This is a genomic window from Streptomyces albidicamelliae (genome assembly GCF_025642175.1).
GTDB classification, from domain to species: domain Bacteria; phylum Actinomycetota; class Actinomycetes; order Streptomycetales; family Streptomycetaceae; genus Streptomyces; species Streptomyces albidocamelliae.
This window is the reverse complement of the sequence record NZ_CP106795.1, coordinates 4,285,699-4,516,384: the sequence shown is the minus strand read 5'-3', so window position 1 is coordinate 4,516,384 and position 230,686 is coordinate 4,285,699. Positions and strand designations below refer to the sequence as shown.

At 72.6% G+C, this 230,686-nt stretch carries 187 protein-coding genes, 4 tRNA genes and 11 pseudogenes (1 of these 202 cut by a window edge); 74 read left to right on the top strand and 128 right to left on the bottom strand.

The window, feature by feature from the left end; translation table 11 throughout:
* Positions 1–110: 110 nt before the first annotated feature.
* Together N8I86_RS20780 and N8I86_RS20775 are read left to right on the top strand one after the other, a co-directional pair.
* A complete protein-coding gene (locus N8I86_RS20780; protein WP_073887776.1) occupies positions 111–548 on the top strand; it encodes a lamin tail domain-containing protein in 438 nt (145 codons plus the stop codon).
* Between the two features lie 263 nt (positions 549–811).
* Entirely contained in the window at positions 812–1,672 is an 861-nt protein-coding gene (locus tag N8I86_RS20775; RefSeq protein WP_263278409.1) for a right-handed parallel beta-helix repeat-containing protein, read from the top strand.
* 101 nt (positions 1,673–1,773) lie between these two features.
* On the opposite strand, the gene N8I86_RS20770 is transcribed toward N8I86_RS20775, so the two are convergent.
* The 3 genes from N8I86_RS20770 to N8I86_RS20760 all read right to left on the bottom strand — a co-directional run bounded on the left by N8I86_RS20770 (position 1,774) and on the right by N8I86_RS20760 (position 4,063).
* Positions 1,774–2,481 carry a B3/B4 domain-containing protein gene (locus tag N8I86_RS20770; RefSeq protein WP_263278408.1) on the bottom strand — a complete coding sequence of 236 codons (708 nt, stop codon included), beginning with the start codon at positions 2,479–2,481 and terminating at the stop codon, positions 1,774–1,776.
* A gap of 77 nt (positions 2,482–2,558) precedes the next feature.
* A complete protein-coding gene (locus N8I86_RS20765; protein ID WP_073887771.1) occupies positions 2,559–3,206 on the bottom strand; it encodes an FMN-binding negative transcriptional regulator in 648 nt (215 codons plus the stop codon).
* Between the two features lie 20 nt (positions 3,207–3,226).
* On the bottom strand, positions 3,227–4,063 hold the full coding sequence (locus N8I86_RS20760; RefSeq protein WP_073887770.1) for an EamA family transporter: 837 nt from the start codon (positions 4,061–4,063) through the stop codon (positions 3,227–3,229).
* 116 nt (positions 4,064–4,179) lie between these two features.
* On the opposite strand from N8I86_RS20760, the gene N8I86_RS20755 reads away from it, so the two are divergent.
* Both N8I86_RS20755 and N8I86_RS20750 read left to right on the top strand, forming a co-directional pair.
* Complete coding sequence (locus tag N8I86_RS20755; protein ID WP_263278407.1) at positions 4,180–4,764, top strand: helix-turn-helix domain-containing protein; 585 nt, start codon at positions 4,180–4,182, stop codon at positions 4,762–4,764.
* Positions 4,765–4,970: 206 nt separating this feature from the next.
* Positions 4,971–6,335 carry an alkaline phosphatase gene (locus N8I86_RS20750; RefSeq protein ID WP_263278406.1) on the top strand — a complete coding sequence of 455 codons (1,365 nt, stop codon included), beginning with the start codon at positions 4,971–4,973 and terminating at the stop codon, positions 6,333–6,335.
* A 134-nt stretch (positions 6,336–6,469) separates the two neighbouring features.
* Here the strand turns inward: N8I86_RS20750 and N8I86_RS20745 are convergent, their stop codons facing one another.
* Positions 6,470–6,871 carry a hypothetical protein gene (locus N8I86_RS20745; protein WP_073887767.1) on the bottom strand — a complete coding sequence of 134 codons (402 nt, stop codon included), beginning with the start codon at positions 6,869–6,871 and terminating at the stop codon, positions 6,470–6,472.
* A gap of 70 nt (positions 6,872–6,941) precedes the next feature.
* Positions 6,942–7,394 carry an Lrp/AsnC family transcriptional regulator gene (locus N8I86_RS20740; protein ID WP_073887766.1) on the bottom strand — a complete coding sequence of 151 codons (453 nt, stop codon included), beginning with the start codon at positions 7,392–7,394 and terminating at the stop codon, positions 6,942–6,944.
* A 119-nt stretch (positions 7,395–7,513) separates the two neighbouring features.
* Here N8I86_RS20740 and N8I86_RS20735 point away from each other — a divergent pair, with 119 nt between their 5' ends.
* Positions 7,514–9,580 carry an NAD(+) synthase gene (locus tag N8I86_RS20735; RefSeq protein WP_198960288.1) on the top strand — a complete coding sequence of 689 codons (2,067 nt, stop codon included), beginning with the start codon at positions 7,514–7,516 and terminating at the stop codon, positions 9,578–9,580.
* Positions 9,581–9,642: 62 nt separating this feature from the next.
* On the opposite strand, the gene N8I86_RS20730 is transcribed toward N8I86_RS20735, so the two are convergent.
* Positions 9,643–10,368: a TIGR03943 family putative permease subunit gene (locus tag N8I86_RS20730; RefSeq protein WP_123437235.1), complete on the bottom strand. Its 726-nt coding sequence runs from the start codon at positions 10,366–10,368 to the stop codon at positions 9,643–9,645.
* Positions 10,365–11,393, bottom strand: a complete 1,029-nt coding sequence (locus N8I86_RS20725) for a permease (protein WP_073887735.1) — start codon at positions 11,391–11,393, stop codon at positions 10,365–10,367. The genes N8I86_RS20730 and N8I86_RS20725 overlap by 4 nt, the downstream gene beginning before the upstream one ends.
* Positions 11,394–11,552: 159 nt before the next feature.
* Between N8I86_RS20725 and N8I86_RS20720 the strand changes: the two genes are divergently transcribed.
* The gene (locus tag N8I86_RS20720; protein WP_263278405.1) at positions 11,553–13,406 is read left to right on the top strand and encodes an NAD-binding protein; all 1,854 of its coding nucleotides are present in this window, start codon (positions 11,553–11,555) and stop codon (positions 13,404–13,406) included.
* Between the two features lie 77 nt (positions 13,407–13,483).
* On the opposite strand, the gene N8I86_RS20715 is transcribed toward N8I86_RS20720, so the two are convergent.
* Positions 13,484–15,289, bottom strand: coding sequence for a S9 family peptidase (locus N8I86_RS20715; protein WP_263278404.1), 1,806 nt, complete (start codon positions 15,287–15,289; stop codon positions 13,484–13,486).
* Positions 15,290–15,372: 83 nt separating this feature from the next.
* On the opposite strand from N8I86_RS20715, the gene N8I86_RS20710 reads away from it, so the two are divergent.
* Both N8I86_RS20710 and N8I86_RS20705 read left to right on the top strand, forming a co-directional pair.
* On the top strand, positions 15,373–16,212 hold the full coding sequence (locus N8I86_RS20710; protein ID WP_263278403.1) for a class I SAM-dependent methyltransferase: 840 nt from the start codon (positions 15,373–15,375) through the stop codon (positions 16,210–16,212).
* Positions 16,213–16,255: 43 nt separating this feature from the next.
* Positions 16,256–17,047: an SURF1 family protein gene (locus N8I86_RS20705; protein WP_185091303.1), complete on the top strand. Its 792-nt coding sequence runs from the start codon at positions 16,256–16,258 to the stop codon at positions 17,045–17,047.
* 56 nt (positions 17,048–17,103) lie between these two features.
* Here the strand turns inward: N8I86_RS20705 and N8I86_RS20700 are convergent, their stop codons facing one another.
* The 7 genes from N8I86_RS20700 to N8I86_RS20670 all read right to left on the bottom strand — a co-directional run bounded on the left by N8I86_RS20700 (position 17,104) and on the right by N8I86_RS20670 (position 23,571).
* Positions 17,104–18,192, bottom strand: a complete 1,089-nt coding sequence (locus N8I86_RS20700; protein WP_073887729.1) for a hypothetical protein — start codon at positions 18,190–18,192, stop codon at positions 17,104–17,106.
* 79 nt (positions 18,193–18,271) lie between these two features.
* A complete protein-coding gene (locus N8I86_RS20695) occupies positions 18,272–18,952 on the bottom strand; it encodes a SigE family RNA polymerase sigma factor (protein ID WP_073887728.1) in 681 nt (226 codons plus the stop codon).
* A gap of 383 nt (positions 18,953–19,335) precedes the next feature.
* Positions 19,336–20,394 carry an aspartate-semialdehyde dehydrogenase gene (locus tag N8I86_RS20690; RefSeq protein WP_073887726.1) on the bottom strand — a complete coding sequence of 353 codons (1,059 nt, stop codon included), beginning with the start codon at positions 20,392–20,394 and terminating at the stop codon, positions 19,336–19,338.
* Positions 20,394–21,665, bottom strand: a complete 1,272-nt coding sequence (locus N8I86_RS20685; protein ID WP_073887725.1) for an aspartate kinase — start codon at positions 21,663–21,665, stop codon at positions 20,394–20,396. The genes N8I86_RS20690 and N8I86_RS20685 overlap by 1 nt, the downstream gene beginning before the upstream one ends.
* A 188-nt stretch (positions 21,666–21,853) precedes the next feature.
* On the bottom strand, positions 21,854–22,516 hold the full coding sequence (locus tag N8I86_RS20680; protein ID WP_073887723.1) for a DUF5063 domain-containing protein: 663 nt from the start codon (positions 22,514–22,516) through the stop codon (positions 21,854–21,856).
* On the bottom strand, positions 22,509–23,108 hold the full coding sequence (gene recR / locus N8I86_RS20675; RefSeq protein WP_073887722.1) for a recombination mediator RecR: 600 nt from the start codon (positions 23,106–23,108) through the stop codon (positions 22,509–22,511). The genes N8I86_RS20680 and recR overlap by 8 nt, the downstream gene beginning before the upstream one ends.
* A 118-nt stretch (positions 23,109–23,226) precedes the next feature.
* Positions 23,227–23,571: a YbaB/EbfC family nucleoid-associated protein gene (locus tag N8I86_RS20670; RefSeq protein ID WP_073887720.1), complete on the bottom strand. Its 345-nt coding sequence runs from the start codon at positions 23,569–23,571 to the stop codon at positions 23,227–23,229.
* Positions 23,572–23,827: 256 nt separating this feature from the next.
* Here N8I86_RS20670 and N8I86_RS20665 point away from each other — a divergent pair, with 256 nt between their 5' ends.
* Entirely contained in the window at positions 23,828–24,577 is a 750-nt protein-coding gene (locus N8I86_RS20665; protein ID WP_073887719.1) for an SLATT domain-containing protein, read from the top strand.
* A 1,218-nt stretch (positions 24,578–25,795) separates the two neighbouring features.
* Here N8I86_RS20665 and N8I86_RS20660 read toward each other — a convergent pair.
* A pseudogene (locus N8I86_RS20660) lies at positions 25,796–27,888 on the bottom strand (serine/threonine-protein kinase).
* Between the two features lie 201 nt (positions 27,889–28,089).
* On the opposite strand from N8I86_RS20660, the gene N8I86_RS20655 reads away from it, so the two are divergent.
* From N8I86_RS20655 to N8I86_RS20645, 3 genes are all read left to right on the top strand, one after another.
* Complete coding sequence (locus tag N8I86_RS20655) at positions 28,090–29,445, top strand: aspartate aminotransferase family protein (protein ID WP_263278402.1); 1,356 nt, start codon at positions 28,090–28,092, stop codon at positions 29,443–29,445.
* A 136-nt stretch (positions 29,446–29,581) separates the two neighbouring features.
* Positions 29,582–30,277: a GntR family transcriptional regulator gene (locus N8I86_RS20650; protein ID WP_073887714.1), complete on the top strand. Its 696-nt coding sequence runs from the start codon at positions 29,582–29,584 to the stop codon at positions 30,275–30,277.
* Between the two features lie 111 nt (positions 30,278–30,388).
* Positions 30,389–31,039, top strand: coding sequence for a phospholipase D-like domain-containing protein (locus tag N8I86_RS20645; protein ID WP_073887713.1), 651 nt, complete (start codon positions 30,389–30,391; stop codon positions 31,037–31,039).
* A 32-nt stretch (positions 31,040–31,071) separates the two neighbouring features.
* Here the strand turns inward: N8I86_RS20645 and N8I86_RS20640 are convergent, their stop codons facing one another.
* A complete protein-coding gene (locus N8I86_RS20640; protein ID WP_073887708.1) occupies positions 31,072–31,299 on the bottom strand; it encodes a hypothetical protein in 228 nt (75 codons plus the stop codon).
* An 80-nt stretch (positions 31,300–31,379) separates the two neighbouring features.
* Entirely contained in the window at positions 31,380–32,663 is a 1,284-nt protein-coding gene (locus N8I86_RS20635) for an adenylosuccinate synthase (protein WP_073887707.1), read from the bottom strand.
* Positions 32,664–32,860: 197 nt separating this feature from the next.
* On the opposite strand from N8I86_RS20635, the gene N8I86_RS20630 reads away from it, so the two are divergent.
* Positions 32,861–33,712 (top strand): diacylglycerol kinase family protein, encoded by an 852-nt coding sequence (locus N8I86_RS20630; RefSeq protein ID WP_263278401.1) that lies wholly within the window; start codon positions 32,861–32,863, stop codon positions 33,710–33,712.
* Between the two features lie 16 nt (positions 33,713–33,728).
* Here N8I86_RS20630 and N8I86_RS20625 read toward each other — a convergent pair whose 3' ends face one another.
* From N8I86_RS20625 to N8I86_RS20550, 16 genes and pseudogenes are all read right to left on the bottom strand, one after another.
* Positions 33,729–34,949, bottom strand: a complete 1,221-nt coding sequence (locus N8I86_RS20625; protein ID WP_263278400.1) for a cytochrome P450 — start codon at positions 34,947–34,949, stop codon at positions 33,729–33,731.
* 82 nt (positions 34,950–35,031) lie between these two features.
* Positions 35,032–35,700: a response regulator gene (locus N8I86_RS20620; protein WP_073887702.1), complete on the bottom strand. Its 669-nt coding sequence runs from the start codon at positions 35,698–35,700 to the stop codon at positions 35,032–35,034.
* On the bottom strand, positions 35,697–37,046 hold the full coding sequence (locus N8I86_RS20615) for a sensor histidine kinase (RefSeq protein WP_263278399.1): 1,350 nt from the start codon (positions 37,044–37,046) through the stop codon (positions 35,697–35,699). The genes N8I86_RS20620 and N8I86_RS20615 overlap by 4 nt, the downstream gene beginning before the upstream one ends.
* Before the next feature lie 123 nt (positions 37,047–37,169).
* Complete coding sequence (locus N8I86_RS20610) at positions 37,170–37,844, bottom strand: response regulator (protein WP_263278398.1); 675 nt, start codon at positions 37,842–37,844, stop codon at positions 37,170–37,172.
* Entirely contained in the window at positions 37,841–39,226 is a 1,386-nt protein-coding gene (locus N8I86_RS20605) for a sensor histidine kinase (RefSeq protein WP_404830879.1), read from the bottom strand. The genes N8I86_RS20610 and N8I86_RS20605 overlap by 4 nt, the downstream gene beginning before the upstream one ends.
* Positions 39,227–39,238: 12 nt before the next feature.
* Positions 39,239–40,414: pseudogene (locus N8I86_RS20600) on the bottom strand (acyltransferase family protein); the annotation flags it as partial.
* A 16-nt stretch (positions 40,415–40,430) separates the two neighbouring features.
* Positions 40,431–41,200, bottom strand: a pseudogene (locus tag N8I86_RS20595) (alpha/beta hydrolase).
* 527 nt (positions 41,201–41,727) lie between these two features.
* Positions 41,728–42,621 (bottom strand): alpha/beta hydrolase, encoded by an 894-nt coding sequence (locus tag N8I86_RS20590; RefSeq protein ID WP_073887694.1) that lies wholly within the window; start codon positions 42,619–42,621, stop codon positions 41,728–41,730.
* Positions 42,622–42,810: 189 nt separating this feature from the next.
* Positions 42,811–43,995 (bottom strand): kynureninase, encoded by a 1,185-nt coding sequence (gene kynU / locus N8I86_RS20585; protein WP_073887693.1) that lies wholly within the window; start codon positions 43,993–43,995, stop codon positions 42,811–42,813.
* Positions 43,988–44,836 carry a tryptophan 2,3-dioxygenase family protein gene (locus tag N8I86_RS20580; protein WP_263278397.1) on the bottom strand — a complete coding sequence of 283 codons (849 nt, stop codon included), beginning with the start codon at positions 44,834–44,836 and terminating at the stop codon, positions 43,988–43,990. Before N8I86_RS20580 ends, kynU begins: the two co-directional genes overlap by 8 nt.
* Before the next feature lie 152 nt (positions 44,837–44,988).
* Positions 44,989–45,402 carry a DUF3151 domain-containing protein gene (locus N8I86_RS20575; RefSeq protein WP_073887690.1) on the bottom strand — a complete coding sequence of 138 codons (414 nt, stop codon included), beginning with the start codon at positions 45,400–45,402 and terminating at the stop codon, positions 44,989–44,991.
* A 973-nt stretch (positions 45,403–46,375) separates the two neighbouring features.
* Positions 46,376–47,833, bottom strand: a complete 1,458-nt coding sequence (locus N8I86_RS20570) for an MFS transporter (RefSeq protein ID WP_073887688.1) — start codon at positions 47,831–47,833, stop codon at positions 46,376–46,378.
* Positions 47,834–47,896: 63 nt separating this feature from the next.
* Entirely contained in the window at positions 47,897–48,919 is a 1,023-nt protein-coding gene (fbaA, locus tag N8I86_RS20565; protein ID WP_073887687.1) for a class II fructose-bisphosphate aldolase, read from the bottom strand.
* Positions 48,920–49,062: 143 nt separating this feature from the next.
* Positions 49,063–49,611: an orotate phosphoribosyltransferase gene (pyrE, locus tag N8I86_RS20560; protein WP_073887685.1), complete on the bottom strand. Its 549-nt coding sequence runs from the start codon at positions 49,609–49,611 to the stop codon at positions 49,063–49,065.
* 10 nt (positions 49,612–49,621) lie between these two features.
* Positions 49,622–50,410 carry an aldose epimerase family protein gene (locus tag N8I86_RS20555; protein ID WP_073887684.1) on the bottom strand — a complete coding sequence of 263 codons (789 nt, stop codon included), beginning with the start codon at positions 50,408–50,410 and terminating at the stop codon, positions 49,622–49,624.
* Positions 50,411–50,764: 354 nt separating this feature from the next.
* A pseudogene (locus N8I86_RS20550) lies at positions 50,765–51,596 on the bottom strand (SRPBCC domain-containing protein).
* A gap of 126 nt (positions 51,597–51,722) precedes the next feature.
* Here N8I86_RS20550 and N8I86_RS20545 point away from each other — a divergent pair.
* A complete protein-coding gene (locus N8I86_RS20545) occupies positions 51,723–54,092 on the top strand; it encodes a SpoIIE family protein phosphatase (RefSeq protein ID WP_263278396.1) in 2,370 nt (789 codons plus the stop codon).
* On the opposite strand, the pseudogene N8I86_RS20540 reads toward N8I86_RS20545, so the two are convergent.
* The 3 genes and pseudogenes from N8I86_RS20540 to N8I86_RS20530 form a co-directional block, all read right to left on the bottom strand.
* A pseudogene (locus N8I86_RS20540) lies at positions 54,086–55,728 on the bottom strand (polyamine aminopropyltransferase). The gene N8I86_RS20545 and the pseudogene N8I86_RS20540 overlap by 7 nt on opposite strands.
* Before the next feature lie 119 nt (positions 55,729–55,847).
* Positions 55,848–56,372: a DUF2617 family protein gene (locus N8I86_RS20535; protein ID WP_073887679.1), complete on the bottom strand. Its 525-nt coding sequence runs from the start codon at positions 56,370–56,372 to the stop codon at positions 55,848–55,850.
* A 295-nt stretch (positions 56,373–56,667) separates the two neighbouring features.
* A complete protein-coding gene (locus N8I86_RS20530; protein WP_073887653.1) occupies positions 56,668–57,006 on the bottom strand; it encodes a hypothetical protein in 339 nt (112 codons plus the stop codon).
* 141 nt (positions 57,007–57,147) lie between these two features.
* Between N8I86_RS20530 and N8I86_RS20525 the strand changes: the two genes are divergently transcribed.
* Together N8I86_RS20525 and N8I86_RS20520 are read left to right on the top strand one after the other, a co-directional pair.
* Complete coding sequence (locus N8I86_RS20525; protein ID WP_073887651.1) at positions 57,148–58,332, top strand: pyridoxal phosphate-dependent aminotransferase; 1,185 nt, start codon at positions 57,148–57,150, stop codon at positions 58,330–58,332.
* 91 nt (positions 58,333–58,423) lie between these two features.
* A complete protein-coding gene (locus tag N8I86_RS20520; RefSeq protein WP_388933301.1) occupies positions 58,424–59,626 on the top strand; it encodes a glycosyltransferase family protein in 1,203 nt (400 codons plus the stop codon).
* 12 nt (positions 59,627–59,638) lie between these two features.
* On the opposite strand, the gene N8I86_RS20515 is transcribed toward N8I86_RS20520, so the two are convergent.
* Both N8I86_RS20515 and clpB read right to left on the bottom strand, forming a co-directional pair.
* Positions 59,639–60,169 carry a type III secretion system chaperone family protein gene (locus N8I86_RS20515; protein ID WP_073887650.1) on the bottom strand — a complete coding sequence of 177 codons (531 nt, stop codon included), beginning with the start codon at positions 60,167–60,169 and terminating at the stop codon, positions 59,639–59,641.
* 139 nt (positions 60,170–60,308) lie between these two features.
* Positions 60,309–62,906, bottom strand: a complete 2,598-nt coding sequence (clpB, locus tag N8I86_RS20510) for an ATP-dependent chaperone ClpB (protein ID WP_073887648.1) — start codon at positions 62,904–62,906, stop codon at positions 60,309–60,311.
* A gap of 101 nt (positions 62,907–63,007) precedes the next feature.
* On the opposite strand from clpB, the gene N8I86_RS20505 reads away from it, so the two are divergent.
* Positions 63,008–63,421 (top strand): pyridoxamine 5'-phosphate oxidase family protein, encoded by a 414-nt coding sequence (locus tag N8I86_RS20505; RefSeq protein ID WP_073887647.1) that lies wholly within the window; start codon positions 63,008–63,010, stop codon positions 63,419–63,421.
* Positions 63,422–63,613: 192 nt separating this feature from the next.
* On the opposite strand, the gene N8I86_RS20500 is transcribed toward N8I86_RS20505, so the two are convergent.
* The gene (locus tag N8I86_RS20500; protein ID WP_073887645.1) at positions 63,614–63,949 is read right to left on the bottom strand and encodes a Rieske (2Fe-2S) protein; all 336 of its coding nucleotides are present in this window, start codon (positions 63,947–63,949) and stop codon (positions 63,614–63,616) included.
* Positions 63,950–64,241: 292 nt separating this feature from the next.
* Between N8I86_RS20500 and N8I86_RS20495 the strand changes: the two genes are divergently transcribed.
* Genes N8I86_RS20495 through N8I86_RS20485 form a run of 3 tightly spaced genes read left to right on the top strand, consistent with a single transcriptional unit; the run spans position 64,242 to position 67,262 of the window.
* The gene (locus tag N8I86_RS20495) at positions 64,242–65,258 is read left to right on the top strand and encodes a helix-turn-helix domain-containing protein (RefSeq protein ID WP_241840716.1); all 1,017 of its coding nucleotides are present in this window, start codon (positions 64,242–64,244) and stop codon (positions 65,256–65,258) included.
* A 4-nt stretch (positions 65,259–65,262) separates the two neighbouring features.
* Positions 65,263–66,288, top strand: coding sequence for a helix-turn-helix transcriptional regulator (locus N8I86_RS20490; protein ID WP_123437255.1), 1,026 nt, complete (start codon positions 65,263–65,265; stop codon positions 66,286–66,288).
* Complete coding sequence (locus N8I86_RS20485) at positions 66,285–67,262, top strand: helix-turn-helix transcriptional regulator (protein WP_073887641.1); 978 nt, start codon at positions 66,285–66,287, stop codon at positions 67,260–67,262. The genes N8I86_RS20490 and N8I86_RS20485 overlap by 4 nt, the downstream gene beginning before the upstream one ends.
* Here the strand turns inward: N8I86_RS20485 and N8I86_RS20480 are convergent.
* From N8I86_RS20480 to N8I86_RS20450, 7 genes are all read right to left on the bottom strand, one after another.
* Positions 67,225–68,268 carry a helix-turn-helix transcriptional regulator gene (locus tag N8I86_RS20480; protein WP_073887640.1) on the bottom strand — a complete coding sequence of 348 codons (1,044 nt, stop codon included), beginning with the start codon at positions 68,266–68,268 and terminating at the stop codon, positions 67,225–67,227. The two genes, N8I86_RS20485 and N8I86_RS20480, sit on opposite strands and share 38 nt — an antisense overlap.
* Before the next feature lie 392 nt (positions 68,269–68,660).
* Complete coding sequence (locus N8I86_RS20475; protein WP_073887638.1) at positions 68,661–69,767, bottom strand: sugar ABC transporter substrate-binding protein; 1,107 nt, start codon at positions 69,765–69,767, stop codon at positions 68,661–68,663.
* A gap of 389 nt (positions 69,768–70,156) precedes the next feature.
* A complete protein-coding gene (locus N8I86_RS20470; RefSeq protein WP_073890275.1) occupies positions 70,157–70,609 on the bottom strand; it encodes a heat shock protein transcriptional repressor HspR in 453 nt (150 codons plus the stop codon).
* A 5-nt stretch (positions 70,610–70,614) separates the two neighbouring features.
* Entirely contained in the window at positions 70,615–71,784 is a 1,170-nt protein-coding gene (gene dnaJ / locus N8I86_RS20465) for a molecular chaperone DnaJ (RefSeq protein ID WP_073887637.1), read from the bottom strand.
* A 39-nt stretch (positions 71,785–71,823) separates the two neighbouring features.
* The gene (gene grpE, locus N8I86_RS20460; RefSeq protein WP_073887635.1) at positions 71,824–72,483 is read right to left on the bottom strand and encodes a nucleotide exchange factor GrpE; all 660 of its coding nucleotides are present in this window, start codon (positions 72,481–72,483) and stop codon (positions 71,824–71,826) included.
* Entirely contained in the window at positions 72,480–74,324 is a 1,845-nt protein-coding gene (dnaK, locus tag N8I86_RS20455) for a molecular chaperone DnaK (protein ID WP_073887634.1), read from the bottom strand. The genes grpE and dnaK overlap by 4 nt, the downstream gene beginning before the upstream one ends.
* 94 nt (positions 74,325–74,418) lie before the next feature.
* The gene (locus N8I86_RS20450; protein WP_263278395.1) at positions 74,419–75,438 is read right to left on the bottom strand and encodes an MraY family glycosyltransferase; all 1,020 of its coding nucleotides are present in this window, start codon (positions 75,436–75,438) and stop codon (positions 74,419–74,421) included.
* A 211-nt stretch (positions 75,439–75,649) separates the two neighbouring features.
* Between N8I86_RS20450 and N8I86_RS20445 the strand changes: the two genes are divergently transcribed.
* Positions 75,650–77,929: a (Fe-S)-binding protein gene (locus N8I86_RS20445; protein ID WP_263278394.1), complete on the top strand. Its 2,280-nt coding sequence runs from the start codon at positions 75,650–75,652 to the stop codon at positions 77,927–77,929.
* 78 nt (positions 77,930–78,007) lie between these two features.
* Here N8I86_RS20445 and N8I86_RS20440 read toward each other — a convergent pair whose 3' ends face one another.
* Positions 78,008–78,346 (bottom strand): antibiotic biosynthesis monooxygenase family protein, encoded by a 339-nt coding sequence (locus N8I86_RS20440; RefSeq protein WP_073887629.1) that lies wholly within the window; start codon positions 78,344–78,346, stop codon positions 78,008–78,010.
* Between the two features lie 143 nt (positions 78,347–78,489).
* Between N8I86_RS20440 and N8I86_RS20435 the strand changes: the two genes are divergently transcribed.
* From N8I86_RS20435 to N8I86_RS20420, 4 genes are all read left to right on the top strand, one after another.
* Complete coding sequence (locus tag N8I86_RS20435) at positions 78,490–79,776, top strand: FG-GAP repeat domain-containing protein (protein ID WP_263278393.1); 1,287 nt, start codon at positions 78,490–78,492, stop codon at positions 79,774–79,776.
* Positions 79,777–79,972: 196 nt separating this feature from the next.
* Entirely contained in the window at positions 79,973–81,454 is a 1,482-nt protein-coding gene (locus tag N8I86_RS20430) for a VCBS repeat-containing protein (RefSeq protein WP_263278392.1), read from the top strand.
* Positions 81,455–81,562: 108 nt separating this feature from the next.
* Positions 81,563–82,588, top strand: a complete 1,026-nt coding sequence (locus N8I86_RS20425; RefSeq protein ID WP_263278391.1) for a Yip1 family protein — start codon at positions 81,563–81,565, stop codon at positions 82,586–82,588.
* Positions 82,589–82,870: 282 nt separating this feature from the next.
* A complete protein-coding gene (locus N8I86_RS20420; RefSeq protein ID WP_263278390.1) occupies positions 82,871–84,175 on the top strand; it encodes an MFS transporter in 1,305 nt (434 codons plus the stop codon).
* A gap of 81 nt (positions 84,176–84,256) precedes the next feature.
* Here N8I86_RS20420 and N8I86_RS20415 read toward each other — a convergent pair whose 3' ends face one another.
* The 3 genes from N8I86_RS20415 to N8I86_RS20405 all read right to left on the bottom strand — a co-directional run bounded on the left by N8I86_RS20415 (position 84,257) and on the right by N8I86_RS20405 (position 85,602).
* A complete protein-coding gene (locus N8I86_RS20415) occupies positions 84,257–84,754 on the bottom strand; it encodes a phosphoribosyltransferase (RefSeq protein ID WP_073887622.1) in 498 nt (165 codons plus the stop codon).
* 13 nt (positions 84,755–84,767) lie between these two features.
* Entirely contained in the window at positions 84,768–85,343 is a 576-nt protein-coding gene (dcd, locus tag N8I86_RS20410; RefSeq protein ID WP_073887620.1) for a dCTP deaminase, read from the bottom strand.
* 100 nt (positions 85,344–85,443) lie between these two features.
* Complete coding sequence (locus N8I86_RS20405) at positions 85,444–85,602, bottom strand: hypothetical protein (protein WP_167549290.1); 159 nt, start codon at positions 85,600–85,602, stop codon at positions 85,444–85,446.
* A gap of 283 nt (positions 85,603–85,885) precedes the next feature.
* On the opposite strand from N8I86_RS20405, the gene N8I86_RS20400 reads away from it, so the two are divergent.
* Positions 85,886–85,959 (top strand) — tRNA-Gly (locus N8I86_RS20400).
* Between the two features lie 166 nt (positions 85,960–86,125).
* Here the strand turns inward: N8I86_RS20400 and N8I86_RS20395 are convergent.
* From N8I86_RS20395 to N8I86_RS20385, 3 genes are all read right to left on the bottom strand, one after another.
* Positions 86,126–86,569: a PIN domain-containing protein gene (locus N8I86_RS20395; protein WP_263278389.1), complete on the bottom strand. Its 444-nt coding sequence runs from the start codon at positions 86,567–86,569 to the stop codon at positions 86,126–86,128.
* Positions 86,570–87,327: 758 nt separating this feature from the next.
* Positions 87,328–88,395, bottom strand: coding sequence for a DNA polymerase III subunit beta family protein (locus tag N8I86_RS20390; RefSeq protein ID WP_073890273.1), 1,068 nt, complete (start codon positions 88,393–88,395; stop codon positions 87,328–87,330).
* Between the two features lie 147 nt (positions 88,396–88,542).
* Positions 88,543–89,346 carry a calcium-binding protein gene (locus tag N8I86_RS20385; protein ID WP_073887617.1) on the bottom strand — a complete coding sequence of 268 codons (804 nt, stop codon included), beginning with the start codon at positions 89,344–89,346 and terminating at the stop codon, positions 88,543–88,545.
* A 337-nt stretch (positions 89,347–89,683) separates the two neighbouring features.
* On the opposite strand from N8I86_RS20385, the gene N8I86_RS20380 reads away from it, so the two are divergent.
* Complete coding sequence (locus tag N8I86_RS20380; RefSeq protein WP_073887616.1) at positions 89,684–90,232, top strand: DUF1062 domain-containing protein; 549 nt, start codon at positions 89,684–89,686, stop codon at positions 90,230–90,232.
* Between the two features lie 36 nt (positions 90,233–90,268).
* Here N8I86_RS20380 and N8I86_RS20375 read toward each other — a convergent pair whose 3' ends face one another.
* The 3 genes from N8I86_RS20375 to sigJ all read right to left on the bottom strand — a co-directional run bounded on the left by N8I86_RS20375 (position 90,269) and on the right by sigJ (position 93,120).
* Complete coding sequence (locus N8I86_RS20375; RefSeq protein ID WP_073887594.1) at positions 90,269–90,805, bottom strand: DUF1877 family protein; 537 nt, start codon at positions 90,803–90,805, stop codon at positions 90,269–90,271.
* A 56-nt stretch (positions 90,806–90,861) separates the two neighbouring features.
* A complete protein-coding gene (locus tag N8I86_RS20370; protein WP_263278388.1) occupies positions 90,862–92,082 on the bottom strand; it encodes an NAD(P)/FAD-dependent oxidoreductase in 1,221 nt (406 codons plus the stop codon).
* Between the two features lie 93 nt (positions 92,083–92,175).
* Positions 92,176–93,120 carry an RNA polymerase sigma factor SigJ gene (gene sigJ, locus N8I86_RS20365; protein WP_263278387.1) on the bottom strand — a complete coding sequence of 315 codons (945 nt, stop codon included), beginning with the start codon at positions 93,118–93,120 and terminating at the stop codon, positions 92,176–92,178.
* A gap of 158 nt (positions 93,121–93,278) precedes the next feature.
* Between sigJ and N8I86_RS20360 the strand changes: the two genes are divergently transcribed.
* The gene (locus N8I86_RS20360; protein ID WP_073887589.1) at positions 93,279–93,599 is read left to right on the top strand and encodes a GYD domain-containing protein; all 321 of its coding nucleotides are present in this window, start codon (positions 93,279–93,281) and stop codon (positions 93,597–93,599) included.
* A 90-nt stretch (positions 93,600–93,689) separates the two neighbouring features.
* Here N8I86_RS20360 and N8I86_RS20355 read toward each other — a convergent pair whose 3' ends face one another.
* Both N8I86_RS20355 and N8I86_RS20350 read right to left on the bottom strand, forming a co-directional pair.
* On the bottom strand, positions 93,690–94,163 hold the full coding sequence (locus tag N8I86_RS20355; RefSeq protein ID WP_263278386.1) for an ATP-binding protein: 474 nt from the start codon (positions 94,161–94,163) through the stop codon (positions 93,690–93,692).
* Positions 94,164–94,368: 205 nt separating this feature from the next.
* Positions 94,369–95,481 (bottom strand): PP2C family protein-serine/threonine phosphatase, encoded by a 1,113-nt coding sequence (locus tag N8I86_RS20350; RefSeq protein WP_263280130.1) that lies wholly within the window; start codon positions 95,479–95,481, stop codon positions 94,369–94,371.
* Positions 95,482–95,714: 233 nt separating this feature from the next.
* Between N8I86_RS20350 and N8I86_RS20345 the strand changes: the two genes are divergently transcribed.
* Positions 95,715–96,455: a hypothetical protein gene (locus N8I86_RS20345; protein WP_263278385.1), complete on the top strand. Its 741-nt coding sequence runs from the start codon at positions 95,715–95,717 to the stop codon at positions 96,453–96,455.
* A gap of 34 nt (positions 96,456–96,489) precedes the next feature.
* Here the strand turns inward: N8I86_RS20345 and N8I86_RS20340 are convergent, their stop codons facing one another.
* Positions 96,490–97,266: a VOC family protein gene (locus tag N8I86_RS20340; RefSeq protein ID WP_263278384.1), complete on the bottom strand. Its 777-nt coding sequence runs from the start codon at positions 97,264–97,266 to the stop codon at positions 96,490–96,492.
* A 294-nt stretch (positions 97,267–97,560) separates the two neighbouring features.
* On the opposite strand from N8I86_RS20340, the gene N8I86_RS20335 reads away from it, so the two are divergent.
* Positions 97,561–98,502: an SCO2400 family protein gene (locus N8I86_RS20335; RefSeq protein ID WP_263278383.1), complete on the top strand. Its 942-nt coding sequence runs from the start codon at positions 97,561–97,563 to the stop codon at positions 98,500–98,502.
* A 30-nt stretch (positions 98,503–98,532) separates the two neighbouring features.
* Here N8I86_RS20335 and N8I86_RS20330 read toward each other — a convergent pair whose 3' ends face one another.
* The 6 genes and pseudogenes from N8I86_RS20330 to N8I86_RS20305 all read right to left on the bottom strand — a co-directional run bounded on the left by N8I86_RS20330 (position 98,533) and on the right by N8I86_RS20305 (position 103,938).
* Positions 98,533–100,119: a serine/threonine-protein kinase gene (locus N8I86_RS20330; protein ID WP_263278382.1), complete on the bottom strand. Its 1,587-nt coding sequence runs from the start codon at positions 100,117–100,119 to the stop codon at positions 98,533–98,535.
* 205 nt (positions 100,120–100,324) lie between these two features.
* Positions 100,325–101,281 (bottom strand): MIP/aquaporin family protein, encoded by a 957-nt coding sequence (locus N8I86_RS20325; RefSeq protein WP_073887579.1) that lies wholly within the window; start codon positions 101,279–101,281, stop codon positions 100,325–100,327.
* A gap of 84 nt (positions 101,282–101,365) precedes the next feature.
* Positions 101,366–102,031: an SDR family NAD(P)-dependent oxidoreductase gene (locus N8I86_RS20320; protein WP_263278381.1), complete on the bottom strand. Its 666-nt coding sequence runs from the start codon at positions 102,029–102,031 to the stop codon at positions 101,366–101,368.
* A 59-nt stretch (positions 102,032–102,090) separates the two neighbouring features.
* Positions 102,091–102,804 (bottom strand): DUF4328 domain-containing protein, encoded by a 714-nt coding sequence (locus N8I86_RS20315; protein ID WP_263278380.1) that lies wholly within the window; start codon positions 102,802–102,804, stop codon positions 102,091–102,093.
* Positions 102,805–102,861: 57 nt separating this feature from the next.
* Positions 102,862–103,203 (bottom strand): annotated as a pseudogene (locus N8I86_RS20310) (AraC family transcriptional regulator); the annotation flags it as partial.
* Positions 103,204–103,251: 48 nt separating this feature from the next.
* On the bottom strand, positions 103,252–103,938 hold the full coding sequence (locus N8I86_RS20305; RefSeq protein ID WP_123437275.1) for a DUF6445 family protein: 687 nt from the start codon (positions 103,936–103,938) through the stop codon (positions 103,252–103,254).
* Positions 103,939–104,214: 276 nt separating this feature from the next.
* Here N8I86_RS20305 and N8I86_RS20300 point away from each other — a divergent pair, with 276 nt between their 5' ends.
* A complete protein-coding gene (locus N8I86_RS20300) occupies positions 104,215–104,955 on the top strand; it encodes a DUF4142 domain-containing protein (RefSeq protein ID WP_382985688.1) in 741 nt (246 codons plus the stop codon).
* 40 nt (positions 104,956–104,995) lie between these two features.
* On the opposite strand, the gene N8I86_RS20295 is transcribed toward N8I86_RS20300, so the two are convergent.
* The 3 genes and pseudogenes from N8I86_RS20295 to thrS all read right to left on the bottom strand — a co-directional run bounded on the left by N8I86_RS20295 (position 104,996) and on the right by thrS (position 109,042).
* Complete coding sequence (locus N8I86_RS20295; RefSeq protein WP_263278379.1) at positions 104,996–106,642, bottom strand: glycoside hydrolase family 13 protein; 1,647 nt, start codon at positions 106,640–106,642, stop codon at positions 104,996–104,998.
* 131 nt (positions 106,643–106,773) lie between these two features.
* Positions 106,774–107,738 (bottom strand): annotated as a pseudogene (locus N8I86_RS20290) (nucleoside hydrolase).
* A gap of 78 nt (positions 107,739–107,816) precedes the next feature.
* Positions 107,817–109,042: pseudogene (gene thrS, locus N8I86_RS20285) on the bottom strand (threonine--tRNA ligase).
* Between the two features lie 735 nt (positions 109,043–109,777).
* On the opposite strand from thrS, the gene N8I86_RS20280 reads away from it, so the two are divergent.
* Positions 109,778–110,563: a hypothetical protein gene (locus N8I86_RS20280; protein ID WP_073887568.1), complete on the top strand. Its 786-nt coding sequence runs from the start codon at positions 109,778–109,780 to the stop codon at positions 110,561–110,563.
* Between the two features lie 39 nt (positions 110,564–110,602).
* On the opposite strand, the gene N8I86_RS20275 is transcribed toward N8I86_RS20280, so the two are convergent.
* Positions 110,603–111,946: a helix-turn-helix domain-containing protein gene (locus N8I86_RS20275; RefSeq protein ID WP_073887567.1), complete on the bottom strand. Its 1,344-nt coding sequence runs from the start codon at positions 111,944–111,946 to the stop codon at positions 110,603–110,605.
* A gap of 111 nt (positions 111,947–112,057) precedes the next feature.
* On the opposite strand from N8I86_RS20275, the gene N8I86_RS20270 reads away from it, so the two are divergent.
* The 3 genes from N8I86_RS20270 (at position 112,058) to N8I86_RS20260 (ending at position 115,654) form a co-directional block, all read left to right on the top strand.
* A complete protein-coding gene (locus tag N8I86_RS20270; RefSeq protein WP_143050215.1) occupies positions 112,058–112,273 on the top strand; it encodes a hypothetical protein in 216 nt (71 codons plus the stop codon).
* A 40-nt stretch (positions 112,274–112,313) separates the two neighbouring features.
* Entirely contained in the window at positions 112,314–113,555 is a 1,242-nt protein-coding gene (locus N8I86_RS20265; protein ID WP_073887565.1) for an amidohydrolase, read from the top strand.
* A 119-nt stretch (positions 113,556–113,674) separates the two neighbouring features.
* Positions 113,675–115,654 carry an Ig-like domain repeat protein gene (locus tag N8I86_RS20260; protein ID WP_263278378.1) on the top strand — a complete coding sequence of 660 codons (1,980 nt, stop codon included), beginning with the start codon at positions 113,675–113,677 and terminating at the stop codon, positions 115,652–115,654.
* A 3-nt stretch (positions 115,655–115,657) separates the two neighbouring features.
* Here N8I86_RS20260 and N8I86_RS39385 read toward each other — a convergent pair whose 3' ends face one another.
* Positions 115,658–116,107, bottom strand: a complete 450-nt coding sequence (locus N8I86_RS39385) for a hypothetical protein (protein ID WP_404830819.1) — start codon at positions 116,105–116,107, stop codon at positions 115,658–115,660.
* Positions 116,108–116,219: 112 nt separating this feature from the next.
* Between N8I86_RS39385 and N8I86_RS39380 the strand changes: the two genes are divergently transcribed.
* Positions 116,220–116,759, top strand: coding sequence for a hypothetical protein (locus N8I86_RS39380; protein WP_404830818.1), 540 nt, complete (start codon positions 116,220–116,222; stop codon positions 116,757–116,759).
* Between the two features lie 128 nt (positions 116,760–116,887).
* Here the strand turns inward: N8I86_RS39380 and N8I86_RS20250 are convergent, their stop codons facing one another.
* On the bottom strand, positions 116,888–118,045 hold the full coding sequence (locus N8I86_RS20250; RefSeq protein ID WP_198960334.1) for a PP2C family protein-serine/threonine phosphatase: 1,158 nt from the start codon (positions 118,043–118,045) through the stop codon (positions 116,888–116,890).
* Positions 118,046–118,197: 152 nt separating this feature from the next.
* On the opposite strand from N8I86_RS20250, the gene N8I86_RS20245 reads away from it, so the two are divergent.
* Together N8I86_RS20245 and N8I86_RS20240 are read left to right on the top strand one after the other, a co-directional pair.
* Positions 118,198–118,650 (top strand): hypothetical protein, encoded by a 453-nt coding sequence (locus N8I86_RS20245; protein WP_073887559.1) that lies wholly within the window; start codon positions 118,198–118,200, stop codon positions 118,648–118,650.
* 250 nt (positions 118,651–118,900) lie between these two features.
* Positions 118,901–119,824 carry a hypothetical protein gene (locus N8I86_RS20240; RefSeq protein ID WP_263278377.1) on the top strand — a complete coding sequence of 308 codons (924 nt, stop codon included), beginning with the start codon at positions 118,901–118,903 and terminating at the stop codon, positions 119,822–119,824.
* On the opposite strand, the gene N8I86_RS20235 is transcribed toward N8I86_RS20240, so the two are convergent.
* Positions 119,724–121,070: an aminotransferase-like domain-containing protein gene (locus N8I86_RS20235; protein WP_073887556.1), complete on the bottom strand. Its 1,347-nt coding sequence runs from the start codon at positions 121,068–121,070 to the stop codon at positions 119,724–119,726. The two genes, N8I86_RS20240 and N8I86_RS20235, sit on opposite strands and share 101 nt — an antisense overlap.
* A gap of 89 nt (positions 121,071–121,159) precedes the next feature.
* On the opposite strand from N8I86_RS20235, the gene N8I86_RS20230 reads away from it, so the two are divergent.
* The 5 genes from N8I86_RS20230 to metG all read left to right on the top strand — a co-directional run bounded on the left by N8I86_RS20230 (position 121,160) and on the right by metG (position 128,551).
* Entirely contained in the window at positions 121,160–121,942 is a 783-nt protein-coding gene (locus N8I86_RS20230) for an alpha/beta fold hydrolase (RefSeq protein WP_263278376.1), read from the top strand.
* 16 nt (positions 121,943–121,958) lie between these two features.
* Positions 121,959–122,915 carry an endonuclease/exonuclease/phosphatase family protein gene (locus N8I86_RS20225; protein ID WP_073887553.1) on the top strand — a complete coding sequence of 319 codons (957 nt, stop codon included), beginning with the start codon at positions 121,959–121,961 and terminating at the stop codon, positions 122,913–122,915.
* A gap of 47 nt (positions 122,916–122,962) precedes the next feature.
* Positions 122,963–124,906 carry an FUSC family protein gene (locus N8I86_RS20220; protein ID WP_263278375.1) on the top strand — a complete coding sequence of 648 codons (1,944 nt, stop codon included), beginning with the start codon at positions 122,963–122,965 and terminating at the stop codon, positions 124,904–124,906.
* Between the two features lie 71 nt (positions 124,907–124,977).
* On the top strand, positions 124,978–126,705 hold the full coding sequence (locus tag N8I86_RS20215) for a VWA domain-containing protein (RefSeq protein WP_263278374.1): 1,728 nt from the start codon (positions 124,978–124,980) through the stop codon (positions 126,703–126,705).
* A 130-nt stretch (positions 126,706–126,835) separates the two neighbouring features.
* Positions 126,836–128,551, top strand: coding sequence for a methionine--tRNA ligase (gene metG / locus N8I86_RS20210; protein ID WP_073887549.1), 1,716 nt, complete (start codon positions 126,836–126,838; stop codon positions 128,549–128,551).
* Between the two features lie 71 nt (positions 128,552–128,622).
* Here the strand turns inward: metG and N8I86_RS20205 are convergent, their stop codons facing one another.
* On the bottom strand, positions 128,623–128,970 hold the full coding sequence (locus tag N8I86_RS20205; protein ID WP_073887547.1) for a DoxX family protein: 348 nt from the start codon (positions 128,968–128,970) through the stop codon (positions 128,623–128,625).
* Positions 128,971–129,080: 110 nt separating this feature from the next.
* Here N8I86_RS20205 and N8I86_RS20200 point away from each other — a divergent pair, with 110 nt between their 5' ends.
* Together N8I86_RS20200 and N8I86_RS20195 are read left to right on the top strand one after the other, a co-directional pair.
* Positions 129,081–129,776 carry a nucleotidyl transferase AbiEii/AbiGii toxin family protein gene (locus N8I86_RS20200; protein ID WP_073887546.1) on the top strand — a complete coding sequence of 232 codons (696 nt, stop codon included), beginning with the start codon at positions 129,081–129,083 and terminating at the stop codon, positions 129,774–129,776.
* Positions 129,777–129,890: 114 nt separating this feature from the next.
* The gene (locus N8I86_RS20195; RefSeq protein WP_263278373.1) at positions 129,891–133,010 is read left to right on the top strand and encodes an FG-GAP-like repeat-containing protein; all 3,120 of its coding nucleotides are present in this window, start codon (positions 129,891–129,893) and stop codon (positions 133,008–133,010) included.
* An 82-nt stretch (positions 133,011–133,092) separates the two neighbouring features.
* Here the strand turns inward: N8I86_RS20195 and aspS are convergent, their stop codons facing one another.
* Positions 133,093–134,856 carry an aspartate--tRNA ligase gene (gene aspS / locus N8I86_RS20190; RefSeq protein WP_123437291.1) on the bottom strand — a complete coding sequence of 588 codons (1,764 nt, stop codon included), beginning with the start codon at positions 134,854–134,856 and terminating at the stop codon, positions 133,093–133,095.
* A gap of 225 nt (positions 134,857–135,081) precedes the next feature.
* Between aspS and N8I86_RS20185 the strand changes: the two genes are divergently transcribed.
* Entirely contained in the window at positions 135,082–137,277 is a 2,196-nt protein-coding gene (locus N8I86_RS20185; RefSeq protein ID WP_263278372.1) for a SpoIIE family protein phosphatase, read from the top strand.
* A 105-nt stretch (positions 137,278–137,382) separates the two neighbouring features.
* Here the strand turns inward: N8I86_RS20185 and N8I86_RS20180 are convergent, their stop codons facing one another.
* From N8I86_RS20180 to N8I86_RS20170, 3 genes are all read right to left on the bottom strand, one after another.
* A complete protein-coding gene (locus N8I86_RS20180) occupies positions 137,383–138,528 on the bottom strand; it encodes an AI-2E family transporter (protein ID WP_073887541.1) in 1,146 nt (381 codons plus the stop codon).
* Between the two features lie 170 nt (positions 138,529–138,698).
* Entirely contained in the window at positions 138,699–139,676 is a 978-nt protein-coding gene (locus tag N8I86_RS20175; protein WP_073887540.1) for a pirin family protein, read from the bottom strand.
* Between the two features lie 112 nt (positions 139,677–139,788).
* On the bottom strand, positions 139,789–140,277 hold the full coding sequence (locus N8I86_RS20170; protein ID WP_073887538.1) for an SseB family protein: 489 nt from the start codon (positions 140,275–140,277) through the stop codon (positions 139,789–139,791).
* 264 nt (positions 140,278–140,541) lie between these two features.
* Between N8I86_RS20170 and N8I86_RS20165 the strand changes: the two genes are divergently transcribed.
* The 3 genes from N8I86_RS20165 (at position 140,542) to N8I86_RS20155 (ending at position 144,239) form a co-directional block, all read left to right on the top strand.
* Positions 140,542–142,368, top strand: a complete 1,827-nt coding sequence (locus N8I86_RS20165) for an acyl-CoA dehydrogenase (RefSeq protein WP_263278371.1) — start codon at positions 140,542–140,544, stop codon at positions 142,366–142,368.
* 173 nt (positions 142,369–142,541) lie between these two features.
* Positions 142,542–143,840, top strand: coding sequence for a M18 family aminopeptidase (locus N8I86_RS20160; protein ID WP_073887536.1), 1,299 nt, complete (start codon positions 142,542–142,544; stop codon positions 143,838–143,840).
* 132 nt (positions 143,841–143,972) lie between these two features.
* A complete protein-coding gene (locus tag N8I86_RS20155) occupies positions 143,973–144,239 on the top strand; it encodes a DUF6458 family protein (RefSeq protein WP_073887509.1) in 267 nt (88 codons plus the stop codon).
* A 57-nt stretch (positions 144,240–144,296) separates the two neighbouring features.
* Here the strand turns inward: N8I86_RS20155 and N8I86_RS20150 are convergent, their stop codons facing one another.
* Together N8I86_RS20150 and N8I86_RS20145 are read right to left on the bottom strand one after the other, a co-directional pair.
* Positions 144,297–144,656 carry a calcium-binding protein gene (locus N8I86_RS20150; RefSeq protein ID WP_263278370.1) on the bottom strand — a complete coding sequence of 120 codons (360 nt, stop codon included), beginning with the start codon at positions 144,654–144,656 and terminating at the stop codon, positions 144,297–144,299.
* Between the two features lie 264 nt (positions 144,657–144,920).
* The gene (locus tag N8I86_RS20145; RefSeq protein WP_263278369.1) at positions 144,921–146,729 is read right to left on the bottom strand and encodes an NHL domain-containing thioredoxin family protein; all 1,809 of its coding nucleotides are present in this window, start codon (positions 146,727–146,729) and stop codon (positions 144,921–144,923) included.
* Between the two features lie 122 nt (positions 146,730–146,851).
* On the opposite strand from N8I86_RS20145, the gene N8I86_RS20140 reads away from it, so the two are divergent.
* Entirely contained in the window at positions 146,852–147,355 is a 504-nt protein-coding gene (locus N8I86_RS20140; RefSeq protein WP_123437296.1) for an LURP-one-related/scramblase family protein, read from the top strand.
* 429 nt (positions 147,356–147,784) lie between these two features.
* Here the strand turns inward: N8I86_RS20140 and N8I86_RS20135 are convergent, their stop codons facing one another.
* Positions 147,785–148,585, bottom strand: a complete 801-nt coding sequence (locus N8I86_RS20135; protein WP_073887503.1) for a carbon-nitrogen family hydrolase — start codon at positions 148,583–148,585, stop codon at positions 147,785–147,787.
* Positions 148,586–148,804: 219 nt separating this feature from the next.
* Here N8I86_RS20135 and N8I86_RS20130 point away from each other — a divergent pair, with 219 nt between their 5' ends.
* Positions 148,805–149,629 (top strand): maleylpyruvate isomerase family mycothiol-dependent enzyme, encoded by an 825-nt coding sequence (locus tag N8I86_RS20130; RefSeq protein ID WP_073887502.1) that lies wholly within the window; start codon positions 148,805–148,807, stop codon positions 149,627–149,629.
* Between the two features lie 103 nt (positions 149,630–149,732).
* Positions 149,733–150,485, top strand: a complete 753-nt coding sequence (locus N8I86_RS20125) for an SAM-dependent methyltransferase (RefSeq protein WP_263278368.1) — start codon at positions 149,733–149,735, stop codon at positions 150,483–150,485.
* Positions 150,486–150,507: 22 nt separating this feature from the next.
* Here the strand turns inward: N8I86_RS20125 and N8I86_RS20120 are convergent, their stop codons facing one another.
* Entirely contained in the window at positions 150,508–151,806 is a 1,299-nt protein-coding gene (locus N8I86_RS20120; RefSeq protein WP_073887500.1) for an MFS transporter, read from the bottom strand.
* Positions 151,803–152,477: a GntR family transcriptional regulator gene (locus tag N8I86_RS20115; protein ID WP_123437301.1), complete on the bottom strand. Its 675-nt coding sequence runs from the start codon at positions 152,475–152,477 to the stop codon at positions 151,803–151,805. The genes N8I86_RS20120 and N8I86_RS20115 overlap by 4 nt, the downstream gene beginning before the upstream one ends.
* A 189-nt stretch (positions 152,478–152,666) precedes the next feature.
* Here N8I86_RS20115 and N8I86_RS20110 point away from each other — a divergent pair, with 189 nt between their 5' ends.
* Entirely contained in the window at positions 152,667–153,569 is a 903-nt protein-coding gene (locus N8I86_RS20110) for a D-alanyl-D-alanine carboxypeptidase family protein (RefSeq protein ID WP_263278367.1), read from the top strand.
* 75 nt (positions 153,570–153,644) lie between these two features.
* Here N8I86_RS20110 and N8I86_RS20105 read toward each other — a convergent pair whose 3' ends face one another.
* Positions 153,645–154,373: a hypothetical protein gene (locus tag N8I86_RS20105; RefSeq protein ID WP_263278366.1), complete on the bottom strand. Its 729-nt coding sequence runs from the start codon at positions 154,371–154,373 to the stop codon at positions 153,645–153,647.
* A 211-nt stretch (positions 154,374–154,584) separates the two neighbouring features.
* On the opposite strand from N8I86_RS20105, the gene N8I86_RS20100 reads away from it, so the two are divergent.
* On the top strand, positions 154,585–155,538 hold the full coding sequence (locus N8I86_RS20100; RefSeq protein WP_263278365.1) for a BRO-N domain-containing protein: 954 nt from the start codon (positions 154,585–154,587) through the stop codon (positions 155,536–155,538).
* Between the two features lie 87 nt (positions 155,539–155,625).
* On the opposite strand, the gene N8I86_RS20095 is transcribed toward N8I86_RS20100, so the two are convergent.
* The 3 genes from N8I86_RS20095 to pdhA (N8I86_RS20085) are packed head-to-tail and all read right to left on the bottom strand — an operon-like array spanning position 155,626 to position 159,248.
* The gene (locus N8I86_RS20095; protein ID WP_263278364.1) at positions 155,626–157,029 is read right to left on the bottom strand and encodes a dihydrolipoamide acetyltransferase family protein; all 1,404 of its coding nucleotides are present in this window, start codon (positions 157,027–157,029) and stop codon (positions 155,626–155,628) included.
* A 10-nt stretch (positions 157,030–157,039) separates the two neighbouring features.
* The gene (locus tag N8I86_RS20090) at positions 157,040–158,017 is read right to left on the bottom strand and encodes an alpha-ketoacid dehydrogenase subunit beta (RefSeq protein WP_263278363.1); all 978 of its coding nucleotides are present in this window, start codon (positions 158,015–158,017) and stop codon (positions 157,040–157,042) included.
* A gap of 1 nt (position 158,018) precedes the next feature.
* Positions 158,019–159,248, bottom strand: a complete 1,230-nt coding sequence (pdhA, locus tag N8I86_RS20085; RefSeq protein WP_123437307.1) for a pyruvate dehydrogenase (acetyl-transferring) E1 component subunit alpha — start codon at positions 159,246–159,248, stop codon at positions 158,019–158,021.
* Positions 159,249–159,854: 606 nt separating this feature from the next.
* Here pdhA (N8I86_RS20085) and N8I86_RS20080 point away from each other — a divergent pair.
* Positions 159,855–160,871, top strand: coding sequence for a phosphotransferase (locus N8I86_RS20080; protein WP_185091306.1), 1,017 nt, complete (start codon positions 159,855–159,857; stop codon positions 160,869–160,871).
* Positions 160,872–160,946: 75 nt separating this feature from the next.
* On the opposite strand, the gene N8I86_RS20075 is transcribed toward N8I86_RS20080, so the two are convergent.
* Complete coding sequence (locus N8I86_RS20075) at positions 160,947–162,578, bottom strand: protein kinase domain-containing protein (RefSeq protein ID WP_263278362.1); 1,632 nt, start codon at positions 162,576–162,578, stop codon at positions 160,947–160,949.
* Between the two features lie 344 nt (positions 162,579–162,922).
* On the opposite strand from N8I86_RS20075, the gene N8I86_RS20070 reads away from it, so the two are divergent.
* Positions 162,923–164,572 carry a Stk1 family PASTA domain-containing Ser/Thr kinase gene (locus tag N8I86_RS20070; RefSeq protein ID WP_073887487.1) on the top strand — a complete coding sequence of 550 codons (1,650 nt, stop codon included), beginning with the start codon at positions 162,923–162,925 and terminating at the stop codon, positions 164,570–164,572.
* 99 nt (positions 164,573–164,671) lie between these two features.
* Here N8I86_RS20070 and N8I86_RS20065 read toward each other — a convergent pair whose 3' ends face one another.
* Entirely contained in the window at positions 164,672–165,211 is a 540-nt protein-coding gene (locus tag N8I86_RS20065; RefSeq protein ID WP_073887486.1) for a bacterial proteasome activator family protein, read from the bottom strand.
* A gap of 195 nt (positions 165,212–165,406) precedes the next feature.
* Between N8I86_RS20065 and N8I86_RS20060 the strand changes: the two genes are divergently transcribed.
* Positions 165,407–166,111, top strand: coding sequence for a hypothetical protein (locus N8I86_RS20060; RefSeq protein WP_263278361.1), 705 nt, complete (start codon positions 165,407–165,409; stop codon positions 166,109–166,111).
* 17 nt (positions 166,112–166,128) lie between these two features.
* Here N8I86_RS20060 and N8I86_RS20055 read toward each other — a convergent pair whose 3' ends face one another.
* The 7 genes from N8I86_RS20055 to pdhA (N8I86_RS20025) form a co-directional block, all read right to left on the bottom strand.
* Positions 166,129–167,109, bottom strand: a complete 981-nt coding sequence (locus N8I86_RS20055; protein WP_123437310.1) for an NAD(P)H-quinone oxidoreductase — start codon at positions 167,107–167,109, stop codon at positions 166,129–166,131.
* 75 nt (positions 167,110–167,184) lie between these two features.
* Complete coding sequence (locus N8I86_RS20050) at positions 167,185–168,282, bottom strand: potassium channel family protein (protein WP_260148142.1); 1,098 nt, start codon at positions 168,280–168,282, stop codon at positions 167,185–167,187.
* Entirely contained in the window at positions 168,279–169,652 is a 1,374-nt protein-coding gene (locus tag N8I86_RS20045; RefSeq protein ID WP_123437312.1) for a molybdopterin molybdotransferase MoeA, read from the bottom strand. Before N8I86_RS20045 ends, N8I86_RS20050 begins: the two co-directional genes overlap by 4 nt.
* Positions 169,649–170,584, bottom strand: a complete 936-nt coding sequence (locus tag N8I86_RS20040) for a molybdenum cofactor guanylyltransferase (RefSeq protein WP_263278360.1) — start codon at positions 170,582–170,584, stop codon at positions 169,649–169,651. The genes N8I86_RS20045 and N8I86_RS20040 overlap by 4 nt, the downstream gene beginning before the upstream one ends.
* Before the next feature lie 43 nt (positions 170,585–170,627).
* On the bottom strand, positions 170,628–171,992 hold the full coding sequence (locus N8I86_RS20035) for a dihydrolipoamide acetyltransferase family protein (protein ID WP_263278359.1): 1,365 nt from the start codon (positions 171,990–171,992) through the stop codon (positions 170,628–170,630).
* Positions 171,992–172,996, bottom strand: coding sequence for an alpha-ketoacid dehydrogenase subunit beta (locus N8I86_RS20030; protein WP_073887475.1), 1,005 nt, complete (start codon positions 172,994–172,996; stop codon positions 171,992–171,994). The genes N8I86_RS20035 and N8I86_RS20030 overlap by 1 nt, the downstream gene beginning before the upstream one ends.
* Positions 172,993–174,147, bottom strand: a complete 1,155-nt coding sequence (pdhA, locus tag N8I86_RS20025) for a pyruvate dehydrogenase (acetyl-transferring) E1 component subunit alpha (RefSeq protein ID WP_263278358.1) — start codon at positions 174,145–174,147, stop codon at positions 172,993–172,995. The genes N8I86_RS20030 and pdhA (N8I86_RS20025) overlap by 4 nt, the downstream gene beginning before the upstream one ends.
* A gap of 190 nt (positions 174,148–174,337) precedes the next feature.
* On the opposite strand from pdhA (N8I86_RS20025), the gene N8I86_RS20020 reads away from it, so the two are divergent.
* Positions 174,338–174,820 carry an Lrp/AsnC family transcriptional regulator gene (locus N8I86_RS20020; protein WP_073887472.1) on the top strand — a complete coding sequence of 161 codons (483 nt, stop codon included), beginning with the start codon at positions 174,338–174,340 and terminating at the stop codon, positions 174,818–174,820.
* Between the two features lie 40 nt (positions 174,821–174,860).
* Here N8I86_RS20020 and N8I86_RS20015 read toward each other — a convergent pair whose 3' ends face one another.
* Positions 174,861–175,448: a TetR/AcrR family transcriptional regulator gene (locus N8I86_RS20015; protein ID WP_263278357.1), complete on the bottom strand. Its 588-nt coding sequence runs from the start codon at positions 175,446–175,448 to the stop codon at positions 174,861–174,863.
* Positions 175,445–176,959 (bottom strand): 3-hydroxyacyl-CoA dehydrogenase, encoded by a 1,515-nt coding sequence (locus tag N8I86_RS20010; RefSeq protein ID WP_073887423.1) that lies wholly within the window; start codon positions 176,957–176,959, stop codon positions 175,445–175,447. The genes N8I86_RS20015 and N8I86_RS20010 overlap by 4 nt, the downstream gene beginning before the upstream one ends.
* A 161-nt stretch (positions 176,960–177,120) precedes the next feature.
* Here N8I86_RS20010 and paaN point away from each other — a divergent pair, with 161 nt between their 5' ends.
* Entirely contained in the window at positions 177,121–178,812 is a 1,692-nt protein-coding gene (paaN, locus tag N8I86_RS20005) for a phenylacetic acid degradation protein PaaN (protein ID WP_263278356.1), read from the top strand.
* A gap of 39 nt (positions 178,813–178,851) precedes the next feature.
* Here paaN and N8I86_RS20000 read toward each other — a convergent pair whose 3' ends face one another.
* The 3 genes from N8I86_RS20000 to N8I86_RS19990 are packed head-to-tail and all read right to left on the bottom strand — an operon-like array spanning position 178,852 to position 181,422.
* Positions 178,852–179,607: a TrmH family RNA methyltransferase gene (locus N8I86_RS20000; protein ID WP_073890259.1), complete on the bottom strand. Its 756-nt coding sequence runs from the start codon at positions 179,605–179,607 to the stop codon at positions 178,852–178,854.
* A gap of 10 nt (positions 179,608–179,617) precedes the next feature.
* On the bottom strand, positions 179,618–180,826 hold the full coding sequence (locus N8I86_RS19995) for an HTTM domain-containing protein (protein WP_073887420.1): 1,209 nt from the start codon (positions 180,824–180,826) through the stop codon (positions 179,618–179,620).
* On the bottom strand, positions 180,823–181,422 hold the full coding sequence (locus N8I86_RS19990) for a DUF5819 family protein (protein WP_263278355.1): 600 nt from the start codon (positions 181,420–181,422) through the stop codon (positions 180,823–180,825). The genes N8I86_RS19995 and N8I86_RS19990 overlap by 4 nt, the downstream gene beginning before the upstream one ends.
* A 704-nt stretch (positions 181,423–182,126) precedes the next feature.
* Between N8I86_RS19990 and N8I86_RS19985 the strand changes: the two genes are divergently transcribed.
* Positions 182,127–183,269 (top strand): acyl-CoA dehydrogenase family protein, encoded by a 1,143-nt coding sequence (locus tag N8I86_RS19985; RefSeq protein WP_263278354.1) that lies wholly within the window; start codon positions 182,127–182,129, stop codon positions 183,267–183,269.
* 114 nt (positions 183,270–183,383) lie between these two features.
* Here N8I86_RS19985 and N8I86_RS19980 read toward each other — a convergent pair whose 3' ends face one another.
* The 4 genes from N8I86_RS19980 to N8I86_RS19965 form a co-directional block, all read right to left on the bottom strand.
* The gene (locus N8I86_RS19980) at positions 183,384–183,713 is read right to left on the bottom strand and encodes a rhodanese-like domain-containing protein (protein ID WP_073887415.1); all 330 of its coding nucleotides are present in this window, start codon (positions 183,711–183,713) and stop codon (positions 183,384–183,386) included.
* A 48-nt stretch (positions 183,714–183,761) separates the two neighbouring features.
* Positions 183,762–184,574: a hypothetical protein gene (locus N8I86_RS19975; protein ID WP_073890257.1), complete on the bottom strand. Its 813-nt coding sequence runs from the start codon at positions 184,572–184,574 to the stop codon at positions 183,762–183,764.
* A 382-nt stretch (positions 184,575–184,956) separates the two neighbouring features.
* The gene (locus N8I86_RS19970; RefSeq protein ID WP_263278353.1) at positions 184,957–186,393 is read right to left on the bottom strand and encodes a DUF2252 domain-containing protein; all 1,437 of its coding nucleotides are present in this window, start codon (positions 186,391–186,393) and stop codon (positions 184,957–184,959) included.
* 333 nt (positions 186,394–186,726) lie between these two features.
* Positions 186,727–186,810 (bottom strand) — tRNA-Leu (locus N8I86_RS19965).
* A 429-nt stretch (positions 186,811–187,239) separates the two neighbouring features.
* Here N8I86_RS19965 and N8I86_RS19960 point away from each other — a divergent pair.
* From N8I86_RS19960 to pknB, 6 genes and pseudogenes are all read left to right on the top strand, one after another.
* Positions 187,240–188,102 (top strand): annotated as a pseudogene (locus tag N8I86_RS19960) (FhaA domain-containing protein).
* A 10-nt stretch (positions 188,103–188,112) separates the two neighbouring features.
* A pseudogene (locus N8I86_RS19955) lies at positions 188,113–188,639 on the top strand (FHA domain-containing protein FhaB/FipA).
* 132 nt (positions 188,640–188,771) lie between these two features.
* On the top strand, positions 188,772–190,319 hold the full coding sequence (locus N8I86_RS19950; RefSeq protein WP_185091568.1) for a Stp1/IreP family PP2C-type Ser/Thr phosphatase: 1,548 nt from the start codon (positions 188,772–188,774) through the stop codon (positions 190,317–190,319).
* A gap of 24 nt (positions 190,320–190,343) precedes the next feature.
* Complete coding sequence (locus tag N8I86_RS19945) at positions 190,344–191,816, top strand: FtsW/RodA/SpoVE family cell cycle protein (protein ID WP_073887411.1); 1,473 nt, start codon at positions 190,344–190,346, stop codon at positions 191,814–191,816.
* A gap of 234 nt (positions 191,817–192,050) precedes the next feature.
* Positions 192,051–193,529 (top strand): peptidoglycan D,D-transpeptidase FtsI family protein, encoded by a 1,479-nt coding sequence (locus N8I86_RS19940; protein WP_073887409.1) that lies wholly within the window; start codon positions 192,051–192,053, stop codon positions 193,527–193,529.
* A gap of 170 nt (positions 193,530–193,699) precedes the next feature.
* A complete protein-coding gene (pknB, locus tag N8I86_RS19935; protein WP_123437321.1) occupies positions 193,700–195,697 on the top strand; it encodes a Stk1 family PASTA domain-containing Ser/Thr kinase in 1,998 nt (665 codons plus the stop codon).
* A gap of 62 nt (positions 195,698–195,759) precedes the next feature.
* Here pknB and N8I86_RS19930 read toward each other — a convergent pair whose 3' ends face one another.
* The 6 genes from N8I86_RS19930 to N8I86_RS19905 form a co-directional block, all read right to left on the bottom strand.
* Positions 195,760–196,509: a class E sortase gene (locus N8I86_RS19930; RefSeq protein ID WP_073887406.1), complete on the bottom strand. Its 750-nt coding sequence runs from the start codon at positions 196,507–196,509 to the stop codon at positions 195,760–195,762.
* A 27-nt stretch (positions 196,510–196,536) separates the two neighbouring features.
* The gene (locus tag N8I86_RS19925; protein ID WP_263278352.1) at positions 196,537–197,730 is read right to left on the bottom strand and encodes a class E sortase; all 1,194 of its coding nucleotides are present in this window, start codon (positions 197,728–197,730) and stop codon (positions 196,537–196,539) included.
* Complete coding sequence (locus N8I86_RS19920) at positions 197,727–198,365, bottom strand: aminodeoxychorismate/anthranilate synthase component II (protein WP_073887403.1); 639 nt, start codon at positions 198,363–198,365, stop codon at positions 197,727–197,729. Before N8I86_RS19920 ends, N8I86_RS19925 begins: the two co-directional genes overlap by 4 nt.
* Positions 198,362–198,523 carry a hypothetical protein gene (locus N8I86_RS19915; RefSeq protein WP_107423569.1) on the bottom strand — a complete coding sequence of 54 codons (162 nt, stop codon included), beginning with the start codon at positions 198,521–198,523 and terminating at the stop codon, positions 198,362–198,364. The genes N8I86_RS19920 and N8I86_RS19915 overlap by 4 nt, the downstream gene beginning before the upstream one ends.
* Before the next feature lie 63 nt (positions 198,524–198,586).
* Positions 198,587–199,285 (bottom strand): class E sortase, encoded by a 699-nt coding sequence (locus N8I86_RS19910; protein WP_263278351.1) that lies wholly within the window; start codon positions 199,283–199,285, stop codon positions 198,587–198,589.
* A gap of 25 nt (positions 199,286–199,310) precedes the next feature.
* A complete protein-coding gene (locus N8I86_RS19905; RefSeq protein ID WP_073887400.1) occupies positions 199,311–200,099 on the bottom strand; it encodes a DUF881 domain-containing protein in 789 nt (262 codons plus the stop codon).
* Between the two features lie 152 nt (positions 200,100–200,251).
* Between N8I86_RS19905 and crgA the strand changes: the two genes are divergently transcribed.
* A complete protein-coding gene (crgA, locus tag N8I86_RS19900; RefSeq protein ID WP_073887398.1) occupies positions 200,252–200,506 on the top strand; it encodes a cell division protein CrgA in 255 nt (84 codons plus the stop codon).
* A gap of 270 nt (positions 200,507–200,776) precedes the next feature.
* Here the strand turns inward: crgA and N8I86_RS19895 are convergent, their stop codons facing one another.
* Positions 200,777–201,664 (bottom strand): rhomboid family intramembrane serine protease, encoded by an 888-nt coding sequence (locus tag N8I86_RS19895; protein ID WP_263278350.1) that lies wholly within the window; start codon positions 201,662–201,664, stop codon positions 200,777–200,779.
* Positions 201,665–201,781: 117 nt separating this feature from the next.
* Positions 201,782–202,306 (bottom strand): peptidylprolyl isomerase, encoded by a 525-nt coding sequence (locus N8I86_RS19890; RefSeq protein WP_073887395.1) that lies wholly within the window; start codon positions 202,304–202,306, stop codon positions 201,782–201,784.
* 272 nt (positions 202,307–202,578) lie between these two features.
* Between N8I86_RS19890 and N8I86_RS19885 the strand changes: the two genes are divergently transcribed.
* The gene (locus N8I86_RS19885) at positions 202,579–203,280 is read left to right on the top strand and encodes a DUF5324 family protein (RefSeq protein WP_073887394.1); all 702 of its coding nucleotides are present in this window, start codon (positions 202,579–202,581) and stop codon (positions 203,278–203,280) included.
* 154 nt (positions 203,281–203,434) lie between these two features.
* Here the strand turns inward: N8I86_RS19885 and N8I86_RS19880 are convergent.
* A tRNA-Ala gene (locus N8I86_RS19880) sits at positions 203,435–203,507 on the bottom strand.
* Between the two features lie 183 nt (positions 203,508–203,690).
* On the opposite strand from N8I86_RS19880, the gene N8I86_RS19875 reads away from it, so the two are divergent.
* Positions 203,691–204,239 carry a helix-turn-helix domain-containing protein gene (locus N8I86_RS19875; protein ID WP_123437327.1) on the top strand — a complete coding sequence of 183 codons (549 nt, stop codon included), beginning with the start codon at positions 203,691–203,693 and terminating at the stop codon, positions 204,237–204,239.
* A 146-nt stretch (positions 204,240–204,385) separates the two neighbouring features.
* A complete protein-coding gene (locus tag N8I86_RS19870) occupies positions 204,386–205,978 on the top strand; it encodes a serine/threonine-protein kinase (protein ID WP_263278349.1) in 1,593 nt (530 codons plus the stop codon).
* Here the strand turns inward: N8I86_RS19870 and N8I86_RS19865 are convergent.
* Both N8I86_RS19865 and N8I86_RS19860 read right to left on the bottom strand, forming a co-directional pair.
* Positions 205,942–207,291, bottom strand: coding sequence for a hypothetical protein (locus N8I86_RS19865; RefSeq protein ID WP_263278348.1), 1,350 nt, complete (start codon positions 207,289–207,291; stop codon positions 205,942–205,944). The genes N8I86_RS19870 and N8I86_RS19865 overlap by 37 nt on opposite strands.
* A 368-nt stretch (positions 207,292–207,659) precedes the next feature.
* A complete protein-coding gene (locus N8I86_RS19860; protein ID WP_003999697.1) occupies positions 207,660–207,788 on the bottom strand; it encodes a DLW-39 family protein in 129 nt (42 codons plus the stop codon).
* A gap of 348 nt (positions 207,789–208,136) precedes the next feature.
* Here N8I86_RS19860 and N8I86_RS19855 point away from each other — a divergent pair, with 348 nt between their 5' ends.
* Entirely contained in the window at positions 208,137–208,472 is a 336-nt protein-coding gene (locus N8I86_RS19855; RefSeq protein ID WP_123437329.1) for a DUF6344 domain-containing protein, read from the top strand.
* A gap of 319 nt (positions 208,473–208,791) precedes the next feature.
* Positions 208,792–209,571 (top strand): glycosyltransferase family 2 protein, encoded by a 780-nt coding sequence (locus N8I86_RS19850; protein ID WP_241840709.1) that lies wholly within the window; start codon positions 208,792–208,794, stop codon positions 209,569–209,571.
* A gap of 36 nt (positions 209,572–209,607) precedes the next feature.
* Here N8I86_RS19850 and N8I86_RS19845 read toward each other — a convergent pair whose 3' ends face one another.
* Together N8I86_RS19845 and N8I86_RS19840 are read right to left on the bottom strand one after the other, a co-directional pair.
* Entirely contained in the window at positions 209,608–209,796 is a 189-nt protein-coding gene (locus N8I86_RS19845; protein ID WP_123437331.1) for a ferredoxin, read from the bottom strand.
* A gap of 139 nt (positions 209,797–209,935) precedes the next feature.
* Positions 209,936–210,430, bottom strand: coding sequence for a hypothetical protein (locus N8I86_RS19840; RefSeq protein WP_263278347.1), 495 nt, complete (start codon positions 210,428–210,430; stop codon positions 209,936–209,938).
* A 195-nt stretch (positions 210,431–210,625) separates the two neighbouring features.
* Here N8I86_RS19840 and N8I86_RS19835 point away from each other — a divergent pair, with 195 nt between their 5' ends.
* Both N8I86_RS19835 and N8I86_RS19830 read left to right on the top strand, forming a co-directional pair.
* Positions 210,626–211,126, top strand: a complete 501-nt coding sequence (locus N8I86_RS19835) for a hypothetical protein (RefSeq protein ID WP_123437333.1) — start codon at positions 210,626–210,628, stop codon at positions 211,124–211,126.
* Between the two features lie 402 nt (positions 211,127–211,528).
* Positions 211,529–215,704, top strand: a pseudogene (locus N8I86_RS19830) (nSTAND1 domain-containing NTPase); the annotation flags it as partial.
* A 190-nt stretch (positions 215,705–215,894) separates the two neighbouring features.
* Here the strand turns inward: N8I86_RS19830 and N8I86_RS19825 are convergent.
* The 10 genes from N8I86_RS19825 to dnaA all read right to left on the bottom strand — a co-directional run.
* Positions 215,895–217,523, bottom strand: a complete 1,629-nt coding sequence (locus N8I86_RS19825; protein WP_317633614.1) for a serine hydrolase — start codon at positions 217,521–217,523, stop codon at positions 215,895–215,897.
* A gap of 205 nt (positions 217,524–217,728) precedes the next feature.
* Positions 217,729–217,805 (bottom strand) — tRNA-Ile (locus tag N8I86_RS19820).
* A 112-nt stretch (positions 217,806–217,917) separates the two neighbouring features.
* Positions 217,918–218,649 (bottom strand): DUF3566 domain-containing protein, encoded by a 732-nt coding sequence (locus tag N8I86_RS19815; RefSeq protein ID WP_073887379.1) that lies wholly within the window; start codon positions 218,647–218,649, stop codon positions 217,918–217,920.
* An 18-nt stretch (positions 218,650–218,667) separates the two neighbouring features.
* Entirely contained in the window at positions 218,668–221,256 is a 2,589-nt protein-coding gene (gene gyrA / locus N8I86_RS19810; RefSeq protein WP_073887377.1) for a DNA gyrase subunit A, read from the bottom strand.
* Between the two features lie 42 nt (positions 221,257–221,298).
* Positions 221,299–223,368 carry a DNA topoisomerase (ATP-hydrolyzing) subunit B gene (gyrB, locus tag N8I86_RS19805; protein ID WP_317633613.1) on the bottom strand — a complete coding sequence of 690 codons (2,070 nt, stop codon included), beginning with the start codon at positions 223,366–223,368 and terminating at the stop codon, positions 221,299–221,301.
* Between the two features lie 373 nt (positions 223,369–223,741).
* Positions 223,742–224,311 carry a DciA family protein gene (locus N8I86_RS19800; protein WP_123437336.1) on the bottom strand — a complete coding sequence of 190 codons (570 nt, stop codon included), beginning with the start codon at positions 224,309–224,311 and terminating at the stop codon, positions 223,742–223,744.
* On the bottom strand, positions 224,308–225,429 hold the full coding sequence (gene recF, locus N8I86_RS19795; RefSeq protein WP_263278346.1) for a DNA replication/repair protein RecF: 1,122 nt from the start codon (positions 225,427–225,429) through the stop codon (positions 224,308–224,310). Before recF ends, N8I86_RS19800 begins: the two co-directional genes overlap by 4 nt.
* Positions 225,430–225,522: 93 nt before the next feature.
* On the bottom strand, positions 225,523–226,398 hold the full coding sequence (gene gnd, locus N8I86_RS19790; protein WP_073887371.1) for a phosphogluconate dehydrogenase (NAD(+)-dependent, decarboxylating): 876 nt from the start codon (positions 226,396–226,398) through the stop codon (positions 225,523–225,525).
* A 219-nt stretch (positions 226,399–226,617) separates the two neighbouring features.
* On the bottom strand, positions 226,618–227,748 hold the full coding sequence (gene dnaN, locus N8I86_RS19785; protein WP_073887369.1) for a DNA polymerase III subunit beta: 1,131 nt from the start codon (positions 227,746–227,748) through the stop codon (positions 226,618–226,620).
* 1,202 nt (positions 227,749–228,950) lie between these two features.
* Positions 228,951–230,686, bottom strand: the 3' portion of a protein-coding gene (gene dnaA, locus N8I86_RS19780; protein WP_263278345.1) for a chromosomal replication initiator protein DnaA. The gene runs 286 nt beyond the window's last position; 1,736 of the gene's 2,022 nt are visible here — the last part of the coding sequence; the start codon falls outside the window, past its right edge; the stop codon is at positions 228,951–228,953.

The window sequence follows — 230,686 nt, the reverse complement described above, 5'->3', positions numbered from 1 at the left end:
CCACGCACCACCGCCGACCTGCGGCGTTCCTACGTCCGCGGGTTCGCAAGGGGGGTGCCTTGGACTCCTGTAGGGGGATCCTCGTGACCGTTTCCGCATCCGTGCGTCGTATGACCGCCGTGGCGGCCGTGGCAGCCGCCGCCGTCGGTGCCGTGGCCCTGCCGGCCTCGGCCGCCGACCACCACCCGGGCCGCCCGCACCACAACGAGGTCTACATCAGCGGCGTGCAGTACGACTCGCCGGGACGCGACCGCAACCTGAACAGGGAGTGGGTGGACATCAGCAACAACTCGCGCCGCGCGGTCAACCTCGACGGCTGGACCCTGGCCGACGAGGACGGGCACACGTACACCTTCGACCACTACCGGCTGGCCGGCCGCTCCACCGTCCGCGTCCACACCGGCTTCGGCCGCGACAACCGCACCGACGTGTTCCAGGACCGCCGCAAGTCCGTCTGGGACCGCTCCGACACGGCGACCCTGCGCAACGACCGCGGCCGCTTCGTCGACGACGCCTCCTGGGGCCGCCACCACCGGGGTCACCACTGACCGTCCCCTGTCCCCCCACCGGTGAACGCTGAGACGCGTTCCCGGTGAACGGCGGGGCGTGGCACTCTCCCGGGCGAGTGCCCCGCCCCGCCGCACGCGTGTGCCCGGCAGCCGACCCCGCAGGGCGAGAGCCGTGGCCCATTGCGGTGAACCATGTCGGCGCATTCGGATGACGCGGGGCGTGAAACGGCGAAAGACGTTGCGCCATCGGGAATCGGAGTCGCTGTGCGGGGACCTTCCCGCACCGTCCGAAGGAGCACACGATGCAGCGTCGCGTCCTGATGTACCTCTCCCCCGCCATATCCGTCGTCGTCGCCGGCACCGCGCTGGCCACCGCGTCGCCCGCCTCCGCGCAGACCACGGTGCCGTGCAGTGCCACGGCACTGGTCGCCGCCGTCGCCGATCCCGGCGCCGGTCCCGTCCTGGAGCTGACACCGGGGTGCCGGTACGTCCTGATCTCGTCGCTCCAGGTCAACCGGCCGCTGACCATCCACGGCAACAACGCGCGGCTCACGCGCGACAACGGCTCGGGGCCGTTCGGCATCGTGAAGGTCCACGCGGACCTGACCATGGACCGGATCACGATCACCAATGGCGACGCGACCACGTCGGGCCCCGACTTCGGCGGCGGGATCGGCGTCGAGAGCGGCACCCTCACCCTGGACCGCAGCACCGTCCGGGACAACCAGGGCAACTACTCCGGCGGCCTCGGCGGCCTCACCGGCACCACGATTCACCTCACGCAGACCATGGTCAGCGACAACCACGCCTTCAACAACGGCGGTGGAGTGGTCACCGACGGCACGCTCACGCTGTGGCGCAGCCGCGTGGTGAACAACAGTGCCGACGGCAAGGGCGGTGGCATCGCCAGCGACGGCAACGTCAGCGTGGACGACAGCAACATCAACGCCAACAGCGCCGGCGTGGGCGGCGGATTCGCCAACATCGGCCCGGGCACCGCGACGCTGACCGACACCAACGTCAACGACAACCGCGCCACCAACGCTCCCGGCGGCATCGACAACGAGGGCGGGAGCACGAGCGTCACTCTGACCAGGAGCCGGGTGAACGGCAACACGCCCACCAACTGCGCCCCGACCGTGGTCGTCGGCTGCCGCAACTGACCGCCCGCGCGCGCGTTCGTCCCGCGCCGCTCGAGGCGACACGGGCCCACGGCATCCGAACCGGTGTGAGCCGTGGGCCCGTTCGTCCCGGTCGCTGCGGCTCAGACGGTGGCCTCCGGCCGGACCCCGTCCAGGTGGCGCACGGTGGTCCGGGCGGCGTGCGGGGCCAGGAGGCTCTGGAGTTCGTCCGCCGCGAGCGAGACGAGGTCGCCGTCCCGGCCGGCGTGGAGGGTCTCGAGGACGAAGGTGACGTGCGCGGAGTCCTCCGTGACGCGGGTGCGGTGGGCGTCGCGGTGATTCCAGTGGCGGGTGAGGACGCCGGTGGTGTCGGCGTAGACGACCTCGCCCGGCCTGGGCGTCTCCACGGTGCCGGGCTCGCCGAGCGGGGTGAAGGACTCGGTCCCGTCCGCGTACCGGATCTCGACGTCACCGGTGACCCGGTCGAGATCGAAGGCGCCGGCGGGCAGGCCGTGGCGTACGGAGACGGTGTTGTAGGAGTCGACGGCCGGGTTGATGCGCGGCATCGCGCCCTTCTTGGTGAGGCGGCGGCCGAGCGCGTCCACGCTGGGGCGGACGCGTCGGGGGTTGGTCCCGAAGGAGCGGTAGGCGGTGTGCCAGGCCTCGATGCGCGGGTCGGTCTCGTCGGCCGGCTGCCAGGAGCCGTCGGCGAGCCGCTGCTCCAGTTCGTCCAGGGCGGTGGCGGTGTGCGGCCAGGGCTCGTGGCCGCGCAGGCCGGTGGCCGTGACGAGGGCGATGAGCGTGTCGGGGAAGGCCGCCGCGACGGCGGGGGCGATGCGGAAGGCGGGCATGGGCGGGATTCCGTTTCCTGCGTCGGGAGGGGTGACCGGGCGGCCGTGAAGGGGCGGGCCCGGCGCGAGTCCGAGGGTCAGGGCCGCCACGGGCCCACGCGGGCCAGGCGGTCGCGCTGGTGGCCGGCCGTGGCCGTGTCCAGGCCCTCGGCCCGGGCGGTGAGACGGTCGGCGACCGCCGTGCGGTGTTCCACCGGCTTGTGGTCGTCGTACTTGAACTTGGCCCGCACCTCGGTGACTTCCAGGCGCAGGCCGCGGATGCCGGACAGCATCCGGCCGTACGGGGGCCGGTCCACGGCGACGGGGGCGTGGTCGCCGTCCGGCTGGAAGTGGGCGAGCTGGCGGCGCAGCAACTCGGCCTTGGCCTCGGGGGCGTCGACGACGGCGGCGCGGCAGACGAACTGGACGGCCGTGTAGTAGCTGGTGGGGACGCCCTCGTGGGGCGGCGTGCCGGCCGGGGCGCGCCAGGTGCCGGGGACGAAGGCGTAGTCGCCGGTCACGCTGAGGACGACGTTCGGGTCGTGCTCGATCGCGTCCCAGACGGGGTTGGGCCGGGCGAGGTGGACCAGGAGGTCGCGTCCGTCGCGCGCGAAGTGGGTGGGGACGGCGGCGGGCGGCTGTCCGGGCAGGCCGTTGACGACGAGCAGTCCGAAGTCGTGGCCCTCGGCGATCCAGCTCTGCCACTCGGCGTCGTCGAGGGCGGCATCCCAGGGGTGGATCAGCATGCCGTGCTCCTTCATGGTGGTCAGGTCAGGGCGAGCAGGCCGACGGCGACGGCGGCGGTGCCGAGTCCGGCGAGCTGGCCGCGGTGGATGCGCTCGGCGAGCACGCCGCGGGCGAGGAGGACCGTGCCCGCCGGGTACAGGGCGGTGATCACGGCGACGACGGTGAGGTCCCCGCTGCGGGCGGCGAGCAGGAACAGCAGGTTGGCGACGGAGTCCAGGGCACCGGCCGCCGCCGACATCGCGTAGGCGGGCCGCTCGGGGCCCAGTCTGCGGTGCATGAGCCCCGCCGCGGCCAGGGTGACGGCCGAGGAGACCGCCCGGCCGACGATCAGGGGGGCCACCCCGCTGCCGGACGGCGCCTGGTGCAGGAAGACCAGCTGGAGGGCGATGGCGGCGCCCGCGCCGAGGGCCAGCAGCAGCGCCGTACGGGACGGGCGGGCCGAGCCCGCGCCGTGTCCGGCGCTGACCAGCACCACCGCCACTAGGGCGAGCGGCAGGCCCACCAGCCCGGCGGCCGTCAGGTGCTCGCCCTGCAGCAGGCCGACGGCCACGGGCAGCGCGGCGGACACCAGGGCGGTGACGGGCGACAGCACGTTCATCGGGCCGATGGCCAGAGTGCGGTAGAGCATGGCGAACGCGGCGGCCGAGGCGAGTCCGGAGGCGGCGCCCCAGCCGAGGGACGCGACGTCGAAGGAGGCGCCGAGCACCGGCCACAGCAGGAGTTCGACGGCGAGGCTGGCCGGTGCCGCCACCAGCACGGTCCGGAGCACATGGGCCCTGCGGGCGCCGAGACCGCCGAGGAAGTCGGCGCATCCGTAGGCGAGTGAGCTGCCCAGGGCCAGCAGCAGAGCGAGCACGGTACTTTCCCTTACTATCATTGGAACGACCACACCGTACACCGAAACGACCGCCTGCTGTCAATGAAACGACCGCGCGGTGCAGTGAAGTGTTCGACACCGAGGACGGAGAACTCATGGCCGAGACGGCCGCGGCCCTGCGCACGGTCGCGCACAACGTCCGGGCCGCCCGCCTGCGCGCGGGCCTGTCCCTGGAGGAGCTGAGCCGGCGTGCGCAGGTCAGCAAGGGCGCCCTGGTGGGGCTGGAGAAGGCGCAGGGCAATCCCAACCTGGCCACCCTGGTCCGGCTGGCCGACACCCTCGGCATCTCGGTGTCGGCGCTGATGCAGGGCACCACCGAGGCCCGGGTCCGTGTGGTGACGGAGGACGCGGTCGCGCCCCTGTGGACCGGGGAGCGGGGCAGCGAGGCCCGGCTCATGCTGACGACCTCGGGGCCGGCCCCCGTCGAGGTCTGGCGCTGGCGGCTGGCACCGGGCGAGGAGTACCCCAGCCACCCCCACCAGGCGGGCGTAGTCGAGACCGTCAGCGTCACCGCGGGACGGATGACCCTGGTCGTCGACGGCACGGAACACCCCCTGGCGGCCGGGCAGACCGCCACCTTCGACGGCGACGCCCCCCACACCTACCGCGGCGAGGGCACCGAGCCCTGTCGCCTGATCATGACCGTTCACCTGCCGCCCGGGCCCGCGTCCGCGAACTGAGGCTCGGCGCCGCACAGTCGGGCCGAGCGGCCGGGGGGATGCGCCACGCCCCCGGCCAGGGCCGCCGGAGCGCACGGACCTCCCTCGTGTCATGTTCCGGCTAGATCAGCACGACCAGTCGTTTACCTCTCCTTTGTCAACGCATGGTGATCTGACCGACGTTGAACGCCGCATCCGCACGTCGGACGCCTCAAGGAGACGTATCCATGCCCAGACCCACCCGCCGTCACCTCACGGTCGCCACCGCCCTCGTCGCCGCGACCACGGCCGCCGTGGCCGTCACGTCCGCCGCCGGTGCGTTCGACAACGCGCAGCAGGCGAAGGCCGCGATCAAGGACGGCAAGGCGAAGAACGTCATCCTGCTCATCGGTGACGGCATGGGCGACTCGGAGATCACCCTCGCCCGCGACTACACGGTCGGCGCCAACGGCCGCCTGAACATGGACAAGTTCCCGCTCACCGGCGCCTACACCACCTACGCGGTGCACGCCGACGGCACTCCGGACTACGTCACCGACTCCGCCGCCAGCGGCACCGGCTGGGCCACCGGCGTGAAGACGGTCAACGGCCGCATCTCCAAGACGCCCGGCACCGACAAGGCCGTGCCGACCCTGCTGGAGCTGGCCCAGAAGAAGGGCTACGCCACCGGCAGCGTCACCACCGCCGAGCTCACCGACGCCACCCCGGCCGTGCTCGCCTCGCACGCCACCGACCGCTCCTGCCAGGGTCCGGCCGACATGGCCAAGTGCCCCACCGACACGATCGCGGCGGGCGGCCCCGGCTCCATCGCCGAGCAGTCCGTCAAGCACAAGGTCGACGTCCTCATCGGCGGCGGCAAGCAGCGCTTCGACCAGAAGGTCACCGACGGCAAGTACAAGGGCCTCACGGTCACCGAGCAGGCGAAGAAGCTCGGCTACCAGGTCGTCACCGACAAGGCGGGCCTGAAGGGCGTGAAGAACGGCAAGCCGGTGCTCGGCCTGCTCGCCTCCGGCAACGTCCCGGTGGAGTGGACCGGCAAGGCGGCGGCCGTCGGCGGCACGGACCCGCAGCGGTGCGTGACCTCCAACCCGAACCGCCCCGCGGCGACGCCGAGCCTCGCGGACTCCGCCACCAAGGCGATCCGGCTGCTGGAGGCCAAGCAGCGGCAGAAGCACTCCAAGCAGGGCTTCTTCCTGCAGATCGAGGGCGCCTCGATCGACAAGCAGGACCACGCCGCCGACCCGTGCGGCCAGATCGGCGAGACCGCGGCCTTCGACCGCGCGGTGAAGGTCGCCCGCGCCTACGCGGCCAAGCACCCCGACACCCTGGTCGTCACCACCGCCGACCACGCCCACACCAGCCAGATCGTCCCGCTGGAGGCCACCCCGCCCGGCCTGTCCTCCACGCTCGTCACCGACGAGGGTCAGCAGCTGAAGGTCAACTACTCGACCAATACCCCGGGTCAGTCCCAGGAGCACACCGGAACCCAGGTCCGCATCGCCGCCCAGGGCCCGCAGGCGTACCGCGTCCTCGGTGTCACCAACCAGACCGACCTCTTCGCCACGATCCGCGAGGCGCTGCGCCTGCGCTGATCCCGCGAGCGGGCGGCGGAACGGCCGCCACCGTTCCCCACCCGCTCCCCTCGCACATCGCACATCGCACAGTGCGGACGAGCGTGTCGCCCGGCGGCGGCACGCTCTTTCGCGTGCCCGGCCCGCCGGCGCTCTCACGGCCTCCGGCCCCTGCCGCGCCCGGCCGCCCGGACCAGGGCGCACACGACCGCGGTCACGGCGAGGCTGCCCAGCATGACCAGTCCGACGCCGATCACGAACAGGCCGCTGGCGTCGTCCGACCAGTCGTAGTAGGCGGCGCCGGTCAGTCCGGCCGTGGTGCCGAGCACGGCGCCCGCCGCGCCGTGCCGGGAAGCCGCCCAGTACACGGCCGGCAGCAGGGTCAGCAGCAGCCCGATCACCTGCCACGCCGCGTACGGGCCGCTCTCCGTGCCGTCGGGCCGTACGTCGCGGTGTTGGTCCCAGCCCAGCCAGGCCGCCCACATCGCGAGCGCGGCGGCGGCCGGTACGAGGAACGACAGCAGTCGGATCAGGGATCCGCGGGGTCCTTGAGTCATGGCTCCAGGCTCCCGGCGCCCGCCGTCGGCGGGCAGAGTGCGGATACTCAGTCGTATCCGAGTATCCGCACTAGGCCGGCGGTGTGGCCGTCGGGGACACCGGGCGTTCGAAGAAGGTGTCCAGGACCACCGTCACCCGGGTCGCGCCGACGCCGTCGATGGCGTAGACGCGGCGCAGGACGTCCTGGAGGTGACCGGTGCTCGCCGCCCGCACCTTGAGCAGCACGGCCGCGCTGCCCGCGACGACGTGCGCCTCCAGGATCTCGGGGAGTGCGGCGAAGCTCTCACCGGAGTCGCCCAGCCAGGCCGTCGAGTCGACCGTGACGTAGGCCAGGACCCCGGCCCCGACCGCCGCCGGCTCCACCTCGGCCGCCGTACGCCGGATCGCTCCGCGCTCCCGCAGTTTGCGCACCCGCTCGTGGGCGGCGCCGGCGGAGAGACCGACGGCCTGCCCCAGGGCCGCGTAGGACTGGGTGGCGTCCTGCTGGAGACGGGCCAGCAGAGCGCGGTCGATGTGATCCATCGCACCCCATTCGGCAGAATCCTGCGATAACCGTACCCAGTCTAGGGATCTAGGCTTTCTCCCGTAGGTGATTCGATTCGTCTGTGCGGTTGGTGGAGTCGCTGAGTCATGGTGGAGTCATGAGCGAAGTCCCGTTGAACTTCTGGTCGATCTATCAGCACGGCTTCGCGCGCGTCGCCGCGTGCACGGGCCACACCGTCATCGCCGACCCGCACGCCAACGCCGAGGCGGTCCTGCGCCAGGCGCGCGAGTGCGCGCAGGACGGCGTCGCGGTCGCCGTCTTCCCCGAGCTGGGCCTGTGCGGCTACTCCATCGAGGACCTGCTGCTCCAGGACGCGCTGCTGGACGGGGTCGAGCAGGCGGTCGCGGCCGTGGTCGAGGGCTCGGCGGAGCTGCTTCCGGTGCTGGTCGTCGGCGCCCCGCTGCGCCACCGCAACCGGATCTACAACTGCGCGCTCGTCGTGCACCGCGGCCGGGTCCTCGGCGTCGTACCGAAGTCCTACCCGCCCAACTACCGCGAGTTCTACGAGCGCCGGCAGATCGCCGGGGGCGACGACGAGCGCGGCGGGACGATCCGCGTCGCCGGCGAGGCCGTCCCGTTCGGCGTGGACCTGCTCTTCGAGGCCGCGGACGTCCCCGGTCTCGTGCTGCACGCCGAGGTCTGCGAGGACATGTGGGTCCCGGTGCCGCCGAGCGCCGAGGCCGCCCTGGCGGGGGCGACCGTCCTCGCCAACCTCTCCGGCAGCCCGATCACCGTGGGCCGGGCCGAGGACCGCAAGCTGCTGTGCCGTTCGGCGTCCTCGCGCTGCCTGGCCGCGTACGTGTACGCGGCGGCCGGGCTGGGCGAGTCGACCACCGACCTGTCGTGGGACGGGCAGACCCTGATCTACGAGAACGGGATGCTGCTGGACGAGTCCGAACGCTTCGCGGTGGGCGACCAGTACGCGGTGGCCGACGTGGACCTCGACCTGCTGCGGCAGGAGCGGATGCGGATGGGCACCTTCGACGACAACCGCCGTACCCACGGCGCGCGGACCGCGGACTTCCGCCGGGTGTCGTTCGAACTCGCCCCGCCCACCGCCGACCTGGGCCTGCGCCGTCGCGTCGAGCGGTTCCCGTTCGTGCCCGCCGACCCCGACCGGCTCGCCCTGGACTGCTACGAGGCCTACAACATCCAGGTCGCCGGACTCCAGCAGCGGCTGGCCGCGATCGGCGGCCCGAAGGTGGTCATCGGGGTGTCCGGCGGCCTCGACTCCACGCACGCGCTGATCGTCGCCGCCCGGGCGATGGACCGCGCGGGCCGCCCCCGCAGCGACATCCTCGCCTTCACCCTGCCCGGCTTCGCCACCAGCGACCACACCAAGGACAACGCGCACCGGCTGATGCGGGCGCTCGGCGTCACCGCGGCCGAACTCGACATCACGCCGACCGCGCGGCTGATGCTGCAGGAGATGGGCCACCCGTTCGCCTCCGGCGAGCCGGTGTACGACGTCACGTTCGAGAACGTGCAGGCCGGCCTGCGCACCGACTACCTGTTCCGGCTGGCCAACCAGCGCGGTGGCATCGTGCTCGGCACCGGCGACCTGTCGGAGCTGGCGCTCGGCTGGTCGACGTACGGCGTCGGCGACCAGATGAGCCACTACAACGTCAACTCCGGTGTGCCGAAGACGCTCATCCAGCACCTGATCCGCTGGGTCATCAGCAGCGCCCAGTTCGACGAGGAGACCGGCGCGGTCCTCGCCGCGATCCTGGACACGGAGATCAGCCCCGAGCTGGTGCCCGGCGAGGAGATGCAGTCCACCGAGTCGAAGATCGGCCCGTACGCGCTGCACGACTTCACCCTCTTCCAGGTGCTCCGCTACGGCTTCCGGCCCTCGAAGATCGCCTTCCTGGCCTGGCACGCCTGGCACGACCCGGCGAGCGGCGCCTGGCCGCCCGGCTTCCCCGAGGCCAAGCGGGTCGCGTACGACCTGGCGGAGATCCGGCGCTGGCTGGAGGTCTTCTGCCGCCGCTTCTTCGCGTTCGCCCAGTTCAAGCGCTCGGCCATGCCGAACGGCCCGAAGGTCTCGGCGGGCGGTTCCCTCTCGCCGCGCGGCGACTGGCGGGCCCCGTCCGACGGCAACGCCCGTGCCTGGCTGCGCGACCTCGAACGCTTCGACTTCGAGAGCGCGGCAGCCGGACGCTAGCCGGGGGCCGGGTCCGCGCGCTCCGTGCGGACCCGGCGGCCCCGAGCGCGGCCGCCCGGGGCTCAGTTGTTCCAGGTCTCGTCGTACGGGTCGGGCGGCACCGGCACCGGTTTCGCCGACGTGACCAACAGATACGGGACGGGACCGTTGTTGACCGGGTCCCGGGCCAGCCGGGGGGTGTAGGTACCCGTGACCTCCAGCCAGGCGTCCGGGCGGAGCACCGGTGGCAGGGCGCCGGTCAGCGCGATCTTCACCGGCTGGGCGTCCGCCGCGCAGCAGTTGAGGGCCATGCGGACCAGATAGGGCGCGCCCGAGCCGTCCAGGGCGAGGAAGCCGGTGACCCGGACCGGACGGCCGTGCAGGGAGCGGCCGTGGTCGTAGGCCGCCCGGGAGGCGTAGTCGACCACGGAGAGCGGGGCCGGGTCGGCGGCGGGCAGCCGGCCGTAGGCGTACGGCTTCTGCAGCGCCGTACCGGAGCGCAGGGCGCTGTAGGAGCCGAGGGCCGGCGGGGCGACCATGATCAGTGCGAGCAGGGGCAGCAACAGCAGCCACGCGACCCGCGGTTCGGGGTGGGCGTGCGCGGCGGACGGCTGCGCACCGGCCCGCCTGCCGCGTCTGCGCTCGTACAGGGCCGTCGCCAGCGCCGCCACGATCAGGACCGCCCCCGAGGCCAGCAGCATCGGGCGCAGACCGGCCTTCACGTAGCGCAGGTACAGGTCGGTGGTACCGGCGTGCAGCAGGGCCGCGCCGAGCAGGAACAGCACGGCCGCCTGGGACTGGCGGTTCACAGCAGCACCGCCCCGGTCACCACGGCACCCACGACGGCCAGCGCGAACGTGGCGGGGGCGAAGCGCAGCGCGAACCCCCGGCCGAAGGTGCCGGCCTGCATCGCGAACAGCTTCAGGTCGATCATCGGACCCACCACCAGGAACACCAGCTTGGCCGTCGGGGAGAACTGGGTGAGGGAGGCGGCGACGAACGCGTCAGCCTCCGAGCAGATGGAGAGCAGCACCGCCAGCACGGCCAGGGCCAGCACCGAGACCAGGGGGTCGCCGGCCGCCGTCCGCAGCCAGGTCGCCGGGACCACCGCCTTCAGCGTGGCCGCGGCCGTCGCGCCCAGCACCAGGAAGCCGCCGGCGTGCATGATGTCGTGCCGGACCGAGTTCCAGAACGTCTCGCCCCTGGTCGCGCCCTCGTGCGCGCCGTGGGCCGGCGGACGCAGCCAGTCCGTGCGGCCCAGCCGCTGCCACAGCCAGCCCATCACGCACGCCACCAGCAGGCTCGCCAGGAACCGTGCCAGCACCATCTGCGGGTTCCGGGGGAAGGCGACGGCCGTGGCGGTCAGCACGATCGGGTTGATCGCGGGCGCCGAGAGCAGGAAGGCGAGGGCGGCGGCGGGGGTCACGCCCCGGCGCACCAGGGCGCCCGCCACCGGCACCGACGCGCACTCGCAGCCCGGCAGCACCGCCCCGGCGACCCCGGCCACCGGAACCGCCAGGGCGGGCCGGCGCGGAAGGGCGCGCGCGAAGAAGGACGGGGGGACGAACACCGCGATCGCCGCCGAGAGCAGGACGCCGAGGACCAGGAAGGGCAGCGCCTGGACGGTGACCGCCACGAACACCGTCATCCAGCTCTGCATCAACGGGGTGCCGAGCAGACCCCGGATCGGGGACTGCGCGAGCACCGCGAGGACCAGCGTCAGGGTCAGCACCAGCGGCGAGTCGAGCCGCCGCCCCCGGTCCGGCCGGTCGCCGGAAGGGTGCGCCGGGTGCCGTGCGTCGGCGCCGGGCGGGGCGTCTTCGGTGATGGCCACGGGCGGTTCCCTCCGGCTGGTGCTCTCCCTCCCCTTCGGTACGCGGGGTCCGGCACGGGTGTTCACACCGTTGCTGGAACCACGCTTCTCCTTGGGGCACTCTTTTCCGTTGTGGCGAGCGTTCCGTATCAAGGGGGGCCGGGGGCCCCGCCGGCACACATGGTGGTGTGCGGCGACGACGGGCTCGCGCACCGGCTGGCGGCCGAGTTGCGCGGAGTCTACGGCGAGCAGGTCACCCTCGTGGTACCTCCGAACGAGCGGACGGTCAGACCCCCCGTCGTCGGCCGGGCCCGGGCCGCTTCCACGACGCTGCTCGACCGGGTGGTCAGCGCGGCGGTCGGCTCCGTCGGCCGCGTCGGCAACGGGAACTCCACGGCCGCGGGCGGCCCTTCGGGCGGGCGCCCGGACGGCGACCGGCTCCTGGAGGCGTTCGAGGCCGACGAGGCGGTCCTCGCCGAGGCCGGGGTGGAACGCGCGGCCGCCCTGGCCCTCGTGTACGACGACGACGAGACCAACATCCGGGCCGCGCTGACCGCCCGCCGGCTCAATCCCCGGCTCCGGCTGGTCCTGCGGCTCTACAACCGGCGGCTCGGCCAGCACATCGAGGAACTCCTCGACCAGGCGGCAGCGTTGGCCTGCGACGGCGATCCGGAGGCGAGCGCGGACGCCGCCACGACCGTGCTGTCCGACGCGGACACCGCCGCGCCCGCGCTGGCCGCCACCGCGGTCGTCGGCACCAGCAAGGTCGTACAGACCGAAGGACTGCTGCTGCGGGCCGTGGAACGGGTGCCGCCCGACGGCGGGACGGTCGCCGGTGCCGGGCTGTGCACCCTCGCGCTGCTCTCCACACCCGGCACGGACCCGGCCGCGGACGGCCCCGCGGGCAACGGCCCCCAGGGCAACGGCGACCAGGCACCCAGGCTGCTGCCCGGCGACGAGGAGGTACGGCAGGCCATCGGGCGTGCCGCCGTGGTGCTGGAGCAACTGTCCTCCGCGGGCGGCCAGGAGGCGGCCGCACCCGGCCGCGGCGCGGGCGGCGTACTCCCGCTCGCCTCGCTGTTCTCCCGCCGGCTGCGCTGGTCACTGGCCGGCATGGTGGCGTGCGTGGTGGCGCTCGCCGTCGCCCTCTCCCTGGTGACGGGGATCCACCCGCTGCGGGCGTTCTACCTGACGCTGCTCGACATGTTCGCGATCGACGACCCGGCCCTCGGGCAGTCCCTCGGCCGACAGGTCCTCCAACTCCTCTCCGGGCTGATCGGGTTGCTGCTGCTGCCGGTGCTGCTGGCGGCCGTCCTGGAGGCGCTGGGCACCTTCCGCACCGCCTCCGCGCTGCGCCGCCCTCCCCGCGGCCTGGGCGGGCACGTGGTGCTGCTCGGGCTGGGGAAGATCGGCACCCGGGTGCTGACCCGGCTGCGCGAACTCGGCGTCCCCGTGGTCTGCGTGGAGGCCGACCCGGACGCGCGCGGCCTCGCCACCGCCCGCCGGCTGCGGGTGCCGGTGGTCCTCGGGGACGTCACCCAGGAGGGGGTGCTGGAGTCCGCGAAGATCCACCGGGCGCACGCCCTGCTCGCGGTGACCAGTGCCGACACCACCAACCTGGAGGCCGTCCTCGCCGCCCGGACCGTCCGGCCCGACCTGCGGGTGGTGCTGCGGCTGTACGACGACGACTTCGCCACCGCCGTCTACCGGACCCTGCGCGCCGCCTATCCGCAGGCGCTGACCCGGAGCCGGAGCGTCACCCATCTCGCCGCGCCCGCGTTCGCCGGTGCGATGCTCGGGCGGCAGGTGCTGGGGGCGATCCCCGTCGAGCGGCGGGTGCTGCTGTTCGCCGCCGTCGACGTGGACGGGCACCCGCGGTTGGAGGGGCGTACCGTGCGGGACGCCTTCCACGCGGGGTCCTGGCGGGTGCTCGCCCTGTCGGGCCGTACCGACACGGCGCCCGACCACGTGCTGGCGAAGGGCGACCGGGTGGTCGTCGCCGCCACGCGCCGCGGGCTGGCGGAACTGCGGTGACCGTCCGGGGGGGGGCGCCCCCGGACCGTCGGCCCCCGGCCGCCCGGCGGCCCGCGACCGCCGGGCCGAAGGGCGCGCTACGCGGGCAGGTGTCTCGCCGCGTACTCCATCTCCAGTCTGACCTGCTTGATCCGCTCCTCCACCACCAGCGAGCCGTGCCCCGCGTCGTAGCGGTACACCTCGTGCGGTGCGCCGCGCGACTCCAGGCGCTTGACGTAGTTGTCGATCTGGCGGATCGGGCAGCGGGGGTCGTTGACCCCGGCCGAGATGTAGACCGGGGCCTTGACCTGGTCGACGTAGGTCAGCGGGGACGACGCCGCGAACCGCCCGGGTACCTCCTCCGGGGTGCCGCCCAGCAGGGTGCGGTCCATGGCCTTCAGGGACTCCATCTCGTCGTGGTACGCCGTGACGTAGTCCGCGACCGGGACGACCGCGATGCCCACCGACCACGCCTCCGGCTGGGTGCCGAGGCCGAGCAGGGTGAGGTAGCCGCCCCAGGAGGCGCCGGTGAGGACGAGGCGCTCGGGGTCGGCGAGTCCGGAGGAGACCGCCCACTCGCGCACCGCGGCCACGTCCTCCAGCTCGATCAGGCCGACCCGGTGCTTGAGGGCGTCCGTCCAGGCGCGGCCGTAGCCCGTGGAACCGCGGTAGTTGATGCGGACCACCGCGTAGCCCTGGTCGACCCAGGCGGCCGGGCCCGCGGCGAAGGAGTCGCTGTCGTGCCAGGTGGGGCCGCCGTGCAGGTCGAACACCGTGGGCAGCGGGCCGGTGGCGCCGGCCGGCTTCTGCACCAGGGCGTGGATACGGCCGCCCGGGCCCTCCACCCACGCGTCCTCCACCGGCACCGACGGCGGGCAGGTCATGCCGGGCGGGTCCAGCACGACGCGGCCGGTCGTCGAGCGCACCGCCGGCGGCTCGGCGGCCGACGACCACAGGTACTCCACACTGCCGTCGGGGCGGGCCGTCGCCCCGGAGACCGTGCCGGGCGGGGTGGGGACACGGGTGAGCTCCCCGGCCGTGAGGTCGTACCGGAACAGCTCGCTGCGGGCCTCGAAGCTGTGCGCGATGAGGAGGGCGGAGCCGTCCGGGCACCATTCGGCGCTCACGTCACCGGGCAGGTCCAGCGCGAGGTCCGTCTCCAGACCGGTCGCCACGTCCCACACCAGCGGCTCCCAGCGGCCCCGGCGCTGATGGCCGATGAGCAGCCGGCTGTCGCCGTCCACGGGGGCGAAGCCCAGCACCTCAAGTCCCAGCTCCTCGGTGCCGCCCTTGGTGTCGTCGAGCTCGGCGACCGCCGAGCCGTCCGGGCGCAGGACGCGCAGCGCCGCGTGCATGGCGTCGCCGTGCTCGGTGTGCTCGATGGCGATCAGGGAGCCGTCGTGGGAGAGGTCGCCGACGCCCGCGGACTCGCGGTGCCGGTAGATCTCGACCGTGTCCTCGCCCTCCCGGGCGATGTGGATGGTCGTCCCCTCCTCGTCCGTGGAACGGCCGACGACCGCCGTGCGGCCGTCGCGGGCCAGGGCGAGACCGGCCGGGTAGGAGGCGTCGAGGCCGGGGACCCCGGGCTCGTCCGGCCCGCCGGCGAAGGGCTGGCGGCGCCAGACACCGAACTCGTCGCCGTCCTTGTCGTCGAACCACCAGATCCAGGCGCCGTCCGGGGAGAGCACGCCGTCCGTCGTGCCGTTCGGCCGGTCCGTCGCCTGCCGCTGCTCGCCCGTGGCGCGGTCCCAGGCGTACAGCTCGTACGTCCCCGTCGCGTTCGACACGAACAAGGAGCGGTCGGGCGCGTCCTCCGCCCAGTCGGGCAGGGAGACCCGCGGCGCGCGGAAGCGCCTCTCCCAGTCCGGCATGTCCGGTGCGTCCGGCGTCCTGCTCTCACTCATGGCCCCAGTCATGCGCCCATAGTGCCTGCTCGCGCCGACAATTGGGTGGTGGGTGTGCGCAGCCTGTGGATAACTTTCCGACCATGAGCGCACAGACCGCCTCCGCTCCCCTTCCCGAGGGCTGGCGCGAGGACAACCGGGCCATGTGGGACGAGCGGGTGCCCGTCCACGTCGCCGGGAAGTACTACGACCTCGCCGGCTTCCGGGCCCGCCCGGACGTCCTGCGGGACTTCGAGACCGCCGAGGTCGGGGACGTCACCGGAAAGACCCTCCTGCACCTGCAGTGCCACATCGGCACCGACACCCTCTCCTGGGCGCACCGGGGCGCCGCCCGGGTCGTCGGCCTGGACTTCTCCGCCCCGGCCGTCGAGGCGGCCCGCGCCCTCGCCGCCGGTCTCGGCCACGGCCCGGAGCGCGCCGCCTTCGTCACCGGCGACGTGTACGACGCCGCCGCCGCGGTCCCCGAGCCGTCGTACGACATCGTCTACACGGGACTCGGCGCGCTGTGTTGGCTGCCCGACCTGAGGCGCTGGGCCGAGACCGCGGCCGCGCTCGTGGCACCCGGCGGCTTCCTCTACCTCGCCGAGTTCCACCCGGTCACCGAGATGCTGGACGACACGACCGGCACCCGGATCGTGCGCGACTACTTCTCCCGGGACGCCCAGGTGTACGACCTGCCCGGCACCTACGCCGACCCGGACGCCGTCACCGTCCACAACCGCAGCGTCGAGTGGCAGCACACCCTCGGCGACGTCGTCTCGGCGCTCGCCGCGACCGGGCTGCGCATCGAGTTCCTGCACGAGCACGACGTCTCGCTCTTCCCGCGCTTCGAGAACTTCGAGATCCGCGACGGCTACCACCGCTTTCCGGCGGACCACCCGCGCGTCCCGCTCATCTACTCGCTGAAGGCCACGAAGGGCTGACCCGCGGGCGGGACACCGGTGCGGGCGCCGTACCGTGGAGGGCGTGTACCGGTTTCTGCTGACACCCCGCTGGTGGGGCATCAACGTCTTCGTGCTGCTCGCCATCCCGTTCTGCGTCTTCATGGGGTCCTGGCAGCTGAGCCGGTTCGAGGGGCGGGTGCACGACCACCGCACGGCGACCGAGCAGGCCACCGCCGGCGGGCACACGGCCGCACGGCCGCTGACCCGGCTGCTGCCCGTCGACCAGAGCACCTCGGGGCAGCGGGTCACCGCGAGCGGCCGGTACGGCGAGCAGCTCCTCGTGCCCGGCCGGGAGCTGGACGGCAAGCGCGGCTTCTACGTCCTCACCCTGCTGCGCACCGACTCGGGCAAGGCGCTGCCGGTGGTGCGCGGCTGGCTGCCCGGCACGGCGGACGCGGCGAAGGCACCCGCCCCGCCCACGGGCGAGGTCACGGTCACCGGGTCGCTGCAGGCCTCCGAGACGCCGGGGGACAACGGGGTCAGCGCCGAGGGCGGACTGCCCGCCGGGCAGACGGCGGCGATCAGCTCCGCGTCCCTGGTGAACCTGGTGCCGTACCGGCTGTACGACGCCTGGGTCACCCTGGAGCGGGGCGACTCGGGGATGAAGGCCGTGCCCGCGAGCGCGCCCGCCGGGACCGGGCTGGACCTGAAGGCGTTCCAGAACCTCGGCTACACCGGGGAGTGGTTCGTCTTCGCCGGATTCGTGGTGTTCATGTGGTTCCGGCTGCTGCGGCGGGAGATCGAGTTCCAGCGGGACGCCGCGCTGGGCCTGGTTCCGGAGGAGCCGGAGCGGGCGGCCGTAGCCGGCGGCTGAGCGGTGCCCGCCGCCGGCCGGGGGTTCACCGGTCGCCCCGCCGTCCCGGTGGAGCCCTACGCCCCTGCCAGCACCCCCGTGTAGATCACCGTGCCGGCACACGCGTTGGGGATGACCGTGGACGCCGCGGGGGAGCCGCCCTGGGCCGTGTGCGTGAGCAGGATGCTGCCGTCGGCCGTGCCGCCGTCCTCGGTGAACAGCTGGGTGGTCGTACCCGACGACGTGCTGCCGGTGTCCGTGCCGCCGGAGGCGCTCGTCTCGCCGGTGGGCGTCGGGTCGGGCGAGGGGCCGCCGCTGTCCGAGCCGCCGGTGCTGCCGCCGGTGGTGGGGCAGGTCTCCGAGGGCACGAAGGCGAACTTCTCCTCGTACGCCGAACCCGGCTGCAGCACCAGTGCCGGGACCTCCAGGGAGGGGTCGGGCAGGCTGGTCGCCGCGTCCCCGGCCACATGCCGGGCCGCGCTGATCTTCGCCGGGTCCGCGGCGTTCTGGGCCGACGGGGAGATGCTGCCCGCGCCACTGACGGTGCAGGCCGTGGCGGAGACGTTGGTGACCCGGAAGGTGCCGTAGACGATGCCCGCGGAGTCCGGCGCGGCGGCCGACCCGGTGGCGGAGCCCAGCTGGGAGGCCGTGCACAGCGGGGTGCCCGTGGAGAGGGTCGCGGAGGGGTTGACGTCGCCGGTGGAACCGCCGGTGCCGCCGCCCTTGTCGTCCTTCCTGCCGGGCTTGCCGCTCTCCTCGGGCTTGACGCTGGCGCTGCCCGCGTCGTGCTTCCCGGGCGTGTGGCCGCCCTTGGTCTTGCCCTGCCCGGTGCCGCCCTGGGCCTGGGAACTCTGCCCGGCCATGGCGGTGTTCGGGTCGGAGCCACCGGCGTGGGAGACGTGCACGAGCGCGGGGATCGCGGTGCCGAAGAACAGGGCGGCCGCGGCCATGCCGACGGCGGCCTGCCGCTTGCGGGCACGCCGGGCCGGCACCGCCCGGCGCAGATGCTCCAGGGTGCCGTTGCCCGGCTCGATGTCGCCGACCGCGGAGTGCAGCATCCGGCGCAGGGCCAGCTCGTCCTGATCGAGCCCGTCGAGGTCCGGGTCGAGCCCGTCGAGGTCCGGTCCGGGTCCCTCGGGGCCCTTCGCGTCGGGGCCGTGGTTCACAGTTCCGTTCCCAGCGTGCGATTGCTTGTGACGTTCGTGCGGGTGCGGTGTCCCGGCATCGCCCTGCGGGCGCCCCCGCTCATGCCGGTGTCTCCATGGCCACCCGCAGCGCGGCGATGCCCCGCGACCCGTAGGCCTTCACCGACCCCAGGGAGATGCCGAGGCTCTCGGCGACCTGGGCCTCGGTCATGTCCGCGAAGTAGCGCAGCACGAGGACCTCGCGCTGGCGGCGCTGGAGCCCCTTCATCGCCTTGATGAGGTCCCGCCGCTCCAGCTGGTCGTAGGCCCCCTCCTCGGCGCTCGCCATGTCCGGCATCGGCTTGGAGAGGAGCTTGAGGCCGAGTATGCGGCGGCGCAGCGTCGACCGGGAGAGGTTGACGACCGTCTGCCGGAGGTAGGCGAGGGTCTTCTCGGGGTCACGGACACGCTTGCGCGCCGAGTGGACCCGGATGAAGGCCTCCTGGACGACGTCCTCGCAGGAGGCGGTGTCGTCGAGGAGGAGGGCGGCGAGGCCCAGCAGCGAGCGGTAGTGGGCCCGGTACGTCTCCGTGAGGTGGTCGACGGTCGTGCCGGCGGCCTCGGCCGCCTCGGCCGCCGGGGAGTCCTCGGCGCCGTCACGCTGACTGGGTATGCGGGCGGGCCGCGCTGCGGGCATGGGCGCGATCACCGGCATGCCGCCGGGCGTGCGGGGCCGGAGCGCCGCACGGGGCGGCCGCAGTGCTGTGCCGCGGGCCGCTGGGAGTTCGAGTACCTCTGCCACGCCAGTTGGACACGTTTCCCCCCGAGAGGGTTGTACGTGCCGGACGTCACATGTGCGACAACCGGCGATGCCTCAAGTGCCGTCATGCGTCCCGCTCTCCCGCTGTATCCCATGTTGAACGGGCGTCCCCACGCCCCGATCGCAGCGTCCCCGCGCCTGGATCGTCACCGTCCTCAGGTCCCGCAAGGGTGACCGGAAAGACGCTCCCCGCCCTGCACGCGGTTGCGTGGGGCGGGGAGGAAATCCTCTGTCGTCGCACGGCCCGGTTCAAGTGGTCCGGACCATACTCCTGCACACACCTCTTCCGGAGATCCTATAAATGGACCCGCTCCCAGCCGACTTCTTTACGGCCCCGGGTGCGTTCGGCGGGCACCACGGCGTTCTCAGGAGAGCTCCGACGCCACCAGTTCCGCGATCTGAGCGGTGTTCAGGGCGGCGCCCTTGCGCAGGTTGTCGCCGCACACGAAGAGTTCGAGCGCGGTCGGGTCGTCCAAAGCCCGCCGTACCCGCCCCACCCAGGTGGGGTCGGTGCCCACCACGTCGGCGGGCGTGGGGAACTCGCCGGCGGCGGGGTCGTCGCACAGCACCACACCGGGCGCCGTGGCGATGATCTCGCGGGCGCCGTCGACGGTGACCTCGCCCTGGAAGCGGGCGTGCACCGTCAGGGAGTGCGTGGTGATCACCGGCACGCGGACACAGGTCACCGCGACCGGCAGCTTCGGCAGCCCGAGGATCTTGCGGGACTCGTCCCGCACCTTCATCTCCTCCGACGACCAGCCGTCCTCCCGCAGCGACCCGGCCCACGGGACGACGTTCAGCACGACCGGCTCCGGGAACGGCCCGGTGTCGTCCCCGACGGCCCGCCGCACGTCCCCGGGCTTGGTGCCCAGCTCGGTGCCGGCCACCAGGGACAGCTGGGACCTGAGCGTCTCCACGCCGGCCCGCCCGGCCCCGCTCACCGCCTGGTACGACGACACCACCAGCTCGCGCAGCCCGAACTCGGCGTGCAGCGCGCCCAGGGCGACGATCATCGTCAGGGTCGTGCAGTTGGGGTTCGCGACGATCCCGCGCGGGCGGGTCCGCACCGCGTGCGGGTTGACCTCGGGCACCACCAGGGGCACGTCGGGGTCCATCCGGAACGCGGCCGAGTTGTCGACCACGACCGCACCGCGCGCGGCGGCGACCGGCGCCCACTCGGCGGCGACCTCGTCGGGGACGTCGAACAGGGCGATGTCGACCCCGGCGAAGGCGTCCTCCGTGAGGGCCACCACCTCGACCTCCTCGCCGCGCACGGCCAGCTTGCGGCCGGCCGAGCGCGGGGAGGCGATCAGACGGATCTCACCCCAGATGTCCGCCCGCTGGGACAGGATCTGGAGCATGACCGCGCCGACGGCCCCGGTCGCACCCACGACCGCGAGCGTCGGCTTCCCGGTCGGCGCCATCAGCGGCCCGTGCCTCCGTACACGACGGCCTCGTCGGTGTCGGAGTCGAGACCGAAGGCGCTGTGCACGGCGCGCACGGCCTCCGGCACGTCGTCGGCCCGCGTGACGACCGAGATGCGGATCTCGGAGGTGGAGATCAGCTCGATGTTGACCCCGGCGTCGCTGAGCGCCTCGAAGAACGCGGCCGTGACGCCCGGGTTGGTCTTCATACCGGCGCCGACCAGCGAGATCTTGCCGATCTGGTCGTCGTAGCGCAGCGAGTCGAAGCCGATGCCGGACCGGTTCTTCTCCAGCGCGTCGATGGCCTTGCGGCCCTCGGTCTTGGGCAGCGTGAAGGAGATGTCCGTCAGACCGGTGGACGCGGCCGACACGTTCTGCACGACCATGTCGATGTTGATCTCGGCATCGGCGATGGTGCGGAAGATCGCGGCCGCCTCACCCGGCTTGTCCGGCACGCCGACGACCGTGATCTTGGCCTCGGAGGTGTCGTGCGCGACACCGGAGATGATGGCCTGCTCCACCTTCTGGTCCCCAATCGGCTCACTGCTGACCCACGTGCCCTGAAGTCCGCTGAAGCTGGACCGGACGTGGATCGGGATGTTGTAGCGGCGGGCGTACTCCACACAGCGGTGGAGCAGCACCTTGGAGCCGGAGGCCGCGAGCTCCAGCATGTCCTCGAAGGAGATCCAGTCGATCTTCTTCGCCTTCTTCACCACGCGCGGGTCGGCGGTGAACACGCCGTCGACGTCGGTGTAGATCTCGCAGACCTCGGCGTCGAGGGCGGCGGCGAGCGCCACGGCCGTGGTGTCGGAACCACCGCGCCCCAGCGTGGTGATGTCCTTCTTGTCCTGGCTGACGCCCTGGAAACCGGCGACGATCGCGATGTTGCCCCGGTCCAGGGACTCGCGGATCCGGCCCGGCGTGACGTCGATGATCCGGGCCTTGTTGTGGACCGAGTCGGTGATGACGCCGGCCTGGCTGCCGGTGAAGGACTGGGCCTCGTGGCCCAGGTTTTTGATCGCCATGGCCAGCAGGGCCATGGAGATACGCTCTCCGGCGGTCAGCAGCATGTCGAATTCGCGCCCGGCAGGCATCGGAGAGACCTGCTCGGCGAGATCGATCAACTCGTCCGTCGTGTCGCCCATCGCGGAAACGACGACGACAACCTGGTTGCCGTTCTTCTTCGCTTCCACGATCCGCTTGGCGACGCGCTTGATGCCCTCGGCATCGGCTACGGAGGAGCCTCCGTACTTCTGCACGACAAGGCCCACGTGCGCTCCTCGCTCGGTTCGTTTGTGTCGGCTCAGTCTATCGAGCGTCCGAATTCCACCACCCTGCTCCCGCATGGTGAGACATCGGTGAAGCGCCGCGATGTGCGACGCCCGCTCGATTGCGGAACCTGCCCACCCCGGGCCGCTCCACGCGGAACGTGCCCCGGCTCACAGTGACCGGTGCGGCGCTACTTCCCGGGCCGGATCCCCAGGGGGGCGCCGATCTCCTCCGCCATGACCCGGCCGGCCTCGAACTCCAGGGTCTCGTCGCCGACGCTCGCCTGGTCGGTGTCGAGGCCGTCGAGCTCTTCCAGCGGCTGGTTGAGGCGGACGTGGATGAGGACCGACTGCAGGGCGCGCAGCATCGCGGAGGCCGTGGGACCCCAGTTGGAGAAGTACGAGAACTGCCACCACCACAGGGCCTCCGTGGTGCGGCCCGCGCGGTAGTGGGCCATGCCGTGGCGGAGGTCGGTGATGATGTCGGCGAGGTCGTCGGAGAGCCGGGCCGGCACCGGGGCCTTGCGGGGCTCGTAGGGGTCGAAGACCTCGGAGTAGACGTCGATCGGGTCCAGCAGGCGCGCGAAGTTCTCGCGGAGTTCGTCGACGTCCGGCTCCGGGCCCATGTCGGGCTCGTAGCGCTCGTCCGGGACGATGTCCTCGTGCGCGCCGAGGCGGCCGCCGGCCAGCAGGAGCTGGGAGACCTCCAGGAGCAGGAAGGGGACGGCCGATTCGGGCTCGTCGCCCTTCGACACCTCCGTGACGGCCACCAGGAAACTCTCCACCTGGTCCGCGATCTGGACCACGAAGTCGTCCGGGTTCTGCGTCGTCTCGTGCAGCGTGGCGTCAGACATCTAGGAGTCGTCTCCCCTCGAAGGCGCGGCCGAGAGTGACCTCGTCCGCGTATTCCAGGTCGCCACCCACCGGGAGGCCGCTGGCCAGGCGGGTGACCTTCAGGCCCATGGGCTTGATCATGCGGGCGAGGTACGTCGCCGTCGCCTCGCCCTCGAGGTTGGGGTCCGTGGCCAGGATCAGCTCCGTGACCGTGCCGTCGGCCAGCCTCGCGAGGAGTTCCCTGATCCGCAGGTCGTCGGGGCCGACGCCCTCGATCGGGCTGATCGCGCCCCCGAGGACGTGGTAGCGGCCGCGGAACTCGCGGGTGCGCTCGATGGCGACGACGTCCTTGGGCTCCTCGACCACGCAGATGACCGAGGGGTCGCGGCGGGCGTCGCGGCAGATGTTGCACAGCTCCTCCTGTGCCACGTTGCCGCAGGTCGCGCAGAAGCGGACCTTCGCCTTCACCTCCAGGAGGGCCTGCGCGAGCCGCTTCACGTCCGTCGGCTCGGCCTGCAGGATGTGGAAGGCGATCCGCTGCGCGCTCTTGGGACCGACGCCGGGCAGCCGCCCCAGCTCGTCGATGAGGTCCTGAACCACGCCTTCGTACAACGGACTGCCCTTCCTGAAGACCTTTCGGTACGTACGGTAGTTGGCTGCCGCCTGTCCTTGGAAGGCGGTGGGGGTGTCGCACCGATGGCGAACACCAGAACGATCGACGCGCCGGGACTCAGAAGGGCAGGCCGGGGATGCCGCTGCCGCCGCCGAGGCCCTGGGCGAGCGGGCCCAGCTTCTGCTGCTGGAGGCTCTGCGCGTTCTCGTTGGCCGCCTGGACGGCCGCCACGACGAGGTCGGCGAGGGTCTCGGTGTCCTCCGGGTCCACCGCCTTCGGGTCGATCGCCAGCGCGCGCAGCTCACCGGCGCCGGTCACGGTGGCCCTCACCAGGCCGCCGCCCGCCTGACCCTCGACCTCCGTGTTCGCCAGTTCCTCCTGCGCCCGCTGCAGGTCCTCCTGCATCTTCTGGGCCTGCTGGAGCAACTGCTGCATGTTGGGCTGGCCGCCACCGGGGATCACGATCGGCTCCTCGCTGTCTTCGCTGTCTCACCGTTGCTTCTCCGCTTTCCACGAGCCTACGTGGTCCACGCGACCATCGCCCCGCCACTCTTTCGAGTGAGAAAGTCGGACGCCCTATACCTGATCAAGGCCCTCTTCCGAGCGGAAAAGCCGGGAAAGCTCCCTCTTCGCCACCCATTGGGCGGTAGGAAGGGTGCCGCGCGTCGTCATGAAATGTCACGCAAAGTGACTGGTCGGGATCAATAGGGAGTGCCGGGTGGGTCAGCCGGAGATGCAGCCCGAGGGACCGCCTCAGGACGGGCGGGGCGAGGGCGCGGCCGAGCTGCGGCCGGGCGACCTGACCGGGCGGGCCTTCCCGCTCGGCGACTGGGGGGAGCCCGCCGAACGGCTGGACGAGCTGTACCGGTGGGTGGAGCGCGGCGCACTGCGGACGACGGACTGGTACCTGCGGGACCGGGTGTGGAAGCGGCGCGGTGCGCGGGTGCTGCGGGCCGGCGCCGCGGCGGGCGCGGTGGCGGGCGCGGCGCTGCCCCTGCTGGACCTCACGGGTGTGGCCGGCGGGGTGGCTCCCTGGGGCTGTCTTGCGCTGCTGCTCGGGGTCGCCTGTGTCGGCATCGACCGGTTCTTCGGCGTCACGTCCGGGTGGATGCGGGACGTGGCCACCGCGCAGGCGGTGCAGCGCAGGCTCCAGGCGCTGCAGTTCGACTGGGCCTCGGAGAGCGTGCGGGAGGTGCTGGGCCCGGCGGAGGGCACGGCGAGCGAGGCGGCCGAGCGGTGCCTGGTCGTCCTGCGGCGGTTCTCGGAGGACGTCACGGAGCTGGTGCGCACCGAGACGACCGACTGGATGGTGGAGTTCCGGACCGGGTCGGCGCCGCTGGGCATCCAGACGGCGGTGGCGTCCGTACCCCGGCAGGAGCACGGGGTCCCCGGCGGCCGGTTCCCCCTCCCCCCGACGAACGGCTCCCGCCCGAACATGCCCCGACAACGCCCCCCGGAGCCACGCTAGCCGTCGGAGCCGCGCGGGCCGCCGAAGCCGCCCTAGCCGTCGGAGCCGCGACAGCCCGCCAGAGCCACGCGGGCCGCCGGAGCCACGCAGGCCGCCGGAGCCACGCAGGCCGCCGGAGCCACGCGGGCCGCCGGAGCCACGAACCGCCGCAGTCACGCGGGGCGCCGGAGCCGGACGGGCCGCCGGAGCCACGCGGGCGCACCGGGACCACGCCTGCCACCGCAGCCACGCCAGCCACCGGGATTGCGCCGACCACCGGAACCACGCAGCCGCCAAAACCCCGCCGCCAGCGAAACCCCGCCGGCCACCGGGGCCACGACGACCACCGGAGTCACACGGGCCGCCGGAGCCGGTCGGGCCGCCGGAGCCACGCGGGCCCACCGGGACCACGCCTGCCACCCCAGCCACGCCAGCCACCGCGATTGCGCCGACCACCGGAACCACGCAGCCGCCAAAACCCCGCCGCCAGCGAAACCCCGTCGGCCGCCGGAGTCACGACGACCACCGAAGCCACGACGGGCCGCCGGAGCCGGTCGGGCCGCCGGGACCATGCCAGCCGCCAGAGCCACGCGGGCCGCTGGAGCCACGACGACCGCCGGAGTCACGCGGGCCGCGGAGCGGGTCGGGCCGCCGGGACCATGCCAGCCACCGGAGCCACGCTAACCGCCGAGGCCACGCTAACCGTCGGAGCCGCGATAGCCCGCCGGAGCCACGCAGCCGCAGGCCGTCAGACCCGGCCGCCGAAGCCACGCTAACCGTCGGAGCCGCGATAGCCCCCCGGAGCCGCTCTGCCCGCCAGAGCCACGCAGCCGCAGGCCGCCGCAAGGGCCGCCGGAGCCACGCGGGCCCACCGGGACCACGCCTGCCACCGCAGCCACGCATTGCGCCGACCACCGGAACCACGCAGCCGCCGAAACCCCGCCGGCCACCGGGGCCGCGCCAACCGCCACCACCACACCGACCGCCAGAGGCACGCCGACCACCGAGCCACGCGAGTCGCCGGAACCACGCCGACCACCGGGATCGCGCCGACCACCGGAACCGGCAGCCGCCGAAACCCCGCCGCCAGCGAAACCCCCTCGGCCACCGGGGCCGCGCCAACCGCCATCACCACACCGACCGCCAGAGCCACGCGGGCCCACCGGGACCACGCCGGCCACCGCGGCCACGCCAGCCACCAGGCTCCCACCGGCCGCCGGGGGCGCCGGTCGCTTTCGCCTACTGGCGGGTGTAGGTCAGGCTTTCTCCGCCGCTGCGCTTCGTCCGCTTCAGTTTTCCGTCCGGCAGCAGGGTGACCTCGGTGGCCTCGCCCGGGGAGCAGGAGGAGGCCGGTTCGCCGGTGGTGACGGTGGACGGACCGATCTCCAACGGCCCGCCGCCGGGCTTCTCGGACAGCGAGGCCTCGAAGACGCAGTGGTAGCTGCCGCCGCCCTCGGCAGGGCCGTCCGCAACCAGCGTCAGTACGGTGTCACCGACCTCGCCCTGCCGGATGGTCAGCTCGCGGGTGTTGGTGCCGTTGGCGTTCTCGATCGTGGTCTCCCAGGTGCCCAGGTACCCGGCCGGGATCGTGCCGTCCGCGGACGAGGATGCGGACGCGGAGTCGGAGGGCGTCGGACCGGGAGTCCCGGAGCTTCCCCCCGTCGTCGCCGGCGCGGAGCTGCCGGTCGGCGCGGGGCTGACGGTGTCGCCGCCCTTGTCGTCGGTGCCGCTGCCGTTGCGCATCAGCGCGTACACCGTGCCGCCCGCGCCGAGCGCCACGACGAGGGCGATCACCACGAGCAGCGCGGTGGAGCGCCGGCCCGGCCGCTCCGGATCCCGCGTCGGCCCGACGGGCGGCGGCCCGTACGGCGGGGTGGCACCCAGGCCGCCGGCGTAGGGGTTGTACTGCGGCTGCGCCCCGCCCCACCCCCGGGGCCGGGCTGCTGCGGATAGCCGTAGGGAGTGGCGGGCTGCGGGTGCTGCTGCGGATAGCCGTACGCCCCGGGCGCCGCCCCGAACCCGGGCGCCGCCGGCGGCGCGCCGGGCGGCGGGGTCTGCCCGGCGACGACGGTCGGAAGGTGGTTCACGGCGCCGGCGGCCGGGGCGCCCGGCGCGGGCGGCACCACGCCCCCGTCGGAGACGGCGGCGTGCTCGCCGCCTCCCGCGGCCGCGGGCGAAGCCCCGGAGGCACCACCGGCACCAGCGGCACCGGCCGCGCCGGCAGGAGCCGCCCCCACGGCCCCCGCGGCGCCGATCCCCGCTCCCGCGGACTCCGGCGGCGCCTGTCCCTCACCGGGCCCCGGCCGCGCGGGCGGTGCGGGCGGGAACGCGGCCCCGGCCGCACCCGCGGACGCACCGGCGCCGCCGCCGGCACCCGCCGCCCCGCCCGGCCCCGTCCCGTCCCCCTCGGGGTCCTCGGCCTCCAGCAGCCGCACCGCGTGCCGTCCCAGCTGGGCCACCAGCGAACCCGGCAGCCAGGGGTCCCGGGACCGGCCGCCGGCGACCGTGTCCTCCGCGCCCGTCCGCTCCAGGATCGCGTCCAGCGTCGGCCGGGCCCCGGGGTCCTTGCGCAGGCAGTCCCGCACCAGGTCGGCGATGCCCTCCGGCACCCCGTCGAGGTCCGGCTCCTCCTGGGCGATCCGGAACATCAGCGCGTGCACCCCGCTGTTGGCGGTCCCGAAGGGCAGCGTCCCGGTCGCCGCGTAGGCGAGCACGGAGCCGAGGCAGAACACGTCGCACGCCGGGGTGATCCGGTCCCCCCGCACCTGCTCGGGCGCCATGAACCCGGGCGACCCGACCAGGGAGCCGGTCCGGGTCAGTCCTTCCCCGCCGGCCGTGGTCGTCTCCAGCGCCCGCGCGATGCCGAAGTCGATCACGCGCGGTCCGTCGATGGTGACCAGCACGTTGGACGGCTTGAGGTCGCGGTGCACGATCCCCGCCGCGTGGATGTCCTTGAGGGCGTGCGCGAGTCCGGCGGCGAGGATCCGTACCGACCGCTCGGGCAGCGCCCCGTGGTCGTGCCCCACCACCTGCTGCAGGCTGGGCCCGGCGACGTAGCCCGTAGCCACCCACGGCACGGCCGCCTCGGTGTCCGCGTCCAGCACCGGCGCGGTCCAGTACCCGCCGACCCGCCGGGCGGCCTGCACCTCCTGCCGGAACCGCGCGCGGAACTCCTCCTGCTCGGCCAGCTCCTCCCGGACCAGCTTCACGGCGACGGTGCGTCCCCGGTCCGAGCGGGCCAGGTACACGTTCCCCATGCCGCCCGCGCCCAGCCGCGCCAGCAGCCGGTAGGCCCCGATGCGCTGCGGATCCCCCGGTCCGAGCTTCTCCATGGCTGCCCCGCCTTCCCCCCGCGCACACGGCCCCTGCGTGTGCAACAGACCGAGAATAGTGCGGTCGCCCAGGGCGGGGCGCGGGCCTGCGTCTACGGTTCCGTAACAGCGCGCGCGTCGACAACCTGTCGCGGAAATCCCCCGCGCAGGGAACAGGACGCCGATGTCGCTTCCGCATCGCGGACATTTACGCTCGCGGGCATGACCCCTCAGCCCAACCCCTCCGCCGGCGCCGCAGTGAAGGCCGCGGACCGCGCGCACGTCTTCCACTCCTGGTCCGCCCAGGACCTCATCGACCCGCTCGCCGTCGCAGGCGCCGAAGGGTCCTACTTCTGGGACTACGACGGCAAGCGGTACCTGGACTTCACCAGCGGGCTCGTCTACACCAACATCGGCTACCAGCACCCCAAGGTCGTCGCGGCCATCCAGGAGCAGGCCGCGAGGATGACGACCTTCGCGCCCGCCTTCGCCGTCGAGGCCCGCTCGGAGGCGGCCCGGCTGATCGCCGAGCGGACCCCGGGCGACCTGGACAAGATCTTCTTCACCAACGGCGGCGCGGACGCCGTCGAGCACGCGGTGCGCATGGCCCGGCTGCACACGGGCCGCCCGAAGGTGCTCTCGGCGTACCGCTCGTACCACGGCGGCACCCAGCAGGCCGTGAACCTGACCGGCGACCCGCGCCGCTGGGCCTCCGACAGCGGCAGCGCCGGGGTCGTCCACTTCTGGGCGCCGTTCCTCTACCGCTCGCGTTTCTACGCCGAGACCGAGGAGCAGGAGACCGCGCGGGCCCTGGAGCACCTGGAGACGACGATCGCCTTCGAGGGCCCGGAGACGATAGCCGCGATCATCCTGGAGACCATCCCCGGCACCGCCGGGATCATGGTCCCGCCGCCCGGCTACCTGGCCGGGGTGCGCGAGCTGTGCGACCGGCACGGCATCGTCTTCGTCCTGGACGAGGTCATGGCCGGGTTCGGCCGGACCGGTGAGTGGTTCGCGGCCGACCTGTCCGGTGTGGTGCCCGACCTGATGACCTTCGCCAAGGGCGTGAACTCCGGCTACGTGCCCCTCGGCGGTGTCGCCATCTCGCAGAGGGTCGCGGAGACCTTCGGCAAGCGCCCGTACCCCGGCGGTCTCACCTACTCCGGTCACCCGCTGGCCTGCGCCGCCGCCGTCGCCACGATCGAGGTGATGGCGCAGGAGGGTGTGGTCGAGAACGCCAAGCGGCTCGGCGAGACGGTCGTCGGACCCGCCCTCGCCGAACTGGCCGAGCGGCACCCGAGCGTCGGCGAGGTGCGCGGCGTCGGCATGTTCTGGGCGCTGGACCTGGTGAAGGACCGCGAGACCCGCGAGCCGCTGGTGCCGTACAACGCGGCCGGCGAGGCGAACGCGCCGATGGCCGCCTTCGCCGCCGCCGCCAAGCAGCACGGTCTGTGGCCCTTCGTGAACATGAACCGCACCCATGTCGTCCCGCCGTGCAACGTCTCCGAGGCGGAGCTGAAGGAGGGTCTGGCCGCGCTCGACGCCGCGCTGACCGTGGCCGACGAGTACACGGTGTAACCACCGGGTCACGGTCACACCAGTCACCGGCCGTGACCGGGCCGAGGCTGCCGCCGGGCCGATCCGAACGCGTAAGGTGACGTGCTCGTAAGAACCAGGTGAGTACGTCACCCCCGCGTGAGGAGAGGCCCGGACCATGCCCGGCAACGGCGCCGTGACGCGCAGCACCCTGCGCCAGCAGATCGCGGACGCGCTGCGGGACGAGGTGCTGGCCGGGCGGCTGCGACCGGGCCGGGCGTTCACGGTGAAGGAGATCGCCGACCAGTACGGCGTCTCGGCCACCCCCGTCCGCGAGGCGCTGGTCGACCTGTCCGCGCAGGGCATCCTGGAGGCCGACCAGCATCGCGGTTTCCGCGTGCCCGAGTACTCCCTCACCGACTACCGGAACATGATCGAGGCCCGCAGCCTGGTCACCGACGGCATGTTCCAGGCCCTCGTCTCGGGGCATCCCGCCTTCCTGACCCCGCCGGACGATCCGCGCACGGCCACCGCGCTGGCCACCGTGCGCCGCCGCGGCGAGGAGGCGCAGCGCGCCGCCGCGGCCGGCGACCTGATCATCCTCATCGGCTACGACCTGCGCTTCTGGCGCGAGTTGAGCGCCCTGTTCGGCAATCCCTATCTGGCCGACTTCCTGGACCGGCTGCGCGTGCAGTCCTGGGTCTGCGCCGTGCAGCACCTGCTGCGGCTGCCCGATCTGCGGGGCCGCCTGTGGTCCGGGCACACGGAACTGGTCGACGCACTGGCCCGCCGCGAGGCCGACGCCGCCCGGTCGGTCGTCGCCGCCGCGAACGCGCACTCGCTGGCGCTGCTGGAACACCTGGCAGGCGGGTAAGTGACCGGTACGGCCCGCACGGGGGAGCCGCCCGGGGGCCGCAGCGACTACCCTGCCCTGACCAAGTGGCGCCGTGCGTGACCGGGCGCCTGCCGATGCGAGGAGCCCTCTTTGGCCTGTGACCTGTGGCTGGTACCGCTCGTCGACGTGTTGTGCCACACCCCGGACAACCCGTTCGCCGAGGAACTCGCGCAATACAACAAGGCGCTGGCCGAGGCCGGGCTGCCGGCGGTGCCGGTGTACCAGTACATGCCGGGCCTGTCGGGTGACGTGGCCCCGGTGGCCGGCTTCGACTACGACGCGCTGCACTTCCTGCGCCGGGCCTATCTGCTCCAGGTCTGCGGCCTGCCGGTGACCCCGGTCGACGAACTGGGCGGCGACTACGAGCAGTTGCTGGAGATGTTCGAGTCCACGGCCCAGCAGTCCCACCTGGTCTGGCACTACGACCACGCGGGCGCGTACGTCCCCGTCGAGTTCCCGCATCCGCTGTCCAACGAGGAACTCCTCGCGGGCGGCGGCCCCTTGGGCTCCGCCCAGACCCTGCTGCGCGAGCTCCAGTACGTCGCCCCGACGATCGGCATCGACCCGGCCAACCCCCCGGCCGCGCCCGAGCCCCCCGCCGCCCCGACGGAGCTGGAGGAACCGGCCGTCCCGGCGCCGTACGACCCCAGCCCCTTCGCCCGCGAACGCCACGTATGGCTGGGCCTCCACGCGGCGGCCACCCGCTCCCTGGCCCAGGGCTCCATGATCGTCTTCAGCTGACCGCGGGCCGACGCCCGCGGGCTCCCGGGTGGTCAGGGGCGCAGGCCCGGGGCGCGGCCGATGAGGTGGATCTGCGGGGGCCAGAGGACGCCGGCGGCCAGCAGGAGGGACGGGCCCAGGTGGACCGGGCAGACCGGCAGGGGCGGGCGGTGGTGCCGGGCGACCTCGAAGACGGCGGGGTCGGAGCAGTCCGTGCCGTCCGCCTGGTGGCCCTCACCGCCGTACGGCCCCCGGCATCGCGCGCTCCGGTGGACGCCCATACCCCGATTGTGCAGCGCACACGGAACGGGAGCACCCGCCGGCCGCCCGGGGCGGAACGGCGGGTGCTCCCGCGAGGTGCCTACAGGAACGAGTTGATCTCGATCGTCTCGTCCCGGCCCGGGCCCACGCCGATCGCGGAGATCGGGGCGCCGGACATCTCCTCCAGCGCCTTGACGTAGTTCTGGGCGTTCTTCGGCAGGTCGGAGAAGGACTTCGCCTTGGTGATGTCCTCCGACCAGCCCGGCAGCGTCTCGTAGACCGGCTTCGCGTGGTGGAAGTCCGTCTGCGAGTACGGCAGCTCCTCGACGCGCCTGCCGTCGATCTCGTACGCCACGCAGACCGGGATCTCCTCCCAGCCGGTCAGCACGTCCAGCTTGGTGAGGAAGAAGTCGGTCAGGCCGTTCACCCGGGTCGCGTACCGGGCGATGACCGCGTCGAACCAGCCGCAGCGGCGGTCGCGGCCGGTGGTCACGCCCCGCTCGCCGCCGATCCGCCGCAGCGCCTCGCCGTCGGCGTCGAACAGCTCCGTCGGGAACGGGCCGGCGCCGACCCGGGTCGTGTAGGCCTTGAGGATGCCGATGACGCGGCTGATCTTCGTCGGGCCCACGCCGGCGCCGGTGCAGGCACCGCCGGCGGTCGGGTTCGAGGAGGTGACGAAGGGATACGTGCCGTGGTCGATGTCCAGGAGGGTGCCCTGGCCGCCCTCGAAGAGCACGACCTTGTCCTGCTCCAGCGCCTCGTTGAGGATCAGGACCGTGTCGGCGACGTACGGCTTGATCTGCTCGGCGTAGCCCAGCAGCTCCTCGACCACCTGGTCGGCGGTGATGGCCCGCCGGTTGTAGAGCTTGGTGAGGACCTGGTTCTTGACGTCGAGGGCCGCCTCCACCTTCTGGTGCAGGATCGACTCGTCGTACAGGTCCTGGACCCGGATGCCGACGCGGTTGATCTTGTCCGCGTAGGTCGGGCCGATGCCGCGGCCGGTCGTACCGATCTTGCGCTTGCCGAGGAAGCGTTCCGTCACCTTGTCGACGGTCACGTTGTACGGCGTGATGATGTGCGCGTTACCGCTGATCAGGAGCTTGGACGTGTCGACGCCACGCTCGTTCAGACCGCTCAGCTCGGAGAGCAGGACCGACGGGTCGACGACGACTCCGTTGCCGATGACCGGCGTACAACCGGGCGAGAGGATTCCGGAAGGGAGCAGGTGGAGTGCATACTTCTGGTCGCCCACGACGACCGTGTGGCCGGCGTTGTTGCCGCCCTGGTATCGCACTACATAGTCCACCGAGCCACCGAGCAGGTCGGTCGCCTTTCCCTTGCCTTCGTCACCCCACTGAGCACCGAGCAGCACAAGTGCGGGCACGCGCGTACACCCCTTCCGGGCGGGGCATGTCCATGGTCGGGGGCGTGGGCGTAAGGTTCACCGCCGCGTGCCACAGCGACCGCCGTTGGTCGCACAACCGTCGGACCGGATGCCCCGGAATAGACGAAGCCCCTGGCGCAATAGCGCAAGGGGCTCTTGCACAAAGATGCTACCCGAGGAAGCGAGGCAGGACCGAGGTGGCGACCTTCGCGACGTCCGATCAGCTGCTGGTGATCATCGATCCGGCGGCACGGCAGGCGGACGGGGAGTCCGTACGGATCGCGAAAGACGTGCTCAGCGCGGGTGCGACGGCCAAGGTGTGCCTGCCGGAGGGACCCGAGGAATTCGCCCGCGCGCTCGGCCGCAGAGGGTCCCGGCGGCCGGTCGTGATCGGCGACGACCGGGCCCTGGTGCGCGCGGTGACCCTGTTGCACCGCCGGCGGGAGCTGGCCGGATGCGCGCTGGCGATGGTCCCGGTGGGTGACACCGCCCTCGCGCAGTCCCTCGGAGTGCCCGGCGGGACCGTGGCGGCGGCGCGTGCCGTGCTGGACGGGGCCGAGCGCCGCCTGGACCTGCTGGTCGACGACAGCGACGGGGTGGTGCTGGGCGCGCTGGGCATTCCGCCCGCGCCGGTGCGGGGGGTTGCCGCCGAGCCGGTGGCCGTCCCCGCGGGCCGCCCCTGGCTGCGGACGACGTACCGCTCCCTGGTCCGCACCCTGGCCCCCCGCCCCACCCGGCTGTCGGCCGTGCCCTCGCCCGGGCCGGCCCGGCTGCGGGTGGAGGTCGACGGCGAGACGGTCGTGGACCTCGACCAGCCGGTCGAGGCGGTGTCGGTGACACCCCGCACGGGCGGGGTGGCCTCGGTGGAGGTACGCCCCCTGTCGGTGGGCGCGGAGGCGACCCCCGTACTGGCCTCCGGGCGTACGGTGACGGTCGTGGGCGCCGACTTCCGCTACCGGGCGGACGCGGCGGTCTCCGGACCCGTACGACGGCGGACCTGGACCGTGCGGGAGGGCGCCTGGTCGCTCACCCTGCCCGCCGGCCGGTGAGCCGCCGAGGGGGCGCTCAGCGCACCACCACGGGCAGCCCCTCCAGCCCCCGGATCACGAAGTTCGGCTTGCGCCGCGGGTCCTCGGCGAGAGCCAGGGTGGGGGCCCGCTCCAGGAGGGCCGTCATCGACGCGGCCAGCTCGATGCGGGCCAGCGGGGCGCCGATGCAGTAGTGGATGCCCGCGCTGAAGGAGATGTGCGGGTTGTCCGCGCGGGTCAGGTCCAGTCGGCCGGGATCGGCGAAGACGGCCGGGTCGTGGTTGGCGGAGCCGAAGAGCATGGCGATCTCCGCGCCGCGGGGGATCACCGTGCCGTCGATCTCGATGTCGTCCAGCACCCAGCGTTCGAAGAGCTGGAGCGGGGTGTCGTAGCGCATCAGCTCCTCGATCGCGGACGGGACCAGGGAGTGGTCGGCGCGCAGGGCCGCCAGCTGGCCGGGGTTGCGGAACAGCGCCCACCAGCCGTTCACCGTGGCGTTGACCGTCGCCTCGTGGCCGGCGTTCAGGAGCAGCACCGCCGTGGAGATCATCTCCTGCTCGGTGAGGCGGTCGCCCTCGTCGTGGGCCGCGATCAGACCCGAGATCAGGTCCTCCCCCGGCTTCTCCCGGCGGGCCGCGATCAGCTCCCGCAGGTAGTCGGAGAACTCCGCCGACGCCCGCACCGCCCGCGCCGCCGTGTCCTCCGGCGGGTTCAGCTCGTACATCCCGCAGATGGCCGCCGACCAGGGGCGCAGCTGCGCCCGGTCCGCCTCCGGTATCCCCAGCATCTCGGCGATCACGGCCACCGGCAGCGGCTCCGCCACGTCCGTCAGCAGGTCACCGCCGCCGTCCGCGACGAGGGCGGCGACCAGCTCGTTCGCCAGCCCGTGCACGTACGGCCGCAGCCGGTCCACCGTGCGCGGGGTGAACGCCTTCGACACCAGGCGCCGGATCCGGGTGTGGTCCGGCGGCTCCAGGTCGAGCATCCCGTGGTCGTTGAGGGTGTGGAACGGCTCGTGCGCCGGCGGGGGCGCGGTCCGGCCGAAGTCCTCGTGCGAGAAACGGTGCTGGTACGTCCGCCCGAGCCGGCGGTCCCGCAGCAGGGCCGAGACGTCCGCGTGGTGCGGGACCAGCCACTGGTCGGTCGGCTCGTAGCGGATCACCCGGCCGTGCGCCCGCAGTTCGGCGTAGGCCGGATACGGGTCGGCGAGGAACGCGGGGTCCCAGGGGTCGAAAGCGAGGTCGAGGGGGCCTGCCATGCGGGGACGCTAACGCGTGCGCCCGCGTCTGACCAGGGGTGCCCTCGTTCCGCGCGCGGTGCGGCCGGCCGGAACGGTGCCGTCAGCCCGGCGTCACCAGGCGGGCCTCGTAGGCGAAGACCGCCGCCTGGGTGCGGTCGCGGAGACCGAGCTTGACCAGGATGCGGCTGACGTGGGTCTTGATCGTCGACTCCGCCACCACCAGGCGCCCGGCGATCTCCGCGTTGGACAGGCCCTGGGCGATCAGCACCAGCACCTCCGTCTCCCGCTCGGTCAGTTCGCCGTAGGCCGCCTGCGCCCCCGCCGGGAGCAGGCGCGGCGCCTCGGACAGCCGCGAGAACTCGGAGATCAGCCGTTTGGTGACCGACGGCGCGAGGAGGGCCTCCCCCGAGGCCACCACCCGGACGCCGTCGGCGAGTTGGCGGGCGGAGGCGTCCTTCAGCAGGAAGCCGGAGGCACCCGCCCGCAGCGCCTGGTACACGTACTCGTCCAGGTCGAAGGTGGTCAGCACGAGCACCTTCGCCGCCGCGTCCGCCGCGACGATCTCCCGGGTCGCCTCGATGCCGTTCAGCTCGGGCATGCGGATGTCCATCAGGACGACGTCCGGGGCCAGTTCGCGGACCCGGTCCACCGCCTCCCGGCCGTTGACGGCCTCACCGGCGACCTCGATGTCCGGCATCGCGTTCAGCAGCACCGAGAACCCCTCGCGGACCATCATCTGGTCGTCGGCGATCAGTACGCGGATCGTCATGCCCGGTCCTCGATCGCGGCGGCCGCCACCGGCAGGAAGACCGTCACCTCGTAGCCTCCGTCGGCGGTCGGGCCCGCCGTCATCTCGCCGTTCAGCATCGTGACGCGCTCCCGCATGCCCGTGATGCCGTGCCCGGCCCCCGGCGAGGGCCCCAGCAGGGCCTCCGCGGGCGGCGGGCCGTTGACCACCCGCAGTCCCAGACCGCCGAGCACGTAGGCGATCTCCACCCGGGCGCCCGCGCCGGGAGCGTGGCGCAGGGTGTTGCTCAGCGCCTCCTGCACGATCCGGTACGCCGACAGCTCCACGCCCTGCGGCAGCTCGCGCACCGCGCCGGTCACCGCCTTCTCCGCCGCCAGCCCGGCCTCCCGCACGTTGGCGAGCAGCCCGTCCAGGTCGGCCAGGGTGGGCTGGGGTGCGTCCGGGGCCTCGTAGTCCTCGGCGCGGACGACCCCGAGGACCCGCCGCAGCTCGGCGAGGGCCGCCACCGCGTTCTCCCGGATGGTCGCGAACGCCTTCTCCAGCTCCGGCGGCGGGTTCTCCACCCGGTAGGGCGCGGCCTCCGCCTGGATGGCGACCACCGACATGTGGTGGGCGACGACGTCGTGCAGCTCGCGGGCGATCGTGGTGCGCTCCTCCAGCAGCGTGCGGCGCGAACGCTCCGCCGCGGTCACCGTCTGCTGCGCGCTGACCTCCTGCTGGGCCTCGCGGCGGATGTGCCGGACGGTGACGGCCAGCAGGATCATCGCGGAGAGGATCAGCATCGGGCCGACGTCGGTGTCGAAGTGGCCCCAGCCGAAGCCGGTCTCGGCGACGAAGCCGTAGGCCGCGGTGAGCACCCACATCCAGGCCGCCGTGCGCGGCCGGGTCCGTATTGCCACGACCGTGAGGACCACCAGGTGCGAGACGAAGCTGCCCGGCGACCACGGCCAGTCGAAGCCGGTCGCCCCGCTCATGACGGAGGTGACCATGGTCGCGGCCAGCGAGAACCAGAACGCGCCCACGGGACGCGCCAGGGTCAGCAGCACCGGACCCAGCGCCAGCAGCGCGCACAGCAGGGACGGCAGCCCGGAGTCGCTCGTGGAGGCCAGCGCCACCAGCATCGCCAGCGCGCCGAGGCCGGTCACCAGCACGTGCGGGGTCCAGGCCGCGTACTCGCGGACGCGGCCGGAGCGGCCGGCGAGCCCGCCGCGGGCCCGGACCCGGGGCAGCGGTCGGTAGGCGAACGCGTCGTGGAACAGGTCCTGCCGCAGGCCGCGCAGGGCGTCCGCGGCGAGCCGGAACTCGGGGCTGCGCGGTCGCTCGGCCCCGCCCGCCGGTGTCGTCTGCGTGTGCGTCGTCTCGGTCACGGAAGAAACGGTAGGCCGGACGCGGGCCGCGGTCGTCACCTCGCAGAAGGGTCCTCGGGCGTCCCCCTCAAGTACTACGGGCGGATCCCGCGGCACGGGACGGCCGGCCGGTGCGCGCGGACCTCAGTATCCGGACGGCCGCACCAGCCCCGACTCGTACGCGAAGACCGCCGCCTGGGTACGGTCCCGCAGCCCGAGTTTCACCAGAATCCGGCCCACGTGCGTCTTCACGGTCTGCTCGGCGACGACCAGCCGCCCGGCTATCTCCGCGTTCGACAGGCCCTGCGCGATCAGCGCCAGCACCTCCGTCTCGCGTTCCGTCAGGTCGCCCACGCGCTGCTTGAGCGGGGCGCGCGGGGTGCCGTTCAGCCGGGAGAACTCGGCGATGAGCCGGCGGGTGATGCCGGGGGCGAGCAGCGCGTCCCCGGCCGCCACGACCCGGACCGCCTCGGCGAGCTGGTCGGCGGAGGCGTCCTTCAGCAGGAACCCGGCGGCGCCCGCCCGCAGCGCCTCGTAGACGTACTCGTCGAGGTCGAAGGTGGTCAGCACCAGCACCCGGACGCCCGGGTGGTCGACGGTGACGCGGCGGGTCGCCTCGATGCCGCCGAGCTCGGGCATCCGGATGTCCATCAGGACCACGTCCGGGGTCAGTTCGCCGACCTTGGCGATGGCGTCCCGGCCGTCCACGGCCTGGCCGATCACCTCGATGTCCGGTTTGGTGTTGAGCAGCACGGTGAAGCCCTGCCGGACCATCTGCTGGTCGTCGGCGATGAGTACGCGGATGGGGCCGCTCGTCATGGGGTCGGATCTCCTGTCGGGGCCGGGTCGGGCGGGAGCGCGGCCGGGGTGCCGTCGCGGGGGAGGAAGGCCGAGACGGTGAAGCCGCCGGCCGGGGTGCGGGCCGCGGTGACGGTGCCGCCGAGCATGGCCGCGCGTTCCCGCATGCCGAGCAGGCCGTGCCCGGCGCCCGCGGACGGCGGGACGGGGCGGTCCGGGCGGGAGTTGGTGACCGCCAGCCGGAGCCCTGCCGGTTGGTGCGCGACCTCGACGCGCACCTCGGAACCCGGCGCGTGCCGCAGCGCGTTGCTCAGCGCCTCCTGCACGATCCGGTACGCCGACAGTTCCACGCCCGGCGGGTAGGGGCGCGCCCGGCCCTTGACGCCGGCCGTCACGTCCAGGCCCGCCGCCCGGGTGTTCTCGATCAGCGCGTCCAGCCGGTCGAGCGTGGGCTGCGGGGCGTCCGGTGCCGCTCCGGTGCCGGGGTTCCCGAGGCCGTAGGGGTCCTCGGGGTTCTCCGAGCGCAGCACGCCGAGGACCCGGCGCAGCTCGGTCAGCGCCTCCAGCGCGTTGTGCCGGATGCCCTCCAGGTTCTCGACCAGCTCCGGCGACGGCCGCTCGACGAGGTGCGGGGCCACCTGGGCCTGGATGGAGATGACCGACATGTGGTGCGCGACGACGTCGTGCAGTTCCCTGGCGATGCGGCTGCGCTCCTCCAGCAGGGTGCGGCGGGCCCGCTCCTCGGCCGTCAGGGTGGTCTGCTCGACGAGTTCGGCGCGGGCCTCCCGGCGGCCGCGCAGTGCGGTGCCGAGGACCACCACGACCGTGGAGAGGATGAGCGTGAGCACCCCGGTGGGCGTGTAGTCCGCCGCGCCCCACAGCCCCTGGACGGCGTAGGTGAGCAGCGCGGTCAGGGCCAGGGCCTCGGCGGACACCCGGGTGGGCACCCGCAGGGCGAGCAGCAGCAGCACGGCCAGGAGACCGACGATCCCGGCCGACGACCAGGGCCAGGTGAAGGCGTGGGCGCCGCCCGCCAGCAGCCGGCGCCGTACCTCCACGGCGCCCACCAGCATGGCCGCCATGGACAGCCACCACGCCGGCACCGGCCGCCACAGCGCGAGCAGCACGGCGCCGCCCTGCGCGAGCCCGATCAGCAGGGAGAGCTGTGCGCCCACGCCGCCGTCGGAGCCGAGCTGCGCGACCGCGCCGAAGGACACCCCGAACGCCACCAGGCACAGCAGGCCGTGCGGGAACCAGCGCAGCCACAGCGAGGGGGGCAGGGGGTCCGCGCGGAGGGTCCACAGGTCCGCGCGCAGCACCCCGAGCCAGCGCCGGGCCAGGTCCGCCGTCGCCGCGAGCACCCGGCGGCCCCCCGATTCCGTCACGCGGACCACCCTAGACAACACGGCGGACCCCCGCCCGGCCTCGGGGTCCGCGCCGCGGTGCACCCGGACCACCCGGGACCGTCCCGGGCGGGAGCCGGGGCCGTGGCGGCGCGGCCCCTGCTCGCGGAAGCGGAACGCCGTCCAGCACACGGCCAGGACCAGGGCGAACACCGGGAGCCAGGCGAGCCGGGCCGCGACCCAGCCGAGGCCGTCGGGGAGGGTGTGCAGCCCGGGGAGGCGGCCGGCCGGGAGGGCGGCGGCCGTCGTGGCCATCAGGGCCGTCTGGTGCCACAGGAAGATCGTCATCGCGGAGAGGTTGACCAGTGCCACGGCCGCCCAGGCGAGGGGGCGGCGCATCGCCGCGCGCAGCCGGTCGCGCAGCAGCAGGGCCAGACCGCACTGGGCCAGGCCGAAGGTCACCGCCGCCAGGGTCGGCGGGTTGAGGTTGGAGATCGCGGCACCCGGGACGCCGACCATGGAGGCGGGGTAGCCCGCCCACAGCACGAGCGCGACCGTGGCCGCCGTCCCGCCGCACAAGAGCGTCCGGGCCGCGCGGCGGGTGCGGAACTCCCCGCGGGCCCAGGCCGCGCCCAGGGTGTAGGGCACCAGCCAGCCGGCCGGCAGGTTCACCCAGCCCAGCCAGTCCGGGCCGGTGTGCAGGCCGAAGCGGAGGACGTCCACGTGCAGGACGACGGCCAGCGGCCAGAGCGGGTTGAGCCGGGCGACGAGCGGGGTGGCCGCCGTCAGCGCGGCGAAGACCAGCAGGAACCACAGCGGGGACAGGGCCAGCTTCAGCAGCGTGTGCAGGGTGTTCAGAGGGGTGCCGGTGAGCAGCAGGGCGGTCGCCGCCACCGTCCACAGGGCGAGGAGGGCGCCGACCGGGCGGAGCAGCCGGTCCAGCCGGCCGCGCAGCCAGGCGCGGTACGGCACCCCGCGCGCGGCGGCCGAGGCGTGGCCGCGCGTCGCCACGTGGCCGCCGACCAGGAAGAACACGGCGAGGGTCTGGCAGACCCAGGAGACCGGGGCCAGCCACGGCAGCCGCTGCAGGGGGCTCGCCGTGCGCAGCGTGCCGTCCTCCGCCACCAGGGCGGTGACCAGCCAGTGGCCGAGGACGACCCCGAGGACGGCGAGGGCGCGCAAGGCGTCGACGGCGCGGTCCTGGGACGCGGGGGTGAGGATGTCCAGGTGCCGGGCGCGCCGGCGCAGGGCGGTCTCGGTCGGTTCAGGCACGGGTGACCTCCGCGGTCGCGCCGAGGGTGATCCGGGCCAGGTTGGCGAGGGAGGCCGAGCCCGGGGTGAAGTAGCCGCTGTGCCCGGCGCCGGCCGCGTCGAAGACCCGGGCGCCGAAGGCGCGGGAGACCGGGTCGGTGCCGAAGCCGACGGTGGTGCCGAAGAGCCGGGCGCGGACGTGCGGGACGTTCCCGACCCAGTCCTCGCTGCCGCGGGCCGCCCAGATCCGGGCGCGGGCGTGCAGGCCCGCGGCCGTGTCGGCGCCGGTGCCGGGGCTGCCGACCAGGGCGATGTCGGCCACGTCGAGGCCGGGGCGGCCCGGCCGCAGACCACCGAGCCGTAGGAGTGGCAGAGGAGCGAGATCCGCGTCCCGGCCGGGGTGAGGGCGTGCAACTGCCGTACGAGGGCGCGCAGTCGGGGGACCGCGTGGCCGGCGCGGGCCGGGGTGGCGACGGTGGCGCCGACCGTCGCCGGGGTCTCGTAGCCGAGCCAGGCGACGACGGCGACGCGGTGGCCGGCGGGGGCGCGGCGCAGGAGCTCCGCGTGCACGGCGGCCGCGGCCCGGTGGAAGCGGGCGTAGGTGTCCAGCGTGGTGTCGGAGCCGGGGACGAGCACCGCCACGTGGTCGGCACGGGGCAGGTCGCCGAGGACCTCGGTGGCCAGCCCGGTGCCCCGGCCGTCGAAGGAGAGCAGGTGCCGGGCGGGGGCGGCCAGGGCGCGGTCCGCGGCGGCGCGGTGTGCGTCGCCGTGACCGGCGGCCATGCGGGCCGCCTCGGCGGCGTCGGCCCGGTTGGCGCCGTACGCGGTGCGCAGGTCCCGCGGGGTGAGGGGGGCGGCCAGGGCGGCGGGGGCGGCGCGGGGATGCCGGGGCGGGCGGCGCCCGCGAGGGGGGCGACGATGGCGGCGGTGAGGAGGGCCGCGAGCACCGCCCGGAGCCGGCGGGCCCGTCGTCCCCACCGTGTCACCGGCTCGGCTTCCGGCGCGGGCGGGCGGCGCCCGGCGAGCGGCTCCGCCGTCGGCGGGCGGGGGTCTCTGGCGGGCGGTGCGGCGTGCCCCATGGTGCGCTTCCCTCCGGAGTGCCCGGCCATCGGGCTTGTCCACCAGGGAAGTTAGGGATCGGCACCGGTCGTCGGCGTCCCGCCGGAGAGCTGTCCCACGGGGTAGCTCTCAGGTACTACGGGTATCACCGGGGTCCGCGACCGTAGGCGGACCGGGCTCGGGCTCCGGGTTCCGTCCGGAACCCGGTTGTTCCGCACAGAACCCGGCTGTCCCGTCCGGAACCCGGTGGTTCACCAGGCCAGTTGGGCGATCTCCTCCGCCGCGACCGCGCACGCGTCCGCGGCCGGGTCGATCAGCGGGAAGTGGCCCACGTCCGCCAGCAGGGTCAGGCCCACCATCTCGCCGGCCTTCGCCGCGGCGTCCGCATAGGCCTCGGCCACCGCCTGCGGTACGTCCAGGTCGGCACGGCCCTGCACCACGGTCGTCGCGATGCCGGTGGGCAGCAGGAGGGCGGGGTCCGCGTACGGGCGCCGCTCCTCGAAGTGGTCCGGCCCGCCGAGGAGTTGGAGGGACGCGTTGCCGCACACGTCCAGCTTCCCGGCCACCGAGAAGTCCGCGATCGGGGCGAGGGCGACGACCCCGCGGAGAAGGGCGGGGTGCTCGGTGCGCCACGGGGCGTCCGGGGGCAGCACATGGCGGGCCGCCGCCCACAGCGCCAGGTGGCCGCCCGCCGAGTGCCCGGTGAGGACCGTGCGGCGGGCGTCGGCCCGCGGGAGCGCCGCGCGGACCAGGGCGGGCAGCGCGTCCAGGGCGGCCGCGACGTCGTCGAAGGTGTCGGGCCAGCGGCCGGCGAGGGGGGCCGCGGCACCGGTCCCGGTGTTCTGCGCGGGGATCTGGGGCTCACCGCCCCGCCGGTACTCGACGTTGGCCACGGCGAAGCCCCTGCGGGCCAGGAAGTCGGCGAAGGGGGTGATGTGGTGGCGGTCGTAGGGGGCGCGCCAGGCGCCGCCGTGCAGGACGACGACCAGCGGGGCGAGGGGCGCGTCGGTGCGCGGGGCGTAGAAGTCGATCACCTGGTCGGGGTGGTCGCCGTAGGCGGCGGTCGCGTCGGGGGCGACCGGGGGGTGCGAGAAGGCCGACTCCTCCTCGGCGGCGGCGCGGGCTGCTGCGGAGTCGTCCGGCATGCTCCAACCTCTCGGCGAGGGAACGGGTGCGTGAAGTGACGGACCAGGTGGGGGTCGTTCGCCGGCCGTTGGACGGGGACGGTATCAGGCGGGTGACGTGCGCGGACACGGGGATGTGACGGAGGGTGAGGGACGGAACGGGGCCGAGGGGGCGGAGCCGCCGGACGCGGGTCTCCGCCCCCCGGCGGACTACGCCAGAACCTCTCCGAGCACCCGGGCGGCCCGCTCCACGTCGCGGAAACTCACGTACAGCGGGGTGAAGCCGAAGCGCAGGACGTCGGGATGGCGGAAGTCGCCCACCACGCCTCGGGCGATCAGCCGCTTCATCACCTCGCCTGCGTCCGCACAGCGCAGGGCGATCTGGCTGCCCCGCTCCTCGTGCCGCTCCGGCGTCACCGGTTCGACCCGGCCCGGCTCGGTGCGGGCCGCGACGCACTTCAGGAAGAAGTCCGTCAGGGCCAGGGACTTGGCACGGACCGCGCTGACGGAGACGCCGTCCCAGACCTCCAGAGCCGCCTCCAGCGCCAGCATGGAGAGGATGTCCGGCGTGCCCACCCGGCCCCGCGGGGCGCCCGCCGCCGGGGCGTAGGACGGGCTCATGCCGAACGGGTCGGCGTGCGAGTTCCAGCCGGGCAGCGGGGAGTCGAAGCGGGGCTGCAGTTCCCGGCGGACGTACAGGTACGCCGGTGAACCCGGGCCGCCGTTCAGGTACTTGTAGGTGCAGCCGACCGCCAGGTCGACCCCGTGCTCGTCCAGGCCGACCGGCAGCGCGCCCGCGCTGTGGCACAGGTCCCAGACCGCGAGGGCGCCGGCCGCGTGGACCGCCGCCGTCAGCGCGGGCAGGTCGTGCAGGCGGCCGGTGCGGTAGTCGACGTGGTTGAGGAGGACCGCGGCGGTCCGGCCGGACAGCGCCGAGGGCACCTCCGCCGGGGTCACCGCGCGCAGGGTGCGGCCGGTCAGGCGGGCCGCCGACTCGGCGATGTACCCGTCCGTGGGGAACGTGCTCGCGTCCACCAGGATCTCGTCGCGCCCCTCGCCGGCCATCCGGACCGCCGCCACCAGCGCCTTGAAGACGTTGACGCTCGTGGAGTCGCCCACGACGATCTGGCCGGGCGCCGCGCCGACCAGCGGGGCGATGCGGTCGCCGATCCGCTCGGGCGCGGTCCACCAGCCGCTCTCCTCCCAGGAGCGGATCCGCAGCTCGCCCCACTGGCGGCGGACCACGTCCGCCACCCGGTCGGGGACCACGGCCGGCAGCGCGCCGAGGGAGTTTCCGTCCAGGTACACGACGTCGTCGAGGACGAACCGGGAGCGCACCGGTGCCAGTTCGTCCGCCGCGTCGGCCTTCTCCGCCAGCAGTGCGAGCTCAGACATGGGACCTCGCCGTCCACAGCTCGGGGAAGACGTTCTTGCGGGCGCGCTTCTCCAGCCAGGCCACACCGGCGGAGCCGCCCGTGCCGGCCTTGGCGCCCATCGCGCGGCGGGTGGCGACCAGGTGGTCGTTGCGCCAGCGCCACACCAGTTCGGCGACGTCGGTCAGCGCCTCGCCGAGGCGGGCGAGCTCGGCGTCCTGGTCACCGGAGTAGATCGCCGCCCAGGCCCGCTCGACCTCGTCGGAGGGCTCGTAGCGCCGGGAGACGTCCCGCTGGAGGACCGCCTCGGGGATCGCGTGGCCGCGGCGGGCCAGCAGGCGCAGCACCTCGTCGTACAGGCTCGGCTCGTGCAGCGCCTTCTCCAGTTCCGCGTGGGCGCGGGGGGCGCCGCGGTGCGGTACGAGCATGGACGCGGACTTCTCACCGAGCAGGAACTCCAGGCGCCGGTACATCGCCGACTGGAAACCGGAGCCCTCGCCGAGGGCGCTGCGGTAGGAGTTGAACTGCGCCGGGGTGAGCTGGCCGAGCGGCGTCCAGGAGGCGTTCAGCGCCTCCAGCTCGCGCACCGAGCGCTTCAGCGCGGCGACGGCGGTGGGGACGTCGTCCGAGCGGAGCGCCCGCGCGGCGGTCTCCCACTCGTGCACGATCACCGTGAACCACAGCTCCATGACCTGGGTGGTCACCAGGAAGACCATCTCGCCGGGGTCGTCGGAGAGGGTGTGCTGGAGGTGGGTGAGCACGTCCGCCTTGACGTAGTCCTCGTACGGCGTCGTGCCCGCGAAGTCGAGATGCGGGGTCTCGGGCTCAGCGGCCTCGGAAGGGAGGTGAGCCATGTGGGACATCGCTGTCTCCTGTTGTCGATCCGGGTAGCGGTCCGCCCCTGCCGATGCCGGCACGGGGGCCCCGGTCCCCAAACGGAATCCTCCGCAATCCCCCCGGATACGGCAAGGCCCGTCTGCTGCCAGACGGGCCACACCGGTCACTCCCGTCCAGGTCAGCCCAGGGTCTGGGCCGCCGTCGCGGAGGAGTCCTTCAGGAACTGCGAGCAGCGCTCGTACTCCTCCTGCTCGCCGATGGCCTGGGCGGCGCGGGCCAGCCCGTGCAGCGCGCGCAGGAAGCCGCGGTTCGGCTCGTGCTCCCACGGGACGGGGCCGTGGCCCTTCCAGCCGTTGCGGCGCAGGGCGTCCAGGCCGCGGTGGTAGCCGGTACGGGCGTAGGCGTACGACTCCACGACCGAGCCGCGCTCGAACGCCTCGTCGGCCAGCTGGGCCCAGGCGAGGGAGGAGGTCGGGTACTTGGCGGCGACGTCCGCGGGGGCGGTGCCCTGGGCGAGGAGCTCACGGGGCTCCGGGTCGTCGGGGAGATGGGTCGGGGGCGGGCCGCCGAGGAGGTTCTCGTGAATCGTCATGGGTTCAGTTTCCCGCACCCGGGGCCGCGGGGCGCGAGTGCCCGGGGCAACCGACGAACGGGCAGTGCCGGGAGATCGCCCGACGGGCCACGAGGCACCCGCGGCCTGCGGCCGACTCACCGCCACGCGTGGCCCCCACCGTGCGCACCGCACCGGGCCGTCAGCGGCCCGGAGCGACACGGGACGCACCCCCGCGGGCGCCCCAAACCGGGTGGCCGCCCCCGCCAGCGGCGAACCCGGCACCCCGCCACGCGCACCGCACCAGGCCGCCAGCGCCCCAGAGCGATAGACGGCGCACCCTCACGCACGCCCTTGGCAAGGTGGCCGCTCACCCTTCACCGGCGAACCCGTCACGTCGCCGTGCGCACCGCACCGGCCGTCAGTGGGCCAGAGCGACACAGGGCCGCGGCACACCGCACGCACGTCCCTGACCGGGTGGCCGCCCCCGGCGAAACCCGATACGCCGCTGTGCGCGCACCGCACCAGGCCGCCAGCGGCCCGGAGCGACACCGGACGCACCCGCACGCCCGCCCCTGGCCAGGTGGCCGCTCCCTCTCCACCGGCGAACCCGACACGTCGCCGTGCGCACCGCACAGGGGCGTCAGCGGCCCGGAGCGACACGGGCGCACCCGCGCGGGCGCCCCAAACCGGGTGGCCGCCCCCAGCCAGCGGCGAACCCGTCACCCCGCCGTGCGCACCGCACCAGGCCGCCAGTGGCCCGGAGCGACAGGCGGCGCACCCGCACGCGCGCCCCTAGCCAGGTGGCCGATCCCCCTCCAGCGGCGAACCCGACACGTCGCCGTGCGCACCGCACAGGGGCGTCAGCGGTCCGGAGCGACACGGGCGCACCCGCGCGGGCGCCCTAGACCGGGTGGCCGCCCCCGGCCAGCGGCGAACCCGTCACCCCGCCGTGCGCACCGCACCAGGCCGCCGGCGGCCCGGAGCGACAGGCGGCGCAGCCGCACGCCCGCCCCTAGCCAGGGGGCCGATCCCCCTCCAGTGGGGGTGCCGTCACGTTGCCGTGGGTACGGCACTCGGGCCGGCGGCAGCCCGGGGCGGGCCGGCGCACCAGGGCGAAGGCCAGTGCCGCACCGGCGACGAGCACGGCGGAGCAGATCGGCATCGCCCGGTCGAACGCCGCGTCGAACGCCGGGGCCGACCGGTAGGCCTCCGGACCCATCCCCGCGAGCAGCGGCAGCGCGGCCACCGCCAGCAGACCCGCCGCCCGGGCCGCCGCGTTGTTGATGCCGCTGGCCAGGCCCGCCCGGGAGGTGTCGACGGAGGCGAGGACGGTGGCCGTCAGCGGGGCGACCAGGGTGACCATGCCGGCGCCCATCACCAGGACGGCGGGCAGGACGTCAGTGAGGTAGTCCGCGCCCTCCCCCACCCGCAGCATCAGCAGCATCGCCACCGCGCACAGCAGCGGGCCGACGGTGAGCGGCAGCCGCGGCCCCGTGCGGTCCGCCAGCGCACCCGAACGGGACGAGAACAGCAGCATCAGGACGGTGGTCGGCAGCAGCGCCGTACCGGCCGCGAGCGGCGAGTAGCCCGCCACCACCTGCAACTGCAGGGCGGTCAGGAAGAAGAACCCGCCGAAGGCCGCGTACACGCACAGGGTGACCAGGTTGACCGCCGTGAACTGGCGGGAGGCGAAGATGCCCGGCGGGAGCATCGGCTCGGCGCGGTGCCTCTCGACGTGCACGAAGGCCACCGCCGCCACGACGCCCAGCACCGCGGTCACCGGCACCGCCACCGAGCCGCCCCGCGCCTCGATCAGCGCGTAGGTCAGCAGGGCGAGGGCCAGGGCCCCCAGCACCGCGCCGAGGACGTCGAAGCGGCCGTGGGCCTTCTCGTCGGACGACTCGGGAACGTGGCGCAGGGCGACGGGGACGCACAGCAGCGCGAGGGGCACGTTGAGCAGGAACACCCAGCGCCAGCCGGGCCCGGTCACCAGCCAGCCGCCCAGGAACGGGCCGATCGCGGCACCGATCCCGCCGAAGCCGGACCACACACCGACCGCCCGGCTGCGGTCGTCGGGGTGGAAGGACGCCTGGATGAGCGCCAGCGAGCCCGGGGTGAGCAGCGCGCCGCCAACGCCCTGCAGCGCACGCGCGGCGATCAGCACGACCGGGCTCGGGGCGAAACCGCACAACAGGGAGGCGGCGGCGAACCACACCACCCCCACCACGAACACCTTCCGGCGGCCGTAGCGGTCGCCCAGCGAACCGCCGAGCAGGATCAGGCCCGCCAGCGTCACCATGTACGCGTTGACCGTCCACTGCAGGGCGGCGAGGCTCGCGTCCAGGTCACGGCCGATGCTCGGCAGCGCCACGTTGACGACGGTGGAGTCCAGCATGGCCATGCTGGAGCCGAGCACCGTGGTCAGCAGGATCCACTTGCCCTGGGGGGAGGCCAGCCGGACGTCGGGCATGTCCCCAGGTATACAGCGGGCCCGGCGGCACAGACAGCCGCCGGGCCCACCGAGGAGCACCGCTTACTTGATCTTGTTGCCCGCCGAGCGCAGGTTCTGCGCGGCCTCGACGACGCGCGCGGCCATGGACTTCTCGGCCAGCTTGCCCCAGGTGCGCGGGTCGTAGGTCTTCTTGTCGCCGACCTCGCCGTCGACCTTCAGGACGCCGTCGTAGTTCTTGAACATGTGGTCGGCCACCGGACGGGTGAAGGCGTACTGGGTGTCCGTGTCGAGGTTCATCTTCACGACGCCGTTCTCCAGCGCGGTCAGGATCTCCTGCTCGGTGGAGCCGGAGCCGCCGTGGAAGACGAAGTCGAACGGCGACTGCTTGCCGAACTTGGCGGCGACGCCGTCGTTCAGCTCCTTCAGCAGGTCGGGGCGGAGCACGACGTTGCCCGGCTTGTACACGCCGTGCACGTTACCGAAGGAGGCGGCCAGCAGGTAGCGGCCCTTCTCGCCGAGGCCCAGGGCCTCGGCGGTGCGGATCGCGTCCTCGACCGTGGTGTAGAGGGAGTCGTTGATCTCGTGCGAGACACCGTCCTCCTCGCCGCCGGTCGGGGTGATCTCGACCTCGAGGATGATCTTCGCGGCGCGGGCCTGCTCCAGCAGCTCCTGCGCGATCTCCAGGTTGTCGGCGAGGGTCTCGGCGGAGCCGTCCCACATGTGGGACTGGAACAGCGGGTCGAGACCGGCCTCGACGCGCTTCTTGGAGAGCGCGAGCAGCGGACGCACGTACCCGTCGAGCTTGTCCTTCGGGCAGTGGTCGGTGTGCAGCGCGATGTTGACCGGGTACTTCTCGGCGACGATGTGCGCGAACTCGGCGAGCGCGACCGCGCCGGTCACCATGTCCTTGCTGTACTGGCCGCCGAGGAACTCGGCGCCACCGGTCGAGATCTGGACGATGCCGTCGCTCTCCGCCTCCGCGAAACCGCGCAGGGCCGCGTTCAGGGTCTGGCTCGAGGTGACGTTGATGGCCGGGTAGGCGAACTTGCCTGCCTTCGCCCGGTCGAGCATCTCGTTGTAGACCTCGGGGGTTGCGATGGGCATGTGTCCGCTCCTTGAGTGTGCGGGTTGACGTGCTGCGTTACGGCCCTGACCTAGACCTTGGGGGTGACGTCATCGTCGCCCCCATCTTTCCAGACACGGGGCGCTGGTCCATGCCCCCGACAAGTCCAGGTCAAAGGGGCGTGTCAGTCCAGCCCCAGTTCATCCTTCGAGAAGGCGAAGACGTACGGCACTCCGGCCTGCTCGGCGATCGCCTCGGCCGCGCCCGTGTCCCGGTCCACGATCGTGGCGACGGCGACGACCTCGGCGCCGGCCTCGCGCAGCGCCTCCACGGCCGTCAGCACGGAACCGCCGGTGGTGGAAGTGTCCTCGACCGCCAGCACCCGGCGGCCCTCGACCTCGGCGCCCTCGATCCGGCGCTGCAGGCCGTGCGCCTTGCCCGCCTTGCGCACCACGAACGCGTCCAGCGTCTTCCCGCGCGCGTGGGAGGCGTGCAGCATGGCCGTGGCCACCGGGTCGGCGCCGAGGGTGAGGCCGCCGACGGCCTCGAAGTCCAGCTCGGCGGTGAGGTCGAGCATGACCTCACCCACCAGCGGCGCGGCCTCGCCGTCCAGCGTGATCCGACGAAGGTCGATGTAGTAGTCGGCTTCCTTGCCCGACGACAGGGTCACCTTGCCGTGCACCACGGCCTTGTCCTTGATCTGCTGCAGCAGAGCGCCACGTACGTCCGTCATGGCGAACAGCTTAGAGCCGGCGCCAGCTCCAGGTCGTCGTCGCCTCCAGCGGCTCCAGGGGCGTGACCAGCCGCGGGTGGGTGTTGAGGCCGTTGGGCGGTCCGGTCTGCGGTTCGACGCACACGGCCTCGGCCTGCTCGTCGTAGACCACCACCCATTCCTCCCGGCTGGTCACCTTCAGCTCCAGCTGCCCGGGCCAGGTGAGGGTGACGTCGACACCGCCGGGCATGCCGAAGCAGTCGTCCCAGGGGCCGGGCTCGACGTCGATGCGGTTGCCGGTGGGCAGGTGGTCGGCGCCGCGCTCCTCCTGCCAGGCGGGCGCGAAGTCCAGCCGGACGTCGTCGCCGCCGAGGCTGCGGTGGAACCACGGGTGCCAGCCGATCTGGGCCGGGAAGGAGTCGTCGTACGTCTCCACGGACATCGTCAGCGTCAGGCTGTCCTCGGCGAGCGCGACGATCTGGGTGACGCGGCCGGGGTGCGGCCAGGGGTCGACCAGCTCGTACGTGATCACCGCCTCGTCCCGCGACACGCGCGCGGTGCGCCAGGCGCCGTCGCGGACGGTGCCGTGGATGGCGTGCGGCGGGGAGTTGAGCGGCATCTGGCGGACGGCGGCGCCGTCCAGGAAGCGGCCCTCGCGGATCCGGCCGCACCACGGCACCATCGGGAAGCAACCGAAGCGCTCACCCTGCCGCAGCAGTTCCGTGCCGCCGATCCGCAGCCCACCGATGCGGCCGCCGTTGCCCGGCAGCACGCTCACCTCCGCGTCGCCCGCGGTCAGCGTGATGTCGTCGTTGCTCACGTCTCGACCCTACTGGGGAGATCAAGAGGACGTCCGCCGGACGCGGACGGCACGCGAACGCCAGGGTGGGGGGCATGAAGTATCAACGCCGAACTGGCCGGCACCGCAGAGATGCTGAACGGCGCGGGTCCCGGCCACCCGGCGGACACGGCCACCCTGCGGCGGCAGCCGGACGGGCCGGTCGCGGTGGCCGACGGGCCGCTCGTGCCCGCGGAACTGCACCCCACCGCCTACTACGTCGTCGCGTGCGCGAGCGCGGAGCGGGCCCGCGAGATCGCCGAACGCGTCCTGGACTTCCCTGTGGTGGCCGTCGAGGTGCGGCCGGTGCACGACTCGTTCGGGACGGGTCAGGGCCTACCGACGGCGGCGCAGGGCGCGTCCGACGACGATCGCCGAGGCCAGTGCCACGGCGGCGGCCGGTGCCGCCCAGCGCAGGACCGTGCTCCCGCCGACGGTCTGGGGGCCGGCACGGGGCGTAGCGCCCGCGCGGCGGCGCGTGGTCGACCTCCTCGGCGCTGCGGCCGATCATCGTCCGGCGCGCGTGCGCGGCCTCGGCGGGCGGCTCGCCCGTGTCGGCGAAGTCCTCGGCGAGACGGTCGGCCGCGTCCTCGCCGTCCGTGGCTTCGGGGCCGAGGGAGGGCGGGGGCACTTCGGTGTCGAAGACGGACGGGGCGGGCGGCTCCTGCGCGGCCGGCGACCGGGGTTCCGGATCCGCCTCCTCCTTCGGGGACCCGGCGGCCGCCTCCGTCTCCGGGGCCCGCGGCGCGTCCGCGTCGGCGAGGGCTTCGACGAAGCGGTTCAGCAGCCGGGTCACCGCCGAAGCCACCGCGTCCGCGGGCAGTTCGGCGATGCGCCCGTCGGCGTCGGCCGTGCCCTCGACGGTGACGGTGGTGCCGCCGTCGGTGTCCGCGAGGCGCAGGGTGAGCGCGAGTTTCACGGTGCCGGCGCCGCGGGCCTCGGTGGCCTCGCCCTCGGCGGCGTACGTGCCGTCCTCGCGGGGGCTGACGCGCACCGCGCCGCGGTAGGTGACGGAGTGTCCGCCGACCCGCACCTTCAGCCGTCCGGCGACCGGTTCGGCCCCGGCGTCCTGCTGGAGTCCGGGAACTGCCCGTGCCACCCGCGCGGGGTCGGCGAGGGCCGCTCTGAGCCGGTCGGCCGGTACCGGGACGAAGACCTGGTGCTCCATGTCGGCTGAGCCTACCCAGGTGCGGCCGGAACGTACCCTCCGCGTACCGGGCGCACCGTCCGCACCGCAGTGCGCCGATCGGCGGCAGCCGGGGGCCGACGGGTCCGGGCGGCACACGGCGGGGGCATGCATGGGGTCGGAGGTGGTGCGGCCGTGGTCGGCGACGACGTGCTCATGCGTCTTGACGAGGGCGGGCGGGTGCTCGAGTGGCAGCGCGCGGCCGAGGAGATGTTCGGCTGGTCGGCCGAGGACACCGTCGGCCAGTCCGTCGCGGCGCTGGTGCGCGGGGCCGCGACGGACGGACCGGTGGGCCGCAGCCGGCTCGACGAGACGCACGCCGTGCTGGTCAGGCCGCTGCTCACGGGTGAGCGGCTGGTGTGGGACGTGCGCAGGGCGGCGGACGCCGCCTCCGGCGAGGACATGGCGATCCTGCGGGCGATGTTCACCCAGTCCCCGGTGGGCCTGCACGTGCTCGACGAACACCTGCGCATCGTCCGCATGAACACGGCCACGCGCGCACTGCGCGGCACCGCCGTGGGCCGGCTGCGGGGCAGGCTCTTCACCGAGGCGTACGGCATCGCCGCCCCCGAGGCCGAGGAGGCGGCGGCGCGCCGGGTGCTCGACAGCGGACGGCCCGAGCTGAACCGGCTCGTACGGGGGACCCGCGCGACGCCGGGCCGGGGCCGCGGCATCTACTCCGTCTCCTACGTGCGCCTGGAGAACGTCCGCGGGGACACCCTCGGCCTGGTCGTCTCCGCGGTCGACGTGACCGAGCGCGAACGCGCGCTGCAGCGGCTGTCGGTGCTGGGCGAGGTGCGCCGCCGGGTGGGCGAGCGGCTGGACGTGATCGCCGCCTGCCAGGAGTTCGTGGACGCCGTGGTGCCCGCGTTCGCCGGCATCGCCGTGGTGGAGGTGGTCGACGACGTGGTGCGCGGCGAGGCCCCGCCCCTGGTCCCGGTCGACCGTGACGTGCCGCTGCGGCGGGCCGCGTTCAGCGGGCGGATGTCGGCCTATCCGCTGGGGGACGTGCGCCACCTGCCCTACGGCACGCCCTTCTCGCGGGTGCTGAGCGACCTGCGGCCGCGGCTGGTGTCGGTGGAAGAGGACAGCCTGTGGCTCACGGCCGATCCGGCGCGGGCGGACGCCATCAAGCAGTCCGCCGCCCACTCGCTGATCGTCGCCCCGCTGGAGCTGCGCGGCGAGGCGTTCGGCGTGGTCAGCTTCTACCGGCACGAGGACGAGGACCCCTTCGAGCAGGACGACGTCGCCCTCGCCGCCGACCTGTGCGGGCACGCCGCCCTGTGCATCGACAACGCCCGGCGCTACGCCCGGGAGCGGGCCATCGCCGCGACCGTGCAGCGCAGGCTGCTGCCCCAGCGGCCGGCCGTGCCGTCCACGGTCGAGCTGGGGCACCTGCATCTGCCCGCCCCCGAGGGCGGCGGCGTGTGGTTCGACGTGATCGGCCTGGCGGGCGCCCGGTCCGCGCTGATCGTCGGCGAGGTGGCGGGCCGGGGCATGGCCGCCGCCACCACGATGGGGCAGCTGCGAACCGTCATCCACTCGCTGGCCGCGCTGGACGTGGCGCCGGACGAGCTGATGGCCCGGCTGAACGACACGGCCACCCGGCTCGCCGACGAACGCGCCGCGCTGCCCACGGGGGACCCGCTGCACCGCGAGCCGCTGACCGCGAGCTGCCTGATCGCCGTGTACGACCCGATCGACCTCACCTGCACCTTCGTACGGGCGGGCCTGTCGGACCCGCTCGTCGTCCCGCCCGACGGCGAACCGGCCACCGTGCCCGTCCCGGCGGGCCCGCTGCTCGCCGGGCCCGGCAACGCCCCGTTCCCGGCGACCACGGTCCCCCTGCCCGCGGGGAGCACCCTCGCGATCGGCACCAGCCTGCTGGCGCGGGAGGTCCTCGCGCCGTCCGCGCCGCTGCGCCCGCTGTTCGACGGCAGTGCCGGCCGGCCGCTGAACGAGCTGTGCGACGCCGTGGCCTACGCCGTCGACCACGGCCGCCCGGCCGGGGACGCGCTGCTGCTGTTCGCCCGCACGACGGCGCTCCCCGCCGGGCAGGTCTTCACCCGTCCGCTGCCGGCGGAGGCCGAGGCCGCTCCCTTCGCCCGCGCGGCGGTGCGCCGCCGGCTGCGGGAGTGGGGCGTCGACCAGGAGACCTCCTTCGTCACGGAGCTGATCGTCAGCGAACTGGTCGGCAACGCGGTGCGGTACGGCGCTCCGCCCTTCCGTCTGCGGCTGATCCTGAACGGCGTGCTGACCTGCGAGGTCACCGACGCCGCCGCGGCCGCTCCGCACATCAGGCACGCCCGTGCCAGCGACGAGACCGGGCGCGGGCTGTTCATCGTCGCCACCCTGGCCGACGCCTGGGGCATGCGGTATCTGCCGGTCGGCAAGACCGTCTGGGCGCAGCAGTCCGTCGGGGACGGCACCGGAGGGACGGACGGCACCGGGGGGAAGGGCGACGCGGCCGCTCAGTAGCGCGGATGCACCAGGGTGGACGGCGGCAGTCCCCCGATCCGGGTGCGGGCGGCGGCCCGCGCGTCGGCCGTCAGCTCGTCCTGGGTCAGCGTCCGCGGCCGCGGGCCGCGCGGGTCGAGGCGCAGCGGGGGTGCCGAGCCGCCGGGGGCCGCGAGCAGGAAGCCCCAGTCGTGGGGGCCCGGGACGCTCCCGAGGAGCGGTCGGGGCCGGCCGCGAATCCGGAGTCCTGGCCGAGGACCCGGTAGGGGCCGGCGGTGAAGCCGGCCGCGCGGAGGGTCGCGGCGACCGTCCAGAAGACCCGGGGGCGGGCGGTGACGGGCCCGGCGTGCACCACCAGGCGGCCCTGCGGGGCCAGCACACGGCGGGCCAGGCCGTAGAACTCCTGCGAGTACAGCTTGGTGCTGGCGGTGATGCCGGGATCGGGCAGGTCGGCGATCACGACGTCGTACGCCCGGCCGTGGGCGCCGCGCAGCCAGCCGAGGGCGTCCGCGGTGGTCACGTGGACGCGGGGGTCGGCGTAGGCGCGGCCGTTGGCGGCGGACAGACCGGGGTCGCTGCGGGCCAGCCGGATCAGGCCGGGGTCGAGTTCGACGATGTCGAGGCGGCGCACCCCGCGGTGGCGCAGCACCTCCCGGGCGGCCAGCCCGTCGCCGCCGCCGAGGACGAGCACGCGCCTCTCGGGGCCGGCGGAGAGGGCCGGGTGGACCAGGGCCTCGTGGTAGCGGCGCTCGTCGCGGCCGCCGACCCGGAGGCGGCCGTCGAGGTACAGGTCGAGGGGCCTGCCGTGGGTGCCGCCGGCCAGGACGACCTCCTGCACGCCGGTCTGGACGGCCACCCGGACGTCGTTGCCGTAGACGGCGTGCCGGGCGGCCCGTTCGAAGTCGTCGGCGAGAGCGGCGGCGGAGCCGAGGACGCCCAGGACGCCGAGGCCGACGAGGAACAGGGTCCAGCGGGCCCGGCGGGTCAGGTCGCGGCGGAAGAGGCCGAGCACGAGGGCGCCGCCCGCGACGACGTTGACGGCGCCGGTGAGCAGGGCGCCGGTCAGCTGGCCGAGGAAGGGCAGCAGGAGGAAGGGGAAGGCGAGGCCGCCGACGAGGGCACCCACGTAGTCGGCGGCGAACAGGTCGGCCACCGCCCCGCCCGCGTCCTGGCGGCGGATCCGCTGGATCAGCTCCATCAGCAGCGGGACCTCGGCGCCGATGAGCAGGCCGATGGCGAGGGAGAAGGCGACCAGAAGACAGCGCGGGCCCTGCGCCCACACCCCGCCCCAGCCGCCGGTCCAGGCGAACACGGCGTACAGCGCCATGGCGCTGCATCCGCCGACGAGCGCCAGGGCCGACTCGACCGCGCCGAACCCGGCGGCGGCGTGCCAGCGCAGCCGTTTGGCGCCGAGGGAGCCGATGCCCATCGCGAACACCATGACGGACAGCACGACGGACGCCTGGGTGACCGAGTCGCCGATCAAGTACGAGGCGAACGCGACGAGTTCGAGCTCGTACACCAGGCCGCAGGCCGCGCAGACGAAGACGCACACGAGGACCAGGAACCGCCCGGTGCCGGGCCGGACGGGCAGCCGTGCCGGGCCGGTCCAGGACGGCGGGGCACCCGGCGGCGCGGGGGCGTGCGGATCGATCACTCTGCGACGTTACGTCACACACTCGGCACGCTTCGTCACCCACACGTGTGGAAGTGGGGGCAGTTGACGTATTCCGGGTTTATGTCGGCCGGGCACGCTCCGCGCGGCTTCGTTCCGGATCAGTCGGGTTGCGGCACGGTGACCCGCGCCCCGACCCGGGTCCGCGTCGCCACCAACTGCCCGTCCTGCGGGTAGGCGTGCCAGGTGCGCCAGTGCACCTGGCCGTCGTGCCGCTGGGCCAGCATCGCGGTGAACGCGTGCGGGCTGCCGGGGAAGACGCCGGCGAGGCCGTGGGGATGGTCGGAGACCAGGGCCAGCAACTCCTGGGCGCGGCCGGCGAACGAGCCGGGGGTGAGCACCTCGACGCGCGCGGCGAACTCGTACTCCCAGTCGCCCACCCGCTTGGCGACACCCAGCGGGAGCGGGGTGCTGGAGCCGGGGATGCAGGCGACCGTCTCCGAGCAGTTGCCGCGCGCCTCCTCGAGGAGCACCTGGTGGGACGCGCCGAGCAGCCGCAACTGCATCTTCGCGCCCATGAGTTCGAGGTCGAGGGTGGCCAGCGCAGGCAGCGGCTCGCGTCCCAGTGCCCAGGCGAGGTCCGCGGCACGCGTATCGGTGTAGGAGGTGTTCAGGGTCGTGAGCATGGATCGGCTCCGCTAACACGCAATGAGGGGGAGATCGGCCATGTCAGCCCAGCCGGTCCGGCCGGGAGGGGAGTCTGATGGGACGTCCGAGGGGCTGCGTTGGCGATTTAGAGGGAATCATGAACAGAGGCGACGCCACAGCGTTTTTACCCAACTTCGTGGGGTTTCCATCCCTCAGAGGGCTCCACAGCTCAACTGTTCAACAACGGCGTGCGCCGGGCGCGCCACCCGAACGGGTGAGCGCCCGCCGGACGTCCTTCTCCGGCGGGCGCGCGGTGAGCTCAGCTGCCCCGTGTCAGCTGCCTCCCCCGCATCCGCCGCCCCCGCCGCACGACGAACCGCCGCCGCAGGACGAACCGCCCCCGCACGAGTGGCCGCCACCGCAGGAGTGGTGACCGCCGCCGTGCCCCCCGTGACCGCCGTGGCCCCCCGACGACGACCCGAAATCGGTCGCGCCGCCCCAGGCCCACCAGCTGTTCCCGCTGTCGTGCGACGACGATGACGAGGAGCGGCTGCGCCCGCCCCGGCCGTTCTTGCCGAGCGAGACCTTGGCGTACCGGTTGCGACGGGACCGGCCCGCCACCGCCGCGACGACCAGCACCGCGATCACCGCCAGGATGATGCCGAACTCCATGGCGCCACCCTCCTTCCGTTCCCCCGAAGCGGCCCCCCGTGGGCGCCTCGCCCGCTGCCGTGTCCGCCGCGGTGACCGGGGGATGCCCGGCCGCCCGAGGGCTCAAAGCAGAGTTGAGGAACTCCAGAGCTTGGACGCAGGATGGCCGGCATGACCTCCACCGCGCGTCCCTATCTGAACCGCCGTCTCGCCGAGTTCGGGACGACGATCTTCGCCGAGATGTCGGCCCTCGCCGTGGCCACCGGGTCGATCAACCTGGGGCAGGGCTTCCCGGACACCGACGGGCCCGAGGAGGTCCGGGAGGCCGCCGTGCGGGCGCTGCGCGACGGACGAGGCAACCAGTACCCGCCGGGGCCCGGCATCCCCGAGCTGCGCTCCGCGATCGCCGCGCACCAGCTGCGCCGCTACGGGCTGGCGTACGACCCCGACACCGAGGTGCTGGTCACGGCGGGCGCCACGGAGGCCATCGCGGCCGCGCTGCTGGCGCTGCTCGAACCGGGCGACGAGGTCGTGGCACTGGAGCCGTACTACGACTCCTACGCGGCGAGCATCGCGATGGCGGGCGGCACCCGGGTCCCGGTCACCCTGCGGCCGCACGACGGCGCTTTCCGCCTGGACCTGGACGAGCTGCGCGCGGCGGTCACCGGCCGCACCCGGCTGCTGCTGATCAACACCCCGCACAACCCGACCGGCACGGTCCTCACCCGCGAGGAGCTGACCGCGATCGCCGAGCTGGCGGTGGAGCGCGACCTGCTCGTGGTGACCGACGAGGTGTACGAGCACCTGGTCTTCGACGACGCCGGGCACCTGCCGCTCGCCACGTTCCCCGGGATGCGCGAGCGCACCGTGAGCATCGGCTCGGCCGGCAAGACCTTCTCCTTCACCGGCTGGAAGGTCGGCTGGGTGACGGCGGCTCCGGAGCTGGTCACGGCGGTCCGCTCGGCGAAGCAGTTCCTGACCTACGTCTCCTCGGGGCCCTTCCAGTACGCGGTCGCCGAGGCCCTGACCCTGCCCGACTCCTACTTCGAGGACTTCCGCCGGTCCATGCGGGAACGCCGGGACATCCTCGCGGAGGGGCTGACGGCGGCGGGCTTCGAGGTCTTCCGGCCGGCCGGCACCTACTTCGTCACCACCGACATCCGCCCCCTCGGCGAGAAGGACGGCTTCGCCTTCTGCCGGGCCCTGCCCGAGCGCGCGGGCGTGGTCGCGATCCCCAACGCGGTCTTCTACGACGACCGGGAGGCGGGGGCGCCGTTCGTGCGGTTCGCCTTCTGCAAGCGGGAGGAAGTGCTGCGGGAGGCGGCACGGCGACTGCGGGCCATGTGAGCGGGTCCTGTACGCGACACAGGTGAACCGATGACGCACTCGGCCGTCCGGTGTTCGCATCGGCGGCCGGGCCCTTGCAAGGTGCGGTGGTGTGACGCACGCCAGCACCGTCCTCGCCCCGCCCGCCGCTCCGCCCGTCGTCGCACCCGCGCCCGCGCCCCCGAAGCGCGGCGGGCCGTCCTTCCGCCGGGCGGCCGCCGTCGCGGTGGGCCTGTTCCTCGGGGTGCGGCTCGTCGGCACCCTGGTGCTCGCGCTCGTCGGGCATGCGGGCGGCAGACACCCCCTGACGCTGCTCGGCCGGTCCTGGGACTCGGTCTGGTACCTGGGGATCGCCGTGCACGGCTACGGCCGCCTGCTGCACCTGCGCGCCACGGTCGTCAGCGACCTGGCCTTCTTCCCGCTGTACCCGGCACTGGTGCGGGCGGTGACCGCGCTGACCCCGCTCGGCGGGATCGGCGCGGGACTGCTGGTGTCGTGGACGGCGGCCGCGGTGGCCGCCGCCGGGATCTACGCCGTCGGCGCCCGGCTGCACGGCCGGGCCGTCGGCACCGTGCTGGTGCTGCTGTGGGGGCTGCTGCCGCACTCGGTGGTGCTGTCGATGGCGTACACCGAGCCGGTGCTGACCGCGTTCGCGGCCTGGTCGCTGTACGCGGTGCTGACCGGGAACTGGGTCTGGGCGGGCACGCTGGCGGCCTGCGCGGGCCTCGCCCGGCCGAACGGGTTCGCGGTGGCCGCCGCGGTGCTGGCCGCCGCCGGCGCCACGGTGTGGCGGCGCCGCGGCCGGGTTTCCCACAGGCTGTGGACGGGCGCGGCGCTCGCCCCGCTCGGCTGGACCGCGTACGTCCTCTGGGTGGGCCTGCGCTCCGGGGACCCGCTGGGCGGCTACTTCGAGGTGCAGCGGCGCTGGGGTTCGCGGTTCGACCTCGGTGAGGGCTCGCTGGACATGGTGCGCCGCTCGCTGCTGCACGCCACCAAGTTCGCCTTCCCGGTGACGCTGGTCATCGTGGCCGTCGCGGTGGTGCTGTACGCGCTCGTGCTGCTGGAGCGGGTGCCGCTGCCCCTGTCGGTGTACAGCGGGGTGCTGCTGCTCGTCGTGATCGGCGGCTCGGGGTTCTTCGAGTCCAAACCGCGGTTCCTGCTGCCGGCGTTCCCGCTGCTGCTGCCGCTCGCCCGGGCGCTGGTACGGACGGCGAGAGCCCGGCCCTGGCACGCGACCGTGGTGGTCGCGGCCCTGGCCGGGCTCGGCTACGTCTACGGCGCGTACCTGGTGGTGTTCGGGCGCGCGCCTCTGTGACGTCCGGCGGAGTTACTCTCCGTCGTCCTGCTGCTCGTCGGCCTCGTCGACCTCCTGCTCGATGCCGAGCTGCTCGACGAGCCACTTGTCGAACTCGATCGCGGCCCGCACCCAGCTGACCGTGGACGAGACGAAGTGGTTGATGTCGACGCCCGTGCCGATCAGCATCTGGGCCTCGCCGATCAGCCGGACCGTGCCGTCGTCGTGGGTGTGGGTGTAGACCTTGGGCCACAGGGTGCGGCGGTTCCAGTCGTCGACGGACTCCAGCAGCTGGGGCTTCTCGTCGATCTTGTGGGGGCGGTCGTAGAAGGTCCGCACCGAGAAGACCGCCTGCTCGGCCTCTCCACGGAACATGAAGTACGTGCGGAACTGCTCCCACGGAGCCGCGAGGTCGCCCTCCTCGTCCACGACGTACTTCAGCTCCATCTGGTCGAGGAGCTGCTTCACGAGGTCCTGATCCGGGACGACGGGGCCCGCAGGCCCTTGGGGCTGCGGCTCTGGCTGGCCCCCGAAGTTCGGAATCGAGGACGGGTCGATGCTCACCGTGTTTTTCCCTTCATGCGGATTCCGTCATCCTCCCCCATGCGGGGAGGGGGGTGGCAAGCCCCGGCCGCCCCGTGTCAGCCCAGGGCTTACACGGGGCGCACGCGCACCGGGGCGCCCCGCGTCCGCGTACCCCCGGCTACAGGGTCTTCCCGGTGTCCGGGCCGACCAGCAGGCCGTCACCGAAGCGGTCCACGCGGACCGTGTCGCCGTCCTTGATCTCGCCGGAGAGGATCTCCTTGGCGAGCCGGTCGCCGATGGCGGTCTGGACGAGGCGGCGCAGCGGCCGGGCGCCGTACGCCGGGTCCATGCCCTCCTCCGCGAGCCAGGCCAGCGCCTCGGGGGTGACGTCCAGGGTGAGCCGGCGCTCGGCCAGCCGCCGGCCGAGCCGGTCGAGCTGGAGGGCGGCGATCCGCTCCAGCTCGGGCTTGGTCAGCGCCGAGAAGACCACCAGGTCGTCGAGCCGGTTGAGGAACTCCGGCTTGAAGGAGGTCCGGACCACCTCCAGCACCTGCTCCTTCTTCTCCGCCTCGCCGGTGAGCGGGTCGACCAGGAACTGGCTGCCCAGGTTGGAGGTGAGCACCAGGATGGTGTTACGGAAGTCGACCGTACGGCCCTGTCCGTCCGTCAGGCGGCCGTCGTCCAGCACCTGGAGCAGGACGTCGAAGACCTCGGGGTGGGCCTTCTCCACCTCGTCCAGCAGCACCACGCTGTACGGGCGGCGGCGGACGGCCTCGGTGAGCTGGCCGCCCTCCTCGTAGCCGACGTAGCCGGGAGGCGCGCCGACCAGCCGGGCCACGCTGTGCTTCTCGCCGTACTCCGACATGTCGATGCGGACCATGGCCCGCTCGTCGTCGAAGAGGAAGTCCGCGAGCGCCTTCGCGAGTTCGGTCTTGCCGACACCGGTCGGGCCGAGGAAGAGGAACGAGCCGGTGGGCCGGTCGGGGTCGGCGATGCCGGCCCGGGAGCGCCGTACGGCGTCGCTGACGGCGCGTACGGCCTCGGTCTGGCCGATGAGCCGCTTGCCCAGCTCGTCCTCCATGCGCAGGAGCTTCTGCGTCTCGCCCTCCAGCAGGCGGCCGGCCGGGATGCCGGTCCAGGCGGCGACGACGTCGGCGATGTCGTCGGAGCCGACCTCCTCCTTGACCATGGTGTCCTTGGCGGCCTCCTCCTCGGCCCGAGAGGCGGCCTCCAGCTCCTTCTCCAGCTCCGGGATCTCGCCGTAGAGCAGCTTGGCCGCGGTGTCGAAGTCGCCGTCGCGCTGGGCGCGTTCGGCCTGGCCGCGCAGGTCGTCCAGCCTCTCCTTCAGCTCACCGACCCGGTTGAGGGACTGCTTCTCCTTCTCCCAGCGGGCGGTCAGGCCGCGCAGCTCCTCCTCCTTGTCGGCGAGGTCGCGGCGCAGCTTCTCCAGGCGTTCGCGGGAGGCCGGGTCGGTCTCCTTGCCGATCGCCAGCTCCTCCATCTTCAGCCGGTCGACGGCGCGCTGGAGTTCGTCGATCTCGACGGGCGAGGAGTCGATCTCCATGCGCAGCCGGGAGGCGGACTCGTCCACCAGGTCGATGGCCTTGTCCGGCAGGAAGCGGGAGGTGATGTAGCGGTCGGAGAGGGTGGCCGCGGCGACCAGCGCGCTGTCCGCGATCTGCACCTTGTGGTGGGCCTCGTAGCGGCCCTTGAGGCCGCGCAGGATCGCGATGGTGTCCTCGACGGTCGGCTCGGCGACCAGCACCTGCTGGAAGCGGCGCTCCAGCGCCGGGTCCTTCTCGATCCGCTCCCGGTACTCGTCCAGCGTGGTCGCGCCGACCATCCGCAGCTCACCGCGGGCCAGCATGGGCTTGAGCATGTTGCCCGCGTCCATGGCCGAGTCCCCGCCGGCGCCGGCGCCGACCACCGTGTGCAGCTCGTCGATGAAGGTGATGATCTGGCCGTCGGAGTCCTTGATCTCGGCGAGGACGGCCTTCAGCCGCTCCTCGAACTCGCCGCGGTACTTGGCGCCCGCCACCATCGCGCCGAGGTCCAGCGCGACGAGCCGCTTGTCCTTCAGCGACTCGGGCACGTCACCCTTCACGATCCGCTGGGCGAGCCCCTCGACGACGGCGGTCTTGCCGACGCCCGGCTCGCCGATGAGCACGGGGTTGTTCTTCGTACGGCGGCTCAGCACCTGCACCACCCGGCGGATCTCCTGGTCCCGGCCGATGACCGGATCCAGCCGGCCCTCGCGCGCGGCGGCGGTGAAGTCGGTGCCGAACTTCTCCAGGGCCTTGTACTGGCCCTCGGGATCGGCGGTGGTCACGCGGCGTCCTCCCCTGGCCTTCCGGAAGGCCTCCAGCAGCTTCTTCGCATCTGCGCCCTGCCCCGCGAGCATCTCGCCGGCCGCGCCGCCCTTCGCCGCGATGCCGATCAGCAGGTGTTCCGTGGACAGGTAGTCGTCACCGAGGTCCTTCGCGCGCTCGCCGGCGTCGGCGATCACGGCCAACAGGTCGCGGTTGGGCTGCGGCGGCGCGACCGTGGAACCGGTGACGCTGGGCAGCCCGGCCAGGATCCGCTCCGTGCCGGAGCGTACGGCGGCCTGGTCGGCGTCGACGGCGGCCAGCAGATCGGTGATGTTCTCGTTGTCCTGCCCCTGGAGCAGAGCCAGCAGCAGGTGGGCGGGGGTGAGGTCCGGGTGTCCCTCGGTCACGGCGCGGTTGCTCGCCGCGTTGATCGCGTCCCGGCTCCTGTTGGTCAGCTCGGCGTCCACGTGTCCGTACTCCTCCTCGGCCTCTCTCCACTGCTGACTACACCAGCGTACACAAAGTTGAGTCGAATCCACTCAAGGTGCGGTGGGGTTAGCTTTCGGGCATGACGACCCACTCCGTAGACCCGACTGCCCCGGACGAGCCGTACCTCGCCTTCTGGCGCGAACGGCATCTGTGCACGCTCACCACGCTCCGGCGCGACGGCAGCCCGCACGTGGTGCCGGTCGGGGTGACCTACGACCCGGATGCGGGGCTGGCCCGGGTGATCGCCAACGGGTCGAGCGCCAAGGTCGCGCACGTGCTGGCGGCCGGGGCGGAGGGCGCCCGGGTGGCGGTGTGCCAGGTGGACGGCCGGCGCTGGGCGACGCTGGAGGGACGCGCGCACGTCCACACCGCGCGGGAGCGGGTGGCGGAGGCGGAGCGGCGGTACGCCGAGCGGTACGAGCGGGTGCCGTCGCCGAATCCGGCGCGGGTCGTGATCGAGATCGCGGTGCGGAGGATGCTGGGGCACGGGTGACGGGAGTGCACCCGCGTCCGGCCGCGACAGGGCCGGCCACCGTCGGCGGACGGCTGATTTCGGCCAGGGTGGAGACCCGTCGATAGCGTGAAATGTCCCCGCAGAACTGCAGCGGCGTCACCGTGTTCAGGTCACGGTGACGCCGCTGCGGGGGGAAGCGCCTGAGCGATCTTTTACGACGGGGGAATCGCGTCAGGCACTGCGGGGGGTGGCCGAGATGGTCCTCAGGTCGGAGTCCTCCGGCTCGGTCAGCCGGTGGTCCCGCTGGTCCAGGTTCACAAAGATCATTCCGTACCGGATCGCGCAGCGCACCGGCTGGGGCGCACCGCGCGGCTTGCGCAGGCACCGGAACGCCCGCACATCGCCGTCCTCGTCGCGGGTGACGACGACCGGCTCACCGAAGACGGGCACCATCAGCGAGTCACCACTGTGGGGGATGGCGGTGACCAGGTCGATGAAGTGCCAGCCGGATCGGTAGGCGGTGGCCATTTCGCGCCGGAAGGAGCGGTCGTCGGGTGGAGTAGTCATAGTCAGTCCCAGACGCTGTCGTCCGTGCTGACCGGAGTCTCGACGCCGACAGCGACCGTCCCCGTTGTCCGAGCACCACTCGCCCCGTGACCGTCCCCCTGCACGCCGGAGAGGCCGGCCAACGTTCCGAAGGCCGCAACGGCGGAGAAGGCGGCGACAAGCACCGAGCGAAGCATTCTCTTACGCATAGTCGGCTTCGTCCTCACTTGAAGGTCCCCTCTTCCCCCGTCGAGTAAGACGATGGCTCATTCGGGCACGTCATGACCACACGATCGGTGCATCATGTTCCTGCATGTTCAGGACCCTGGGGGGTGGAGATTTGGCAACAAATGGGACTAAGGCGACACATCCCCACGCGGTTACCGACTTGTGTGAGGAAGGAAACCGTCTCTATGCGACGGCGCTGCGCACCGGACGTATCGCCCGAGCCGATGTCGAGACCGCCCCTTGCCTGATGGAGTTCGCCCTCCTTCACCCCGATCCGGACGACGCCGACTGGCTGCGCCCGGTTCCCCCGACCCTGGCCCTCGCACAGCGCCTCCACCCCCTGGAGCAGGAGATCACCGAACGGCGGCGGCTGTCCGTCGCCCTCGCCGATGTCTTCGAGCCATTCATGGCCCTCAGCACCACCCAGGAGAGCACGCCGACCCACTCCATCACGGTCCTGGAGGGACTCGACCGGATCAACGCGGCGCTCGATCTGGCCACGTCCCACTGCCGGACCGAGATGCTCACCGTGCAGCCCAGCGGCCGGCGCCGCCCCGAACAGCGGCTCATCGAGGGGCTGGAGCGCGACAAACCGCTGATCGAGCGCGGGGTGCGGATCCGCACGCTCTACCAGCACACGGCCCGGTACAGTCCCGACCGGCTGGCCTACGTCGACCACTTCGCCAACGGCAAGGTGGAGTACCGCACCATCGACGAACTCGTGGACCGGCTCATCGTCTGCGACGAGACCGTCGCGTTCATCCCCATCCAGGACGACCGCCAGGTGGCGCTGGAACTGCGCCACCCCGGCCTGGTCCGCTACCTGATCAAGGTGTTCGAGTTCATGTGGGACCGGGCGGTGCCGCTCAGCGCCGGAGCGCCCTACGAGACCGCGCCCGACGGCATCACCGACATCCAGCACTCCATCGCCAAGCTCCTCGTCGAGGGCCACGTCGACGAGGCCATCGCCCGCCGTCTCGGCATGAACGTGCGCACCTGCCGGGCCCACATCGCCAAGCTCGCCCAGGCCCTCGGCAGCGGCAGCCGCGCCCAACTCGGCTATCTCATCGCCCAGTCCGGCATGCTCGACCGGGACCACTGACGCGATGACCGGGCCGGGGGCGAGAGGCACGGAGACACACCACACCGAGCACGACGCCGACGACCTGTGCGCGGCGGGCACCGCGGTCTACGAACGCGCCCTACGCGAGGGGCACGTGGGCACCGGGGAGGCCGGGCACGCGCCCTGTCTGCTCGGCCTCGGGCTGCTGCGGCCCACGGCGGACGACCCCCGGCGCCTGGAGCCCGCCCCGCCGGCGGTGGTGCTGCACCGGCTGCTGCGCGCGTCGGCCGACCGGATCGCCGACGAACGCCGCCGCGAGGTCCTGCTGGCCGAGGCGTTCGAACCGCTCATGCGGATCGACGGCCGGCGGACCGAGGACGCCGCGGACACCCCGACCCTCCGGGTCCTCAGCGGCACCGCCCGGATCAACGAGGCCATCACGGAGGCCATGGGCGCGGCACGCCGGGAAGTGCTGTGCGTCCAGCCCCACCACGAGCTGAACACCGCGCGCGGCCACGCCTCCCGGCGCACCGCCGTTCCGCGCGACCAGGCCCTGCTGGACCGCGGCGGCCGGATGCGCACGCTGTACCAGCACACCCTGCGCCATCTGCCGGCCGTCGCCTCCTACTACGAGCAGCTCACCGGGGACGCCGAGGCGCGCAGCCTGGACGAGGTCACCGAGCGGCTGATCGTCATCGACGGCGCGGTCGCCTTCCTCCCGGCGAACGCCGACGGCACCCTCGCCCTGGAGGCCCGGCACCCCGCGCTCATCACGTACTTCGTGACCGTCTTCGACCGGCTGTGGCGGCTGGCCACCCCCATGTACCCGCAGGCCGTCCGGCGGCCCTCCGTGGGCGGTGTGACCGCCCGCCAGCGGTCCATCGCCGCGCTCCTCGTCGAGGGCCACACGGACGCGGTCATCGCCGAACGGCTGGGGATGAACGTCCGGACCGCCCGCGTCCACATCGCCCGGCTCGCCGCCACCCTCGGCAGCGAGAGCCGCGCCCAGCTCGGCTACCTCATAGGGCGGTCCGGGATCCTCGACCGGCAGGAGGAGACGGCCCGGTGAACCACCGCGAGCACGGCGTCGAGGAGCTGTGCGCCGCCGGCGAGAAGCTCTACGAGCGTGCCCTGCGGGACGGCCACCTGCCCGCCGCCGAGGCCGCCGAGGCGCCCTGTCTGACCGGCCTCGGCCTGCTGCACCCGGCCGTCGACGACCTCGCCCGGCTGGAACCCGTCGCCCCGGCCGCCGTACTGAACCGCTTCCTGCGCACCTCCCGCGCCCGGATCACCGAGGAACGGCGCCGCGAGGACCGGCTGCTGCAGCTCTTCGCGCCCCTCCTGCACACCGGCAGGCGGGACGCGCCCGCCGACACGCCCACCCTGCGCCTGCTCAGCGGCACCGAGGCCATCAACCGCGCGATCGGCGACGCCATGGCGGAGGCCGCCAGCGAGGTGTGCTGCGTGCAGCCCAACACCCACTACCACGACGAGCGCGGGCGGATCGCCCAGTCCCGGTCCCTGGAGCGGGACCAGGCGCTGCTCGACCGGGGCGGCCGGCTGCGCACCCTCTACCAGCACACGCAGCGCCATCTGCCGCTCATCCGCGCCCGCTACGAGTCGCTGCGCGGCCGGGCCGAGGCGCGCACGCTCGACGAGCTGCCGGACCGGCAGATCATCATCGACCGCGCGGTGGCCTTCCTCCCGGCCGACGACGACCAGCGGCTCGCCCTGGAGGTGCGCCACCCGGCCCTGCTGGGCTTCTTCTCCACCGCCTTCGACCGGCTGTGGCACCTGGCCACCCCGATGTACCCGCAGGCCGTCCAGCCGCCCTCGCTGGGCGGCGTCACGCCCCGCCAGCGGGCCATCGCCGCACTCCTCGTGGAGGGCCACACCGACGCGGTCGTCGCGGAGCGGCTCGGCATGAACGTGCGCACCGCGCGGCTGCACATCGCCAAGCTCGCCGCCGCCCTCGGCAGCGAGAGCCGCGCCCAGCTCGGCTACCTCATCGGACGGTCGGGGATTCTCGATCAGGAGCGGTGAAGGCGCCGGCCGCCCGCCCGGGGCGGTGCCCGTCCAGCCCCACCTGGGCGATGCGGACGCCGAGTTGGGTCCGGCTGGCCGCGCCGAGCGTCTCCGACAGCCGGGCGATGTGGGCCCGGCAGGTGCGCACGCTGATACCGAGCCGCTCGGCGATCACCGCGTCCTGGTGGCCCTCGGCCAGCAGCGCGGCGATGGACTGCTCGCGGTGCGAGATGCCCTCGATGCCGGTGTCGGGCAGCGCCGCGGTGAGCGGGATCGCCAGGCGCCACAGCCGCTCGAAGACCGTCACCAGGTACTCCACGAGGGCGGGATGACGCAGTTCCAGGGCCATCGTGCGGTCGGTGTTGGCCGGGATGAAGGCCACGGTCCGGTCGAAGAGGATCAGCCGGTCGATGACCTCGTCCAGGGTGCGCGCCTCGACCGTGTCACCCATCAGCTCCAGGTAGTTGAGCAGTCCCTGGCCGTGCCGGGCCACATGGGTGTACAGGTCGCGCATCCGCACGCCCCGGCCGCGCAGGGCCAGCGCCCGGTGCAGCCCCTCGGTCAGCTCGGCCTCCCGCCGGATGCCGCCGGGCTGCACGGTGAGCACCTCGGTCGTGCACGCCTCGGTCGCCTCGTCCATCGCGGCCTGGATGCGGGAGAGCCCGTCCAGCACCCGGATGGCACTGCCCTCGGCCGGTGCCGCCAGCGCGTTCAGCTGCCGTCCCAGGCCCGCGTACCACTCGAAGGCGGCCACCGCCGAGCCCACCCGCCGCTGGCTGGCGCTGACCTCGTCGTAGACACCGCGCAGCAGCCTGGTCATGACCTCCTGCGGGGAGGTCGGCACCAGCCAGTCCATGTCGTCGGGATCCGGGTGCAGCAGGGCCAGTTCCAGCAGACAGGGCACCTGATCGGCGTCCGTGCGCCGCACCCGTCCCCGGCGTACGGCGCGCGAGTACACCCGGTCCCCGGCCCCGCACAGCCGGTCGGCACCGTGAGGATGCTCCTCCGCCCCGCGCCCGGCCATCGCCCATTCCACCCCCGGTTGCTGCCACTTCCGCAGCGCAACTATGCGCGGCGTCGACCGGGTCCGCAACACGGCTCCCCCCACGAGGGCCGCCGTAAACCGACGTTATGCCCACGTTTCGTCCAGGCTCCGCACCTCGCATTGCAACAAGATGATGGTGGTGGTCCGGCCATCACCGGGGCATCGTTGTTCCCGCTTCCCCCGGGTGCCACGGGCATCCGGAGCGGCCCCGGCCCGGGCACCCCCCGCCCCCGCCGGGGCCGCCGCATCGCTCCCACGGGGGTGGTGCGATGCGGGGAGGGCCGCAGGGGCCGGTGCCCGCCCCACGGCTTCGAGCCGTACGACACGGGGTCGTACGGCTCGAGGTCGAGCGGCCGCCGGGCGGCCGGGTGTTACTTCAGGCCGATCGCCGAGCAGGCCGCCTTGTACTTGGCGGTGCAGATGTCGCCGACGCTGTAGATGCCGTCCGCGACGACGGTGTCCTTGATGTTGTCCTGCGTCAGCGCGCTCACCTGGACCAGCTTGGACGGGATGTCCTTGGCGGTGGGGCTGTCGACCTTGTCCTGGGTGAGGGCGTCGAACTGGATGTCCTTGCCCTGGACCTTGGTGACGGCCATCTGCGCGGCGGCCTCGGCCTCGTCCGGGTAGGACTTGTAGACGCTCATGTACTGCTCGCCGGCCACCACCCGCTGCACCGCGTCGAGTTCCGCGTCCTGGCCGGTGATCGGGGGCAGGTCGGTGACGCCGGCGTTCTTGAGGGCCTTGATGACACCGCCCGCCATGCCGTCGTTGGCGGCGTAGACGGCGGCGATGTTGTTCTTGCCGATCTTGGCGATCGCCCCGGCCATCTCGGACTCGGCGTTCTCCGGCTTCCAGCCCGGGGTGTCGAAGGAGTCCGCGATCGTCACCTTGCCGGTCAGCTCCGACAGCGCGCCCTGCTTGAACTGCTTGGCGTTGGGGTCGGTGGGCGAGCCGTTCACCATGACGATCTTGTCGGAGGTGTCGACGCCCGATCCCAGCGCCCCCAGCAGGGTGCGGGCCTGCACCTCGCCGACGAGCTCGTTGTCGAAGGAGATGTAGGCGTCGATCGGGCCCTCGGCGAGACGGTCGTAGGCGATGACCGGGATGCCCGCGTCCTTGGCCTTCTTCACCCCGTCGGCGACCGCGTGGGAGTCGACGGCGTCGAGCAGGATGACGTCGACCTTGCTGTCGATCATCTGCTGGAGCTGGTCGGCCTGGCGGGTCGCGCTGGCGTCGGCGTTGGCGTACTCCACCTTGCCGTGCTTCCTGGTGAGCTCGGCCACCTTGTTCTTGATGATGGGGTAGTCGAACTTGTCGTAACGGCTGTTGGCCTTCTCCGGCAGGAGCAGACCCACGACCACGTCGTCGCCCTTCGTGGGGCTCGCGCTGGCTCCGTCTCCCGTCGCGTCGAGTACGCCGCAGCCGGCGACCGAGAGGATCAGCGTGGACGAAGCCACGGATATGGCGATACGACGCATTCGAGGGCTCACTTCAGGTGTGTTCCGGACGTGGGCGCTGCTATACGACCCAGGTGTCTGAAAAGACAACTTCGAGCCGCCCACCGGCGTCAAGCGGAATCACTTAACGAGTCCGCAACACCACGCTCCGCTGCTCCTGTGAAGGGTCAGCGGAATCACCTCCAAACTCTCTTTACGGACCCTCCATCCAAGCGGAGTTCACGGGAAGGCAAAGACCCGGACAACCGGGGCGGTACGCCCGGGGCCCCGATCCGAAGTCGCACGTACCGCTTCCCCCGATTCGAGCAGAAGACCGAACGAACCCGGCCACATCCGCGGCCGGAGCCCGGCACGACGAGAGGGGCCCGGACGTCCGGGCCCCTCTCGTCGTGCGTGTCGTACCGCGCGGGTCAGTCCGCCTGCTGCTGTCTCTTGGGCCGCCACACCACCAGCGCGCTGGTCTGCTGGACCTCCTGGTACGGGACCAGGTCGCGACGGTAGGAGGCGTGGACGGCGGCCTCGCGCTGCCGCATCGCGGCCGCCGCGCCGTCCAGGGCCGCCTCCATCTCCGCGACGCGGGACTGGAGCGCGGCGACCTGGTTCTCCAGCTCGATGATCCGCTTGATGCCGGCCAGGTTGATGCCCTCGTCCTGCGACAACTGCTGCACCTGCCGGAGCAGTTCGATGTCACGGGCCGAGTAGCGCCGGCCCCGGCCCGCGGTGCGGTCCGGGGAGACCAGCCCCAGGCGGTCGTACTGGCGCAGCGTCTGCGGGTGGAGTCCGGAGAGCTGGGCCGCCACCGAGATGACGTAGACCGGGGTCTCCTCGGTCAGTTCGTACGGATTACGCCGACGGCCGTCCATCACTCTCAAGCTCCCTTCGCGGCCTCGAACAGCTCCGCCCGCGGGTCCTCGCCCGCGGTCGCCTCGCGATACGCCTCCAGTGCGTCACGAGCCTTCCCCGACAGGTCCTGGGGAACACTCACCTCGACCGTGACCAGGAGGTCGCCGCGGGTGCCGTCCTTACGGACCGCGCCCTTGCCCCGCGCCCGCATCGTGCGGCCGTTCGGAGTGCCGGGCGGCAGTTTCAGGGTGACGGCGGGGCCGCCGAGGGTGGGAACCCGCACCTCGCCGCCGAGAGCCGCCTCGGCGAACGTGACCGGCACGGTGACGGTGAGGTTGTCGTCCTTGCGCCCGAACACCGGGTGCTCGCCGACGTGCACGGTGACGTACAGGTCGCCCGCCGGGCCGCCCCGCTCGCCGGGCGCCCCCTTGCCGCGCAGCCGGATGCGCTGCCCGTCGGTGACGCCCGCCGGGATGCGGACCTGCATCGTGCGCGACGACTTGGCGCGCCCGCTGCCCTTGCACTCCAGGCAGGGGTGCTCGGCGATCAGGCCGCGGCCCTTGCAGTCGGGGCAGGGGTCGGTGAGCGAGAAGCCACCGCCAGAGCCCCGGGCGACCTGCCCGGTGCCGACACAGGTCGGGCACACCCGCGGGGTGCCGTTCTTGTCGCCGGTGCCGGAGCAGGCCTTGCAGGGCTGCTGGGACGTCATCCGCAGCGGGACCGTCGCGCCCTCGATCGCCTCGGTGAAGCTGAGGGTGACCTCGGTGTCGATGTCCTGGCCGCGCCGCGGCTGGGTACGGGTCGTGCCCGTGCCGCCCCGGTTGAACAGGCCCCCGAAGACGTCTCCGATGCCGCCGCCGAAGCCTCCGCCGCTCTGGGCGTTGCCTCCGAAGAGGTCACCCAGGTCGAAGTTGAAGGAGCCGCCGCCGGCACCCGGCCCGGGGCGGAAGCCGCCGTTGCCGAACAGGGTGCGCGCCTCGTCGTACTCCTTGCGCTTCTTGGGGTCGCCGAGCACGTCGTTCGCCTCGGAGATCTCCTTGAAGCGCTCCTCGGCCTTGGCGTTGCCCTTGTTGGCGTCCGGGTGGAACTCGCGGGCGAGCTTCCGGTACGCCTTCTTGATCTCGGCCTCGGTGGCGTCCTTGGGGACGCCGAGGACCTTGTAGAAGTCCTTCTCGATGAAGTCCTTGGTGCTCATCCTCGACGTCCCTCCTCTCCTGCGTCGTCGGTGATTACGTCAGCCCTCGTCCGGGCCACCGTTCTCCTTGTCGTCGCCGCTCGCCGCGGTGTTCTCCTCGGCGTCCTCGGCCTTGACGGTCTGCGCGCCGGGCTGCGGTTCGGCGACGGCCACCCGCGCGGGGCGGATGGTGCGCTCGCCGATGCGGTACCCGGGCTGCAGGATCGCCACGCAGGTCGTCTCGGTGACGTCCGGCGCGTACGAGTGCATCAGGGCCTCGTGGATCGTCGGGTCGAAGGGCTCGCCCTCCTTGCCGAACTGCTGCAGACCCATCTTCGCCGCGACGGTCTCCGTCGACTCGGCGACGGACTTGAAGCCGCCCACCAGTTCGCCGTGTTCCCGCGCGCGGCCGATGTCGTCGAGCACGGGCAGGAGCTCGGTCAGGAGGTTCGCGATGGCGATCTCCTTGACCGCGATCCGGTCGCGCTCGACCCGGCGGCGGTAGTTCTGGTACTCGGCCTGGAGGCGCTGGAGATCCGCCGTGCGCTCGTTCAGCGCCGTGCGGACCTGGTCCAGCTGGGCGACCAGACCGGCGTCTGCGGTCGCGTCCCCGGCCGGGGCCGCCCCCTCCTCGGGGGCGGCCTTCGGCTCGGCGTCGTCAGCGGTGGCGCCGGAGGGGACGTCGGGCTTCTCCTCGAAGCCCGGGGTCTCCTCCGTCACGCGGCACCGTCCTTGCGCTCGTCGTCGACGATCTCGGCGTCGACGACGTCGTCGTCGGCCTTGGCCTCGTCGGCACCGGCGGACGCGCCGCCCGCGGCCTGCGCGCCCTGGGCGTCGGCGTACATGGCCTGGCCCAGCTTCTGCGAGACGGCCGCGACCTTCTCGGTGGCGGTGCGGATCTCGGCGGTGTCCTCGCCCTTGAGGGCTTCCTTCAGCTCGCCGACCGCGGCCTCGACCTCGGTCTTGATCTCACCGGGGACCTTGTCCTCGTTGTCCTTGAGGAACTTCTCGGTCTGGTAGACCAGCTGCTCGCCCTGGTTGCGGGTCTCGGCGGCCTCGCGGCGGGCGTGGTCCTCCTCCGCGTACTTCTCGGCCTCCTGGCGCATCCGGTCGACCTCGTCCTTCGGCAGCGAGGAGCCGCCGGTGACGGTCATCTTCTGCTCCTTGCCCGTGCCCAGGTCCTTCGCGGTCACGTGCATGATGCCGTTGGCGTCGATGTCGAAGGCGACCTCGATCTGCGGGACGCCACGCGGCGCCGGCGGCAGACCGGTCAGCTCGAACATGCCGAGCTTCTTGTTGTACGCCGCGATCTCGCGCTCGCCCTGGTAGACCTGGATCTGCACGGACGGCTGGTTGTCCTCGGCCGTCGTGAAGATCTCGGACCGCTTGGTCGGGATCGTGGTGTTGCGCTCGATCAGCTTGGTCATGATGCCGCCCTTGGTCTCGATACCGAGGGACAGCGGGGTGACGTCGAGGAGCAGGACGTCCTTGACCTCGCCCTTGAGGACACCGGCCTGGAGGGCGGCGCCGATGGCGACGACCTCGTCCGGGTTCACACCCTTGTTGGCCTCGTTGCCACCGGTCAGCTCCTTGACGAGCTCGGCGACGGCGGGCATACGGGTGGAGCCACCCACGAGAACGACGTGGTCGATCTCGGAGAGGTTGATGCCGGCGTCCTTGATGACGTTGTGGAACGGCGTCTTGCAGCGCTCCAGCAGGTCGGCCGTCAGCTGCTGGAACTGGGCCCGGGTGAGCTTCTCGTCCAGGTGCAGCGGGCCCTCGGCGGACGCCGTGATGTAGGGCAGGTTGATCGAGGTCTCGGTGGACGAGGACAGCTCGATCTTGGCCTTCTCGGCGGCCTCGCGCAGACGCTGCAGGGCCATCTTGTCCTTGGACAGGTCCACGCCGTGGCCGGACTGGAACTGCTTGACCAGGTAGTCGACGACGCGCTGGTCCCAGTCGTCACCACCGAGGTGGTTGTCACCGTTGGTGGCCTTCACCTCGACGACGCCGTCGCCGATCTCCAGCAGCGAGACGTCGAAGGTGCCGCCGCCGAGGTCGAAGACGAGGATCGTCTGGTCGTCCTTGTCGAGGCCGTAGGCCAGGGCGGCCGCGGTGGGCTCGTTGACGATGCGCAGGACGTTCAGGCCGGCGATCTCGCCGGCCTCCTTCGTGGCCTGGCGCTCGGAGTCGTTGAAGTACGCCGGGACGGTGATGACCGCGTCGGTCACCTTCTCGCCCAGGTAGGACTCGGCGTCCCGCTTCAGCTTCTGCAGGATGAACGCGGAGATCTGCTGCGGGTTGAAGTCCTTGCCGTCGAGCTGGATCTTCCAGTCGGTGCCCATGTGGCGCTTCACCGAGCGGATGGTCCGGTCCACGTTCGTGACCGCCTGGCGCTTGGCGACCTCGCCGACGAGCACCTCACCGTTCTTCGCGAAGGCGACGACGGACGGCGTGGTCCTGGCACCCTCGGCGTTGGTGATGACGGTGGGCTCGCCGCCCTCCAGAACGCTGACGACGGAGTTAGTCGTGCCCAGGTCGATGCCGACCGCACGTGCCATGGTTGATTCCTCCAGCTGACTTGAGTGGAACAGGCTCAAGTGTGCACGAGGAGATTCTCTGGGTCAACAGACCTGAGCCGTACGGACTCAAGTCTTATCCGTTCCTTACACGCAACGGGCCTGTGACCTGCGTCGACGGCGCACGCCTGGGTGGTCGGACAGGGATCCGAAGGAGTACCAGGACCGCCAGCAGCGCCCCTCCCGCCACCCACAGCGCGGCCCCTTCGCCGGTCCACCCGGTGTGCACGAGCACCCCGACGAGCACCGCCGAGAAGGAGCAGGCGCCCAGCAGCACGACACTCCCCTGCGGGGTGAGCCCGAGCCCCCGCAGCCGGTGCGCGAGGTGGTCCGGGCGCTGCCGCAGCAGCGGACGCCGGGCCACCGCCCGGGTGAGGACCACGAGCACGGCGTCCGCTGCGGCGACCGCGCCGAGGCAGCAGACCACGGCCGCGCTCGGCCCGATCGCGTACCCCGCGCGCGTGAAGACAACCGAGGACGACAGCAGGAATCCGGTGAACAGCGACCCGCAGGCCCCCATGCCGACCCGCGCGGGATGCCAGTTGTGCATCAGGAACCCCGTGAGGGCGGCGGCGAACACGCTGAGCAGCACGGCGAGCCCGTCCATCACCTCGGCGGCGGCACAGGCCCCCGCGCCGAAGGCGGTGACCACCCCGACCGTGCCGGCCAGCCCGTCGGCGTGGTCGAGCCCCCGGAAGGCGAGGGAGGCGACCACGATCCAGACCACGGCCAGCATCCCGCCCGGCACCCCGGTCTCGTCGTACGGCACCACGCAGACCGCCGCCACGGCCGTACCGGCGACGAGCACCCGCGCGCGCAGCCGCCAGACGTCGGCGACCAGGCCCAGTACGGCGACCCCGGCGGCGGCGAACAGCAGCCTCCCGACGCCGTCTCCGAGCGGAGCCACGCGGGTCCACTCGCCCGTCCAGGCGACGAGACAGGTGACGATCACGACGGCGAGCCCGCCGAGCACCGGGAGGGGCCGCTGCCGGCGGCGGTCGAGGACGCCCAGCCGCAGCGCGGGAGCCCGCAGCAGCGCCGCGAGCACGGCGGCGAGGAGCAGGGCGGCGGTTGCGGCGGCGATCCCGTAGAGCACGGCTCTAAGGTAGGGGCGAATGTAGCAATTCGGGATGAATAACACGATCGGATTGCCTGCAGAAGGAGCAGGCAGGTCACCCTCAGCGACTCAGATCACCCCGCGCTCTGCTGCATCCCGGCGGAAGATGGGGGTAGTCTCAGACGGACTGCATAAGTTACCGCTTAGTAATGTCGCTCGGTTAAATTCGAGGCCGCTTCAGGAGCCCCCAATGCAACTCGCCGCGATCATCGTGTCGCTGGTCCTGATCGTGGTCGGCGTGGCACTGTTCGGCCGCGCCCTCCTGCAGATCTACAACTTCATGCGGCTGGGCCAGCCCGTGCCGGCCGGCACGCGGACCAACGATCCCACACAGCGCACCATCACCGTGGTCAAGGAGTTCCTCGGCCACACCCGGATGAACCGCTGGGGCATCGTCGGCGTGGCGCACTGGTTCGTGGCGGTCGGCTTCTTCACCCTGCTGCTCACGATCGTCAACGCGATCGGGCAGCTGTTCCAGGCGGACTGGATCCTGCCGATCATCGGCGAGTGGGCGCCGTACAACGTCTACGTCGAGTTCATCGGCACCATGACGATCGTCGGCATCCTCGTCCTGATCGCGATCCGCCAGCTGAGCCACCCGCGCAACCCGGGCCGCAAGTCCCGCTTCGCCGGCTCCAACTTCGGCCAGGCGTACTTCGTCGAGGCCGTCATCCTCATCGTCGGCGTCTGCATCTTCATGCTGCACGCCCTCGAAGGCGCCCAGCACCACGTGGACGGCTACGAGAGCTCGTTCTTCCTCTCCTACCCGGTGGTGAACTGGCTCGAGGGCATGGACGTCTCCACGCTCCAGAACCTCACCTACTTCTTCGCCGGCCTGAAGATCGCGACCTCGTTCATCTGGATGATCACGGTCGCCCTGAAGACCGACATGGGTGTGGCCTGGCACCGCTTCCTGGCCTTCCCCAACATCTGGTTCAAGCGCAACGCCACCGGTGAGACCTCCCTGGGCGCCCTGCTGCCGATGACCTCCGGCGGCAAGCCGATCGACTTCACCGACCCCGGTGACGACGACGTCTTCGGCGTCTCCCAGGTCGAGCAGTTCTCCTGGAAGGGCCTGCTGGACTTCTCCACCTGCACCGAGTGCGGCCGCTGCCAGTCGCAGTGCCCCGCCTGGAACACCGGCAAGCCGCTGTCGCCGAAGCTGCTGATCATGTCGCTGCGCGACAACGCCCACGCCAAGGCGCCCTACCTGCTCGCGGGCGGCGGCAAGACCGTGGAGGGCGACGAGAAGGCGTCCGAGGAGCAGCTGGCCGGCGTGCCGGCCGCCGCCCTCGCCGAGGCCGAGCGCCCGCTGATCGGCACCGCCGAAGAGAACGGCGTCATCGACCCGGACGTCCTGTGGTCCTGCACCACCTGCGGCGCCTGCGTCGAGCAGTGCCCGGTGGACATCGAGCACGTCGACCACATCGTCGACATGCGCCGCTACCAGGTGATGATCGAGTCCGCGTTCCCGTCCGAGGCGGGCACGATGCTCAAGAACCTGGAGAAGAAGGGCAACCCCTGGGGCCTGGCGAAGAAGCAGCGCCTGGAGTGGACCAAGGAGGTCGACTTCGAGGTCCCGGTCGTCGGCAAGGACATCGAGGACCTCACCGAGGTCGAGTACCTCTACTGGGTCGGCTGCGCCGGCGCCCTGGAGGACCGCGCCAAGAAGACCACCAAGGCCTTCGCCGAGCTGCTGCACATCGCGGGCGTCAAGTTCGCGATCATGGGCGGCGACGAGAAGTGCACCGGCGACTCCGCCCGCCGGCTGGGCAACGAGCCCCTGTTCCAGGAGCTCGGCATGGAGAACGTCGCCGCGCTGAACATGGCCTTCGGTGAGGACGACGAGGACGAGTCGACCAGGAAGCCGAAGGCGGCGAAGAAGATCGTCGCCACCTGCCCGCACTGCCTCAACACCCTCGGCAACGAGTACCCGCAGCTCGGCGGCGACTACGAGGTCATCCACCACACCCAGCTGCTCCAGCACCTGGTGGACGAGGGCAAGCTGATCCCGGTCACCCCGGTCGAGGGCATCATCACCTACCACGACCCGTGCTACCTGGGCCGCCACAACAAGATCTACACGCCCCCGCGCGAGATCATCGGCAAGGTCCCGGGCCTGCGCAACGAGGAGATGCACCGCCACAAGGAGCGCGGCTTCTGCTGCGGCGCCGGCGGCGCCCGGATGTGGATGGAAGAGCGCATCGGCAAGCGCATCAACAACGAGCGCGTCGACGAGGCCCTCGCCCTCAACCCGGACATCGTCTCCACCGCCTGCCCGTTCTGCCTCGTCATGCTGACCGACTCGGTCAACGGCAAGAAGAACGACGGCAAGGCCAAGGAGTCCATCCAGGTCGTGGACGTGGCCCAGCTCCTGCTGGACTCCGTCAGGACCCCGGTCACCGACGACGAGCCCCCTGCGGGCACCGCCGACTCGGAGAGCGCCCCGGAACCGGAGCCGGTCAAGTAACCGCCCCGAGACCCGACAGCGCCCCCTGACCCGCACAGGCAGGGGGCGCTGTCGTGCGCGCCGCGGGACCGTCCGGCGCTACGCGCTCTTCGGGCCCGCCTGCTGGACCACGTCGAAGGACCACAGCGTGGAGCCGGACGCGGCCGGCCGGGGCCGCTCGGCGCCCTCGCCGCCGCCTTCGCCGCCGCCCTGGTGCGCGGTCTTCATCGGACCCTCCATCCACGCCTGGAACGACTCCTCGTCCCGCCAGCGCGTGTACACGAGGTACTGGTCGGTGCCCTCCACGGGCCGCAGCAGCTCGAACCACTCGAAGCCGTCGGAGTTCTCCACGGCGTGGGCCCGCGACGCGAACCGCTTCTCCAGGACCTCCCGCTGCTCGGCGGGAACGGTCAGCACGTTGATCTTCACTACGCTCATGCACCCATCCTGGCCCACCCGGCCGCCGTTCCCGCAGGAGCGTCGCCGCCCGCCGGCCTCCGGGGGCAGGGGTGTCGCCCGTTCTCGAACACGTGCATCATTGCGGGGGCGTGGTGACGGGGCGGGCGAGGTGGACGGTGCGGATGCGGAGCGGCAGAGCGGGTGCGGCGGTCGCCGTCGGCTGTGTGATCGCGCTCGGCGCGTGCGGTCCGGGCGACGACGGCGGGACCGCCCGGCCCGCGGGGACGCGCATCGCCGACGCCCCCGCCCGGCTGCCCGTCCCGCACGGCAGGGGCAGCAGGGTCCGGGACGACTTCAACGGCGACGGCCACCGCGACCTCGTCCTCGACGACCTGGTCAAGGCGCAGAGCCACGCCGACGACCCCGGCATCGGGATCGTGTACGGCGGCCCGCGCGGACTCGTCCCCGGGGCACGGCAGTTGCTGAGCCCCGGCAGGTACGCCGCCCCCACCGAGGGCAGGCTGCCCGCCGCCTTCGACGCCGAGGAGACCTGCGACCTCGACGGCGACGGCTTCACCGACCTCGTCGTGTCGACCGACCCGCCGTACGACGGCCAGGGACGGCCGCCGGTGCCGCTGCAGATCCTGTTCGGCTCCCCGTCCGGGCTCACCGGGCGCGGGGTGAAGCTCGCCGTCCCGGCCCGCGCCCGCTTCGGCAACGACTGGCCCGACCAGCCGGTGTGCGGCGACTTCGACGGCGACGGCGCCATGGACCTGGTGCTGCACGCGTCCGGGGGACGGCTGTCGTACCTGCGCGGGCCGTTCAGCCACAAGGGCGCCCCGCACGCGGCCGGCGCACCCCTGCCCGCCCCCGGCGAGGTGCCGGCCGGACCCGCCGCCGACGTCGACCGGGACGGGTACGACGACCTCGTCGTCCGCACCGCCGAGGGCCCCGGCACCGCCGCCGTGGTCCTCGGCGGGCCCACCGGACCGGCCCGCACCGGCACCGTCCTGCCCGCGGGCGTCGACGTCGCCCTCGGCCGCTTCGGACGCGGCAGAGCGCTGGACGCGGCGGTCGGCGGCATGGCGACGACGTCCCTGCGCTACGACCTCCCGCGCTCCGCCGCCCACGCCTCGCTCCCCTTCCCCGGCTCGGTGCTCGACGCCGCCGACTTCGACGGCGACGGCCGCGACGAACTCCTCACCAGCGGCTCCCGGCTGCGCGTCCTGCGCGCCGGTGCGGCGGGCCTGTCGGCACGGGACGCGGTCACCGTCCGGCCGGCCGCCGCCGGGACGACCCGCGTGCTCGCGGCCGGCGACTTCGACGGCGACGGGAAGGCCGACCTGGCGGTGCGGACGTACCGGAACGAGACGAAGGACACGATTGCCGTGTACCGGGGGTCGGCGAAGGGACTGCTCGAAGCCCGGCCCGCGGTGCGCTTCTCGACCTCGGAGTTCCTGGCGCGCTAGCGGCTCCCCGCCTCCCGCCGGGGCGATCCGGAACTTCCCCGGACTCGCGTACAACCCTGACGCCCCGGCGCGGGTCTCTTGATCGCCGAACGCTCCGTGAACCGTGGGACAACCCACGACGAACCGGGAGCGTCCGCACCCCATCGACTGTGGATGCCCGCCAGGCATTCCCCGCATGCCGCAGGAGACAACCCGCATGCACGAACCTCTGCGACTCGCCCTCGCGACGGCCACCGCCGCCGCTCTGACGGGCGGTCTGCTCACCTTCTCCGCCGTCACCGCCACCGCCGCCGACTCCTTCGCCGTCGCCAAGGCCGACTTCAACGGCGACGGCATCGGCGACATCGCCACCTCGGCGCCCACCGCCTACGTCAGCGGCCACCAGAGCGCCGGCCAGGTCGTCGCCCTGTACGGCACGTCCACCGGCGTCACCGGCGCCGCGCACACCACCCTCAGCCAGAACTCCGCGGGCGTCCCCGGCACCGCCGAGGCCGGCGACGTGTTCGGCGGCGACCTGGCGTACGCCGACTTCAACGGCGACGGTTACGACGACCTCGCGGTCGGCAGCCCCGGCGAGAAGGTCGGCACCGACACCAACGGCGGCACCCTCGCCATCCTCTGGGGCTCCAAGGAGGGCCTGACCGGCAAGGGCGTCACCGTGGCCGACCCGGCCGCCTCCTCCCACGACTTCTGGGGCCAGACCCTGGCCGCCGGCGACTTCGACGGCGACGGCAGGGCCGACCTGGCCGTCGGCAGCTCCAGCAGCACCCTGTACCTGTACAAGGGCGGCTTCACCACCACCGGCGGCTACGGCAGCCGGACCACCGTCAAGCCGCCGATCGAGTCGGGCACCAACGACTACCCGTACGGCCCGCTCAACCTCACCGCCGGTGACGTCAACGGCGACGGCCGCACCGACCTCGTGGTCGACGGCTACGAGACGAAGACCCAGTACGGCTGGAACACCAACTACTGGCTGCCGGGCACCTCCAGCGGCCTGAGCGGCGCCTCCGCCAAGACGCTCAAGCCCGGCATCATCACCGCCATCGGCGACGTCAACGGCGACGGCTTCGGCGACATCGTCAGCGGCGCCGACTGGGACGCCAGGACCAGCGACGGCACCGCCATCCCGTACGCCTCCGACGGCGGCAAGGTGAACGTCACCTACGGCTCCGCGTCCGGCCCGGCCGCCACCACCGCCATCACCCAGAACACCGGCAGCGTGCCCGGCACCTCCGAGAAGGGCGACGCCTTCGGCTACGAGCTGGACCTCGGCGACGTCAACGGCGACGGCTACCAGGACCTCGTCGTCAGCAGCCCCCAGGAGAACGTCGGCACCGTGGTCGACGCCGGCAGCGTCACCGTCCTGTACGGCTCCGCGTCCGGCGTGAACACCGCCTCCGGCATGCAGTCCTTCGGCCAGAGCACCGCGGGCGTCCCCGGCACCGACGAGAAGTCCGACCGGTTCGGCGCCGAGGTCAAGCTCGACGACATCACCGGCGACGGCAAGGCCGACCTGGTGATCGGCTCGTACGAGAACAGCGGCGACGGCTCGCTCACCTACCTGCCCTCCACCGGAACGAAGATCACCACGACGGGCGCGCGCGCCATCGCCCCGTCCGCCCTGGGCGTCTCGACCACCGGCACCCCGCAGTTCGGCGTCGTCATGGCCGACTGAGCCGCCGGCGCCGTCCCGCCCTACGCGGACGGCCCCGGGGACCCCTCCCGGAAAACCCTGACGAACCCCGAGGGACCTGCGGCCGTAGCGCTGACGGTCCCTTAGGGGATGTCACAGGTCGGCCGCAAAGCCGGGCCCGGACACCCGGGTCCGGCACGTCGGTCTCCGGGACCAGGTACGTTCGAAGACGTGGCTGGATTCAGGATCGGACGCGGGGGGCGGGACAACCGCACCCCCCAAGGACAGCAGGCGCCGCAGGGACCGTCGTACGGACAGGGGCGGCCCGGCGGCCCGTCGCACGGGCGGCAGGGACCGTCGTACGGTCAGCCCGCGGGCCCCTCGTACGGCTACCCGTCGGCACCGCAGCCGCCGTACCCGCAGCAGGGGCAGTCGTACGGGTACCCGGGGCCGGCCGACGACGGCCCGGAGTACTTCGGCGACGGCGGCCACCCGGGCGCGGGACCCGGCGGGCACGACCCCTACGCGGCGAACCAGCCGGGCCACACCCAGGCGTTCTCGGTCGACGAGGCCGCCGGCTACACGCAGGGCTCGACCTACCACGCGGGCTCCGCCGCCCCCGCGGCACCGCTGGGCCCGCCGCTGCACTGGAAGCAACTGCTGAAGGGGATCGTCTTCTCCCCCGGCCCGACCTTCCTGCGCATGCGGGACTACACGATGTGGGCCCCCGCCCTCGTCGTCACCTTCCTGTACGGCCTGCTCGCCGTCTTCGGCTTCGACGGCGCCCGCAAGGAGGCGATCGACGCGACGCTGTCCAACGCGGTGCCGATCGTCCTCGTCACCGCGGTCGTGATGGTGCTCGGCCTGTTCGTCCTCGGTGTGGTCACCCACACCCTGGCCCGCCAGCTCGGCGGTGACGGCGCCTGGCAGCCGACCGTGGGCCTGTCCATGCTGATCACGGCGCTCACGGACGCGCCCCGCCTGGTCATCGCCATGTTCTTCGGCGGCGACGCGAGCTTCGTCCAGCTGCTCGGCTGGGCCACCTGGATCGGTGCGGGCGCCCTGCTGACCCTGATGGTCTCCCGCTCCCACGACCTGCCCTGGCCCAAGGCGCTGGGCGCGTCCGCGATCCAGCTGATCGCCCTGCTGTCGATCGTGAAGCTCGGCACCTTCTAGGGCGGCTCGGCGGTCGCGGTGGCGGTTCGGTACGAGGAGTACCGGCCGCAGGGCACCTGACACGCAGGGCACGTGACAAGGCCCCCGGCACCACAGCCGGGGGCCTTCGGCATGGGCGGGGGGATCCGGAGCGGGCTACAGCTCCGTGTCCCCGCGGTCCATGTCCACCGCGGCGAGGGCCGATCGGCCGACGGAACGGAGGCCGGGGCCGGACTACGTTCGGATCAGTGCACCGCCCGCCCCACCGACCGTTCCCGCCCCCGAGCCCGCCAGGAAGACCCCATGCCGTCTGCGCTCTCCACCTACCGGCGAATCTTCGACGCCCCCGGGAGCCTGGCCTTCTCCACCGCCGGGTTCCTCGCACGCCTGCCGAAGTCCATGCAGAGCGTCGGCGTCGTCGCCATGCTGTCCGCGGCCCACGGCCACTACGCCCTCGCCGGCGCGGTGGCGGCCACCATCGCGCTGTCGACCTCGGTCATCGGACCGCAGGTGAGCCGGCTCGTGGACCGGTTCGGACAGCGCCGGGTGATGCTGACGGCGTCCGGGATCACCGTCGTCGCGATGACCACGCTGGTGCTCTGCGTCCACCTGGACGCCCCGGCCTGGACACTGTTCCCCAGCGCCGCCGTCGCCGGGTGCATGCCCAGCATGAGCTCGCTGGTCCGCGCCCGCTGGGCCCACATCTACGCGGGCTCACCGATGCTGCACCCCGCCTACTCGTTCGAGTCGGTGCTGACCCAGATCAGCTTCATCGTCGGACCGCCGCTCGCCGCGGCCCTGTCCACGACCCTCTTCCCGGAGGCCGGGCCGGCCCTGACCACGCTGCTCCTCGCCGTCGGGACCGTCCTGCTCGCGGCGCAGCGCCGTACCGAGCCGCCGCTGCGCGCACCCCGGCAGCGCAGGGAAGCCACGGGTTCCGTGCTGCGCTCCCGCGGACTGGGGATCCTGGTCCTCACCTATGTGGGCGTGGGCGCGATCCTCGGCTCGCTCGAGGTGGTCACCGTGGCCTTCGCCGACCATCTGCACCACAAGGCACTGTCCGGCGTCGTGCTGGGCGTGTACGCGCTCGGTTCGTGCATCGCCGGACTCGTCTTCGGCACGCTCACCCTGCGCGGCCCCCTGTCCCGGCGCTACCTCGCCGGAGTGGTGGTCATGGCGCTGAGCATGCTGCCGCTGCTGTTCGTGACGAACCTCGTGTTCCTGGCGGCGGCCCTGTTCGTCGCCGGCATGCTGCTCTCGCCGACCATGATCACCACGACGCTGCTGGTGCAGCGGATCGTCCCCGCCACCCGGCTGACGGAGGGGATGACCTGGACCGTCACCGGACTCGCCGTCGGCGCGGCCTGCGGCTCCGCGATCGCCAGCGCCGTGGTGGAACGCTCCGGCGCCGCGGCCGGATACGAGGTGACCGTCATCGCGGCACTGCTCGCCGCGGCCACGGCCCTGAGCGGGGCCCGCAGGCTCGGCCGGGCACTCACGCAGGCACGGACGGCACCCGCGGACCCGACCCGGCCGGCACCCCTGCCGTCCCCGGCGCTCCGCCCGCAGGCGAACCGCGCCATGACGCCGGCGCGGTCGCGGGGGTGAGCGTCGCGCGGATGGGCATCGCGCGGGTGAGCGTCGCGCGGGTGAGCGTCGCGCGGGTGAGCGTCGCGCGGGTGACCAGGATCAGGCGTCGAGCACCTGTCCGGCACGCTTCACCACGGGAGGCAGGACACTCCACGGGAAGTTGATCCACTCATCGGTGCGCTTCCAGACGTACTCGCACTTCACGAGGGAGTGGGACTTCTCGTAGATCACCGCGGAGCGGACCTCGGCGACGGTGTCGAGGCAGAAGTCGCGCACGAGCTTGAGCGTCTTGCCGGTGTCGGCGACGTCGTCGGTGATCAGCACCTTCTTGTCGGAGAAGTCGATCACGTTCGGGACCGGCGCCAGCATGACCGGCATCTCCAGCGTGGTGCCCACACCGGTGTAGAACTCCACGTTCACGAGGTGGATGTTCTTGCAGTCCAGGGCGTACGCGAGCCCGCCCGCGACGAACACCCCGCCACGGGCGATGCTGAGCACGATGTCCGGCTCGTACCCGTCGTCGGCGATGGTCTGCGCCAGCTCGCGCACGGCGGTGCCGAACCGCTCGTACGTCAGGTTCTCCCGTATGTCACTCATGGCGTCGTCGCCCTCACACCTGGGTCCGATGGAAGTTCATGAAGGACCGCGAGGCGGTCGGCCCGCGCTGCCCCTGGTACCGCGAGCCGTAGCGCTCGCTGCCGTACGGGAACTCGGCGGGCGAGGTCAGCCGGAACAGGCACAGCTGCCCGATCTTCATCCCCGGCCACAGCTTGATGGGGAGGGTGGCGAGGTTGGACAGCTCCAGCGTCACGTGCCCGCTGAAGCCCGGGTCGATGAACCCCGCGGTCGAGTGCGTGACGAGGCCCAGCCGGCCGAGCGAGCTCTTGCCCTCGAGGCGCGAGGCGAGATCGTCGGGAAGCGAGATCACTTCGTACGTGGAGGCGAGCACGAACTCACCGGGGTGCAGGATGAACGGCTCGTCGCCCTCGGGCTCGACGAGCCGGGTGAGGTCCGCCTGCTCGACCGAGGGGTCGATGTGCGGGTACCGGTGGTTCTCGAACACCCGGAAGAAGCGGTCCAGCCGTACATCGACGCTCGACGGCTGCACCATGGATTCGTCAAAGGGATCGATCCGCACCCGCCCGGCGTCGATCTCGGCCCGGATGTCCTTGTCTGAGAGAAGCACGTAGCGAGGATACGCAAGGCGCGCGGGGCCCCGACAATCGTGAGAACCCGCGCGCCAGGTGTTACTGCACGGCGTTGCCGCGCCACTACGGTCCGTGCGGCTACCGCTTCTCCAGGGTGACCGGCACGACGCTGCGCAGCCGGGCACACCGTGGACACCTCAGCAGCCGGCCGGGGCCGAGCCGCTCGGCCTGCTGCATCGGGAACGAAGCGGTGCTGAAGACGTGCCCGTCCGCGCAGCGGACGACGGTGCGTTCCATCAAGTCCCTTATGTCCCTTCCCCAAGACCCTCGCCGGACTTGCTCAACTGTCCGACGGCAAAAGCCACATTACGGGATCAAAGAGACGACTCTCCAGGCGGCACTCCGACCTCACCCGGACCCTCTCCCACCCCTCCACGGTACGCCCCAACTCCGGGCGCCCGCAGCCGGTTACCCCTTCCGCGACGACTCACTCCCTCGGGGACCGGGCACCGCGGGTCCGTGATGATGTACAGTGAGCGAGCGTCCGGACATCGGGTCCCTCGGGACATGTCCGACTTACGCGGGTGTAGTTTAATGGTAGAACATCAGCTTCCCAAGCTGAGAGCGCGAGTTCGATTCTCGTCACCCGCTCCATGAGAAACCCCCAGGCCAGAGGCCCGGGGGTTCTTTGTTGTCTGGACCGGTGGGCGGGATGCGCACCACAACCGCACCAATGGCTGCCGGTGGTCTCCCCGTTGGGGTGCGCGGTCCATCGGGACCATCCTCAGGGTGCTTCGCACGCTCTGCACGGGGTGCTGCGTCAGAGCGGCAGGTCGTCGGGGAGTACCCGGAACGCCTTGTGACGGCCCAGCGGGTGTACGGCCCGGAAGTCTCGTCGGTCGAGGGTGAGAATCGCGTCCGTGTCGTAGTCGGCGGCAAGCGCCACGTTCACCGCGTCGGCGAGGTCGAGATCCAGCGCGCGGTGGCGGACACGGACGGACTGGGCGGCGCCCAGGTGGCCCTCTGTGATCTCCGGCAGGACGACACGACCCCGGCTCATCCAGCGCCGCAGGTCGTCGACCGCACTGACGGCGGCCTCCCTTCCGAGCTCACGCGTCGCCACATGATCCAGTTCGGTCAGCAGGAGCGGGGGCATGACCAGCAGGCCCGCCGCCATGATGGCCTCGTTCGCCGCCCGGTGTTCCGGGTGAGCCGAATCCAGCGCTGCCAGAAGGCCGGACGTATCGGCGATGACAATGATCACGCGGCGGATCCGGAGCCCGAGCCGGTCTCCCGCCGGACCGCATCGGCGACCGTGTCGCGGACCTCCGGCCGGACTAGTCCATGTACCGGATTGATGTATGCGCGCGCCTACCTCATGTCCGGTTGCCGAGGACCGACCGAGCCGACCTCCCAGGCGCCGTCCGGGTGCCGGACTGATCCTGGGGCGAGGGTGTGTCATGGGGTTCGGTTTCCGTGTCGGCGTACCAGGGATGAGTGTGGGTCTCGACTCGTGGAGTGCGCACCTCGGTCGGCGGCAGGATGTCGACCGGGTTCGGCCCCTTCTACGCGTCGAGTTCCCTCGGCGGCAATCGACGGCGCACCAGTACACGGCGTACGACACACTCTCGTGCGGTCGCCCCCTCAGCCGCGCAACTGGACCGGGCGCGCCGCCAGGTGGAGCGGGCTCAGCAGGAGGCGGAGCGCGATGCCGCCATCACTCAGTTGCGCGAGCTGAGGCGGCAGATGACCAGCGTTCACCTGCAGTCCTTCCCCGCGAAGGGGGCTTCTGCGGGTGGCGTGGCTCGGCCGGGGATGGACGGGCGACGCTCCGCGCACATGCTGCCGATCGTCGGCGTCACGGACGTTTGCGCAGAAGAGAACGAGACGATGCCATCCCGCCCGCTCTCGCGTTCCTGCACCTCGCCGACGGACTAGGGAGGAAGGACTTTCCCGTCGCGCACGACACGTACGACGGTGGGACGCTCCTCATGGACGAGGCCGGACGGGGTGCGGGGGCCGTCAGTCGTCCAGGCGGACCGGCATCAGTAGCGAGAAGGTGGTCTCGTCGTCGGGGCGGCGGATCGCGATCGGGGCTGTGGGGGTGGCGAGTTCGAGGATCAGGTGGTCCCGGGAGCCGGCGGACAGCGCGTCCAGCAGGAACCGACGGTTGACGGCGACGCGGTTCGGGTCCGCGTCGCCGTCCGTGCACACGGCCGCCGTGCCGCCGTCCTCCACCCTGAGCACGCTGAGGTCGGGCGCTTCGGTCCCCTCGGAGCGGACCGGACCGGTCTCCAGGGCCTCGCGGAAGGCCGCCACCTCGACGACGGCGCGGCGGCCCGCGGCCCGGGGGAGGAGACGGCGGTAGTCGGGGAAGTCGTGGGCGAGGCACTGTCCCGCCGCCTGCCTGTCCCCCGCCTCCAGCGTCACGCGGTCACCGTCGACGGACAGCCGCACGGGTCCCTCGCCGCCCAGCAGCGCCCGCATCGCGTCGGCGAGCGGGGTGGGCACGACGACCTGCACGCGGCTCCCGTCGTGCCCGGCGACACCGGCCCGTGCGACAGCCATGCGGTACCGGTCGGTCGCCACGACGTGCAGTCCGTCGCCCTCGATGTCGAACAGGACCCCGCCGAGCATGGGCAGTTCAGGATCGGCACTCGCCGCGAAACGGACCGCGTCCAGCGCGGCCGCCAGCTCGGGTGCGGCACTGGACAGGCGGGCGGTGGCGATGCGGACCGACGTCATGGCATTCTCCCGGTGATCGAGTAGGGCTCGGAGCGCGGAGAACTCGCCGCGGGCATCGGACAGTCCCTCTTCAAGACGGGACAGGTGCGCCTGGAGCAGTGTGCGGACCAGCTCGGTGTCCGCGCCGGACCAGCCGGCCAGCACCAGCCTGATGTCCGGCAGTGGCATGCCGGCACGGCGCAAGCGGGCCAGCACCCGGGCCTCTTCCAACTGCTCGGGTGCGTACCAGCGGTATCCGCTCACGGGATCCACCCAGGCTGGGACCAGCACACCGGCACGGTCGTAGAAGCGCAGGGCGCTCACCCCCAGACCGCTGTCGCGGGCCATCCCGCCGATGCTGTGCATGTCGTTCTCCACACCCGGCACTCTGGGCCCTGTACAAGGTCGAGGGTCAACCCAGAACCGTGACAGGGGAGGGCTTCGCGCTTCATGGCGGAACCCCCGGGTCCGGGGCCCGGGGGTTCCTCTTGGTGGGGGTGGTCGCCGCGCCGGCTACCGCACGTCCACGAAGTCCCCCTTCGCCTTGACGGCCGGGGTGGTGGAGGTGCCCGCGAAGTTCCAGCGCCAGTAGCCGTCCTCGGACGCGGGGAGCGTGGTGGTCAGGGTGCCGGTACTGGAGGTGTACACGGTCTTGACGGTCGTGTAGGCCGTGGTGCCGGCCTTGCGGAACTGGAGCTTGACCGGCTGCTTGGTGTAGCCGAAGTACTCGAGGTTGTTCCAGTCGGCCCGGGTGAGCCTGCCGGTGACGGTGAGGGTCTTGCCCTTGGCGACCGGCTCGGGTCCCGCGTTCACGGTGAGTTCGGAGGCCCGCTGCAGACGGGTCGTGGTGTAGCTCGCCGACTGCGTCCAGCTGTCGTCGTTGGCCACCCCCTGCACGCTGACCTTCCAGGTGCCGGCGTGGGCGTTGGTGAGCGCGGTGCCGCTGTACCTCCAGTCCGGTTCCAGGGAGAACGTCTGCGAGCAGGTCGAGGTGGTGGCACTCGAGGCGACGCAGTCCGCGTGGGAGTGGTACTCGTTCGACACGATGCGGTCGTCGTAGATCTCGTACGGGTTCGCACCGTCCGGTCCACGCCACAGGACGAAGTCCGCGTCCTGGATGCCCGACGGGTGGGTGAAGGTCCCGGAGACCGTGATCGTCCTGGACTCGAGACCGACCACGATGTTCTTGCCGCCGTCGAAGGTGACGTCGCTGATCCGGACGTCGGTCTGGGGCTCGTCACCGTAGGCGCCGGGGGTGGCGAAGCCGGCCAGGGCGGCGACGGTACCGAACAGGGCGAAGACAGCGCGTTTGCGCATGTGGCTCCTTCACAGAGGGGAGAGGGGGACGGTGGGCGTGACGTGGGCACGGTCGTCACACAGGCCGCCCTCACACCCAGCGCATCTGCGTGCTCGGACGTCACACACGACGGCGGCCGGAGGCCGGTCGAAGGAGACGGGCGGGGCCGCGTGCTCCGATAATCCGGTGGCCCAGCGGCTTGCTGCGTAACTACCGTGCTGCCGACCGACGTTGTCCAGGCGAGGACGTGCCGTTGTACACCCTGTGAGAACCCCCGAGCGCTGATCTGTCGCGCGTCGCACCTGTGCGCCGCGCTGCTTCCTGCTGCGGACTTCTCACTGGAAACGGTGTACCTCTGTGCTCAGTACCTGGGTGGTCATGCCCACCTGCCTGCCTCTCGTCCTCCGCCGCTGCCACACGTGCGCGTCGGACCGCTTCCGGGCGAACGGCAAGTTCCGTGTCAACGCGCACCACAAACTCGTCGACGTCTGGCTCCTCGTGCTCTGCTCCCTGTGCGGGGAGACCGCGAAGCTGACGGTCCTGGAGCGGACGAACGTGCGCTCCCTGCGGCCCGAGCTGCTCGACCGGTTCCACGACAACGACCCCGCCCTGGCGGCCGAACTGCTCCGGGACCCGGTGGTCCGGCGCCGCAATCGTGTCGCCCTCGACTGGGACGGCGCCTGGCGCCTCGACACCGGCGGATCGCAGCACCTGGGCCACGAGGTGATCGACGTCTCGGTCCGCTTCGCGGCGCGGATCCCCGTCCGGCCGGTACGGCTGATCGCCGAGGGGTACGGTCTGGCGCGGTCGGAGGTGGCGAGGCTGGCCGAGGAGGGGAAACTCGTCTCGGCCGCCCGGCTGAGCGGGCGGACCTCCGGCGACTTCGACTTCACGCTGACGCGCTGACGCGCTGACCCACGGCACCATCGCCTCCCGGAGGGCTCAGCCCCGAAGCGCTGCGCCCTCCGGGTCGCCCGAACCGGCCTCGCCCGGGATCCACTTGACCACCGCGTCGCCGCTGTCGGCCGTCCGGATGTAGAAGGCCCTCAGCTCCCGGTGCGCGGAGGCGAAGGCACCCCATGTCTCGGACTCCGCGCTCACGCCGCCGTAGCGCGGGAGGAGTTCTCCGCGGGCGAAGTCCCAGAGGGCGTCGAAGTCGGCCGTCGCCAGGAACTCGGCGACCCGGCGGGCCTGCGCCGCGGTCAGCACCCGCAGGGGAGAGCGGTGGCGGCCGGGCCGGAACACGGGGCGGCCGCCGAGCACCACCTGGGTCTGGGGCCGGTTCTCGGCGCGGTACGGGGGAGCGCCCGCGTAGATGCGCTCCTGGTCCAGGTAGCGCCGGCCGGGTGTCTCCCCGCGCGGACGGCCGGCCCGGTGCCGGACCGTCCCCGCGTCGGTCTCGAAAAGCCGTTCCAGCCAGGTCGCGCTGTTGCGCAGGGCCGGGGGCGGCACCGCTCGCAGACGGAGGTACGCACTCATGCCCCCTGGAGCGCGCGGGGGCCCCGAAGTATCACCCCGGTGCGGGTCCCGGCGGGTCAGGCCGTCGCCTCCGCCGTCGCCTCCCCCGTCGCCTCGACCGCGGTGACCGTCTCCTGCGGCCGCCGTACGACATGGCGGCGGCGGACCGGGAGCGGGTGGGCCACGGCCCAGGCGGCGCCCTTGCAGACCAGTTCCTTGTAGAGGGCGGCGGTCCGGCCGGTGAGGGCCGCCCGGACGGCGCGGTCGTCGGCGGTGACGTACTGGATCAGGCCCTCCTTGCGGCCCAGCGAGATGCACTGGTTGAAGTAGCGCAGCGGCACGTTCGGGAGCTTTCCGCCGGTCAGGCGGGCCGCGATGGCGTCGGCGGCCTGCCATGCCATGGGCGTGCCCGACGCGCAGGACATGCGCAGCGGCTTGTCGCCGGGGCCCATCGCCAGGGCGGCGTCACCGACGGCGTACACGTCGGGGTGCGAGACCGAGCGCATGGTCCCGTCGACCACGATCTGCCCGGTGTCGGTGACCTCCAGGGTCGTGGCCCCGGCGATCGGGTGGACGGCGAAACCGGTGGTCCACACGGTGACCGCGGCCGGGATCGTCCCGCCCTCCGCGGTGGTGACGCGGTCCGCCTCCACGGCGGTGACGGCGGCGTGCTCGTGCGCGGTGATGCCGAGCCTGCCGAAGACCTTCCGCAGGTGGCGGCGGCCCTTGGGCGAGAGCCAGTCGCCGAGGGCACCGCGGGCGGCGAGCGCGACGTCGAGGTCAGGACGGGCCTCGGCGATCTCGGTCGCGGCCTCCAGGCCGGTGAGACCGCCGCCCACGACGACCACGGGCTGCCCGGCGGCCAGGCCGGCCAGGCGCTCGCGCAGCCGGAGCGCTCCGGGGCGGCCGGCGATCTCGTGGGCGTGCTCCGCGGCGCCGGGGACACCCTGGTCGCGCCAGCCGCTGCCGAGGGCGTAGACGAGGGTGTCGTACGCCAACTCCGTCCCGGAGCCGGTGCCGTGGGTGTTCTGGAGGGTGACGGTCCTGCGGTCGGCGTCGACGGCGGTCACCTTCGCGAGCCGCAGTTCGACGCCGGTGCCCGCGAACATCTCGCCGAACGGCCGGGGCCTAAGCTCCTGGCCGGTCGCGAGCTGGTGCATCCGGACGCGCTCGACGAAGTCGGGTTCGGCGTTGACGAGCGTGATGGCGACGTCCTCGCGGTGCAGCCGCTTGGCGAGGCGCCCGGCGGCGATGGCTCCGGCGTATCCGGCCCCGAGGACGACGATGCGGTGCTGCATGTCCCTGCTCCTGTCTTCAGCGGATTCCCCCCTTGAACCGGGCGGCCCGCCGATTCCTGACAGGTGCGGGATGTGAAGCAGGTCACATGGCGGTCAGAAGGCCTTGAACAGGGGTTCTCCGTGTTCGGTGGCCGCCCAGCGGCGCGTCGCGCGGGCGAGCTTGTCGGGGTTGACCTGGTTGCGGAACGCGGCGATGCCCTCGGGGGTGATCTCCAGGCACATGACGCCGACGACGCGGCCGTCGAGGACCGCCACGACGGCGGGTTCGCCGTTGGCGGTCGTGACGTGGACGTCGGGCGAGCCGCCGGTCAGGGCGCGCTTGGCCGCGCTGGGCTTGAACAGGCCCCGCATGAACTTCGCCACCGCGAGGGCGCCCTCGAACGCCTTGGTGCGGGCCGGGATCTTGCCGCCGCCGTCGCCGATCGCGACGGCGTCCTGCGTGAGCAGCCGTACGAGCGGTTCGGTCCTGCCGCTGGTGGCGGCCGCGAGGAACTCGTCGATGATCCGCCGGGCGGCGGCCTCGTCGATCTCGGTGCGGGCCTTGCCGGCCGCCACGTGCTTCTTGGCCCGGTGGAAGATCTGCTGGCTGCCCGCCTCGGTGATGTCCAGGATCTCGGCGATCTCCCGGTGCGGGTAGTCGAAGGCCTCCCGCAGGACGTACACCGCCCGCTCGTTGGGGGACAGCCGTTCCAGTACGGCCATGACGGCGTACGACACCGATTCGCGCTGTTCGGCGGTGTCGGCCGGACCGAGCATCGGGTCCCCGGCGAGCAGCGGCTCGGGAAGCCACTGGCCCACGTAGGTCTCGCGCCGCGCACGGGCCGAAGTGAGCTGGTTGAGGCAGAGGTTGGTGAGCACCTTGGTCAGCCAGGCCTCGGGCACCTCGATGCGGTCGGTGTCGGCGGCCTGCCAGCGCAGGAACGTCTCCTGCGCCGCGTCCTCGGCCTCGCTCGCGGAGCCGAGGAGACGGTAGGCGATGGCCTCCAGGCGGGGCCTGGCGGTCTCGAACCGGTCCACGTCCTTCATGGTCAGCGCCATGGCCCGGATCCTAACCCCGGCCGTGGACACCGGTGCGTGCGCCGCCGGCGGAAGGTGGGGCGTCCGACGGGTGAATACCGCCGCTTCCCCGGCACCGGCCGGCCCGGCTGCGGGAAGGCCACTTCGCGTACCGGTCCCGACGGGCAGGAAGCGTTCCCATGCCGAAGTTCCTCATCCAGGCCAGTTACACACCCGAGGGCATCCGGGGTCTGCTCCGGGAGGGCGCGAGCGGCCGACGCGCGGCCGTCGACCGGGTCGTCACGGGCCTCGGCGGACGGGTCGAGTCCATGTACTTCGCCTTCGGTGCGGACGACGTGATCCTCGTCGTCGACTTCCCCGATCCGGTGTCCATGGCCGCGGTCAGCCTCGCCGTGAAGGCGAGCGGCGGGCTCAGCACCCGGGCCACCCCCCTGCTCACGCTCGACGAGATCGACGAGGCCGCCCGCAGACAGGTCGACTTCCGCCCGCCGGGCGGCTGACCCCGAAGGCTCCGGGAGGGGGCTGCCCGTCCGACGCGTCGGCGTCGGGCCCGTCGCCGCCGTCCGCTCGCGCGCCTCGGGACGGTTCGGTCAGGTGTCCGGGGCCCGCCCCGTCACGTCTCCCCCGGGGTCGTCCGCCAGCATCACCGACACCGTGGTCCGTTTGCCGACGGGCTCCCTGTGCACGTCGAAGCCCTGGCACACGGCCATCACGATCTCCAGGCCGTGCTGCCCCACCCGGCCGGGGTCGCCCGTCGTGGCCACCGGCAGGACGGGAACGCTGTCCCAGACCGTGATGTCGACGGCGCTTCCGGAGATCTCCAGATCGACCAGGCAGGGGCCGGGCGCGTGCTTGCAGGCGTTGGTCACCAGTTCGCTCACCACGAGCAGGGTCACGCCCATCGCCCGCTCCGAGACCGGGATGCCGTGTTCGGCCTGCACGCGGGTCAGGAAGGCCCGAGCCAGGTCGCGGGCCCGGGCTATGTCCGTGGAGACGCCCTCGTAGACCGCCGACGACATCAGGAAGTCGGCAGACTCGAGCCCTGTACGGGCGAACTCGTCCATGCCAACCGCCCTCTGCCTGAGCGCCTGATCCCGTTCTGGTCGTCTACCCGTCCCATCCGGTTGATACCGGATGGGACGTGACAGTTTTTCCGCTCCGGGGCGTGTGGGGCGGAAGCGGCGGGAGGGATGGGCGTCCCGTACCGGCGGGAGACCGCGGGGCACCGGGCGCGGCTCCGCCGGCTGCCGTCCGGCTACCTGCTACCTGCTACCTGCCGGGCAGGTGCGGATGGCGGGCCCGGTGGGCGGTGGATGCGCGGCACAGGGCGATGACCGCCGCGTCGTCGTCCAGGCGGCCGCCCACGTGGGCGAGGAGATCCCGCCGGACGCAGTGGAGCAGCTTCTCGGGACCGCTGCCGGCCCACTGGACGATGCGTTCCGCGAGCGGATAGAAGGCGCCGGCGGCGTTCCGGGCCTCGATGACGCCGTCGGTGTAGAGCAGCAGGGTGTCGCCGGGCTGGAAGGAGAAGACGTCGACGGCGAACTCCGCGGGCCCCGGCCCCCTGACGCCGAGCGGCGGCGCGGGGTGCACGGGGACCGTGACGGCGCTGCCGTGGCCGAGCAGCAGCGGCGGCGGGTGCCCGCAGCTGATGACCCGCGTGACGTGGTCCGCCTCGGGGACCTCGACCAGCAGCGCGGTGGCGAACCGTTCGCCCGCCTCCTCCGCGGGCTCCAGGCCGGCGAGGTTGCGGGTCATGCTCTGTTCCAGGGCCATGGCGAGTTTCTGCAGGTCGTCGTGGTGATGGGCGGCCTCGCGGAACGCTCCGATCAGCAGGGCGGCCTCCCCGATGGCGGTCAGGCCCTTGCCCCGTACGTCGCCGATCATGACGCGCACGCCGTTGTCGGTGGACGTGGCGGCGTAGAGGTCGCCGCCGATCTGCGCCTCGTCCTCGGCCGCCAGGTACAGGCAGGCGATCCGCAGAGGGCCGATCTGCTCCGGCAGCGGCCACAGCAGCACGTGCTGGGTGGCCTCGGCGACGGAGCGCACCCGGGCCAGCTGGTGGCGGTGGCGTTCGCGCATCACGCAGAAGAAGACGATGAGGGCCGACAGCACCGCCAGGGCGAGGATCTGCACCAGCACGTTGCGCGTGAACAGCACGTCGAAGTGCCAGCCGATGTACGCCTGCGCCCCCACCGCCAGGAAGCCGACCAGCCCGGTCAGCCAGGGTCCGGCGAAGGAGGCGGTGATGGCGGGGGCGATCACCAGCAGCGGGCCCAGGTGGATGTCCGCCGGGACCAGCTGGTCCACCGCGGTGATCAGGACGATGAGCACGATCGGGATCACCAGCAGCGCGTGTCTCCGCTGCCACTGCGGCTCCATACGGTCCCGTATTCGCCGAATGTCCACGTATCCCACCCTGCACCGTCTTGGACGGTGTCTCTACCGGTGTCCGGCGTGCGCACCCGCCCGGCGGACCCGGCCGGCAGGAAACGAGGTGGCCGTGTGATCAAGGTCATGTCCGTGTAGCGCGCATTCAAGACAACCATTCTCGGACTTCACCCGTCACCTGTGCGTCCGAATCCCCACGCCCTCCCCCGCTCGCAAGGACCCCGATGCGTCTCTCCTCCCCCGCCCTCAAGGTGCTCGCCGTCGCCACGCTTCCGCTGGCCCTGGCCGCCTGCTCCTCCGGTTCCGGCACGTCCTCCTCCGACGGCGCCCCGTCCGCGGGTCCGTCCGCGAAGTCGGCCGCGCCCGAGTCCCCGGCCGCCGTGCTGCCGACGGGTACCGAACTGAAGAAGGCCCTGGCGCCCGCGTCGTACTTCCCGTCCGGTTTCGCCGTGGACGCCGACTACAGCCGGGACACCGGGGACGACTTCCAGCCGCAGAGCACCAAGAGCGCCGCCAAGCCGCACTGCGCCGACCTCGGCGCCACCGGCTGGATCGGGCTGACCGGCATCGACGGGGTGTCGTTCGCGCAGAGTTCGTACGTCGACGACGCCAAAACCACCGAACTCGACCAGGAGATCGACGCCTACCGCGGCTCGGCCGCAGCGGACGTGATGAAGGGCCTGGCGAAGGTCGTCACCGCCTGCCCCGACTACCCGGACTCCGACACCGGCGGCAAGGTGAAGGTCACCGGTGCCCCGACGGCCGGCCTGGGCGACGAGGCGTACACCATCACGCTCACCAACCCGGCCTGGGAGAACGGCACCACGCTGGTCGCCGCCCGCGTGGGCACCGCCGTCGTGAGCGTGCTCTCCACGGAGGGCGACGACAACGGCGCCGCGAGCGGCAAGAAGCTGACCGCCCACATCGTGGCGTCCCTCGGGAAGCTGAGCAAGCAGCAGGGCTGACGGGACGCCGGCGGCGCGGCGGGACCGGCGGGGCTCAGGCCGCCTGGCGGGGATCCGGCCTGAGCACGGCGAACACCGCGCCGGCCGGATCGGTCAGCCAGGCGATCCTGCCGACGTCCGGGACGGTCGCCGCCGGCATGAGTACCGTCCCGCCGTTGCCCTCCACGGCGGCCACGAGGGCGTCCACGTCGGCGACCGCGAAGTACGGCACCCAGCGCGCGTCCTCCTGGCCGGCCTGGAGCGGGGCCACGCCCCCGAAGGCGCCCTCCTGCCGGTCGCCCTCCCCGATGCTGAGCACCTGGTACGTCATCCCCGGCGCCCGCATCTCCTCGGCCCGCCAGCCGAACAGGCCGCGGTAGAAGGCGATCGCCGCCGCCGGGTCGCCCACGTGCAGCTCGACCCAGACCAGCGTGTCGTCCTCGGAGGCCTTCTCCAGGCCCTGCCGGGAGTGCAGTACGGCGAACTGCGCGCCCTGCGGGTCGGTGAACTGGGCCATGGACGCCTCGCCCATGTTCACCGGGTCGGCACGGACGATGCCGCCGCCGGACGCCACGTCACGCGCGGTCGCCGCGGTGTCCTCGGTGCTGAAGTACGTCATCCACGCGGACCGGGCGCCCTCCTCGGTCAGCGGTCCGAGGCCGGCCACCGTCCCGCCGTCCTTCTGGAAGAAGCCGTAACCGCCGCCCTCCGGGCCGGCCGAGGCGAACCGCCAGCCGAAGACGGCGCCGTAGAAGGCGGCGGCCGCGTCCGGGTCCGGGCTGCCCAGGTCGATCCAGATGGGCGAGCCGGTGCGGAATTCTGTGCCGAGCATGCGTTTCCTCCTGCCGGTCCGGTGCGGAGCCGCCCGCCACTATGCCGACCGGCGGGGCGCGGTGCGGTGCGTCGGCCCGTACGACCCGGCGGGTTCACCCGGCCGGGGAAGGCGGCGCGGGCCCGGCCGGCCGGACACGGGAGCCCGGAGAATCTGCGCAGGAGTGGCACACGGGCTGCACACAGACTTTCGAAAGGATCGTTAGCGTGACTGGTCGCTCGATCTCCTGACGAGCGTGACCAGGCCGTGGCCCCGGACGGGGCCGACGGCGCAGTCCACCCAGGAAGACCGCGCATGGACTACTGCTCCTCGTGCCGCCGGCACCTCAACGGCGCCCTGGTGTGTCCCGGTTGCGGCGCGTACGCCCCCGACATCGCGCCGCCCCTCACCGACCGGGCCGTCCACACCGGCGGCCTCGCCGGTGCGGCCCGGCACGCGGGCGGCTTCGAGGCGCGGTACGCCGGCCCGCCGGCCGAGGACACGGCGCTCCGTGACGTCTTCGGCGCACCGGTCTTCGAGCCGTCGCCGGACACCGGCGCGGCATCGGTGGCCGGTCCCGCGTCCGGAGCCGGTGCCGCGTCCGGGTACGGGGCCGATGTCGACGACGCGCCCGCCGCACCGGCCACGCCGAACGGACGGGCGTCCCGGCGACGGCAGTTGGCCCGCTGGAAGAAGAGCAAGCGCCGGGCGGCGGTGGCGACGGCGTTCGCGATCGTCGGCGGCGGTCTGACGCTCGCCACGATGGACCGGAACTCCGGCGACCGGGCGCAGGCCGCCACCGCGCCGGACCACCGGAGCATGGGTGTGGCCGACGAGCAGTCGGTCGAGCCGACCCGCTCGGCGTCCACGGCCCCCGCCCCGCACCGGCCGGACCGTACCGCCACCCCCACCGCGCACACGCCGGCCACCAACGCGCCGCGCCGGCAGACCCTGTCGGCCGCGCCCCGTACCGCTGTGCGGGACAGCCGGCCGCAGGCCGCCGAGGCACCGCGGGCGGTCGTGCACGACGCCTCGCAGCCGCGGTCCACGCCGCGGTCCGACACCGACGCGGCCTCCGGCGGCACCGCCGCGGCACCGGCGCCGGCCTCCACCCCCGCCACCTCCACCGGCGGCTCCACGGGCGGCTCCACGGGCGGCTCCACCGGCGGCACGGACTCCGGCACCCCCGCGACGGCCCCGGCACCGGCCTCGACCTCGCCCACGCAGCTCTGCCTCGTCCTGCTCTGCATCGGCTGACCGGCCGCGGCGCCCGGCCGGGCGCCGTCGCTAGGAGGTCCGGGTCAGCGTCTTCGGCGATCCCTCGGCCTGCGCGCCCTCGGCGTCCAGGGCGAGGGTGCCGGGGCCGGTCATCCGCAGGGTGTAGACGTTCCCGCGGCCGCACAGCACGCCGGACGACGGATCCGTCGGTTTGCCCGTGGCGGCCTCGAACACCATGGAGTCGCGGTGGACCTCCCGCAGGAGCAGTGTCTCGGTGCAGCCGACCTCCCGGCCGGTACCGGCCTCGCCGATCCTGCTGACCTGCCGCCCGACGAGCTCGCCCCGCTCCGCCGCGTGCAGGGTCAGGGTGACGGAGACACCGCTGGTCGCCGAGTGCAGGACGCCGTCGGCCGCCTCGCTGCCGGGCCCCCGGCCCTTGAAGGTGCCGTACCAGGAGGCGGGCAGGGCGGCGACGGAACGGGAGGCCCCGGGAGTGGACGCGGGCCGCTCCGCGCCGTCCCCGCCCGAGCCGCCGCCCGTGTGCGTGAGAACGGCGGCGACGACGGCCACGACCGCGACCGCGGAGACGCCGGCCACGGCGGCACGCGCCCGCGCCCGGCGGACGGGAGCGGTGCCGGGGTACGGATACCCGGCCGGAGCCGGCACCGGCACGGGCGGCCCGAAGCCGGCCGGCGCGGAAGTGGCCGGTGTCCCGCCCACGGCTGCCGGCACGCCTCCCGCGACCGGGGGACGCACGGGCTCACGCTCCAGCGCCTGGCGCAACTCCGCTTCCCGGCGCTCCAGTTCGGGCTCCAGGCCGGCCGGCGGGGCGTCCGTCCAGCGGGTGCCGCCGAGCCGGTCGAGGAGCTCCCCGGCGGTGGGCCGCTCGGTGGGCGACTTGTGCAAACAGGCGGTCAGCAGCCCGGCCAGGGCGGGCGGTACGGCGGACAGGTCGGGGTGCTCGTGCACGATCCGGTACAGCAGCCCGGCCGCCGAGGGGTCCTCACCGGGGTGCAGGAAGGGCCCCGAGCCGGTCGCCGCGTACACCAGCACCCCGCCGAGCGCGAAGACGTCACCGGGCTCGGCGGAGACGCCACCGGTGATCTGCTCCGGCGCGATGTAACCGGGCGAGCCGATGACTCCGCCGGTGCGGGTGTGCCGTGTGTCGTCGACCGCGCGGGCGATGCCGAAGTCGATGAGCCGCGGATGGTGCCGGTCGAGCAGCACGTTGGACGGCTTGACGTCCCGGTGGACGAGTCCGGCCCGGTGCACCGCCCGCAACGCGTCGGCGAGTTCGGCACCGAGCGCCCGCAGCGCGGACTCGGGCAGCGGCCCGTGGCGCCGCACCCACTCGGCGAGGGAGGGAGCGGCGACGTACTCGGTGGCCAGCCACTGGGGCCGCTGTCCGGGCGGGCTGAAGTCCACGACGGAGACGGTCCACGGCGAGCGCACGCGGTCGCTGCTGGCGATCTCCCGGGCGAAGCGCTGCGCGAAGCCGGGGTCGTCGCCGAGCTCGGCGCGCACCGTCTTGAGCGCCAGCGGCCGGCCGGACGGGGTGCGGGAGAGGAAGACCTGCCCCATGCCCCCGGCCCCGAGCCGCGCGAGCAGCGGATACCCCCCTACAGCCGGCGGATCGCCGGGCTCCGGGCTTCTCATCGTCGTCTCCGAACGGCCCCCGCCGCCGACGTTCGCATGGGCTCACCCTACCCACGGCCCGTGCGCCCCGGTCGGTCAGCGGAAGAGCGGGGGCACCGGTGCCGGGGCGGCGCCGGTGCCCCCGGAAGCGTTGCCCGGCGACACCTTCGGCCCGGGCGCCGCGGCCGCGCGGTACTCCCCGTCGGCGCCCCGGGACCGGACGGGTTCAGAACTCCTCGTCCTCGTCGACCGACTTCACCGGGCGGGAGCGGCCCGGCTCGGGGAGGCGGGCCATCTCGTCGCGGACGACCAGCACGTCACCGATGAACAGGTCGTAGACCAGGATGCCGATGACACCGCCGATCAGTGGCCCGACGATCGGGATCCACCAGTAGGCGCTGAACGCGCCGGAGACGCTCCCCGGGAACGCCAGGCTGTCCCAGCCCGCCGCGTAGGTGAACAGACGCGGCCCCAGGTCACGGGCGGGGTTGATGGCGTAGCCCGCGTTCGCGCCGTACGACATGCCGATCGCGGCGACGATGAAGCCCACGATGAGCGGCGCGAGGTTGGCCTTCACGGCCTGGTTGCGGATGTCGAGGACGGCGGCGATCCCCATCAGCAGGAAGGCCGTGCCGGCGATCTGGTCGATCAGCGGCCCCCAGACGCCGCCGTGGAAGTAGGGGGCCGGGAAGGTCGCGAAAATGGAGAACGTGGCGTTCGTGTGCCCGTTCACCTTCGGTCCCTGGACGGTGGCGTCGAAGGCGTCGATCGCGTTGTGGTAGACGAGGTAGACCAGTGCCGCGCCGGTGAACGCGCCGATGACCTGCGAGAGGATGAACGGCACGACCTTGGCCCAGGAGAAGCCGCGGCGCACGGCCATGGCGAGGGTCACCGCCGGATTAAGGTGGGCGCCGCTGACGCCGCCGGCGACGTACACGCCGAGCATGACGGCCAGGGCCCAGCCCCAGGTGATCAGCAGCCAGTCACCGGCCGCCAGGAAGATCGTGGTCGTGGTCGCGGCACGGCCGGAGCCCGGCAGCGCGGCGACCGCCATGGCGACCACGCCACAGCCGAAGGAGATGAGGACGAAGGTCCCGAGGAACTCCGCGAGGCACTCGCCCAGCAGCCCACCCCGGCTTCTGAGCCGGGACGGCTTGATGAGCGAGGGGATTTCGACAGCCATTGAGGCCCCCTTGAAGAGAGCAATGCGGCCAATATGGACCATATTGGCTCACAAACTCACTTCACGCAGGATGACAGGGCTGCGTCAGCTGTCGAGATCGTCCGCGTAGTGCCGGAAGCCGTGCCGGTCCTGGTGCATGCCCCACAGGGTCTCCGCGAGCACCACGGGGTCCTTGCGGGCGTGACCGGCCACGATGGCGCCGGGGATCACCAGCTGGGCGACGTGGATGCCCTCGCCCGCCAGCCGGTCGTGGAGCAGATGCCCGTAGGCGCTCTCCGCGGCGAAGGCGATCGAGGTGCCGGCCCGCTCGGGGTGCGGCACGGCGGCGCTGCCCCCGTTGACGAACAGGATGGTGCCGCGCCCGAGCCGGCGCATTCCGGGGAGCACCTGCTGCACGGCGGCGACGGGCCCGTACACGGAGAACTCGATCGGCCCCACGAGGTCCCGGTGTCCCGTGTCCAGCACGGGCCGCATGAAGTCGCGGTGCGGGACGGGGCTGTACTGCAGCACCTCCACGGTGCCGAGCGCGCGGCCGGCGGCGTCCAGGGCCGCGACCAGTTCCTCCGGTCTGCGCACGTCGGCCGGGAATCCGTGCGCGGTGACGCCCTCGGCCGCGAGGGCGCCGACGAGTTCGTCCAGCCGCCGCGGGTCCCGGGCGACGAGGGCGATGTCGTACCCCTCGCGCCCGAACCGGCGTGCGACGGCGGCCCCCAGTCCGGGCCCGGCCCCCACGATGGCGATGCTGCTCATGCCCAGCATCCGTACCGCACCGGACCCGGCCGCACACCCGTCGGGCCGGTGCCTTGCGGCTACGCCGGGGCCGGGGTGCCGACGGCCCCGGCCGACGGGACCGCCCGGGCGGCTCGTATGCGGGCCTCCTGGGAACGGCTGACGGCGAGGACCGCGAACACGCCCGCGACGGCGGCGCCGATCACGGCCGCGTCACTCGCGAGCAGGGGCCACACCTCGGTGTAGGCGCGGGCGATGAGCTCGTCGGTGGTGTCGCGGGCCACGATGCCGACCCCGCTGACCATGCCGATCAGCCACAGGCCCCACCACACCTCGACGGAGAGGGGCACCTTACGGCCGGGCTCGCCGGCCCGGAACGCGTCGACGACGATGCCCCGCGGGAACCAGAAGCTGACGATCGGGAAGAACCATCCGAGGATCACCCAGATCCCGAGGTAGCGGGGCGGCTGCCCCGACAGGGCGCGCGCGTTGTCCCGCAGCAGCCACAGCCAGGAGACGAAGAGCAGCCCGCAGACGACGACGGCACCACCGGCGAGCGAGCTGACGGCGTGGTACGAGTTCTCCAGCGCGTTGAGCGGCCGGTGCACGCCCTCGCCCTGGTCCGGCGGTCCGGAGGCCGGCTCCCCGGCCAGAAAGAGCCGGAACTCCCATGCCGCCCGCACCCCCCAGGCGGCCCCGGCGAGCAGCAGTCCCCCGACCGCCAGCCGCGCCGACGGCCGGACGGGCCTGAAGGCGGGGAGCTGAGCGGCCTGCTTGTTCATGTGTTCGGTCACCGGGTCATCCTCGCCCGCCCATGGCCCGGGCCACCAGGGTGAGCCTCCCCACCCGCCTCAGCGCAGGGCGGTGCGGCCCCTGCCCACGGCACGCAGGGCGCGCTCCACCGTCTCGTCGTTCTCGCCGACGGGGGCCACGTAGTCCAGGACGTCCCGCGCGGCGTCCGTGCCGAGCGTCCGGTCGATCACCCAGGCGGCGAGGTACTGCGACGCCAGGCAGCCGCCCGCGGTGGCGATGTTCCCCTCGGCGTGGAACGGCGCGTCCAGCACGGTGACGCCCCGGGCCTCGACGAAGGGCCGGCTCGTCCGGTCCGTGCAGGCGGGCATGCCGTTCAGCAGCCCCAGCCGGGCGAGCACGAGCGCGCCGGAGCACTGGGCGCCGGGGTGCCGTGCCGGGTCGCGGGCCGATCGGCGGGCGGTGGCCCGCGGCCGGGCGTGCGTCCCCGGTCAGGCCATCCAGAAGAAGACCGCCGTCATGCGCTTCTCCTCCAGCGTCCGGCCGAAGTAGCCGGTCGCGCTGTGCACGAGGTTGGCGTTGTAGAGCAGCAGGCGGTTGTACCGGTGCGGGACACGGACGTCCTCCTCGAAGGCGTCCGGGGCGACGAAGCGGGTGCCGAGCGCCTCGACGAGGTTGGTGTGGGGGGCCTGGACGACGTTGCCGCCGAGCCGCCCGCCGGGCAGGTGCTGGCGGTAGAAGCTGGTGCCGCAGTCCTTGGGCACGCCCGGGTTGAGGTAGAGCACGGCCGCGTACCGGCACAGCGCCCGCGAATCGGTGTGCGGGCGGGGCCGGCTCTCGCCCTCGCCGACCACCTGCACGCAGTTGTGGTTGAGGGTGCCGCCGCCGGGCGCCCGCTGCACCCACAGCTCGCCGGCGCCGGTGGCCGCCTTCACCAGCTGCTCCACCCGGGCGAGTTCGGCCGGCTCCAGGCCCGGCATGGCCCGCAGGCCCGGCCAGGTCTCGGAGGTGTACGGGTGGCCCTTCACCCAGTCGTCCTTGGCCAGGCACCGCTCCCGTACGGCGTCGACGCCGGGCAGGACGTCGTCCAGCACCCAGTAGTCGCGTCCCTTGGTGGGCTTGCGGTAGGGCAGCACGGGCAGCGCTGCCGGCATCCGGGGAGGTGGCTGCGGGGGCATGCGGCGAATCTAGGCGCCCGTCCGGCCCGGCTCTCCTGGGCAGAGGTCAACATTCCCTCAACCGTTCGCCATCTACACCAACAACGGGCAAGCCCGCTCCGCCGAAGCGGACTTCGGCAGTTTTTACCCGCGGGACAGAGAAATATCGCGTCGGCGTCCGTACTGCTGTGCGTCCCACCCGCCCACGCCGTTGTCGTGGGCCGGATCCACGACCGGGCAGGAGGCACGGTGCGCTTTTCGCGGAATGCGACGGGAACTCTCTTCGTGGGCGGTGCGATGGCCCTCACCCTCGCGGCACTCGCCTACCCGGGCATGCTCGGTCTGAGCACGACGGCCACCGCACAGGACCGCATCATCGCCAACACCCAGTGGGGACCGCTCACCGAGCAGGACCGGGACTTCGTGGTGAAGGTGCGGGCGGCCGGGCTGTGGGAGTACCCGCTCGGGCAGATCGGCCTGCAGAAGGGCGCCTCCAAGGGGGTCAAGACGGCCAGCGAGCACCTGGTCGACGGGCACGCGGCACTCGACGCCTCCTGCCGCAAGATCGCGCCCATGCTCAACATCACGCTGCCCAACGTGGCGAGTCCGCAGCAGGAGGGCTTCGTCACCCAGCTGAAGGCCGAGACGGGCAAGCAGTTCGACACCGACTTCGCCAACATCCTGCGCATGACGCACGGTTCGATCTTCAACGCCATCGCGAAGATCCGCTCCACGACCAAGAACTCGCTGGTCCGTGCGCTCGCCGACCAGGCGAACGACACGGTGCTGGACCACATGACGGTCATGGAGAAGACCGGTCTGGTCGACTTCGACCAGACCCTCTTCAACCAGACCACGCCGCCGAAGCTGCCCTCCTCCGACCTCACTCCGCCGGCACCGCCCGCGGGCCAGCCGGAGATCGTGCTCACGCCGCCGCCGACCGCCACGTCCACCCCGCTGGACCTGAGCGGCGCCATGGGCGGCGGAGCGAACCCCGGCACCACCCCGGCACCCGACCCCAGCCCGACGGTGGGCTAGAGCCCGACGGTGGGCTAGAGCCTGATCCGAACGACAGGCTCTAGGCGAGCCATACCGTGGTGTCCGGTGGCAGGATTCCGCTGCCGGGCAGTGGCGCGCTGCTCAGCAGGACCTCGCCCGCCGGCAGCGGCACCGGGGCGGTGGTCGTGTTGGTGACACAGCGCCAGGCCTCGGTGCGGGTGAAGTCGAGGACCCCGTCGGGGGCGTCGGCCGTCCAGGTCAGCGTCTCCCCCTCCAGCAGCTTGCGGCGCATGCGCAGGGCGGTGCGGTACAGCTCCAGGGTGGAGCCCTCCGTGCCGGCCTGCGCGTCGACGGCGTACGACGCGAAGGACGGCGGCTGCGGCAGCCAGGCACCGCCGGTCCCGAAGCCGTACGACGGTCCGTCCGTCGTCCACGGCAGCGGCACCCGGCAGCCGTCGCGGCCCTTGCGGACATGCCCGGTCTGCTCCCAGATCGGGTCCTGCAGGACCTCGGTGGGCAGATCGGCGACCTCGGGCAGGCCCAGCTCCTCGCCCTGGTAGAGGTACGACGATCCGGGCAGCGCCAGCATCAGCAGCGTCGCGGCCCGGGCCCGGCGCAGCCCGGACTCCGTGTCGACCGCGGGCGCGCTGCCGCCCGACAGCAGCCAGGCGCCCGGGTCGGTACCGGGCGGCAGCATCAGCCGGGACGCGTGGCGGACGACGTCGTGGTTGGAGAGCACCCAGGTCGCGGAGGCGCCGACGGCACGGGCCTCGGCCAGCGACTCCTCGACGACCCGCCGCAGCTCCCCGGCGTCCCAGCCGGTCTCCAGGTACTCGAAGTTGAAGGCCTGGTCGAGTTCGCCGGGGCGGGCGTACAGGGCGCGGCGGCCGCCCGGTACCCAGGCCTCGGCGACGGCGGTGCGCGGCGGGGTGTACGCGTCGAGGACCGTGCGCCAGTCGCGGTAGATCTCGTGCACCTCGTCGCGGTCCCAGTACGGGTGGCTGCCCGGGGCGACACGCAGCAGGGCCTCCTCGCCGGTGGCGCCGATGCCGCCGATGTCCCGCAGCGGTTCGGTGAGGTCCTTGGCCAGGCCGTGGGCGACGTCGACGCGGAAGCCGTCGACGCCCCGCTCGGACCAGAAGCGCAGGGTGGCCCGGAAGTCGGCGCGTACCTCCTCGTTGCCCCAGTCGAGGTCGGGCTGCTCCGGGGCGAAGAGGTGCAGGTACCACTCGCCGTCCGGGGTGCGCCGCCAGGCGGTGCCACCGAAGACGGACTGCCAGTCGGTGGGCGGGTGTTCGCCGTGCGGGCCGCGGCCGGGGCGGAAGACGTAGCGGGCCCGGGCCGGGGAGCCGGGGGCGGACCGCAGGGCCTCCTGGAACCAGGGGTGCAGATGGGAGGTGTGGTTGGGGACGAGGTCGACGACGACCTTCAGGCCGAGCCGGTGGGCCTCGCCGGCCAGCGCGTCGAAGTCGTCCAGGGTGCCGAGGCGCGGGTCGACGTCCCGGTGATCGGCGACGTCGTAGCCGCCGTCGGCCAGTTCGGAGGGGTAGAAGGGGCTCAGCCACAGGGCGTCGACGCCGAGCGTGGCGAGGTGGTTCAGGCGACGGGTGACGCCCCGGAGGTCGCCGAGGCCGTCGCCGTCGGCGTCGGCGAAGCTGCGCGGATAGACCTGGTAGACGACGGCCTGGCGCCACCAGTCGGGGTTCCTGGACGAGAGGTCTGCCATACGGGATCCCTTCGGGAAGGACGACACCAGGGAATCTGTCCTCATTGCCCGGAAAGGGAACATTCGGGTTCGGTTCGCCGGACCGGCGCGCTTGGCGCGCCGCGACGCCGGCATGATCCAAACGGCAGGCCCTAGGGGCGTTCCACCGTCTCCAGGTACAGCTTCACCCAGCGCTCCACGTCCACCTCCAACGCCACGTCCACCAGCGCCTGTTCACGCCGGCCCTCGTGGATCTCGGACTCTCCGGGGCGCGGCCGGCGGTCCACGATCGTCTGGCCGCGGGACGGGCCCGGGGCGAGGGAGACCTCGACCGGGAGTAGACGTGTGGTGAGGCCCTGCGGGTCGGCCACCGCGCACACCGCGCCCGCGTCGCCGAGGCCGCCCGCCTCCTCCGCCTCCGGCTCCTCGCCCTGGGTGGTGGGCCGGTGCGCGAGCAGGTCGCCGGCCAGGCGGGTGCCGGGCTCGGTGCTCGCGCGCAGCCGGTGCACGTCGCCGGCGGGGACGACGACCCGCATGAAGACGTCCAGGCCGTACATCGTGATCGGCACCCCGGCGGTGAGCAGGACCGCCGCGGCCTCCGGGTCGTGCCAGACGTTGAACTCGGCGACCGGTGTGGCGTTGCCGGTGGCCACCGCACCGCCCATGAACACGATCCGCTCGATGTTGCGGGTCACCTCGGGGTGCGCAGCAGCAGGGCGATGTTGGTCAGGGGCGCGGTCGGGATCAGGGTGACGGGGCGCGGGGAGGTGAGGATCTCGCGGCGCAGCAGGGTCACGGCGTCCTCGGCGGCCGGCGCCCGGGTGGGTGCGGGCAGGCCGAGGTCGCCCATGCCGTCGCTGCCGTGCACATGGCGGGCGGAGCGGGCCGGTTCGAGCAGCGGGCGTTCGGCGCCCCGGCCCACCGGGATGTCGGGTGCGCCCGCCCGCTCCAGCACGGTCAGGGTGTTGCGGACCACCCCGTCGACGTCCGTGTTCCCGGCCACGCAGGTCACCGCCCGGAGGTCCAGGCCCGGGTGGCGTACGGCGAACAGCAGGGCCAGGGCGTCGTCGACGCCGGTGTCGCAGTCGATGATCACGGGGATGGGCTGACCGGTCACGGCGGACTCCTTCCGTCGTGCCGACCTTAAGGCAGGCCGGCGGGGCGTGACCGGTACCGCTCGGCCACCGGACGGCCGTCACTCCCACAGCAGGGTGCCGCGGGCGGCGACCCGGCCGGCGATCCGGCCGAGCAGGTCCGCCACGGGCAGCGCGCCGATGCGGCGGCCGTCCCGCAGACGCACGGCGGCCAGGCCGCTCCCGGCCTCCCGGGCGCCGATCACCGCCTGGTACGGCACCAGGCGGGCCGCGCGGACGCGGGCGGCCAGGGTGCCGTGTCCGGGCCGGCGAGTTCGGCGCGCAGGCCCCGCGCGACGGCCTGCCGGACCAGGGCCGCCGCCTGCTCCGCCTGCTCCTCCGCGACCGGCAGCACGACCAGCTGGACGGGCGCCAGCCAGGCCGGGAAGGCGCCGCGGTGCACCTCGATCAGATGGGCCACCGCCCGTTCGACGCTGCCGATGACGCTGCGGTGGACCATCACCGGGCGGTGCCGGGCGCCGTCGGCGCCGGTGTAGCGCAGGTCGAAGCGGGCCGGCTGGTGGAAGTCGATCTGCACGGTGGACAGGGTGGACTCGCGGCCCGCCGGGTCCGCGATCTGCACGTCGATCTTGGGTCCGTAGAAGGCGGCCTCGCCCTCCGCCTCCTCGTACGCCACCCCGGCCTCGGCGAGGACCTCTCTGAGCAGCCCGGTCGCCCGGCTCCACAGCCCGGGACCGGCGACGTACTTGCCGCCCCCGCCGGGCAGCGACAGCCGGTGGCGCACGGCCTCGATGCCCAGGTCGGCGTAGGCGCGGGCGATCAGCTCCAGGGCGGCGCGGGCCTCGTGGACGACCTGGTCGGGGGTGCAGAAGACGTGCGCGTCGTTGAGCTGGATCGCGCGGACCCGGGTGAGGCCGCCGAGGACGCCGGACAGCTCGGCGCGGTACATGGTGCCCAGCTCTGCGATGCGCAGCGGCAGTTCGTGGTGGCTGTGCGGGCGGGAGCGGTAGATCAGGGCGTGGTGGGGGCACAGGCTCGGGCGCAGGACGGCCTCCTCCGCGCCGAGCCTCATCGGCGGGAACATGTCGTCGCTGTAGTGGTCCCAGTGCCCGGAGAGTTCGTACAGCTCCCGTTTGCCGAGCACGGGCGAGTACACGTGCCGGTAGCCGGCGGCGCGTTCCGCCTCCCGGACGTACTCCTCCAGGGTGTGCCGGACGACCGCCCCGTCGGGCAGCCAGTAGGGCAGGCCGGCGCCCATCAGCGGGTCGGTGCCGAAGAGGCCGAGTTCGCGGCCGAGGCGGCGGTGGTCGGGCAGCGCTTCGTTCATGGCGGGGCTCCTCGTCGGACGGGGGCGAGGGACCGGGCCGCGGACACGCCGAAGCCCCGGGGCGCTCGCCCCGGGGCTTCGATGCTGGTCAGGTGTCAGCGCGCCGGGACGGTCTCCGGCGTCGTCGTGCTCGACGGGCACTGCGGGGCGCGCTGCATGCGACGGACGGTAGCAGCGGCCCCCGAAGCGGGGCGACGGGTTTTCGGCCCGGTGCGCCCCGAGCGCCGGGTTTTCGGCCCGGCGTGCCACGAGCGCCGGTTTCTCGACCCCGTGCGCCACGAACGCCGGGTTCCCGGCCCCGTGCACCACGAGCGACGGGTTCTCGACCCGGTGTGGCACGGGCGCCGGGTTCTCGACCCCGTGCACCACGAGCGACGGGTTCTCGACCCGGTGCGGCACGGGCGACGGGTTTTCGGCCCGGTGCGCCCCGAGCGCCGGGTTTTCGGCCCGGCGTGCCACGAGCGCCGGGTTTTCGGCCCGGCGTGCCACGAGCGCCGGTTTCTCGACCCCGTGCGCCACGAACGCCGGGCTCTCAACCCCGTGCACCACGAGCGCCGGGTTCTCGACCCGGTGTGGCACGGGCGCCGCGTCCGCGTGGGCCCGGCCGCCGTGGCGGCTCACCCGTACGGCCCCGGAGCGCTGGTGGGGCGGTCGGGGCGGTGGTGCCGTGAGAGCAGGCACCCCCCCACCGGCATCCCGTCGGCCCCGACCGGCACACAGCCCAGGAGACACCCGATGACCGCCGAGATACGCCCCCGTGGCCTCCTCCTCGCCCTGACCGCCGCCGGACTGCTCGCGGTCGGCGGCTGCGCGGCCCTCGGCCTGCGGCACCCGGCGGCCGCGCCGCACCCCTTCCCGACGATCGACGCGCCGGTCCAGGCGCCCAAGGCGTCCTCCAAGGCCGGGGGTTCCGCGCTCAGCGACCAGCAGGCGCAGGCCGCGCTCATCACCCAGTCGGACCTCGGCGCCCCCTGGACCCCCACCCGCGGCGCGGCCACCTGGCGGGACGGTCTGCTGAAGGCGACCACCGGCGCCGGGGAGTGCCAGCGGCTGCTGGACGCCCTGTACAGCGACGAACTCCTCGGCGCCCCCGCCCGCCTGGCCGTGGGCCTGGACGACGCCGACACCGACGCCCAGCTGCGCTACCAGATCGGCGCGCGCCGGCCGGCGGACGTCGACGCCGCGCTCGCCTGGCTGCGGACGATGCCCGCCAAGTGCGCCGACTTCATGGCCACCTCCGAGACCGGGCTCACGGAGGAGGTGCAGGTCATGGAGGCCCCGCTGCCCGAGGTCGGGGACGCCCGCCAGGGCCTGCGCATCCTCGTCGGCGCCACGTCGCGGGACGAGGAGGAGCGGTACGTGCTCACGATCGACCTGGCCGCCGTCCGGGTCGGCGAGGACTCCTTCGCCCTCACCAACGCGGGCCTCGGCGACGTACCGAACGACGCCACCCAGGCCGCCGTCCAGATGGGTGCGCTGCGCCTGGCGGACGTCCACCGGCAGGGCCGCGCCCAGGTCTGACGCGGGCGACCGCCGTCCGGCACCGGCGGCCCGTCCGGCTCACAGCGGTGGCTGGGCCGGTGCCGGACCGAGGGTGGTGGTGCCGGGGGCCGTGCGGTGGCCGAGGCCGGTGCGGTAGGCGTCCAGCGCCGCCTCGACGCGGCCCGTGCGGCGCAGCAGGTCGCCCAGCAGACGGCACAGGTCGGCCAGGTCGCCCGCGGCACCCGCGCGTTCGAGGAGGCTGAGGGCGCGCACGTAGTGCTCCTCGGCCGCCTCGGTGTCCCGGGTGTCCTCGGCGATGATGCCGAGGAGGCGGTGGGCGCCGGCGGCGTGCACGGCGCCGCGCTCGGAGGAGAAGTCGCCGAGGACGCCCTCCAGCAGTCCGGCGGCCTCGGCGGACTTGCCGCGGCGGTGCAGCACGTCGGCCAGTTCGACCGCGGCCTGGCTGCGGTAGAGGGCCGCCCGGGTCTCCGAGAGCATGGCGAGCGCCTGGCGCAGCTCCTCCTCGGCCCGTTCCAGCTCGCCGTCCTGGGCGTAGACGTACCCGCGCATCCAGTGGCAGTTGGCCAGTTCGGTGCGCAGCTGGAGCTGGCGGTAGAGCTCGGCCGCCTTGGCGAGGGAGGCGTCGGCCTCGGCGACCCGGCCCTCGGCGAGCAGGGTGCGGGCGACCGAGCGGTGCATCCGGGCGATCAGCGCGGGGTCGGCGGCCCGCGGGGCGAGCGCGAGGGCGAACTCGGCGGCCTGGGCGGCGCGGGCGTGGGCGCCCATGTCCATGTAGGGGCCGATGACGCTGGCGTAGAGCAGCAGGAGAGCGTCGGGGTCGTGCAGCCCGCCCCGGTTCAGTTCGTCGAGGGTGGACTCCAGCAGGTAGACGGCGTACCGGAGTTCACCCGCGAGGTAGTGGGAGACGGCCCGGCCGCGCACCGCGGGGACCCGCACCGGCAGCGACTCCCCGGCCAGGCGTTCCTCGGCCCGCTCGAAGCACTCGCGGGCGCTGCCCAGCTCGCCCGTCTCCAGCGCGCACTCGCCGAGGCCGAGCAGCGCGGTGGCCTGTTCGCAGGCGAGGCCGTGCGACTCGGCCTCCGCGAGCAGGGCCGCGTACTGCGCGGCCGCGTCCTCCGCCCGGCCGTCGGCGAGCAGGCGCTGCGCCTCGGTGAGCCGCAGCCGCAGATCGGTGGCGAGGTGGGCGGGCCGGCCCACGGCCAGCTCCTCGAAGGCCACGCCGAGCCGGCCGGCGATGTGCCGGAGCGCCTCGTCGGAGGCCCGGACCCGGCCCGCCTCCAGGGTGGAGATGTAGGCCGGTGTGTAGGCCGGCTCCGCCAGCTGCCGCTGCGTCAGGCCCCGCTCGGCGCGCAAGTGCTGCACGCGCCGCCCGATGACCTGCGGATCGTCCCGTTCGCGCATCCCCCGACTCCCAACTGGCTTGGTGCCTCTTGCCGTTCGGCTCCCGCAGCCCCTAGGTTAAACGGCGGATTAAGCCCGCTTAATACATCGCTGTCGTGTTGCGAGGTCGCCGTGCCCGGACGTACATCCGCACCCTACGGACGCCCCACCCCCGAACTGACCCCCGCACGGCTGCGGATGAACGGCGGCACTCCCGCCGCCCGGGCGGTCGCGGCGGCCGTGATCGCCGCGGCGGCCCTCATCCTCGCGGCGAACGCCGGGCCGGCCCGCGCGACGGACACCGCCCCCGCACCGGCGCCCGCGGCCGTCCAGCACGTCCATCCCTGAGCCCTCCCCGCGGCGGGCCGGACGCCCCTAGGCTGCTGCCGTGACCTCGACCGCGGCCCGCGCCGCCCTCGATCTGACGGCCGGCCTCCCGGTGGCGGACCTGGAGGACCTCTACCGCGATCTGCACCGCCACCCCGAGCTGTCCCTGCACGAGCACCGCACCGCCCGGAAACTGGCCGGACGGCTGCGCGGCGCCGGGTTCGAGACCGCCGAGGGCGTCGGCGGCACCGGGGTCGTGGGCCGACTGCGCAACGGGGACGGCCCGACGGTGCTGCTGCGGGCGGACATGGACGCGCTGCCGGTGCAGGAGGCCACCGGGCTGCCGTACGCCTCCACCGCGCCCGGGGTGATGCACGCCTGCGGTCACGACCTGCACGTCACCTGGCTCACCGGGGCCGCCGAGGCGCTGGCCGCCGGGCGGGACGCCTGGCACGGCACCCTGCTGGTCGTCGGTCAGCCCGCGGAGGAGACCGGGCAGGGAGCGGCCCGGATGGTCGCCGACGGGCTGTACGAGCGGTTCGGCCGCCCGGACACGCTGCTCGGCCAGCACGCGGCACCGGGGCCGGCCGGCCTGTACCCGCACGTGCCGGGGCTGATCATGTCGGCCTCCACGGACGTGGACATCGTGGTGCACGGCCGCGGCGGCCACGGCTCCCGGCCGGAGGCGACCGTGGACCCGGTGGTGACCGCCGCGCACCTGGTCACCCGGCTCCAGACGGTGGTCTCCCGGGAGATCGCCGCCGGGGAGTCCGCCGTGCTGACCGTGGGCCGCATCGAGGCGGGCAGCCGGCACAACATCATTCCCGCCGAGGCGCGCATCGCGCTGAACCTGCGCACCCAGTCCGAGCCGGTCCGGCAGCGGATGCTGGCCGCCGTCCGGCGCATCGCGCTCGGCGAGTGCCTGGCCTCGGGCTGCCCGCGCGAACCCGAGGTGACCGTCGGCAGCACCTTCCCGATGACCGTCAACGACGCCGGCGCGGATGCCGCGGTGGCCGCCGTGCACGGCGAGGTGTTCGGCGCGGGCACGGTGTTCGACCCGGGCCCGGCGATGGGCAGCGAGGACTTCCCGCAGCTGGCGCTCGGCGCGATCCCGTACGCGTACTGGTTCGTGACGACCACCCCGGCCGAGGTGTGGGAGCAGGCGCCCGGCGGGACGCTGCCGGAGAAGCTGGCGGCGGTGCCGAGCAACCACAGCCCGCACTTCGCGCCCGACCTGTCCACGGTCGCCCCCGGGGTCCGGACGCTGGTGTCGGGGGCGCTCGCCTTTTTGTCAGTGGCATGACCTAGAGTTCGCGGCCTAGTCTTCACCCATCCGCCACACGGCTCACCGGGGACTCGCACAACAGCCGTGCTCAGGCGCCCTTTCACCATTCGTTCCGGGGGGTTCGAATCAGCGTGCGTATGCGCACCCTCACCGCCGCCACCACCCTGGCGGTCCTCTTCAGCTCGGCGGCCCTGACCGCCACTCCGGCCTTCGCCGACACCAGCAAGGTCCTGCCGGTCAAATCGGCGGGCGACATCGTCGTGGACGGGGTCCACCAGCGGGTCTTCGTCAGCGACCCGTACCAGGGCAAGGTCGTGGCCACCGACTACAGCGGTTCGGTCGTCGGCACGGTGGCCTCCCTGCCCGGCGTCACCGGCCTGCAGCTGTCCGCCGACTCGGGCACCGTCTACGCGGCCTCACCGGGCGCGAACGCGATCGTGGCCATCGACACCGCGACGGTGACGGAGTCGACGCGGTACGCGACCGGCGACGGCACCGGCCCGGCCCATCTCGCCCTGGCCGGCGGAAAGCTGTGGTTCGGCTACGGCACCACCGAGCACGGCCACATCGGTTCCCTCGACCTCTCGGGCGCCGAGCCCGTGCAGGCGCTGGACCAGGATCCCGGCACCGACTATCCCGGTGCGCCGCTGCTCGCCGCCACGCCCGGCGCCCCGAACGTCCTGGCCGCCGCCGCCCCGGAGTACTACAACTCCTGGCTCGGCGTGTACGACGTCTCCGGCGGCACCGCCACCCGCACCGCTCGCCACGGCGACCTGGGCTCCACCTCCGACCTCGCCCTCACTCCCGACGGCAGCCGCCTGATCACGGCCAACCCGGGCAACGAGCACCACGTGTGGCAGACCTCGGACCTCACCCAGCTCAGCGGCTACACCACCGAGTACCACCCGAGCGCGGTGGCGATCGCCGCCGACGGCACCGTCGCCGCGGGCACCGACACCCCGTACGACCCGTCGCTGTACATCTTCCGTCCGGGCGCCAAGTCCACCGTCCGCGAGTACACCTGGCCGGACACGGACCGCATCAGCGGCTACGACGAGCTGGGCGGCGCCGACCTGGCCTGGGAGCCCGGCGCAGGCGCGGGCCGGCTGTTCGCCGTGACGCACAACTCCGACAGCGTGTACACGCTGCGCGTCCTGCAGGGCTCCACCAAGGCCACCACCACCGTCTCGGTCGACGCCCCCGCCACGGCCACCCGCACCAAGAAGCTCACCGTGAAGGGCAAGGTCACCTCCAAGCTGGCCTTCCCCGCCGGGGTGAAGCTGACCGTCACCCGTACCGACCTGGACTCCCCGAAGGGCAAGACGCTTCCCTCGGTCACCGCCAAGGCGGACGGCACCTTCTCCTTCACCGACACCCCGCCGGCCGGCGGCAAGGTGAAGTACGCGGTGGCCTTCGCGGGCGACGCCGACCACGCGGCGGGCGCCGGCTCCGACTCCGTGGACGTCTCCCGCGCCCGGCCGGTCCTCACCGTGAACAACAACGGCAAGGTCTACTCGTACGGCAAGGACGTGAAGTTCACGGCCCACCTCGGGAAGACCTGGAAGAACCGCACGGTGGAGATCTGGGCCGACCCGTTCGGCGGCGACAAGCCGAACAAGCGGGTGAAGTCCGGCAAGGTCGACTCGCACGGCAACCTGTCGGTCACCCTGGACCTGAAGCGGGACACCAAGGTCACCGCGAAGTTCGCCGGCGACTCCCGGTACAAGGCCGCCACGGCGGCCAGCACGGTCGGGGCCAGGGTGAGCGTGTCCACCTCGGTGAGCAACCACTACCGGGCGAAGTACACGTGGAACCACACGTACTACTTCTTCCACAAGTCCAAGAACCCGCTGATCACGACGAAGATGTCGTACTACGAGGGCCGCAAGCAGAAGTTCGAGTTCGAGGTCCACTACCAGGGCAAGTGGTACCCGGGCGACCCGGACTACTTCGCGCTGGGCGCCGACGGGGTCTCCCGGGTGCAGATCACCGGCAACCACGGCCAGGACGTCGGCTGGCGCTTCCGGGTGCGCTCGTCGTACATCAACGGCTCCTCCGGTGACACCGTGAACTCCACGACGCACGGCGCCTGGAAGTACTTCACCTTCACCGGCTGAGGCCTACTGGGCCTGGAGCTGCCGCAGCTGCCGCTGGACGTTCTCCAGCGCGCCGCTGCGGCGCCCCGGCACCCGCCGTCTCAACTCCGCGAGCGCGGGCCCGAGTTCACGGGCCCGCGCCGTTTCGCCGATACGGGTCCACTGGTGGTGCGCGCGGTCCACGGCCGCCTCCACCGCGCCGCCGTCCGCGGCCTGCCCGGCGGCCAGCCGCACCTCGGCGACCGACAGCCAGGCCCGGCAGCTGCGGGCCGCGTCCCCGGCGAACATCGCGAGGTCCGCCCGGACCTCCATCCAGTGCAGGGCGTCCTCGGAGGCCGTCCCCCGCGCCCGTACGGCCGCCTGCTCGTGGTGCGCGGCGAGCGCGTCGGCCTCGATGTGCCGCCCGGCCTGCACGGCGGCGCTGATGGCGGCGTGCGGATCCACCGCCTGCTGGGCGGGGACACCGCCGGGCACGGCGGGACGGGGGCGCTCGGACCGGTACGGGGTACGGCGGCCGGCCCCCGGGGCTCGCCAGGACCAGGTCCCGGCCCGCGCTCGACTCGGCGATCCGCGCCATCGCCCGCTCGTGCAGCTCGGGCAGCGGCGGCCGGTGCCCGCTGCGCAGCAGCGTCGCGACCGCCTTCATGTACGACGGCTCGGCCGGACCCCGGCGGCCGGACGCCCGGGCCGGGGCGATGCGACCGTGGACGGCGGTGGCCGGACCCGAGTCCAGTCCCCGCTCGGCGACGTACCGCCACGCCTCGGCGTCCGCGTGCAGATCGAGGACGAGCGCGGTCTGCGCCGCCGAACGCAGCCGCAGCTCCTCGCGGATCCAGTGCCAGGGCAGCGCGGTGTAGCGGACGGTGGCCGGCGTGGTGCGGGCGAGCGCCAGATGCGGCAGCCGCTGCCGCTTGTCCAGCTGGAGCTGGCCGGTGAGGTACACGGTGAGCGGGCCGGGGGCGGCCGCGGCGGCCCGCAGCCGGGTGAGCACGGCCTGCGGCTCCAGCGGGTCGGCGAGTTCCACCACGTTGGCGGTGTCGGTGCCCGACAGCACCGACGGGGCGACGGCGGCCAGCACCGGCAGCACGGCGGCCGCGTCCACCAGCCGGCCCCGGCCCAGTGGTGAGGCCGCGAGCAGCAGCACGGTTCCGGGCATCGGCCCTCCCCCTGTAGACCTGTGATCCGCGGACCCCGTGGATCCTTGGATGCGCTCTCCAGCCAGCACCGTAGCCGTTGCTGCCGCACACGTGCGCCTCAGGTCGGTGAACGTCCCCGTTCGGGGGCTTCGCCCACCGGTTCCGGCAGCCGCCGCACCGCGAAGACCGTGGTGTCGTCCGCCAGCCGGCCGTGGCTGTGCCGCAGCACCCCGTCACGGACCCGGCGGACCAGGCGCCCGGGTTCGGCGCGGCGCGGGTCGGCGGTCACCGCGCGGTCGACCTCGCGGGCCAGCGGATAGAAGAGGCCCGGTTCGTCGCGGGCCTCGGTCACCCCGTCGGTGACCAGCAGCAGGGTCTCGTCGGCGGCGAGCGGCACCCGGTGCAGCGGCGGCAGCCCGCCCGTGAGGTCGCCGAGGCCGAGCGGGACCCCGTCACCGCTGGGCAGCTCGCGCACCCCGCGCGGCCCGACGGCGAGCGGGGGTTCGTGGCCGAAGTTGACGACCTCGACCGCGTCCCGCACGTCGTCGTGGAAGCCGATCAGCACGGCCGTGGCGAACCGGTCGCGGTCGCCGCGACCGAGCGCGGCGGTGTGGGAGCGGTGCCGGAGCATCCGGTTCTCCAGCCGGGCGGCGACGACCGTGAGGTCCTGCTCGTAGTAGCCGGCCTCGCGGAAGGTGCCGAGCAGCGCGGCGGCGGTCTCCACCGCGCCGAGACCCTTGCCCTGCACGTCGCCGACGAGGACCCGGGTGCCGTGCGGGCCGGGCTGGATGTCGTAGAAGTCGCCGCCGACCCGGGCGTCGACGTCGGCGGCCAGGTAGACGCCCGCGTGCTCCAGGCCCGCCCAGTGCGACGGCAGCGGGCGCAGCACGGTACGGCGGGTGGTCTCGGCGATGTCCTGGATGTGCAGGATCTGCTTCTCGCGGCGCACCCGCACGGCGCTGGCGAGCGTGGCCAGCACGCCGCCGAGGGCGACCAGCACGAAGTCGGCGAGACCGGCCTTGTACTGCTCGGGCCAGGCGTCGTCGACGCCGACGTACGTCACGACCGACACCAGGCTGAAGGCGGCCGTCGTCCACACCCCGCAGATCGCGGCGGCGATGCCGGGGACCAGGACGATCCAGGAGATGATCCGGAACTGTTCGACCGTGTTGAAGTCGAGCAGCACGATGCCGACGAGCAGCAGCAGCGGCACCACCCAGGCGATGCTCCGGCCGCGTACGCGCAGCAACTGGCGCCGCCGCCGGCCGTACTCCATCCGCGTCACGGCGGGCAGCTCTCCATGTCCTTCAGACAAACACGGGAGACATCCGGTCGCATCCGGGCACCCGTCACCCGCCCGGCCGACTTGCCAGGCCGTGCCCCCAGGTGTGCATTGGAGACCGGGGGCGAGGAGAGAGGAGTGCTCTCATGGCTCATGCGGCACCCGCGCCCGGCGGGCAGGCCCCGGCCCTCGGGTACCGGCCACCCAATGTGTTCGACGAGCGTACGCACGCCATGGCGAGGTGGCTGCTGCCCGCGGTGCTCGGCCTGATCTACGGCTACTGGGCCGCGGCCAACGTCCGCTACGGCGGCCCCATCACCGGCATGAACGTGCTGTTCGGCGTCGTGACCGGCTTCGTGTTCTTCGCCGTCTTCCGGGCCCTGGAGACGTTCGCGCCCCGCATGCGGCGCGAGGTGCACGCGTTCCTGTGGGCGGCCTTCACCGGGATCGCGGTCGGCTTCCTGTACAGCCTGAGCAACCGCGGCCACTCCATCCTGGGGTCGGCGGGTCTCGGCCTCGCGGTCGCCGTGCCCACGTTCGTGGTCATGTTCTACCGCTACTACACGCGCGAGGACGCGGCGGGCCACCGCGTCCGCTGAACCCGACGCACGCGCGTGGGCCCCGGCCGGAAAACCGGCCGGGGCCCACGCACTCCCCTGTATCACCACCCGTCCCACCAGCACCAGGAAACACCCGTTCGGGGGAACCCTCCACCGGAGAGCGCGAGCCCCCGGGCGGTCGTCGCGGGAAACCCCGGACGAAACCCGAGGACACCCGTTCGCCGTCCAGGTCCGCCCGAATGCAGTCCTCCCGCTCGCGGGCGGACCTCCCGGGCCCTTGCCTGGACGTGTGCCCCCACGCCTCCGGAGCGCCCTGTCGGCCGTACTGATCACCCTGTCCTGCCTTCTCGTGCCGTTCGGCGCGCTGGCGGCATGGGCGTCGTACGCGCTCGCCGACACGGGCCGGTACGTCACCGCGATGGCCCCGCTCGCCGCCGACCCGGACGTGCGGGAGGCCGTCGCGGACACGGTCGGGGACGGCATCCTGCGCGCGGTGGACGAGCACCTGGACGTCCGCCCGGTGCGCGGCTCGGTCCGCCCGTTCGTACGCGACGCGGTGCGCTCCTTCACCCAGACGCAGGCGTTCCGGCTCGCCTGGGACACCGGCAACCGGGTCACCCATGACGCGGTGCTGCGCGCCCTGCGCGAGGGCGACGAACGCGATGTCACCGTCGACCTCGCACCCGTCACCGCCCAGGTGAAGCAACAGCTCACCGAGGACCATGTACCGCTCGCCCAGCGCATCCCGGTGGAGCACACCGCGGTCGCCGTGCTGCCCGCGGGCGAACTGTCCACGCTGCGAAAGGGGTTCCACGTGCTCGAAGTCGCCGGTTTCTGGCTGCCGGTGGCGGCCGTGGCGTTCGCCGTGTGCGGCATCGGCCTGGCCGTCCACCGCCGCCGGGCCGTCGCCGCGACCGCGCTGGGCACGGCCCTGGGCGGTGGCCTGCTCGCCGCGGCCCTCGCCGTCGGCCGCAGCCTGACCCTCGCGGACCTGCCGCCCGACGTGCCGCATCCGGCCGTCGGCGCGGTCTACGACGCCCTCACCGGCACCCTGCGCACGGTCGCCTGGCTGCTGCTCGGCCTCGGCCTGGCGGTGGCTCTCACCGCCTGGCTCACCCGGTACCTCCCTCCGGCCCGCGCCGCGCGACGCCGGCCAGAGTCGCCAGCGCCCGCGTCAGCTCCGGCTCGGACGCCGACGCGAGCCCGAGCCTGACCGCGTCCGGCGTACGGCCGGGGCCGACCGAGAACGCCGTACCGGGCGTGACGGCGATCCCGTGGGCCAACGCGGCGGCCGTGAACGTGTCCGCCCGCCACGGGGCGGGCAGCTCCCACCAGGCGAAATAGGCCGCCGGGTCGGACCGGACGGCGAACCCGGCCAGCTCCCGGGCGACCAGCCGCTGCCGGCGCCGGGCGTCCTGCCGCCTGGCCGCCACCAGCCGGTCCACGGTCCCGTCCGCGATCCACCGCACGGCCGCCTCCAGCGCGAACCCGCCCGCGCTCCACCCGCCGGACCGCACGGCGCGCGCCACCGCCCCGGCACGCCCCTCGGGTACGACGACGAAGCCGACGGTCAGCCCCGGTGCGACCCGCTTGGACAGCCCGTCGACGAGATGGACGAGATCCGGCGCGAGCGCGGCGAGCGGGGTCGCGCCGCCCGGGTGCAGGAAGGACCAGATCCGGTCCTCGACCACCGGTACCCCCAACCTGTTGACCATCTCGGCGAGTTGGACGAGCCGGCCGGGACTCGTGGTCAGCGAGGTCGGGTTGTGCAGGGTCGGCTGGAGGTAGAGCGCGGACAGCGGGGCGCCGCGGTGGGCCGTCTCGACGGACTCGGGCAGCGGTCCCTCCGCGTCCGTGGCGAGCGGCACGAGAGTGATGCCCAGCCGCCCCGCGATCTCCTTGACCAGCGGATACGTCAGCGCCTCCACCCCCACCCGGCCGCCCGGCCGCACCAGCGAGGCGAGGGTCGCGGCGATCGCCTGCCGGGCGTTGCCGGTGAACACGATCCGCGCGGCGGCCGACCGGAGACCCGCCTGGGCGAGCAGGGAGGCCACCGCCTCGCGGGCCGCCGGGGTGCCCGCGGCGGCGGCCGGCCGCAGCGCCTGCCCCAGCGCGTCCGGCCGCAGCAACGGCGCGAGGGCCGCGGCCAGCAGCTCCGCCTGGCCCTCGGCGCCCGGGTAGTTGAGCTCCAGGTTCACGGGCGCGGCACCGGCCACCTCGGCCAGGGCACGTCCCGGCTGGCCGTCCGGCTCGGTGGCCCGCACGAACGTGCCCCGGCCCACCTCGCCCACCACAAGGCCCCGGCGGACGAGTTCGGCGTACACCCGCCCCGCCGTGGAGGGCGCCATCCCGTGCCGGCGGGCGAACGCGCGCTGCGGCGGCAGCCGTTGGCCGGGCCGCAGCCGTCCACCGGTGATGTCCTCGGCGATCCGGTCGGCGATGCGCCGGTAGTCGTCCACACGTCCCCCTGTCCGTACCGGTGCCGACGATTGCACCGAGAGCAAAGATCTTATTGCACCGAGCAGTTGGGGCACCTAGGGTCGATCACATGCCTCCCTTCCTCGCGTACGAGGACAAAGACCCCGGCGCGACCGGCCGGGTACCCCTCGTCCTCGTCCACGGTCACCCCTTCGACCGCACGATGTGGCACCCGCAACTCGCCGCACTCGCCGCCGGCCGCCGGGTGATCGCCCCCGACCTGCGCGGCTACGGCGCCTCCCCGGTGACCCCCGGCACGGTCCCGCTCTCCCGCCACGCCGAGGACCTCGCCGACCTCCTGGACCTGCTGGGCGTGGACACCTTCGTCCTCGCCGGGCTGTCCATGGGCGGCCAGATCGCCATGGAGTGCCACGCCCGCTTCGGTGACCGGATCCGCGGCCTGGTCCTCGCCGACACCTTCCCCGACGCGGAGACCCCCGAGGGCAGGCGAGACCGCGCGGCGACGGCCGAGCGGCTGCTGACCGAGGGCATGCGCGGCTACGCCGACGAGGTCCTGGAGAAGATGGTCGCGCCCTACGCGGACCCCGACGTCAAGGCCCATGTGCACCGCATGATGACGGCCGCCCCGCCCGAGGGCGCGGCGGCCGCCCTGCGCGGCCGCGCCGAACGCCCCGACTACCGGGCCCTGCTGACCGGGGTGCGCGTACCCGCGCTGGTCGTGGTCGGCGCCGACGACACCTACACCCCCGTCTCCGACGCCGAGACCATGCACGCCGCCCTGCCCGACTCCGTCCTGCACGTCGTCGAGGGCGCCGCCCACCTGCCCAACCTGGAGCGGCCCGAGGAGTTCAACCGGGTCCTCGGGGACTTCCTGGCGCGCCTGGACGGGTGATCGTAGGCTCACCGTCGTGACGCAACGCCCCGGACGCAGGCCCGGCGCCTGGTGCGCCGGACTGCTGCTGGCCGGCGTGAGCGCCGTCGTCGGCTGCCGCGTGGCCGACACGGACGGCGTCACGCCCGTGCCCCAGCTCCTCGCCTTCCTGCCCTGGCTGCTGCTGCCCACCGGCTTCGCCCTGCTCTGCGCGCTGCTCGCGCGCTGGTGGACGGGCCTGGTCTGGGGAGTCGCCGTCCTCGGCCTGCTCGCCTGGTACCTGGAGCCGTACGGCCGCACCACCCAACCCGCCGGGCCGCCCCTCGCCGCGTTCCGTGTGCTCACCTCGAACGTCGAACTCGATCGCGGCACCCCCGCGCTCGTCCCGGTCATCCGCGACCGGCGTCCGGACGTGGTGTTCGTGCAGGAGTGCGCGTACCGGTGCCAGGCCGCACTGGAGGCCGCGTTCACGGACACCTACCCGCACCGGCGGGCGGTGCGCGCGGCCGGCTCCCGCGGCTCGCTGATCCTCAGCCGCTTCCCGCTCACCCCGGCCGCCGGCGTCGAGGGCACCCTCGGCATGCCCGGCGCCGTCGCCGACGTGCGCGGTCACGCCGTACGCCTCCAGCTCGCCCACCCCGCGCCCCCGCTGCCGCGCCGGCTCGGCCGGTGGCGCGGCGAACTCGGCGGGCTCCGCGCCTACGCGGCCGCGGGCGGGGACACCCCCACCGTCCTCGCCGGCGACTTCAACGCCTCCCAGGACCACGCGGCCTTCCGCCGCATCCTCGACACCGGCCTGGGCGACGCCGCCCGCCTCGACGGCCACGACCGCACCCCCAGCTGGCCCTCGCGCACCGCCTCCGTCATCGGCACCCAGATCGACCACGTCCTGGTCTCCCCGGACTTCGCCGCGACCGGCGCCCGCTTCCTGCGGGTCACCGGCACCGACCACCGCGCCCTCGTCGTCGATCTCACACTCCACCAGCGCCGATGAGCCGCGGCGCGCCCCGCCCGCCGGGACGCGGTCGCCATAATGTGCGCATGTCCCGAGAGTTCCCCGTCGGCCTCACCCCTCCCGACTGGCTGGTCCGGAACCTCCAACCCCAGCAGGCCCCCGTCAACCGCGCCGCCGTCGCCCGTGCCGCCCTCGCCATGGCCCTCCCCCTGGCGGCCGGCCTCGCCGCCGGCCGCCCGGAGTACGGCGCCCTCGCCTCCATGGGCGCCCTGTCCGGCGTCATCGGCGACACCGCCGACGCCTACCGCATGCGCATCCTCAACATCGCCGTACCGCAGCTCTTCGGCGCGGTGGGCGTCACCCTGGGCACGCTGGTGTACGGGCACGGCTGGTACGCGGTGGCCGTCGTCACCGCGGTCGCGCTGGTGTCCGGCATGATCTCGACGATCGGCGCGGTCGCCTCGGTCTCCGGCCTGCTGCTCCTGCTGAACTGCGTGGTGGGCGCCGGCCTCCCGCTGCCCTCCCCCTGGTGGCTGGCCCCGCTCCTGATGACCGGCGGCGGCCTGCTGGTCCTGCTGCTCGCCCTGCTGGCCTGGCCGTTGCGCTCGGGCGTGCCCGAACGGGCGGCGGTCGCCGACACCTACCGCACGGCCGCCGCCCTCCTCGCCGTCTCCGGCACGGACCGCACCGAGGAGTACGACGAGGCCCGCCGCGCCGTCACCCAGTCCCTCAACCGGTCCTACGACCTGATCCTGGCCCGGCGCGCCCGCCATCACGGCCGCAGCCCCGAACTGACCCGGATGCTGGCCCGGTTGAACGCGATCACCCCGGTGGTCGAGGCGGCGCCCGCCGCCCACCTGGCGGGCCGCCCCCTCCCCCCGGGGACCGCGCGGGCACTGCACCACCTGGCCCACGCCGTGGAGACGGGCTACACCGGCCCGATAGCCCTCGACCTCCCGGTCCCGACCACCGAGACCGGCCGGGCGGTGGACCACGCCCTGCGCCACGCGGCCGACGTCGTGGCCGCCCCCGACGTCGACCCCCGCGGCATCGACGACCGCCTCGGCCGCCCCGCGGCCCTCGGCATCCGCACGGCCCGCGCCGCCCGCAACGTCGTCCTGTCGGCGAACTCCTGGCGCTACGGCCTGCGCCTCGCGCTGTGCATCGGCATCGCGCAGGCCCTCGTCTCCCTCGTGCCCGTCGCCCGCTCCTACTGGGTCGCCCTCACCATCACCTTCGTCCTCAAGCCGGACTTCGGCTCGGTCTTCTCCCGCGCCCTGCTGCGCGCCCTCGGCACGGTGGTCGGCCTGGTCGTCGCGGCGGTCGTCCTGTCGGCGGTGCCCGAGGGCTGGGGAGACGTCGCGGTCATGCTCGTCCTGGCGCCGCTGATCCCGGCGCTGACCCCGCGGGGCTACGGCTACCAGACGGCGGCCATCACCCCGGCGATCCTGCTGCTCTCCGACATCCTCAACCACCAGGGAACGGCCCTGCTGATCCCGCGGCTCGCCGACTCGCTCCTCGGCTGCGCGATCGCCCTCGTCGCCGGCTACCTCCTGTGGCCGGAGAGCTGGCACACCCGCGTCGGCGACCGGCTCGCGGACGCGGTCGCGGACACGGCGGCCTACGTGGAGGGGGCGTTCGGCACGGACACCGAGCCCGCCGCCCGCGCCCGGATGCGCCGCCGCCTCTACCGCGACCTGTCCGTCGTCCGCACCGAGTTCCAGCGGGCCCTGACCGAGCCCCCGCCGACCGGACGGCGCGCCGCCGCCTGGTGGCCCCTGGTCGTCGCCGTCGAACGGATCGTGGACGCGACGACCGCGGCCCGCGTCCGCGTCCGGCACGGTGCGGCGGCACCTTCCACGGTCGAGATCGCCCAGGTCACCCTGCAATTGCGGGAGCTGTCGGAGGGCGTGCGCAACGCGGAGACACTGGTCGCCGTCCGCACGGATCTCACCGGCCCGGCCGGCAGTGTCCTGGAGCCTCTGCGGCAGGAGGTGGCGGCGGCAAGGTCGATCGCGTCCCCCCGCTGAGCGCTTCGCTAACCTTACGTGTCCGTCCTGGCCAGCGATCGACGGTTCAACTCACGCGAAGGGTTGCGAACATGGGCATTCTCACTCTCCTGCGGAACGCATTCGGCCGCTCACGCAAGGCACGAGCCACCGAGGCGGAGGGTGCGGAGCGACTTCCCACGCAGCCCCCGGCCACGGAGAGCCCGGCCGCGGAGCACACCGAGTCCGCCGCACCCGAGGCCGAGGCGACGGCCCCGGCACCGACCCCCGAGCCCTCGGAGACCCCCGAGATTCCGGAGCCCCGCCAGGCCACGGACAGCGAGCACGATCTCGTGACGGCGGCCTTCAACAACATCAAGGTCCCCCGTCCGTCGGACCCGACGGACGCGGAGACGGCTGCGCCGGAGGCGGACACAGAGGCCAAGGCTGCGGCTGCGGCTGCGGCTGACGCGAAGTCCAAGGCCGAGGCCGAGGCGGAAGCCCAGGCGAAGGCGGAAGCGGAAGCCGCGGCCAAGGCTGAGGCAAAGGCCAAGGCCGCGGCTGAGGCGAAGGCCGCCGAGGAGAAGGCAGCAGCCAAGGCCGAAGCGGACGCGAAGGCCGCCGAGGCGGCCAAGGCCAAGGCCGAAGCAGAGGTGAAGGCCGCTCAGGCGGCGGCGGAAGCGAAGGCCAAGGCGGAAGCCAAGGCCGCGGCCGAGGCGAAGGCCGCCGAGGAGAAGGCAGCAGCCAAGGCCGAAGCGGACGCGAAGGCCGCCGAGGCAGCCAAGGCCAAGGCCGAGGCGAAGGCCGCTCAGGCGGCGGCGGAAGCGAAGGCCAAGGCGGAAGCCAAGGCCGCGACCGAGGCGAAGGCCGCCGAGGAGAAGGCGGCAGCCAAGGCCGAAGCGGACGCGAAGGCCGCCGAGGCAGCCAAGGCCGAGGCCGAGGCGAAGGCCGCCGAGGAGAAGGCAGCGGCCGAGGCGGAGCCGAAGGCGAACGCCGGCGAGGAGACCCCGGAGCCGGCGGCCGCCGACGGCGGGGTCGCCCCGCAGGAGGCACCCGCGGCCGACGACGAGACCCGCACGGGTGGTGCGGGTGGGAACACGGACGCCGAAGGCGAAGCCGAGGCGAACCCGGCACCGGCACCCGCCAAGGCGCCGCAGGCACCCGCACCGCAGGTGACCGCCACCCCCCTCGCCAAGGTCAGGTCCACCGCTCCCGCCCTGGCCGCCGCCTACAAGGCCGCCACCGCCACCCTCAAGAAGACCGACCTCACCGGCACCCGAGCCAAGCTCTACCTCGTGCTGGACCGCTCGGCGAGCATGCGCCCGTACTACAAGGACGGCTCCGCCCAGGCCCTCGCCGACCAGACCCTCGCCCTCGCCGCCCACCTGGACCCCGCGTCCACGGTCCACGTCGTCTTCTTCTCCACGGAGGTGGACGGCACCACCGACCTCACCCTCACCCCGGGCCACGAGACGAAGATCGACGACACCCACGCCGGCCTCGGCCGCATGGGCCGTACCAGCTACCACGCCGCCGTCGAGGCCGTACTCACCCACTACGAGAAGAACGAGACCCCCGGCACCCCGGCCCTCGTCGTCTTCCAGACCGACGGCGCCCCGGACGCCAAGACCCCGGCCACCCAGTCCCTCACCGAGGCCGCGGAGAAGCACCCCACCGTGTTCTTCTCCTTCGTCGCCTTCGGTGAGCACGACAACAAGGCCTTCGACTACCTCCGCAGGCTGAAGACCGGCAACACGTCCTTCTTCCACGCCGGCCCCACCCCCCGCGAGCTCACCGACGGGGAGCTCTACGAGGGCGTACTCGCCGACTGGCGTCCGTGACGCACGGCCGCTCCGGCCGACAGCCACCGGGCCGCCCCTTCCCACCCTGCAAAACGGGAAGCGGGCGGCCCACCCGTCTCGGCTACCATTTCAAGGTTCGTAAAACAACCCGACCTGGGAGCAGCCCGCGATGGCTCGACACCTCATCACCAGCGCCCTTCCGTACATCAACGGGATCAAGCACCTGGGCAACATGGTGGGGTCCATGCTCCCGGCGGACGTGTACTCCCGCTACCTGCGCCAGCGCGGCCACGACGTGCTGTACATCTGCGCCACCGACGAGCACGGCACCCCGGCCGAGCTGGCCGCCAAGGAGCGGGGCCTGCCGGTCGACGAGTTCTGCGCCCAGGCGCACGACGCGCAGAAGGCGGTCTACGACGGCTTCGCGCTGGCCTTCGACTACTTCGGCCGCAGCTCCTCCGCGGAGAACCGGGACATCACCCAGCACTTCGCCCGCCGCCTCAACGAGAACGGCTTCATCGAGGAGCGGGCGATCCGCCAGGTGTACAGCCCGGCCGACGGCCGCTTCCTGCCGGACCGCTACGTCGAGGGCACCTGCCCGCACTGCGGCTACGACAAGGCCCGCGGCGACCAGTGCGAGAACTGCACCCGCGTCCTGGACCCCACCGACCTGATCGACCCGCGCTCGGCGATCTCCGGCTCCACCGACCTGGAGGTCCGCGAGACCAAGCACCTCTTCCTGCTCCAGTCGAAGCTGCAGCACGAGGTCGAGGAGTGGGTGGCCCGGCACGAGGACGACTGGCCGCAGCTCGCCTCCTCCATCGCCCGCAAGTGGCTGACCGAGGGCCTGCACGACCGGGCGATCACCCGTGACCTCGACTGGGGCGTTCCCGTCCCCGCGGACACCTGGCCGGAGCTGGCCGCCGAGGGCAAGGTCTTCTACGTCTGGTTCGACGCCCCGATCGAGTACATCGGCGCGACCAAGGAGTGGGCGGACCAGGACCCGGAGAACCGCGACTGGAAGTCGTGGTGGTACGACGTCGACACCGACGTCCGCTACACGGAGTTCATGGCCAAGGACAACGTCCCCTTCCACACCGTGATGTTCCCGGCCACCGAGCTGGGCGTGCGCGAGCCGTGGAAGAAGGTCGACTACGTCAAGGCCTTCAACTGGCTGACGTACTACGGCGGCAAGTTCTCCACCTCGCAGAAGCGGGGCGTCTTCACCGACCAGGCCCTGGACATCCTGCCCGCGGACTACTGGCGGTACTTCCTGATCGCCAACGCCCCGGAGTCGGACGACTCGTCCTTCACCTGGGAGCACTTCACCGCCACGGTGAACAAGGACCTGGCCGACACCCTCGGCAACTTCGTCAACCGGGTGCTGTCCTTCTCCCGCAAGCGCTTCGGCGACGACGTCCCGGCGGGCGGCGCACCGGGCGAGGCCGAGGCGAAGCTGGGCGAGGAGATCGCGAAGCTCCTCGGCGAGTACGAGTCGCACATGGAGACCCTCCAGTTCCGCAAGGCGGCCGCCGCCCTGCGTGCCCTGTGGTCGGCCGGCAACTCCTACCTGGAGGAGAAGGCCCCCTGGCTGGAGATCAAGACCGACAAGGACGGCGCGGCCCTCACCCTGCGCACCGCCATGAACCTGATCCACCTCTACGCGGTGGTCTCCGAGCCGTTCATCCCGGCCACCTCGGCGGCGATGCGCGGCGCCTTCGCGCTGACGGACGACACCGCGACCTGGGTCACCGCCGACGAGGCGAAGTCCCTGGCCGCGGTCCCGGCCGGCACCCCGTTCACGGTGCCGCCGGTGCTGTTCGCCAAGCTCACCGAGGAGGACCTGGCGACGTACAAGGAGCGCTTCGGCGGCGAGGAGGGCTGACCCCCGACCACGTGACGTGCCCGCCGGCCGATGCCGGCGCGGCGGGCACGCGCGTTCCGCGGCCGGCCCGTTCAGGCCGCGTGCCCGAGCACGAGCGCCCCGACCACCGGTGCGGCGTAGACCAGCGGGAACGGGATGTGCGCGTACCACCGCGCCCGCGCCACGGTGATCGCCGCCCCGGCGAAGTAGGCCACCAGGCAGATCCCGGCCAGGACGCCGACGACCGGGACGAACAGCCCGGCCACCAGGCCCACGGCGCCGGCGGCCTTGGCCAGCCCCAGCCAGGTCCACCACGACTCCGGCACCCGGTAGTCCTCGAGCGCCTTCACGATCCACTGGGCCCGCATCAGCAGCACGGTCCCGGAGAAACCCGCCATGAGGGCGGCTACCAGGGTCACGACGACGGCGGCGACATGCATGAGAGGCTCCTGTGGCGATGGGGTTCCGATGTGCGAACACCCCTCTGACACCGCCGACGGGACCGGTGTGACAGCGAGCGGAGAATTTTTTCTGGCAGAGTACGCATGCCGTGACCCTCTCCGAACCTCATCGTCGGCTCCTCGCGGACGTCGTCACTGCGGGCGGCCCGTACGGGCTGGTGCTCGCCGGTGGACACGCCCTCCAGGCGCACGGTCTGATCCAGCGCCCGCACGCCAACCTCGACTTCGCCACGGAGAGTTCCGAGGCACTGGACCGGATCGCCGCTGCCGTCGGCGCGGCGCTGGAGGCCAGGGGCCGGCAGGTACGCCCCGGACCGGCAGGCGTGCGCACCGCCCAGCTGACCGTCACCGACCCGCCCACCGGCGAACCCTGTGCTCTTACGCTGCACAAGGAGGCCTTCTGGCATCCGCCGGAGCTCACCGGCCACGGCCCGGCCCTCTCCGTCGAGGACGCCGTGGGCACGAAGATCCGCGCGCTGTACGACCGGGGCGCCGCCGTCGACCTCATCGACGCCCGTGCCGCCGCCGCCCGCTTCTCCCTGATCGACCTGGAGGAGCTGGGCCGCCGGCACGCCCACGACCCCTTCGACCTGCCCACCCTGCAGTCCCGGCTGACCGGCACGGACTTCTACGCGGACCGGGAGTTCCTGCGGTACGGCCTGGCGGAACCGGACATCGCGGACCTGCGTGCCTGGGCCCAGCACTGGTCTGACGACATCGCCGAGCGGCTGCTGGAGGACGGTGCGAGCCCGGACGAGGAGCCCGAACCCGGCACCGGCGACTGAGGGCCCGCGCCCGCGTCCCTCCCGGGCTCCCCTGCCGGCTCAAGAGCGTTCAAAGGACTGGTAAAGTCCGCTCACTTGGCGAGGGCGGGGGCCCTCGCGGGGAGGGAATCGCACGTGGGCAGACACGCCCCGAGACGGCGCGGCATCGCTGCGGCCGTCTCCTCGTTCGCGGTCGCCGTGGCGGCCGTATCCGTCGCCGTTCTACCGGAGAGCGGCGCCTCGGCCGATCCGGCCGCCCCGGCGGCCGGCACCACCGAGATCACGCTGACCGACCCCGCCTCCACGCAGCCGCGCAGCGACCAGCCGCTGGTCGCGGGGCCGAGCGGCTTCCTGCACCGGCAGAGCGGGATCCCCGGGTTCCTGTGGACGGACTACAGCGACGGCACCACCGTGACCGTCCGCACCGCCGACGGGGTGTACACACCCGCGGCCGGCGGCAGCTGCGCGACTCTGGGCTCGAGCCTGTGCCCGACGGCCTGGTACGGCACCGACGCCGACCTGGTCGCCCTGCCGTCGGCCGGATCCGTGACCCTGTGGGACCCGGCGACCCGGACCACGTCGGAGTTCACCTCCGACGAGCCCTACCGGGGGCTCGCCGGGCGGACCGTGGTCACCGAGAAGGCGCTGTACGACCGGGTGGACGGCGCCTGGCGGTCCCGGGCCGTCACCCCGGCCGGCACACGGGTCACCTCGGGCATGATCACCGCGGCGGACGCGCACGGCGTGCTGTTCCGGGTCGCCACGGACCTGTACTACCTCGATCTCGACACGGCCGTCGCCACCAAGGCGTTCTCCGGTTCGGGCTCCCGTCCGGTCACCGTGCTGGGCGACGACCGGTTCGGCTGGTACGAGCCCGGCTCCGGCGACCTGCACCTCAAGCCGCGCACCGACCCGGGCGCGGACGAGCAGGTGATCGACCTGCCGTCGCCCGGTACCGTGCTCGACGGCGCCCCGGTCCTCGTCGGCGACCGGCTGCTGCTGCCGCGGCACACCGGTACCGGCACCAGTGAGCTGACCGCCGTCTCCCTGCAGGACGGCACCACGCAGACCCTGCTGGCCAAGGCGGGCAAGTACGCGGTCCGCGCGGCCGGCGGCTCCGCCCTCGTCACCGGCGGCACCGAGGCCGGCGACTGGTGGGTCCGGCGGGCCACCCGGGCCGCGGACGGCACGGTCGCCCTGGAGAAGCTGGCGCAGGTCCCGGCCGTGGAGAACGCCAAGACGGGTCTCGCGCTCAGCCGGGGCGGTCTGCGCATCGCCGAGGACGACCCGAAGAGCACCATGGACACCACCTCGCTGCGCACGCTCGTCACGAACGGCGGTACGCAGCTGTCCGCCTCCGCGCCGCAGGCCGGCGACCGGATCGCGCCGGTCTGCCCGTACGCGGGCGCCGACTGCTCGGTGCTCTGGGGCAACACCGGCGAGGAGCCACGCGACGTGCACCTCACCACGTTCTACGACGGTGGCGACGGCGGCACCGGCCTCGGTGACGCGGACCGGCTGGTCGCGATGAACGACGGCTCCTCCGACAGCACCCTGGAGTTCCGCACCGAGGGCGGCACGATCGTCGACGTCTCCGACGACTACGCGGTCTACGACTCCGGCGGCGCCTCCCCGGCGCAGTACGTCGGCGAGTTCGGGCAGGGGCAGAAGCTGAAGCGGTCGGTGCGCGCCGCCGCGCTGAACGGCTCGACCCTGTGGAGCGCCGCCGGCACCGGCAGGCTCTCCTCGTACAGCCTGACCGAGAACCGCGCCCTGGCCACGGTCACCGTGCCCGGTCTCGGCTGTGTGCCGAGCGAGCTGCAGGCGGCGGGCCGCTGGGTGTACTGGGCGTGCGGCGACGGCACGGCCGGCGTGTACGACACCAGGGCCGCCACCTCCCGCGCCGTGGCCGGTGGTGACGTGCTGCTCGGTGACGGCTTCACCGTCCGCCACGACCCCACCGCCGGCACCCTGGTGCTGACGGACGCGGCCACCGGCGCCGTCCGGGTCCTCACCGGTGAGGTCGCCGACACCGGTCTCGCCAAGGACCGCCGCTTCAAGTGGACCGTGGACGAGTACACGGGCCTGGTCGCCTGGACCGACCCGTACGAGCGGACGCACCTCGCCACCACCGGGATCGCGCCGTCGGCCGTGACGTCCTTCGAGACCCAGACGGACAGCTACGTGCAGCCGGGTTCGACGCCGTACTGGACGCAGGTCCTGCTGTCCCGTCCGGTCACGTCCTGGTCCCTGACCTTCACCTCGGTGCAGAGCGGCCCGGCCGGCAAGGCCACCCGCACCTTCACCGGCGGGGCGACCCGGGCCCAGGTGTCGGTGAGCTGGAACGGCAAGGCGGCGGACGGCACCCCGTTCCCGAACGGCGCGTACACCTGGTCCCTCAGGGCGACCGGAATCGGCACGGGCGGACCGGCGACGGCCGCCTCCGGCACGGGCTTCCTCGGCCGCGGGTCGGCCGTGCGCCACGATCTCGGCAGCCCGGACGGCCCGGACGGCCGGGGCGATCTGCTCACGCTGAACTCCTCCGGCGGCCTCACCTTCCAGTTCGGCACCGGCACCGGGAAGTTCGGCAGCAAGATCAGCGGCAGCGGCTGGGCCACGAGCGTCCGGGCGATCCCGTTCGGCGACCTCAGCGGCGACCGCTGCAACGACGTCCTCGTCCGGCTGAGCAGCGGCGCCCTGCGCCTGTACAAGCCGGGCTGCGGCAGGGCGGTCACCCCGAAGACGTCGTACACGCCCCTCGCGAGCAGCGGCTGGACCCAGTACGACCTGCTGACCTCGCCCGGTGACGTGACCGGCGACGGGCGCCCGGACCTGGTCACCCGCACCGCCTCCACCGGCACCGTCCACCTCCACAAGGGCACGAGCACCGGCAAGCTCGCGGCCCGCGTGAAGCTGTACGACAACTGGAAGGGCTACAAGAAGGTCATCGGCGCCGGCGACCTGAACGGCGACGGCATCGGCGACCTCCTCGCCCAGGACAAGGCGAACACCCTCTACCGGTACGACGGCAGGGGCAACGGCACCTTCGCGGCCCGCGTGAAGCTGTTCACCGCGTGGGGCGGCTCGTACGACGCGGTCGTCGGCGTCGGCGACATCACCGACGACGGGAAGGCGGACCTGGTCTCCCGCGACACGAGCGGGAACCTGTACCGCAACAGCGGCGACGGCAAGGGCTCCTTCGGCGCCCGCACGAAGATCGCGACGGGCTGGGGCGGCTACAAGTCCCTGTCCTGAGCCCGGACACGACGGGAAGGGCCCGGAACCGATCCCGGTTCCGGGCCCTTCCCGTTCTGCTCGGCGTCCGCCGGCCGGCCGGCTACTTCGGCTGCGGCTTGCGGATGCTCAGGTGCAGCTCGCGCAGGCGGGACTCGTCCAGCTCGGTCGGCGCGCCCATCATCAGGTCCTGGGCGTTGCCGTTGAGCGGGAAGGAGATCGTCTCGCGGATGTTGGGCTCGTCCGCGAGGAGCATGACGATGCGGTCCACGCCCGGGGCGATGCCGCCGTGCGGCGGGGCGCCGAAGCGGAACGCGCGGAGCATGCCCGCGAACTTCTCCTCGACGGTCTCACGGTCGTAGCCCGCGATCTCGAACGCCTTGAGCATGATGTCCGGCTCGTGGTTCCGGATCGCGCCGGAGGACAGCTCGACGCCGTTGCAGACGATGTCGTACTGCCAGCCGAGGATGTCCAGCGGGTCCTGGGTCTCCAGGGCCTCCAGACCGCCCTGCGGCATCGAGAACGGGTTGTGCGAGAAGTCGATCCCGCCGGTCTCCTCGTCCTTCTCGTACATCGGGAAGTCGACGATCCAGCAGAAGCGGAAGACGCCCTCCTCGAAGTGGCCCGCGCGCTTGGCGGCCTCCACCCGGACGGCGCCCATGATCTTGGAGACCTCGTCGTACTCGCCCGCGCCGAAGAAGACGGCGTGGCCGGGGGCCAGGGAGAGACGCTTGGTCAGCTCGGCGACGTTCGCCTCGGTGAGGAACTTCGCGATCGGGCCGGACAGCGTGCCGTCCTCGGCCACCCGCACCCAGGCCAGGCCCTTGGCGCCCTGCTCGACGGCGAAGTCGCCGAGCTGGTCGAAGAACTTGCGGGGCTGCGCGGAGACGTCCGGCACCGGCAGGGCGCGCACGTGCTTGCCCGCGAACGCCTTGAACTCCGAGCCCTCGAAGACATCGGTGATGTCCACCAGCTCCAGCTTGGCGCGCAGGTCCGGCTTGTCGGAGCCGTACTTCGCCATCGCCTCGCGGAACGGGATGCGCGGGAAGGGGGAGGTGACGTGGCGGCCGCCGCCGAACTCCTCGAACAGCTCGGTCATGAGCTTCTCGATGGGCTGGAAGACGTCCTCCTGCTCGACGAAGGACATCTCCACGTCGAGCTGGTAGAACTCGCCCGGCGAGCGGTCGGCGCGGGCGTCCTCGTCGCGGAAGCAGGGCGCGATCTGGAAGTAGCGGTCGAAGCCGGAGATCATCAGCAGCTGCTTGAACTGCTGCGGGGCCTGCGGCAGCGCGTAGAACTTGCCCGGGTGCACTCGGGAGGGCACCACGTAGTCGCGGGCGCCCTCGGGCGAGGTGGCGGACAGGATCGGCGTCGCCATCTCGTTGAAGCCCATCGCCACCATCTTGTGGCGGATCGCGGAGATCACGGCCGTCCGCAGCATGATGTTGCGGTGCATGCGCTCGCGGCGCAGGTCCAGGAAGCGGTACTCCAGGCGCCGCTCCTCGTTGACCCCGTCCTCGGCGTTGATCGTGAAGGGCAGCGGGGCGGCCGCGCCGAGCAGCTCGACCTCGGCGACCTCGACCTCGATCTCACCGGTGGGCAGGTCGGAGTTCACGTTCTCGGTTCCACGTGAAACAACCTGGCCGTCGACGCGGACCGTGGACTCCTTGGACATCTTGTCCAGGGCCTCGTACGCCGGGGTGCCGGGGCGGGCGACCAGCTGGGTGATGCCGTAGTGGTCGCGCAGATCGATGAAGAGGATGCCGCCCAGGTCGCGCCGATTGTGCAGCCAGCCACTCAGCCGGACGTCGGTGCCGACGTCAGAGGCGCGGAGCTGGCCGCAGGTGTGGGACCTGTACCGATGCATCGTCGTTCATCGTCCTTCGTGGTGGGGTTCTCTCCTGCCGGCCTCGCGGACCGGCGGGATCGGGCACGGGGCCCGGACCCGTCAAGGGTACCGGGCAGCCCAAGATCGGCTCCCCACCATTACGGCCCACGGGTCCGCGGCAGCGCGGCCGGTGCCGGCCCCGCCGGGGCGGGCAGCGGCGGCCCACAGTGGCACCTATCGATCGGATCTTCTTAAAGTGGGTCAATGCGCACTGGCGAGCCCCTGCCGTCCGTAGGCGACGTCCTCGCCGCCCTCGCGACCGGTCTGTGGCACTGGGACACCGCCACCGGGCTGGTCGGCGTGGACGCGGAGGCGGCGCGGCTGCTCGGGCTGCCCGCCGAGTCCGCCACCCTCACCGAGGCCCAGACCCGGGCCCGGCTGCACCCGGTCGACTGGAACGAGATCACCGGTGTGGTCCAGCTCGCGGCGGCCGAGGGCACCCTCGCCGAGGTGCGCATCCGGATCATGGACCCGCAGGGGAACGTCCTGCGGGTCGTCCGCAGCCGCTCCAAGCCGTCCTTCGACCCCGAGCGGCGGGCGTACGAGCTCATCGGCACCCTCCAGGAGGTGACCGAGCCGACCCCCGGCACGGCGGCGGGGCGCAGCACGGTCACCGGGGACTGGCGGCGCTCGCGGGAGGCGTTTCTGCTGGACGCCGGCCGGGCGCTGGCGGAGGCCCGCTCCACGGCGGAGGTGCTGCGGGTGGCGGGCGCCCTGTCGATGCCGGGGTTCTCCCCGGACGGGCTCGTGGTGTTCGGGGTGGAGGGCGACCGGCTGACGATCATCGGTCACCACGGGCACCAGCCGGGCGACATCCGGCCCTTCTCCGACATGCCGCTCGCCGCCGACTACCCGGCGGCCGAGGTGGTGCGCTCCGGGCGCGCGGTGTACGTGGCCTCGCCGGAGCAGTACGAGAGCCGCTACCCGGCGATGTGGCCCTACGTCGAGCGTTTCGGCCGCCACTCCTGGGCGTTCCTGCCGCTGACGGTGGCCGGACGCACGATGGGCGCCTGGATGGCGGCCTTCACCTATCCGGTGGCCTTCACCCCGGACGAGCGCGCCGTGCTGACGACGGTGGCGCGGATGCTCGCGCAGGCGCTGTCCCGGGCCGGCGCCGCGGAGTCCGAACGCGAGCTGACCGAGGGCCTGCAGCGCTCCATGCTGCCGTCGCTGGGCCCGGAGATCCCCGGGATGCGGGTGGCCGCCCGCTACATCCCGACCGGCGGCGGACTGCAGGTCGGCGGCGACTGGTACGACATGATCCCGCTGCCCTCCGGCCGTTTCGCACTGGTCATCGGGGATGTGCAGGGGCACGACGTGCGGGCGGCGGGACTGATGGGCCAGCTGCGGATCGCGCTGCGCGCCTACGCCTCGGAGGGGCACCGTCCGGACGCCGTCCTCTCCCGCGCCTCCCGTTTCCTGCACGGCGTCACGCACGACTCCCGGGACGAGAACCTGGCCGACCTCCGCTTCGCGACCTGCGTCTACGTGGAGGCCGACCCGGCGACCGGGATGCTGGAGATCGCCCGCGCCGGGCACCCGGACCCGGCGATCCGGATGGCCGACGGCACGGTGATGATGCGGCCGACGGCGGGCGGGCTGCCGCTGGGCATCGATCCGGACGCGGACTACCCGACGACCCGGTTCTCGCTGGAGCCCGGCGAGACGATGATGCTCTGCACCGACGGCCTGATCGAGACCGGCGGCCACGACATGGCGAGCGGCTGGCGACGCCTCCGGGCGGTCCTGGAGGACCACGACGGCGACGCGGAGACGCTGGCCGACGCGCTCGTGCAGGCGGTGCACGGGCCGTCGTCGCACCACACCACCGGGCCCCTTGCGGACCGCCGCGAGGACGACATCGCCCTGGTGCTGCTGTGCCGGGCCGGGGAGGGTCACGACCGCGTCGGCACCGAGGCGGCGCGGCCCGCGGTGCGGCGCACCCTGCTGTCGGTGGCGCAGGACGAACCCGAACGGATCGCCGAGGCCCGCCAGCACCTGCGGGAGCTGCTGCACGACTGGTCCTCGGCGGAGCAGGTCGATTCGGCGGTCCTGCTGGTCTCCGAGATGGTCACGAACGTCCTCGTCCACACCGACGCCGACGCGCTGCTGCTCGCCGAGGTGGCCGGTGCGGACGGCCGGCGGCTGCGGGTGGAGGTCACCGACGCGGGCGACGACCTCCCCCACCGGCGCCGCCCCGGTGAACTGGCCTCCTCGGGCCGCGGTCTGATGCTCATCGAACTCCTCGCCGACACCTGGGGAGTCGACCCCCGGGGCCGGGGCAAGAGCATCTGGTTCGAGCTGCACGAATCCGCCGGAACGGGGGGCTGCGGCCCCGCCGCACCGGTCGCGCCGGTCGAGTCCGCGGCGCCCGGCCGGGTGGACGACCACGACGACTAAGCCCGCCAGGGGCCCGGGGAACCGGGGCGATCCCGGCCGGACGGAAGGATTCGGGGCGGACCGGTGCCGGAGCCGGCCGCCGGGGAGGCGGCCCCGAGCGTGGGTCTAGGACGACGGACCGTCCGGCGGGGTGCTCGGGGACGGACCGGACGGGGGGACCGACGGGGTGCCGGAGGGTTCCACCGGACGGCCCGCGCCGGCGGCGGCCGCGCCCTGCGGGCCCTGGCCGCCGTAGCGGTCCCGCAGCTCCTGGGCGACCGAGAAGGCCGCGGCGGTCAGCGGGACCGAGAGCAGCATGCCGAGGATGCCCGCGAAGGAGGCGCCGGCGGTGATGGCCAGCAGCACCACCGCCGGGTGCATCTGCACGGTCCGGCTCTGGATGACCGGCTGGAGCACGTGCCCCTCCAGCACCTGCACCGCCAGCACCACCCCGAGCGCCCACAGCGCGATGACGAATCCCCGGTCGGCCAGGGCGACCAGCACGGCCACCGCGCCGGAGATGAAGGCGCCGAGGTAGGGGATGTAGGCGCCGACGAAGACGAGCGCGCCGAGTCCGACCGCGCCGGGCACCTGGAGGATCAGCAGGCCGACGGTGATGCAGACGGCGTCGATGAGGGCGATGAGCGTGGTCCCGCGCATGAACCCCTCGACCGCGCGGAAGGCCCGCCGGGCCATGGCCTCCACGGTGCCGGAGGCGCCGTCGGGCACCACGGAGCGCAGGGCGTTCAGGGCCCGGTCGGCGTCGCGCAGGAAGAAGAAGACGAGCAGCAGCGCGAGCACCGCCATGGCCATGCTCTCGCCGACCACGCTGACCCCGCTGATCACGCCGGAAGCGGCCGTCCCGCCGAACTTGCCGAGCAGTTCGCGCGAGTTGGCGGCGAGGTCGTCGAGCCCGGTGCCGGCGGCGCCGAAGTGCCGGGCGACGGACCTGGCGGCCTGCCGGAGCGAGACGATGATCTGGTCGCCGCTGTCGATGAGCGCGGCGACGACGATGTACACGGCACCGCCGACGACGGCGACGACCGCGACGCACGTGAGTCCGGCCGCCAGCGACCGCTGCACCCCGGTCCGCACGAGCCGCCGGTACAGCGGCCTCAGCAGCGCGGTGCCGAGCAGCGCGAGCAGCACCGGCGTGACGGCCGTACGGAACTCGCCGCACAGCCGTACCGCCACCCAGCCCACCCCGGCGGCGAGCAGCAGCACGGCGCACCAGGCGGCGAACCGGCGGACGGGGTCGGGCAGCAGCGACACACCCCCAGCGGATCATGGCCGCCGGTGGCTGTCCTGCCGCGCGGGGCCGGGCGGGTGAGCGCGCGCGGCCCCGCACGTGCGGGTGGCCGCGCGGGTCTCCGTCAGACCCGCGCGGCCACCGTCCCCCGGGCCCGGGGGCCGCTCAGCGCCGGGCCCGGGGGGAGCTTCCGTCAGGCCTGCGGGCCGCTCTCCGTCATGCCGTGCACGGCGGGGACCGTGCCCAGACGGCCCTTCTGGAAGTCCTCGAAGGCCTGCATCAGCTCGTCCTTGGTGTTCATGACGAACGGGCCGTAGTGGGCCATCGGCTCGCGGATCGGCTGTCCGCCCAGCAGCACGACCTCCAGGTCCGGCGTGTGGGAGTCCTGCTTCTCGTCCGCGCGGACGGTCAGCGAGGAGCCCGCGCCGAAGACGGCGGTCTGGCCCAGGTGGATCGGCCTGCGCTCGGCGCCGACGCTGCCGCGGCCCGCCATGACGTACGCCAGGCCGTTGAAGTCCTCGCGCCAGGGCAGGGTGATCTCGGCACCCGGCGCCAGGGTCGCGTGGATCATCGTGATCGGCGTGTGCGTGATGCCCGGGCCCTCGTGGCCGTCCAGCTCACCGGCGATGACGCGGAGCAGCGCGCCGCCGTCGGGCGAGGTGAGCAGCTGGACGTTGCGGCCGCGGATGTCCTGGTAGCGCGGGGCCATCATCTTGTCCCTGGCCGGGAGGTTCACCCACAGCTGGAGGCCGTGGAAGAGGCCGCCGGACACGACGAGGGCCTCCGGCGGGGCCTCGATGTGCAGCAGGCCCGAGCCGGCGGTCATCCACTGGGTGTCGCCGTTGGTGATGGTGCCGCCACCGCCCTGCGAGTCCTGGTGGTCGAAGACGCCGTCGATGATGTAGGTGACGGTCTCGAAGCCGCGGTGCGGGTGCCAGGGGGTGCCCTTGGGCTCGCCCGGCGCGTACTCCACCTCGCCCATCTGGTCCATCATGATGAACGGGTCGAGGTGGCGGTAGTTGATCCCGGCGAACGCGCGGCGCACCGGGAAGCCCTCACCCTCGAATCCGCTCGGAGCGGTCGTGACGGTGAGCACGGGGCGTGCCACGGCGTCGGCTGCTGCGGTCACGCGGGGCAGCGTCAACGGGTTCTCGACGGTCACTGCAGGCATGGTGGGACCTCCTTGGTACGCCCACTTTAGTTGAGCGTTGAACTTCTTGTCACCCCCAACAGAGCGGGCCCGGAGGGAATTCCCTCCGGGCCCGCCACGGGGTCTGAACGGTTCAGACGCCGCCGTACATGCGGCGCATGGCGAATTCGACCATCTGCTCGACCGCCTTGGCGTCGAACACCATGCGGTGCTCGCCCTCCATGTCCAGAACGAACCCGTAGCCGGTGGGCAGCAGATCGATCACCTCGGCGCCGGTGATCACGAAGTACTTGGACTCCTTGCCCGCGTATCGCCGCAGCTCCTTGAGGGAGGTGAACATCGGGATCACCGGCTGCTGGGTGTTGTGCAGGGCCAGGAAACCGGGGGTGTCACCGCGCGGGCAGTACACCTTCGACGTGGCGAAGATCTGCTGGAAGTCCTCGGCGGCCATCGAGCCCGTGGTGAACGCGCGCACCGCGTCCGCGAGCGAGGGCGGGGACGGCTCGGGATAGAGCGGCGGCTGCTGGCCGTACCCCCCGACACCGCCCGGCATCTGCTGCTGCGGCGGCACGTACCCCTGCTGCGCGGCGCCACCGTCCATGGGCTGGCCGTATCCGTACATGCGCGCAAGAGTACCGAGCGCGCGCGGCGCCGGCCGCCCCCTTCCCCCCACCGGAGAAAACCGGCCGGTCACCCGCCTTCCGCCGGAATACCGTAGCGGCCGCGGGGGCTGCACCTGAGGAGGGTGGAGTAGACCCTTCTCACACTTGGCAGGGCAGGGGTTGCTTCTTATTACCGACGGGTAGCATCATCGTAGCTACTTGTTGGTACGTGAACCAGATGCGAGGAGTCAGTGCCTCGCCGATCCCTCAACGGAGCAGTCGCCATGGGGCACTACAAGTCGAATCTCCGCGACATCGAGTTCAACCTCTTCGAAGTACTGGGGCGCGACAAGGTGTACGGCACCGGCCCGTTCGAGGAGATGGACGTCGAGACCGCCAAGAGCGTCCTGGAGGAGCTGACCCGCCTCTCCGAGAACGAGCTGGCCGAGTCCTTCGCCGACGCCGACCGCAACCCGCCGGTCTTCGACCCGGAGACCAACACCGCGCCGGTCCCGGCGTCCTTCAAGAAGAGCTACAAGGCCTTCATGGACTCCGAGTACTGGCGGCTCGGCCTGCCCGAGGAGATCGGCGGCACCACCTCGCCCCGCTCCCTGATCTGGGCCTACGCCGAGCTGATCCTGGGCGCCAACCCGGCCGTGTGGATGTACTCCTCGGGCCCCGCGTTCGCCGGCATCCTCTTCGAGGAGGGCAACGAGGTCCAGAAGCACATCGCCAAGGTCGCCGTGGAGAAGCAGTGGGGCTCCACGATGGTGCTCACCGAGCCCGACGCGGGCTCCGACGTGGGCGCCGGCCGCACCAGGGCGATCCAGCAGGAGGACGGCTCCTGGCACATCGAGGGCGTGAAGCGCTTCATCACCTCCGGTGAGCACGACATGGAGGAGAACATCCTCCACTACGTCCTCGCCCGCCCCGAGGGCGCCGGCCCCGGCACCAAGGGCCTGTCCCTCTTCCTCGTCCCGAAGTACCTCTTCGACTTCGAGACCGGCGAGCTGGGCGAGCGCAACGGCGCCTACGCCACCAACGTCGAGCACAAGATGGGCCTCAAGGCCTCCAACACGTGCGAGATGACCTTCGGCGACAAGCACCCCGCCAAGGGCTGGCTGATCGGCGACAAGCACGACGGCATCCGCCAGATGTTCCGCATCATCGAGTTCGCCCGCATGATGGTCGGCACGAAGGCGATCTCCACGCTCTCCACCGGCTACCTCAACGCGCTGGAGTACGCCAAGGAGCGCGTCCAGGGCCCGGACCTGGCCAACTTCATGGACAAGACCGCGCCCAAGGTCACCATCACCCACCACCCCGACGTGCGCCGCTCGCTGATGACGCAGAAGGCGTACGCGGAGGGCATGCGCGCCCTCGTGCTCCACACCGCCTCCATCCAGGACGCCATCCAGCTCAAGGAGGCGAACGGCGAGGACGCCTCGGCCGAGGAGGCGCTGAACGACCTGCTCCTGCCCATCGTCAAGGGCTACGGCTCCGAGAAGGGCTACGAGCAGCTCGCCCAGTCGCTGCAGACCTTCGGCGGCTCCGGCTTCCTCCAGGAGTACCCGATCGAGCAGTACATCCGGGACTCCAAGATCGACACCCTCTACGAGGGCACCACGGCGATCCAGGGCCAGGACTTCTTCTTCCGGAAGATCGTCCGCAACCAGGGCGCCGCGCTGAACTCCCTCGCCGAGGACATCAAGAAGTTCCTGGCGCTCGGCACCGGTGGCGAGGAGCTGTCCGGCGCCCGCGAGCACCTCGCCAAGGCGGCCGTGGAGCTGGAGGCGATCGTCGGCCTCATGCTGACCGACCTCGCCGCCACCGAGCAGGACACCAAGAACATCTACAAGGTGGGCCTGAACACCACCCGCCTGCTCATGGCCTCCGGTGACGTCGTCGTCGGCTACCTGCTGCTCAGGGGCGCCGCGATCGCCGCCGAGAAGCTGGCCACCGCCTCGGCGAAGGACAAGGCGTTCTACACCGGCAAGATCGCCGCGGCGAAGTTCTTCGCGGCGAACGTCCTGCCGGGCGTCACCCTCGCCCGCAAGATCGCCGCCGGTGTCGAGCTGGACCTCATGGAGCTGGACGAGGCCGCCTTCTAGTCCCGGCGAGGCCGCGTCCACCGGCCGGCGACGCCGCGCCGCGGACCGGTCGGGACCCGCTCCCGACCGGCCGGGGCCGCGTTACCGACGTTCCGGACGTCCCCGTCGATACCCCGCACGGGCCCGCTCCCCATTCCAGGGAGCGGGCCCGTGCACGTCGTTAAGGTGAACCCATGAGCGCACCAGCCCGCTTCGACCGCGGCCACACCGACGACCTGATGTCCTTCCTGGCGGCAAGCCCCTCGCCGTACCACGCCGTGGCGAACACCGCCGAGCGGCTGGAGAAGGCGGGCTTTCGTCAGGTCGCCGAGACGGACGCCTGGGACGGGACGAGCGGCGGCAAGTACCTGCTGCGCGGCGGCGCGATCGTGGCCTGGTTCGTGCCCGAGGACGCCGCGCCGCACACCCCCTTCCACATCATCGGCGCCCACACCGACTCCCCGAACCTGCGGATCAAGCCGCGCCCGGACAGTGGGGCGCACGGCTGGCGCCAGGTGGCCGTGGAGATCTACGGCGGCCCGCTGCTGAACTCCTGGCTGGACCGGGACCTCGGCCTGGCCGGCCGGCTCACCCTGCGCGACGGCTCCACCGTGCTGGCCGACGTCGACCGGCCGCTGCTGCGGGTCCCCCAGCTCGCCATCCACCTGGACCGCACGGTCGGCACCGACGGGCTCAAGCTCGACAAGCAGCGGCACCTCCAGCCGGTCTGGGGCCTCGGCGACGACGTCCTGGACGGCGACCTGATCGCCTTCCTGGAGCAGGAGGCCGGACTGGAGACCGGCTCGGTGACCGGCTGGGACCTGATGACGTACCCGGTGGAGCCGCCCGCCTACCTGGGCCGCGACCGGGAACTGGTGGCCGGCCCGCGCATGGACAACCTGCTGTCCGTGCACGCCGGCGTCGCCGCCCTGGTGGCCGCCGCGACCTCCGGGGCCGAGCTCACCCGCATCCCCGTGCTGGCCGCCTTCGACCACGAGGAGAACGGCTCCCAGTCCGACACCGGCGCGGACGGCCCGCTGCTGGGCACGGCCCTGGAGCGCTCGGTGTTCGCGCGCGGCGGGTCGTACGAGGACCGGGCGCGCGCCTTCGCCGGCACGGTCTGCCTGTCCTCCGACACCGGGCACGCCGTCCACCCCAACTACGCGGAGCGGCACGACCCGACGCACCACCCGCGGGTCAACGGCGGCCCCATCCTCAAGGTCAACGTCAACAACCGCTACGCCACGGACGGTTCGGGCCGCGCGGTGTTCGCCGCCGCCTGCGAGCGGGCGGACGTCCCGTTCCAGTCCTTCGTCTCCAACAACTCCATGCCGTGCGGCACCACCATCGGACCCATCACCGCGGCCCGGCACGGGATCCGCACGGTCGACATCGGCGTGGCGATCCTCTCCATGCACAGCGTCCGCGAACTCTGCGGCGCCGACGACCCGTTCCACCTGGCGAACGCCCTGACCGCGTTCCTGGAGGGCTGACCGCCGCCCCGCCTCAGGGCCCCTCGGCACGCCTGAGTTGTCGTCACCGTCCGTCGTGGGCATGCCCCAAGCCGCGCCGGGTACCCGGTTGCCACCGGAGATTCCGGAACCGAAAAGGGGAGGCGACTTCTCATGGGGCTCGGAGGATGCATCATCCTCATCGCCGTGGGGGCCATCCTCACGTTCGCGACCGACTGGCAGATGCACGGCGTCAACCTCACCATCGTCGGCGTGATCCTGATGGCCGTCGGCCTGATCGGCGTCGCCACGTTCAGCGGAATCGCCCGGCGCCGCAGGGTGGTCGTGCCCCCGACGACGCCGGTGGTGGAGGAGGAACCCCTGCACCACCGCCGCGCCGACGGGTACACCGAGGGCTACCGCGACGGGTACGGCGTATAAGTCACGCCGTCGTCGTCCACCCGCGGGTGATGTCCCACCCGCGGGTGAGAGGCACGGTCAGGGACAACTGACCCGGGTGTCACCGGAGTCGGTGGTGCAGGAGTCGAGACCCGTGCCGCCGTTCGCCGTGTCGTTGCCGGCCACCCCGTCCGTGGTGATCAGACGGTCGTTGCCGGACGAGCCGGTCAGGGTGTCGTCGCCCGGACCGCCGTACAGCGTGTCGTCGCCGAGGCCGCCGTCGGCGTAGTCGTCGCCGAAGTCGCCGTGGACGGTGTCCCGGCCGCCGCCCGCGCGGACGGAGACGATCCTGCCGTCGGACTGCAGCGCCACGTCGTTGGCCTGGTCGAGGCCGGTGAGGACCAGGCCGTCACCGCTGGAGGAGGGGTCCAGGTCCCCCGGTGCCGCGACCGCTCGCACACAGGTCCGGCCGCCACGAGCCGGGTCGCGCCCATCGGACGCGGAGATCCATCCCGGCGGGTGAGCCGGCCCGCACGCGGCCGGCTCCCGGACCGGGCCACCAGGGGGTTTCGTCTGGATCAGGTCGGATCAGGCCGCGGCGTCCGGCGCGGTGCGTCGCAAGGCGGAGGATCACCCGCGTACTGGACGTACTCGGGTGGTCCGACAACGCGGCGAGGTGCCGTGCCGGGCGTCACGGACCCGGGCTGATCCAGACGAAGCCCCCTAGCCCGCGTCCATCCCCTCCAGCACCAGGGGCAGCCGGTCCGCGGCGCCCTCGGCGAGGCGGACCGGGACGCCCCAGTCCCGCTGGTGGACGTGGCACGCGGGGTATGCGGCGGCGGAGTCGTCGTCGCAGCTCGCCGCCATGGCCGAGACGTGCAGGACGCCCTCCCCGACGGCCGGGTTCAGCTCCAGCTCGCGGGAGAGGTCCGTGTCCGCCCCCTCGCCCCTGAGCAGCAGCTCGGGCGGGGTCGAGGAGACCAGCAGCCGGGTCGGGGGACCGTGGCGGGTGTCCAGCTTCCGGCCCGCGGGCGCCTCGAAGATCACGTCGAGGCGGAGCGCGCCCGGAGCGACCGCGGTCGCCGCACGCCGCGTGCCGTGGGCGACAGCGTCGGCCCTGACCGCCTCCTCGGGCAGCCGCAGCCGGGTGAGCCGGTGCCGGGCCGACTCGACCACCACGAGGTCCGATCCGACGAGTACGGCGTCGCTGGGCTCGCGCAGATCGGTGGCGAGCGTGGTGACCTCACCGGTGGCCGGGTCGTAGCGGCGCAGGGCGTGGTTGTAGGTGTCGGCGACGGCGACCGAGCCGTCCGGCAGGGCGGTGACGCCCAGCGGGTGCTGCAGCAGCGCCTCGGCCGCCGGGCCGTCCCGGTGACCGAAGTCGAACAGACCGGTGCCCACCGCCGTCCGTACGTGCCCGTCCCGGTCCACCCAGCGCAGCGCGGAGGTCTCGGAGTCGGCGACCCACAGCCGCTCGGCGGTGGCCGCGAGACCGGAGGGCTGCGCGAACCAGGCTTCGGCGCCCGGCCCGTCGACCAGGCCCCCGTCGGTGGTGCCGGCCGCCGCGGCGACCGTCCCGGTCTCCGGGTCGTACGTCCACAGCTGGTGCACCCCCGCCATGGCGATCCACACCCTGCCGCCGAACACGGCCACGTCCCACGGCGACGACAGGTCCGTCCCGCGGGCCGGGCCGGAGGTCGCCGAACCCCGCCACCACTGGCGGCCGGTACCGGCCAGGGTGGTCACGGCCCCCGTGGCCAGGTCGAGCCGGCGCAGGGCGTGGTTGACGGTGTCGGCGACGACGACCGCGCCGTCGCCGAGGAGCGCGAGGCCCTGCGGCTCGTTGAAGGCGGCCTCGCCCGGGCCGCCGTCGGCGAAGCCGCGCGCACCGGAGCCGATGCGCCGCACGACGGTCTCGGCGTCCTCCGCCAGCTCCACCAGCTGGTGCCGTGTGGTGTCGCTGACCAGGAGGTTCCCGGACGGCAGGAGCAGCAATTTGCCCGGGAAACGCAGGGTGGTCGGCTCGGGCTCCGGCGGCACGTACGGGCTGTCACCGCGGCGCAGGGTGCCCTTCGCCTCGTGCTCGGCCTCCAGCTCCTCGACCAGCCGCTCGATGGCGTGCACGTGCCCCTCGCCGGCGTGCTGGGCGACGACGTACCCCTCGGGGTCGATCACGACGAGCGTCGGCCAGGCGCGGACCGCGTACTGCTTCCAGGTGGCGAGGTCGGGATCGTCCAGCACCGGGTGCTCCACGCCGTAGCGCTCGACGGCGTCCACGACCGCTCGGTGCTCGGCCTCGTGCGCGAACTTCGGCGAGTGCACCCCGACGACCACCACCGTGTCCCGGTGCCTCTCCTCCAACTCCCGGAGTTCGTCGAGGACGTGCAGGCAGTTGATGCAGCAGAAGGTCCAGAAGTCCAGGATCAGTACGCGCCCCCGGAAGTCGGCGAGCCTCAGCTCCTCCCCACCGGTGTTGATCCAGCCGCCGCCACCGGTCAGCTCGGGGGAACGGACACGTACGCGCTTCGCCATGCTTCCCCCAACCACGGCACCGGCCTGCGCTATTTCCGCCCGGCGGCTGGCCCGCTCACGGGTATTTCGCCCACTTCTCCCGGCACCGTGACGATCACGCGCCGCCGGGGAACGGTTACGGCATGAGATTCCTCGTACGCGACCGCATCCTCGGCATCGGCGACGACTGGTGGATCGAGGACGAGCACGGCCGGAAGGTGTTCCTCGTCGACGGCAAGGCGATGCGGCTGCGCGACACCTTCGAGCTGAAGGACACCCAGGGGCGGGTCCTGATCGACATCCACCAGAAGATGTTCGCCCTGCGCGACACCATGGTGATCGAACGGGACGGCGAAGGGCTGGCCCGGATCAAGCGCAAGCGGCTGTCGCTGCTGCGCAACCACTACCGGGTCTCCCTGGTGGACGGCACCGAGCTGGACGTCAGCGGCAAGATCCTGGACCGCGAGTTCGCCGTCGAGTACGAGGGCGAACTCCTCGCGGTGATCTCCCGGCGCTGGCTCTCCCTCCGCGACACCTACGGAGTCGACGTCGTACGCGACGACGCCGACCCGGCCCTGCTCATCGCCGTGGCGGTATGCGTGATCCACCTGGCGGAGAAGGAGGGGGAGGGGGAGGAACGGGACTGAGCGCGAGCAGGGGGCAGGGGGGCCGAGGGCTGCCCCGTGGGCTAGGTGCGGCTGGGGGCGGGGGCTGCCCCATGGGCTCCGCGCCGCCTCCTCCGGCGGGTACCGGCGTGCACCCGCTCGACGATCTGCCCTGCCCAGGGCTCTCCCCGCGCCTGGCTCCGAGCCCGCGGCGCTCCCAGCGCCGAGTCCCGGGGGGCGTCGGGACAGGGCCGCTTCCCGCCCCGAGCCCACGAGCAGCCCCCGGCCGCGCATGGCCCACGGGCAGTCCCGGCGGCGCGTCCCTGCGAGGGCCGCTCGGGAGAGCCGACTCCCACCATCGGTGGCGGCGTCGAAAGGCCGGTCCCCCGCCGGCGGAGGACCGGTCCCGTCGGCGAGGGCCGCTCGGCAAGGCCGGGGCACCGGCGGGGGGTCGGCCGGGCCCGACGGTGGTCAGTCGTGGTGGTGGGGTGGTGCCAGGCCGAGGACGCGGTCCTTCAGGGCCGGGAACTGGTCGCGGGTGGTCGCCACCTTCGCCGGGTCGAACTCCACCGTGAGGACCTCCTCGCCCGCTCCGGCCTGCGCGAGCACCTCGCCCCAGGGATCCACCACGATCGAGTGACCCGCCTGCGGAACTCCCGCATGCGTCCCGGCCGTTCCACAGGCGAGCACGAACGCCTGGTTCTCCACCGCCCGCGCCTGAGCCAGCAGCGTCCAGTGCGCACGCCGCCGCTCGGGCCAGCCCGCCGGGATCACCAGCACCTCGGCGCCGGCGTCGGCCAGTCCGCGGAAGAGTTCGGGGAAACGGAGGTCGTAGCAGGTGGCCACGCCGAGCGTGGTCCCCGGCAGCCGGACCGTCACCAGCTCCCGCCCCGCGCCCATCAGCACGGCCTCGCCCTTGTCGAAGCCGAAGCGGTGGATCTTGCGGTAGGCCGCGGCCAGCTCACCGGAGGGGGAGAAGACGAGGGAGGTGTTGTAGAGGGGACCCTCGGGATCCCGCTCGGGAATGGACCCGGCGTGCAGCCACACGCCCGCGTCGCTCGCCGCCTTGGCCATGACGTCGTACGTCGGCCCCTCGAGCGGCTCGGCCTCCCGGCCGAACTCCTCGTAGGCGAAGGCGCCGGTGGTCCACAGCTCGGGCAGAACCACGAGGTCGGCACCGGCCTGCTCGCGCACGAGCGCGGCGGCACGCTGCCGCCGGGCCTCGACCGATTCGTCCTCGTCCACGGCGATCTGGATCAGCGAGGCGCGCACACTACCACCGTCCTGGCATTGGAGTCGTCCAACAGGCCTACGATCGTCACACGAAAGCACTGCCGGGGTGCCTCACAGCAGCGTAACTTGGGGTCCCCTCGGGTTCGAGCACGGCCGAGAACCCGGGGGAGTCCCAGAACACCGCCGAGAGCAGCCACCGCCCACTGGCAACGCCGCCACAACCTGCCCGTGTACCAAACGCCGAGGGGTCCCGTTTCCGTGAGTCTGCATCCCACCCTCCAGCCCTACGCCGACGCCTGGACCCACTCCATCGACGCGATATCCGAGATGGTGCAGTCGCTCCCGGACGGAGAGTGGAACCGGCGCACCCCCTGCCCCGGCTGGTCGGTGCGGGACATCGTGTCCCATGTGATCGGCATGGACTGCGAGATGCTCGGCGACCCCCGGCCCATCCACTCCCTGCCCCGCGACCTCTTCCACGTCACGACCGAGCACCAGCGCTACACGGAGATACAGGTCGACGTCCGCCGCCACCACACGGCGCCCGAGATGACGGCCGAGCTGGAGTACACGGTCATCCGCCGCAACCGCCAGCTGCGCAACGAGTCCCGGGACCCCGGCACCATGGTGCGCGGCCCGCTGGGCACGGAGGTCACCCTCGAACAGGCCTACCGCATGCGGGCCTTCGATGTGTGGGTGCACGAGCAGGACCTGCGCGCCGCCCTCGGCCGGCCCGGCGGCCTCGACTCGCCGGGCGCCCATGTCGCACGGGACCTGCTGCTGGAAGCGCTGCCCAAGGTGGTCGCCAAGGACGCGGACGCACCGCGCAGTTCGGCCGTCGTGATCGACGTACACGGCCCGGTGGAGTTCCTGCGCACCGTCCGCGTCGACATCCAGGGCCGCGGCACCCTGGAGACCGCCCCGGCGCTCGGCCCCGCGGTCGCCCTCACCCTCGACTGGGAGACGTACGTCCGCCTCGCCTGCGGCCGGATCTCCCCGGAGTCGGCCGCGGACCGGGTGAAGACGGAGGGGGACCCGGATCTGGCGGCGGCGATCCTGCGCCACTTCGCGGTGACCCCGTAGGCGGGCCGGGCGCCCGCGCGGAAGGGCCCCTCCGGCCGCTTCCGCCTTCCGTCCGGCCGGAATCCGGTGGTGTGCCGGTACGGAGATCGCCTAGCGTCCCGGCATGACCGACACCCCGCCCCGTCTGGGCCGCCTCACCTTCCACAGCCCCCTGTCCGAGGCCCGCGCGGCCGGGATCGTCCAGCGGCTCGCGGCGAACCGGCCCCGGACCGTGCTGGACATCGGCTGCGGCTGGGCGGAGCTGCTGCTCCGGGTGCTGGCCGCCGTACCGGACGCGAAGGGCACCGGTGTCGACATCAACGGCACCGACCTGGAGCGGGCGCGGCGGAACGCCGAGGCACGCGGGCTAGCGGACCGGACGGAGTTCGTCGAGGAGTCCGCGCTGGGGACCCGGCGCGGGCCCGCCGACGTGGTGCTGTGCGTCGGCTCGGGCCAGGCGCTGAGCACGGCCGAGCCGGGCACCGCGGAGGTGCTGCGCGAGCTGCGCCGGCTGGTGACCGACGGCGGGCGGGTGCTGCTCGGCGAGGGGTTCTGGCAGCGCCCGCCCACCCTGACCGAGCTGTCCGGCATGTGGCCGGGCGCGCGCGCCGACGACCACCACGACCTCGCGACCGTCCTCGACCTGGCCGTCCAGGCCGGCTTCCGGCCGGAGTGGACCGAGACGGCCGGGGCCGGGGAGTGGGAGGAGTTCGAGTCGGCCTACCAGGCGGACACGGAGGTCTGGCTGGCCGCCCACCCGGACCATCCGCTGGCCGCCGAGACCCGGGAGCGCCTGGACCGCCACCGCGGACAGTGGATGCACTACCGCGGTGTCCTCGGCCTCGCCTATCTCACCCTCGTCCCGGTCGTGCGCTGACGCCCGCGCGGGGGCGTCCGGTTCAGGCGGCGGGGACGTGCACCGTCTCGACCCGGCTCGCCACCAGCCGCTCCCGCTCCCGGCGGGCCGCCCGCCCCCGCAGCCGGAGGATCTGGGTGATGCCCAGTGCCTGCAGCACGAAGACCGCGGAGAAGGCCACGGTGTAGTCGTCACCGGTGGCGTCCAGCAGGACGCCGATCGCGAACAGCGTCGTCATGGAGGCGACGAAGCCACCCATGTTGGTGATGCCGGACGCGGTGCCCTGCCGCTCGGGCGGATTGGCGGGCCGGGCGAAGTCGAAGCCGAGCATCGAGGCGGGGCCGCAGGCGCCGAGCACCGTGCAGAGGACCAGCAGCAGCCACATCGGCGCGTGGTCCCCGGGGTACGCCAGCGTCGCCGCCCACACCAGCGCGGTCGCCCCCACCGTGCAGAGCGCGAGCGGCAGCCGCGCCGCGTGGTGCCGGGCGACGATCTGGCCGTAGACCAGGCCGACCACCATGTTGGACAGGACGACCAGGGTGAGCAGTTCGCCGGCCGTGGCCCGGCTGAGGCCCTGCGCCTGCACCAGGAACGGCAGGCCCCACAGCAGCAGGAACACCATCGCCGGGAACTGCGTGGTGAAGTGCACCCACAGGCCGAGCCGGGTGCCGGGCTCGCGCCAGGACGCGGCGATCTGCCGGCGGACGTAGGCGGCGCCCTGGTGCGGGAAGGGCTCGGGCTCGTGCCCCTCCGGGTGGTCCTTGAGGAAGAACAGTGTCAGGACCAGGACGATCACCCCGGCGAGCGCGCTGCCCGCGAACGCCGGGGTCCAGCCGATGCCGTGCAGCAGCCGGGCGAGCACCAGGGTGGAGACCAGGTTGCCCGCCATGCCGACCAGGCCGGCGAGCTGGGCGACCAGGGGCCCGCGGCGGGCCGGGAACCAGCGGGTGCCCAGCCGCAGCACGCTGATGAAGGTCATCGCGTCTCCGCAGCCCAGCAGCGCGCGGGAGGCGAGCGCGGTGCCGTAGGAAGGGGAGAAGGCGAAGCCCAGCTGCCCCGCCGTGAACAGCACGGCGCCGATGCTCAGCACCTTCTTCGTACCGAGGCGGTCGACCAGCAGGCCCACGGGTATCTGCATGCCGGCGTAGACCAGCAGCTGGAGGATGGAGAACGTCGACAGCGCGGAGGCGTTGACGTGGAAACGGTCGGCGGCGTCCAGTCCCGCCACACCCAGCGAGGTGCGGAAGATGACGGCCACGAAGTAGACGGCCACGCCTATGGACCACACGGCGATCGCCCGGCGACCGCCCGGCGGATCACCCGGAAGGGTGGCGTTCGTCACCGGACCTCCCCTCGTGCGAGGTGCGAGAACCAGCCCACGTGCCGGTGCACGACGCCGACGGCCGCCTCCGCGTCCCCGGCGCGCAGCGCCTCGAGGATCTCCTCGTGCTCGGCGAGCGTCTTGGCGATCCGGTCGGGGTGCGAGTGCATGACGGCGACGCCCATCCGCAGCTGACGGTCGCGGAGCTGGTCGTACAGCCGGGAGAGGATCTCGTTGCCGCCGCTGCGCACGATCTCGGCGTGGAAGCACCGGTCGGTGACGGCGGCGGCGGCGAAGTCACCGGCGGCCGCCTGCGTCTTCTGCCGCTCCAGCAGCTCCGTGAGCCGCTCCAGCAGGGCCGGCGGGGCGGGTACGGCCTTGCGGGCCGCGTGCTCCTCCACCAGCAGCCGGGTCTCCACCACGTCGGCGATCTCCTGCGCCGAGACGGGCAGCACCAGGGCGCCCTTCTTCGGGTAGAGCCGGATCAGACCCTCGACCTCCAGGCGCAGCAGGGCCTCCCGGACGGGCGTGCGCGAGACGCCGACGGCCTCGGCGAGCTCGCCCTCGGTGAGGAGGGTGCCGCCCTCGTAGCGGCGGTCGAGGACGCCCTGCTTGACGTGGGCGTAGACGCGGTCGGCGGCGGGTGGCTGTTTGAGGGACCGGGGGGCGGTCTGCTGGACGGCCGTGTTCATGCCGACAGGATAGATACAACACGCACTCATGCGGGCGCGGCGTCCATCATGCGGACGTGATGAAAATCCCCCGCAGCGACCGCACAACCTTCTGTGCTACTTACGTGTCACACACGTGCGGCACCACTCTCGTGCCACCTCAACTCGGCCGCACCACAGGGGCATTCAAGACAATCGGGGTATTTCGCTTTGATTACCGGCATTAAGGGCACCCGCATCCGCAAAGCCGCTGCCGTCGCCGTCTCCTCCGGCGCGCTGCTCGCCACCGGCGCCCTCACGGCGGCACCCGCGCAGGCCGTCACCGTCCCGTCGATCGTGGCCAAGGGCGGCTACGCGATGAACAACGCGAACGGTGCGTCGCTGTACACCAAGAAGGCGGACACGCAGCTGTCCACCGGCTCCACCACCAAGATCATGACCGCCAAGGTCGTGCTCGCCCAGTCGAACCTCAACCTCGACTCCAAGGTGACGATCCAGAAGGCGTACAGCGACTACGTCGTCAAGAACAACGCCTCCCAGGCGCATCTGATCGTCGGCGACAAGGTCACCGTCCGCCAGCTGCTGTACGGCCTGATGCTGCCGTCCGGCTGCGACGCCGCCTACGCGCTCGCCGACAAGTACGGCTCCGGCTCCACCCGTGCCGCGCGCGTGAGCAACTTCATCGGCAAGATGAACACCGCCGCCAAGAACCTGGGTCTGAAGAACACCCACTTCGACTCCTTCGACGGCATCGGCAACGGCAACAACTACTCGACGCCGCGCGACCTGACGAAGATCGCCAGCAGCGCGATGAAGAGCGCCACGTTCCGCACGGTCGTCAAGACCAAGGCGTACACCGCCAAGACGCAGACCAAGTCCGGTGGCACCCGCACCATGGCCACCTGGAAGAACACCAACGGTCTGCTCAGCAGCTACAGCGGCACCATCGGCGTGAAGACGGGCTCCGGCCCCGAGGCCAAGTACTGCCTGGTCTTCGCCGCCACCCGCAACGGCAAGACGGTCATCGGCACGGTCCTCGCCTCCTCCTCCATCCCGCAGCGCGAGGCGGACGCGAAGAAGCTCCTCACCTACGGCTTCGCCAAGCTGGGCTGATCCCGCTCTCCTCACCCGGGCCCGTCGCGGAATGCGGCGGGCCCGTTGTGCTCCACGCGCCTGCGCGGGGCCCCCTCAGGGCCTCGCCGTCAGCCGGTCGTAAGTCCGGAAGGTGTAGGAGGCGTCGTACGACATCAGGTTCCCCTCGGCCGCGGGCAGGCCGAGGCGGCGGTTCAGGGCACCGGTCAGCGGCCCGCAGTGCTCGGCCGCGGGGGCGGAGAAGGTGTCGTCGTACGCCGAGAACTCGATGACCGGCGGATCCTGGGAGACCCACGTGGAGGGGCCCGAGCGCTTCAGCCGGAAGTCGACCGGCTCATCCGCCCCCACGGTGCAGCCCTTCTTCAGCAGCGGACCCAGAAGCCGGAAACGCAGGCTGAACTCCCCCGTGTAGAAGTCGGACCGGCCTCCGTACTCCGGGCGTATCGCCAGGCCCCGGACGCCGGGCACCGCGGTCGGCGCGCCGTGCATCGCGCCCCACACCTGCCCGTTGCCGCCGTCCGGCAGGGGGCCCTCGGCGTGGGTCATGGTGATCGGCGCGAGCGTCACCGTGACCTCGCCCATCGTCAGACGGGGAGCGGCGGTGTGCACTTCGCACTTCCAGTGGGCCGGGTCGACCCCGTCGGGCAGTGCGGGGCAGTCGCTGAAGTCGGTCGCGGGCGTGGCGGCGGCAACGGACGCGGCGTGGGCGACACCGGGCGCGCCCACCGCCACGGCCGCCAGGGCGGCGACGCCGGCGGCGGTGGCGGCAGCGGTGGCACGTCGCAGGAGCGGGGAACCGGGGCGAGTCGCAGTGGTCTTCGGCATGTGACCAGAGTGCCGCGAGCGGCATGCCGGTCACTATCGGTGATCACCCTGGCACGACCCCCAGTCGACCCTGATTGCACGTCAGGGATAAGTATTCATAAGCACGTTGGGGTGAGAAGATCGCAAACTTCACTCTGAATCGTGAATATCACCTTTGCAGCTGGCATATTCGCTTTTCCCCGCTCTACGTTCCGCGGCGGAGGTGGTTCACATGCACGAACCCAGTAAGCGATCCCGTCCGGCCGATCGGCACGAGGCGATCGACATCAGTGACTTTGTGTACGCGGCGACCGGAGCCCGCGTCCGCCGGCTGACCATGCCGGACGGAAAGCACTGGTTCCCGGCGGTGGACGTCTGCAGGAAACTCGGACACAGCAACACGCAGAAGGCGCTCTCCGACCATGTGCCCGACGACCATCGAGAGACGCTCGAGACCCTAACTGGAGGTTACGGTCTCAGCATTCCCGCAGGTAGGGAGTGGCGCCGAGACCTGAACATCATCTCTCTGCAAGGTCTCGTCCTGCTCGTCAACGCCTGCACCAAGGCCGCCTGCGCCCCGTTCAAGCAGTGGGTCGCCGAGGTGATCGAAACCGTCCAGCGGGAGGGCTCCTACACCCTTCAGGAGGCGGAGGTGCAGCCCACCGAGCCGGGTGCCCCCATCGCCTACGCCATGCCGGAGCAGGTCGCCGAGGCCATCGTCCGGCTGGAGTCCCACAACCTCCAGGTGGACGAGGAGCTTGCGGTCGCACAGCGCGAATCCCTCGCCGTGCAGAAGGAGATGCTCGCCGCCCAGCAGGCCGCGCTCGCCGTTCAGGAGGCCATGGCCCGGGCGATGGAGCGGATCGCCGACCGGCTCGACACGCTGGTCCTCGGGGGCCTGCCGGGCGCCCGTGCCGGGGCCCACCCCACCACGGAGTCCGTACTGGCCGACTGGCGGCAGCGGCTGTCCGTGACGGAGGACGTGTGGACGGTCGCCGTGGTGATCGCGCCGGTGCTCGTCGAGAAGGGGGAACTCCGGGAGCCCTTGGAGTCCATCGCGGCCCGCACGGGCCTTTCGGTACGGCGCGTGAACGAATGCCTTCGTCTGCTGCGCCGGCACGCCTGCATCCGCTCGCAGGGCGGGGCGGAGAACGGAGCGCCGGTGTACATCCTGAACCGGCGCTGAGAGGTCCCCGGCACAGACGAAGGGGGCGGCCGCAAGACGAAGTTGCGGCCGCCCCCTTCGGGGTCGGACTCTACCCGGCCTGTGCCGTCACGCCCAGGTGATCAGCCGCTTCGGCTGCTCCAGGATCGCCGCCACGTCCGCCAGGACCTTCGAACCCAGCTCGCCGTCGACGAGGCGGTGGTCGAAGCTCAGGGCCAGGGTGGTGACCTGACGGGGCTTGACCTTGCCCTTGTGGACCCACGGCTGCAGCTTGATCGCGCCGATCGCGAGGATCGCCGATTCGCCGGGGTTGAGGATCGGCGTGCCGGTGTCGACGCCGAAGACGCCGACGTTGGTGATGGTCACCGTGCCGCCCTGCATCGCGCCCGGGGACGTCTTGCCCTCGCGGGCGGTCGACACCAGTTCGCCCAGCGCCTCGGCGAGCTGCGGGAGGGTCTTGTCGTGGGCGTCCTTGATGTTCGGCACGATCAGACCGCGCGGGGTGGCCGCGGCGATGCCCAGGTTGACGTAGTGCTTGAGCACGATCTCCTGGTTCGCCTCGTCCCAGGACGCGTTGACGTCCGGGTTGCGCTTGATGGCGACCAGCAGGGCCTTGGCGATCAGCAGCAGCGGGTTGACCCGCAGGCCCTGCATCTCCTTGTCCTGCTTGAGCTCCTCGACCAGCTTCATGGTCCGGGTCACGTCCACCGTCACGAACTCCGTGACGTGCGGCGCGGTGAACGCGGAGCCGACCATCGCCGCCGCCGTCGCCTTGCGGACGCCCTTGACCGGGACACGCGTCTCGCGCGCGCCGTCGTGGGCCGCCACGGGGGCGGGGGCCGGGCGGGTGGCCGCGGGGGCCTGTGCCACCGTCTCGGGGGCGGTCACGGTCGTGGCCGCCGCGTGGACGTCCTCGCGCGTGATGACACCGTCCGGGCCGGACGGGGTGATCGCGGCGAGGTCGACGCCGAGGTCCTTGGCCAGCTTGCGCACCGGCGGCTTGGCCAGCGGGCGGGGCCGGTCCGCGGCCGGGGCGTGGCCGTTCAGCTCCGCCTGGATCGCCCGGGCCGGCGCCGGGACGGCGACCTCGGGTCCCTTGCGGGGACGGCGCTTGGTGGAGGACGTGGACACGCCGTAGCCGACGAGAACCGGCTGGCGGCCCTCCGGCTTCGGCTCATCGGCCGGCTCGGCGGCAACCTGCGGCTGCGCGGCGGCTGCCTGGGGCTGCTCGGCCGGCGCCTGGGCGGCGCCGCCCCCGACCTCCACCGCGATGATGGACGTCCCCACGTCCACCGTGGTGCCCTCGGGGAACCGCAGTTCGCGGACCACACCGTCGTAGGGGATGGGCAGTTCGACGGCCGCCTTCGCGGTCTCGACCTCGCACACCACCTGTCCGTCGGTGACCGTGTCACCGGGCTGCACGTACCACTTGAGGATCTCGGCCTCGGTGAGTCCCTCGCCGACGTCCGGCATCTTGAACTCGCGTACGGACGCTTCCGTCATCGTCGTCACGACCCTCTCCTCAGTACGCCAGCGAGCGGTCGACGGCGTCGAGCACGCGGTCCAGGTCCGGGAGGTACTCCTCCTCCAGACGGGCCGGCGGGTACGGCGCGTGGTAACCGCCGACGCGGAGCACCGGGGCTTCCAGGTGGTAGAAGCAGCGCTCGGTGATCCGGGCGGCGATCTCCGCGCCGGAACCGAAGAACACCGGCGCCTCGTGGACCACGACCAGACGGCGGGTCTTCTCCACCGAGGCCTGGACGGCGTCGAAGTCGAGGGGGCTGACCGAGCGCAGGTCGAGGACCTCCAGGGACTTGCCCTCCTCGGCCGCGGCGGCCGCCGCCTCCTGGCAGAGCTTCACCATCGGGCCGTAGGCGGCCAGGGTGAGGTCGGTGCCCTCGCGGACGACCTGGGCCTTGTGCAGCGGGGCGGGGATGGTCTCGAAGTCGACCTCGCCCTTGTCCCAGTAGCGCCGCTTGGGCTCGAAGTAGATCACCGGGTCGTCGCTCTGGATGGCCTGCTGCATCATCCAGTACGCGTCGGAGGCGTTGGAGGGGCTGACCACCTTCAGGCCCGCCACGTGCGCGAACAGCGCCTCGGGGGACTCGGAGTGGTGCTCGACCGCGCCGATGCCGCCGCCGTAGGGGATGCGGATCACGACCGGCATCTTCACCGTGCCCAGCGAGCGGGCGTGCATCTTCGCCAGCTGGGTGACGATCTGGTCGTAGGCGGGGAAGACGAAGCCGTCGAACTGGATCTCCACCACCGGGCGGTAGCCGCGCAGGGCGAGACCGATCGCGGTGCCGACGATGCCGGACTCCGCGAGGGGGGTGTCGATGACCCGGCTCTCGCCGAAGTCCTTCTGCAGACCGTCCGTCACACGGAAGACACCGCCGAGCTTGCCGACGTCCTCACCCATGACGAGGACCTTGGGGTCGGCGTCCAGGGCACGGCGCAGCGACTCGTTGATGGCCTTGGCCATCGCCATCTTCTCGGCCATGTCAGTGACCCCCTTCATCCGCGAACGACGCCTGGTAGGCGGCGAACTGGGCTCGCTCCTCGTCGACGAGCGCGTGCCCGTCCGCGTACGCGTTCTCGAAGATGGCGAACCGGTCCGGGTCGGGCATGGCGCGGACCGCTTCGCGTACCCGCTTGCCCAACGCCTCGGACTCCGTCTCGAGTTCCGCGAAGAACGTGTCGTCCGCGTGCCCGGCGGTCTCCAGGAACCGGCGCAGGCGCAGGATCGGGTCCTTCGCCTCCCAGGCGAGCCGCTCGTCGTCGCCCCGGTAGCGGGTGGGGTCGTCGGAGGTGGTGTGGGCGCCCATGCGGTAGGTGAACGCCTCGATCAGGGTCGGGCCCTCGCCGCTGCGGGCACGCTCCAGCGCCCACTTGGTGACCGCGAGGCAGGCCAGTACGTCGTTGCCGTCGACGCGGACGCCCGGGAAGCCGAAGCCCTGGGCGCGCTGGTAGAGCGGCACGCGGCTCTGCTTCTCGGTGGGCTCGGAGATCGCCCACTGGTTGTTCTGGCAGAAGAACACCACGGGGGCGTTGTAGACCGCGGAGAAGGTGAACGCCTCGGCCACGTCGCCCTGGCTGGAGGCGCCGTCGCCGAAGTAGGCGATGACCGCCGAGTCCGCGCCGTCCTTGGCGATGCCCATGGCGTAGCCGGTGGCGTGCAGCGTCTGGGAGCCGATGACGATCGTGTAGAGGTGGAAGTTGTTGCCGTTCGGGTCCCAGCCGCCGTTGTTCACGCCGCGGAACATCCCGAGCAGGTTGGTCGGGTCGACCCCGCGGCACCAGGCGACGCCGTGCTCGCGGTAGGTCGGGAAGACGTAGTCATCCTCGCGGGTGGCCCGGCCGGAGCCGATCTGGGCGGCCTCCTGGCCCAGCAGCGAGGCCCACAGGCCCAGCTCGCCCTGGCGCTGCAGGGCGGTGGCCTCGGCGTCGAAGCGGCGGGTGAGCACCATGTCGCGGTACAGGCCGCGGAGCTCGTCCGGGGTGATGCCGGCGACGTACGCGTCGTACTCGGCGTTCTTGACCCGCTTGCCCTCCGGGGTCAGAAGCTGCACGAGCTCGGGCTCGGCGCTCTTCTTCGCGGTGCTGCGGGTGGTGCGCTTGGTGCCGGTGGCTCCGGTCGCTTCGCCGGCCGTGCCGGTCCCGCTGCCGGTGGTGCCGGCCTTGCCTGCGGCGCTGCGTCGCGGCTTGCGCGCGGCACTGCTCTCCACGCTCACGTGTGCTCCTCCGTCGTTCCGGCCCCCGGGGTTGCCGGTAGGCCAGTGCGGCTCACCTGTTTCGACCACCGGGGCACGGGGTGGGTGCCACTCGGCCGGGAACAGGCGTGACAGGTGCCCCGGCGAGCGCCCTGCAACCATCACGTTACCCAGTGCTCCACATTTCTGTGAAACCTCACCTGACCTGCGATTTTGCTTGGATTTCCAAGTAAATCGAGGTGGTGGGAAAGCATGCTGGTCACAGCCTTGCCTCAGGCCGGAGCTACCGCACGTTATCCCGCGCACCCAGGTCACGGGAAGACTTGCATGTGAGACCGGACTCGTGCATGAAGGCGCAAAAGTCAGAGTATTTCCGCGCGCCGATCACGGAAGTGTGCGGAAGGATCACGGAAGGCGTTCGGGCTTCCGTGAATTCTGCGCGGCCCTCGAATTCGCCGCATCTCCGAATCGGCCGAACGGATCATGGAGCGGCACTCCCGGGGTCCGGCCCGATGCCGCCTGTGACCGAAAGCGATCGACGGCGACTGCCTGTGACAAGCCCCAGCTCACGGCCGCTTTTCGTGCCCTAGCATCTGGCGCGTGCCGTGCTCTTGTGTACCACCCCCAGTGCCCCAAGCGCCCCCTCTGGGCACCTTGTTACGCCTGTACGCCGCCGGTAGCGCTCTCACGTGCGAGCCGGTCGACCAGGGTTTGCTCAACCGCGGCTACCGCGTCCGCACGACACAGGGCCGCTACTTCCTCAAGCACCACTTCGATCCGGACACGGCGGACCCGGCCGCGATCGAACGCCGGCACCGGGCCACCCAGCGCCTCGCCGACCTCGGCGTCCCGGTCGCCCAGCCGCTCGCGCACCGCGAGGGCCGCACGGTCGCCGTCGTCGGCGGCCACGCGTACGCCCTGCACCCCTGGATCGACGGCAGGCACCGTCACGGCGGCCAGCTCACCCGCGGCGAGAGCGCCCGTCTGGGGGCGCTCCTGGGGGCCGTACACGCCTGTCTGGAGCGGGTGATGCCCCCCAAGGGCCGGACCCGTCCGGCGACCAGCCCCCATCCCGTGGAGAGCGCCGACCCCGTCGACACCTTCGCCCTGATCGACGACCTGCTCGCCCACGTCCGCCGGCACCGCCCCGCCGACGCCTTCGACGAGCTGGCCCGGCACCGGCTCCTGGAACGCCGTGCGCTCCTGGAGCAGCACGCCGGGCGGCGCCCCCCGCCCGGCGGCCCGGTGGGCTGGGTGCACGGCGACTTCCACCCGTTCAACCTGCTCTACAAGGGCGACGCCCCGGCGGCCATCGTCGACTGGGACCGGCTCGGTGTGCAGCCCCGCGCCGAGGAGGCGGTCCGGGCCGCGGTGATCTTCTTCGTACGGCCCGTGGGGGCGCTGGACCTGCCGAAGGTGCGGGCGTACGCGCGCGCCTACCGGCGGGCGGCCGGCGCGACGCCCTCGGAGCTGGCGGCGGCCGTGCACCGGGTGTGGTGGGAGCGGCTGAACGACTTCTGGATGCTGCGCTGGCACTACGAGCGCGGCGACACCCGCGCGGACTGCCAGTTCCCGGCCGCCTCGGCCCTCGCGGTGTGGTGGACGCGCGAGTACGAGGCGGTGTGCGACGCGTTCGTGCGCTGAGACGGCACGCGCCGTCGCCGGCGGCGCGGGATCAGGGCGTCAGGGGGACGCCGTCCCGGCCGCCGGGGGTGAGCTTCAACCGCCGGTGACGCCCGTGCCGCCGTCCGCCGTGGTGCCGGCGGTGGCGCCCGCGTCCGTGCCGCCCGCGTCCGTGCCGCCGTCCGCGGTACCGGCGTCGGTGCCGCCGTCAGCGGTCCCCGCGTCCGTGCCGCCGTCCGCCGGGTCCGAGGGCTGCGACTCGGAGGTCTGCGGCTCGGACGGCTCGTCCGTGGGCTCGGTGGGAGCCGACTTCGAGGGCGTGTACGACGGCGTGTACGACGGGGGCCAGTCGGAGCCGGTGCCGCCGGTGCTGGTGCCGGTGTCGGTGGAGGGGGCCGAGGGCCGGCCGGTGTCGTCGTCGGACGGGGTCGCGGAGTCCCGGTCGTCCTTCGTGCTCTTGGAGTGCGTCTTCGTCGGCTTCAGGTCCGTACCGCCGCCACCGCCGCCACCGGCGCCCTTCAGCGCCAGGGCGACACCCGCCGTGATCGCGATGACCGCGAGGACGGCGAGGATCCACAGCTTGCCGCGGCCGCTGCCCTTGTTTCCGTGCCCCTCGAAGCCGCCGTCGTCGCCGTTGCCGTAACCGCCCGGCAGGATCGGCTGCGGGATCTGCGCGGTGCCCGCGCCGAAGTCGCCGGGGTGCTGCATGGCGGTCGTGCCCGCGAAGCCGCCCGCCGGGGTGTGCCGGCCGTCGTGCGCCGCCACCGGGCCGGTGTTCCAGGTGCCGGTGTGGCCGCCGGCCTCGTACAGCATCTGCAGGCCGTACTGGACCAGGCCGCGCATCTCCTCGGCGGTCTGGAACCGGTCGTCGGGCTCCTTGGCGAGGGACCGCATGACCAGGCCGTCCAGCTCCGGCGGGCAGCCGTCGGAGGTCTCCGAGGGCGGGACCGGGATGTCCTGGACGTGCTGGTAGACCACCGACAGCGGGGTCTCGCCGGTGAACGGCGGACGCAGCGCGAGGAGTTCGTAGAGCAGGCAGCCGACCGCGTACAGGTCGGAGCGGTGGTCGACGGCCTTGCCGAGCGCCTGCTCCGGGGAGAGGTACTGCGGGGTGCCCATGACCATGCCGGTCTGCGTCATCGTGGTGGACGCGCCGTGCAGGGCCCGGGCGATGCCGAAGTCCATCACCTTGACCGCGCCGCTGTGGGTGATGATGACGTTCGCCGGCTTGATGTCGCGGTGCACGATGCCGTGCTGGTGCGAGTAGGCGAGTGCCTCCAGGACCCCGGAGACGATGATCAGGGCCTGCTCGGGGCCGGGTGCCTCGGCGTTCAGCAGCAGGTCGCGGATGGTGCGGCCCTCGACCAGCTCCATGACGATGTACGGCACGGACTGACCGCCGACGAAGTCCTCGCCGGAGTCGTACACGGCGACGATCGCGTGGTGGTTGAGGCCGGCGACCGACTGGGCCTCGCGGGTGAAGCGGGCCTTCGAGGTCGGGTCCTCGGCCAGGTCGGCGCGGAGCAGCTTGACGGCGACCGTACGGCCGAGACGCACGTCCTCGGCCGCGAACACCTCGGCCATGCCACCGCGGCCGAGCCGGTGCGTGAGCCGGTACCGGCCGTCGCCGACGAGCCCTCCGTTGCCCCACATCTCCGGCGTTTCTGACATGCCGCCGCCAGACGCCTCGGGGTCGGACGGGCCCTGGGCGCTGTGCGTCTGTGCCATCGGTCCTCGCCGTCGTTTCTGCCCGCGGTGCGCGCGGTGTTGTCACGGTCTCCGTCGGCCACGCTACAGCCTTCGTGGTGGCCGCCGGTTCGGATCCGGTACCGGGACCGGCCCCGAGACGGACCGGTCATGAAACCTCTAGCACGCGCTCTCGTGCAAATTGTGTGTACCGCCCGTACGCCCGGCGTAACGCTTCCGCGACGCTTCTTTCGCGTACGGTCACGGAACGGGCACCGAGCTTGACGTGTCCGTGCCCTGGGGCAGACTTGGCCGGGAATGACACATTCGATCAAGGCCTGTTCGCCGGACGACGGCGCCGGACGGCCACTGGGGGACGCGGAGAGATGAGCCAGGACGGCGGCGCACACGGCCGGTACGCGGGGCAGGCGCTCGCCGGAGGCCGCTACCAGCTGCGCGACTTGCTCGGCGAGGGCGGCATGGCCTCGGTGCATCTGGCGTACGACGCCGTACTCGACCGCCAGGTCGCGATCAAGACGCTCCACAGCGAGCTGGGCCGGGAGCAGGCCTTCCGCGAGCGCTTCCGCCGCGAGGCCCAGGCCGTGGCCAAGCTCACGCACACCAACATCGTCTCCGTCTTCGACACGGGCGAGGACGACCTCGCCGGCATGGCGACGCCCTACATCGTCATGGAGTACGTCGAGGGCCGCCCGCTGGGCTCGGTCCTGGACGAGGACATCCGGCAGTACGGCGCGATGCCCGCCGACAAGGCGCTGAAGATCACCGCGGACGTGCTGGCGGCGCTGGAGATCAGCCACGAGATGGGGCTGGTCCACCGCGACATCAAGCCCGGCAACGTGATGATGACCAAGCGCGCCGTCGTGAAGGTCATGGACTTCGGCATCGCCCGCGCCATGCAGTCCGGTGTCACCTCGATGACCCAGACCGGCATGGTCGTCGGCACCCCGCAGTACCTCTCGCCGGAGCAGGCCCTCGGCCGCGGCGTGGACGCCCGCTCCGATCTGTACTCGGTCGGGATCATGCTGTTCCAGCTGGTCACCGGGCGGCTGCCGTTCGACGCCGACTCCCCGCTGGCGATCGCCTACGCGCACGTGCAGGAGGAGCCGGTGGCTCCCTCCTCCATCAACCGCGCGCTGCCGCCCGCGGTGGACGCGCTGGTGGCCCGCGCGCTGAAGAAGAACCCGAACGAGCGTTTCCCGACCGCGGAGGCCATGCGCACCGAGTGCCTGCGCGTCGCCGCCTCCCTCCAGCCGGCCGCGCCGAGCATCGTGCCGGGCGCCGGGCCGGGGCAGAGCGGCTCAGGCGTCGGCTCCGCGGTCTTCCCGCCGGTCGGACCGGCGACCCCGGCGCCCACCGGCCCGGTGCAGACGCCGTACCAGCCGAACCCGTACGGCGGCCCGGCGACGCCCGCGCCCACCCCGGGCCCGGCCCCGGCGTACGGCTACCCGCAGCAGGGCGGTTACCAGACTCCGCCGGTGGGCTACGGCCTGCAGGGCGCCTCGACCCCGCCGCCGTACACGATCGCGCAGCAGGGGAGCGGGCAGCCCGGGCGCGGCGGCAAGGGCAACAAGTCGGTGGTCATCGGCTCGGTCGCGGTGGCCGTCGTCGTGGTCGTCGGGCTGATCGTGGCGGTCACGCTGCACAACGGCAACAGCGACGACGAGGGCGGCAAGGGACGGACGACCGCCTCGACGTCCACCCGTCAGGAAGCGGGCTACCGCGGCCCCGACCGCACCCGGCGGATCGAGAAGGAGAAGTGCACGGAGCCGGAGGAGTCGTACGACGACCCGGACAAGATCCAGCTGCCCGACTTCCGCTACAAGGACATCAACTCCGTCAAGCAGTGCCTCCAGGCCGCGGGCTGGGACTGGACGATCAAGCACGTGGACGAGAACACCTGGGGCGAGGACACCGTCATCGACCAGTTCCCCTCCGAGGGCACGGACGTGGCCTCCAAGGAGCTCGGCAAGAACGAGAAGATCGAGCTGAGCGTCTCCACGGGCAATCCGCAGTAGGGGCAGCCGTTCTCATGGGCGAGGGCCCGGCGGTCGTCCGCCGGGCCCTCGCTCGGGTAGTGGTTCAGTCGGGTCGATGACTCACGGACGCCGTTCCGCTCAGAGGTAAGGGCCGCCCGAGCGGCCGACGGTGCGGGGGTCGTCGCCGCCCTCGTGTCCGCCCACGCCCGGCGGGAGCGCGCGGCGCATCTGCTCCAACTGGGCCCGCGCCGCCATCTGCTGGGCGAACAGCGTGGTCTGGATCCCGTGGAAGAGACCTTCCAGCCAGCCCACCAACTGTGCCTGGGCGATCCGCAGTTCCGCGTCACTCGGCGTCGCCTCGTCGGTGAACGGCAGCGACAGCCGCTCCAGCTCCTCGACCAGCTCCGGGGCGAGGCCGTCCTCCAGCTCCTTCACCGAGCTGGCGTGGATCTCCTTCAGCCGTACCCGGCTGGCCTCGTCCAGGGGAGCGACCCGCACCTCCTCCAGGAGCTGCTTGATCATGCTGCCGATCCGCATGACCTTGGCCGGCTGCTCCACCTGCTCCGTCACCGGAATCTCGCGGGAGTCATCGTCGCCACCGCCGAGTGTCATCCCGTCCTGACCCACGACGAGGATCTGGGGATTCTCCGGCGACCGTTCGTTCCTCGGCATCTCCATGCAGCCATTCTCTCGCACCCGTACACCTCATCACCGTGGTGCCCCCTCATGGGGTTGATCCACCGTTTAGACCTGATGGCCCAACCCGAAATGCTCCTGTCGTCATGGAATGTGAGGCTTGTCTGCGTCGGTTTTCCATCGGTCACGGCACCTGGGTTCCGGGAGGTCACCAACGTGACTCCATGGTTGCGCCTCATGCTTCGCCGCGTACGGCTGCTGCTCGTCATAACGGCCGCCCTGCCACTCTTCGGCACGGCCACCGCCTACGCGGCCACGCTCGCGCAGACGACGGGAACCGCTCCCGCCCACGGACGCCCCGGCGGCCCCGGCCGGGACGGCTCGTACGGCCCGAGCCACGGGATCCCGGACCACCCCGGCCGTCCGCAGCCGGACCGTGCGGGCCGCGGCCTGCCCGCGCGCGGCTCCCCCGCCGCCGGCCCGTGGGCACCGGCCACGCCCTCCGGCCCGGCCTCCCCGTCCGCTCCGGACGCCGCCCCGGTCTCCCGCTTCTCCCCGTCGTCGCACGCCGCCGAGCCCTCGCGGGCCGGAAGCCGGGCCGGCGAGGGACGGATGCGGCCGGGCCGGCCGGACGGGCCAGCGGCCGAGGTGGAGGGCGACGACACCATGCCCTCCCGGGCCGCGGAGACCGCCGCCGACCAGCCGGAGGAGCCGGAGACCGCCGATGTGCCGGGCGTGCCGCCGGGTGCCTCCCCGCCTCCCGAGGAAGCCGGTCTCCAGCCCGCACAGCCTCCCCGGCAGCCCGCCGGCCGGCAGGCCGCCTCGGAGGGCGAGGGCACGACCGAACCGGTCCTGCAGATCCTTCCGCTGGGCAGCGGACTGGTCCTCATCGGCCTGGGCCTCGGCCTGGCACTCCTGGGACTCAGGCTCCGCAGGCCCTGACGGCGTGGCGCAAGCCGCTACTGCGTGACCAGCAGCACCTTGCCGATGTGACCGCTCGCCTCCAGCACCCGGTGCGCCTCGGCAGCCTGCGCCATCGGCAGCTCGCGGTCCACCACCGGACGCACGTGCCCGGCGGCCAGCAGCGGCCAGACATGCTCGCGTACGGCCGCCACGATGGCCGCCTTCTCCTCCAGGGGCCGGGCCCGCAGGGAGGTGGCGGTGATCGCGGCCCGCTTGCTGAGCAGCGTGCCGATGTTCAGCTCGCCCTTGACGCCGCCCTGCATGCCGATGATCGCCAGCCGTCCGTTGACCGCGAGGGCCTGGACATTGCGGTCGAGGTATTTGGCGCCCATGTTGTCGAGGATGACGTCGGCGCCCTTGCCGTCGGTGGCTGCCAGGATCTCGGCGACGAAGTCCTGCTCGCGGTAGTTGATCAGCACGTCCGCGCCCAGCTCGGCGCACTGGTCGAGCTTCTCCTTGGTCCCGGCCGTCACCGCGACCTTGGCGCCGACGGCCTTGGCGAGCTGGATCGCCATGGTGCCGATGCCGCTGGAGCCACCGTGCGCCAGCAGCGTCTCACCGGGCCGCAGGTGGGCGATCATGAACACGTTGGACCAGACGGTGCTGACCACCTCGGGCAGCGCGGCCGCCCGCTTCAGGTCGACGCCCTCGGGCACGGGCAGCAGCTGTCCGGCCGGTACGGCGACCTTCTCCGCGTAGCCGCCGCCCGAGAGCAGCGCGCACACCTCGTCGCCCACGGCCCAGCCGGAGACTCCCGGGCCGAGCGCGGCGATCCTGCCCGAGCACTCCAGGCCGGGGTAGGGGGAGGCGCCGGGCGGCGGGTTGTAGAAGCCCTGCCGCTGCAGGACGTCGGCGCGGTTGACGGCGCTGGCCACCACCTCGACCAGCACCTCGCCCTCGCCGGGCACGGGGTCGGGGACCTCCGCCCAGACCAGCGCCTCGGGACCACCAGGTTCGGGAATCGTGATCGCATGCATGACGGCGACGCTACTCCCCGGAGGCGGCGTCACCGGGGCAGCCCCGCCCGCTCCCTGATGTCGCGGCCGGTCCCGTCAGTCGCGGGGCATGCGCCAGGTGTCCGGGGTGATGTGGGCGCCGGGGGTGGCGCGGGCGATGGTGATCAGGCGGTCCGTCAGCTGGAGGGTGCCGACGGAGGGGTCGTCGTAGCCGAGCACCCGGTGTCCGCGGAGGACGCTGACGACGAGGTCGTCCGTCTCACGGGGCTTCTTGCCGACCTCGGCGCGGACGACCGGTCGTTCGACGATGTCCAGGCCGCTGCCCTGCTGGATCAGGTCCTCCATGACCATGCCCGCGGCCGGGCTGAGGACCGAGAGACCGAGGAGCCGGCCGGCCGCGCCGGAGCTGGTGATCACCGCGTCGGCGCCGGACTGCTTGAGCAGCGGGGCGTTCTCCTCCTCCCGCACGGCGGCCACGATCTTCGCCGCCCGGTTGAGCTGCCGCGCGGTCAGGGTGACGAGGACGGCGGTGTCGTCGCGCTGCGGGGCGACGATGATCTGCCGGGCCTTGTGCACCTCGGCCCGTTTGAGCACCTCGCTGCGGGTGGCGTCGCCTATGACGCCCGCGAAGCCCTCCGCGGTCGCCGCGTCGACCACCTTGGAACTGGGGTCCACCACGACCACCTGCTCCTTCTTCAGCCCGGTCGCGCAGACGGTCTGGACGGCCGACCGCCCCTTGGTGCCGAAGCCGATGACGACGGTGTGGTCGCGCAAGGTGGACCTCCAGCGGTTCAGGCGCCATTCCTCCCGGGTCCGTTCGGTGAGGACCTCCAGCGTGGTGCCGACCAGGATGATCAGGAACAGCACGCGCAGGGGGGTGATGACGAAGATGTTCATGAGCCGGGCACTGTCGCTGACCGGGGTGATGTCGCCGTATCCGGTCGTGGAGAGCGTGACGGTCGCGTAGTAGAACGCGTCGAGGAAGTCGACCGACCCGTCGGAGTTGTCGCTGTAGCCGTCGCGGTCGGCGTAGACGATCAGGGCGGTGGCGACCAGCACGCCGAGGGCCATCAGCAGCCGTTTGGAGACCTGGCGGATCGGGCGCTCCACCACTTTCCTCGGGAGTTTCACCCGATGGGTCACCAGATGCTCGTCCGCCTGGCGGGCGATGGCGTCGTGGCCCGGAAGTTTCACGTGAAACACACCCCGATTCCCGCTGCCGCCCAGGGCAGGTCCAGCAGCTCCGTCTCCGCGCCCTGTCCGGCGCCGCCCGGCGGTACGACGGCCAGCGCGTCGGCGGCGGCGATACCGCGGAGCATGGCCGGGCCGTTGTAGTGCAGCGGTACGGCACGGTCCCCGCGCAGCACCACAGGGATGAGCCGGGTGTCGTGCGGGTGGCCCTGCACCGCTTCCCTGAGCGGCAGCGTGTACGGCTCCGGCGCGGGACGGGCGGCGAGGGTCCGCAGCAGGGGCTCGGCGAGCGTGAGCAGGCCGGAGACGGCCGCGAGCGGGTTGCCGGGCAGGCCGACGAGGTGCCGGCCCTCGTCCAGGCGGGCGAGCAGCATGGGGTGGCCGGGGCGGACCTTGACGCCGTCGACGAGGAGTTCCGCGCCGATGCGCTCCAGGGTGGGGTGGACATGGTCGACGGGTCCGGCCGCGGTGCCGCCCGTGGTGACGACCAGGTCGGCGGCGGAGCCCGTGACGGCCTTGCGCAGGGCACGGGCGTCGTCGCCGATACGGCGTACCGCGACGACGTCGGCGCCCAGTGCGCGCAGCCAGGGCGGCAGCATGGGGCCGAGCGCGTCCCGAACCAGTCCGTCGTGCGGAAGGCCCTCGCCGAGCAACTCGTCGCCGAGCACGAGCACTTCGACGCGGGGTCGGGGAACGGCGGTGACGGTGTCGTATCCGGCCGCCGCGGCGAGCCCGAGGACGGCGGGCGTCACCAGGGTGCCGACGGGCAGCAACTGGTCGCCGCTGCGGCACTCCTGGCCGCGCGGGCGGATGTCCTGGCCGTGCGCGGCCTCCCGCGTGGCGTGGAGCCGGCCCTGGGCGTCCGTACGGCCGTGCTCACTGCGCAGGACGGCGGTGGTGTCGGCGGGGATGCGGGCACCGGTGGCGATGCGGACCGCCTCGCCGTCGGTGAGCGGATCGGGCTGGGCGTGCCCGGCGAGCACTCCGGCTTCACGCACCTCCCAGGGTCCGGGTCCGGCGACCGCCCAGCCGTCCATCGCCGAGGTGTCGAAGGAGGGCAGGTCGGTGAGCGCGTCGAGGGGAGCGGCCAGCACCAGGCCGAGCGCGTCACCGAGACGCACCGAGACGGGTTCGCGGCGTGCGCCGGACCGCGCGGCGCGGGCGGCGATCTCACGGGCCCGTCCCCAGGGGGTCGCCCGGTGCCGTTCGTGCCTGCCGGGGTCCGCCGCCCCCGCCGGTGGTTCGTGGCTGGGACCGGGGGCGGAACTGTCGTCCTTGGACTCCCTCACCAGGGCCAGAGCCTCCTCGACATCGAGGTCGTCGGTGTCCTCGGCGGGGGCCGGCGCTCCGACTCGGGTTCCGGGGGCGGTCATCCGGCGTCCGGGGCGCTCGTGCCCCCGCCCTTCCCCCGGTTCCCGGCGGACCCCTCGGCACCCTTGTTCTCGGCTTCCCACCGCAGGGCCAGTGCGGCGGCCTTCCGGGAGGCCTCGGCGACGGCCTCGGGGCCGCCCTTGCCCTGGGCCGCGGCGTAGCCGACGAGGAAGGTGGTCAGCGGGGCGGCGGGCCGGGCCACGCCGTGTGCGGCGTCCCTGGCCAGGTCGAGGAGGAGGCCGGTGTCGACGTCCAGGTCGATGCCCAGCTCGTCCTTGACTGCGGAGATCCATTCATCCAACACGTGCCCATGCTCCCTGATGCGTGCTCTGGCGTCGGCGATGTCGTCCCAGGTGTCGCAGTCGAAGGACGCGAGGGGGTCCGGGAGACGGGTGAGGTGAAGGGCACCGGTCAGTCGGCGCAGGGGCAGCCCGGTCAGGCTGCCGTGCTCGGCGGCGAGGGCGGCCAGCTCGCGGCGCAGCGGGGCGGTGCGGTAGGCGGCCACGAGGGGCTGGTCGCGGCCCGCCGCGTCGGTGAGCAGCGTGCCGTCGGCGCCGCTGTCCCGCAGCGCGACCAACAGGCGCTGCACAGCGCTCTGTTCGAGGAAGGGGAGATCGGCGGAGAGGACGACGGCGTACTCGGCCGTCGTGAGCCGCAGTCCCGCCTCCAGGGCGGCGACCGGCCCGCCACCGGCGGGCTCCTCGCGGGCCCAGCGCACCGGCCGGGCGGTGGGCCGGGGCGCGGCCACCACGATCGTCGTGCGGGCGCCCGCGCAGGCCGCGAGCACCCGGTCCAGCAGTGCGCGGCCGCCGACCCGGACGCCCGGCTTGTCGGCGCCGCCGAGCCGGCGCGCGGCACCGCCGGCCAGCACGACGGCGTCGTACGGCGCGGCGGTCCCGGTGGTCGCGAGGGTCACGGGGGCGTTGTCGCTCACCCCCCGAGTATGTCCTGCCGCCCCCTTTTCGCGGCTCCTCGTCCTACAGCGTGCGCAGGAGCACCGCCGGCTGTTCCACGCAGTCGGCCACATACCTGAGGAAACCGCCCGCCGTGCCGCCGTCGCAGACCCGGTGGTCGAAGGTGAGCGAGAGCTGGACGACCTGGCGGACCGCCAGTTCGCCCTCGTGCACCCACGGTTTGGCGATGATGCGGCCGACGCCGAGCATGGCGGCCTCGGGGTGGTTGATGATCGGTGTCGAGCCGTCGACGCCGAAGACGCCGTAGTTGTTCAACGTGAAGGTTCCGCCGGTGAGTTCGCCGGGGGTGAGCGTCCCGGTGCGGGCGGCCTCGGTGAGCCGGGCGAACTCGCCGGTCAGCGACTCGGCGTCGCGTGCGTGGGCGTCCCGGACGACCGGCACGACCAGTCCGCGCTCGGTCTGCGCCGCGAACCCGAGGTGGACGTGGCCGAGCCGGACGACCTCGCGGGCCTCGGTGTCGACGTAGGAGTTCAGCTCGGGGAACCGGGCGAGGGCGGCCGTGCAGACGCGGGCCAGCAGCGCGAGGAGGGAGATCTTGGATCCCCCGGCCGCGTTCATGGCGGCCCGGGCGCGCATCAGCTCGGTCGCGTCGGCGTCGACCCAGCAGGTCGCGTCCGGGATCTCCCGCCGGCTGCGGGAGAGCTTGTCGGCGACGGCCCCGCGGATGCCCTTGAGGGGGATGCGGACCTCGCCGGCCGGGGCGCCCGTGGCGACGGGGGTCCGTCCGGCGGGTGCCGCGACCGGCGCGGTCCGCTCGGCCGGTGCCGCGGTGACGGCGGCCCGCGCGGAGTTGGCCCGCAGCACGTCCTCGACGTCGGCCCGCAGGATGAGGCCGTCAGGGCCGGATCCGGCGAGCTGTCGCAGGTCCACGCCGTTGTCGCGGGCGAGCCTGCGCACCAGCGGGGAGATCACGGGGACGGGGCCGTCGGCGACGGCGGGCGCGGCGGGTGCGGAGGCGGTCACCTGTGTGCGGGGCGGTGCGGCGTCTTCCGGCCGGGCCGTCCCGTTGCGGGCCGCCGTGGCCGGAGCCCCGGCGCGCACCCGGCGTCGGCGGGCCGCCGGGGCCTGCGTGCCGTATCCGACCAGCACGTTGCCGGAGCCCTCCGGCTCCTGCGCCGACGGTTCGCCCACCGCCACCGTGAGCAGGGGTGCGCCGACGGGCAGTTCGGTGCCCTCCTCGCCGAAGCGGGCGGTGACCACTCCGCCGTAGGGGCAGGGCACCTCGACCATCGCCTTGGCCGTCTCGACCTCGACGACCGGCTGGTCGATGGCGACGACATCGCCGACCTGCACCAGCCAGCGCACGATCTCCGCCTCGGTGAGTCCCTCGCCGAGGTCGGGGAGCTTGAACTCCAGCACCTGTGCCATCAGTCCTCGGCCTCCCACTGCAGCCGCGCCACGGCGTCCAGGATCCGGTCGACGCCCGGCAGGTGGTGCCGCTCCAGCATGGGCGGCGGGTAGGGCAGGTCGAAGCCGGCCACGCGCAGCACCGGGGCCTCCAGGTGGTGGAAGCACCGCTCAGTGATGCGGGCGGCGATCTCGCCGCCGGGGCCGCCGAATCCGGTGGACTCGTGCACGACAACGGCCCGCCCGGTGCGCCGGACGGCCGCGCAGACCGTCTCGTCGTCGAACGGCACCAGGGAGCGCAGGTCGACGACCTCCAGGTCCCAGCCCTCCGCCTGCGCCGCCTCGGCGGCCTCCAGGCAGACCGGCAGGGACGGGCCGTAGGTGATGAGCGTGGCGCTGCGGCCGGGGCGCCGGACGACGGCGCGGCCGATCGGCTCGACCTCGGTCGGCCGCTCCGGGTTCCAGGAGTCCTTCGACCAGTACAGGCGCTTGGGTTCGAGGAAGACGACCGGGTCGTCGGAGGCGATGGACCGGCGCAGCAGCCCGTAGGCGTCCTCGACGGTCGCCGGGGTGACGACGTGCAGGCCCGGGGTGGCCATGTAGTAGGCCTCGGAGGAGTCGCTGTGGTGCTCCACGCCGCCGATGCCGCCGCCGTAGGGGATGCGGACGGTGATCGGCAGCGGCATCTTGCCGCGCGTCCGGTTGCGCATCCGGGAGACATGGCTGATCAGCTGCTCGAACGCCGGGTACGCGAAGGCGTCGAACTGCATCTCCACCACCGGGCGCAGGCCGTACATGGCCATGCCCACGGCGGTGCCGAGGATGCCGGCCTCGGCGAGCGGGGTGTCCGTGCAGCGGTCCTCGCCGAACTCCTTGGCGAGACCGTCGGTGACCCGGAAGACACCGCCGAGGGTGCCGACGTCCTCACCGAGGACGTGCACGGTCGGGTCGGCGGCCATCGCGTCGCGCATCGCGCGCGTGAGGGCCTGCGCCATGGTGGCGGGCTTGACGGCGACGGTGGTCATCGGGCGCCGCCTTCCTGCTCATCGTGCTGCTCCTGCTCGGCCTCCAGCTCGGCGCGCAGCAGGGCGCGCTGCTCGCGCAGCTGGGAGGTGCTCTCGGCGTACACGTGGTCGAAGAGGTCCATGGGGTTCAGTTCGGGGTCCCGGTTCATGCGTTCCCGCAGGTCCGCGGCCATCGCCTCGGCGTCCTCGCGGACGGTCCCGATGCCGGCCTCGTCGATCAGTCCGCGCGCCGTGAGCTCCTGCTCCAGCAGCCGGACCGGGTCGTGCGCGCGCCAGGCCTCGACCTCGGCGTCGCCCCGGTAGCGGGTGGCGTCGTCGGCGTTGGTGTGGGCGTCGATGCGGTAGGTCACCGCTTCGATCAGGGTGGGGCCGCCGCCCGAGCGGGCCTGCCGCACGGCGTCCGTGAGCACCTCGTGCATGGCCGCCGCGTCGTTGCCGTCGACCAGCCGGCCCGGCATGCCGTACCCGACGGCCTTGTGGGCCAGGGAGGGGGCGGCGGTCTGCTTGGCGAGCGGAACGGAGATGGCGAAGCCGTTGTTCTGCACGAGGAAGACGACCGGGGCCTGCCAGACGGCCGCGAAGTTCATGGCCTCGTGGAAGTCGCCCTCGCTGGTGCCGCCGTCGCCGATCATGGCGAGCGCGACCACGTCGTCGCCCTTGAGGCGGGCCGCGTGGGCGAGTCCGACGGCGTGCGGGAGCTGCGTGGCCAGCGGGGTGCTGAGCGGGGCGACGCGGTGCTCGTAGGGGTCGTAGCCGGTGTGCCAGTCGCCGCGCAGCAGGGTGAGGGCCTCGACGGGGTCGACGCCCCGGGCGACCACGGCGAGGGTGTCGCGGTAGCTGGGGAAGAGCCAGTCGCGCTCTTCGAGGGCCAGCGCGGCGGCGACCTCGCAGGCCTCCTGGCCGGTGCTGGAGGGGTAGACGGCGAGACGGCCCTGCTTGGTGAGCGCGGTGGCCTGCGTGTTGTAGCGGCGGCCGCGCACCAGCTGGGCGTAGAGCCGGCGCAGCAGGTCGGGGTCGGCCTTGGCGGCCGCCTCCGTGCCGAGGACGCGGTACGGCTCGGCGTCGGGCAGCAGCGGCGCGGGGTCCATACGGGGCTGCCAGGCGGGCGGCGGCGAAGGCCGGTACGCGCCCCGCTGCTCCAGAACCGTCATGACGGCACCTCCTCGTGGGAGCGGCTACGGGAGACGTGTCGGCTGTGACCCGCCTCACCTACCGATTGTTCGGTCGTCGGCACATTTTGGCTACAGCCCCCTCCAGGCTGTGGACAAACGGTTCTGCGCGACCTGGAATGAACGCAGGACGTCCACGGAGACCGAGCGGGGGGACATGGCAGCTGAACAAATGGCCGACGGACCGCAGGACGGCACGGCCCCGCCGCCGCGTCCGCTGGACGCCATCGATCAGGACATCCTCAAGATCCTCCAGGCCGACGGCCGCGCCTCGATACGGTCCGTGGCCGAGCGGGTGCACGTCTCGCGCGCCAACGCCTACGCGCGCATCAACCGGCTCGTCGAGGACGGGGTGATCCGCGGGTTCAGCGCGCGCGTGGACCACGAGCGCGCGGGGCACGGCACCTCCGCGTACATCACCCTGAAGATCGTGCAGAACACCTGGCGCACCGTCCGGGAGCATCTGCGCCGGCTGCCCGGCGCCTCCCACATCGCCCTCGTGGGCGGTGACTTCGACGTGCTGCTGCTGGTCCACACCCCGGACAACCGGGCACTGCGCGAACTGGTGCTGACCCGGCTCCAGGCGATCCCCGAGGTGCTCAGCACCCGCACGCTGCTCGTCTTCGAGGAGGAGGACCTGGAGCCGGACGGCTGAGACGCCGCCGAGGGCGCGCAGGCGCCCCGGGGCCGGACGGTCAGGCCTGGCGGAGACCGGCGAAGACCAGCCTGGCCACCGCGTCGGCCACTTCGGGGCCACTGGCGCCGCGTGACTCCGGCCGGTACCACTCCACGATGGAGTTGATCATTCCGAAGACCAGCCGGGTGGCCAGCCGGACCTCCACGTCCCCGCGCACGTCGCCGTCTGCCGCGGCGGCCTTCAGCAGCCCGGCGACCCGGTGGTCGAAGTCGCGGCGCCGCTCCAGCGCCCACCGTTCGGTGGCGGTGTTGCCGCGGACCCGCAGCAGCAGGGTCACGTACGGCAGCTCGGCTATGAGCACCTCGACCATGCGCCGCACGACGTGCTCCAGCCGGTCCACGGCCCGGCCCGCGCACGCGCCCTCCTCGTCCAGGATGGCGAACAGGCCGTCCAGGGCGCGGCTGACGGCCCGCCGCAGCAGCTCCTCCTTGCCGCTGACGTGGTGGTAGATCGACGACTTGGAGATGCCGGCCGCCTTGGACAGGTGCTCCATGGAGGTGCCGTCGTAACCGCGGTCGTTGAAGACCTGCACGGCCACGGAGAGCAGCGTCTCCGGGGTGTACGTGTCGCGCTTGGCGGTGGTCATGCGGTGCCCTCCCGCTGATCGGTGGCGAACGAGTGCCGGTAGAGCGCGAGGGAGGGGGCGTACCGGCCGGAGGGGTCGCGCTCGTGCAGTTCCTCCAGCAGGTCGTAGGCCCAGCCGCGGGGGAGCCTGCGGCACCACTCGAAGGGACCGAGCGGATAGTTGACCCCGAGGCGCATCGCGGTGTCGATGTCCTCCTCGGTGGCCACGCCCTTGGCCACGGCGTCGTGCGCGAGGTCGATGATCCGGGCGACCGTGCGCGCGACGATCATGCCGGGGACGTCGCCGATGACGCTGACGTCCTTACCGAGCGCCTGGAAGAGACCGACGGCCTCGGCGAGGGTCCGCGGCGCGGTGTCCTTCGACGCCGACAGGGCGACGCGGGTGGCCTTCCGGTAGTCGAGGGCCAGGTCGAAGTAGACGACGTCGCTGAACTCCACCGAGGTCTGGCCGTCGGCGAGGGCCAGCTGGCCGCCGCCGGGCAGCACCAGGCGCGTGCCCTCGTTCTCGTCCTCGACGCGGACCTCGATGCCCGCCTCGCGGATCAGGGCGAGGAGCTCGGCGGCGGGGCCCAGGTCGCCCTCGACGACGACATGGGCGGGCGGCCGCTCCCGGTCGGCGGTGTGCGGCTCGGGGCGCTCGGCGTCGTCGGCGTGGTCGTACCAGCCGTGCCCCGTCTTGCGGCCGAGCCGCCCGGACTCGACCAGCCGGCGCTGGGCGAGGGAGGGCGTGAACCGCACGTCCTGGAAGAAGGACTGCCACACCGAGTGGGTGACGGACTCGTTGACGTCCTGGCCGATCAGGTCGGTCAGTTCGAAGGCGCCCATCCTGAAGCCGCCCGACTCCCGCAGCACCGCGTCGACGGTGGCCGGTTCGGCGGCCTGCGCCTCGTACACGGCGAACGCCTCGGCGTAGAAGGGCCGGGCGATGCGGTTCACGATGAAGCCGGGGGTGTCCGCGCAGGCCACGGGCGTCTTGCCCCAGGCGCGGGCGGTTTCGTACGCGCGCGTGGCCGACGTGAAGTCGGTCGCGAACCCGGAGACCACCTCGACCAGCGGCAGCAGCGGGGCCGGGTTGAAGAAGTGCAGGCCCACGAAGCGGCCGGGGTGGCGCAGGGCCCCGCCGATGGCCGTCACCGACAGCGAGGAGGTGTTGGTGGCGAGCAGGCAGTCCTCGGAGACGATCTCCTCCAGCTCGCCGAAGAGCCGCTGCTTGACGTCGAGCCGCTCCGCGACGGCCTCGACGACCAGCCCGCAGTCGGCGAGATCGGCCAGGCTGTCGGCCGGCGTGAGCCGGCCCCGGGCCGCGTCCCGGTCGGCGGCGCCCAGCCGGCCCTTGGTCACCAGCCGGTCCAGGCGGCCGCCGATCACCGCGGCCGCCTCCTGGGCGCGTCCGGGTACGGCGTCGTACAACCGCACCGGGTGGCCGGCGACCAGCGCGACCTGGGCGATGCCCTGGCCCATGGTGCCGGTGCCGACGACGGCCACGGGGCTGCTGAGGTCGAGTCCTGTCATGTGCGCGATCCTCCCGCACGGGGTTTTCCACAGATGCGGCAGGCCCCCTTGTCCCGACCGATCGTTCGGTTACTCTAGCTCTGTCCGTCTGTTCCTGCCTCTGTTTCCGCCCAGGTCATGAACTCGGCCGACGAGTTCTTGAGACGAGGAGTTGGTCCCGCATGGCCGCCGAACTGACCACGCACGACCTGATCGCCAGGCACCGGCCCACGCTCGACCAGGCCCTGGAAGCGATCCGCACGCGTGCGTACTGGTCCCCGCACCCCGAGCACCCCAAGGCCTACGGCGAGCACGGCAGCCTGGACGCGGCGGCGGGCAAGGCCGCCTTCGACGCCCTGCTGGGCACCCGCCTCGACCTCGGCCAGCCCGGCACCGACGGCTGGGTCGACGGCGAGGTCTCGCCGTACGGCATCGAGCTGGGTGTGAGCTACCCGCACGCGGACATCGACGTGCTGCTGCCGGCGATGAAGGCGGGCCAGCGGGCCTGGCGCGACGCGGGCGCCGAGACCCGTGCCGTGGTCTGCCTGGAGATCCTCAAGCGGATCAGCGACCGGACGCACGAGTTCGCCCACGCGGTCATGCACACCAGCGGCCAGGCCTTCATGATGGCGCTCCAGGCCGGCGGCCCGCACGCGCAGGACCGCGGCCTGGAGGCGGTGGCCTACGCGTACGTGGAGCAGGTCCGCACGCCCGACACGGCGGAGTGGACCAAGCCACAGGGCAAGCGGGACCCCCTCGCCCTCACCAAGCAGTTCACGCCGGTCCCCCGCGGCATCGGCCTGGTCATCGGCTGCAACACCTTCCCGACGTGGAACGGCTACCCGGGCCTGTTCGCCTCCCTGGCCACCGGCAACGCGGTCCTGGTCAAGCCGCACCCGCGCGCCGTGCTGCCGCTCGCGCTGACCGTGCGGATCGCCAGGGACGTGCTCGCCGAGGCGGGCTACGACCCCAACCTGGTCGCGCTGGCCGCCGAGCGCCCCGGCGAGGGCGTCGCCAAGACCCTCGCGACCCACCCGGAGATCCGCATCATCGACTACACCGGGTCGACGTCCTTCGGCGACTGGCTCGAGGCCAACGCCCGTCAGGCGCAGGTGTACACCGAGAAGGCCGGCGTCAACACGGTGATCGTGGAGTCGACCGACGACTACAAGGGCATGCTGTCCAACCTGGCGTTCTCGCTGTCCCTGTACAGCGGCCAGATGTGCACCACCCCGCAGAACCTGCTCATCCCCCGCGAGGGCATCCGCACCGACGAGGGCCCCAAGACCTTCGACGAGGTCACCGCCGACCTCGCCCGCGCGGTCGACGGCCTCCTCGGCGACGACGCGCGGGCGAACGCCCTGCTCGGCGCCATCGTCAACCCGGACGTGAAGGCCCGTCTGGAGGCCGCGGCCGGACTCGGCGAAGTCGCCCTCGCCTCCCGTGAGATCAGCAACCCGGAGTTCCCGGGCGCGGTCGTGCGCACGCCGGTCATGGTCAAGCTGGACGGTGCCAAGCCGGACGACGAGGCCGCCTACATGAGCGAGTGCTTCGGCCCCGTCTCCTTCGCCGTCGCGGTCGACTCCGTGGCCGCCGCGCTGGAGCTGCTGCGCCGCACGGTCCGCGAGAAGGGCGCGATGACGGTCGGCGCCTACACCTCCGACGCCGAGGTGGAGCGGGCCGTCGAGGAGGTCTGCCTGGAGGAGGCCGCCCAGCTGTCGCTCAACCTGACCGGCGGGGTGTACGTGAACCAGACGGCCGCCTTCTCCGACTTCCACGGCTCCGGCGGCAACCCGGCGGCGAACGCCGCCCTGACCGACGGCGCGTTCGTCGCCAACCGGTTCCGTGTGGTGGAGGTGCGCCGGCAGGCGTGACCCCGGCCGGCGGGCAACCGCCGCGGCAGCGCCCCCGCCTCACCGGGCGGGAGGCGCCGCCTGACCCGCGCTCCAGTGGTAGAGCGTCATCGCCACGCTGGTGGCCAGGTTGTAGCTGGAGACCTGGGGACGCATCGGCAGCGCCAGCAGGTGGTCGGCACGCGCGCGCAGCCCGGCCGACAGCCCGGTGCGCTCCGAGCCGAAGGCGAGGACGGCGTCGTCGGGCAGCTTCGTGCCCCGGATGTCCTCGCCCTCCGGGTCGAGGGCGAACAGCGGGCCGGCGGGCAGCTCGTCGACGCCGAGGCGCTCCACGGCCGTCGCGAAGTGCAGTCCGGCGCCGCCGCGCACCACCGTCGGGTGCCAGGGGTCGAGCGTCCCCGTGGTGACCACCCCGGCCGCCCCGAAGCCCGCGGCCAGCCGGATCACCGCCCCGGCGTTGCCCAGGTTCCGCGGGTTGTCGAGGACCACGACCGGAGCGGTGCGCGGGGTGCCGCCCAGCGCCCGCAGATTGGCCTCGCGGGAGGGCCGTACGGCGAGCGCGGCCACCCCCGTCGGGTGGGGCCGCGGGACGAGCGAGGCGTACACCGCCCCCGGCACCTCCGTCAGCAGGGCGTCCAGGGCGTCCCGTACGTCACCGGCCAGCTCCTCGGCGAGGGCGAGCGCGGCCCGCCGGTCGGTGGTGACCGCCACCGGCACCTCGGCCCCGAACCGCAGCGCGTGCTTGAGGGCGTGGAAGCCGTCGAGCAGGACGGCGGCACCGGCGAGCTCGCGCCAGCGGGTCAGCGGGTCGGTCATGCGGTGCACCCTACGCGGCCCCCACCCGGCCCGGAGTGCTGTCCTGCGCCGAGCGCGGAGCGGGCACCGCGGGGCCGCCGCGCCGGGCGAACCGTCCCCGCGCGCGAGCCGCCGCACCGCCCACCCGCCGCAGGAAGGACGTCGGCAGGAACACCGCGTCCGCGGCGATCATCGCCAGCGAGAAGAACGGCAGGCCGAGGACGACCGCGATCACCGCGTGCTCGGTCATCATCAGCACCAGCAGGACGTTCTTGACCCGCCGGTTGAACAGGGTGAACGGGAAGGCGACCTGCACCATGACCGTCCCGTACGTCACGAGCATCATGATCGTGCCGCTGGCGGTCAGCAGGTCCCCGAGTCCGGGCCAGGGCGAGAAGTACTGCAGGTGCAGCGGGTAGTAGACGGCGGTGCCGTCCTGCCAGCGCGAGCCCTGGATCTTGTACCAGCCGGCCGTCGCGTAGATCAGGCAGGCCTCCGCCATGATCACGAACAGGGCGCCGTTGTGCAGGACGTTGGCGACCACGTCCAGCAGGACCCGCGGCTCGGACGCGGCCGCCCGGCGCTCGAGCAGACCCCACAGGCCGAGGACCGCCCACACCGTCCACAGCAGCGCGGGGATCAGCCAGCCGTTGTCGAAGCGGCCGGTCAGCGTCACCGTGGCGAGGCCGAGACCGAGGACCGCCCACAGCACCGGGCCCACCCGGTCGGCGGGGACCCGCTCCCCGCGCGCGCGTGCCGCCTCGTTGCGCGCCGCCCGCCGCGCGTCGAGGGACCACACCTGCCCGCAGCGCGTGAACAGCAGGTAGAAGGACATCAGGTGCAGGACGTTGTCGCCGCCGTCGCCCATGAAGACACTGCGGTTCTGCAGCGACAGCACGCCCACCATGAAGAGCACGGACGCGGTGCGGGTGCGCCAGCCGGCCAGCAGCGCCGCGCTGGCCAGGATCGCCAGCACGTAGAAGCCCTCGAACCAGGGCCGCCCGTCCGACCACAGCAGCGCGCTGAAGGCGTGGTTGTCGGCGGTCAGCTGCTTGGCGAGCTGCCAGCCCCAGGGGCCCGAGGGGCCGTACAGCTCCCGGCGGTGCGGGAACTCGCGGAGCAGGAAGAGCAGCCAGGTCGCGGCGAAGCCGATACGGATCACGGCGCTCTGGTACGGGCCGAGGGCCGCACCGGTGACGCGGGCGATGCCGCGCGAGAGGGTCAGCGAGAGCGGGTTCACCGGACGCCTCCAGCGGCCTCTTCGGCTGTCACGGACCACCAGGGGAGCTGACGGTACACGGGCTTGTCGGACACCCGCTCACGGCTCCACTCGGGTGGCTGCACGTTGGTGGTGGCCGAGCGGACCTGCACGCGCTGGATGACGCCCCCCTCGGCGGCCGGAGTGTCCCGGTACAGCCGCATCACGACGATCCGGCGCAGATACTGCTCGGACAGGGCGCCGCGCAGGGCCACGGGCCGGTTGTCACCGGTGTGCGTGGCGACGAAGAAGTCCCAGGCCCGGCGCAGCTCGTTCTGCTGGGTGTGGCTGGGCACCGGATTGCCCTTGATGGCGGCGCCGTCCTGGGCGGACAGGTCGGTCCAGCCGGTGGTGCGCACCCCACCGTCTTTGGTCCGCAGCTCGGCGCGCACCTGGACGCCGACGTTCTGCTGGAGCGGGTTCGGGGCGAAAAGCTTCCAGTTCTGCTCGAACTCGGGGTACACCCAGTCCTCGACCGCCTTGCCGTGCTGCTTCGTCACGGTGTTCGCCGGGGCGAGGCTGAGGAACACCATCAGCAGGTGCACGCAGGCGGCGACGGCGACCACGGCGAGCGCCACCGCGGCGCCCACCTGGTAGCGGGGGGAGAGGGCGGCGACGCCGACACGGGGGCGGCGAGCGCCCGGCCGCCGTCGGACGCCTCACCGCAAACACCGGCCCCGTCCGGCTCTGCCGGCGCGCCGGGTTCGGGCAGCGCGTGCGCCCCGCTCGGCCCGGCCCCTCCGGGGTGTACGGCCGCTCGCCCGGACGGGACTGCTCGGACGCCCCGGGCTGCCGGGGCAGCAGGGGCGGCTCGGGCAGCCGGGGCTTCTCGGGCGGCCGGGAATGCTCGGGGGGCCCGGGCTGCTCAGGGGGCTTCGAGGGCTCGAAGGCACCCGTGCCCCGCCGGGCCCCCGAGTCCTCGTCGTTCGCGTCCATTGCGCCCCGTCCCCCGTTTCGGCTCATTCGTTCCGCTGGTCGCCGCGGCTGAACGCGTCAGCCCGGTGCGCGGCGACCGCCACAGGCGCCGCGCGGATTCACGGGCGCCACACCGGCACCCGCACGGAACGGTACTCAGCCGGAGCCACCGGGCGCAGCCCCGGGTGCGGGCCCGTGACCGTGGTCCTCACCACGCGCGGGCCCGGCACCGGTGCGGCAGGGGGCGAACCGGACACCGACCGCCACGCACCGTTCCCTTCTTCTAGAACCTGTTCTATCTTGACGGCCCGTCAGGCGAGCTGCCGGACCAACCGTCATGGAACCCCATCCGCCGGGAGGACAGGCCGTGGACTTCACCTTCACCGAGGAGCAGCTGGCGGCGGCCGAGGCGGCGCGCGGAGTGTTCGCCGGCGTCGCACCGGACGCGGTGCCCAGCCCGGCGCTGACCACCGGCGCCGTGGCCGAGGGCCTGGACCGGGAGCTGTGGTCCCGGCTCGCCGCCGCCGACCTGCTGAGCCTGCTCCTCGACGAGGCGCACGGCGGGGCCGGCCTCGACGCGATCGCGCTGTGCCTGGTGCTCCGCGAGTCCGCCGGGGTGCTCGCGCGGGTTCCGCTGCTTGAGCACAGCGCCGCCGCCGCGGCCGTGCAGACCCACGGCGGTATGGAGCTCGCCGGGCGCCTGCTGGGGCGGGCGGGCCGCGGCGAACTGGTACTGACCGTGGCGGCGAACGGACGTACCGGCCACGATCCGGCCGAGTCCGCCGTCACCGCCCGGCGGGAGGGCCCGGCGTGGGTGCTGGACGGGGTCCAGACGGCGGTGCCGTGGGCGTACGACGCGGATCTCGTCGTCGTGCCGGCACACGTGGAGGGCACGGCCGCCGACCGGACGGTGCTCGCGCTCGTACCGCGTGACCGGAACGGCGTGGAACTGGCCGAGCAGGTGTCGACCAGCGGGGAGCGGCTGGCGGAGCTGCGGCTGGCGTCCGCGCGGATCGACGCCGTGGACGTCATCGAGGCCGACGGGGCCTGGGAGTGGCTGCACGCGCTGCTCACCACTGGCACCTGTGCGCTCGCGCTGGGACTCGGCGAGCGGGTGCTGCGGATGACCAGCGAGTACACCGGCAGGCGCGAGCAGTTCGGGTATCCGATCGCGACCTTCCAGGCGGTGGCCGTGCAGACCGCCGACCGCTACATCGACCTGCGCGCCATGGAGGCCACCCTGTGGCAGGCCGCGTGGCGGATCTCCTCGGGGGCACCGGGGGCGCTGCCCCTGGCCGGGGACGTCGCGGTGGCGAAGATCTGGGCGGCGGAGGGGGTGCGCCGGGTCGTGCAGACGGCGCAGCATCTGCACGGCGGCTTCGGCGCCGACACCGACTACTCGCTGCACCGGTACCACGCCTGGGCCAAGCACCTGGAGCTGGCGCTCGGCCCGGCGGCGGCGTACGAGGAGCGGCTCGGGGACCTGCTGGCGGTCCATCCGCTGGGCTGACCGCACCCGCGAGCGCCGGCCGCCTCCCGGCCCTGACCGCGGGGAACCGGCCCGAGCGCGGGAAGCCGTCCCGCGGGGAGCCGTCCCGGGAGCGGGGAACCGCCCCGACGAGAGCTACAGAACGAAGCCCGGCTTGCCGTCGTCCGTGATCACCGGGCGGCCCGCGGCCTGCCAGACCTGCATGCCGCCGTCGACGTTCACGGCGTCGATGCCCTGCTGGGCCAGGTACATGGTGACCTGGGCCGAGCGGCCGCCGGAGCGGCAGATGACGTGGACGCGGCCGTCCTGCGGGGCGGCCTCGGTCAGCTCGCCGTAGCGGGCGACGAAGTCGCTGATGGGGATGTGCAGTGCTCCCGCGGCGTGGCCCGCCTGCCACTCGTCGTCCTCGCGGACGTCCAGCAGGAAGTCGCCGTCCTTGAGGTCCGAGACCTCGACCGTGGGCACACCAGCTCCGAAATTCATGTCCCCGACGCTACCCGAAGCGGACCGGGCTCAGTCCTGCTCCCGCAGGCCGGCCAGCTCCGTCTCCCGCTCGGCGATGTCGGCACGCAGCCGTGCGCCGATCTCGTCGAGCAGACCGTCGGGGTCGTCCGGCGCGAGGCGGAGCATCCCGGCGATGGCGCCGTCCTCCAGCTCGCGGGCGACGAGCGTGAGCAGCTCCTTGCGCTGGGAGAGCCATTCGAGGCGGGCGTACAGCTCCTCGGCGGGGCTCGGCAGGCGCTCGGGCGGCACCGGGCCCGCCGCCCACTCCTCGGCGAGCTCCTTCAGAAGCGTCTCGTCGCCGCGGGCGTAGGCGGCGTTCACACGGGTGATGAACTCCTCACGCCGCTGCCGCTCCTCTTCCTCCTGCGCCAGGTCGGGGTGGGCCTTGCGGGCCAGCTCGCGGTAGAGCTTGCGGGCCTCCTCGCCGGGCCGGACCCGCTGCGGGGGCCGCACCGCCTGGTCGGTGAGCATGGCGGCGGCCTCCGGGAACAGCCCGCCGCCGTCCATCCAGCCGTGCATCAGTTCTTCGACGCCGGGGATCGGCAGCACCCGGCCGCGGGCCTCCTCGGCCAGGCGGATGTCCTCGGGATCACCGGTGCGTGCGGCCTTCGCCTCGGCGATCTCGGCGTCCAGTTCCTCGATGCGGAGGTAGAGCGGGCCGAGGCGCTGCTCGTGCAGCCGGGAGAAGTTCTCCACCTCGACGCGGAAGGTCTCCACCGCGATCTCGTACTCGATCAAGGCCTGCTCGGCGGCCCGGACGGCCCGCTCGAGCCGTTCCTCGGGACGTGGTGCCTGGGGCTCATCGGCTTCCGGGGTCGTCACCCGCCCAGCGTAGCGCTGCGCCCGGCCGGGGCCGGGATCCACGGTTCCGGTCGCGCCGGGGGCCGGCACCCGGCGCACCGTCCCACGACCGCGGACCGTGAACCGCGGACCCGGCCCCTGCCGCAGTGCGCCTACGGACCTGCCGCACAGGTACTCGCGCCCACCGGCGAACCCCATCCCCCGGCTCCAGGGACCTCGGCGGACGGCATCCCACGGCTCCAGGGACCTCAGCGAACCGCATCCCACGGCACCCGGGACCTCAGCGAACCGCATCCCACGGCACCCCGGACCTCAGCGGACGGCATCCCACGGCTCCGGGCACCCGGGCCGAACCGCATCCCGGCCCTCGACCCCGGTGCCGCCGACCCCGGCGGAGCCCCCGTCACACCCCAAGCTCGGCCTCGATCCGGCCCGCCCGGACGCCCTCGACCAGCTGGCCGTGGTCCGCCTCGGTGCGGTCGGCGTAGGCGACCGCGAAGTCGGCCACCGCCTCGTCCAGTTCCTCGTTCTTGCCGCAGTACCCGGCGATCAGCCGCGGGTCGGCGCTGTGGGAGTGGGCGCGGGCCAGGAGCGCTCCGGTCATGCGGCCGTAGTCGTCGAACTGGTCGGCGGCCAGCGCGGCGGGGTCGACACTGCCCTTGCGGTTGCGGAACTGGCGCACCTGGTAGGGGCGCCCCTCGACGGTGGTCCAGCCCAGGAGGATGTCGCTGACCACCTGCATCCGCTTCTGCCCGAGGACGACTCGCCGGCCCTCGTGACCGGCCCGCGGTGCGTCGAAGCCGGCGGTGAGCAGATGCGGCACGAGCGCGGAGGGCCGCGCCTCCTTCACCTGGAGGACCAGCGGCTGCTCACGGTGGTCGAGGAGCAGCACGACGTAGGAACGGGTGCCGACGCTGCCGGTGCCGACGACCCGGAAAGCCACGTCGTGCACCGCGTGCCGGGCGAGCAGCGGGTGCCGGTCCTCGCCGAGGGTGTCCACGTACGACTCCAGGGACGCGGCGACCGCGGCGGCGTCCGCGTCCGGTATCCGGCTCAGCACCGGCGGTGCGTCCACGAAGCGGCGGCCGCCGTCCTCCGCCGTCTCGGTCGACTTGGCCGCGAACCGGCCGCTGGTGTTGGCCCGGGCCTGCTCCGAGACGCGCTGGAGGGTGCCGAGCAGGTCGTGGGCGTCGGTGTGGGAGACCAGCTCCTCGTCGGCGATCGCGTTCCAGGCGTCCAGGACGGGCAGCTTGGCCAGCAGCCGCATGGTGCGGCGGTAGGCACCCGCCGCGTCTTGGGCGGCCGCCCGGCAGGTGTCCTCGTCGGCGCCGGCCTCCCGCCCGGCGAGCACGAGCGAGGCCGCCAGCCGCTTGAGGTCCCACTCCCAGGGGCCGTGCACCGTCTCGTCGAAGTCGTTGAGGTCGATGACCAGGTCACCGCGGGCGTCGCCGTACAGCCCGAAGTTGGCCGCGTGCGCGTCGCCGCAGATCTGCGTGCCGATCCTGGTCGTCGGGGTGCGGGCCAGGTCGTACGCCATGAGACCGGCGGAGCCGCGCAGGAAGGCGAAGGGGGTGGCCGCCATCCGGCCCACCCGTATCGGCGTCAGCTCGGGGATGCGGCCGGCGTTGGACTGCGCGACCGCGCTCACCGCGTCGGGACGGCCGGCGTCCAGTTCGAGGAGCCGATGCGCGGCGCGCGGCACGCTCTGCCTGAGCGCCTTGCCCTCGTGCTTGGGGGTGCCCTGCGGGGGCCAGGCGGCGAAACCGCGCATCCGGGGCAGCCGGGGCGGGGCCGCCGGTTCCGTCCCGTCCGCTTCCACTCCCACAACGGCTCCGGTCATCGCGACCGCCTCCCCCGACACGTGCTTCTCCGCAGATCAGCTCAGCCATCAGCTCAGCCATCAGCCAGGACATCAACTCGTGCAGACCGTACCGCCGGTGGCCGAAACGCGTCAGACCCTGTGGACAACTCGGCGGCTGTGGACCGCCGATGGCGCCGAGCGCCGGCATCCGTACGGCGCCTGCGGCGCCGAGCGCGAGCCGTGAGATAGCTCACCGGCGGCGACGGGCCCGGTCCGGGTGAGCGGCTGTGCGATCCCTCACAACCGTGGACACAACGCGAAACGGGCCCCTGCCGTGACTTCCGTCACCGGCAGAGACCCGTTTCGTCTCTGTGCGCGAGGGGGGAGTTGAACCCCCACGCCCTTGCGGGCACTGGAACCTGAATCCAGCGCGTCTGCCTATTCCGCCACCCGCGCATTGGGTGTGTCTTCCGGCTCCGTTCCTTTCGGCCCGGCCCCTTCCGACACCCAGAACATTAGCACGTCGTACGGGGTGGGTTCACCTCCCTTACGGCCCGCCCGGGGCCCCCGACGGGCCCGCCCGCGACCGCGTATCAGGGAGAGCCTGTTCACGTATCAACCTCGTACCGGTCCCGGCCATCTGTACAGGAGGCGGGCCGGGCGCACAGCCGGGTGCGGGACACTGGTCTTCGACCCCCTCTACGATCCATGCCGGAAGCAGGTCCCGGCAGGAGTCCCGGAGCGAGTTCCGGGGAGGAGTTCGAAGGGGAGCCGCTGGGGGAACCGGCTGATTGCCGGGCGCGTAGATACGATCAGTGAGCAGTACCCGGCAAAGCAGCGTCAGACAGCAGGGCAAGGCAACGGCAGGGACGGAGGAGGTGCCCCATGGGAGTCCTGAAGAAGTTCGAGCAGCGTCTCGAAGGTCTGGTGAACGGCACCTTCGCCAAGGTTTTCAAGTCCGAGGTCCAGCCCGTGGAGATCGCCGGCGCGCTCCAGCGGGAGTGCGACAACAACGCGACCATCTGGAACCGTGACCGCACGGTCGTACCCAACGACTTCATCGTGGAGCTGAGCGCGCCGGACTTCGAGCGCCTCAGCCCCTACTCCGGACAGCTCGGCGACGAGCTGGCCGGCATGGTGCGCGACTACGCCAAGCAGCAGCGCTACACCTTCATGGGCCCGATCAAGGTCAACCTGGAGAAGGCCGAGGACCTCGACACCGGGCTGTACCGGGTGCGCTCGCGCACCCTGGCCTCGTCCAGCAGCCAGCAGGCACCGCAGGGCCCGGCGGGCCCGTCCGCCGGCCGTCCCGGGCAGAACGCCCCCGGCGGCTACGGCTACCCGCCGGCCGCCCCGGCGGGCGCGCCCCGATGCCGTCCGCGCCGCCACCCGGCGCACGGCCCGGCGGCTACGGCTACCCGCAGCCCGCCACCCAGCGCCCCGCCGCCGCCCCGATGAGCGGCGGGCGCACCCGCTACTGGATCGAGATCAACGGCACCCGCCACCAGATCTCCCGCGCGACGCTGGTGCTGGGCCGCAGCACCGAGGCCGACGTGCGGATCGACGACCCCGGCGTCTCCCGCAAGCACTGCGAGATCCGGACCGGAACGCCCTCGACGATCCAGGATCTCGGCTCCACCAACGGCATCGTGGTGGACGGGCAGCACACCACCCGCGCTACGCTCCGCGACGGCTCGCGGATCGTCGTGGGCAGCACAACCATCATTTACCGGCAAGCCGAAGGGTGAAGCGGGGGCAATGTCAGAGCTGACCCTCACGGTCATGCGGCTGGGTTTCCTGGCCGTACTGTGGCTGTTCGTGATCGTGGCCGTGCAGGTCATCCGGAGCGACCTGTTCGGTACGCGTGTCACCCAGCGCGGATCGCGTAGGGAGGCCGGGCGCCAGCAGCAGCCGGGCCGGCAGCAGGCGCCGCGGCAGCAGGCCGCGCCCCGCAGCAGCGCGGCCAGCAGGGCGGCCGCCAGCGGCGCAACGCCCCTTCCAAGCTCGTGGTGACCGAAGGCACACTGACCGGCACGACGGTCGCGCTCCAGGGCCAGACGGTCACGCTGGGCCGGGCGCACGACTCCACGATCGTGCTGGACGACGACTACGCCTCCAGCCGCCATGCCAGGATCTACCCCGACCGCGACGGCCAGTGGATCGTCGAGGATCTCGGCTCCACCAACGGCACGTACCTGGACCGGTCCCGGCTGACGACTCCTACGCCGATCCCGCTGGGCGCGCCGATCCGCATCGGCAAGACCGTCATCGAGCTGCGGAAGTAGTACGACAATGAGCGAGCGGAGCGAGCACGCAGCGGCAGGCCGCCACCCGGTCTCCGGCGCGCTCCCGACCGGAGGGTGGGCAGTGTGGCTCGACACGACCGGCTGTACCCGGAGCCGACGGGCGAGGTGCGCATGAGTCTGTCACTGCGCTTTGCCGCCGGATCGCACAAGGGCATGATCCGCGAGGGCAACGAGGACTCCGGTTACGCCGGTCCCCGTCTGCTCGCGATCGCCGACGGCATGGGCGGCCAGGCGGCCGGCGAGGTCGCCTCCTCCGAGGTGATCTCCACCCTGGTCACGCTCGACGACGACGTGCCCGGCTCCGACATCCTCACCTCGCTCGGCTCCGCCGTGCAGCGCGCCAACGACCAGCTCCGCTCGATGGTCGACGAGGACCCGCAGCTCGAGGGCATGGGCACCACGCTCACCGCCCTGCTGTGGACCGGGCAGCGGCTCGGGCTCGTGCACGTCGGCGACTCGCGCGCCTACCTGCTCCGGGACGGCGTGCTCACGCAGATCACCCAGGACCACACCTGGGTGCAGCGGCTCGTCGACGAGGGCCGGATCACCGAGGAAGAGGCCACCACCCACCCGCAGCGCTCCCTGCTGATGCGCGCCCTCGGCAGCGGCGACCACGTCGAGCCCGACCTCTCCATCCGCGAGGTCCGGGCCGGCGACCGTTATCTCATTTGCTCCGACGGACTGTCCGGCGTCGTCTCCCACCAGACCATGGAGGAGACGCTCGCCAGCTACCAGGGCCCGCAGGAGACCGTGCAGGAGCTGATCCAGCTCGCGCTGCGCGGCGGCGGCCCCGACAACATCACCGTCATCGTCGCCGACGTCCTCGACCTGGACACCGGTGACACCCTCGCCGGCCAGCTGTCGGACCAGCCGGTGGTGGTCGGCGCCGTCGCCGAGAACCAGCACCACCTGCACGACAACGGCATCATGCAGACCCCGGCCGGCCGCGCCTCCCACCTGGGCCGCCAGGGCCACGGCGGCGGCGAGTTCGGCCCGCCCGGCTCCGGCGACACCACCGGCTACGTCCCGGCCGCCGGCAGCTTCGGCGACTACACCGACGACGACTTCGCCAAGCCGCGCAAGCGGCGGTGGGTGAAGAGATCCCTCTACGGCGCCCTCGCCCTCGCCGTCATCGGCGGCGGTCTGTACGGCGGCTACCGCTGGACGCAGACCCAGTACTACGTCGGCGCCCAGGGCGAGCACGTGGCGCTGTACCGCGGGATCAGCCAGGACCTGGCGTGGGTCTCGCTGTCGAAGGTGGAGAAGGACCACCCCGAGATCGAACTCAAGTACCTGCCGCCCTACCAGCAGAAGCAGGTCAAGAGCACGATCGCGGCGGGCGGCCTCCAGCAGGCCGAGACGAAGATCGAGGCGCTGAACGTGCAGGCCTCCGCGTGCCGCAAGCAGGCGGAGCGCACGGCCGCCGAGAGCGAGAAGAACGCCAAGACGGGCCAGGGCGAGGCGGGAGGAACCACGGGAACCACCCGTACCTCCTTCACGTCCAAGGCATCACCGACGCCGAACCCGTCGAAGTCGGGAACGGCGACGCCGAACGCGCCCTCCAAGTCCCCGAAACCGTCCACGAGCGCCACTCCCCACCCCGGCCCGAGCCTCTCCGAGGATGAGCAGAAGGTCGTCGATCAGTGCGGCAAGCAGTAGAGCCGTGAGAGGCACCGTCACACGATGAGCAGTACGAACAACGCAGCGACGCACCACACGTCCACGATCGGCGCGATCGGCGCACCGAGCCGCCGCAACACCGAGCTGGCCCTGCTGATCTTCGCCGTGGTCATCCCGGTGTTCGCCTACGCCAACGTCGGCCTGGCCATCAGCGACGAGGTGCCCGCCGGCCTGCTGAGCTACGGCCTCGGTCTCGGCCTGCTGGCCGGGGTCGCCCACCTCGGTGTGCGGAAGTTCGCCCCGTACGCCGATCCCCTGCTGCTGCCGCTGGCCACCCTGCTGAACGGGCTGGGTCTGGTGTGCATCTGGCGGCTGGACCAGTCGAAACTGCTCCAGTCACTGCCGAACTTCGTCACGGCCGCGCCCCGCCAGCTGCTGTACACGGCACTGGGCATCGCCCTGTTCGTCGCGGTGCTGGTCTTCCTGAAGGACCACCGCGTCCTGCAGCGCTACACCTACATCTCGATGTTCGGCGCCCTCGTGCTGCTCATCCTGCCGCTGGTGCCGGGCCTCGGCGCCAACATCTACGGCGCCAAGATCTGGATCCGGGTGCCCGGCCTCGGCTCGCTCCAGCCCGGTGAGTTCGCCAAGATCGTCCTCGCGATCTTCTTCGCCGGCTACCTGATGGTGAAGCGGGACGCGCTGGCCCTCGCCAGCCGCCGCTTCATGGGCCTGTACCTGCCCCGCGGGCGCGACCTCGGACCGATCCTGGTCGTCTGGGCGATCTCGATCCTCATCCTGGTGTTCGAGACCGACCTCGGTACGTCGCTGCTGTTCTTCGGGATGTTCATCATCATGCTGTACGTCGCCACCGAGCGGACCAGCTGGATCGTCTTCGGTCTGCTGATGTCCGCGGCGGGCGCCGTCGGCGTGGCGAGCTTCGAGCCGCACATCCAGACCCGAGTGCAGGCCTGGCTCGACCCCATGGGCGAGTTCGCCGCCAGCCGGGCCGGCGTCCAGGACGGGCGGCTCCACTCGGAGCAGGCCATGCAGGCCCTGTGGGCCTTCGGCTCCGGCGGCACCCTCGGCACCGGCTGGGGCCAGGGCCACTCGGACCTGATCCGGTTCGCCGCCAACTCGGACTTCATCCTCGCCACCTTCGGCGAGGAGCTGGGACTCGCCGGCATCATGGCGATCCTGCTGGTCTACGGCCTGATCGTGGAGCGCGGCGTGCGCACCGCCCTCGCCGCCCGCGACCCGTTCGGCAAGCTGCTCGCCGTCGGTCTGTCCGGCGCCTTCGCCCTCCAGGTGTTCGTGGTGGCCGGCGGTGTGATGGGTCTCATCCCGCTGACCGGTATGACCATGCCGTTCATGGCCTACGGCGGTTCCTCCGTGCTGGCGAACTGGGCGCTGATCGGCATCCTGATCCGGATCAGCGACACGGCCCGCCGCCCGGCGCCCACACCCGCGGGCAACCCGGACGCGGAGATGACGCAGGTGGTCCGCCCCGGCGCGAGCGGCCCAGCTGATCAGTGATCCGCCTCACGGACGGCTTTCGGACCCGGCCCCCGCCGGTACCGGAGGCCGTCCGGCGGTTTCCGGAACCCGTCGTGCCGCCGGCGCGTCTAAGGATCAGCCGCTGCGACGGGCCCGCCCGGGGAACACAGCCGCTGCCCCTAGACTGTGGGCGGCCAAGGATGAGCGCCAGCACCATCGGCACCGAGAGATTGAAGCAACAGGCGCCCCTGTTAGCTTGTGGAAAGGCCGGACGTGAACAAGCCCCTGCGCCGAATCGCGATCTTCTGCGGACTACTCGTCCTGGCGCTGCTGATCCGTGACAACTGGCTTCAGTACGTCCAGGCCGACAAGCTGCGGACCGACCCCGACAACCGCCGGGTGACCATCGAGCGGTACGCCAACCCGCGGGGCGACATCATCGTCGACGGCGACCCCATAACCGGCTCGGTCGAGAGCAAGCACGGCGACTTCAAGTACAAGCGCACCTACAAGAACGGGCCCATGTGGGCCCCGGTCACCGGTTACTCCTCGCAGGCGTTCGACAGCAGCTTCCTGGAGAAGATCGAGGACGGCATCCTCACCGGCAACGACGACCGGCTGTTCTTCCGCAAGACCCTGGACATGATCACCGGCAAGGAGCAGCAGGGCGGGAACGTCGTCACCACGCTCAACGCCCGCGCGCAGAAGGCCGCGTACGACGGGCTGAAGGCCCGGGGCGGCAAGGGCGCCGTCGTCGCCCTGGAGCCGTCCACCGGCAAGATCCTGGCCCTGGCCTCGTACCCGTCGTACGACCCCTCCTCGTTCGCGGGCAACTCCACCGACGTCGACGCCAAGAACTGGACCAAGCTCCAGAAGAAGAACAACCCCGCCGACCCGATGCTGAACCGGGCGCTGCGCGAGACCTATCCGCCGGGCTCCACGTTCAAGGTGGTCACCGCGGCGGCCGCGCTGGAGAACGGCAAGTACACCTCGGCCGACGAGAAGACCGATTCGCCGCTGCCGTGGGTCATGCCGGGCACCTCCACGCAGCTGAAGAACGAGGGCAACATCCCCTGCAAGAACGCGACGATGCGGGTCGCCCTCCAGTACTCCTGCAACACGGTCTTCGGCAAGATCGGCGCCGATCTGGGCAACGACAAGATGCTGGCCGAGGCGAAGAAGTTCGGGTTCGACTCCGAGCAGTTCACCCCGAGCCGCTCCAACGCGTCGGTCTTCTCCGACGACATGAACCCCTCGCAGACCGCGCTGTCCTCCATCGGCCAGTTCAACACCGCCGCCACCCCGCTGCAGATGGCCATGGTCGCCTCCGCGGTCGCCAACGACGGCAAGCTCATGAAGCCGTACATGGTCGACGAGCTGCAGTCCTCCAACGTCGACCCGGTCGCCAAGACCGAGCCGGAGGAGATGAGCCGGCCGCTGTCGCCGAAGAACGCGCAGATCCTGCAGTCGATGATGGAGACGGTCGTCAAGGAGGGCACCGGCAAGAACGCGCAGATCTCCGGCGTCACCGTCGGTGGCAAGACCGGTACCGCTCAGCACGGTGTGGCGAACAGCGCAAACCCCTACGCATGGTTCATCTCGTATGCCAGGCTCGGTGACGGCAGCTCGCCGGTCGCCGTGGCCACGGTGATCGAGGACGAGAACGCCAACCGCGACGACATCTCCGGCGGCGGCCTGGCCGCGCCGATCGCGAGGAGCGTCATGGAGGCGGTCATCAAGTCCAAGCAGTGAGACCCCTCACATCCCCTTCACATCGATGCACGTTGCGGTACCGGTCCTGTATCGGGTTACGGGCTTGGCCAGGTCACACAAAGCGAGCCGGGTACGGTAGGCCCGGACGGCAGCCTCGGGCGCTCACGGACGTGACGGCCGAGACCGACGGAGAGGGCTGGTAGGTAGCTATGGAAGAGCCGCGTCGCCTCGGCGGCCGGTACGAGCTGGGTCACGTGCTCGGCCGTGGTGGCATGGCGGAGGTCTACCTCGCGCATGACACCCGCCTCGGCCGCACCGTGGCGGTGAAGACGCTGCGCGCGGACCTCGCGCGTGATCCGTCCTTCCAGGCCCGGTTCCGCCGGGAGGCCCAGTCGGCCGCCTCGCTCAACCATCCCGCCATCGTCGCGGTCTACGACACGGGCGAGGACTACATCGACGGGGTCTCCATCCCGTACATCGTGATGGAGTACGTCGACGGTTCCACGCTGCGTGAGCTGCTGCACTCCGGCCGCAAGCTGCTGCCCGAGCGCGCGATGGAGATGACCATCGGCATCCTCCAGGGCCTGGAGTACGCGCACCGCAACGGCATCGTCCACCGCGACATCAAGCCCGCCAACGTCATGCTGACCCGCAACGGTCAGGTCAAGGTCATGGACTTCGGCATCGCCCGCGCCATGGGCGACTCCGGCATGACCATGACACAAACGGCGGCGGTCATCGGCACCGCGCAGTACCTCTCGCCGGAGCAGGCGAAGGGCGAGCAGGTCGACGCCCGCTCGGACCTGTATTCGGCCGGTTGCCTCCTCTACGAGCTGCTGACGGTGCGCCCGCCGTTCGTGGGCGACTCCCCGGTGGCCGTGGCGTACCAGCACGTCCGCGAGGAGCCGCAGGCCCCCTCGGTCTTCGACCCCGAGATCACGCCGGAGATGGACGCCATCGTCCTGAAGGCGCTGGTCAAGGACCCGAACTACCGCTACCAGTCGGCCGACGAGATGCGCGCCGACATCGAGGCATGCCTGGACGGCCAGCCCGTCGCGGCCACCGCCGCGCTGGGCGCGGTGGGCTACGGCGGCTACCCCGACGACCAGGCGACGACCGCGCTGCGTCAGGAGGCGGGCGCCGGGGCGACCACCATGCTCCCGCCCATGAACCCCGACGACGGCGGCTACGGCTACGACGACCGCCCGGACCGCCGGCGCCAGCAGAAGAAGTCCAACACCTCCACGATCCTCCTGGTGGTCGCGGGTCTCCTCGTGCTGGTCGGCGCGATTCTGATCGGCAAGTGGGCGTTCAGCGGCGGCAACACGGACGACACCTTCAAGGCGCCGAACTTCGTCGGTCACACCTACTCCGACGCCAAGAAGATGGCGGTCAACTCCGACCTGAAGCTGGCTCCGCCCACCCGGAAGGCCTGCGAGGACCAGCCGCGGAACAGCGTCTGCGACCAGGACCCCGAGGCGGGCACGGACGTCAAGAAGGGCGACACGATCACCCTGACGGTGTCCACGGGCGCCCCCAAGGTCGCCGTGCCGGACGTCCGCGGCATCCAGTTCGACCAGGCCGAGTCGCAGCTGGAGGAGAAGGGCTTCAAGGTCGAGAAGAAGACCGAGGTGTCCACCCAGACTCCGGGCGTCGTCACCAAGCAGGACCCGCAGGGCGGTGTCTCGAAGCAGAAGGGCACCACCATCACCCTCACCGTCGCCAAGGCGGAGGAGAAGGTGTCGGTGGAGGACGTCACCGGGCTGTCCTGTGACGAGGCGACCGCCAAGCTGAAGGCCCAGGGCCTGGTGCCCCAGGCCTGCACGGACACGCCGACCGACAACCCCGACGACGACGGCAAGGTCCTGTCGACCGACCCGAAGGCGGGCGCCGCGGTCTCCAAGAACACGCCGGTCACGATCAACGTCGGCAAGGTCCAGCAGCCGACGCAGACGGACGTGCCGAACGTCCAGGGCCAGACGCTGAAGAAGGCCCGGGAGATCCTCCAGGCCAAGGGCTTCACGCAGATCCAGGTCAACGGCGCCAGCGACGACAACGCCCGGGTCATCCAGCAGAACCCGCCGCAGGGCACCCAGGGTGATCCGAGCACCACGCAGATCGTCCTGACCACCGTGGACTTCGGCGGCGGCGGAAACAACGGCAACAACGACAACGGCGGCCAGCTGTTCGGCGGCGTCACCGGCTGACGTCCCCCGCGCACACGAGTGGGCCCCCACCGGGAAGCACCGGCGGGGGCCCACTCGCAGGTTCAGCGCAGTTCCGCCGGCGGAGTCCGCTTGCTGTCGACCTTCTGCACCCGGACGAGTTCGCCCCAGACGACGTAGCGGTAGCGACTCGTGTACACCGGCGTGCAGGTCGTCAGGGTGATGAAGTGGCCCGCCTTCTTCCGGCCGGCCTCCTCGGGGATCTGCGAGAGCACGTCCACGTTGTACTTGGACGTCTCGGGAAGGACCGAGAAGACCTTGTAGACGTACCAGTCGTCCTTGGTCTCGAAGACGATCGGGTCGCCCTCGCTCAGCTTGTCGATGTTGTGGAACTTCGCCCCGTGGCCGTCGCGGTGGGCGGCGAGGGTGAAGTTGCCCTTCTTGCCGGAGGTCGGGAGCGTGGCCTTGACCGGCTCCGTGTAGTAGCCGGCCACGCCGTCGTTGAGGACGTCCGGATCGGTGCCCTTCTCGACGAGGACCTCGCCGTTGTCCATGGCGGGCACGTGCAGGAAGCCGATGCCGTCCTTGGTGTCCAGCGCGCCGGGCCCCGAGTCCGCGGCCTGCGCCCACCCGTCACGCACCTTGTCGGCCTCCCGGCCGGCCTTGCGGTCCGCTATCACGTTCGTCCACCACAGCGAGTACACGACGAAGAGGGCGAGCAACACCCCCACCGTGATGAGGAGTTCACCGAAGACACTGACCGCCAGGGCGATCCGGCCGGGACGCCGGCGCGGGCCTGGCTCCGGGTCGGACGCGTCCGTGTGTTCTTCGGTCTCGTCGGCCGTCGCTGCCACAGTTCCTCTGCCCCTACTCCATGAGCCCTATTCGATGAGCGCGTCCGGCTTTCCCTTGCTGCGCGGGCGTTCCTCGACCATCTTGCCCCAGACGATCAGCCGGTACTTGCTGGTGAACTCCGGCGTACAGGTGGTGAGGGTGATGTAGCGGCCGGGCTTGGTGAAACCCGAGCCCTTGGGGACGGGGTCCAGCACGCTCGTGTTGGACGGCGGGGTCACCGGAAGCATCGAGGCCACCTTGTAGACGAAATACTCGTCCTGCGTCTCGACCACGACCTCGTCGCCTGACTGGAGCCGGTTGATGTACCGGAACGGTTCGCCGTGGGTGTTGCGGTGCGCCGCCAGGCCGAAGTTGCCGGTCCGGGCGCCGGGCATCGCGGTCTTCAGCGCGCCCTCGCCGTAGTGCCCGACCATGCCCTTGTCGAGCACCGCCTTGTTGCTGACGCCCTCCGCGATCGGCGCGACCACGTCCAGCCTGGGGATGTGCAGGATGGCGAAGCCCTGGCCCGGGGCGAACACCCCGGGGTTCCGCTTGCCGTTCGCCCAGTCGTCCTGCAACTGGTGCGTCTCGCTGCCCGCCTGGGCGTGCGCGCGGACGTTGGTCCACCACAGCTGGTAGGTGACGAACAGCAGCATCAGCACGCCGGTGGTGATGAAGACCTCGCCGATCGCCCGGCTCGCGATCACGGACGGGCTCGGTTTCCGTGCCCGTGCCTGCCGCCGGGCCTCCACCCGGGACAGCGGCCGGCCCGACGCCGGGGCCGACGCGGGCGCCGCCTCCCGGGCCCCGCCACGGCGGCCCCCACGGCGCTTGGCGGCCTTCCTGCGCTCCGCACGGCCGCCCGGCGTGACTCCCGTGGCCGAAGGGGCGGAAGGGGCTCCAGAGGGCCCCAGAGGGCCGTTGCCCGGACCCGGGCCGGAGGGGCCGGGGATCCGCAGTGCCATCGTCTCGTCGTCCGCGGGGGGCCCGTGGGCCGCGGACGGCCGTGGGACGTGCGGGACCGAGGGGTCGACGGCGGCCATCGGAGCCGTCATCTCCTCGTGGAGGGGCCGCGTCGGCGTCCCCGGCCGGTCGGTGATCGCCGGCATCGCCGCCGTGGGCGGATCCGCTCGGCGACCGGCATGACGGCCGCCGCGGCGACCGGCGTCAGGCGCACCGCCGTAGGACTCGTACGGGCTCTCCCCGTACAAGTCCTCGCGCTCGGGGCGCAGCGCGGTCACGCCGTGGCCCTGCCCACCACCGGGGCGAGCCCCGCCGACCTCGCCACGGCACCCTGGTCGCCGCACTCCACCAGCCAGTTCGCCAGCATCCGGTGCCCGTGCTCGGTCAGGACCGACTCGGGGTGGAACTGCACTCCCTCGACCGGCAGTTCACGATGGCGCAGACCCATGATGATGCCGTCGTGGGTGCGGGCGGTCACTTCCAGTTCGGCCGGTACCGTGGCCGGCTCGGCGGCCAGGGAGTGGTAGCGGGTCGCCGTGAAGGGGGAGGGCAGGCCCGCGAAGACGCCCTTGCCCGCGTGCTCGACCGGCGAGGTCTTGCCGTGCAGCAGCTCGGGCGCCCGGTCGACCACACCGCCGTAGGCCACCTGCATCGACTGCATGCCGAGGCACACCCCGAAGACCGGGACCCCGGTCGCGGCGCAGTGGCGGACCATGTCCACGCACACGCCGGCCTGCTCCGGCGTCCCCGGTCCGGGGGAGAGCAGGACGCCGTCGAAGCCGTCCTGGGCGTGCGCCGTCGACACCTCGTCGTTGCGCAGCACCTCGCACTCGGCACCCAGCTGGTACAGGTACTGGACCAGGTTGAAGACGAAGCTGTCGTAGTTGTCGACGACGAGAATCCGCGCACTCACTGGTTGTCCACCGTCACATCGTTGAAGGGCAGCAGCGGTTCGGCCCAGGGGAAGACGTACTGGAACAGGACGTAGATCACGGCCAGGGCCAGTACGAACGAGATGAGCGCCTTCACCAACGCGTTTCCCGGCAGATGCCGCCAGATCCAGCCGTACATGCCGTCCCTTGCCGTCCCTTCCGTGTCCCCTACGGCACCAGACCCACGCCGTACGCAACCAGACTAACGGCGCAGAGCCCTCGGTTCGCCTGCCTCCACAGGCTGTGTGGAGTCCAGATGCGCCCAGACGATCAGCCGGTGGCTGTGACCCCATTCCGGATCGCACGTGGTCAGCGTCAGGTACCGGCCCGGACCCGTGTACCCGGACTTACGTGGCACAGGGTCGATCACCTCAACGTCGGTCGGAACCGTTTTGTAGGGCCCTTTGTCGATCCGATACGTGAACCAGGTCGAGCCGTCCGTGAGCACCACCGCGTCCCCCGGCCGCAGCCGCGGGAAGTCCTTGAACGGGTCGCCGTAGGTGCGCCGGTGCCCGGCCACCGCGAAGTTGCCCCGGCCGCCGAGCCGGGCGGTCCGCTCGTAGTGGGCAAGGCCCTCGGCCAGCACGTCCCGGCCGGTGCCCTGCAGCACGGGCTTGTTCCACGTGAAACCGAGCCGGGGTATGTACATGATCGCGAAGGCCCTGCCGTAGCGGTACGGCCGCGGCCTGCCCTGCCGCTCCGACGCCGGCGTCTGCTTACCGCGCGGGGGTCCCGGCCGGACGGCGCCCGTGGCCCACTGCCGCTGCAGCCGGTCGATCTGGTCGCTCATGGCGCTGTCGGCCCGCACGCCCGTCCAGAAGAGCACGTACACGACGAAGAGCACGATCAGGGCGCCGACGGTGATGCACAGCTCGCTGACGGTCCGGACGATCACGCGCACCGGCGGCTCCTGACAGGGGACCTGGCTACTCCACTGGCTTCGCGTAGTGCAGATCCACTGTGCCCGAGTAGCCGGGAAGAGTCACCGTCCCGTCCTCGGTGACTTTCCAGCCGAGGCCGTAGACGTTGACGTACACCATGTAGGTCTGGATCGCCTTGCTCGCCGCGAGCGCCTGCTGCAGCCTGCCGGGGTCCCCGATAGCCGTGATCTTGTACGGCGGTGAGTAGACGCGGCCCTGGAGGATCAGCGTGTTGCCGACGCAGCGCACCGCGCTGGTGGAGATCAGCCGCTGGTCCATGACCTTGATGCCCTTGGCGCCGCCCTCCCACAGGGCGTTCACCACGGCTTGGAGGTCCTGCTGGTGGATGACCAGGTAGTCGGGCTGCGGCTCGGGATAGCCGGGGAGCTTGGCGGTCGCGTTCGGCGGGGCGTCGTTCAGCGTGACGGTGAGCGCCTTGCCGGTCAGCCGCTGGGTGCCCGCGCTCCTCTCCAGCCCGCTGATCTTCTCGTCCTGGGCCCTGGTGCTGCCGTCGTCGCTCTCGGCCAGCGAATCCACGGTGCCGCGCAGCGTGGCGTTGGACTCGTCCAGCTCCTTGTTCTTGCGGCTGCGCTGCTGGATCAGGTCGGACAGCTTCAGCAGGGAGCCGTCCTGCCGGATGTCGGTGCCCTTGGCCGTGTTGAAGCTGGTGAAGAAGATGAGCCCGGCGAGGGCGAAGACGGCGGCCGTGAGCACCCGCACCGGTCGGACACGCGGACGACGGCCGGGGCCGGAACCCATTGCTCCCGTCCCCTGGGAGTCGGCAGAATTGCTCAACGTACCCTTATCTCCTTCGGCGCCGCGGAAGCACTACGCTAACGGACGCCCGGGGGAGCACACAGAGTCGTCATGTTGGCCCCTTGTACGCTGCCCCGAGCCCGACCCAGTTACCTGCGCGGCCACGCAGCGCATCGACAGGAGAGACCCTCGTGCCGAAGTCACGTATCCGCAAGAAGGCCGACTACACGCCGCCGCCGGCCAAGCAGGCGCAGGCGATCAAGCTGAACAGCCGCGCCTGGGTCGCTCCGGTCATGCTGGCCATGTTCCTCATCGGCCTGGCCTGGATCGTCGTCTTCTACGTGACGGACGGTTCCCTGCCGATCGACGCGCTGGACAACTGGAACATCGTGGTCGGGTTCGGCTTCATCGCCGCCGGCTTCGGCGTCTCCACCCAGTGGAAGTAGCCCTCACCAGCATGGACGTGGCAGCTCTCCCCAGGGCTGTTCACTGAGTTATCCACAGGCCCGCGTAGCTATCCACATGGTCCTGGGGAAAAGACTACGATCTGTGGATAACTCATCGAGGGTTGACGCCGGTGTGACTGCCCTACCGGACCTCGTACACCCTTTCGCCCCCTGCCTGACCTGTGGAAACACATTCGAGCGGCAGGGGGCACGCTTGTGCCCGCACCGTATGCACAAGATCCGGCACTCGCTGTGGACAAACGGCGGCCGTCAGGTGAGCTGAGCGGTTCTGACCAGGGCGAGGGCCACCGACACGAGCAGGACCAGTGCGCAGGTGCCGTACTGGATCAGCGCCCGCCGCTCGCGCGGCGCGTGCACCATGGCGTATCCGGTGACGACGCCGGCGACCAGTCCGCCGATGTGCGCCTGCCACGCGATGTTGCTGAACCCGAAGGTGAAGATCAGGTTGATCACCAGCAGCGCGATGACCGGCCGCATGTCGTAGTTCAGGCGCCGCATCAGCACCGCGGTGGCCCCGAACAGGCCGAAGATCGCCCCGGAGGCGCCGAGCGAGGGCTGCGCCGGGGAGGCGAGCAGATAGGTGAGCGCGCCGCCAGCCAGCCCCGAGACGAAGTAGACCGCCAGGTAGCGGGCCCGGCCGAGGGCCGCTTCGAGGGGACCGCCGATCCACCACAGGCTCAGCATGTTGAAGCCGATGTGCCAGTACTCCTGGTGCGCGAACATCGACGTCACGAAGCGGTACCACTCGCCGCCGGCGACACCGGAGGTCGGCGCGAACGGCTTCGGCGGCCAGGAGCCGTAGAGGACCACCTGCTCCAGCAGCGACTTGTCGGCCTGGATGGCGATGAACACCGCGAGGTTGATCCCGATGAGGATCTTGGTGACCAGCCGGGGATCCGAGGCCACCGAGCCGCCGGCGACCGTACGCGGACGGTTCGCGGCCGGTGCGTGACCCGTGCCGGAGCCGCTGCGGACGCACTCGGGGCACTGGAAACCCACCGAGGCGCTGACCATGCACTCGGGGCAGATGGGGCGTTCGCAGCGGGTGCAGCGCACGCCGGTCTCACGGTCCGGGTGCCGGTAGCACACGGGCACGCTCCGGGCGCTCCGCGCGCTGTCTGCGGCCTGGTCCTCCATCGGTTCCCCTTGTTTCGTCGTGGGACTACCCCGGCAAATACCCCGCCCCGCACATCCTTACGGACGAGCGGGGCGATTGGTTCCCTGCGGGCGGTCCGACGGGCGGCGGGCTCGGCCCTAGCGCTTCTCGACCACGACCGACTCGATCACGACGTCCTCGGCGGGACGGTCGTTGCGGCCGGTGGGCAGGCCGGCGATGGCGTCGACGACCTTCTGGCTCGCCGGGTCGGCGACCTCGCCGAAGATGGTGTGCTTGCGGTTCAGCCACGTGGTCGGGGCGACCGTGATGAAGAACTGCGAGCCGTTGGTGCCCGGGCCGGCGTTGGCCATGGCCAGCAGGTACGGCTTGTTGAAGGACAGGTCGGGGTGGAACTCGTCCTCGAACTTGTAGCCCGGACCGCCGATGCCGCTGCCCAGCGGGTCGCCGCCCTGGATCATGAAGCCACTGATGACGCGGTGGAAGGTCGTCCCGTCGTAGAGCGGCTTCGTGGTCTTCTCACCCGTGCCCGGGTGCGTCCACTCCCGCTCCCCCTGGGCCAGCTCGACGAAGTTCCTGACCGTGACAGGCGTGTGGTTCGGGAACAGCCGCACCACGATGTCGCCGTGGTTGGTCTTCAAGGTGGCGTAAAGCTGCTCGGCCACGATTTGCCTTCCGTTGTCTTCGTGTGACTCCTCGATCCTCGCACGGAAGGGTCCGGGCGAATCCCGACGGCCATGAGTTGCGCGCTGGAGGCAGCGCTCGGCCGCGATTCGTGGCAGGGTCGAGCAGGAAGCTCCTGTTGCCCGGATTCGAGCCCAAGAGAGCGATCAGCACCCATATGCCCGCCCTCGCATGCCGCGAGGGCCATCGACAGGCATGATCCTTAAAAGGGTGGAAAGTCGAATTACCGTACGCCACCGAGGAGGAGGAACCCGTGACCCGCATCGACAGCGTGCGCGCCGCGACCGGCTCGGCGAAGGACAGCGTGCTGCACGCCGCGGAAGTGGTGGCGCCCTACGCCGACACGGCCAAGGAGCGTGCCGCGTACTACGCGCAGGAGGCACGCGTACGGCTGGCACCCGTGGTGTCGCAGGCCGCCGAACAGGCCCGCGAACAGTACGACGCCCGGCTCGCCCCTCGCCTGGAACAGGCCCGTGCGCATGTACCGCCGAAGGTCGACCTCGCCGCCCACGAGGCCGCCCTGCGCACCCGTAAGGCTGCCCTACAGGCCGCCGAGTACTCCCGACCGAAAATCGAACAGGCCGTGGCCGCGGCCGCGCCGGTGGCCGACGAGGTCGCCGCGCGCAGTGCCGCCGCCCTGGCCGCCCTGCGCGGCAACGTCTCGGCCAAGGAGATCCAGAAGATCGCACGGAAGAACGAGCGGCGCTCCAAGTCCGGCCGCGCCGTGAAGCTGCTGGCGCTGCTGACCCTCGTGGCCGGTGGCGCCGTCGTGGCCTGGAAGTGGTGGGACAAGCAGGCCAACCCCGACTGGCTGGTCGAGCCGCCCGCCGCGACCGAGGTGCCCGAGACCGGGCGCCTGAGCTCGGTGGACGGCACCGGTCCCGCGGTGCTGGACCCCGAGGTACAGGCCAAGCAGGCGGAGGACGACGCGGCGGACCGCGACGACCAGGGCTGATCCGGTCGGCCGCACACACAGAGAACGGGCCGTGGGCCCGGCGAGCGTCAACTCGCCGGGCCCACGGCCCGTTTCACGTGAAACCGTGCCCGCGAGACCATGTGAAAAATGCCCTCCAGCACCCGCTTTCGCAGGTCGGAGGGCATTCACCGGGTGGAGCCTAGGGGAGTCGAACCCCTGACATCCGCCATGCAAAGACGGCGCTCTACCAACTGAGCTAAGGCCCCGGGAAGCAGCGACCGGCCGGAGGAATCCCGTTCCGGCGGTTGCCGGAGACCAGAGTACCGGGTCACCCCCCGTATCCCGCAAAAAGATTGGGGGTCCCCGTGGATGACCACTCTCCGTAAGATGCTCGGCGTGGTTCGCTACAGCGAACCGCGGTTTTTCAGGGGAAGCGATGGGGAGACGCAATGGACGCCGCACAGCAGGAAGCCACCGCGAGAGCGCGGGAGCTGCAGCGGAACTGGTACGGGGAGCCGCTGGGGGCGCTCTTCCGTAAGCTCATCGAGGATCTCGGGCTCAACCAGGCCCGGCTCGCGGCGGTCCTGGGACTGTCCGCTCCGATGCTCTCGCAGCTGATGAGCGGCCAGCGCGCGAAGATCGGCAATCCTGCCGTGGTCCAGCGGGTGCAGCTGTTGCAGGAGCTGGCGGCCCAGGCAGCGGACGGCAGCGTCAGCGCCGCCGAGGCGACCGAGCGCATGGACGAGATCAAGAAGTCCCAGGGGGGCTCGGTGCTCAGCAACACCACGCAGACCACCAGTGGCTCGGGGGCGCCCACCGTCAAGCGGGTGGTCCGCGAGATCCAGTCGCTCCTGCGCTCGGTGGCCGCCGCGGGCGACATAATCGACGCCGCCGACGCGCTCTCCCCCTCGCACCCCGAGCTGGCGGAGTTCCTCCGGGTCTACGGTGCCGGCCGCACCTCCGACGCGGTCTCGCACTACCAGTCCCACCAGAACTGATCCCGGGGCCCGGCTTCCCGGAGGGGGTCCGGGGCCGGGCCGAGGGCGAGGTTCGACGGCGGAACGGGCGCCGGGCGGGTCACTCGTCCCGGCGCGAGGCGCATCGCAGGGGAACGACGGGCCAGGGGGAGGAGCGGCGGACTGTCATGGGTGAGGTCTTCGCCGGCCGGTACGAGCTGGCCGATCCGATCGGACGCGGCGGTGTGGGCGCCGTGTGGCGTGCCTGGGACCATCGCCGACGGCGCTATGTGGCCGCCAAGGTGCTGCAACAGCGCGACGCGCACTCCCTGCTGCGCTTCGTCCGGGAGCAGGCGCTGCGGATCGACCATCCCCATGTCCTCGCTCCGGCCAGCTGGGCCGCGGACGACGACCAGGTCCTGTTCACCATGGACCTGGTGGCCGGCGGCTCCCTGGTCCACCTCGTCGGCGACTACGGCCCCCTCCCTCCCGCGTTCGTCTGCACCCTGACCGACCAGCTCCTGTCCGGTCTCGCCGCCGTCCACGCGGAAGGCGTCGTCCACCGGGACATCAAGCCCGCCAACCTGCTGCTGGAAGCCACCGGCACGGGCCGGCCGCGGCTGCGGCTGTCCGACTTCGGCATCGCCATGCGGCTCGGCGAGCCGCGGCTGACCGAGACCAACCTCGTCGTCGGCACGCCCGGCTATCTCGCCCCCGAGCAGCTGCTCGGCTCCGAACCCGACTTCCCCGCCGACCTGTTCGCGGTGGGCCTGGTCGCGCTGTATCTCCTCGAAGGCGCGAAGCCCGACGCGAAGGCGCTCATGCAGTACTTCGTGGAGCACGGCACGCCCGGTGCGCCCAAGGGCATACCCGAGCCGTTGTGGCAGGTGGTCGCCACGCTGCTCCAGCCCGACCCGGAAGCCCGGTTCCGCACGGCCACGGGTGCCCGCAAGGCGCTCGCCTCCGCTGCGGAACTCCTGCCGGAACCCGGGCCCGACGACGAGCTGATCGAGATCTTCGACCAACTCGGCCCGCTGCCACCCGGATTCGGACCCGACGGCCCCTTCAAGCGTGCCTCGGGTGTACGGACAGGTCCGGCAACGGACGCCGGAACGGCCGACGATGCCGGGAGCCGGGCGGACGCCGAGGACGCGCACTCCGGTCTCGGGGGCCCCGGCGAGGACGGAAGCGGGTCTGCCGCCGGCTCCATGACGCCGGACCCCGGCTCCTCTCCCGGCACGCACACCGGCTCCATGTCGGAAACGGGCAGCTTCCGGCTCCCCCCGCCGCTGGACCCGTCACACTCCGGCTTCCGGCCCCGCCCCGCGCCCGAGCAGGCCGAGGACCACGGCGGGCACGGCCCGGAGCACCAGCCCCGGATCCCGCAGCACTCGTCCCCCGTCCCGCAGCACTCGCTCCAGCTCCCCCGGCGTCCCGCCCATGATCCGACGCCCCCGACGCATCCCCTCACGCCCTCCCCGCAGTCGTACGCCCAGCCCTACGACCAGCCCTCCGCGTGGCACGCCGAACCGCACGGGTCAGCGGCGCCGGAGCAGCGTGCCGACACCTCCACCGCCTCGTACACCGCGCAGAGTCCGCGGGTTCCCGTCCCCGAGGCGCCGCTTTCCGGGCTTCCGCATCCCGCCGCCCGCGTGCGGGGCCGTCGCGCGCGCAGGGCGCACGGCCGCCGAACCGGTCCCCCGGCCGGTGTCGCGATCCCGATGCTGCTGCTGGCGCTGGCCTGCTACGCGGTGGGCTTCTGGGCGCTGACCCGCGTCTGAGTCCGCCGGCCGGCCAGCGTCCATCCACCGAGCACCAGCAGCAGCGCGGTGCCCAGGCCGATACCGCCGGCCGCGAGCAGTCTCATCGCCGGGTCGCCCCCGCCCCCGGGGCTCCCGGGGCTCCCGGCCAGGGCCTGCTCCCGGTCCTGTGCCGTGACGGTGAAGACGTCCTCCGGCATGGGCTCGCCCGCGTAGTCCGGCCCTGCGTGCGCCCGGCCGTCCACCCGCACCCGCAGCGTCACGTCGAACGGCCCGCCCCCGTAGAGCCCGGTCATCTGCTCACTGAGGTGCAGGACCAGGTAGTAGTCGCCGGCGAACCGGACGGAGGTGACCCCGGTGGGGACGGCGTAACGGTTGGCGTACTCGACCGGTGGCACGGGGGCCAGGGCGACGGATTTGCGTGCTCCGGTGTAGCCGAGGGAGGCGTCGTCGACGGAGCCGCGCACCGGGTTGTGCAGGGCGAGGTCCAGCGCGCCGCCAACATAGCCGTGCCCGGGTGAGCCGCTCAGTTCGGCGGAGGCGTGCAGCCGGCGGCCCCAGTCGAGCGGCACCTTGTAGAACAGGGTCTCGCCGGGCACGAGCGTGGTGTGCCAGACCCCCTGCCCCACCGGCACGGCGGTCGCGAATCCGGCGCCCCCCGACCGGTCCCGGGCCTCGCCGCCGAGCGGTTCGGGGGTGGCGGAGTCCCAGGTCCGCGGTGCGGTGGTGGGGCCCGCCCGCTCCGGTCCGGGCTCCGTGACGGGTGCGATCTCCAGGTCCCAGCGCCGGGCCGGGGCCGTCCCGCCGGGCCCGTCGGCGTCGACGCGTTCGACGAGCAGGTAGTACGTCCCCGCGCCCCGGCACAGCGCCTTGCCGGTCTCCCGCTGCACCAGCGCGGTGACCGGACGCGGGCTGAGCCCGGCACCGAAGTGCGCGGAGGCGTAGGAACAGGGCACGCCGGCGGAGTCGCGCACGGACACACGGATGCCGTCGGTGGCGGCGACGGTGGCGTGCGCGGGCGGTACGGCGGTGACGGGGACGTACGCCGTGCCGGTGGCGGTGAGACGCAGGCGGTAGTAGAGCTTGCCGTTCCTCGGGAGGGAGCTGCGGTAGGTACGGCCGGCTTCCAGTACCTCGGCATCGGCGGTGCCCGTGGCGCCCGCGACGGTCCGGGCACCGGGGGAGAAGGCGTACCCGCCCGGCCCCGCCGCCCTGGCGACGGACACGCCCGGCACGGTGACCAGGCCGTACACCCCCAGCAGGACGACGACGGCGCGCAGGATCGCCGGCCGGCCGCGCCGCCACCACGCCGTACGTCCTCGCCGCCGTCTCACGTGCCGCCCCCTGTTCGTTCCACAACCGCATTCCCCGACCGCTCCGCACGGCCGGACCGCACCCGAAGTGATCGGACCGGACCGGATCGGACCGGATCGGTTAGGACCGGAAGGGAACACGTCGGACCGGCCCGGACGACCGGCCGAGGCCCATCCTGCCCCCGGCACCCCTGCGCCATCCGGGCAATGCGTTCGGCCGTCCGAAATTGCCGGCCCGCACGGCGCAGCCGGCCGGGGCCCCAGGACGGCGTCCCGCAACGCGTACCCCACCCGTCACGGGACCGCAACACGAGACGACGGGCACGAGGCAACACAAAACCCCGACCGCGGAGGCGGCCGGGGTTCGGTTCAGATGTGGGTGTCGGGACTCACGAACCCGTGGGCACGGAGTCAGTCGCCTCCGTCCACAGGTCCTGCTCGGCGCGATCCGCCTGGATCTGGCGGTACACGAGGAGCCCGCCGATGGCGGCCAGTGCGACCAGGAGCAGCTTCTTCACCGCGCGACCTCGTCTTTCCTTGACGTAGGGGACCTCTGGCGCCCGACTATACACACCGACCGATATCGATCGGTGACCTGCGCCGGGCCTCAACTCCCGCCTGCGGCAGCGCTGTAGCCGGGTCCGGAACCGATCCGATCTGAGGGTGATCGGACCCGCACACTCCGTGACTTTGATCCCTCTTCAGTCGCTATGGATGCCATTTCTGACTCTTTGAGCCCTCATACGTCCATCCGAGTGGTGTTCATCGGAACATCGCCGCGCCACGGGCGGAGGTCCACCACTTCGCGATCCACATACACATCATGAGGAAAGTACGCAAATCGCCCGACCCGAAAGTGAGGGGCCATGACCCAGAACAAGGTCATGAAGCTGTGGACCGTCATCGTCACCGCCTTCGTCGCGCTGTTCACGGCGCTCGGAATCGTCGCCCCGGCCGCCGCCGCGACGACCGCCCCCAAGACGGAGAGCCCCAGCACCGGCGCGACGCACCGCACGACCCCCACGATTCCGGCCGCCTACCAATGGGTCTGGTCCCATGCCAGCGCCCTGCCCCCCACGATGAAGCAGCGGATCGGGGCCGAGGCCCACGGGAAGTCCCCGAGCTGCCGGCACCGGCCCGGCAGCGAGGAGATGCAGACGGAGAACGCGACCGAGCAGGACCCGGCAGCACTCGACTGCTGATCCCCCCGGATCCGCCGCTCCACCGGACAGCTCGGAAGAACGCCCAGCACGCGAAGCACACGCGACACCCGCACTCCACGGCGCACGCGGACAGCACGAAGAACGCGAGGCGCGGAACGCAGGGCGGCGCGTAGCCGCGGCGAGCCCGGCGAACACGGCAGGAACGGCACACAGAACCGCAGACGTCTCGACATGAAGGCGACTTGCGTACGCAGCAGTCGATACGGATGGACCCCCGGCCGGGCTAGGCCGGGGGTCTTGCGCTGTTTCCCCGTGCGTCATCCTCGTACGGCAACACCCCACGCCCTACCGAGAGGTGGTGAGTGCTGCCGTGAGCCGGCGCGTCACCGTTGTCACCGCTGTCCACGGCCCGTCCGCCCGGTTCCTGCCGGAGGCCTACGCCTCACTGCGCGAGCAGCGGCTCCCCGACGGCTGGGAGTGGGCATGGGTGATCCAGGAGGACGGCAGGACGGACGAGGTCCGCCCCCACGTCCCGGACGACAGCCGGGTGACCTTCCGCCAGGGCCGTCCCGGTGGACCCGGTGTCGCCCGCACGATCGCCCTGGCGCACGCGGAGGGCCCGTACGTGAAGGTCCTCGACGCCGACGACCGGCTCACCCCGGGTGCGCTGGCCCGCGACCTGGCCGTGCTGGAGGCGCACGGCACCGTCGGCTGGACGACCTCCCGCGTGCTCGACCTGCTGCCCGACGGCACCACGGCCGGTTTCCCCGGCGACCCCGACGAGGGCCCGGTCGAACGCGGTGCCGTGCTCGAGCACTGGAAGCGCCACGACTTCCGGGCACCGGTGCACCCGGCGACACTCTGCGTCCGGCGGGACCTGCTCCTGGCGCTCGGCGGCTGGATGGCCCTGCCGGCCTCGGAGGACACGGGGCTGCTGCTGGCGCTGAACGCGGTCAGCCGGGGCTGGTTCTCGGACCGGGTGGGCCTGCTGTACCGCAAGTGGGAGGGTCAGGCCACGGGCCAGGCGGCCCACGTCGACCCCGCCGAGCGCGCGGCCCGCATGGCCGTCGCGGAGGCCAGGGCCCGCGTGCTGGCGGAGTACGGATGGGCCCGACCGGACCGTCCGGCCGACCGCTGAGCCCTACCGGCACCGTCCCTCATCGCCGCCGACGCGTCACTCCGTGAGCCCGATCGCCTGCGAGGGGCACTTCTCGGCCGCCTCCCTGACCTGCGGATCCTCGGTGGTCTCCGCACGTCCGGGCCGTACGACGCCGTACCCGTCCTCGAAGGCGAACACCTCCGGCGCCCGGTGCGCGCACTCGGCGGAGCCGTAGCACAGGCTGCGGTCGACGGAGACCTTCATACGTCCTCCAGACGTCGGCGCCCCCGGCCGCTGTGGGCCGTCCGGGGCGGCTCGGTGGCTTCAAGGACGTCACTGCCCGGCGGGGCGTGCGCCGAACCGGCCGGGCGGACAGTTGTGCGGCCCGGCGTGCGGCCGCGCGCTACTGCTGCCCGCCCGCCACCGACAGCCAGTGCGCCACCCTGCGGACCGTGGGCTCGTCGAGCCGGTCGGCCAGCACGCGGACCGCCTCACCGTCCTCGGGACCCAGGTCGTACAGGCCCGCCTTGCTCAGACCGGCCATCAGCACCTGGTGCCGACGGTCCGTCATGCGCTCGGCCAGCACGGCCGGTCCGGCGGGGCCGTCCGCGGCGGCTTCGTCCGCGGCCGCCGCGGACGAGGCGGCGGGCGCGGGTGACGGGGCGGCGGCCGGCGCGTCGTGAAGGTGCCAGGCGTCGCCCTTCGGGCCCCACAGGGCGATCGTCGCCTCCTCCCCGCGGGCCCGCACGGTCTGGGTCATGTCCCCGACGGCGTACAGCACGGGTTCCCGGTGGGGGGACTCGGCGGCCACCGTCCAGGAGTTCCGGGAGGGCTGGTGGAACATCGCGACCCAGCGCGGAACGCCGGGCGGTCGCGGGCACCGGGGACGCTTCTCCATGGCACTCACCCCTTCGAGAACGGCCTTAAGCGCGACCGTAGCTGACACTCCGTCAGATTTCCAGGAGAGGCCCCTGCGGGTGCGGCCCGATCCGGCGCCCCACGACCACCCCGTGCCCGCGTGCTTCTGGTCTCTTCGCGGCCGCCGTGGCACCCTGCCCGCGCCCGGCCCGCAGCCGGACGAAGGAGGCCGAGGATGAGCGGACGGAACGAGACGGCGACCGGATCCGGAGCAGCGGAGGAGTCCCTGCGCACCGTGCACGGCACCCGCGCGCACAGCGCCTACGAGCGTGCGGTGGCCGCCTGCCGGTACGCCGGTGTCACTCCCGACGCGGCCGAGATCGTGCCGAAGGACCCCGTCGGCAGGGCCGCCAACGCGCTGCGGCTGTCGGCCCGGTCGCTCGCCGCACTCGACGCGAGCGCTCCGGACCCGGCGGCGGACGCCCGCTGTGCCCGCAACACCGCCGCCACCGCGGCCCTGGCCGCCCAGGTGGCCGCGGCCCGGCAGTCCTCCGAGGCCGCCGACGCGGCCCTGCGCGCGGCCCTCGCGGCCTCCGGGGCGGCAGCGGCGGCGGCCGGCGGCACCGCACCGGGACGGGACGCCTCCCTGAACGCCGCCGCCGGAGAGGCGGAGCGGCGCGCGGTCGCGGCGGCCCGTGCGGCGGGCTGGTCCGAAGCTGACGCGGTGACCGTCTGAGGCACTCCCGGCACACCGGGACGGGACAGGGACCCTGCCCGTCCGGCACCGGTCCCTCCCCTCGTGGGGACCGGTGCCGAACGGTGCAGGGAGTGCCGGCCCGTGCCATGACGGCGTGGTGGCGCGGGCCGAAGAAGGAAGCCGTTCCCCGCGGTGCTCGTGGGGTCAGCCGAGGTCGTCATCGCCGATCGCCGCGCCCGGTGGGACACACCGGCGTCGACGCGGGGGAAGTTGACCGAGAACGTTCGCTGCCATGGGCTGTCTCTCCGAGCACCGAGCCGGTGGCCTGTCCGGACGGTACGTGACGGGTCCGCTACCGGGTTCGGATCCTGCCATCTGTCGCGCCCCGCGAGGAGGTTCCGGTGTCCGGCCCAGGCCTTAGCCGCAGGTCAGCCGTATAAGGTGAGTTTTCCGGTCCGGACGTCCGAACGTGGGGGGAGAGCAGAGGGGTGGGACCTTGAGTTCCGACTCAGGGGCACGAACGGCCTTCGCGGAGCGCCTCGCGCTGCTGTACAAGGAGGCTGGGAACCCTCCCCTCAAGAGCGTCGCCGAGGCGGTCGTACGGCTCCAGCGGGTCGACGAACGCGGCCGGCCGGTGCGGGTGTCCGCGCAGCGGATCAGCGACTGGCGGCGGGCCCGGAACGTGCCGGCCCAGTTCCCCGCCCTCGCCGCCGTCCTGCACATCCTGATCCCGGAGGCGCGCCGGCAAAGGCCCGCCCCCGTCTCCGGCGGCCTGTACGACCTCGCGCAGTGGCAGCGCCTGTGGGAGCGCGCGCTGGCCGACCCGGTGGGCGACCGGCCCGCGCCGCCAGCCGAGGAGAACCTGCGGCCCCCGCCCGAGGCCCCGTCCGTCGCCGGTGGCGTCTGCCCCTACCGGGGACTGGCCCCGTACCGGCGGGAGGACGCGCGGTGGTTCTTCGGCCGAGAGCGCAGCACGAACTCCCTGGTGGCCCAGTTGCGCGCCGCGCGGCGGACGGGCGGGCTGGTGATGCTGGTGGGCGCCTCGGGGGCCGGGAAGTCGTCCCTGCTGAACGCCGGCCTGGTGCCCGCCCTGCACGGCGGCGCCCTGGGCGCCCCCTCGGCAGACGCGGCGACCGACACGGCCCGCGGCCTCGTGTCCACGCCGGCCGGCGCCCTGCCCGAGGACCACTCCGCCGACGCGGCCGCCGCCCCCGCGGGCCCGTGCTGCAGCTCGTCCCCGGCGCCCATCCCCTCGGCGAGCTGGTCCGGCGCATCCCGGACCTCGCCCCCGTGGCCGCCGACGCGCGCAAGGCCGAACAGGAGGCCACGGAGAACCCCGCGGCACCCGGCTCCGACGCCCCGCGCCTCGCCCTCGCGGCCCGCGAGGCCGTCTCGGCGTGGGCGCGCCGCGAGGCCGCGCCGGACACCCTGCCGGTCGTCATCGTGGACCAGTTCGAGGAGGCGTTCACCCTCTGCGCGGACGAGGCGGACCGGCGCACCTTCATCCAGCTCCTCGCCGCCGCCTGCACCCCGCCCGCCGGCTCCCCCGGACCCGCCCCCGCACTGGTCGTCCTCGGTATCCGCGCCGACTTCTACGAGCAGTGCCTCGCCTACCGCGAGCTCGCCGACGCGCTCCAGCACCGCCACATGGTGCTCGGCCCGCTGACCAGCGGCGAACTGCGCGAGGCCGTGAACGGCCCGGCCAAGGCGGTCGGTCTCGAACTGGAACCGGGACTCGCCGAGCTGATCGTGCGCGAGGTGAGCGCCGACGGCCCGCGCGGCACGCACGACGCGGGCGTGCTCCCACTGCTGTCCCACGCCCTGCTCGCCACCTGGCAGCGCCGGAAGGCGGGCCGACTGACCCTCGCCGGCTACCGCGCCGCGGGAGGCATCCAGGGAGCGGTGGCCGCGACCGCCGAGCGCGCCTGGACCGGCCTCGACCCCGCCGCCCGGACGGCCGCCCGGGGGCTGCTGCTGCGGCTGGTCCGCCTGGGCGAGGACACCCAGGCCACCCGGCGGCGGGGCACCCGGCGGCAGCTGGCGGAGGAGTCGACGGACCCCGGCAAGACGGAGGAGTCCCTGGAGGCGCTGGTCCGGGCCCGGCTGGTGACCCTGGACGCGGAGACCGTGGAGATCACCCACGAGGCGCTGCTGCACGCCTGGCCCCGGCTGCGGCACTGGATAGACGACGACCGCAACGACCACCTGCTGCGGCAGCGGCTGGAGGAGGACGGCCGGGCCTGGGAGGAGTCCGACCGGGACAGCGCGCTGCTCTACCGGGGCTCCCGGCTGGAGCAGGCCGGCAGCTGGGCGCGGTCGGCCGGGGACACCTACCTGACCCGCGGCGCGATGGAGTTCCTCGCCGCCTCGGTCAGGCTGCGCAGGCGCTCGGTGTGGCTGCGCCGGGCGGCGGTGGCGACGCTGGTCGTCCTCGCGCTGCTCGCCGGCGGTTCGGCGGTGATCGCCTGGCAGCAGCGCGACGACGCCGTGTTCGCGCAGGTCCTCGCCGAGGCCGACCGGGTGCAGCGCTCGGATCCGTCCCTGGCCGCGCAGCTCGACCTGGTCGCCCATGATCTGCGCCGGGACGACGAGGGCACGTACAGCCGGCTGATCTCGATCGTGAACGCACCCCTGGCCACACCGCTGTCCGGCCACACGGGCGCCGTGTACCTCACCTCCTTCAGCCCCGACGGCCAGACGCTGGCCACGGCCAGCTACGACCGCACGGTCCGGCTGTGGAACGTGGCCGACCCGCACCGGCCGAAACCCCTCGGCGCCCCGCTCACCGGCCACACCAGCTGGGTGAGCAGCGCCGTCTTCAGCCCGGACGGGCACACCCTCGCCAGCGCCGGCGACGACGGCACCGTCCGGCTGTGGGACGTGACCGACCCCGCCCACCCGGTGGCGCTCGGCCGGCCGCTGACCGGTCACACGGGCACGATCTACCTGGTCGCCTTCAGCCCCGACGGACGCACCCTGGCCTCGGCCGGCGAGGACCACACCGTGCGGCTGTGGGACGTGGCCGACCCGCACCGGCCGAAGGCCCTCGGCGTGCTGCGCGGGCACACCGCCGCGGTGCGCTCCGTGGCGTTCAGCCCGGACGGGCGGACGCTGGCCGCGGGCGGCGACGACGCCCGGATCCTGCTGTGGAACACCACCGACCGGCACCGGCCGGAGCGGATCCGCGCGGTGCTCGAAGGCCATCAGGACATCGTCCACTCCGTGGCGTTCAGCCCGGACGGGCACACGCTGGCCAGCGGCAGCGCGGACGACACGGTCCGGCTGTGGAACCTCACCGACCCCCGCCGTCCGGCCGCGCTCGGCTCACCCCTGACCGGCCACACCGGTCCCGTCTGGTCGGTGGCGTTCAGCCCGGACGGCGGAAGGCTGGCCGCCGCGAGCGCGGACTCCACCGCGAGCCTGTGGAACGTCGCCGACCCGGCGTCCCCGTCGCAGGTCGGGGAGTCGCTGGCAGGAAGCAGCGGGGAGATGTACGCCCTCGGGTTCAGCCCCGACGGCCGGACCCTCGCCACCGGCAGCGGGGACGGCAAGGTGCGTCTGTGGTCGGTTCCGGCCACCGACATGGTCGGCCGGAACGGCGCGTTCCGGCCGGACGGCCGGGTGCTGGCCACGGCCGCGCGGGACGGCAGGCTGCGCCTGTGGAACGTGTCCCGTCCGGGTCGGCCGGTGCCGCTGGGCAAGCCGTTCATGCGGGCCGACGGCGACCAGCGGTCTTTGGTGTTCTCTCCCGACGGCCGCACCCTCGCCGTGCTCACGGGCAAGAAGACCGTCCACCTGTGGAACGTCTCCGCCCCCTCCCGCCCCGTGCCCGCCGGGCCGCCCCTTGCGCTGCGTACCCGCTTCATGGGCCCGCACGCGCTGGCGTACAGCCCCGACGGGCGCACGCTGGCCACCGCCTACGACGACCGCACCATCCGCCTGTGGAACGTCTCCGACCCCGCCCACCCCGTCCCGCTCGGCGCACCGCTCACCGGCCACCGCGGCTACGTCAACGCGCTGGCCTTCAGCCCGGACGGGCACACCCTGGCCGGCGGCAGCGCGGACAGCACGATCCGGCTGTGGGACGTCACCGACCCGGCCCGGCCGGCCCGGACCGGCGCCCCGCTCGACAAGCACACCGGGCCCGTCAACGCGCTCGCCTTCAGCCCGGACGGGCACACCCTGGCCAGCGGCAGCGACGACGACACGGTCCGGCTGTGGAACGTCACCGACCCGGCCGCCGCGAGCACGCTGGGCGCACCGCTGACCGGCCACACCGAGGCGGTGACGTCCCTGACGTTCGGCTCGCGCGGCCGCACCCTGGCCAGCGGCGGCAACGACAACACCGTCCGGCTGTGGAACGTCACCGACCCGGCCGCCGCGACCCCCATCGGCCAGTCGATGAGCCCCAACGCCAAGACGGGCAACTTCCTGTCCTTCAGCCCGAACAGCCATGTGCTCGGCGTCTCCAGCGGCGCCGACACGGTCCGCCTGTGGAGCCTGGACGCGGACGCGGCCATCCGCCACATCTGCGCGGTCACCAGGGGCGTGCTGACCCCGGAGAAGTGGCACGAGTACCTTCCCCGCCTCTCCTACGACCCCCCGTGCGGACGATGATCGGCCAACCTCGCTGATTCCCCGCCGACTTGCCCCCACGAACGGCCCAACCTTGTTACCCTTGGCCATGGCCCGATCGCTGGTGCATCCCCCGTCGCCAGCGGTCGGGTCTTTTTTCATGTCCTGAGGCGCGTTTCCTGTCCTGGGGCGCGTTTCCCGTCCTGGGGCGCAGACCGCCCGCGGGGGTCTTTCAGCGGCGGAAGGTGCCCAGTCCGTTCGCGTTCAGGTGCTCGACGGTGACGCTCGTGGCGCGGCCGGAGTCCAGGTGGAAGGTGACGCCGGACAGCCCGGCGGCGTTCTCGCCCCGGGTCCGGTAGCTGAAGGTGTCGCCCGTGTAGTGCGTCAGGGGGAACATCATCTTCTGCGGGCCCAGGGTCATGCTCAGCCGGCCGGCGCTGTCGGCGGTGACGGTGACCGGCCCGAAGTACGGGTTGCCGTAGGTGCCCATGTAGGCGCTGGCGGCCTTGGCCGGTGCCGCGTCGGCGGGCGGCTGGGCGTAGTTCGTGAGGGAGGCGCCCGTGTAGGCGGCGGCTTCGACCAGTTTCTTGTAGAAGGCCGCCCAGTCGACCGTCTGCCTGCCGTGGCGGGCGATGTCGAGGAACGCGGCGGACACCGACTCCGGCACGCCGATGGGCTGTCCGTTGGTGAGCACCACGATGCCGAGCCGTTCGCCGGGCAGCAGGGTCACCTCGGTGGCGGCCCCCAGGTCGAAGGCGCCGGAATGGTTCAGACGCAGCGCTCCGCCGTCGTCGTAGCCGACGTTCCAGCCGAGTCCGTACAGGCCCGGTTCGCCCGCCGGGGCGAGCGGGGCCATGGAGACGGCGTGGGGGACACGGGTCTCGTCCAGGGCCGCCGGGTCGATCAGTCGCTTGCCGCCGAACGCGCCGTTGTCCAGCTGCAGGCGCATCCACTTGGTGAGGTCGTCGACAGTCGAACTCGCACCGCCTGCGGGCGCCTGACTGTCGGCGTTCTCGGTGGTGGAGGGCTTCCAGCGGCCGTCGACCCGGACGTGGGCCGAGGCCTTGTCGGCGGCCTTGTCGTAGTCGGCGCGCCGGTAGCTGGAGTGGTTCATCCCGAGCGGCGCGAACAGCGTGTCGGCCGCCAGCCGCGGCCAGTCCGTCCTCGCCGCGTCGGCGACCGCCTCCCCCGCCTCGGTGAAGCCGTAGTTGGTGTAGGCGTAACTCGCCCGGAACGGGGACAACGGCTCCAGCCGCGGGTGCTGGAGGATGTAGTCGCGCTGGTACCCCAGGTCCTCCAGCAGGTCACCGGCGTGGTCGGGCAGTCCGCTGCGGTGCGAGAACAGGTCGGCGACCGTCACGTGCGCGCTCACGTACGGATCCTTCAGCGCGAAGCCCGGATCGTGGCGGACCACGGGGTCGTCCCAGCCGACGGTCCTGCGTCCGACGACGCCGGCGACGACGGTGGACGACAGCGGCTTGGACACCGACGCCAGCTGGAAGACGGTCCCGGTGCCGACCTTGGCGCTCCGGCCGACCTCACGGACGCCGAAGCCCTTGGCGTACACGACCTCGCCCCGGTGGACGACGCCCACGGCGATCCCCGGCACCCCGGTCCGGCGCATGGCGTCCGCCACCAGCCCGTCGATCCGGCCGACGGCCGCGTCCACCTGGGCCGGCGTCAGCTGCGGCGGCGGCTGCTTCGGCGGCGTGGGGGCGAGGGACGTGGCAGGCGGGCTGCCGGTGGCGGCGCTCAGGCCGGCACACCCCGACAGGACGGCCCCGAGCACCCCCAGGCATCCCAGGGCCGCACCCGTACGGGCACGTCGGCGGGGCCGTCTCCCCCGACTGTGCATGGCCATGCTCCGCTCCCCTCGTACACGAGGCCCTTGGAGGGCCCCGGGGGTACGCCGGCCGTCCGTCCGTTCCATACTCGCCGCGACCGCGGACCACGGCACTCGGACATCGCCGCGCGGGTGAGGGAGGCCGGGGATGCCGTGGGACGCCGTGGGACGCCGTGAGGGACGCAAAAGACCCCCGGTCCATGAGGACCGGGGGTCTCTTCGCTGGTGGGGCTAACAGGATTTGAACCTGTGGCCTCATCCTTATCAGGGATGCGCTCTAACCAACTGAGCTATAGCCCCGCCGCGCTCTGCGGTGTGTGTCCCGCGCGCTGACTCCTGAAGATTAGCGCACGACCACGTCAGTCCCAAAATCGGTTGTCGGGGGACCGTCAGGCCAGGATTCCGCAGGCGGTCACTCGTCCTCGGCCAGGGTCAGCTCGATGCCGCCCACGAAGCCCGCGGACAGGTTGTAGATGAACGCGCCGAGCGTCGCGAGCGCCGTGGCCAGCACCACGTCGATGACCGAGATGATCGTCGCGAACATCAGGACGTGGGGGAGCGACAGGAACGCCTGGAGGTCGAAGCCGTTCGCCTCGTTGGACCCGGTCGCCTCCGAGATCGTGCCGCCGACCGTCGAGAAGACGCCCATCGCGTCCATGACCATCCACAGCACCGCCGAGGCGACGATCGTGCAGATGCCGAGGGCGATGGAGAGCAGGAAGCTGACCTTCATCACCGACCACGGGTCGGCCTTGGCGACGCGCAGCCGGGCCTTGCGGGTGCGCGGCGCCGTCTTGGCGCCGGTGCGCGGCCGGCGCACGGCGCCGGCCGGGGCCTGCGCCGGGTAGGCCTGGGGCGGGTGGTACGGCCCGGCGGCCTGCTCGGGCCGGCGCTCCCCGGGGAGCGGGGACGCCTGCTGGCCCTCGGCCGGGCCGGGCTGGGTCTGCGGGCCGCGGGTGTCCGTCACAGTTCCCCCCTGGGGTCCAGGCGTGTCGGGTGAGGTCGAGTCGGCCGCGCCCGCGTCGATCTTGCGCAGCTGGGTCGTGTGCGGGTCCGCCGCGCGCGCGGCGGAGCCACGGCCGTCGCCGTCCGTCTCCGTACCCGTGGAGGTACCGGCCGATCCGGCGCCCGTGGCTCCGCTCACGATGACTCTCTCCTCGTGCTACTCGGCCGAGGGCGCCTCACCCTCGTCCGTGCCGGTGGTCGCGGCATCCTCGGCGGTCTCGTCGACGTCGCCGTCGACCTCCTCCGCCTCGCGCCCCGCCTCGGCGTTACGTGCGATACCGACCACGGCATCGCGCTTGCCCAGGTTGATCAGTTGGACGCCCATGGTGTCACGGCCCGTCTCCCTGACCTCGTTGACTCGCGTACGAATCACACCGCCGGACAGGGTGATGGCGAGGATTTCGTCAAGCTCCTCGACCACCAGCGCGCCGACGAGCGAACCGCGGTCCTCCACGATCTTGGCGGCCTTGATGCCGAGGCCGCCGCGACCCTGGACGCGGTACTCGTCGACGGCGGTCCGCTTCGCGTACCCGCCGTCCGTAGCAGTGAACACGAACGTACCGGGTCGAACGACATTCATCGAGAGAAGCTCGTCGCCCTCGCGGAAACTCATCCCCTTGACGCCCGAGGTGGCACGGCCCATCGGTCGCAGGGTGTCGTCCGAGGCGGTGAACCTGATCGACTGGGCCTTCCTGCTGATCAGAAGCAGATCGTCGTCGGCCGAGACGAGTTCGGCACCGATCAGTTCGTCGTCGGTTCCGTCCTCGCGCTCCCGGAGGTTGATCGCGATCACACCGCCGGAACGGGGCGAATCGTAATCCTTCAGAGGCGTCTTCTTGACCAGGCCGGACTTGGTGGCCAGGACCAGGTAGGGCACCGCCTCGTAGTCGCGGATCGCGAGGATCTCGGCGATCGCCTCGTCGGGCTGGAAGGCGAGCAGATTGGCCACGTGCTGGCCGCGCGCCTCGCGGCCGGCCTCGGGCAGCTCGTACGCCTTCGCCCGGTACACCCGGCCCTTGTTCGTGAAGAACAGCAGCCAGTGGTGCGTGGTGGAGACGAAGAAGTGGTCGACGATGTCGTCTTCCTTCAGCTTCGTGCCGCGCACGCCCTTGCCGCCGCGCTTCTGCGCCCGGTAGTCGTCCGTCTTCGTCCGCTTGACGTAACCGCCGCGCGAGACGGTGACGACGATGTCCTCCTCGGCGATCAGGTCCTCGATGGACATGTCGCCCTCGTACGGGATGAGCTTGGTCTTGCGGTCGTCGCCGTACTTCTCGACGATCGCGGCCAGCTCCTCGCTGACGATCCCGCGCTGGCGCACCGGGGAGGCCAGGATCTGGTTGTACTCGTTGATCTTCGCCTGGAGCTCGTCGTGCTCCTGGACGATCTTCTGCCGCTCCAGGGCGGCCAGCCGGCGCAGCTGCATCTCGAGGATCGCGTTCGCCTGGATCTCGTCGATCTCCAGCAGGCCCATCAGGCCGTTGCGCGCGATCTCGACGGTCTCGCTGCGCCGGATCAGCGCGATGACCTCGTCGATGGCGTCCAGGGCCTTGAGCAGACCGCGCAGGATGTGCGCGCGCTCCTCGGCCTTGCGCAGCCGGAACCGGGTCCGGCGCACGATGACCTCGATCTGGTGCGTCACCCAGTGCCGGATGAACGCGTCCAGCGACAGGGTGCGCGGCACGCCGTCGACCAGCGCCAGCATGTTGGCGCCGAAGTTGGTCTGCAGGTCGGTGTGCTTGTACAGGTTGTTCAGGACGACCTTGGCGACCGCGTCCCGCTTGAGGACGATCACCAGGCGCTGACCGGTGCGGGACGACGTCTCGTCGCGGACGTCGGCGATGCCGCCGATCTTGCCGTCCTTGACCAGGTCGGCGATCTTCTGCGCCAGGTTGTCGGGGTTCACCTGGTACGGCAGCTCGGTGACGACCAGGCACTGGCGGCCCTGGATCTCCTCGACCTCGACCACCGCGCGCATCGTGATCGAACCACGGCCCGTGCGGTAGGCCTCCTCGATGCCCTTGCGGCCCACGACGAGCGCGCCGGTCGGGAAGTCCGGGCCCTTGATGCGCTCCAGGAGCGCGTCCAGCAGCTCCTCGTGCGAGGCCTCGGGGTTCTCCAGGTACCACTGGGCACCGGCCGCGACCTCGCGCAGGTTGTGCGGCGGGATGTTGGTCGCCATACCGACCGCGATACCGGCCGAACCGTTGATCAGCAGGTTCGGGAAGCGGGCCGGCAGGACGGTCGGCTCCTGGGAGCGGCCGTCGTAGTTGTCCGTGAAGTCGACGGTCTCCTCGTCGATGTCGCGGACCATCTCCATCGACAGCGGCGCGAGCTTGCACTCGGTGTACCGCATGGCCGCCGCCGGGTCGTTGCCCGGGGAGCCGAAGTTGCCGTTGGAGTCGACCAGCGGCATCCGCATCGACCACGGCTGGGCGAGGCGCACCAGGGCGTCGTAGATCGAGGAGTCGCCGTGCGGGTGGTAGTTGCCCATGACGTCGCCGACGACGCGGGCGCACTTGTAGAAGCCGCGCTCCGGGCGGTAGCCGCCGTCGTACATCGCGTACAGCACGCGGCGGTGGACGGGCTTGAGACCGTCACGGACGTCGGGCAGCGCACGGGACACGATGACGGACATCGCGTAGTCCAGGTACGAGCGCTGCATCTCCGTCTCGAGCCCGACGGGCTCGACACGCATCACGAGTTCGCCGCCCTCTTCGGGGGTGACAGGGGTGTTCTCGTCGGCCATTGCTGGTGAAGATCCTTCCTGGTGCGGTCAGCTGAGACCGACTCAGATGTCGAGGAAGCGGACGTCCTTGGCGTTGCGCTGGATGAACGCGCGTCGGGCCTCGACGTCCTCGCCCATCAGGACCGAGAACAGGTCGTCGGCCTGGGCGGCGTCGTCGAGCGTGACCTGGCCGAGGACGCGGTGCTCCTGGTCCATGGTGGTCACCCGCAGCTCCTCGGCGTTCATCTCGCCGAGACCCTTGAAGCGCTGGATCGAGTCCTCGCGGACGCGCTTGCCGCGCTGCCGCCCCATCTCGATCAGCGCGTCGCGCTCGCGGTCCGAGTACGCGTACTCCGTGTCGTCCCGGCCCCACTTGATCTTGTAGAGCGGCGGGCGGGAGAGGTACACGTGCCCGGCCTCGACCAGCGGCCGCATGAAGCGGAACAGGAAGGTCAGCAGCAGGGTGCTGATGTGCTGCCCGTCGACGTCGGCGTCCGCCATCAGGATGATCTTGTGATAGCGGAGCTTTTCGATGTCGAAGTCCTCGTGCACGCCGGTGCCGAAGGCGGAGATCAGCGCCTGGATCTCCTGGTTCTGCAGGATCTTGTCGATCCGGGCCTTCTCGACGTTGAGGATCTTGCCGCGGATCGGGAGGATCGCCTGGTACTGCGGGTTGCGGCCGGACTTGGCCGAGCCGCCGGCGGAGTCACCCTCGACGATGAAGATCTCGCACTTGGTGGGGTCGTTCGACTGGCAGTCGGACAGCTTGCCGGGCAGGGACGCCGACTCCAGCAGGCCCTTGCGGCGGGTCAGGTCGCGGGCCTTGCGGGCCGCCACGCGCGCGGTGGCCGCCTGGATGCCCTTGCGGATGATGTCGGCCGCCTCGACCGGGTTGCGGTCCAGCCAGTCGTTGAGGTGCTCGTAGACCGCGCGCTGCACGAAGGTCTTGGCCTCCGTGTTGCCCAGCTTGGTCTTGGTCTGCCCCTCGAACTGCGGCTCGCTCAGCTTGACCGAGATGATCGCGGTCAGACCCTCGCGAATGTCGTCACCCGTGAGGTTGTCGTCCTTCTCGCGCAGCAGCTTCTTGTCGCGCGCGTACTTGTTGATCAGCGACGTCAGCGCGGCGCGGAAACCCTCTTCGTGGGTACCGCCCTCGTGCGTGTGGATGATGTTGGCGAACGAGTACACGCCCTCGCTGTAGCCGCTGTTCCACTGCATCGCGACCTCGAGGGACAGGCTCTTGTCCTTGTCCTCCGCCTCCAGGTCGATGACGGTGGGGTGGACCGCCTCCCCCTTGCGGGAGTTGAGGTACTTCACGAAGTCGACGATGCCGCCCTCGTAGTGGTACGTGACGGTCTTGACCTCGTCCTTCTCGTCCGCACCCGCCTCGTCCGCCCCGGCGGTGGCCTTCGCCGACTCGCGCTCGTCGGTGAGCTTGATCGTCAGGCCCTTGTTGAGGAACGCCATCTCCTGGAAACGCCGCGACAGCGTCTCGAAGGAGTACTCGGTGGTCTCGAAGATCTCCGGGTCGGCCCAGAAGGTGACCGAGGTTCCCGTCTGCTCGATCGCCTCGTGCTTGGCCAGCGGCGCCGTGGGGACGCCCATCTTGTAGTCCTGGGTCCAGCGGTGGCCGTCGGTCCTGACCTCGACGGAGACCTTGGACGACAGGGCGTTCACGACGGACACGCCCACACCGTGCAGACCACCGGAGACCGCGTACCCGCCGCCGCCGAACTTGCCGCCCGCGTGCAGCACGGTGAGCACGACCTCGAGGGCCGGCTTGCCCTCCGAGGGCACGATGCCCACGGGGATGCCACGGCCGTTGTCGACGACGCGCACTCCGCCGTCGGCGAGGATCGTCACGTCGATGGTGTCCGCGTAACCGGCCAGCGCCTCGTCGACCGAGTTGTCGACGACCTCGTACACCAGGTGGTGCAGGCCGCGCTCGCCCGTGGAGCCGATGTACATGCCGGGCCGCTTGCGGACCGCGTCCAGCCCTTCGAGCACGGTGATGGCGCTGGCGTCGTAGGAGGCGGAGGCCGGGACCTCGCCGTTCACGCCGGCGTCGGTGGACGGGATGTTCTCGTTGGGGTTGCCGGAATCGGCCACGAAGCGCCCTTTCTGGCACAGCACGAGCCGGGCTCGTCGGCAGGTTGCCGGAGCGGCTGCGGCATGTTGCGTTGGTAAGCCTTGATCAGCGTTGCTCAGCTTTTCCCGGGCGGTCCCCACGTTGGGGCGGGATTGTCTTCCAGTCTACCGGTAGCGCTGACATCGATGGGGGTTTGCCGGTACCTGAGTCCCCATGTGCCGCCCTCAACCGGTCTCCACCGGGTCCCGATATGTGGATGGGGGCTCCAAGGGGCTCACAGCGGCTTTCAGCGCTTCGAGCCGTCAACCCTTGGCTACTGGCGGGTCAGATGGCCGTCACGGCGCGAACGGGTGGTGATCCACACCCGTGTACGCAGGTACGACGGCACACCCGCGGGACCGCTGGACGTGAGGTACGTCACCCGTACGTATCGCCCGGCCCGGTGCTCCCCGGCGCCCGCAGGGGGCCGTACCGGCGGGCCGGGCCGCCCGGATTGAGCACCTTGATCATCCGTACCGTGCCGTGCCCGAGGTCCTCGTTGAGCCGGGCCACCAGCGTGGGCGCGAGCACCCGCAGCTGGGTCGCCCAGGCCGTCGAGTCGCACTGCACCGTCAGCACGCGCTCGTCCTCGTCGTAGCGCTGCGGCACGCAGTGGTTCGCCAGGTCGGCGCCGACGATCTGCGGCCAGCGGCCCATCACCCCGCCGACCGCCGCCGGCGTCTCCCAGCCGCGCTCGGTCAGCAGCCGGTTGATCGCCGCGCCCAGCGCCATCGGGTCGCGGCCGTCGGCACGCGCCCCGGAGCGCAGGCCGCCGCCGCGCCGCGCCTGCTTCTTCTGCCGCGCCGCGTCCCCACGCGCGCGTGCCTGCTCCTTCGCGGCGCGCAACGCCACGCGCGCGAGGTCGACACCGGAGGGCTCGGTGCCGCCCGGCTGCTTCCCGCCGGAGCGGTCCTCGCCCGCGGCGGGCCCGGGTTCGCCGGTGCTCATACGCGTTCCACCGCCCCGTCGGCCACCGCGTACCGCGCCCCGGCCAGCACGTGCGGCACGTCGTCGTCCACCGCGGCGGTGACCAGCACCTGCTCGCCGGGCGCGACCAGTTCGGCCAGCCGCTCGCGTCGGCGGGCGTCCAGCTCGGCGAAGACGTCGTCGAGGATCAGCACCGGCTCGTTGCCCTCGGCACGCAACAGGTCGTACGAGGCGAGGCGCAGCGCCAGGGCGTAGGACCAGGACTCGCCGTGCGAGGCGTACCCCTTGGCGGGCAGCTGCCCGAGCTTGAGGAGCAGATCGTCGCGATGCGGGCCGACGAGGGTGACGCCCCGCTCGATCTCCTGCTTCCGTGCCTCCGCGAGGGCCTCCGTCAGCTGCGCGTACAGGTCCTCGCGCGTGTGCGCGTCGCCGGGCGCGGACGGCTTGTACTCCAGCGCGACCGGCCCGCCGCCGGGCGCCAGCTGCTCGTACGCCTTGTCGGCCAGCGGCTGCAGCGCGGCGATCAGGTCCAACCGCTGGGCGAGCAGCTCGGCACCCGCGCGCGCGAGGTGCTGGTCCCACACGTCGAGGGTGGACAGGTCCATGGAGCGGCCGCCGTGCCTGCGGGCCAGGGCCGCGGACTTCAGGAGCGTGTTGCGCTGCTTGAGCACCCGCTCATAGTCGGAGCGCACGCCCGCCATCCGGGGGGAGCGCGCGGTGATCAGCTCGTCGAGGAACCGCCGCCGCTCCCCGGGGTCCCCCTTGACCAGCGCGAGGTCCTCGGGGGCGAACAGCACGGTCCGGACGATGCCCAGCACGTCCCTCGGCCTGACCTGCGAAGACCGGTTGATGCGGGCGCGGTTGGCGCGGCCGGGGTTCAGTTCCAGCTCGACCAGCTGTTGCCGCTCGCCCTGCCGGACCTGCGCCCGGACGACCGCCCGCTCGGCGCCCATGCGCACCAGCGGCGCGTCGGAGGCGACCCGGTGGCTGCCCAGGGTCGCCAGATAGCCGACGGCCTCGACCAGGTTGGTCTTGCCCTGTCCGTTGGGGCCGACGAACGCGGTGACGCCCGGGTCGAGCGGGACCTCGGCCCGGACGTACGAGCGGAAGTCGGCCAGCGAAAGATGCGTGACGTGCATGGTCGTTCCGCCGGCCTTCCTCGGTGCGCTGTCGGACTGTGGATCACCGGGCTCGCGCGGGCGGCCCTGTGGATCTCCGGGTATCCCTGTGGACTACTTCTTCTCTACGGCGTGGCCGCCGAACTGGTTGCGCAGCGCGGCGATCATCTTCATCTGCGGCGAGTCCTCCTGACGCGAGGCGAACCGCGCGAACAGCGACGCGGTGATCGCCGGCAGCGGAACCGCGTTGTCGATCGCGGCTTCCACAGTCCAGCGTCCCTCACCCGAGTCCTGTGCATAACCGCGCAGGCCGTTCAGGTGCTCGTCCTCGTCGAGCGCGTTCACCGCGAGGTCGAGCAGCCAGGAGCGGATCACCGTGCCCTCCTGCCAGGAGCGGAAGACCTCGCGGACGTTCTCCACGGAGTCGACCTTCTCCAGCAGCTCCCAGCCCTCGGCGTAGGCCTGCATCATCGCGTACTCGATGCCGTTGTGGACCATCTTCGCGAAGTGGCCCGCGCCGACCTTGCCGGCGTGCACCGCGCCGAAGTCGCCCTCCGGCTTGAGCGCGTCGAAGACCGGCTGCACCTTGGCGACGTGCTCGGCGTCGCCGCCGTACATCAGCGCGTACCCGTTCTCCAGGCCCCAGACGCCGCCGGAGACGCCGCAGTCGACGAAACCTATGCCCTTGGCGGCCAGCTGCTCGGCGTGCCTCTCGTCGTCCGTCCAGCGGGAGTTGCCGCCGTCCACGACCACGTCGCCGGGCTCCAGCAGCTCGGCCAGCCGGTCGACCGTCGCCTGGGTCGGCTCGCCGGCCGGGACCATCACCCAGACCACGCGCGGGCCGCTGAGCTTGCCCACAAGCTCTTCCAGGCTGTGGACATCGGCGAGATCCGCGTTGCGGTCGTATCCGACGACGGTGTGGCCCGCGCGGCGGATCCGCTCGCGCATGTTGCCGCCCATCTTGCCGAGGCCGACGAGACCGAGCTCCATCAGTTGTGTTCCTTAGGTCGCTGTGTGGCGTACAGGCACCTGCGTGCCGAGCCGAGCCTAAACCCGGACGGTCACGCACAGTTGTGGGCGTACGCGCTCATGCGAGGACCACCTGACCTGGGGCTTTTCCACAGTCGGTGAACAACCCGCCTCGGCCCGGCCGCAGCGCCGGTCACCCACAGGGGGAGCCCGGCGCTGTGCACAGCTGTGGACGGACGATCAGCCGCTGAGCCGCACCGGCATGATCAGGTACTTGTACGCGTCGTCCGCCTCGGCGTCGAGCGCCGGCTTCCCGCTGAGCAGCGCGGGCTTGGTAGACGTCGTGAACGACAGCTGGGCCACCGGGGAGTCGATCGCGCTCAGACCGTCCAGCAGGAACGTCGGGTTGAAGGCGATCGAGATGTCGTCGCCCTCCAGCTGGGCGTCCACCCTTTCCACAGCCTGTGCGTCGTCGCTGGAGCCGGCCTCCAGGATCAGCACGCCCTGCTCGAAGCTCAGCCGCACCGGGGTGTTGCGCTCGGCGACCAGGGCCACACGCTTGACGGCCTCCACGAAGGGGGCGGTCTCGATCACGGCGACGGAGTTGAACTCGGTCGGGAACAGCGTGCGGTACTTCGGCAGGTCGCCTTCGAGCAGCCGCGTCGTCGTACGGCGGCCCGCGCCCTCGAAACCGATCAGGCCCTCGCCCGCGCCGGACCCGGACAGCGCCAGGATGACGCTGTCGCCGCTGGTCAGGGCCTTGGCGGTGTCCTGCAGCGTCTTGGCGGGCACCAGAGCGACCGCGGAGACGTCCGGGTTCTCCGGCTTCCACAGGAACTCGCGGACCGCGAAGCGGTAGCGGTCGGTGGAGGCCAGGGTGACCGTGTCGCCCTCGATCTCGATGCGCACACCGGTCAGCACCGGGAGCGTGTCGTCACGGCCGGCCGCGATGGCCACCTGGGACACGGCGGCGGCGAAGACCTCGCCCGGGACGGTGCCCGTCGCGTTCGGCATCTGCGGCAGCGCCGGGTACTCCTCCACAGGCAGGGTGTGGAGGGTGAAGCGCGAGGAGCCGCAGACCACGGTCGCCCGTACACCGTCTGTGGAGATCTCCACCGGGCGGTTGGGGAGGGCGCGGGAGATGTCGGCGAGCAGGCGGCCGGAGACCAGGACCGTGCCGTCCTCCTCGACCTCGGCCTCGACGCTCACCTTCGCGGAGACCTCGTAGTCGAAGCTCGACAGGCTCAGCTGGCCGTCCTCGGCCTTCAGCAGCAGGCCGGCGAGGACAGGCGCCGGCGGACGGGCCGGGAGGCTGCGTGCTGCCCACGCCACTGCCTCCGCGAGTACGTCGCGTTCCACCCGGATCTTCACCGTAAGCCGCCTCCTGCTGTTGCTACTGAGTCCTCCGACTCGGTGTCACCGCCCACTGCGGAGGGAAGGACACCGGGGACCAGTCTGACGCACCGCACTGACAGTAGGTGCCTGTCGGGGTCAAGTCGCTCCGAGGGGCAGCCGGGCTCGAGACGGCGAGTTGTGCACAGGCCCCGCTTCGAAACGGTTTCCCAGCTATCTCTAGTCGGGAGTAGTAGTAGGGCCTGTGGATACCGTGGATAACCCCGTTTTCCCAGCTCAGGGCCCAAATTTTGTCCACTGCCCCTGTGGGCGGAGCCGGTGGACAACCCGGGGTCTCTGTGGAGAACAGGAAGTTCTGCACACACCGCCCACAGATCGAGGGCAGTTCTCCCCAGCTGCGTCCCCAGGTTTACCCACGTTTCCCACACCCCAACCCGGCACCTTCGTGTGACGCCTTTCACTCGACGTGGTGAGAGGGGGCGGCGGGTTGCCGAACAGTGGACAGCCATGTGGAGAAGCCGCCCTTCGCTGGGGACAACCGCCCCCAGCCTGTGGGTTGCCCGTGGACAACTTCATGCACAGCCTGTGGATCCCCGCTTCGTCCACAGGTTGTGGAGATCGTTCGTCCACGATTCCACAGGCACCTGAGCTGGGCGGACGCCCGGTGGACAGGCTCCCTGTGGACGCAGTTCGGGACAACTCCGCAGTCCCCAGTATGTGGACGGAAGAAAGTCGCCCAATCTGTGGAGGGTGGCCGTAACCAGGCAGTTAATCGAACACCGGGTTGCGGTCCGGGGACGCCCCGCGGCCCACGAGATGCCCTTCCTCGGCCGCCTGGCACCGGTCGAGGGCGGTCGGATCGTGACGGTGCGTGGTCGTCGCCGCGGCTCCGGGCGGGCGGCTCGGCGCCGTGTGGACACAGGAGGACACCGGGGGGCGCCGCTGGGCGCGGGAGGTCGGCGGCTTCGCATGGGCCGGCTGTGCTGCGTGTGCGGCCCTGTGCGGCTGTAAGACTCTGCGCCTGGGCGGCACAGGGGGCGGGCAGGCGCGGGGCCGCCGGCTCCCACCGGGCCGCGGCGACCGGAGACGGCCCCCGGTGCGGCCCGCTCACGCGGAAGGGCGCCCCGGGACGTGTGTCCGCGGAGCGCCCTCGCTGTTCGTCAATGTCGTCGGCGTAGGTGTCGTCGCCCGGCCGGTGCGGGCTGCCGCCCGTGCGGCCGTCAGCCGTTCTTGATGCGGTTCGTCAGCTCGGTGACCTGGTTGTAGATGGAGCGCCGCTCGGCCATCAGCGCGCGGATCTTGCGATCGGCGTGCATGACGGTCGTGTGGTCGCGGCCGCCGAACTGCGCGCCGATCTTCGGCAGCGACAGATCGGTCAGCTCACGGCACAGGTACATGGCGATCTGCCGGGCGGTGACCAGCGCGCGCCCGCGCGAGGTGCCGCACAGGTCCTCCACCGTCAGCCCGAAGTAGTCGGCGGTGGCCGCCATGATGGCCGGGGCCGTGATCTCCGGCGCGCTGTCCTCACCGCCGGGGATGAGGTCCTTGAGCACGATCTCGGTCAGGCCCAGGTCCACCGGCTGCCGGTTGAGCGACGCGAACGCCGTCACCCGGATCAGCGCGCCCTCCAGCTCGCGGATGTTTCGCGAGATCCGGGAGGCGATGAACTCCAGCACCTCCGGCGGGGCGTTGAGCTGCTCCTGCACCGCCTTCTTCCGGAGGATCGCGATGCGCGTCTCCAGTTCGGGCGGCTGCACATCGGTGATCAGGCCCCACTCGAAACGGTTTCGCAGCCGGTCCTCCAGCGTGACCAGCTGCTTGGGCGGCCGGTCGGAGGACAGCACGATCTGCTTGTTGGCGTTGTGGAGCGTGTTGAAGGTGTGGAAGAACTCCTCCTGCGTCGACTCCTTGTCCGCGAGGAACTGGATGTCGTCGACGAGCAGGATGTCCATCTCGCGGTAGCGCTTGCGGAAGCTGTCGCCCTTGCCGTCGCGGATGGAGTTGATGAACTCGTTGGTGAACTCCTCCGAGCTGACGTAGCGCACCCGCGTGCCCGGGTAGAGGCTGCGCGCGTAGTGCCCGATGGCGTGCAGCAGGTGCGTCTTGCCGAGCCCCGACTCCCCGTAGATGAACAGGGGGTTGTAGGCCTTCGCGGGCGCCTCGGCCACCGCGACCGCCGCCGCGTGCGCGAACCGGTTGGACGCGCCGATGACGAACGTGTCGAACAGGTACTTCGGGTTCAGCCGCGCGGTCGGCTCACCCGGGCCGCTCGCCGGCGCGGGCTGCGCCCCCAGTGGGCCGGGAGCACCGGTCGCGCTCCCGTCCGTCCGGCCGTGGCCCCCGCGGTGCGCGGGGCCGCCGCCCGACTGCTGGTCGGGCAGCTCCCGGCGGACGGGGTCGCGCTGGTCGTACTCGGCCCGGGGCGGCTCGTACTCGGGTCGCCCCGAGTCGTAGTCCGGGCGGGAAGGCTCGTACTCCGCGCGCGGGTTGTCGTAGTCGCGAGGACCGTCGTACTCACCACGGGGTTTGTCGTAGTCGCCGCGCGACTGCTGCTCGTACGAGGGGCGGTCCGGGCCCTTCGGGCGGTAGTCCTGGGACGGCGAGCCGTAGGAGTCGGACCTGGAGCCGTAGGAGTCGTGGCCGGAGCCGTAGGAGTCCTGGGAGGACGGCGAGGCGTACGGGTCGCGCTCGGGGAAACCGAGTCGCGGCTGCTGCCAGCCGTACTCGTCCTGACCGGGCCGCGGCCAGGCGCCGGGCTCGGGGCGCTGGTACTCGGAAGGGTAGGCGGGCCGGGCCGTCGGGAGCTGGTCGCGGTCGCCGCGGGGCGGCGGCTCGCCGCCCGGCATCTTGTCGCCGGCGCGGTGGCGGCCGTAGCCCTCGTACGGTCCGGACGGCAGCTCCGGCTCCTCGTAGCGCGGCTTCGGCGCCTGCTGCACGGGGGGCGCGGCCGGAGCCG

What these genes read in the sequence shown, in the direction of transcription:
- pknB (WP_123437321.1), top strand. Translation starts at nt 193,700, where the DNA reads ATGGAAGAGCCGCGTCGCCTCGGCGGCCGGTACGAGCTGGGTCACGTG.
- N8I86_RS19845 (WP_123437331.1), bottom strand. Translation starts at nt 209,796, where the DNA reads ATGAAGGTCTCCGTCGACCGCAGCCTGTGCTACGGCTCCGCCGAGTGC.
- N8I86_RS20505 (WP_073887647.1), top strand. Translation starts at nt 63,008, where the DNA reads ATGACGACCCACTCCGTAGACCCGACTGCCCCGGACGAGCCGTACCTC.
- N8I86_RS20525 (WP_073887651.1), top strand. Translation starts at nt 57,148, where the DNA reads ATGGCCGGCATGACCTCCACCGCGCGTCCCTATCTGAACCGCCGTCTC.
- N8I86_RS19950 (WP_185091568.1), top strand. Translation starts at nt 188,772, where the DNA reads ATGAGTCTGTCACTGCGCTTTGCCGCCGGATCGCACAAGGGCATGATC.
- N8I86_RS20345 (WP_263278385.1), top strand. Translation starts at nt 95,715, where the DNA reads ATGCGTCTCTCCTCCCCCGCCCTCAAGGTGCTCGCCGTCGCCACGCTT.
- N8I86_RS20105 (WP_263278366.1), bottom strand. Translation starts at nt 154,373, where the DNA reads ATGCCGAAGACCACTGCGACTCGCCCCGGTTCCCCGCTCCTGCGACGT.
- N8I86_RS20500 (WP_073887645.1), bottom strand. Translation starts at nt 63,949, where the DNA reads ATGACTACTCCACCCGACGACCGCTCCTTCCGGCGCGAAATGGCCACC.
- N8I86_RS20060 (WP_263278361.1), top strand. Translation starts at nt 165,407, where the DNA reads ATGCTTCGCCGCGTACGGCTGCTGCTCGTCATAACGGCCGCCCTGCCA.
- N8I86_RS20740 (WP_073887766.1), bottom strand. Translation starts at nt 7,394, where the DNA reads ATGGATCACATCGACCGCGCTCTGCTGGCCCGTCTCCAGCAGGACGCC.
- N8I86_RS20655 (WP_263278402.1), top strand. Translation starts at nt 28,090, where the DNA reads ATGACCCCTCAGCCCAACCCCTCCGCCGGCGCCGCAGTGAAGGCCGCG.
- pyrE (WP_073887685.1), bottom strand. Translation starts at nt 49,611, where the DNA reads ATGACGGACGTACGTGGCGCTCTGCTGCAGCAGATCAAGGACAAGGCC.
- gnd (WP_073887371.1), bottom strand. Translation starts at nt 226,398, where the DNA reads ATGGAGCTCGGTCTCGTCGGCCTCGGCAAGATGGGCGGCAACATGCGC.
- N8I86_RS20280 (WP_073887568.1), top strand. Translation starts at nt 109,778, where the DNA reads ATGACCGCCGAGATACGCCCCCGTGGCCTCCTCCTCGCCCTGACCGCC.
- N8I86_RS20490 (WP_123437255.1), top strand. Translation starts at nt 65,263, where the DNA reads ATGACCGGGCCGGGGGCGAGAGGCACGGAGACACACCACACCGAGCAC.
- N8I86_RS20470 (WP_073890275.1), bottom strand. Translation starts at nt 70,609, where the DNA reads ATGGACGGCCGTCGGCGTAATCCGTACGAACTGACCGAGGAGACCCCG.
- N8I86_RS20245 (WP_073887559.1), top strand. Translation starts at nt 118,198, where the DNA reads ATGGCTCATGCGGCACCCGCGCCCGGCGGGCAGGCCCCGGCCCTCGGG.
- N8I86_RS20390 (WP_073890273.1), bottom strand. Translation starts at nt 88,395, where the DNA reads ATGCACAGCATCGGCGGGATGGCCCGCGACAGCGGTCTGGGGGTGAGC.
- N8I86_RS20425 (WP_263278391.1), top strand. Translation starts at nt 81,563, where the DNA reads ATGTCACAGGTCGGCCGCAAAGCCGGGCCCGGACACCCGGGTCCGGCA.
- N8I86_RS20320 (WP_263278381.1), bottom strand. Translation starts at nt 102,031, where the DNA reads ATGAGCAGCATCGCCATCGTGGGGGCCGGGCCCGGACTGGGGGCCGCC.
- kynU (WP_073887693.1), bottom strand. Translation starts at nt 43,995, where the DNA reads ATGTCTGAGCTCGCACTGCTGGCGGAGAAGGCCGACGCGGCGGACGAA.
- N8I86_RS20780 (WP_073887776.1), top strand. Translation starts at nt 111, where the DNA reads ATGACCGCCGTGGCGGCCGTGGCAGCCGCCGCCGTCGGTGCCGTGGCC.
- N8I86_RS20375 (WP_073887594.1), bottom strand. Translation starts at nt 90,805, where the DNA reads ATGAGTGCGTACCTCCGTCTGCGAGCGGTGCCGCCCCCGGCCCTGCGC.
- N8I86_RS19835 (WP_123437333.1), top strand. Translation starts at nt 210,626, where the DNA reads ATGAGCGGACGGAACGAGACGGCGACCGGATCCGGAGCAGCGGAGGAG.
- N8I86_RS20765 (WP_073887771.1), bottom strand. Translation starts at nt 3,206, where the DNA reads ATGCTGATCCACCCCTGGGATGCCGCCCTCGACGACGCCGAGTGGCAG.
- N8I86_RS20335 (WP_263278383.1), top strand. Translation starts at nt 97,561, where the DNA reads ATGGACTACTGCTCCTCGTGCCGCCGGCACCTCAACGGCGCCCTGGTG.
- N8I86_RS20145 (WP_263278369.1), bottom strand. Translation starts at nt 146,729, where the DNA reads ATGGCGAAGCGCGTACGTGTCCGTTCCCCCGAGCTGACCGGTGGCGGC.
- N8I86_RS20535 (WP_073887679.1), bottom strand. Translation starts at nt 56,372, where the DNA reads ATGCTCACGACCCTGAACACCTCCTACACCGATACGCGTGCCGCGGAC.
- N8I86_RS20360 (WP_073887589.1), top strand. Translation starts at nt 93,279, where the DNA reads ATGCCGAAGTTCCTCATCCAGGCCAGTTACACACCCGAGGGCATCCGG.
- N8I86_RS20405 (WP_167549290.1), bottom strand. Translation starts at nt 85,602, where the DNA reads ATGGAACGCACCGTCGTCCGCTGCGCGGACGGGCACGTCTTCAGCACC.
- N8I86_RS19970 (WP_263278353.1), bottom strand. Translation starts at nt 186,393, where the DNA reads ATGACCGGAGCCGTTGTGGGAGTGGAAGCGGACGGGACGGAACCGGCG.
- N8I86_RS20720 (WP_263278405.1), top strand. Translation starts at nt 11,553, where the DNA reads ATGGTGGTGTGCGGCGACGACGGGCTCGCGCACCGGCTGGCGGCCGAG.
- N8I86_RS20715 (WP_263278404.1), bottom strand. Translation starts at nt 15,289, where the DNA reads ATGAGTGAGAGCAGGACGCCGGACGCACCGGACATGCCGGACTGGGAG.
- N8I86_RS20480 (WP_073887640.1), bottom strand. Translation starts at nt 68,268, where the DNA reads ATGGCCGGGCGCGGGGCGGAGGAGCATCCTCACGGTGCCGACCGGCTG.
- N8I86_RS20305 (WP_123437275.1), bottom strand. Translation starts at nt 103,938, where the DNA reads ATGCCCCCGCAGCCACCTCCCCGGATGCCGGCAGCGCTGCCCGTGCTG.
- aspS (WP_123437291.1), bottom strand. Translation starts at nt 134,856, where the DNA reads ATGCATCGGTACAGGTCCCACACCTGCGGCCAGCTCCGCGCCTCTGAC.
- N8I86_RS20340 (WP_263278384.1), bottom strand. Translation starts at nt 97,266, where the DNA reads ATGCTCGGCACAGAATTCCGCACCGGCTCGCCCATCTGGATCGACCTG.
- N8I86_RS20575 (WP_073887690.1), bottom strand. Translation starts at nt 45,402, where the DNA reads ATGACGATTCACGAGAACCTCCTCGGCGGCCCGCCCCCGACCCATCTC.
- N8I86_RS20260 (WP_263278378.1), top strand. Translation starts at nt 113,675, where the DNA reads ATGCGCACCCTCACCGCCGCCACCACCCTGGCGGTCCTCTTCAGCTCG.
- N8I86_RS20215 (WP_263278374.1), top strand. Translation starts at nt 124,978, where the DNA reads ATGGGCATTCTCACTCTCCTGCGGAACGCATTCGGCCGCTCACGCAAG.
- N8I86_RS20155 (WP_073887509.1), top strand. Translation starts at nt 143,973, where the DNA reads ATGGGGCTCGGAGGATGCATCATCCTCATCGCCGTGGGGGCCATCCTC.
- N8I86_RS20035 (WP_263278359.1), bottom strand. Translation starts at nt 171,992, where the DNA reads ATGGCACAGGTGCTGGAGTTCAAGCTCCCCGACCTCGGCGAGGGACTC.
- N8I86_RS20385 (WP_073887617.1), bottom strand. Translation starts at nt 89,346, where the DNA reads ATGCGCAAACGCGCTGTCTTCGCCCTGTTCGGTACCGTCGCCGCCCTG.
- N8I86_RS19825 (WP_317633614.1), bottom strand. Translation starts at nt 217,523, where the DNA reads ATGGCCATGCACAGTCGGGGGAGACGGCCCCGCCGACGTGCCCGTACG.
- N8I86_RS20230 (WP_263278376.1), top strand. Translation starts at nt 121,160, where the DNA reads ATGCCTCCCTTCCTCGCGTACGAGGACAAAGACCCCGGCGCGACCGGC.
- gyrA (WP_073887377.1), bottom strand. Translation starts at nt 221,256, where the DNA reads ATGGCCGACGAGAACACCCCTGTCACCCCCGAAGAGGGCGGCGAACTC.
- N8I86_RS20755 (WP_263278407.1), top strand. Translation starts at nt 4,180, where the DNA reads ATGGCCGAGACGGCCGCGGCCCTGCGCACGGTCGCGCACAACGTCCGG.
- N8I86_RS20440 (WP_073887629.1), bottom strand. Translation starts at nt 78,346, where the DNA reads ATGAGCGTAGTGAAGATCAACGTGCTGACCGTTCCCGCCGAGCAGCGG.
- N8I86_RS20620 (WP_073887702.1), bottom strand. Translation starts at nt 35,700, where the DNA reads ATGACGATCCGCGTACTGATCGCCGACGACCAGATGATGGTCCGCGAG.
- paaN (WP_263278356.1), top strand. Translation starts at nt 177,121, where the DNA reads ATGGCCGCCGAACTGACCACGCACGACCTGATCGCCAGGCACCGGCCC.
- N8I86_RS20175 (WP_073887540.1), bottom strand. Translation starts at nt 139,676, where the DNA reads ATGCCTGCAGTGACCGTCGAGAACCCGTTGACGCTGCCCCGCGTGACC.
- N8I86_RS20300 (WP_382985688.1), top strand. Translation starts at nt 104,215, where the DNA reads ATGGCCCTCACCCTCGCGGCACTCGCCTACCCGGGCATGCTCGGTCTG.
- N8I86_RS20020 (WP_073887472.1), top strand. Translation starts at nt 174,338, where the DNA reads ATGGCCGACGGACCGCAGGACGGCACGGCCCCGCCGCCGCGTCCGCTG.
- N8I86_RS20045 (WP_123437312.1), bottom strand. Translation starts at nt 169,652, where the DNA reads ATGACCGCCCCCGGAACCCGAGTCGGAGCGCCGGCCCCCGCCGAGGAC.
- N8I86_RS20570 (WP_073887688.1), bottom strand. Translation starts at nt 47,833, where the DNA reads ATGCCCGACGTCCGGCTGGCCTCCCCCCAGGGCAAGTGGATCCTGCTG.
- N8I86_RS20530 (WP_073887653.1), bottom strand. Translation starts at nt 57,006, where the DNA reads ATGGAGTTCGGCATCATCCTGGCGGTGATCGCGGTGCTGGTCGTCGCG.
- N8I86_RS20070 (WP_073887487.1), top strand. Translation starts at nt 162,923, where the DNA reads ATGAGCCAGGACGGCGGCGCACACGGCCGGTACGCGGGGCAGGCGCTC.
- N8I86_RS19895 (WP_263278350.1), bottom strand. Translation starts at nt 201,664, where the DNA reads ATGGAGGACCAGGCCGCAGACAGCGCGCGGAGCGCCCGGAGCGTGCCC.
- N8I86_RS20625 (WP_263278400.1), bottom strand. Translation starts at nt 34,949, where the DNA reads ATGGCAGGCCCCCTCGACCTCGCTTTCGACCCCTGGGACCCCGCGTTC.
- N8I86_RS19870 (WP_263278349.1), top strand. Translation starts at nt 204,386, where the DNA reads ATGGGTGAGGTCTTCGCCGGCCGGTACGAGCTGGCCGATCCGATCGGA.
- N8I86_RS20445 (WP_263278394.1), top strand. Translation starts at nt 75,650, where the DNA reads ATGCAACTCGCCGCGATCATCGTGTCGCTGGTCCTGATCGTGGTCGGC.
- N8I86_RS20140 (WP_123437296.1), top strand. Translation starts at nt 146,852, where the DNA reads ATGAGATTCCTCGTACGCGACCGCATCCTCGGCATCGGCGACGACTGG.
- dnaJ (WP_073887637.1), bottom strand. Translation starts at nt 71,784, where the DNA reads ATGAGCACCAAGGACTTCATCGAGAAGGACTTCTACAAGGTCCTCGGC.
- N8I86_RS20295 (WP_263278379.1), bottom strand. Translation starts at nt 106,642, where the DNA reads ATGGCAGACCTCTCGTCCAGGAACCCCGACTGGTGGCGCCAGGCCGTC.
- N8I86_RS20165 (WP_263278371.1), top strand. Translation starts at nt 140,542, where the DNA reads ATGGGGCACTACAAGTCGAATCTCCGCGACATCGAGTTCAACCTCTTC.
- N8I86_RS20545 (WP_263278396.1), top strand. Translation starts at nt 51,723, where the DNA reads ATGCATGGGGTCGGAGGTGGTGCGGCCGTGGTCGGCGACGACGTGCTC.
- N8I86_RS20115 (WP_123437301.1), bottom strand. Translation starts at nt 152,477, where the DNA reads ATGAACACGGCCGTCCAGCAGACCGCCCCCCGGTCCCTCAAACAGCCA.
- N8I86_RS20650 (WP_073887714.1), top strand. Translation starts at nt 29,582, where the DNA reads ATGCCCGGCAACGGCGCCGTGACGCGCAGCACCCTGCGCCAGCAGATC.
- N8I86_RS20710 (WP_263278403.1), top strand. Translation starts at nt 15,373, where the DNA reads ATGAGCGCACAGACCGCCTCCGCTCCCCTTCCCGAGGGCTGGCGCGAG.
- N8I86_RS20610 (WP_263278398.1), bottom strand. Translation starts at nt 37,844, where the DNA reads ATGACGAGCGGCCCCATCCGCGTACTCATCGCCGACGACCAGCAGATG.
- N8I86_RS20775 (WP_263278409.1), top strand. Translation starts at nt 812, where the DNA reads ATGCAGCGTCGCGTCCTGATGTACCTCTCCCCCGCCATATCCGTCGTC.
- N8I86_RS20055 (WP_123437310.1), bottom strand. Translation starts at nt 167,109, where the DNA reads ATGCATGCGATCACGATTCCCGAACCTGGTGGTCCCGAGGCGCTGGTC.
- N8I86_RS20735 (WP_198960288.1), top strand. Translation starts at nt 7,514, where the DNA reads ATGAGCGAAGTCCCGTTGAACTTCTGGTCGATCTATCAGCACGGCTTC.
- sigJ (WP_263278387.1), bottom strand. Translation starts at nt 93,120, where the DNA reads ATGGCGCTGACCATGAAGGACGTGGACCGGTTCGAGACCGCCAGGCCC.
- N8I86_RS20160 (WP_073887536.1), top strand. Translation starts at nt 142,542, where the DNA reads ATGAGCGCACCAGCCCGCTTCGACCGCGGCCACACCGACGACCTGATG.
- N8I86_RS20745 (WP_073887767.1), bottom strand. Translation starts at nt 6,871, where the DNA reads ATGACTCAAGGACCCCGCGGATCCCTGATCCGACTGCTGTCGTTCCTC.
- N8I86_RS20770 (WP_263278408.1), bottom strand. Translation starts at nt 2,481, where the DNA reads ATGCCCGCCTTCCGCATCGCCCCCGCCGTCGCGGCGGCCTTCCCCGAC.
- N8I86_RS20680 (WP_073887723.1), bottom strand. Translation starts at nt 22,516, where the DNA reads ATGTCTGACGCCACGCTGCACGAGACGACGCAGAACCCGGACGACTTC.
- N8I86_RS20415 (WP_073887622.1), bottom strand. Translation starts at nt 84,754, where the DNA reads ATGAGTGACATACGGGAGAACCTGACGTACGAGCGGTTCGGCACCGCC.
- N8I86_RS20000 (WP_073890259.1), bottom strand. Translation starts at nt 179,607, where the DNA reads ATGACCGACCCGCTGACCCGCTGGCGCGAGCTCGCCGGTGCCGCCGTC.
- N8I86_RS20690 (WP_073887726.1), bottom strand. Translation starts at nt 20,394, where the DNA reads ATGGCGCCGACCGGGAAGCCGACGCTCGCGGTCGTGGGTGCGACCGGG.
- N8I86_RS20355 (WP_263278386.1), bottom strand. Translation starts at nt 94,163, where the DNA reads ATGGACGAGTTCGCCCGTACAGGGCTCGAGTCTGCCGACTTCCTGATG.
- N8I86_RS20435 (WP_263278393.1), top strand. Translation starts at nt 78,490, where the DNA reads ATGCGGAGCGGCAGAGCGGGTGCGGCGGTCGCCGTCGGCTGTGTGATC.
- N8I86_RS20030 (WP_073887475.1), bottom strand. Translation starts at nt 172,996, where the DNA reads ATGACCACCGTCGCCGTCAAGCCCGCCACCATGGCGCAGGCCCTCACG.
- N8I86_RS20185 (WP_263278372.1), top strand. Translation starts at nt 135,082, where the DNA reads ATGCGCACTGGCGAGCCCCTGCCGTCCGTAGGCGACGTCCTCGCCGCC.
- N8I86_RS20370 (WP_263278388.1), bottom strand. Translation starts at nt 92,082, where the DNA reads ATGCAGCACCGCATCGTCGTCCTCGGGGCCGGATACGCCGGAGCCATC.
- recF (WP_263278346.1), bottom strand. Translation starts at nt 225,429, where the DNA reads ATGCACGTCACGCATCTTTCGCTGGCCGACTTCCGCTCGTACGTCCGG.
- pdhA (WP_263278358.1), bottom strand. Translation starts at nt 174,147, where the DNA reads ATGACGGTTCTGGAGCAGCGGGGCGCGTACCGGCCTTCGCCGCCGCCC.
- N8I86_RS20125 (WP_263278368.1), top strand. Translation starts at nt 149,733, where the DNA reads ATGACCGACACCCCGCCCCGTCTGGGCCGCCTCACCTTCCACAGCCCC.
- N8I86_RS20275 (WP_073887567.1), bottom strand. Translation starts at nt 111,946, where the DNA reads ATGCGCGAACGGGACGATCCGCAGGTCATCGGGCGGCGCGTGCAGCAC.
- N8I86_RS20430 (WP_263278392.1), top strand. Translation starts at nt 79,973, where the DNA reads ATGCACGAACCTCTGCGACTCGCCCTCGCGACGGCCACCGCCGCCGCT.
- N8I86_RS20420 (WP_263278390.1), top strand. Translation starts at nt 82,871, where the DNA reads ATGCCGTCTGCGCTCTCCACCTACCGGCGAATCTTCGACGCCCCCGGG.
- N8I86_RS20065 (WP_073887486.1), bottom strand. Translation starts at nt 165,211, where the DNA reads ATGGAGATGCCGAGGAACGAACGGTCGCCGGAGAATCCCCAGATCCTC.
- N8I86_RS20015 (WP_263278357.1), bottom strand. Translation starts at nt 175,448, where the DNA reads ATGACCACCGCCAAGCGCGACACGTACACCCCGGAGACGCTGCTCTCC.
- N8I86_RS20090 (WP_263278363.1), bottom strand. Translation starts at nt 158,017, where the DNA reads ATGGCCGAGAAGATGGCGATGGCCAAGGCCATCAACGAGTCGCTGCGC.
- N8I86_RS20495 (WP_241840716.1), top strand. Translation starts at nt 64,242, where the DNA reads ATGTTCAGGACCCTGGGGGGTGGAGATTTGGCAACAAATGGGACTAAG.
- N8I86_RS20350 (WP_263280130.1), bottom strand. Translation starts at nt 95,481, where the DNA reads ATGGAGCCGCAGTGGCAGCGGAGACACGCGCTGCTGGTGATCCCGATC.
- N8I86_RS19875 (WP_123437327.1), top strand. Translation starts at nt 203,691, where the DNA reads ATGGACGCCGCACAGCAGGAAGCCACCGCGAGAGCGCGGGAGCTGCAG.
- N8I86_RS19945 (WP_073887411.1), top strand. Translation starts at nt 190,344, where the DNA reads ATGAGCAGTACGAACAACGCAGCGACGCACCACACGTCCACGATCGGC.
- N8I86_RS20590 (WP_073887694.1), bottom strand. Translation starts at nt 42,621, where the DNA reads ATGCCGGACGACTCCGCAGCAGCCCGCGCCGCCGCCGAGGAGGAGTCG.
- N8I86_RS20010 (WP_073887423.1), bottom strand. Translation starts at nt 176,959, where the DNA reads ATGACAGGACTCGACCTCAGCAGCCCCGTGGCCGTCGTCGGCACCGGC.
- N8I86_RS20250 (WP_198960334.1), bottom strand. Translation starts at nt 118,045, where the DNA reads ATGGAGTACGGCCGGCGGCGGCGCCAGTTGCTGCGCGTACGCGGCCGG.
- dnaK (WP_073887634.1), bottom strand. Translation starts at nt 74,324, where the DNA reads ATGGCACGTGCGGTCGGCATCGACCTGGGCACGACTAACTCCGTCGTC.
- metG (WP_073887549.1), top strand. Translation starts at nt 126,836, where the DNA reads ATGGCTCGACACCTCATCACCAGCGCCCTTCCGTACATCAACGGGATC.
- N8I86_RS20100 (WP_263278365.1), top strand. Translation starts at nt 154,585, where the DNA reads ATGCACGAACCCAGTAAGCGATCCCGTCCGGCCGATCGGCACGAGGCG.
- N8I86_RS19915 (WP_107423569.1), bottom strand. Translation starts at nt 198,523, where the DNA reads ATGTACGGCTGGATCTGGCGGCATCTGCCGGGAAACGCGTTGGTGAAG.
- N8I86_RS20325 (WP_073887579.1), bottom strand. Translation starts at nt 101,281, where the DNA reads ATGGCTGTCGAAATCCCCTCGCTCATCAAGCCGTCCCGGCTCAGAAGC.
- N8I86_RS20075 (WP_263278362.1), bottom strand. Translation starts at nt 162,578, where the DNA reads ATGGCACAGACGCACAGCGCCCAGGGCCCGTCCGACCCCGAGGCGTCT.
- N8I86_RS19840 (WP_263278347.1), bottom strand. Translation starts at nt 210,430, where the DNA reads ATGGAGAAGCGTCCCCGGTGCCCGCGACCGCCCGGCGTTCCGCGCTGG.
- N8I86_RS20330 (WP_263278382.1), bottom strand. Translation starts at nt 100,119, where the DNA reads ATGAGAAGCCCGGAGCCCGGCGATCCGCCGGCTGTAGGGGGGTATCCG.
- N8I86_RS20580 (WP_263278397.1), bottom strand. Translation starts at nt 44,836, where the DNA reads ATGTCCCACATGGCTCACCTCCCTTCCGAGGCCGCTGAGCCCGAGACC.
- N8I86_RS20475 (WP_073887638.1), bottom strand. Translation starts at nt 69,767, where the DNA reads ATGCGTCGTATCGCCATATCCGTGGCTTCGTCCACGCTGATCCTCTCG.
- N8I86_RS20640 (WP_073887708.1), bottom strand. Translation starts at nt 31,299, where the DNA reads ATGGGCGTCCACCGGAGCGCGCGATGCCGGGGGCCGTACGGCGGTGAG.
- N8I86_RS20750 (WP_263278406.1), top strand. Translation starts at nt 4,971, where the DNA reads ATGCCCAGACCCACCCGCCGTCACCTCACGGTCGCCACCGCCCTCGTC.
- N8I86_RS19800 (WP_123437336.1), bottom strand. Translation starts at nt 224,311, where the DNA reads ATGAGCACCGGCGAACCCGGGCCCGCCGCGGGCGAGGACCGCTCCGGC.
- N8I86_RS20170 (WP_073887538.1), bottom strand. Translation starts at nt 140,277, where the DNA reads ATGTACGGATACGGCCAGCCCATGGACGGTGGCGCCGCGCAGCAGGGG.
- N8I86_RS20220 (WP_263278375.1), top strand. Translation starts at nt 122,963, where the DNA reads ATGTCCCGAGAGTTCCCCGTCGGCCTCACCCCTCCCGACTGGCTGGTC.
- N8I86_RS20205 (WP_073887547.1), bottom strand. Translation starts at nt 128,970, where the DNA reads ATGCATGTCGCCGCCGTCGTCGTGACCCTGGTAGCCGCCCTCATGGCG.
- N8I86_RS19855 (WP_123437329.1), top strand. Translation starts at nt 208,137, where the DNA reads ATGACCCAGAACAAGGTCATGAAGCTGTGGACCGTCATCGTCACCGCC.
- fbaA (WP_073887687.1), bottom strand. Translation starts at nt 48,919, where the DNA reads ATGCCCATCGCAACCCCCGAGGTCTACAACGAGATGCTCGACCGGGCG.